Below are 230,077 nucleotides of genomic sequence, written 5' to 3' on the forward strand. Positions count from 1 at the left end.
TCGGCTACGAGCAAACGGCAGTTGTTGGTTCCAAGATCCAAAGCGGCATAAGGCTCACCACCAGAGGCAAGGTGCGCGCGAACATGCGTCGACGGCTGCGGTCTTGTTTGGGATTTCGGCGCTGGGCGAGGCACAGCACTTGCAGCTTTTGACCCACTGCCGTCTTTCTTTGCCCCATCGGCCTTGTTGACGCCAGAAGGCTGGCCTGTCGCCTTGTTGCCATGAACAGGAACCGCACTGGAATGTGCCTCGCTGCGCTGCGCCGCCATATTGGGAGCCCTTACGGCATCATGCCCACGGCCTCCACGCTTTCTGCGCCGAGAGGATTTACGTCCCTGATTGGGTTGACCGGACGATTGGACCTGACCGCTTTCGCCCTGATCCCCATCGGATTGCGAACGACCGGTCTGCTTACCTGAAGCATTCCCTTTATCAGATGAAACTCCAGGCGCAGTTTCCCCTTGCATGGAACGGGTTTCATCCGTTCCATGAGAGTGTTTTGCCACTGGCTGCGTATTCTGGCGCTCCTGCGCCCCCACTGCTCCCGAAGCATTGTCTCTTTTCTTGCGGGAGCGTGAGCGACGCCTTTTTCGCTTTTGCTGCTGACCATTGGAGCCCTCTGCCTGTCTATGAGCAGAGTGCTCCTGTTGCTCAGTATTATGCGATGAACGGGCTTTGCCTGATGTCTCAGGCCCGTCACCAGCTATACCGACAGGTACCGTGTTTTTTTCCCCGGCTGATGCGGATCTGTTGCGTTCAGATCCACTCTTCCCTCTATGCACACGTCTAAGGCCAGCAGATGCACGACCCCCGTTTGGGGGCTCGCCACCATCTTGTGCCAATATCTGTCTCCTGCTGCGCTGCAATCATGAGGACAAGTCACGGCGCGCAGCTTGTGATTCAATTATGTTGTCCCCTCTAGTCTAGCAGTCTGAAGCCAAAGGGCAAGCCACGAATTGCATTTCACAAATCGCTCTTATTGCGCATTCCCTGCGCTTTTTACGGGTGGTGATGATTTTGCCGTTGGCCCTATTTGCTGGAGGCAAGATAGAAGCTCCTGTGGGAAAAAAGCAAAAACAGTCCACTGTCACATCTTTTTCAAAAACCCCTCTTGACGCCCGCCCACGAGGGGGATAGAAACCCCGCACAACGTTTGAAAACAACGTTCTACCGCTTCTTTAAAGCTTTGGCGCAAGCCATTGATTGTACTGGGGATTAGTTTAATGGTAGAACAGCGGACTCTGACTCCGTCGGTCCTGGTTCGAGTCCAGGATCCCCAGCCAAAATTCCTCTGATAATTCAATAGAGTAAGCAACCGGAAAAAGCGGAACTGGAAGAACAGACCGTGCATATCTTCCGCACAAAAGTCGGCACACCTTTTTTGCACCTACCTCCCTCACTTATCCGCTTTCCCGTCTAGCTTTTCTTCTATCCGGCTCAGGCTTTCGAAAATGCGTTTCATGGCCTCGGAATAGCCCTTGATGCGTTCTTCCAGAACCATGACGCGGGCGCGTAGCATGAAGTGAGAGCCCGCAACGGCCACAACGATTCCCCCGATATAGACCAAATCTTTAATCTCGGTCGTCATCACCTGCCCCTTTGCTGCAATTGCTTTTGATAAGGTCATTATTCGCCCGCAGGCTTTTAAGGAATGCCGCCGCGCCCTTGGGTGCATCGGCTTTGAGTTTGCCTTCAGGCGTTAGCCAGGCGCGCAACTGCGCCTTGATTTCTGGCGAGACAGGCACGGCTTGTGCTTCGCACAGGCTGTCTATTGTGATGATCTGCGAAGCACAGCCCACCAGCAACAGGCTAAAGCCCGTCAATAAGAGCGTTAAGATCAGTTTCCGCATTCACCTTGTCCCTTATGGCTTGTGCCTGTTTGCTGATAATGAGTTGCTTTTCAAGATTGGCCTTTTGCTCTTTGAGCTGGCCATTCTCTTTTATGGATTGGCTGGCGGTATAGTCGGCATAGAGTGAGCGCAACAGCTCACCCAGAAAGCCAAGCAACGCGCCTATGATCCATTCCCACATGCCGCCAGCCCTCCCAGATTATGCGCTTGGCTGCGCGTCAATGTCCGCATCGAGCAAGAAACGCTCACCGAGTTTCGCCGTGATCAGATCGGCCAGCTTGTCCGGTGTCAGCTTGAAGTATTTCACCGCGTCAGGGCTCAGCTTGACCACATAGTTTGCGACTTGCGCGATCACCTCATTGTCAATTTCAAGAGTGGTTTTGCCATCCAGCCTTTTAAGAGCGGCATCAAGGGCGCTGCTTATACCGCGCTCAATGGCCCCGTGCAGGCTTTCGCGCTGTTTGGCGTCCACCTGTAGCCCAAACCATTTCTTTGCCGCCCACGCGGCCCCGCCGACGATCACAGAGGCCAACAGGCTGACAACAGTCTGCATGACATCATTTGCAAGGGAGGTGAGAGGGGAAAAGTCGATAGTTGCCGCGCTGGCCGGTGCCGCGCACATGCAAGCCATAGCAAGGCCAATGGCAAGGGCTGAAAAAAATGAAAGTCGGGAAGTCATGTAACCTGCTCCATTTGTGAGTTGTAAAAAACCTTCCCACAAAGAGTCTCACGGCTTCCCGCCCCGTTGATATCTTTTTACGCTTCGTTGGTTGAAAGCGTTCCATCCGAGTTGACAAGCGGCAAACTATCAAAGCCGCCCCCACTATATGGGATATCATCTTCAGGCCAATGATAGGACAAGACGCGGTCTGTCGAGAATGGCCGGATTGTCACCGCGTCCCCTTGGTTGCCGCCGATCACCATCAGATTGCCATGCTGATCACGCCCGACCACAAAACCAACATGCCCCTTTGAGCCTGTCTTGCTTCCCCGCCAGAACACCACCACAGCGCCCACACAAGGCCCACTCAGCCGCAAGCCCCAATTCTGCCAGAGGTAAGAGCGTGCGCCCGCCGATCTGGTCGAGCGGATATCGCATTCTTCCAGCACCCCGCCAACAAAGCCCGCACACCATGGGGTTTCGTCATCGGTGAAAGGCATGCGGATTTTAAGCCACCATTCCAGAATTTTCGGGTTATGCCGGTTGCCCTTATATTCGCGCAAGCCCAGATAAGAGCGCGCCACTTGAAGCCACTTTGGTTCATCCAGCGCCGCAATGGTCTTTTCTCGTCTGGTCCGGCCTGCAGTCACCGTGTCGACGCGCCCGTCAAACAGAGCGGCCTTTGTAAGTGGCCCCACATAAGAGCGCGGTCGATAGCTAATAGAGCGCTTGAAATCGATGATTGCCCGGTTGGTCAGCCGCCCGCGCAATCCGTCGATAGCCCCGCTATAAAAGCCCTTTGCCTTTAGTGCCTTCTGGATGGCCTTGATTTCCTTTTTAGACATAAAATTACCCTCGGTTGAATTTGATCAATCCGAGGGTAAAGGCCGGTTTGGCTTGGTTGATTTCTCAGGCTGGCCAGTCGATGGCATCAACCACACTTTGCACCGCTTCTGCGCTCGCCGCGCTTTTGATATCGCTTTTTGATTTAAGCCGGATCGCTTCAAGGCTTGCCGCTGTTTGTCGCCATTGGTTGGCCATCGTGAGCCAAAGCATGGCCAGCTCATCCGCCGTGCTGGCGGTTATGCCCACCTCAGCAAACATAAGCGGAAAATCGGCAAGGTCTGGCGACTCCGATTCCTGCCAGTCTTTCGCCTCTTGCTCTTTGGCCAGATAGATCATCTCTTGACCAATCAAGTCAGTCATCAGCACGCCCCGCGCCGCGCTTATCTGGTCGGTCACCGTGGCAAGGGCTTTGACCTTTGCCGCTTCAAGCGCCGTGCTGGCCTTGGTTTCAGCCGTGACAAGCTGGCTTAGATCAACCGTTATTGTCATCTGTTGCCCCCGTTGCTTCATAGCTTGGTAGTGTGATTGCGCCCTCTTCGGTCACCTCCAAAGGATCGGGAAAGAGCATCGCTTTTGCTGCGTCTGTTGTCGGGTCGGGAATGTAGCCTAGCGGCAAAATGAGAGAGAGGGAAAGCACCCCGTCCGCGTCGCGCTCGATATCCGAGGTCAGCCATTTACAATCCACCGCATCGATCGGCAAGGTTGCCCCGGCTGGAATGCCCGACAAGTCCAGAGCATCCCCGTTGATGGTCAACACATCATCGGCAAAAGACAATTCAAGCGCATCATCGCGCCTTTGTGGGATGAGATTGATTTGCATGATAGCCCCTATTTCCAACGCCCAATTGCAAAAACGGTAATGTCAGTAGACGCGCGTGCGCCGCTCAGATCCCAGCAATTCACGGCAATGGTCGAGCTGGAGCCCGAGCCGTTGGGCTGCGCGTGATAAGGCGTCAAGCCCCGCGCTGTCATCATCACATTTTCAGCCGCGCCGGAAAAATTGGCCGGATAGGTCCAAATAATGAAAGTGCTGTCACTGGACGTTACCAAAGACGTGCAGATTTGCAGCCCATCAGCAAAGCGCACATAGGTTCCATTTGTGTTGGTTCCGCTTTCAATGACTGCCCCTAAGCCGCCGTTGACAACATCACCAACCCAATTAAGGCCTTTCAAAAGGCCCGTTGCGCTTTCAATGGAAAGGGCTGTTAGCCAGCTTGCCCCGTCCGCGCTGACCTTGATGGACCAGTCATCCTCTCCAGCGCAGCCCATTTCCGCGCGGCCTGACCAATTGGTTTGGAACAACAGACTGTTTGTGTCCGTTTCCGCCGCTTTGTTGACCTTGATTTGGTGGCCGTTTCCGGCATGGTTGAAAAGGCTCGCACTGGAGGAAAGGGCAAACCGGTTGGTTGCGTCCGCCGTGGCGTTGATCCCGATCATGTCAAAGAGACCACCGGCCAGAGCAACACCGACACTTTCCGTTAAAAAATCCGACCAGTCCGCCCCGTCATACATGAGCAGGGTGCTTTCATCTTCCAGCCACGCAAGCCAACCGGTCAAAGGCACAAACTCAATCCACGCCCCGTCTTGATAAGCCGCGATGCTGCCATCCCATCCGGCCCATGCATCACTTGCCCCATCGGCCACGATATAGCGCGCGCCATCGCTTGGTGCATCCGGCGGCGCTGTCAAATCGCGATCCAATACGGATAGCTGCACAAGCGCGTCCAACATCCGCAAGGCTTCATTATGGGTGATATGCTTCTGGTTCTGTTTGCTCGCAATGTAAGGCAATTGCAAAAGCGCTGTAGACGGCATGAAAAGACCCTCGGTTGGTTTCGGTCAACACGAGGGTAAGGGATGGCGCGCGGTGGTTGAGAAGTGAGAGCTCAGAGAGATCTCGATCTGACTACACGCGAGCTTTCGATATGAGTAGAAATTCGAGCCTTCAGAGGGTTGTTTTGCAAAAGGGGCGGATTGCTGTCATTTACTGCAGGAGCAAGATCGATGATTCCAAGGTGTAAAGCGGCCATTCGAGGGATATCGGAGCTCACCTAAGCAATTCATACAACCCGTTCAGCCGGACAGCGGACAATTGCCGCAGTGCAAGTTCTCAATTTCCTCGGATCTGACATTTGACGGCTAGAGTCTCACATGTCAGACCTCGCTAAACTTGCCGTTTGGAAGTGAGAGTGCACTGCTAATTCGAACTGTCACAACGAAAAATGAAGTGTTATTTACAGCATCGCCTCAAGTTTTTCCCGTAGCTCATCCGCCAATGCATCCTGCAAGCCAGACGGAACCACTTTGCCAAAATGGTCGGCATCGAGAAGTTTTTTCTCTTGAGCCACTTGACGTATGGCGGATACTAAATCTTTACCTAGAACTTCATGCTGCTGGCCGTGCACTGTTGCTTCGACTCTTACTTCAGCATCTCCAAACTGTTGAAGCTGGCCTCTTTTAGCCTCTGATATTTTCTGCATGGCGTCGTTCCTTTTTTTGCGGCATTTCTCTAACGCCTTATTGTTAGCAGAGGCCGCTTCTTTTGCCGTTTGCAGGATGTTCTCTGCCTCGGGAGCGTCGACATCGAAATGGGCTTTGATTACTTCTGTATTACACCAATAAGATTCCATATCAGAACATTTTGTAACCCAAAAACAATATCCCTTCGCTGTGTACGGTGCTGCAATTACCTCTATTTCAGGGGGCATCATAAAATCCCTATCCCTATGGATGGCAATTTTTACGCTATCTCCGAATAGAGTGCTGAGCCCATTAATCGTTTCTGGAGTGGGGAGCTTTCCCGTTCCGTGAAATGGCCAAATTGCAACTTTTCTCTCCAAATCTGGCCATTGCAATAGTATTGAACGAAGCATAGCTGTGCCGGTGTCTTCGGTCATTAAGAGAATTTGCTTGTCTAGTAGTCCCCATCCCATTAGATTTCTGGCGGTTTCATTTCCGTTGGGTTGAACAGCCCCGTCTTTCATCCAAATAACATTAGTCTCCGCAGGCAAAGCGCGAACCACGGACGGACTGTGAGTTGCCAAAATGACCTGTGTTCCAAATAGCTGTGCCGCTTTTGACAGCACCGCGATCAATCTTTCTTGGGCTATAGGATGAAGGTGCGAATCTGGTTCGTCGACCAATAGCAAAACGGGTCGAAAATAGACCAAATAAGAGAAAATCTGTATCACTTGGAGAAATCCGATTCCGGCCAATTCTAAAGGTTTAAATCTCCGATGATCTGCTACTTTCATTGAACCTGTTTGAAAGTTGGCACGAATTCTTACATCTTGTTCTTCTTCAAATTCTACATTTAAGTTAAATTCTCCCATAACTTCAGATACAAATATTTGGACGAGATCGAGGCCATTTTTACCGTTAACATGCAATTCTTTAAGAAGGCACAGAACGTTTCTTAGAACTGTGTTTGCATCGCCGGCGGCAGCTAGTTTTTCGACGATCATCTTAGACCGCCTTTCCTCAAGCAAAGGAATTCCTGCCAAACCAGGAATATACGCGCTTATTTCACGCTTTCGATCTCGGATAGTTGTCGTCAGATCATTCCCAGAAGGAATATGAACGCTTATCCCTTCATTTCTTGCGGACTTAATCCAAAGATTCGCTGTGACGGTGTTACCCTCTAGATTTGTTGCTTTAACAATCAAATCGAGTTTCGGGGTGTTCTGAAAGTTTCCATATTCTGAACCGTTTGCCGAATTCCTATACTCTGGAGACGGCATGTATATTGCATCGGTTTCCGAGAGAGTAGAACCATCTGTGCTTTTTTTGTTAGCATCAACTTTTCGGTTGCGACCGGATTGGAACACCCAATGTAGGGCTTGTAAAATTGAACTTTTGCCAGATCCATTTGTTCCGACCAGAACGTTAAAATCCGTTAGTTCTAAAGTTGAATCTTCAATTGCCTTAAAATTCTTGATCGTTATCTTTTTGATCTTCATTCGACACACTCGTTATTGTAGGATCGACTTAATGCTCCCTGCAACCAAGTTCGATCGAAGCGAGAAAACCTAACTGCGGTCTAGTCGGACTAAATTAGCAGGCTCTCGTAAATATGCCCGTACTCAGTTTTTTTTCAACCTATAGATGAGCGTCAGAGTCTCTTTTTGAGCTGCGTTGGCTCACTGCCGACAAACAGACTGAGTACAGAAATTCGATGAAGAGATTAATGCTATGTTTTCCAAACGACATGGGTTCGCCTCCACCCCAGCAATTCGATTTCGTCATGACGCTCCTGAAGGTTTGCGCCATGCAATTATACAAGCGGCTTACGATCTCCTTTCCTACGATCAAATTCGCACCTCGATTTGCCGCACCCTTTATCTTAGCCCAGACAAGGGAAACTGGAGCGAAGTGCCTAACATTCGAGATGAAGTTGAAACCATCATTCAAAATATCGAATGGTATCGAGTTTATGACGTGATTGAAGGATTGGTCTCATTCATTGAGGGAACCTACGGTTACAATGAGGCAGTTCAGTTTGCCGATAGTATCAACAGGATATTTTGTGACACAGGAGCAGGTTGGCAATACATAGCTGGAGAAGGCGTTGTAATGCGCGGGGACGCAGACTTCGAAGAAGCTGTCCAACTTTCGAAAGATGCTTTGCAACAAACAGGATTCAGCGTATCAGCTCGAGAAATACAAGAAGCTCTGTCCGACTTATCAAGGCGTCCAGAACCAGACCTCACGGGTGCGATTCACCACGCCTTGGGAGCTCTCGAAGCAACAGCTCGCTATATTTCAGGGACTAACGATGACCTTGGCAAACTAGCAGCAAAAATTGGCTTGCCAAGACCACTAGATATTGCGCTAGAAAAGATGTGGGGCTTTTCCTCGAACTATGGAAGGCATGTGAGCCCAACCAAAACTCCGAGCGACAAGGATGCTCAGCTCATTGTGCATCTGTCCAGTGCTTATTGCCGTTATCTCGCAGGTCGTAATCTATGACTGGTCGATGAAATATCGGCCATTATAGATCAAGATATAGATTATGACTTTCTAAAGAATGCCATTTAAACGTAACTATTTAAAAGGCCGCTTTAGTAGCATCAACGAACGGTGACTTCCGGGAAGTGCCTCAAGCGCTCTGCAATGGCGTCGAACGTCAGCTTTGGGCCGCAATTTCCGGTCTCCCTTTGTTGCCTCCTTCATTTTTACTAAAAGCGGCCAAGCCCAGACACACAATCACCCCCACCCCACCTTTAGCGCATCCCCGCGCCCGATTGTTTGACTGATTTGATAGATTGCCACCTCATAGCCAGCCGTTGCGCTGCCTAGATCGGTCTGTCTTTGTGTGGCGCTATAGCTGGCTTCTGGCGAGCTTGTCTCGATAGTGCGCACCACATCGCCGCCGCTTATGATATCGACTTCATAGGCCTCCAGCTCTTCCCCAAGAGGCACTTGATAAAGCTCCCACCCGTCGCCATCCAGCCGCGTGCGTCTTATCCAGGTGATGGTATGATCGCCCGCCTCATCACTTGCCCATCGGGCATGGACAGGCGCATAGGGCTTGAGCGCCCGCCCGCTAAAGGCGTGTTGCTCGGTCGTGAAGAGATCAGAGCCAACCGTTTCGCCTTCCGGTCCATAGCGCCAATAATAGTTGATGCCGATATCAGATAGCCCCATGTCTGCTTGCGCAACGCCCTGATCAAGATAGACCAGCGCCGCCCCGGCTGCGACACTTTCCAGCATGGCGCTTTCTGTGCCGAGCTGCCCGCGCAAAAGGTCCGTCAGGCGATAGCGTTTCGAGCCGATCAGCTCCACAGTTTGCGCTTGGATGATTTCCCAAACGCCCGCACTTGTTTCAATGGCAAAGGCGTTGCTGCCCGAAAATAATTCTTCTTCAGAAACAGACAGCAGCGAGCCACTATAAATCTCGATTTCCAGCGCATTGCCCCGATCAAAGACATAAAGCGGCCCTTTGTCCAAGGCGTTTAGGGTTTCGCCAATGATAGCCGAATGGGTAAATTCAATATTCGTTTGCCAACTGCTTTCATTGGTCGAGCGCAACACCAGCCCCGCCCCCGGCCAACGCTTGGCAGAAAGCGCCACATAGCCCGCATTCGGGTCGTTATCTTGCTGGAGCAAAGGCAAGTCCATAAAGCGCGCCATGATGCTAGAAAGCCCCGCACTGGCCTTGCTCGCCCGGATCGAATAGCGCGCACCGGAAACAGACAAGCCGGCATCAATAAAACCGCTTGCCTCACAAGTGCGCCCTTCCCCGTCCTTTACATCGGTCAAGCGCAATTCCCGCGCCCCCTTTTGCGTGGTCACTTCCAAAACGTCGCCCGGTTCCAAGGCCAGCAGGGAAGGCATAAGCGCAAATAGTCCGGTTTCTCGCGCGGCCCAAGCATCCTGCAAAAGATATTCAGCCACGCCTTGCGCCCTATCCTCATCCATGACAATGGCAAGCTGACTTTCAGACACATTCGTTGCGCCTGTAAAATTATTCCAAGCGGTCACTGTGCCGGAATTGTAAGCCTTGTTTGCATTGAGATAGGTAATGCGCACGCCGCGTGCCAGCTCGCTTTCTTGCGCCCGTGTGAGCGTGACCAGCTCGCCACCGCTCTCGCCGTTCGTATCCTGTAAGCGCTCTTGATCAACATCCGCACAAAGGGGAATGGCCTTTCGGGAAACCGCCTTGATGATGCCGCCCGTTTCGATCAGGTCAAAGCCGAAAGCCAGTTCCAGCGGTTGCCAAGCACTGCGCAAGCTCATCGTGCTATCGATCACATAGCCATCGCAGGCCCCATAAGCCGTATCAAAATCATAGGCGGTAAAGCCATATTCCTCGGATATATGGCGCATCAGGTCGGGCATATAGACCATGCCCACCCGAGAAGATAGCCAATGCCCATATTGCCAGTTATCCGCATCCGCCCAGCTTGCCCCATCCAATGGCCAGGAGGGGAATGGACGCGCGTCCCAGCTCCAAACATGCACATTGTCCATATCGATCATCGAGCCGTCATAAAGGCTTGAGGCCGGATTGTTGGCATCATCGGCCCAATAGTCGAGTGTTGCCCTTAAATGGCTATGCTGTTGCACATCATCGCGCGCGCCGCTGGAAAAATAGGGCAAAGCGCTCTCACTGGATTTGGGATCAAAAAACACATTGGGCTGATTGCTGCCCAGATCAAGCGCCGGGCATCCCAACTCGGTAAACCAGATTGGTTTACTTTCTGGCGTCCAGCCTGTTGCCGCACTATCACGCACACCGCCCGGCCTGTTATAATGGCTGTTGGCCCACCAGTTTTTCAAATCCTTCTGGCGGTATATCCAGTTTTCCCCATGCGCCCCGTCGCTGATCGCTGTACGCTCTTGCGCCACGCGCGCCGCATCGTCCGCATAGTAGAAATCATAATATTCCCCGCCCTCGATGTTGGCCTTGAGATAATCAAGGCTATAGGGCGTCACATGCCCCGCGTCCTGATCATAATCAAGATGGTCCCTGCCCCGCCGCCAATCAGACAGAGGGAAATAATTATCAATTCCAATGAAATCAATATCATCATCAGACCACAGCGGGTCCATGTTGAAAATCACATCCCCCGAGCCATCCCCCGGCCTGTGGCTGTGATATTCTGACCAGTCCGCCGCATAGCCGATTTTGACCGTTTCCCCAAGGATCGCCCGCACATCAGCGGATAAGGCTTTAAGGCCCGTTACAAAGGGATAGCTTGTGGCATCATCGCGCACCGTGGTTAGCCCGACCATTTCCGAACCGATGCAGATTGACGCCACCCCGTCCGCCGCTTTGGCCAGATTGGCCAGATGCAGAACAAAGCGCCGATAGCTCCACTCAGCCACGCCGGTATAGGTGATTGTTTCATCTGAAATGGAAAAATCAGCCACAGCCGCTGAGCCTAGAAAAGCCTCAATCTGATCGCCTGCCGTGCTGGTCTGGTCAGGGCTTCCGGTCTGTCCCGCTGCCGGGTGGCAAGTGATCCGGCCACGCCATGGGAAGGTGGCTTGTTCTTCCCCGCCCCAAGGATCGGCAAGGCCGTTGCCTTCCGGGATATCGCCCATAATGAACGGGTAAAGCATGACATCATAGCCGCGCTCTTTCAGTTCGGTAATGGCATGAATGACCGCTTTGTCTGAAGGCGTGCCCCCGTAAACGGGATAATCATTGCCATCATCATCAGTCATTTGCGTGATTAAAAGCGCTGTGTCGCGCGTCAGGCCCGCAACCTGCCAGTTATAGGGCGATGTTGCCTTTGTGCTGATTTCCACTTTTGGCCGGATGCTGCAATCACCACAACGCAAATCATCAAAAAACCAAGCAACCACAAGGCAAACGCTTTTGATATTCGGCATCACGGTTGCAAGCTGATCAAGGGAAACGGACAAATCAGACGCGCCCTGTTTCTGATGCACATTTTCGTATTCTTGCCCGATCACCGCGCCACTTGATGACAGCTCTTGCTTGAGCATCACGTCCGGCTCATAGCCAAATTCTGTTGACCCCGGAATGAGATTAACGCCACAAATGGCGCTCTCAAGCTGGCGTGTCGGCGCTGGCCGGATAATTTCAAAGGTGAATTGCGGAATGCGGCTTCCGTAGTCGGTCAGCTCCAGCCGGTCAAAGACGATATAGCAAAGCCCGCGATAGGCAGGCGCCATCCCGTCGCCTTCCACGCTTTCAATCAGGCTGTCAGGCTCTTGGCTTTCGCTGCCATCGTAAAAGCGAAAGTCAATTTTGGACATGTCAATTTCTGTCCCGTCCGCAAAGATCCGGTTGAGATAGACCCCCGGCCCTTCGCAAATGCCAACCGCAAAATTGGCGTAATATGTGTAACTTGTCGTTGTGGCTGTTGCGCCACCGCCTTTGCCGCCTTGTTTGGTGGTGGTGGCGACCTCTTCCAAAGTGGTTGCCCAGATCACTTGTCCGCCAATGCGCGCCCGCCCGTAAGCTCTGTTGATCGCGGTGCCTTCTGTCGAGCTGGTCACCTCCAGGCTATCAAGACGCGGCCCTTGCGTGTGGGTATCCTTGCCACCGGCCAAAAGCATATTGTCGATAACGGCCCCACCAAGCGCGCCAATCGTGCCGCCGATCATTGCCCCGATTGGCCCCAACAAGGCCCCGCCAAGCACCGTGCCGACCTTTGACAAAACCAGTGTTGACATGTTCAAACCTCCAGATTGGGAAAGCGGAAAGCAGCGGCAATCATCCGCCGCCAGTGAGGGGATAAGCTCACCTCGACAACACCACATTTTTCATAGGCGTGGATAAATCGCGTTTCACCGGTCAGGATGCCGAGATGTTTGGCGCTCTTAGCCCCGCGCCAACGGATCGCAAACACATCCCCCGGCCCCATCTCATCAAGGGCGATTTCCTGCAAATAGGTTCGCCCCGCAGATAGCAAACTTTCTGCATTGGTGGCGTCGCCCCAATCTGGCGAATAGGCCGGAATGTTTGCAGCCTCAAAGCCATAAAGCGCGCGCCAAACACCCCGCACCAATCCAAGGCAATCACAGCCAACGCCCTTGACGCTGGCTTGATGGTGGTAAGGCGTGCCCAGCCAGCCCCGCGCGCATTCTATGATCTGGTCTCGCTTAATATTGGTCATAGCGATGCTCACCGGATAAATCGTCACTGTCAGGGCTTGGATAGGTGGTCACAAAGTCATTGCCCGGCATGTGCGGGCATCCGCGAAAATTCGCCCCGTTGTCAAATTTCTTGACGCAGGTCGCAAAATGCTTGTCACAGCCAGCAACAAGGGTGATCGTGTCACCCACAGCAACGCTCTTGAGGAAAGGTGACCAGACGCCAACAGAGACAATACCGCTTGTCACCACATGGCTTTGCAGCGCGTAGCTGATCCCGTCATTCTCGCCACTGGTAAAGGTCAGAGTGCCCCGGTCAAACCAATTGGCCTCATAGGCATCAGCCCCGGAAATCTGGAGCACTTGCCCGCCTGTCTGTCCGGTTACTACCACATCAACCGAATAGGCCCCGTTTGAAACATCCAGCCCGCACCGCTCATCCCCCAAGGTGGCATCACAAGCGGCCTGATAAACACGCCCTTGCTTTTGCTGTAGTACAGCTGCCAGCCCGCGCACTTCCGTACTGAAATAGGTATCCCCGCGCGTGATCTCGCCAAGATTGCCCGAGCGCATCAAAAGGCGTTGGGCAAGATCCATCCAGTTGACCCGCCAGACCTCAACCCCTGCCCCATCATAGAGCCCCGCCGCAATGTCTTCCTCAGTGATGAAATCAGCAGAAAGCGCGCCTTCAACATCCACATTATCAACCGAGAGCCCAAGGCTTGATTGCAGCTCGGTTGCTGTAAAACCGCTGTCCGCCGAATAGGTCACACCGTCAAAAACCAGATCGCAATCATGATCAGTAAAGCCATAGATTGCCCCATCGCTTCTGGTCAGTTTCCAGCACCAACAAAGCGTTGTGGCCCCGCTATCAAGATGGGCTTGCATGCCATCGGGCAAAGTCTTCATAAAATCAGCTCCAGAACGGGAATGGAAGGAACAGAGATAAGCGCGTTATTTTCCCAAGCGATGGATAGATCATCTGTGTCAAAGCGCACCGGCACATAAAATTCAAAGCCAGCCGTAACAGCCGCGTCCACCGCTGGCGGGTCCGCCAAGGTGACAAGACCGGTTGTGTGATCAACGCTGAAATCAGCCGCATCGAGCGCCACGCCATCAACAGCCACCAAAACGGAATCCTGTTTCGGTTTGCTGATTTTGCGCATGTATGGATTTGCGCTGCCGTAAGTCTTGGTAAGCTGAAAGGCAGTTGTTGCCCCGTCGCCTGTGCCTATCGCCTGATCCGTCGCGCTCGGGTTGCCCAGAATGGCGCAAGAGCGCAAATCAAACGGGTCGCAAAAGAGAAAGCCGGAAAGCCGCCCGCGCACATCCTCGAAGAAAGAAAGCACTTGTTCGGCCTCGTATATATCGCGGATGCCGGTGCCGACATCCCAAGAGCGCCGGGAATTGGCCCATTGCTGATTGCGTTCTTCCTTGCCCGATCCGCTTTGCACCACTTGCGTTTTGCGCTGTGGTCCGCCCGTTGCGCCAAATCCGATTTTGATCGGGAAGACAATTTCCAAAAATGCCGCCATGTCTGAAAGCCCCTATTGATTGCGTCCGCCCTGTGCCACAAGGCGCGCCATATTTGCGGCTATTTGGCCTTTGGACTGTTTGAAGCTTTGAGCGTCAGGCGTGGAAATATACCAATTGTGCGTGTTGCCACCCGCTGAAGACTGCCCACCAGAACCGCCTTGAGCGCCTACAGGATTAAGCATCCCGCCCAGATTTGTACTGAAGAGGGAATCGACATAGCCGCCGTTTGAATAGCCCTTCAGCCGCTTATGCAGCGCCTCAAGGTTGCCCGCCCCGATCTTGTCGGTTGCCCTTTTTGAAAAGACATATTCGCCGCCATGCACCACGCCCGCCACTTCGTCAGCTGCAAGGTTGCCGGTATAGCCGCCCGTGTCGAATAGAAAGCCAGGGCTTAATGATGTTGTAGCGGTACCGCTGCTAACAAGAGACCCCGCAAGAGAGGTGAAAAGCCCGGTCAATGCGCCGCCAGATGTTCCCGTCAAGGCTGACATGAAAGACGCCATAGGCCCGGAGCCAAAGAGCGCCGCTTGCGCCGCCGCGTTGGCGATCTGCAAGGCAAAAGAGCGCATTGCATCTTCAGCCGAGGACGCCCCGCTTACAATGTCCAAGAGCGTATCAACGCCCGCTTGCCCCAGATATTCGAAATTCTGCGCTAGCTCTTCGGTCTCAAGCTGCATAGCCCTTGAAGTGCTGATCGCCTCTTGCATCGCCACACGCTTTGCCTGAAGGCCATTAACAGCCGCCGCGATAGCTTGCCCCTCTTCACTCTGAAGGCTCACACCCGCCTTTGCCAAGGCGTTGTAAAGTTCCTGCTCATCAGACGTGCGCCCGAGCTGTTGCGCCTGTTGCTCAAGGGCTAGAATGACCTCTTGCACCTTATCGGCCTGCTGATCGGCATTGCCGCCAGCCCCAGAACCACCGCCAGAGCCCGGCACTTTGAACCCTGTTGACGGTATCGTTTCAACCGGATCACTTGACGTGCTTATCGCTGGCGTTGTTTGGATGCTTGCTCGCTGTGCATTGCGCCTTTGTCTTCGGCCTGCCGCCCCGCTTGCATAATTCGTTTCATCGTCCGAGCCGAAAATTTCATCAAATGTCCGCCCTGGAACCGAGCCACGCCGTGCGCGTCTGGCTGCAGTCGCGCCTCGCGCTTGGCTCGAAGGATCGGGCATGGCGTTTTCAAGCTCCAGAAAACGCCCGATCAGGTTTGAAAGCTCGCTCGCAACCTCGACCACCGCCGATTTCAGGCCGGTTCCGATGCGGGTGGTGATTGTCTGGAATTGCCGGTCAATCTCTTTGGCCTTGTCAACCAGCTCATCATTCATCACCAAGCCAAGGTCGCGCGCCTCTTTGCGTGCCTTGCGCAAGCCTTCAACGCCATCGCCGAGCATTTGCACAAATTGTTCGCCGCCAGTGCCGCCAAAGATCTCGTCTGAGACGCGGATTTGCGCCGCCCTATCAAGCTGTTGCAGCCGTCCGATAATGTCTTCAAAGAGTTTGTCAGGCTCTTTTAGCCGTTGTTTGAGTTCCTTGGCGTCATATCCAAGCCGCTGAAAGGCTTCTGCGCCCGATCCTGCCCCCGTTGATATGAATTCGTCAGCCCGCAATTGCATTTCTTTAAGGCCATCGGTCAAAGCATCAATGCTGACCTTGTTTTTGCCCGCTGCATAATCCAGCTCTTGAAAGGCTTCAAAGCTCACACCGGCCCGCTTTGCCTCAGAGGCAAGATCAACAATTTGACTTGTGGTTGATTTGATCGTTGCCCCAATGCCAGCCAGCCCACCGCCAACAGCAATGCCAGCCAGACCACCAACAGCAGAAACAGCCCCCTTTGCAGCCTTGCCCAAACCGCCAAGGCGCGAAGTGAATTTAAGAACGCTTTTTTCACTTCGGCCCATGCTGGACGCGGTGTTCTTCTCGATTTTCTTCAAGGCCTTGTTGAATTGGGTGGTATTCGCCTCGATCCGCAAGACCAGTTTTTCAAGATCAGTTTCCGCCATATCGCGCCCTCAATTCTGCGAACCGTTCCTTGGACATGCTTGGTTTTTCCGGCTCGCCGTACCGCTGGTTAAAACCCTCTATTGCGTCGACATAATCGCGCAAGGTTGCTTGGTTGAACTCGCTAGGGCTCCATCCAAGATAGGCAAAAGCAACCTGCTTTATGCGTCTGAAGGGGATGCGGTCGCTTCCCCTTGCGGCTTTCCCGGCTGGCTTTTTGCCTCGGGCATGCCCGCCGCCAGAGCGGCTACGATTGCCGCGTCCGCCTCTTCACTGGTCGCGCCAAATAGCAACCCGTCCGCCGCGCCCTTGCTGTCTGGTCCGGCAAGGCATTTGACGCCCGCATAGGTCAAACGCGGATCATGCACCGCCGCCATGAAATGGAGCTGTTTAAGGCCTGAAATTTGAAGCTCAGCCATAAGAGAGGCCACCCTTGGCAGGGTGGCTTGAAGCGTGAAATCTTTCCCGCCCAGAGTAACGGAAACCTCACCAGTCAATTCATTGATTTGCATGATCGCCCCTTATGCCGCCGCCGCCCAGGTCGGCACGCTTTCCCACCCGAACTCAGCAGAAATCGCCAAGTCTTCATTGGTGTTGCCTGTAAAAGTGATTTTGACATAGGCAGGCCCGGTAAAGCTGCCATAGTTCGGCACAGTCACTTTAAAATTGAGCGTCACCCCGGTGCGCGCGGCATCGAAAATGGCCGTTGTGCGGGTGTTGATTTCGGCAATACCCGAGCCGGTAAAGCTCAGATCAATATTGCCCGCCCGCTTGGTCACCTGTGCCGGTGTCGTCCGGTCCCCCTCGCATTCTGGAATAATGCGGTCGACCATTTCCGGCCCCATGGAAAAATCAGTGCTGGAAATGCCGCAAAAATCGACATAGGTATCCGCTGTCTCAGGGTCTTCAACCTGAATAAACAGCTCTTGACCAAGATGCTTTGTCATGTGCAAGCCTCATAGAGTTTGATTTCAAAACGCATGTCACAAAAATAGACCCTGTTTTCGGGTCCGTTGATATCTTCCCCTCGCCAAATGACCCGCATGCTTGCCCCATCGGACAGCGTGAAAGAGGCCTTATGCAAACTGTCGCGGATTTGCGCCGCAATGGCCATGGCTTCGGCCTTGCCCCTGTCGCGGCTATGCACCTCCAGCATTTGGAAAATCACTTCCCCAAGCAGATTGCCAACGTCGCTTTCATCACCGGCAAAGTTGCCCAGAACACAGAAAGGATAATGTTGCCCCATATGGCCCGGACGCCCCTTTGAGGGACTTTCCGGCATAAAGTCATAAATCCGCCCGTCACAGATCCCCGCAGCCTTGAGCGCGCTAACAAGCTGCTCTTGCGCCGCTGTAAAATCGAGTGCCATGGGTTACCTCCTCCCAACCGTCTTGATTGCCTTGTTTATCGTTCTGGATGTTCTGGATTTGATGCGCCGTTGCACAATCCTGTAGGCTGGCCAGATATGAGGCCTCGCAGCCGTGCCCGGATGCGTTCTGTAAACTTTCCTGTCTCGTCCGCCGCTGCTTGTCCGCGCCCCGTATCTGCCCGGCTTTGTGCCAAACTCGATAAAGCGCCAAATGAAATCAGCAAACAGCCCCCAAGCTGGCGTTTGCTTGTCTTCCTTGATCTGGTCCGCCTCGATTGATCGGGCATAGTCACCGCTTTTCTTGGGCGCATAACGTCGCGCCAGACCGGCCAACTCATCGGCGCTTTTTTCAAGGCTTGGGCTTAAGTCCTTTTCAATCGCTGGAGCTAGGCTTTTGAGTTTTCCGAAAGCCTTTTCCTTGCCGATCCAACGTGTCTTGGCCATTACACCAGATCCCCGCGCGTGACCGTTATTTGCAATTCACGCCCACGCTGGTCCGGGTTGATGATGCCGCCAATCGAATAAATCTCGCCATCAATCAAAACCCGCCAATCTTCATTGATGGCCGTTGTCTGGCTAGAGCTGCGCACCCGCAAAAGGCCGGTCACGGTCGCCTCAAGCCGCCCGCCGCCTTCCTTCTCGCTGGCCCGATCTGGTCGAAAGCCGCCCCACACGGTCAAATCATTGCCCCAGCTCTCAGCCTGCCCGCCGCTTGCGGTGTCAGTATGTAAAGGCTCTTGAAACGTCACCCGCTTGTTAAGCTTGCCTGCTTGCATCATGGCCCCCTTTGATTTCTTCCAGCTCAAACTTGGTATGTTTGCAAAGGAACGCCGCTGCTATTTCACTATCAATGCCGCCTATGGTGCTTTCAAAGAAAACAGCGCCTGCCATATATAGCCGCCACCACCAAGGAAATTTGACTTTCAATTCCATACGAATCTCAGCCATCACAAAACCTTCCTGTGTGGCGCGATCAGCGCATCCACCGCCAAGGGCAGTTGATTGGCAGCAACACCCACCAAAACCGCTTCGCGATTTTCAAACCAATGCCCGACCATCAGCTTGATAGCGTGCCGAATCCCCGCAGGCACCGCCGCCGCGTCCCCATATCCAGCCCGCCAAGTAACCGTAATAGGCCCCGCGTCCGGGTCGGCATCTGGCCAGCTCGCACCAACCTTGAGGCAAGCAAAAGCCCCAAGCACGCGCCGCTCAATCCGCACGCTTGAAAGGTCCATCGTCTGGCTTTCCCCATCCCCGTCAAAATAGGCAATCGAAGCCAGGTCAATGACAGGCCCAAGGCAAAGCGGAAAGTCGCCCACCATTCAAATTCTTGCGCCCATTCCTGTGTCATCAGGCATTTGCCCAAGATGCCGCTGTAACCATCCAGATAACTGACAGCGGCTTGCAAAAGGCCCGTCAAATAATCGTCTTCACTCTCACCATCAACGCGGCAATGCGTCTTGATTTCGTCCAACGTGACCGGCAGTGCATCCGGTGCCGTTATCTGGTATGGCGCGAATTTCATTTTGCGGCCCCGCTTTCAGCCTTGGCGCTTTTGGCAGTCTTTGCCGCCGTTTCCGCTTCGGTGAACAAAGTGGCCTTTGTTTCCGGCACGCTCGCCGCCGCCTTGGTCTCCGGTGCCGCGCTGGCGGTTTCCGCCTTCTCTGGCTCGTCCTTGTCATCCTTGGAATGCTCAGCCACAGCTTGCGCCGGTTCGTCACTCCATTCAGCCAAGACCCCAGCTTTCAAAAGGTGCTGGACTGAGGCCTCTTCCACCGTTCGGCTATCGCCTTTTTCATACATTTTGTCGCCCAAATGTTGGCGCAAAACCGCGTAATCTCGCTTTACCATGATCGTTCCTTTGAGTTCTGGAAGAGGGACAGCGCGCCGCCCCTCTTGGTCATTGCATGCCGTTACTCGGTGACGTTGCCCAAATCGCCATAAATGAAGGCTTCAGGCCGATAGACTGCCAGCGCAAGACGCTCTTCGCCCAGAATGGTGATAAGGTTTTTGGTGAAGTCGTCATTTTCAAAACCGACTTCAACGCGCGCTTGCCAAAGGTCAAAGACCTGTGCAGCCATCTTGAAAGCGCCGGTCAGGAATTTGTCGACCGAAATGGCCTGTGTCTGGACCACCGGCAAATTCCAGAGCGTGGGCGTGATCGAGCCTTGCGGCTGACCAATGATATATTTGCCCTGCCCGTCCTTGGTCAGCTCGATGCGTGCCCAATCAATCGGGTTGAGCACATGACCGGTTGCCGGATATTCAGCCAGAACGGCTTGCAGCATCGCAAGGCGCAAGGTGTCAATATTGGTGCCGGAGTCTGGCGTAAAAGGTTCCGCGTACGCCGAGGCTTGCGGAATGATGCCATGCAGGTTCTGGCCGGTACCGTCACCGCTCAAAAGCTGCAACTCTTCCTTGAAGGCCAGACCGTACAACAGTCGGTTATCGATCAGCGAGCGAAGCTGTGGCACATCATCCAGCGATTGCTTGGATGCTTTGAACCAATGGGCAATCACCTTGGCGCTCGTGCTTTTCAGATCAAGCTGAATGTCCGAGGATGGCTTTGCAGCCCCTTCGGCCACCGGTGCCGCATTGTTGGAAAAGCCGGTTTCCTGCACATATTCAAGGCTGGGCGATGACATATCACCGGGCGAAAGCAGGTCGCGTACCGTCATGCGACGCTGTGGCAATTCCTGAATACCAGGCACACGCTGTGGCGCAATCGCCCCGCCAACAGAACCCGCCGCGTCTGTGGTGGCCGTGGTGATCGTGGCCTTGATCTTCATATCGGCCTTGCCCTTGGTCGGGCCATCCGCAATCCATGATTTGACCTGCTCATCATCGATAAACTGCTCACCGATGCTTTTTGCACGCTCAGCAGGGTTTGAGCCGATCCGCGCCATCTTCTGCTCAAATTCTTCAAACTGGCCTTTCAGCTCGTTCATTTTAAGCAAGGCTTCGTCTGCCGTTTCCTTGGTGGTCTCGGTCAGCTTTTCGCCCTTCGCCGCCTTGCCCAAAGCCTCTTGAGCAACTTCCTTCACTTTGTCGATTGCTGTTTCAAAACCGGCTTTGACTTCCGCTGCCAGTTCTTCAGGTGTCTTTTTATCAGCCATGATGTTTGCTCCTGTGGGTGCTGAATTAATGCAACAAGGCTTGCAAGAAAGCCCGGTCATCGTCCGCTTTGGCAGGATCCCCCTGCCCGATCAGGTGGAGCCGCGCGGCACGTTCCGCCTGTGAGTTTGAAAAGCCCAATCCCTTGAGCCACATTTCAAACTCGCGCTCTGTCAGCTGGTCCCCAGCCTTGAGCCGTTCTGTCAAATCGTGAGATTGTTTGAGAGCCTTGACGCTGCCAATCAACGCATTCGGATTGGCCCCGATGGAAACAACGGAGATTTCGCGCAAGTCGATTTTTTCCAGCGTCCAGACGCCGGTCTCAGTATCAACGGAATATTCCTTGATCCGGTATCCAATCGAGAGCCCGTCAATGTCGCCTTCCTTCAAAAGCTCATGAGCTTCGCGTGCGCACTGCACCCCCATATTGAGCTTGCCGCGAACAAAAAGCCCCTTGTCGTCTTCCTGCATTTCGAGCCAACGCCCTATTGGCTGGTCCCTGTTATGCTGCCAGAACAACTTTGGCATGGAGCCACTTGCGGCATGCTCTGCGATGCTGTCGGCATAAGCACCCGGTGCGATGATATCGCCGTAATCGTCAGGCTCACCGCCGAACGTGCTGGCATAGCCTTCAAATTCGCCCTTGTCGGAAAGCGCCTTCACATCCAGAATTGGAGCTGTAATTTTCGTGTCAATCTGCATTTCCCGCCTCCGTAATCGGCACATTCTGCATTTGTATGCGCACAACGTCGCCCCCAGGAACTGGAGGCAATTTTTCCTTTTTTCGAACTTCATTTAGCTTGAACCAACCGACCCTTAGGCCGGACTCGTAGTACTCGGCGCGCGCCTTGCTATCCCCGCGCAAAAGTTCTTCAAGATCAAATTCAACGTAGAATCCTGCCGCCCTATCCGCAGGAGTTAAGAGCTGCTTGTTAATGCTCTGCTCGATGCGCTTCAAACGCCGCCGCAAAGTGAATTTGATGAAACTGAGGGTTTGTTGCTCAAGGCCAGTGCCAAATGAGGTGTTCTTTTCTGTGTGGCCGACCATATGCGGCGGCACCCCGAAAAACCGGCAAATCTCTTCAACCGAGAATTTGCGACTTTCCAGCATTTGCGCGTCTTCAGGATTGATCGTGAGCGGCTCCCATTTGGTGCCACCTTCCAGAATGAGAGGACGCCCGGAATTGACCGCGCCATAGAATTTTTTGACCAGCCGTTCTTCAACAATCTTGCGCTGCTCTTCATTGAGAAACTTCTCAAAGGTCAGGGCACCGCTCGGGCGCATACCATTTTTGAAGGTCGAGCCTGCCGATTTGTCCACGGCCCGTGCAATCCCGAAGGAATTGCGCGCAAAATGCAGCGTCGAAAAGCCACCAAGCGCATTGCCGCCAAAGCCGCGAATATGCAAAACATCGGCTTCAGATACATCAAAACTATTTCCGTCTTCAGTCCAGCGATAGCGCAAGCTGCCATCAATGTTTTTAGTAACAAGGACCTCAACATATATCGGTTCAAGCGCAACAATCCGGTTGCCTGTCTTTACCTTGCGAGCAAAGGCGTTGCCTTTCAGTTCTAGCGAAGCAGCCATAAGCTCCCAAAAATCAACCGCAGTCTGATTGAAATTCGGACTATCGTGCAGAAGGCTATAAAGAGGGTGCTTGCTTGCATCCACTCGGGTGTCGTCGTCTCGCTTGTAAACTGAGAGCGGCAAGGTGCTGATAGTGCCGGAAAGCAAATTGACACAAGCCCAAACCGCAGAGAGCGCCATGGCGGTTTCGAAGGTGACAAGTTCGCCGCTGTCTGCGCGCGCTGCATCAGACACCCAGCCATTCGGCTCACGTATCGTCAGGCTGCGAACAACGGCCGACTTGATGCGATTGATTAAGTCCACTCTGCACCTCCAATTGATGCAAATTTGATTGCGTTTGTTGGCAACAAACTTGTTGAAGCAAAGCTAACACCGCCCCCGCTTTGGTTGATATCTTCTGCCCAAAGCGTGCCGCCAAAGCCGCAAAAAGCGAGGATTTACAGGGATGCGAAATAGCTATCCATGTCCTCGTCTTCGTTCTGGTCCTCAGCCATGGCCAACCCCAGCGCCATGATCAGGGCCACAGCCCCGTCAATCTTCTTTTCGTTCGATGGTTTGCGTGGAAACACATTGTCGTTGGCGTCTGGCTTGGCGATGACGTTTGATATCATCCAGGTCAAAACCGGGTTGCCATCATGGTGCAACCGGCCATCCTTCAAGAGCGCCTCAACCCATTTCATGGGCTCGGAAAGCGTGACGACACGTTGAGGATATTCGGTGACCTCAATATTCAGTTCATTCTGGATTTCCAAAACCAACTGTGTCGCGCCCCAAGGGTCATAGCCGATCCGCTCGAAGGGGATGCAATCGTGATCATCTTCAATGTCATCCTTGATCACGTTGTAATCGATGATATTGCCATCGGTCACAGTCAGCGCGCCGGTCTCGGACCATTCAAGATAATGCTTTTTCTCGGGGTCTTGGGCTGTCTCTTCAGGCAGATAAAAGCGCGGTGCGATCACATAGTAATGATGCTTGCCATTCACCAGCTTGCGCCACAGGTCGAGCCGCGCGGTGATATCCAACTTGCTGGAAAGGTCGAGCGCCCCAAAGCGCGCCACCTCGTTCCCTTCAGGGATGCAAAGCTCTCTATCAGCCTGCTTGTTCCAATCTTCCATATTGAAATAAGCTGTCTTGGCCGAGATCCAGACATTGAGATGTTTTGTCTTGAATCGCGCCTGATTGCGTGGCGTGCGGATTGCCTTTTGCTGCTCGGAGCGCAAGAACTCATCCCCGACCGACACCCCGAAATTCGGGTTTGCCTTGATCAGGTTCGCCGGATCTGTCCAGTCGTCGCCCTCGTCAATCGTATAGACAAGCCCGAATAGCTCATCATCTTCTATCACGCCCTCAAGAACATTCTTCAGCTCATCAAAGGCCAGGTAACATGGCCCCGCGATGTTATCGCCCGCCGTGGTAATCACCAGCATTAAGGGCTGATCGCGTGCACCCATACCGGTTTTAAGCGTGTCATAAAGCTTGTCGCTTGTGTGTTCGTGATATTCGTCAACGATTCCGCAAGAAGGCGATGCACCGTCGCCCGGATCGCCCACAAGCGGCTCAAACACCCCGCCCATTTTGGTCGTGAGCTTCTGCGCGGCCACCTCAACGCCCAAGGTGCGCCGAAACATGGGTGTGTTTTTCGCCATCAGGCGCGCCGGTTTGAACACCTCGAAGGCCTGTTTTTGTGTGGTCGCGCCGCTATAGACCTCAGCCCCATATTCACCGTCAGCTGACAACATATAGTTGCCGATGCCAGCGGCCAGCGCCGACTTGCCGTTTTTACGCGGCACCATGAGCCGCCCTTCACGAAAACGCCGTAACCCGTCCAGCTTGCGCACCCACCCGAACAGAGACGCCACAAAAAAACGCTGCCAAGGTTCCAACACAAGCCTTTTGCGCTGTGCCGCCCACCTGCCCTTTGTGTGGGGCATGGCCTCGATAAAGATAAGCACCTTTTCAGATTTGGCAGGATCGAAGCGAAAGCCGAACAGATCCCCCGCCGCTTGCTCCAGGTCGCGCCGGTGCCGCTCGCACGCCAACCGCACCCAGCGACAAGCCGGAATCACACCGCTTAGAATGTCGTCCACATATTGGAAGGCCGACGCAGTGCGTGGATATAGCTCAGCATCGATCACAAGCGCGCTCATGCGCCCATCCCTGCAAAGGGATTGTCAGCGTCTGGGAATAGATCGCCTTGCCCTTCTGCAAGCCCGCGTTCATCGGTTGGCGATAGGCCAAGCGCTGCAGTCAGGTTGCGCCATTGCCGCCAAGTCTCGTTTAGCTGCGCCACTTCTGGCCGTGATTTATACTGCGTGCCATTGCGCCCAGAGACCGAATAAGTCTCGCCCTCTTCCTGCAAGGTCGAGCGCAAGGCCCGCATGCGGATCAATGCACGGCAATATTCAGCCACCGTATCCACATAATAGGGCTTAAGCCTGCCTTGTAGTCCTAACTGTGGCGCGATCCTGTCCCAGATTTGCGCTTCATATTCGGTCAGGTCGAACGGTTTGAGCGCCGCCGCGTCCCGTTCTGCACGCTCTTCATGCGTCAACCCGTCTGTTGCCTTCATAGGGACAACATTTTCAAGATCCGGTTTTCTGCCTCTAGCCATATCAACCCCAAGCGGCCCGCCCGGTTCGGGTGCAAAGAACCGGGCAGGCCTTTCCAGTCACAAGAAAGGGCCAGCAGTCACCCGCCAGCCCTCACATGATGGAATTGGATTTAGTTAGGTTGATAAGTCGCGATATCTCTACTATGTAGCGATGGGAGTCAGATTTCGCTTTTTAAATATTTTTAGCATCTCACATTTGGTAAAATTCCATGACAGACAGAGCTGTTAATCACCACATCGTCCCAGAAGTATTGCAAAAGCAATTCTCGATTAACGGCGAACGAGTCCGGGTTTGGCGATCAAAAAGAGACAATGCAGGCCTATATCCTCCACCAGAAAAAAAGAAAATTTCCAAGTCTTTTGTTACACGTGACTACAATACTATTCTCAAAGGAACCAAACCATCGGACCATGTGGAGAAAGAGTTCTACGGGCGTGTCGACGATTTTTTAGGACGATGGCTCCCTGAAGTTGAGAATATATTGCAGAATAGGTCGGTTCCCGCTTTCAACCCCGGAGCTTTGGTATCTGTCAGAGAGATGGTCAAAGTGATGTTAATGCGTACTCCTGACTTTGCAAATTTATCTAGCGATATCGAAATAGGAAAAGATGTCGTCGAGAGCTCAATTCTTGCGCGGACACATCAAGGGCCAGAATCCCAAAGCGCTAGTGACCTTCTGTCAATTTTGGATGATAAAAAACAATTGGCTGCAATTGGACGCGACATTCGAGTTAGAGGTACAGTCTGCGGCAACAAAAAAATATCCGCAGTCTTGTCTGAATTTTTCCCTCATTGGGCTGTTTCGTCTACCAACCATTCTTTCATTCTATCAAGCCGTATGGTTTATAGGGTTGGGAATGGAGGCTCTAATGGACTGCTAAATCCAAACATGGAAATTTGGTTTCCAATTTCACCTAAAATTGCATTAGTCTTGACACGTAATATCAATAGCAACATTCCTCTAATATGCTCTGAACCACCAGAGCATATCAGGCAAGTTAATCTATACGCTGTAAAAAGCAGCTACGAAGTCGCTTCTCACTCTGAAAAGCTATTATCGTCTTTACTTCGTAGTAGGTAGATAGATAGGCATTCGACCGAATAGAAATTTATAACACATTGAAAATACTTTAATATTTGGTTTTTTCTTTTAAATTCCAGACTCTTAAAAATCTTTCATCCAGCCACATCAGCTGAAATGCCGCTTTTCGCTAAAATCTGCATTCGAGCATGAAAAATGCGATCTTCAAAAATAGTATTACCTAACCTCCGACTAAGTTGAAGTGCATCGTCAAAATAGCCAAGTGCACTTTCCGCTAAATTTATATTTCCAGTCAGTTCAAATTCTGTGAGAGCACAAACACCCTGGCGTTCTCTTATATTCGCTCTTCCCCATGAAAATTTCCCAAGATTTTTGTCAAGTTCCGTAATAGCACGAGCGAGCACAACATTTGCATCATCTAACCGGCCTTGTCGTATCAAATAAATCGCATATATATTTGACACTATCGCCAACTCTTCATCAGTATAATTAACTTTATCCCTTATAAATAAAGTTCTTTTCAATTTTTCTTGATCTTCTATTTTTTTAAAACCAATATCGATATCCATTTTATTTTTATTGACGATCACTTGATGATACCGCATCTCATTAACGTCACTTGATTTAAGAATTTTATATGCTTTTAGTTGATACTTATAAATCTTTTCCTTGTCGACACCAAGAAATTCATCGAAAAATCTCCTATACAAATGTAGACGAAGCGCGCTCAATCCACCTTTATCCCATTGTTTCCAAAATGGTTTCTCCAACTCACCAAGCGCATCTTTGAACAATAGATGGTCAGCCTGAATATGTCCAATATATGCATAATTGGAAAGCAACTCAGTGACGATATCCTCCATCACAGAATCTGGTAGCGTGATATATTTTCGTTTCAAGCTTAGCAGAACCGCAAGTATTAATTTTCGTGCAGTTAGAAAACTTCCCTTTTTCCTCTCAAACTCTATCGTATTACTAATATAATTAAAACAACAATTATAATCGCATAAATCTTTCAAAGAAACTCCAGATGCAAAAAATGTATTTTCGATTTGAGATCGACTCATATTATTGAATGACTTTTTACGAAATCTATTTTCTTTGATAGAATTGCGATTTTTTTCATAATGTTGTAAAATTATATATTCTTCTTCCTCGGTCACGCAAAGACGCTGAGTAAGTAATTTAAATTTATTTAAGGTCAATGTGGCCTTTCCGTTGACAATCTTGTTCCAATGACTTGCGTCTACTTCAGTCAGATTTTCGAGAAAATCACACTTTCCCACTCCCCTCTCTTCTGCCCTTGCCTCGATGAGCAGGTCAATTGCGCTCTGCACTGACTGTGCCATGGCCAGCCTTTTAAGATGGGCACCGGATCTAGCATTTAAATTACCCATAAAATTCAATTCCTTAAATAAAAAATTTTTCCAGATTATTTCCATATACGATCAATTTAAAACAGTTGTAATTTTATCTAATACCACTCAAATTTTCAACAGGGTTGTAAATGATGTACAATATCTCAAACTCATCTGCTTGCCATTCTTCTTCTCAGAAAATGCCAATCCAGCAATTGCAGGAGCATCTTCTAGATGCTCTATTTGTATCTGAAGACTTGGGAGACGAATTTATGTCTTATCTGATTAAAGTTGCAATTTTGGAATTAAGCAAAAGACCTTAGGTCTCTACTCCCGCCGCCTTCTTTGGCAATCTAACGGTATCTCGCGCCGCTCCAAATTATTCAGAAAATAATTTTTCATGACAATAAAATAAATAAATTCATACACTTAATGGGTTTTCTCTTTTAAATTCAAGCCCCGTAAAAATGCTTCTACCCCGCCGGTCTCCAGATGTTGGGTCTGGGAAGATTTGACCTCCCCCTCCCTTTCAGAAATAGAAGTCAGGCTCGGGCTTTGGCGATGGGCTTTGCGGTTCGCCGTTTGCTTCCATGCGCTGCTTGTCTCTGTTGTGGTGCGTCTCGCATAGGCTTTGCGTGTTGGCGTAGCTGAAGAACAAATCCCGATTGCCTCGATGCGGTTCGATATGGTCAACCACGGTTGCCGCTGTGGTCTTACCTTCTGCCAAGCACATCATGCAAAGCGGATCGCTCGCCAGCCTTCGCGCTCTGATTTTCTTCCACGCTGCCAGATTGTACCAACCGCGCCACGGATGCCGCTTGCGCCGTTCCTTGTCGTTGGTCCGCTCCCTGTCCTGCTTGGTTCGCTTTGGTGCCCATGGAGCCTTGAATGTGCTTGGTGCTGTTGGCATGGTGATTTCCCCTTTCCCTGTCTTGCTGAGCCTTACGAACTTTCAGCGCAGTCAGGCGGCCAGAGGGTATCAAACCACCAACCGGTCAGGAAACGCCCTGTCTCAGGATCGCGATAGTTGCCGGTCGGAATAGACCTGCCGCGATGTTTGACCCAAGCCTCCCACTGAGGCGAATACTGCACCACGAACACCCGCTGACGCTCTGGCGGCACTGGCGTTCCCGCCTTTGCCTTGGCCCTCGGATTTTGCTTGAGCGCTCTCGGATTGAGCCCCATCTCTCGTGTTGTCTTGCCGAAGCTGGCAGGCGTCAGCCCCCAACGCTTCATCGCCCTTGCCCGTTCATGCGGTTCCATCGCCATCAAGGCGCTCAAATCAGGCCGATCATGGGATTTAGGGTTATTTTGGTTAATTGGTGGTTCAAGGGCGCTCACTGGTGAGACCCACCCCGCGCAATTCTGAGAGGGAGGGCGCTCATTTTGAGTGGGGGGGCACTCATTTTGAGCGGGCCTTGAAATGTCTACATTATTTTCATTCGCCGTTACGTCAGCTTCGCCTTGTTCTGGCTCGCAATCGGCCTCGCTTTCAGGCTCAACAACAGCCACGCCAGCGCCGCCCGCACTGCCGATTTGAAGATAATAGACGTTTGATGTTTGCGATCCGTCTGCCCTCTTGCGCTCCACACGCATGATCAAGCCCAAGGCCTCCAGCCGAGCAACGCAGCGGCGCACAGTCGCAGCGCTGGCCACGGCCTTTTCGCTGATTGTGTCATTGGAAGGCCAACAAACGCCCTCATGATTGGCGCAGTCGGCCAGAGCCATCAAGACCAGCTTTGTTGTGCCACTTACGCTCTGCAAACCCCAAGCCCAATTTGATGCACGCACGCTCATTTCAAGCCCCCTTGCCGCCGCAAATAGACCTCAGTGCCAACCAGCCACAGCGCAAAGGCGCCATAGCCAACAGCTCGACCAACACCGCCCACCCATGAAGGCGTACTCACAAGCCCGTCAGGGCAAAAGAAAGCCAAAGCTGGAACACCGATCAACGCAAAGGCAACAAAGCCGCACAGCAGCCCCACAGCAGCCGCAATCAATAATCTGCGCATTGCAGCTCGGCCTTTCTGAATTTATGCACCTCGGTCAAGAGCGCTACGGCCTTGTCACCAAACAGGCGCGCCGTGCCCAAATGCGCAGAAAAGGCGCATCCAAGGTCAACCAGCGTTGGCGCTTCAAGCACCTCTTGGCAGGCTTCCATAAATGCCGCCTCTGTTACAATCCCGATTTTATTGGCCCGCTGCACAAGGCCCGCGTTATAGCTCTTCATGCCGCGTCCCTCCATTCCGTTTTGACAGTGGGGACTACGCAACCTTCGCTTGAATTAAAACAAGGTAGGCTTAAGCTGTTTGCGATCCAGACGGAGGCCAGCCGATGACCCGCAGCTACATTTTGCGTAAAAAGAAAAACATGCGATCCCGTGCGAGCAATCGACTGAAGGCTCAGAAGGTGGAAATCGTAGAACCAACAGCAACCATACTGCGCAAGGAAGTAAAGCGCTCGACCATTTGGCGCATCTTTGAGATGGCAGGCATCGTAGCGGCCCTTGCAGGGCTTGGGATTGCCATCGCTGATAATCGGGTCTCTCAGGAAGGTCTTCGGCTTGCTAGAGAAGAGAATAGGCAGAACCAGGTTCTGCAAAGCTTGCAAATTATTTCGACGAACTCTCCAGGTTCGGTAGGAAAAAAGGAAGCTCTCGAAACGCTGCATAAGGAGGGTAAGAGTCTGTCCGGAATCGATTTGTCCTGCCATAAGTGGGGCGAACGAAAGTTTATGAGTGATCTGGCTCCTTATTCCGCGTACCAGTGCCTTAAAGGCGCTCAAATCAGTTTTTTGGAATTGCCAAATGCTTCTGTTGATGACGCAGATTTTAGCGGAGCCGATCTTAGTGAGTCCAACTTCGAAGGTGCTCAAATGAAAGATATAAATCTGGTTGGAGCGAATATTTCGTATGCAAATTTCAAAGGCGCCAATCTGGTGTATGCCAAATTGAATGATGTTGGTCGTGGTACTCTCGTTTGGGGGACAAATTTTGTCAACGCTAATTTGGCGAGCGTAGATTTCACAGGAGCTCGTATAATACAAGCGAGCATTTCGCACGCAAATTTGTATCTCGCGAACTTTACCGGCTCCTACTTTGGCTCGATTGATTTCACCGGTTCCAATCTCCAAGGAATTCGCACAACAAACGCGAGTTGGGATGTTGTAATACTGAAGAATGCTGATCTGGCTGGTGTCAACTTTTCGAACTTTTCTGAGCTGAATATTCTCGACCTTAGTGGTGCAGATCTGTCGGGTGCCAACCTGAAAAACGTCAATTTTCGAGATGTCAATATCAGCAACACTATTTTCTGTCATACAGAACCATACACTATTGGTGTAGCTTTGAATGATTTTGGCATTCCGGCTTGCGCCAAAAATCTCACACAAAGACAGTTTGAAAAAGCTTGGGCTTGGAAAGATCAAATGCCGATTACGGACGGTTCGTATGGAGCATTGGGCCTGTCCATTACGAAGCTTTGCGATCCCGCCCTTCGGCCTGAATATGAAAAGTCTCAAAAGTACGGTATTCCCAAAGGCTGCCAGTGAACTTCGCATCACGCCACCTCCCTTTGTTCTCTCAAGGCTCTGTGCGCGTCTGAGGCGGCTTGTTCGGTTTTGGCTTGGTGTTCGCTTAGGAGATAGAGCAGACCGTGCAGCATTTGGCCCTCACGGCCTTTGCAAAGCGTTTCATTGGCGACGAACAGCATCGCGTCAATCAGCGTGCGTTCGGCCTCCAGAGCAAGGTCTATCTGGTCTAGGGAATGAGACAGAGCGCAAGCGCGCCTCTGCCTTGAGGAATGGCAAGTCATCATGAAAGCCTCTAGCATGGCGTTTAGACACCACTCACAGAGAGCTTCTGACGACCCACTGGTGAGCGGGAGGTTCAGAACCTGTGCTAGACAGGCGGGCTTATTCCCCTTGCGGGTATTGTATTCACCGCCCTCCCGCCCATAGGCGAGTGCGCACGCAATACGGCCATTTTCCGGATTTCGGGCACAAAAATACCGCTGACTGTCGGGTGCGGTGTCCGCTAGCAAAAGAGGTTCTGACGCCTCACCCGGAATCATGCGCTGTTTCGGTAGGATTGTCAAATAGAGGTTCTTTGGACGCACACCTGAGACTTGAACAGAGAAGACACGTTTGCTACGCAACCATAAGACGAATAAGTGGCAATTTTTGAATGGACGAAGTAAATGCAGCCTGTAACTCAAGAGGTACTTTTTTGGGGTCTCTCGCTCGCTGATTGGCGCAGCCTCGTACTCATCACGGCTGCCCCAATAGGCATTTTTCTGGCGGTCTGGCGCTCCATCGTTTCTCATTCGCATCTCAGGCTGACTGAAGCAGGGCAACACCTGGATCGCTATCAGAAAGGCTCGGATATGTTGGGGAGCGAGAAAACAACCATCAGACACGCAGGTATACTGACCCTTACGGAACTTGCAAGTATTGACCCAGAAGGTAGAGCCTTCGAAATCTTTTGCCTCCTTTGTGGATTTTTGCGTGAAAGACTCGAGAAACCGGAAAAACTTAGAAAACCAGATGCTGATTTCGCATTGAAATGGGTTCTGTCGTTTAGCGGCAACTTTCCCAATATGATCCATTTCAATTTTGTCGACCGCGTCGTAACTAGCAGTTTCAGAAAGAAGGTGGAAGAAAGAGATGAAAAGCTCAGAGATAGCTCCGACCTGTCTAGTTGTATTATTCAGAACTTCTCCCTTAAAGACGCATACGTATCTGATTTCACTTTTTACAACACGAAGTTCACAGAGTGCAATTTTAGAAATTGTCACTTTTCGAGAGTAAAATTTACCAACACCACCTTCGGTTATATCAACTTCTCTAACTGCAGTTTTCACCTTTGTGACTTCGATGGTGCGATTTTTGACAATGTAGTCATGGAAGGAATTGACTATGATCCTAGCGGTATACAAGCAGTACTTGAGATTGGCATACTCACTGAAGAACAGATGAAAAATATTCAATTTAGATAAAACATCTAAGCAAGAGACATCACCGATAGGTTTTTGTCTTAATTCATTATCTCGACAAATCAACAGATTGACCCGTTCAGCCATCACGCCGCCCTCCTTGCCGTTGCTTCAATCTCTGCCCCCCATTGGTCGGCCATCGCGTCGGCAATACCGGTGAAAAAGCGCGATCGTTCCTTGGCTCTTTCAGGCCCCGGTGGCATACGATGCACGCGCGCCTCTCGCCCCTCTACAATATCGGTCGGTTCGAGATTGGGCAGGCCCTTCAACCAAAGACAGGTGCGTTTGACCTCACCATGGCCAAACTGCCATGGCTGGATTGATTGGCTGAATTCCTGATAGTTCACGATCAGCTTTTTGGCGTGCTTGTGCATCACCGGGTTTTCGACCGCGATATGCGGAATAGGAGCGTTCCACATGGCCGAGAACAGCGCAGCACCCTCCTCCAGCTCCCGCCACATCTCAGCCAGCGTTTTGCCCTTTGGTGGCTTGCTCAGCCAGCGCACACCGCTATTGCAAAGCCTCGTGCAAGGCGGGTGCGCCACGATCAGACAATCCCAGCCATCATGCAGCACGTCGCGAACATCGCCCATAATGTGCCTATTCGGCCTATTCTCAGTCGGCAATAGATCGCAAGACCAGGCATCATGACCCCGGTCAAGAAAGGCATTTCGGACGATCCCGGAAAACTCGCAGGCAACAATAACCTTCGCCATCACGCCACCTCGCGAAAGCTTGGTGATACCCTGCGCCTTGCAGTTGCAAACGAGGACAGATTGTCGTTTGCTGCTAAGGGTTTTATGAAGAAGAGGTTCCAATGGGCAAGCTCAACAAAACTGCGATAATTCAACTCATAGCGATCTTCGCTTTCGGCTGTGCCATTGGAGTTGCATTCCCCAGTTTGTGGGATCTCTTTAATAACCAGCCCCTCAGAGGGTTTGAAGGCTTCTACTACCTCATATCTCCTATTGTCACCGGAGCGGCAGCCATCGGGGCTATCTACTATGCTTTGAAGGTTAGAGATGGAAACTTGCTGATCCAGAAACAGGTCGAACTCGCAAGAGAAGGACAGCTTGCCGAAAGATACGCAAGAGCCGCAGAAATGCTCTCTAGCGATCAAAGGGGAGAATTGAGAGAAGCAGGGATTTTGCAGCTCAAGGCCCTTGCACTCACAGATACAACTGGAGACTATTATTTCCCGGTGCAAAATTTGCTTTGTACGTTTATACGCTCGAGAAGCCGAAGCTACTCTCACCAGTATGACACATCCAGCAGCCTCAAAGCAGCAATTAGAGCAATATCTGAATTGCGCAATGAAGTAGGATCGAAACACGACGATCAGTGGCGCCCCCAGCTTGGAGATGCCAATTTCAGGCGCTTCTACGAAAGCAAGATCCGCATCAACTTCAAAAATGCGGATTTGTTTAAAAGCACTTTTGCTACTTCGAATATAGAGAATGCTAGTTTTGAGAACGCCAATCTGTTTGGCTCTAGCCTTGCAGCTACAACATTTAAGAATACAAACTTTACTGGTGCTGAGCTGAAAGAAGCAAACCTTCAAAACATGGTGATAGACACAGAAACGCTCGATACACTTACTCTTGATCCGAAGAAGTGGGTAGCAATTAATAAAGGCGATAATTTTCGAATTACGCATGCACAACCCCGAGAAGGTTTGGATTGACATATCAACGCTCCCCCTTCTCATCCCGCATCCGCTCCAGCGCCACAAAGCGCGGAAGAGTAACCCTGTTTACCCCACCTCCATTGCCGCATTGCATGCGGGTGTAACAGAGCTGCACACGCCCCTTATCGTCGCGCTCTACCGTCGCGGCCTCGCGCTCGCGTCTGACGCGCTCTTGCACCCGCTTCGGTGCTTCAGCGCGTAAAGTCGGCCCCATCAGAGGAACACCGCCAGAAAACAGCTGCGCGCTGCGATTGCCCCGATCATTGATCATCACTCACGCCCTTCATTGCAGCCTCTTGCGGCAACAGCTCGTTAAGCCGGTCCCGCACCGCGATTGCTTCATGTAAAAAGAGATTGCGCTCGCGCCAGTCGGGCGAGTTCCATGGCCCGTGCATGGTCACAACTGGCGGATTAAAGCCGCGCTGCTCAATCAGGTTAATTTGAATACGTCGCGTTTCGAGCCGGTCAATGGATGGCCGATAAGGACGCCGCCTTGGCTTCAGCATAGCCGCCCCCTGCCCTCAACCGCCCGCTGCGCGATCTGGTCAACAAAGCTTTCAGCTTCGCCTAGCATCGAAAATCCGAACATTCGATAAGCACGATTTCCTAGCCCGCTTTGCACATGGCTAACGGTTGCCGTGAGGTCATCAGCCGCAACAATGCGCGGCTCCACCAGCCGGTCAAAATACTGGATAGCCCGAGACACAGCCCCGGCCTCAACGATCCACCCAGAATGAACGATGCTCTCGCTCGTTGCTTCGCAAAGACCTTTCGCTGGCATGGTTGGCTCTCGTTTCACTCGTTTGCCTTCCCTCACGCAATCAAGGCAATGCGCTTGCGAAGGCTTTCGCCCTCGTCAGCCAAGGCCCAAAGGTCAAGAACAACATTTTCAAGATTGCTGACTTCCGCTTCCAGCGCAGGGCTTGCCAGCCGCAACACGGCCACGCGGTCAACGGCATTGCGCACGCTGGCATGGTGCCGGTCAAAAACCTGCCCCACCATCACAGTCGAGCAGCGGCCAATCTCTACGGCCAGATGCTGCGCAATATGGCGCGCACCACTGATTTCTATGTGATCGCGCTTTTCTACAAAAATCTCTTCAGGCTTCAGGAAATAGCGCTCACTGACTGCCGAAGCCGCGATGATGCAATAGGCAAAATCGCGAAACCGCTTGCCCTCTGGCAACTCGGTATATTTCAGCGCGAAAGAGGCATATTCGCCCAGAGCGTAAGAGCGCCTAAAGCCAAGTTGACGTTGGAAGCGAAAGGCACAAAGCTTGTAAGGGTCCGCACTGCATGCCGTTGGTTCGGGATTGCTCTTGCCCTTTTTACGCTTGAAGACATGCGGCACCTTATCCAGCATGTCAGGGCCAAAGCCGAGCGCATCAAAGGTCAGTTGCAAAGGAGGCAAGGGTTTAACGGCCATCCGCGCCCCCTTTCCGCCCGTTCGGCTTCTTGGCGCTGGCCTGCGCCACCTTTGCCTTGAAACTCTCTTTGAGAGACAGCGCATTGAGGTGTAGCCGGTCCGCCGCTTCAATCAGATCATAATCGAGGATTTCCGAAACCGAGATTTGCGCATCGTCTTCCAGTGCCTTGCTCATACCAGCCAACAGACCGGCAAAATCAGAGCTGACGCCAGCCACAGCACCAGCCCCCGCTGGCACCGGATTGCAATCCGAGCACGGCACGGCCTGAAGGCCTGCCAGCTCCAGCAAAAGCCGAAGCGCCCGCAGGGCTTCCCCATCAGAGAAGGCAATCAAATCGGCTAGCATAAACAGCGAAAGCGATTGTTGCCGCATGTCGTCTTGGCTGGAGCGCCGCCGCAAACAGCGATCAATGCTCTGCTTGCGATATCCGGTAACTTCTGCCAGCGCGTCACTGCCAACCGTTTTGACGTCCAGCTTACTCGCCGCCAGCAGTTCGCCATAGATATCGCGTCCGTTGAAATTGCATAAAAGCTTGTGTTCGCCGCTCATGAGCCATCCGCCGCGCCAGAAACATGGAATTCAACCTCACAGCCTTGCAGACTGAGAGCATCAACAGAGCGCCAGCGGAAAAGGGAAACAGGAACGGAAACACCCTTCTCTAACCCCATGAGGAAGAGAGGAACGAACCAGGACGCAGGAAAAGACCCCAAGACAACATTATTGGAAACAGCAGACGCGCCAACGCCCAGCCGCTTTGCAACGGACCTAGCTCCCAAATCACCCACGATGCATTTTGCTGTGCTCATAACAGCAATAATCTTCAAATTAATTGAAGTTTGTCAACTGCAAGTTTCTTTAATGTTCAACTTTTTTGAATTGTGCGATTGTTTGGGCATGAAAAACACAAATGAATCAGATCCGCAGATCATTGCACAACGCCTAAATTGGCTCCTTGACTACTTGGAGCTAAGCCAGGTTGAATTTGCTCGCACGATCAACGCATCCCCAACCACTCTTAGTAATTGGCTAAGCGGGAGAAGTCGTTTGTCTCTGGACGGAGCCCTTTCCATCCGAAAGACCTACGGGGTTTCATTAGATTTTCTATATCTAGGAAGAGCGGATACATTGCCGCAACAAATCGCCAAGGCATGGGCATCAAGTCCGCGCGTCAACCATTCGAGCAAATCTAGCGAGAAACCAGACGCCTGACAGGCATCAATCATTAGCAGCAACTTGATTTCTCTTTCACTCATAACGCGCCTTCCCACACAGTCATTATGAGAACAAAACAGAAACATTGCAACCTAGGATTTTCAGGTATCCATAGCATTTAGCTACTTAACTCACTTGAATTTATGAAGACAAACACCAAATCAAAATCAAATCTGAATAATTTTCTTCCATTTTGCAGTTTTCTTTCATACCATAAAGTGGACGAGGGAGGCGTCATAAATGAGTCGGTTCAATTATGAGGAAAACTATGAGCCATTTGACAGAAGAAGACGTAAAGGCAATTCTCAACCCATATCACGGAACTCTGCGACAACTAGTGTGCTCCGCATATGAAGAGTTCGTGTTTTACAAAGCCTCCAGAGCCGAAAGAGCTAAGAGCCCAGTGAGGTACCCTCGTACAATTGCTAATTTCGTGTTTGACGAAATTGCAAATCTCGCGAGTTCCGAATTTACTCTAGACAAAGACGTCGCAATTTTCGAGCAACCGCAAACGATCAAGCTCTTAGTGCAAGGGCAAGTGATTATTAGGTTCAAAAAAGGCGATAGCGAAGGTCTCGGGCGAAACGTCATGACTCAAGCAGAAATGGACTTCATAGATCCACAGCAATCGCTTCCAGGACTCCCCAAGGAAGCCGAAAAGGTTGAAATTACATGGAAACCTAATGTATTAGGCACCGAGATATCATCAGTTTCTGTCGTCTCTAGAAGCGGATCACATTCAAATTGGAGCTACGAGATCCCAGAAGAAGAATCTGGCCGCGATTTCAACATCGTTCCGATACCCCCACATAATCCCAGCAACAATCCACCTTTGGTTTCTGTAAAGAATCCAAACAAAACAGCATCAAGTGAATAACCATGGCAACTTTTGGAGATCTACTCAGACTAGCAAGGCAATTTCGCAGTTTGACGCAAAGAGATACAGCAGCCAAACTGAATATTCCACAAACGCTTTTGTCTCGCCTTGAAAACGATCTCGTAGAACCTGATCAGAAGCTCATTCAACGGGCTTCTGATTGCTTTAATTTACCAATCCCCTTTTTTTCCATTCCTGATCGCGTCTACGGCCCACCAGTGAGCGTTCATACAATGTTTAGAGGAAATAAATCTGAGGTCTCAGCTCCCGTTATTGATCAAATAACAGCGGAACTAAACATCCGAATTTTTCACCTAAATCGCCTCTTGCAGCAAGTTGATATTCACGCAAAGACTGAAGTTCCAAACCTTCCGTATGATGAGTGGGAGTCCGCAGAAGAGATCGCTAACAAGGTTAGGTCTTTCTGGAGAGTACCAAGTGGGCCTATAAAAAACCTGACACGATTAATCGAAGAAGCAGGAATCATAATAGGAGAAACCAATTTCAACGGACTATCAATTAGCGGCGTCACTTTTGCAGCACCGGGAAAGCCACCTATATTTTTAATAAACAAAGAACACCCCGCTGACAGAATTAGATTCACCCTTGCACACGAACTCGGACACCTCGTAATGCATCGCTTTCCGTCTCCCACAATGGAAGATGAGGCCAATCAGTTTGCCTCTGCTCTTTTGTTGCCACGCAATGAAATGCAGCAGGTATTTAGCGGCAGAAAAATTACTCTAGAGCTTTTGGCGTCTTTGAAGAAAGAATGGAAGGCATCTATGCAATCGCTTCTTATGTGCGCAAACGATATGGGTTTCCTGACACCGAACCAAAACCGATACTTGTGGCAACAAATTAGTAAGCGAGGTTGGAGGCTAAAAGAGCCTGCGAGTTTAGATATCGCCTTCGAGCCCCCCTCTGTTTTGCCATCAATAATCAAAGCTCACCTTAAAGAACTGAGCTTTAGCTTTGAAGAGGTCCTAAAAATCACTAGCTTCAACAAACCTGATTTTGTCGCTCTATATGGCGATTTTGAAGAAAAGCAGCCAACTAGGCCGACGTTGCGTATTGTTAGCTAGGTAATTATGTAGCCCCGCCCAAGCGAACATTCTTTAAAAAAATCCTTAAAAGGCGCACCTTAACAATGTGAGCTGCGCCTTTTTCACGCGCTTGTTGCAACCCCTTTTACAGTCTAAAATATCCTTGTCGCAAAGCACCAATCAGGATCTAACAAGGTGCTGTATATCTATTCCGAAATTGCAGCAATCACCCTTGCGCTAATCGTCGTTTATTTAATGATGACCGGCGCAAAAGGCCAAACTAACACGGCCATCAAAGAGCGCAAAGGGTTTGAACGCAGCTATGAAGAGGAAAGGAATATGATCAAGCTTACTTCTAGTGAAACGGCAGAAACTCTCAACCAATTAGAGGCAACCCTCATTGAAGCCATTTCACAAGCCGACAAGCTTGACGATGCACTCCTTTCCTACACGCTCTCAATGTCTCTACAACAAGTGCGATACATGATTGAGCAAGCTAATTCGTTCGATCAACAACATCAGTTGCACTCATGAAATTCAATTTATTTGAATTTTTATATTGACTATTCAATTTATTTGAATTTAATATTCTTCTTGCGCAAAGCCATGTATTCATCACCATACAAGGCGATGGCACGCGAGAGACAAGCATTCCTCCCTCATCTCTTGCGCCAACTGGAGAAAGGCAGATGCAAGAGATCTATATTCCAATGCGGCGGCGCTCTTGCAAACCAGCTTTGAAAGCCACCTTTTTCGCCTTGCGGGAAGGCCTTTCATATTTGGGGGTGATGGCCAGCACATCTGCTTTTCTCCTTTCTCTTTTTATTCTTTCAGGAGCAATCCAATGACCAACAATGGCGGGGTCGCAGCCGATCAGCTGCGCGCATTTATCGAACGCATCGAGCGGCTCGAAGAAGAGAAGAAAGCCATTTCCGACGATATCAAGGATATCTACGCTGAAGCCAAGGGCAACGGCTACGACACCAAGGCCATGCGCCAGGTCGTCCGCTTGCGCAAACAAGACGCCAATGAGCGGCAAGAGATGGAAGCCTTACTAGACCTTTACCTACATGCGCTAGGAATGGCAGGTACAAGCGCATAGCGCTCAACGCCGGAGCAAGCGGACATGCCGCGCGCCAGTTCATTGCGCAGCAATGAACGAGAGCCCAAAGACCGAATGAGTTTCAACGCAAAGAGGCAAGCAAAATGAGAAATCTGGGAATTTGGGCAGTGCTTTCTTTCGCAGTCTATGGCCTGTATGTGATGAACGAAAATCAGACAACACCAACGGACCATGGCCGGGTCTCAATGCCGATTTGCTCCAGCGGCAAACGCGTCTCTTGCGTTGTCGATGGCGACACTTTCTGGCTCAAAGGCACCAAATACCGCCTCAAGGATGTTGATACGCCTGAAACGAATGGCCAATGCAGCGGAGAACAGCGCTTGGCCGCCAACGCCACCAGAGCCCTATCAAGCTTCCTCAGCAAAGGCGAAATCAGCTTGCGCACCTATGGTGAAGGCTACTATGGCCGTACGCTCGTCAAGGTATCAGTCGATGGACAGGACGCAGGCAAATACCTCCTGCAACAGCGCCTAGCCCGCCGCTGGCCCGATGGCCCTAAATTCTGGTGCAACGACTAAGCCCAGCCCAATCAATCATCTGTCCTATTTCAACTTGTTCAAACGCCAATGACCAAGCGAATTGTCATGTCTGCATGTCTGACTTGGTCACGCCCACCATCATCAAACGAGAATAGCACCATGCCTGATTATGTACGTGCTTCCACCATCGCAAATAAACATGGTTTCACGAGCCGCTATTGGATAAGGCAAGCTGCTGAAGGGAAAATTCCCGGAGCGTTCCAGCCATCAGGCCCAGGCGGTCATTGGCTATTTGACAAGAAGCTTTTTGAACGCTGGTGGGAAACCCGGAAAAGGAGTGTTAATCAATGGCCAATGTCTACAAACGTGGGTCGAGCTATTGGGGAAGAGTTACCCGGTCCGGTAAAGAATACAGGCGTTCTCTCAAGACAAAAGATAGACGCACTGCTGAAAAGCGCCTGCAGGACTGGATAGGCGAATTAGAGCGGATTGCTTGGGGCGAAAAGCCCCGCAAATCCTTTGCTGATCTTGCCGAACGCTTTATCCTCGAACATCTACCCACCCTTAAACCCAAATCAGCTATTCGCTATGGCGTATCGATCAAAAACCTAAATGCCCTAATGGGTCATATGATGGTCGACGAAATCACCCGGTCAGTGCTATCTGATTTCGAAGTCTCTAGGCGCAATGATGGCGTTACCGCTGCAACAGTACGCCGCGATCTGGCTTGCCTTTCTTCCATGCTAACAAGCGCGATGGATTGGGAATGGATCGATATGAATCCAGTTCCAACCTTCTTACGTGCCCGCAGCCGAAGAGGCTTGAAAGAAAGCCCGCCGCGCACCCGCTATCTGTCAGCCTTTGAAGAAAAGCACTTGCTGGCGCACACCACGCCTGCTGTCCAGCTAGCAATCGAATTGGCAATCGACACCGGCCTAAGGCGTGAGGAATTATTCTCGCTCACATGGAAACAAATAGACCTGTCGGCAGGCGTCATCAAATTAGGCACAAACACCAAATCCGGCAAACCACGCGAAGTTCCGATCCTGCAACGGGCCCGCACAAATCTCGGCACACATCCTCGGCACTTCAAAAGCCCTTATGTCTTGCGCCACGATGACGGGAGACGCCTGCAAAATATGCAGAAAGGCTTCAAAAGCGCATGCCGCCGCGCAAGGATAACAGACCTTAAATGGCACGATTTACGCCGAACTGCAGGGTGTCGCTTGCTTCAGGACTATGAATTGTCCATGGAAGAGGTAAGCAAAATTTTGGGTCACAGTTCCGTTGTTGTTACAGAGCAAAGATACGCATTTCTTGACATGGAAAGGACAAGAAACAAAATTGTTGCTCGCACAAAACTCGGCACAGGCGCAACGGACTAAATCGAATAATAACGTTATTTCAATTATATAGGATATGCGCGGTCTGAACTCTGACTCCGTCGGTCCTGGTTCGAGTCCAGGATCCCCAGCCAAAATTTCTCTTAAAATCTTAAAGCAATTTGATAGTTGTTTGATCCAAGCAATTGGATCATTGCAGCTTGCTATAATCAGCTCACCTTCTTTCTTAAGCGCTTGGTCCAATGATTGCCGCTTAGGAAACAAGGACGGCAGGCAGCGGTCTTTTTCGCGCCACCTGCCAGCTGAAATCAATTGCGGGCAAATGGGGCGATTGCGATTCCTTCCTTGATGAAGGCCTCACGCAAGTCTTTTGCTGTGGCAACAGCGCCTGGCGTATCCCCATGAACACAAATAGATCCAGCTTCTACAGGAAGCTTTGTGCCTGCTGTTGTGGGAATATATCCATCACGCACCATGGCGAGCGCCTGATCGACCGACTGGGCATGATCCTTGATCACGGCCCCCTCTTGGGAACGCGGCGTCAACATGCCATCTGCGGTGTAGGTGCGGTCTGCGTAAACTTCACACACCACCTCAAGGCCTGCTTTTTCGGCAGCCTTCATGATTTCGGAATAAGGAAGCGCCACGACCACCAGCTTGGGATTGACCGCAACCACAGCCCGTACACAAACCTCTGCCAATACAGGATCTTCTGCTGCCATATTGCCAAGTGCCCCGTGCGTCTTCATATGGCTGATAGGCCAGCCGAGCGCGCGTGCCATGCCGTCAATCGCAGCGATCTGATAGATAATTTGCGCCTCAAGATCTTCTGGCTTGTCACCCATGATGCGTCGGCGCCCGAAGCCATAGAGATCCATAAAGGAAGGATGCGCCCCGATGGAAACGCCCTGCGCTTTGGCTGCAAGAATCGTGTCGCGCATCACGACGGGATCGCCCGCATGAAACCCGCACGCCACATTGGCGGTGGAAATGATTTCCAACATCGCGGCATCATCACCGATGGTATAGGCACCGAAAGCCTCGCCCATATCACAATTCAAATCGACTGTTTTGGTCATGTTACCAACCCTTTCTGTATGAGTTTCTTGATATAGGAAAGACGCGCTTGCATCAAATTAACGACCCGCGCTCTCACTGAAGTACAGCAGACAGTTCAATCCACAATAACAAGCACAAGAAACACTTGATTTTGCATTTCAGCTAATGCATACAGATGGTATACCATCTTGACAAGATGTTGCCGCACCAAGGGCGGTTTATCCCACCTTCAGCACCCGGATCATTCATAGCGTGATGCCGGGTGCTTTTTTTGTGCTGCTTCCAGAGAACTTTAGAAGGTACGCGCGTTAGGCCTCCGGCCTTATCACCCCCCCTATTCAGCCACCTCCAACGGGTCGCTCAGGCAAAATGCCGAGAGCAGATTGGTCGCCAGAGCGAAATCGTCCAGTTCCATATGCTCTTCAGGGTTATGGCTGCCGTGGTCGTTACGGATGAAGATCATACCAGTCGGCACGCCAGCTGCGGCAAATACAGCAGCATCGTGGCCAGCACCGCATGGCATGGTGAGCGTTGTCTGTTCAAGATCCTGCGCACAGCTTTCCAGCCCCTTTACAATGGAAGGCTGCATTTTGGCGGGCGTACTGGTCGATATCTTGCCCATATCGAGCCGAACACTCTGCTCGCGCTCAATGACAGCAATGGCCTCGTGCAGTTTCTCCTGCATTAGCTGCAGCGTCTCGGGCTCCTCGCTGCGCACGTCGAGAGAAAAATCGACTTCACCAGCAATCTTGCTGAAAGCAGCCTCATCGGGATTGGTGGAAAACTGGCTAAAGGTGACGACCAGATCATGACCTTCGTCGGCCAGCTGCATCCAGGCTTCATCAAGGCGCACTACCAGCGTGGCAACAGCGCGCACCGCATCGGCCCGACAATCGCGTGGGGTGCCGCCAGAATGACCATATTCCCCAAGGCAGCGAGCTGCTCGGTAACGGAAAGAACCGCGAATACCGGTGACAATCCCGACAGGGATCTTTCTATCCACAAGAACAGGCCCCTGCTCGATATGCGGTTCGATGAACATACCAACTGTTTCAGCCGAAAGGAAAGCGTTTCCGGCTGCAATGGACTTTGCATCACCACCATTTCCGTCAATAGCAGACAGCAAAGATACGCCGTCGGAAGAGCGCTTAAGAGCCGTAAGCTCATCGCCATCCAACCGACCAAACGCCATGCGGCTGCCAATATAGGAAGCACCAAACCAGACACTTTCTTCGGCCCGTATGGCCATGACAGTGATATCACGCTCCGGTTTGATACCGGCCTTTACAAAACCGGATACAACAGCCAACCCCATCAAAACGCCAGCAGCGCCATCAAAGTTGCCGCCACGGGGCACTGAATCAAGATGCGAACCAATCATTAAGCCGGGGCCGCTTTTACGACCCTTGAGGGTCATATAGAGGTTACAACCGGCATCAATTTTTGTTTCAAGGCCCAGTTTGCGCGCTTCGCGCCGCACCATATCATGGGCGATCTGTTCGCCTAGCCCGAAGGACGGACGCGTAAAGCCAAAGGCATTGCTGGTGCGCTGCTCCAATTCGTCGAACAGTTTGCGAGCAAGGTCTAGATCGGCCGGCGGTGAGTTACGCCCTTCCAATTCGAGCGCGACAGCGCCCTCCGAGTGCGATGTCATTGCGGTGTAAGTCTCCGTATAATACTCGCGCGAACATGGTCGAGATGCTCACGCATCGCTTCAGCCGCCTCTTCGCTTTTGCCTTGTTCCAAAAGATCTATGAGGGCCAAATGCTCCTGACAGGTCGATGTCAAGCGCTCGGGAATGCTGCGCAGGTCAAAAATCTGGGTTTGTCGTCTCAGAGAGTGGATGATTTGCGCGAGATGTGCATTTCCGGCCATGTTAGCGATCGCTCCATGCAGACCATCGTCAACGGCGCGAACGGCTTCGCGATCAGGTCGAGTTGCGCCTTTTTCTGCGCCATCAATCAGGTCATGCAAGCGCTTGCGCAGGTCTGAAATCGTCTCCGCAGTCAAATGACCCGCAGCAAGCCGCGCCGCTTCCGGCTCAAGCAGCAGGCGGATCTGGAGCACTTCCATATAATCCTCGATGCGCATCTGCTTGACCTGAAGCCCACGGCTGCCATGACGCTTCAAAAGACCTTCGCTTTCAAGCATCAACAGAGCATCCCGGATGGGGGTGCGCGACATGTCCAGCGTTTCAGCCAACCGACGCTCGGTCAACATTTCCCCCGGCTCGGCTTCTCCTGAGAGAATGAGTTCCAGGATCTTTTCATAAGCCTGTTGGGCCAGCCGCTTACTGGTCTCGATCAGCATGCTTTTCTCGCTCTTCTAGTTCCACAAGTCACGTACAGATGCCGTTTATCGGCAAGGATGAGCCTATACCACTCTCCTTATACTCATCCCATCCTTACAATTCAAACAGCCGAAAATACTGCATGTATTTTATTGAGAGACAATCTGAATTCATGTGGTTGACCTTTGGTATACCATACTTTAAGCTCAATGCAACGCAACGATCAAAAAAGGACGAACCACTCGTGGATAGCCTCGTTCAACCAAGCCTCCCATTCTCCAGAGAGGAGCATAAAGCCCGCCACAATCGCCTGTGTCAGAAGATTGGTGAAGCGGGTTGCGAAGCGATGTTGGTATTTGCTCAAGAGAGCATGTATTGGCTAACCGGCTTTGATACCGGCGGTTTTGTCTTTTTCCAGTGCCTTGTTGTTCCCGCAGATGGCCGCGAACCCATCCTCCTCACCCGTCGTCCGGATCTTGTGCAAGCCAGACAAACCAGCACGATTTCCGACATTCGGATCTGGTGGGATTCAGAGGAAGCCGATCCGGCGCAAGATCTCAAAGTCATCCTGGCCGAGCTTGGTCTGGAAGGCAAAAATATAGCTATCGAACTCAATACCCACGGCCTGACAGGATGGAACCTTTGGCGTGTGCAAAACGCGCTGGAAGGCTGGTGCACGCTGCAAAATGACGACCATCTGATTCGCCGTCTCCGCCTCATCAAGTCCCCCGCAGAAATCGCCTACACGAAGAAGGCCGCCGAGATTCTCGACAACTCGCTTCTTGCTGTTATCGATGCAGCCAAACCCGGCGTTCTCGATAGTGATCTGAAAGCCGCCTATTTGACCTCCATACTCGGACAAGGCGCTGATATGCCTCCCAATGCCCCAATCTTCAATTCGGGCAATCGCGCCGTTTATGGCCGTGGCGTTTCCGATCCACGCCGGATTGAGACGCAGGATCAGGTGCTGGTCGAATATCCGGTCGCCTATCGGCATTACAATGTGAAAACCGAATGGACGATCCTGTTTGGAGACGTCTCGGATGCCCATCGCAAGATGTATGACGTAGGTATGGAAACCCTACACCGGATGACCGAAATTGCCCGCCCGGGCACAACTCTGGGCGAGATTTTCGATCTCTATGCCGATGGTCTGGACAAAGGCGGATATAAGCGCGCCCGCTATGGCGCCACCGGCTATTCGGTCGGCTGCACTTATGCGCCCACCAGCATGGATGTTCCGCCCATGATCTATTCGGGCAATCCGACACAATGCCAGCCGGGCATGACCCTCTTTTACCATGTCATGAATGGTGACAGCGACACCGGACTTGCCATGGGCGTCGGCCACACTCTGCTCATCACAGAGGGGGCCCCTGAAGTACTGACCGCATTGCCGGATGATCTGACTGTAATCACCTGACAGGCGGCCTCTTCCAAAAAGAACAGATAAGAACAATTCACCAAACAAACACGAACTAGCAATCAACCTCATGAGGGTAAAATGAGCAAATTTACGATTTCCCGCCGTGGCGTCATGCTGGGTATGGCCGCAGCCGGTCTTATTCCGATGACCGGTATCGGTCTTGCTTCTGCCGCAGAACCAAAAGCCGGCGGCATTCTCAAGGTCAGCCACTCCACGCGTATTGCAACACTGAACCCGTTGACCCTGTCCGGTCCTGCAGAATATCCATGCCTCGACATGCTTTATTCCGGCCTGACCCGCATCGGAGTTGACAACAAACCAATGGCCGATCTGGCGGAAAGCTGGGAAGGTAGTGAAGGCGCAACAGTCTTTACCTTCAAACTGCGTGAAGGTGTGACCTTCCATGATGGCTCTGCGCTGACCGCTGATGACGTTGTCGCTACTTACGAAGCCATTCTGGACCCGGATCGTCCGGCCTCGGCCCGTTCTGTCCTGACCATGATCGATAGCGTTGAAGCTGCTGATGACCTGACTGTTATTTTCAAGCTCAACTCTCCTTTCGCTGACTTGCCAACGGCTACCGCACATGCCAACGCCCGCATCGTTTCGCGCAAGGCATTGGAAGCAGATCCGGCAACGCTGGAAACCACGGTCAATGGCACCGGCCCCTTCAAGCTGGAAACCTATGACAGTGCGCAGATGGTGCGTCTGGTCAAGAATGAAAACTACTTCATTCCTGGCAAGCCTTATTTGGAAGCAGTCGAGATGCACCTCTTCCCTGACCTTGCAGCAGAAACCGCTAACTTCCTCAATGGTCAGATGGATGTCATGCTGACGGTTCAGCAGGCCGACTATGAACGCATCGCCGGTTCTGCTGGCATTGAAGCAAAACGCATCCCGTCCGGCCGTTTCGTCAACGTAGTTATGCGTCACGATGCCAAACCCTGGAGCGATGTCCGCGTTCGGAAAGCGCTGGCTATGTCTGTTGACCGACAGATGCTTGTGGACGTCATTCTGGAAGGCCTTGGCCGTCCGGCTCATGACAATATCCTGTCGCCTGAATATCAGTATGTCATCGATTCTCCGGAAGTGCCTTACGATCCGGCAGCCGCCAAAGCCCTTCTGGCTGAAGCGGGCTATCCAGACGGCCTCAAGGTCACCATGGTTGCGTCCAACCGTCCGGCCATTCGTGCGCAGGTCGCCGTTGCCATCAAGCAGATGGCTCTGCCAGCAGGCTTTGACATTGAAGTTGAAACCATGCCGCATGACACCTATCTGGCCAATGTCTGGATGAAGGGCGACTTCTATATCGGTTACTGGGGTATGCAGCCAACCGCTGACGCAGCCTTCCGCCTTCTGCTGACTTCCGATGCATCCTATGAAGATTCCGCTTGGAAGAACAAAGAGTTCGATGCTCTGGTTGATGAAGGCCGCGAAACGCTCGATCCTGCCAAGCGCGCAGAGATCTACGCTAAAGCACAGCAGATGATGCTTGACGATCAGGTTTACATCATCCCGTTCTGGGAAGATCTGCTGACCGCATCAAGCGACAAGACCGAAGACTATAATCTGGCTCCGATCAACCGATACTTCTACTTTGAAAATGTTTGGTTGGACCAAGAAGCCTGAGAATAAACTGACATGACAATCGGATATCTATTCCGCCGATTGCTGTCTATTCTCCTTGTACTGGTCATCGTCACTTTCGCGGTTTTCGCGATTACGGCGGTGCTTCCGGGCAACGCCGCCATCATGATTTTGGGCGAATATGCTACGCCTGATGCTGTGGCGGCGTTGGAGAAGCAGCTTCATCTCGACCTTCCCTGGTACATGCAGTATTCGGGTTGGGTGAGCGGCGTCATTCACGGCGACTTTGGCATGTCATTGCGTCTGTCCCTGCCAGTTTCCGACGTTGTTGGCGAAGCATTCGTCAATTCCGCCGTTCTGGCAGGCACAGCGCTTGTGCTGGTCACCATCATTGCCATTCCCCTTGGTGCTATCGCTGCAGTCAGCCGCGGCAAGCTCATGGATCTGCTTCTGGCTGTCTTCAGCTATATGGGCTCGGCCTTGCCCGAATTCGTAACAGCAACCCTGTTGCTGGTGGTTTTTGCCGCGCCCAAAACCGGGATTTTCCCCGCCGGTGGCTTCACAGCTCCGTGGGAGAGCATACCGGGCTTCTTTTCTCACGTCGTGCTGCCAGCCGTGACGTTGGGTCTGGTGCTGATGGCGCATATTTCCCGACAGGTACGCTCGGAAATGTCCGAAGTGCTGTCGTCAGATTTTGTTCGTGCGGCGCGCCTTAAGGGTCTCACCGAAAAGCGGGTGATCTGGCGCCATGCCCTGCCAAATTCTCTGGCTCCGGCTGTTGCCGTTATCTCGCTTGATATCGGCTATCTGCTGGGCGGCATTATCGTTGTTGAAGAAATCTTCGCCTGGCCCGGATTGGGGCGTCTGTTGATCTACGCTCTGGAGAACAGGGACTTGCCCGTCATTCAGGCGGTTACGCTTCTGCTCGCCACTGTCTATGCGCTGTCCAACTTCCTGTCGGACGTGATCATCGCCATACTAGATCCGAGGGTTCGTTATGCCTAAAAGCTTTTTGGCACCCAATGCGCTCGTTGGCATCTTTCTGTTGCTGATCACTGCAGCCATCGCCATTGCCGGTCCGTGGCTCGCGCCCTATGATCCGCAGGCTTTCGATGCCTTGAACCGACTTCAGGGCCCATCCTTTACCCATCTTCTGGGTACGGATCAGTTCGGGCGAGATCTTCTGTCGCGCATTCTGAATGGCGCCCCAACGACGGTGCTGTTCGGTGTATTCGCCACGCTGCTTGGCGTGAGCATCGGGGCTATTATTGGCGTGATCGCCGGTGTGGCTGGCGGCAAGATCGACAATGCCATCATGCGCATTCTCGACGGGCTTCTTGCTGTTCCCGAATTGCTCTTCACCCTGTTGATTGTTACGGTCCTTGGCGGCGGTATGGGGCAAGCGATGCTGGCGGTTGCCGTGGCCTTTGCGCCCGGCATGGCTCGCATTTCGCGCAGCGCAGTGCTTTCGGTCCGCACACGCGACTATGTGCGAGCAGCCGTCGCGCGCGGTGAATCCGGCATATATATCGTGGTACGCGAAGTACTGCCCAACGCGCTTGGCCCCATCATAGTGGAATCCACCATTCGCGTATCTTTTGCCATCATGATTGGCGCAACCCTCGGCTTTCTGGGTCTTGGTGCCCAGCCTCCGAGCACGGAATGGGGCCTGATGGTTGCTGAAGCACGCCAATTCATGTTCCGCAATCCATGGTGTGTGGCTATTCCCGGCATTTTCATTGCCATGTCCGCACTCGGTTTCAACCTGTTTGGCGATGCCTTGCGCGACAGCCTTGACCCCCGCAGGAGCCATTGATGTCAGCCACACATGTCAACACCCATCCACCGGTCAAGGACAAGGCAGTCCCGTTCGATGCCAAAGCGCCACGCCTTGCCATTCGTAACTACTCCCTTTCCTACGCCACCAGCAACGGACCGGTCAAAGCGCTCAACAATATCAATCTGGAGATCGCTCCGGGCGAAACCCATGGTCTTGTGGGTGAAAGCGGCTCGGGCAAATCCTCGATGGCCTGGTCCATCATGCGCTATTTGCCGGACAATGCCATTGAGAAGCATGGCGCAATTCGGTTGGCCGGGCAGGAATTGCTCGAAATGTCGCCGCGCCAGATGATCGATATTCGCGGCCAGCGCATTTCGATGGTCTTTCAGGACCCCTCCACCTCGCTCAATCCGACCATGCGCATCGGCGACCAGATCACCGAAGTGCTCATGGCCCATCGCGGTTTGACCAAGGCACAGGCGCGCGCAGAAGCCGAAGCCGCCCTTGCGCGCACCGGCATCACCCGCCCCAAGGAAATGCTCAGCCGCTATCCGCATGAAGCATCGGGTGGCGAAAAGCAGCGCGTGGTCATTGCGACCGCCTTTGCCTGTGAACCGGAACTGATCATCTTCGATGAACCAACCACGGCGCTCGATATTCTGACGGCGCGGCAAATCCTTGACCTGTTCAACCGCCTGCGCGAGGAAACCCACGTTTCGGCGCTCTATATCTCGCATGATCTGGGGCTCGTTTCTCGCATCGCCGATCAGGTCTCGGTTCTGCATCATGGCGATCTCGTCGAGCATGGACCGGTCGACGAAGTATTCAACAATCCGCAGGACAGCTACACCAGGCGCCTTATCAGTGCGGTTCCGCATCCTGATCGTTGGCTGGGCGTCAAGAAGCCGGAAACCAAAGAGCCATTGCTTTCGCTTGATGCGGTCAGCGTGCGGTATTCCCCCCTCTCCTTCAAGGAGAAGGTGCTCAAGATCAAACCAGATGAAAGCGAGATTTTCTGGGGAGCCAAGGATGTATCCCTCAGCGTTCGCCCCGGCGAGCTTTTGGGCATTGTCGGGGAAAGTGGGTCGGGCAAATCCACTATTGCCAAAGCCCTGACGGGGCTGAATGACTTCACCGGCAAGGTCAAATTCGGCGATATCGAAGTCAATGGGCGCAAGCAGATCTCCCGAGATTATCGCCGCAAAGTACAGATCGTGTTCCAGCATCCGGATGCGTCTCTCAATCCCCGCCAGACAATCGGCACCATCCTTTCACGCCCGCTGCATCTTTACGATGTGGTCCCAAGCGATCAGATCAAGGATCGGATCAGGGAGTTGCTCGAACTGGTGCGCCTGCCAACTGAGTATGCAGACCGCTATCCTCACCAGCTTTCCGGTGGAGAAAAGCAGCGGGTTGCCATCGCTCGTGCCTTTGCCGCCGAACCGGATCTGGTGATATGCGATGAGGTGACCGCAGCGCTGGACGTATCCGTACAGGCGTCGGTGACAGAGCTGCTCGTCAACCTTCAGAAAGACACGGGCACCGCCTGCATCTTCATCACCCATGATCTCAATCTGATCCGCCAGATCGCACATCGTATTGCGGTGATGCAGCATGGCAAACTGGTTGATCTGTTCGACCGTGATGATGCCGATGCGGCGGATCGCCATTCCTACACCAGAGCCCTACTCGACGCTGTTCCCGTTCAAGTGTCGCTTGGCGTAAATGAAACGGAGCATGAAAATGTCTGAAGCACTGGATCTGGCAAAGGCTCTCAACCGGTCGGAATGCCTTGATATCCTGTCTGATGTCGTCAGCCACAAGAGCTATTCAGAAACAGAAGGCGAGCGCAAGTTGGCCGAACATGTGGCTTCCATCATGGAAAAGATGGGGCTGGAAGTTGAGTTGATGCCTGTGGTGGGCAACCGTGTCAACGCCATCGGGCGTTGGCGCGGCACTGGTGGCGGCAAGAGCCTGTTGTTTAACGGGCATCTGGACACCAACCCGGTGACGGAAGGCTGGACCGTAGATCCATGGGGCGGTCTCGTTGATGACGAGTTCATCTATGGCATTGGCGTTTCCAACATGAAAGCCGGTGACATGGCCTCGCTCTGTGCCGTCAAGACATTGATCGATAGTGGCAAACGCCTCAAGGGCGATGTGATCCTCACTTATGTGATCGGGGAATTGCAAGGCGGTATTGGCACCTTGGCGGCAGTCAATTCCGGTCTGCGTGCTGACTATTTCATCAATTCAGAACCTTCCGATCTGCAAGCCATTACCATGCATGCAGCGGCCTTCACCTTTACCATCGAGCTGGAAGGCATCACACGCCATCTTTCCAAGCGAGAAGCCGGTGTCGATGCCATCATGGCCGCGTGTGCGCTCATCCCCGAACTCAACGAGATGACCTTCTCGGATGCCCCTTCAGAAGAGCATCGCTCGGTGAACCGCGTTCATGTCGGTGTTGTGCATGGTGCGCTTGGTAAAGAGCTGCATGAGTGGCGCCCGCCGCAGGTGGCCGATTATGTCCGCATCAAGGGATCTGGCCGCTATGGCCCTGGCCAGACGCGCGAGAATGCCGTCAATGACTTGCGCAAGAAGCTTGATGAGCTGGAAGCCCGTTTCCCCGGTCTCAAGGCTACGGTTACGCCGGAAACCCGCAAGGGTCAGCCAACCATGCCTGCCTTTGAAGTCGCCAAGGATGCCCGCATCGTCACCGCGCTCAATACTGCCTACAAGGCCGTACGCGGAAAAGACCAACCCACCGGAGCCATCGCCCCTCCAGCCTATTTCGGCACCGATGCCGGACATCTATGGGCCGTCGGCGGCATGGAAGGCGTCGTTTGTGGCCCGGGCGGAAAATACAACACCATGCCGGATGAACGCGTAGAGATCGATGAGTATCTCGACATGATCCGCGTCTATCTGATGACCATGGCTGATATTTGCGAGATGGAGTAAGTCAAGTGACCGAGATGTTTGTTCCGAAAGAATATGCCGCCAAAACACCAGGCGGACGGGACGTCCTGCTAAGATTTCCGCCCGCGGAATATGCAGCCCGTCTGGCGGCAACCCGTAAGCGGATGCGCGAGGAAGGGCTTGATGCCCTGTTGGTTTTTGCGCAGGAAAGCCACTATTGGCTCACCGGCTTTGACACCGCTGGCTTCGTGTTCTTTCAGGCCGGAGTGATTACCGCCGACGAAAGCTCCACCGTTATTCTCACCCGCACGCCGGACAAGCGGCAGGCTGAAGTGGCCTCTCTTTATGACGAGGTGCGCATCTGGCTCAATGCTGAAGACGCTAATCCGGCCCTGGACTTGCGGGCCATTCTTGAAGAGAAGGGCTTGAAGGGCAAGAAGGTCGGCATCGAATATGCCAGCTATGGTCTTACCGCTTTTAACGGCCGCACGGTAGACACTGCGCTGGAAGGTTTTTGCGAAACGGCTGATGGCTCATGGATCATTCGTGGGCTGCGCCTCATAAAATCTTCGGCCGAATTGGAGCATGTCCGTATTGCTGGCAAGTTGGCTGATGCGGCCGTAAGCGCCACGATTGAGCGCGTGAAACCGGGTATCCCTGATAGTGCTCTGATTGGAGCCGCTTTTGATGCGATGGTAACCCGTGGTGGCGACACTCCATCTGGCGGCCCTATGGTCAATGCTGGTGCTGCAGCCCTGTTCGGTCGCGATTCCGGTATCGCTCACTATATCGAAGAGCAGGATCAGGTTCTGGTAGAACTGGCTGCGTCCCACTGTCGCTATCATGTCTGCATCGAAAGTACGCTCACGGTTGGCCCTGTCGATCCGCGTCAAGAACGCCAGATGGGCGTCGCTCGCGATGCCATCGAAGAGATCAAGGCGAATGCCCTGCCCGGTCGCGAATTGGGAACACTTGATGACATCCACCGGCGCGTGTTGGATAAAGGCGGCTTTGCCAAGGCCCGCTATGCGGCCTGTGGCTATGCTCTTGGTTGCACCTTCAAACCGACATGGATGGACGTGCCGCCGATGATCTATTCGGGCAACCCGCTGGTGATGCAGCCGGGCATGGTGTTCTTTGTGCATATCATGATCCCTGACACGGATACTGGCCTTGTTGCCGGCATCGGACAGACTTTCGTCATTCGCGAAACGGGGGAACCCGAGGTCTTTTCCGATTTGCCGGTCGAGCTGTTCCGCCGCTGATCCCCTTCCCGCTTTCAAGCGTGGCCCTGCGGCTGAAAAGCAGGGCCCGCCCAACAACAAGGAATGCCCTTACAATGGGGAAACGTCTTCTATATCTGGGCAATGGCCGCTCCTTGCAGTCGGTTGCCAAACTTGACGAGAGGTTCGAAACCTGGGGCCTCAATGTTGATCGCTTCTGGGCCTTTGACGGCCAGTTTCCGCAATCACTGGATGGCTATGACGGGATCTTTCTTTCCGGCAGCCCCCATGGTGCCTATGAGGATATCGACTTCATCCATCGCGAACATGATTTGATCCATAAAGCGGCTGAACTGAAAATCCCGATGCTTGGTGTATGCTTCGGCCACCAGATTCTGGCATCAGCCCTTTGTGGCAAGGATCAGGTTTTCCGCCGCACCAGCTGCGAGATCGGGTACAAGGATTTGCCGGTCACCGAAGCGGCCCGCACTGACAAGATCGCCAAGGATCTGCATGAGACTGTCCATATGTTCGTCTGGCACAATGACGAAGTGCTCGGCGCCCATCCGGACATGACCATTCTGGCTTATTCGGACGATTGCGCCAACCATGTCTGGCGCTACAAGGACGAGGACATCTGGGGCATTCAGGGCCATCCGGAAGTGACCCTTGCGCAGGCGCCGATCTGGTTTGAACAGAACCGCGAGCGCATGGAGCTGGACGGGGCCGACATCGAAGAGCTGAAGGCTTCAGCTCATGAAGCCGATGAAGCCAAGACCATGCTGACCCGCTTTACCGAACTCGTTCTGAACGGCTGACCCTTCGGGCCAACTGGAAATTGTTTGCCCTGTTCTGACTGGGTACTTCATTGCCAAATTTGAGATCTGATGCCGGTGGCACATCCGCCGGGTTCGGCCCTCTCAAGGAGATTTTACATGCCTACACCTGCTTATTGGTTCGAACGCGAGGAATATCTCGCCCGTCTTGCACGCGTCCAAACTGAACTGAAAAGACGCGATCTGGACGGACTCATTGCCTTTCTGCCCGAAACCGTCACCTGGGTCACCGGCTATTTCACCCGCGCCTATGGAACGCTGCAATTTGCCATCATCCCGGCGGACGGCGAGCCAACGCTCTTTTGTCGCGATGTCGAGGAGTATTATCTCGACACCACGTGTGTCTTTGCCGACCGCGTAATGTGGACTGACAGTGACGACCGTATGAAAGTGGCCGCAGACGCGATCAGGAGCCGCATGGGCGACACCGCCAAACTGGGTATCGAGCTTTCTGCATGGCCTCTGTCTGCAGGGCGGTTTGACTATCTCAATTCTGCGTTGCCGGGCATCATCTGGCAGGACGAGAGTGCCTTGGCCCCGACCATGCGCCTCATCAAATCCCCAGCCGAGATCGCCTATCAACGCCTTGCAGCCAAGGCCGCTGAAGCGGGCATGCAGGCCGCCATCGACTCTTCCGAAGTCGGCGTTTCCGAACGCGAAATGGCCGCACAGATTTGCGCAGCCATGATCCGCGCTGGCTCCGACCTACCCGGCCCCGGTGTGATGTCCTCGGGCGAACGTGCCTTCCACCTGCATGGAGGTTATTCTGACCGAGTTCTGGAAGAAGGCGACATCGTGCAGATCGAGGTGACGCCGAACGTGCATCACTATCATGCCCGCTTCATGCGCCCGATCCGTATCGCTCCGGCAAAAGATAATGATCACGCCATCGTAGAGAAACTGATCGCCATTCAGGACGCCGCTCTTGCGGAAGTGCGTCCGGGTGTGGCAGCAACAGTGCCAGACAGCATCTATCGCGATGGCATCCTTTCTGCAGGCCTGCGCGAAACCTACACCAACAAGACCTTCTATTCGGTCGGCCTTCTGTTGCAGCCAAATGGTGGCGAACCTCTTGAGGCAGAACCAAGTTGCACATGGAAATTCGAACCGGGCCAGACCTTCCACACCTATCTTCTGGCAAGCGGCTACGGCATGTCCGAAACCATCGCCATCACGGAAACGGGCTATGAAAGACTGACCAATTTCCCCCGAAAACTCTTTGTCAAATAATGGTCAGAAAGGAAGAAACATGACGCTTCTTAGCAGTGACACCAAAGGTGTTTTCGCCATTTCGGTCACACCATTCGATGATCAGGGCGCCATCGACTTCGATAGTCTGGATCGCGCGACTGATTTTTACCTCGAAAAAGGCTCCACCGGCATCACCGTGCTCGGCATGATGGGAGAAGCTCCCAAAATGGTGCAGTCCGAGGCAGTCACCATCGCCGAGCGCGTGATCAAGCGCGCCAATGGTGCCCCCATAGTGGTCGGCGTATCCGCACCCGGTCTTGCCGCCGTTGCCGAATTGTCGAAAAAAGCTATGGATCTGGGCGCAGCGGGCGTTATGATCGCACCTCCGGGCAACCTTAAGACCAATGAGCAGATCATTGCCTATTATGGCAATGCCTGTGAGGCTGCGGGCGCCGGGGTACCGGTTGTTTTGCAGGACTTTCCGCTCACCACAGGTGTGAACATCTCCACTGATACGCTCAATACCATTCTGGCGCAGAATGAACAGATAGTCATGCTCAAGCATGAAGACTGGCCGGGGCTGGAGAAGGTCACCGCTGTGCGGGAAGCTGAAAAAGGTGGACGCCGACCGATTTCCATTCTCTGCGGCAATGGCGCCCTCTTCTTGCCGGAAGCCATGGCGCGCGGCGCCAATGGTGCCATGACCGGTTTTGCCTATATCGAAATGCTCAGAGATGTGGTTGCCTATGCTGAAAAAGGCGACATAGACCGTGCACAAGACATCTATGATGCCTATCTACCTCTGGTATGCTACGAACAACAGCCGGGCCTTGGCCTCGCTGTACGCAAATATGTGTTGCAGAAACGCGGCGTCATCGCCTCCGAAGCCATGCGCAAACCGGGCAAGGGCTTGACGGCCGCAGCAAAAGCCGAAGTGGATCGAATTATCGCTCGGCAGGAAAAAAGATTGAAGGAGCTTGGCTGATGGATTTCGGTCTTACAGGAAAACGCGCGCTCGTGCTGGGCGCAAGCCGCGGCTTGGGTGCAGCCTCTGCCATTTTGCTGGCAGAAGAAGGCGCGGATGTCATTGCAGCCTCTCGCTCTGGCGCTTTGCCAAAGGGCCTGCCAGACGCGCTTAAGGATAAGGTGAGCACGGTTACGCTCGACATGACGGATGAAGCCTCTGTCGCTGCCATCATTGCACTGCTGGATAAAGACCCTGTCGACATTCTGGTCAACAACTGTGGCGGTCCGGCTGCTGGTCCTGCCAAGGGGCAGAGCACAGCATCATGGCAGGCTGCCTTCAACGCCATGGCGACACCGATGTTCGCCATCACAGACAAGGCGCTGGAAGCCATGAGTGCAAAAGGCTGGGGCCGCGTGGTGACAGTCGGCTCGTCCGGTATCGTCAATCCGATTCCGAACCTTGCCCTTTCAAACGGTGTCCGTGGTGCTATTGCGGGCTGGTCCAAGACCTTGGCTAGCGAAGTGGCTTCCGCAGGTATCACCGTCAACATGGTTCTGCCAGGCCGCATCGCAACTGACCGTCTGGCGGAGCTTGATGCTGGCAAAGCGAAGAAATCCGGACAGGATGTGGAAGCTGTCAAGGAAGCCTCCCGTGCGACAATTCCGGCTGGCCGCTATGGCAAACCAGAAGAGTTCGGCGCCGTGGTTACCTTTCTTTGCTCTGAGCAGGCAAGCTTTGTTACCGGCTCCATGCTTCGCGTTGATGGCGGCATGATCAAGGGCCTCTAGGCCTGTCCCCCAAATTTCTCATGAGATAAAGAGCCCTGATGCAGCCTTGCTTCAGGGCTTTTCTTTGACTGAGCGAGTGGAATAGAAAAGGGGTTGGGAGAGTCTTTCTGACAGCGCCAAGTTTGTTGTTTATTGCAACTGCCAACCAATAAGCAACGTCATTATAAGATACAGCATCAACATTAGATCACCTCTAAAATATTTCTGAATATTAAATATGAATATTAGCATTAATTGCATCACATTGTGGTCTTTAGCGAATAAAAATGGTAATTTTTGTAATAATTCAAAGTGATAAGAATTCGCAGCTGATGCTCATCCCGCTCAATGCCGCATGAAAGTCTGTATACGGGAAACGCCAGATCTAATGATCCGCCGAGCTGCAAGAATGAACCGGGCCATACGAGTGAATGAATGAATAGACTGTCGAAGGGAGACCCGGTTATCGGATCGCTTATCGGGGATGATCGCATTGAATGGCTAGCATCGCCCAACTGGGATCTTGCCGAACGCCCACAACGCCACAGGGTCTGGTTTCGCATCATGCTGGTAGTCACTTTTGTAACCAGCGTCTGTTCAATTTTGCTCATTCTCAAGCACCCATCTCTCAAAGATGGATCATCGGACCGACCGATTGCCATCGCCCTCATGGCGATTGCTTTCTGGATCACAGGGTATGCGTGGCTCCATTTGGCTCGCTGTTATTTCCGATTGAAAGCACCGCCTTTCGCAGCCAGACAGGTTCGCTATATTCTGACCGACAAGAAGCTTATTGTCCTGCCGGGAGGCTCTGACAGGCTCCTTGTTCAAAAGGAAGACTACTGGCTGTCACGTGCGTCCCTCAAGCCCAACGGATTGGTGCATGATCTTGAATTGCTGTTTGAACACAAGAACAGGCGCGATACTGATCGTCCTATGGGCCCCATAATGCTGCGCGCACTAGACAATGCCGAAACAATAAAAGACGTGATCAGCCAACATTTTTCGACAGCTCCAGCCCGGCAAAACTTCATGCAAGGGCAGGATTAAACGCTCTGCTCGTTGGCCAAACGCGTGACCATTGTGACAAGTGCATCACCTGCAATGTCCAGTGGGCCAGAATTGTCCAGATGCGTGGTCTCATCACCAAAAAGCGGATCAGTGGATAGCTCTGCGGTTCGAGCCAGTCGTCTTTCAATTTCTTCAGCACTCTCCCGGCCCCGTTGCGCAAGCCGTCTGGCAAGGATATCCGGTGCAACGGTCAGATTGATTACCCTTAGCTGCGGGAATTGCTCTTTTAAGATCGGGATGGTTTTGCGAGACCCATTGGCGATGGCAACGCCTCCAGCGGCCATGTGGTCAAGTAATGAAACTGGCAGGCCATAATAGAGACCATGCGCGCCCCACGAGATAACGAAGCGCCCCTGCAATTCGGCTTTTTGAAATTCTGCTACACTCATGCTCTCGTGATCTTCGCTTGGATCTCCGTCCTTACGGGTGATGCAACGTCGTACAAAGAGAATACGGGGATCATCCAGAAATTTTTCGCGCGCATAGGCCAGAAGACTGTCCTTGCCGGAGCCACTCGGGCCGACGAGCAGAACGAGAGTGCCAGCGGCATGAACGGTCACCTCTTTGCTATCTTGGAACACCATTGCCACTTCCCCATGCACTATTCATCTTTCTACCCATATCTCGCTCAGGCAACTCTTGATCCCGTGCGCCAGACCTGACGGATGACAGGCGTGTTTCGCGACTTTTTCACGCGCACCATATCGGCCCGCTTGCCAACTTCAAGTGCCCCGCGATCATCGAGCCCCACAGCCTTGGCGGGCGTATCAGAGATAAGACGGACAGCCTCGGGCAGGCTCAGTTTCTTGTCCTGATCGGCCAAACGGAACACGGACTGCACCAGTGAGAATGGGATATAGTCCGAAGACAGAATGTCGAGCACCCCCAGATCGACCAGATCGCTTGCGGCGATATTACCCGAGTGAGAGCCGCCGCGCACGATATTGGGCGCGCCCATCAATACGGCAAGCCCGGCTTGATGGGAAGCCTTGGCGGCCTCAATCGTGGTGGGGAACTCCGCCACATGCACATCATGGCGCACGGACTCTTCTACATGTGCGATGGTTGCATCATCGTGGGAGGCCAGAATAACACCGCGCTCACGACAAATATCGGCGATTTCCGTGCGATGGCGATCAGAATTGCGCTCGGATGCGGCCGAGCGCCGCTCGCACATCTCTCGGAAGTCCTGATCGGACATCTTCAGTTTGCCTTTGTAATAGACAGCATATTGCTCGATATCGACAAACTGGCGTTGACCGGGGGCATGATCCATAACGGAGACCAGCTTGATCAGGTCATATTTGTCAAACTGGTGAAAGGCGGTCAGGCAATCATCGGCAGAGACTTCACAGCGCAGATGGATGAAGTGGTCTGCCCTCAAGGTGTCTTCTTCCACACCACGCTGAAAGGCATCAGCCATGGTCTTCATGTCGTCATAGGAAAGATCGGCATCATGATCGATACCAACGCGCAAGGCATCAAACACCGTGGTGATACCGGATGTTGCGATTTGCGCATCATGAGAGAGCACCGCCGCCATGGCACTCCAGCGCACTTTCGGACGTGGGGCATAATGGCCCTCGACGTGATCCGTGTGCAATTCGACGAAACCGGGCAGCAGGAAATCACCTTCCATATCTTCAGCGGTTCTGTCCAATGCGGCGCTCAGCGCTCCTTCGGCGATATCATCAATCATGCCGTCTTTGACATGCACGGACCCTTTGACGATCTCGTCGCGCATGACGATCGTGGCATTCTTCAAAAGCAATTCGTTCTTCATTTGCAAAATTCCTTTGGCAGCAAACCTGCGGCAGATCTAGCCAATCCGTATTTGTCGTCGAACCGTGAAGAAGCCGCCCTGCTCCGGTTCTTCATACAGTGCCAGCGAGAGCACTTCCCTTGGCTCTTCGATATGGGAGGCAAAATGCGCCACGAGCGCAGAATGGAATGCGGGCGCAAGGGCATCGGGCACAGGATTGGTGAGGGTCATGTGAAAGCGGAAATCATCGAATATGTAGGGGTAGCCCCATGAAAACAGATTGTCGCGCTGACTTTTTGTCAGCTTGTCGGGATTACGGCGTACAATGTCTTTTTCTTCAAGAGGCGCACGAAAGGCGTCAAAATCCTGCACAAGATTGGAAGCAAGTCTCTTGAGCGGCTCGGAAGGCTCACTGGGGCGCAGGGCAAAGAAAGCCCCCAGTTGGCCAACCTCAAATCTGGGTAAGGTGAAGGGCTTCAGTGTCTTGCAGTAGGCCTCCAACTTCGTTTCCAGCTCTTCGATGCTTTTGCCCTCGGCCAGCGCGAACGGAGCCTTGAGCGTGCCGTGGAAGCCGTAGCGTCTGGCCGATGCGGTCAGTGCGTCGAATTGTTCAAGGTCTATGCCATCCACCAGCGAAGGGCGCGCCACGCTCGCACCGGAGAACACGTCCCTGCCCAGCCAGTCGGCGGCGGCGCTGTTGAGAGGATCTTCTGCGAGGGGAACAAAAAATATGGCGTAGCGTGGCACGGGACATCTTCCTTAGGCTGGGTATTGGATCAGAGAAGCGACTCTGAAGGTCGATTGGGGCGATTTTCCGATTGCCCCAATCGCGTGTTGTTTGCTTGCGGGTGATGAAGAGGCCGGACTAGCCCTTCGTCAGCTTGGTGCGCAGCTTGTTGGAGATGGTATCGAACACATAGACCACAATCAGAATGAGAATGACCATGTAGAACACATTCTCCCAATCCTGATTGGTGCGCATGGCTTCCCAGAGTTTGAGGCCGATGCCGCCTGCGCCGACCGCGCCGATGATCGTGGCCGAGCGGGTGTTGGATTCCCAGAAATAGAGCGACTGGGACAGGAACACCGGCAGCACCTGAGGCACAACACCATAACGCTGCACCAGAACCGGGCTGGCTCCAAGCGACTTGATCCCCTCGCGCTGCTTGTCGTCGATATTCTCGAGAGTTTCCGCGTTCAGTTTGCCCAATGTACCGGTGTCGGTAAAGAAGATCGCCGAGATGCCAGCCAGCGGCCCCGGTCCGAAAGCACGGGTGAAGAACAAAGCCCAGATGAGCATATCAACCGAGCGCTGGAAGTCGAAAAAGCGCTTGATGAGCTGATTGAGAAAGCGGTTCGGCGTGACATTTCTAGCCGCAAGAAACGACAGGGGAAAGGCAATGATGGAAGCAAAGAGCGTACCGACAAAGGCCATGACTATAGTCTGCATCAGTTTGAGCCAGACATCCCCATGCTGCCACTCGCCATTATTGAGGATATTGTCGATAGCCAGCATGAAGTTGGATTGCTCTGGGTCGATCCGATCGCCGGACATAATAAGGCTGAACACCTCCCCCGCACTCTTGTTCCAGAAGGGCGAATTGGTATCGAAGATGAAATTCTCCCACCCCAGAAAGCGGTGATGCACCTTGACCTTATAGTCCTGCACTTCGACGCGGCCATCAAAGCCGAAACGGGCGACGACCTTTTCATTTTCATATTTCTGCTGGGCCCAGCTGGGCAATTGGCCGCGCGGATGAACAGCCTTGTCCCGCTCCACTTCGATGACCAACGTCTCATCACCCTTGGTGATGGTCACCAAACCCGGTATCACAGTGACATGGGCCGGGCCGATGGAAACCTCGGCCTTGGTGGTCACTGTCTTGATCTCGGCCTTGGCCTCTTGACTTGCTCCACCGACATCAGATGGGTTCTCTGCTGTGGGGGCATCAGGGGCCATGAAGCTGAAACTTGACGCTGGCTTGGCGGGCTCGGCAGGCTTTTCTGCCGTTGGTGCATCTGGTGCCATAAAGGAGAAAGCCTGCGCAGGAGCGGCAGATTCATACTGTTCCACCTCAGGCATGATCTCCTTAGTTTCTTGGGACTCGACGATCCAGTCAGGATGCGGATCCTTGCCTAGAGCGGAGAAACGTGGAAATTCGATGCTGAGATAGTCGTTCTCGAACTTGATATCAGGTCGGGCTTCATAAGAGATCCAATCGGCGAGATAAGCACCAGCGATATCCCAGTTGCCATTGGAAATCACCTTGCCGATATGCAGAAAGCTGGAGCCGACAAAGGCATAGATGATCACGGCAATAAAAATGATCAGACCACGGAACCGCTTGAAAAAACTTGGTTTGAAGACCGCTGGATAACGCGCGATCATCTCTTGCATATCCGGTTGCATAGGTGAGGCAGCAATCGTGTTCATGGTGAAATCTCCCGTTACGCGCTTGCGCCAAAGGCAAAGGCCTGATTGCCGACAATCTTCTTGCGCAGCCAGGCAGAGAACTGATCGATGGCGATGATCGTAACAAAGAGCAGCAGGACGATTGCCAACGTCTTTGCTTCATGGCCACGCGAGATGGAAAGACGCAGCGCCTCGCCAATGCCGCCGCCGCCAACAGCACCAATGATGGTGGAAGCGCGCACATTGATTTCCAGCCGCAGCAAGGCATAGGACAGGAAGTTTGGCAGCACCTGCGGCACGATGCCGAACCAGACGCGCTCGACCCAGTTGGCGCCCACGGCCTGAAGCCCCTCGTCGGCCTTCATGTCGGCATTCTCGACCACTTCGAAGAACATCTTGCCCAGCGACCCGATCGTATGGATAGCAACCGCGATCATCGCAGGCACGGCCCCGATTGTCAGCACAGCCACAAAGAAACCGGCAATAACGATTTCAGGGAAGGCACGCAGTATTTCAAGGATGCGGCGCACGACAAAGCGCAGCCATTTTTTCGTCGTCAGGTTGCTTGCTGCAAGGAAGCAGAGAATAAAGCCCAGGAAAAAGCCAATAAGCGTTGAGAAAATCGCAATATTGATCGTCTCAAGCATCTTGTAGACATATTCGGGCATGTAGAGCGAACCGATGAGATAGACCCGACCGTCCGGATAATTGAACTTCAAGCTGCCGTCAAAATAGGGCGAGGGCAAATCAAACAGGGCACGCCAGATTTCCCATCCGTCGCGCGGGATCATGTCGCCGAAAAAGTCGAAGAAATAGGGAAGCCGATCGAAAAATTTGCCCGCGTTGGTCTCATTGGCAAACCAGAGAGAGCCGAATAGAGCAACAAGCAGGATGCCAACGGAAAGAAGGGTATAGCGGCGCCTCTTGCGGCTAAGTTCCTGCCAATGCCGTTCTGTTGCCGCGCAAGCAGGAGACATTTCGACGGGTGGTTTCATGTCTTTCATCTTTCTTCCATAGCGCCCTGTCCCATTGTCAGTGAACTGAACATCAGCTAGGGACTTCCCTTCATGTTCAGGTCAGTGACAAGAGAATTGGCCGTGTTTGCCTTGACTGAGAGAAAAGAGAATGACCCGGCGCGACCGGGTCATCCGTGTTTCAATTCAAAGAACCGAAAGCCCGATTATGAGCCGATCTTTGCTTTACGAGCAGCGATGATGGCTTTGTAGAAATCAACATTGACTTCGGTGAAGCCCTTGTAGTTGCCGCCCTGAATGGCAGAGAAGCACTCTGGATCGGCTTCAGGCATGTTCATCATGAAGTTTTTGAATTTGGTTTTCACTTCAGGATCAAGCGTAGAGCGCACAACGACCGGACCGTTCGGGATCAGCGGAGAAATCCAGAGCTGAACCAGATCGTTCATGTCCAGAATGCCCTTGTCGACCATTTTGCGCAGGTTGCCGGAGGAATAGCCGTCTTCGAATTTGCCAACGCCTGAAGCCCAAGTGGTGCCAGCATCAAAAGTGCCTTTGACAACTTCGAGAACGAGGTTCTCGTGGCCGCCGCCAAAGCCGGTGGAACCGAAGAATTCTTCTACCGGAGCGCCAACAGCTTCTGGCAGGGTAACGGAAGGAACAAGGAAACCTGAGGTGGAGTCAGGATCGGCAAAACCGAGTTTCTTGCCTTTCATGTCCTTCACATCGGTCATGCCGGAATCTTTGCGTGCCACCATCACGGAGTGATAACCGGTGGAGCCGTCCATCTGCACCGTGGTGAGGATTGGTTCAACAGCATCAGGGTTGGTCAGGTAGGTTTTGGCATAACCAGAAGCGCCCAGCTCGGCATAATCAAGCGTGCCGCCGAGCAGGCCCTGAATGGTGCCATCATAGTCAGCAGATGGGAACAGGGATACTTTTTCAACGCCCAGAGCTTCTGGCAGTTTGTCGACCATGCACTGGAAGTTACGTAGACGGTCGGCTTCGTTTTCACCGCCAAGGATACCAATGCGGAATTCTTTTTCAGCAGCGACGGAAGGAGCAGCAGCACCAGCAACGAGAGCAGCCACAGAAACAGCGGCCAGAACAATTTTCTTGAACATTTGACGTCTCCAGATATCAACCGGTTTTACCGGCGTCATTCAATGTGAGCTTTTGAGTGGATTATCGATTGGTTGTCTTCAAATCAGAGCCATTTACGCCGGCGAGGCGATCTCTGCGGAGGCCAGCGACATGGCCGGGGCCTTTTCCGTTTCAGAGGATTCCTTGATTGAGGTCGAGGTGATGGCTTCGGAGATCTCGTTTTCCGCTGTGGAGCCGTAAATCATCTTCACCGCATCACTGGTCAAATCCGATGCAGGGCCATCAAACACAACCTTGCCATGGAACATGCCGATGACACGCTCGCAATAGGTCCGTGCCGTATCCAGCGTGTGCAGGTTGGTAACGACCGTGATGCCGTCGCGCTCATTGATATCCTTGAGGCTGTCCATAACGATTTTTGCGTTGAGCGGATCAAGAGAGGCAATCGGTTCATCAGCCAGAATGACCTTGGGACTCTGCATCAGGGCGCGGGCGATGGCCACGCGCTGCTGCTGACCACCCGACAAGGTCCCTGCCCGCTGCAGCGCTGTTTGTTCGATGCCGAGGCGTTCGAGCGCCATGAGGGCTTGTGCCCGTTCTTCGGCAGAAAATATATTGAGGAGATTGAGGATCGTGTTGCGATGATTGAGGCGCCCGAGCAGCACATTGGTCAACACATCAAGACGCGGCACAAGGTTGAACTGCTGAAAGATCATGGCGCAATCGCGTTGCCAGTCACGCAGCTCTCGCCCCTTGATGGCAGAGACCTGCTTGTCGCCGAAACTGATGGAACCGTCAGAGGGATCAATGAGGCGGTTGATCATCCGCAGCAAGGTGGATTTGCCTGCGCCGGATCGCCCGATCACCCCAACCATCTGACCTTGAGGAATAGAGACGGTGACCGCATCCACAGCTGTGTTGGCGCCAAATCGGCGTGTCACATTCGTCAATTCCAGCATTTGGTATCTCCTTCGCGGCTTGAACTGAACAAGCCAAAAATCTTGGTTCGGGTTTCAATCTCTAACCCGCGAAGGATTACGCATCTTATGTGACATGTGCTTGTCTCGACCATTTCAGTTCCATGACAAGCTGTGTTTTGCAAAGAAAATTGTAACCTTATTACAAAGTCAATATTCCCTTCTATATCACTGAAATTTTGTACCTTTATACTTCTCAAGAAAGGCTTCCGCTTCCAGATTCCGAAAATCGTCTAGCGCGGCACGCAGGGCTTTATGAGGCCAATCCCACCAGGCCAACGCCTTGATTCCCTCTGCTATTTCAGGGGAGAAACGCGAGCGAATTGGATTAGCAGGTACGCCACCGACGATCATATAATCGGGCACATCATGGCTAACCACGGCCCCAGCTCCGATGATGGCGCCATCACCAATAGTCACCCCTGGCAGAATGGTGGCGCCATGGCCGATCCAGACATCATGGCCGATGACGACGCGATGATCGCGCCGCCAGTTGATGAAGGTCTCTTCCTGCTCGCAATCATCGAAATAGGCATTTGCTCGATACGTAAAATGATGCAGGGTTGCCCGCCAATATGGATGGTTGGGCGCGTTGATACGGACAGACTGGGCGATGTTAGCGAATTTGCCGATGGTGGCACACCAGATATTGCCGTCCCGCTCAATATAGGAGTAATCCCCCATGGTGCTTTCTATGATCATCGTTCTGTCGCCCACTTCCGTGTAGCGGCCCAGCTCGGAGTCGGTCACGGTTGCTGTGGGATGAATGGTTGGCTTAACGCCCAACTTGTGTGGTCGTTTGGTGACCTCAGTACCTTCGGGCGCATTGTTATTCTGCTCGTTACTCATGTCTCTAGCCTGCTCTTTGCGTTGCATTGCGCTCACCAGCCAGCTTGGCACTTTGCGCAAAATGGGCAACATCGATTATGGCATCCGCGATCTCTTCGCGCACGTCCTCATCATGAAAAATGCCAAGAAGCGCCACACCCTGCTTCTTCTTCTCCCGGATAAGATCTATCACAACGGCCCGATTGGCTGCATCAAGTGAGGCGGTGGGTTCGTCAAGCAGCAGGATGGGATGATTGGTCAGAAAGCCTCGAGCAATATTGACCCTTTGCTGTTCACCACCTGAGAAAGTTGCAGGCGGCAACTGCCAGAGCTTTTCTGGCAGATTAAGCCGCGCCAGCATGGTGCCTGCCTTATCGCGTGCGCTTGTTACCTCTTCGCCCTGCTCGACCAGCGCTTCTGCGGCGACATCAAGCGCGGGAACGCGCGGCATAGCCCGCAGGAACTGACTTACATAGCCAACAGCTTCGCGGCGCACAGCCAGCACAGTGCGCGGATCAGCCGTTGCGATATCCACCATCGTCTCGCGATAGGCCACCATGATCTGTCCGCAGTTGGCGCTGTAATTGCCGTAGATCATCTTCAGGATGGAGCTTTTGCCAACGCCGGACGGGCCGCCCAACACCGCGCATTCCCCTGCGCGCAGAGCGAAATTGACCCCCGCAACGACCGGAATGGACACAGAGCCACGCAAATGCATCGTGAAGTTCTTGGCGACATCCGTCAGAATAACCGGTGTCGTCTTGACTATCGATGACAGTGTATTGGAGGACGAAAGTGTGTTTTCCATCTGACGCTCCTAAACCTGAAGAATGGATGAGATGAGAAGCTGGGTATAGGGCGCTTGCGGATCATCAAGCACGCGATCCGTCAGGCCGGTTTCGATGATGCGGCCCTCTTTCATAACCACCATGCGATGGGAAAGCAGGCGCGCCACCGCCAGATCATGCGTGACAACGATGGCGGCGAGCCCCAATTCGGCAACGAGGCTGCGTAGCAGGTCGAGCAAACGGGCCTGCACCGAGACATCAAGACCGCCGGTTGGCTCATCCATGAAGACAAGGCGCGGACCGGTTACCAGATTGCGCGCGATCTGCAATCGCTGACGCATGCCGCCCGAGAAGGCACGGGGCTGGTCATCGATGCGGTCCTTGGCGATCTCCACCTGCTCAAGCCAGTCGGACGCCGTCTGCCGGATATCACCATAATGCTGCTCGCCAATCGCCATAAGACGCTCGCCAACATTGGCTCCGGCCGAAACCGTCATACGCAGGCCATCGGCCGGGTTTTGATGTACAAAGCCCCAATCTGTGCGCATCAGGAAGCGTTTCTCGGCTTCACTCAGGCGGAAAACTTCGCGCATTGTGTCATCGCGCATACGATAGTTGACCATGCCGGAGGTCGGGGTCATGCGCGTGGAGATGCAATCCAGAAGCGTTGTCTTGCCTGAGCCGGATTCCCCGACAATGGCAAGCACCTCACCGGGCCACAAATCGAAGCTCACATCTTCGCAGCCGATACGACGACCGTAATATTTGCTTACAGAGCGCACCTGGAGCAGCGGCTTTTCACTGAGGTCCATGGGGCGCGGCGCAACAAGAGATGTCTTGGGCAGATGATCACCGGCATGAGTCATATCCATATGTCTGGTCATGCGTCCGCTCCTTCCTGACTGATTTGTGCGGAGAGGCTCTCTTCACTTTCATAAATATCCGGAGACAGGGCTCCGCGATGGCCTTTGGCGCGGCGGTCTTCGCAATAGTCGCTGTCAGAGCAGACAAACATGCGCCCGCCCTGATCATCGAGAATGACTTCATCAAGAAACACGCCCGTTCCACCACATAGAGCGCAAGGCTCTTCGAAGGTCTGCACCTCAAAGGGGTAGTCCTCAAAATCGAGGCTTACCACATCGGTATAGGGCGGAATGGCGTAGATGCGCATTTCGCGGCCCGCCCCATAAAGCTGGAGAGCTTCGCTCTGATTCATTTTCGGATTGTCAAATTTCGGGGTTGGCGACGGGTCCATGATGTAACGCCCCTTCACCTTCACCGGATAGGCATAGTTGGTTGCGATATGGCCCTTCTGGGCGATATCCTCATAGAGCTTCACATGCATGAGGCCATAGTCTTCGACCGCATGCATCTTGCGGGTTTCGGTTTCGCGCGGCTCCAGAAAACGCAAGGGTTCGGGGATCGGCACCTGAAAGACAATCACCTGCCCTTCATGCAATTGCTCTTCGGGGATGCGGTGACGGGTCTGGATGACGGACGCCTCACCGGTGTGGGTGGTCGTCTTGACCTTTGCCATTTTGGCAAAGAAGGCCCTGATAGACACCGCATTGGTGGTATCGTCAGCCCCCTGATCGATGACCTTGAGGGTATCGTCCGGTCCGATGATGGAGGCGGTTACCTGCACGCCGCCGGTACCCCACCCATAGGGCATGGGCATTTCGCGGCTGGCAAAGGGCACTTGATAGCCGGGAATGGCAATGCCCTTGAGGATCGCACGGCGGATCATGCGTTTGGTCTGCTCATCGAGATAGGCGAAGTTATAGTCGGCAATGGCGCCCGATTGCGCCTCGCTTGAGCTGAAAGGTGCGGATGTCATTGTGCCGCCTCCTGCGTATCATCCGCCTCTGCTGTTTGCGGACTTGACTCATAGAATTCCGATTGCATCTGGCGCACAAGCTTCAGCTCGGCCTGAAAATCCACATAGTGCGGCAGTTTGAGATGCTCAACAAAGCCGGTTGCCTGCACATTGTCTGCGTGGGAAATGACAAATTCCTCGTCCTGCGCGGGCGCGAGAATGTCCTCTTCCAGCTCCTTGGCCCGCAAGGCTCGGTCACACAGCGCCATGGACATGGACTTGCGCTCTGATTGGCCGAACACCAGCCCGTAGCCTCGGGTGAATTGCGGCGGCACGGTTTTGGAGCCCTTGAACTGGTTGACCATCTGGCACTCGCTCACCTGAATGCGGCCAACGGACACGGCAAAGCCCAACTCCGGAACCTCCACTTCCACATCAACCTCGCCAATCCGGATTTCTCCGGCGAACGGGTGACTGCGCCCAAAGCCGCGCTGGGTGGAATAGCCAAGCGAGAGAAGGAAGCCTTCATCACCACGGGAGAGCGCCTGCAGGCGCAGATCTCGGCTCATGGGGAATTGCATCGGCTTGCGCGTCAAGTCACCCGGCTCGTCCCAATCGCAGCCGCTCTCCGGTTCCTCACTGTCGGGTTCCATCAAACCTTCCCCCGCAATCAGATCCGATACGCGCGGCATAGGCTCATCAGTCTGATCATCTGAAGGATTGACCGCTTCTGGTGCGGGTACCTCTTCATCCGTCGCCAGCGACGGATCAAGCAAGCGGTGGGTATAATCAAAGGTCGGCCCGAGGATCTGCCCGCCGGGCAAATCCTTGAAGGTTGCCGAGATGCGCCGATGGATCTGCATCGCGCTGGTATCCACCGGCTTGGAATATCCCATGCGCGGAAGCGTTGTGCGATAGGCGCGCAACAGGAAGATCGCTTCGATCATGTCTCCACGAGCCTGCTTGATGGCAAGGGCCGCTAATTCCCTGTCATAAAGAGCGCCTTCGCTCATGACCCGATCCACAGCAAGAGCCATTTGTTCGGAGATCTGCTCCAGCGAGATGGCAGGCAGCGCTCTGTCTCCCCGGCGGCGATCTGCCAGCAGCTCGTGCGCGGCCTTAATGGCGGCTTCCCCGCCCTTTACAGCAACATACATATCAGTGCTCCTGCTTGTCAGAGGCGTTGGGATTTGCAAGGGCAATGCGCGTTGTGCGCGGCAAACAGGCAATTGCGTCGGGAGAGACGAAAATGATGTCGACACCGCGAGGAAAGAGCGCGTGATTGTCTTGCCACTGGGACACAAACAAAGAGGAAAGCACCGAGACCGTCAGGCTATTCTGATCCTTGATGCCGGGACCGGAAAGACACCATTGCGGCTTGTCGCTTAATGCTTCTACCTCGATCATCAATGTGGCGGAGCGATCCGGATAATCCTGTGACCCTTTGGCGAAGCCATCGAGCGCGGGCATCTCCTTGCCACCTTTCAACACAGCGAAAGACGCCTCTGAAGGCTCGGCGGCAAATGGCGCGCCGATATGGAAGGTCAACCAATTTACAAGGGCGCTGTTGTCTGCGAGAGCCTCTTCCAGCCATACCGATGTATCCGCATCGGCCAATGTCGCCAGAACCGCTGCCGTCAATGGATAGATGGACGCTGGAGGCTGCGCGTCGGTTTTTAGCGGATGAATTGTACCGGGGCGAGCCATGGCATACATGATAGAGCGAAAAAGGCGTTGGGTTTGAAAAACGGGGTCGCCTAACCCGCCGATCATCGCATCCAGATTCGCCCCTGTGGCTGGATTGTTAGACATCATTTCAGCCATCAGTCGTCTCCTCTGACCATTGTGAAGAAATTGACGCGGGTGGCCTGCGTTTGTGCCGCCCTGCCCTTATCTTTGTCCGTTGCCAGTTTTTTGAGGGGAGCAAGTATGGACATTTCGATCCGCACTTCCATCTCGGGATCGCTTGCCATCGCGTCGATCACAGCGGCCAGCTTTGCCTTGCCATGATCGCGTCCGAGCATGAGCGCATGGCCGATGGCACCATTTTCTATACGCACTGTGGCGCGCGTCATGGTGGCTTCACCAAAGTTGAAGGGTGCCCCGCCTCCTCCGATGCGGCCGCGCAAGGCTACCAATCCGGTTTCTGGCCCGCGCAGCAGTTCGCAGCCGGGGTCAAGCTCTAGCGTCTTCCAGAGCCGGATCAGTTCCGCCATTTGGGCATGAGCCAGAACAGACATGCGCTCTTGCCGTGCTTTTTGCTGTGGCGAGAGGGCTTCCCGTGCCTTTTCATTGCTTTGGGCCTTTTCAGCATAGGCTGCCTCGGCCTGTGATGATTGGGTGTGTTGCATGATGGTCATTCCAGTTTGGGGTCAAATCCGGTTTGAGCTGGTTGCTGCAAAAAGCCTTCTTTCAGGGAAAAGAGCTGGGCCGCATCTCGTCCATGACGAGAAAGCCTTTGGTCTTTGCGCCATATTCCCATGAATCTTGGCTCACGCTTGCAAATTTGTATATTCATATAGACAAGTAAACTTATGCATGAGATACAGCCAGATAATGACGCCCCTATGACATCCGCATGACTTTTAAATTTTCCAAATGGCAGAGGCACAAAGAGCCGCCAAAGCGGCAGCAGGAAACAAAGATATGGGCAGCTGGGCGCATAAAGATAGCCGTTATGATGCGAATCAGGCCACGATGGCAGTTCCCCTGTCCCATCGCCCAGAGGAGCACGGCGTTATGGCTTCGGACATCATCAGAAGTGGCATAGGACGTCGCACAGGCATTGCCTTGTGGCGACAAATTGCCGACGCAATCCGGGCAGGTATTACTTCGGGGCTGGGAGACAAGCATGGAAAACTGCCGCCAGAAATGGAGCTGGCCGAGCTATTCGGGGTCAACCGCCACACGGTGCGCTCTGCCATCTCGGCCCTTGTCAGCGAAGGCATTCTGCGCGCAGAACAGGGACGTGGCACTTTTATCATTCAGCCAGACCGTCTGACCTATCCCATTTCCAAGCGCACCCGCTTTTCGGCCAGTCTGGCTGAACAAGGCCAGAGGGGCGAATCCCGCATGATGTCGCACGATGTGATGCCTGCGCCGGAAGAGGTTGCGCAGGCCCTGCAGCTGGATGTCGGAGCGCCGGTGCTTCAGGTCCGGTCTGTCGGTGTTGGCGATGATACTCCGGTCAGCCGTGCGACAGCATGGTTCGAGCATGCGCGCTTTCCCGATATGGCGGACAATCTGCTGCGCTTTAATTCTGTCACCAGAGCATTTGCCGCCTGCGGGCTGGATGATTATGTGCGCATATCAACGCGCATCGAGGCCTATCACGCGACGCTGGATGATGTGGAGATCTTGCGCCTGTCACCAGGCTCGATAGTATTGGTGACCTTTGCGATCAATGCCGATCTCGAAGGGCGACCGGTGCAATATTCCAAGACCCGCTTTGCTGCAGATCGTGTGAGTTTGCAGGTCGAGCATGCCCCTCTTTCATGATGCCTTGTGAAACGTCTTTTCTGTCCACAAGGGGAGAAAGTTGAGAAGCCACAGCCTTGCCCAAATACTCCTCGCCTTGTGCGGCCTTCTTGTAATCTCGTGAAATTTGCCTAGTCTGGAAACAGACCTCATGCCCTCACTTCAGGGCAAGGTCGGAAAATGGTGCCGACAGAATGCCGGTACAGGCTATTGATTTCATTTTAGTCTTTGCGCGTGCTCTTACGTTTGGTCAGAGCACAGAAGTTCTTCAGGAGGATAATCCATGCAGCTTATCAGTCCCGACTTTAAAAATGGCGATCCGCTACCCCAAAAGAGCGTTTCACAAGGCCTAGGTGGAGAAGACCTTTCCCCTACCCTTCAGTGGAGCGGCGTTCCGGCAGAGGCCAAAAGCCTTGCCCTGACCTGCTATGATCCGGACGCCCCAACCGGATCGGGTTTCTGGCACATGATCATCACCAACATTCCTGTTTCCGAGTCTGGTGAGATTTCCAGCGCCACCCTGCCGGCCAGTGCCAAAAGCGCACTCAATGACGCAGGAACAGAGAATTTCACGGGCGCTTATCCGCCGCCGGATGATCCTGCCCATCGCTATATCTTTACGCTTCATGCCCTGAGTCTGGATGAAATCGAACCGGACGGCATGACCGGAGCCTATGTGCGTTTCAATATCATGCGCAATCAGCTTGCATCCGCCAGCATCACTGGCCTCTTTAAAAACAACGGCTGACAAGCAAGCCATTGGCGTTTACGCCTCAGCTGTGGTTTGTTAAAGACATCAATTCTGGTCGGGCCGATGCGTCCGACCATTCGCCTCAGGGCACCGAAAGCGGCCGCGGCCAACAGATTGCTGCTCCGTTCTTGTTTTTTGTGAAAGGTTTCGTCCTCATGAAGCGCGTCAATCCGCTCAAACTCAATAAACTGCAATTGAAGACCCTTGTCCTGACCCAAATTCTGGCGCGCTCTCAGCCGGATGAGGCATGGAACACCGATGGCACGATTACCATTCTCCGTCTGCCGCATGCCCATGGTGACCATCTGCATGTGGGCGAGTATGTCGTAAACAGCGCCGATGCAACGGGCTTCAACAACCGGGCCGTTTGGACAGCGCTTGCGCGTAAAGGGCTTGTCAACGACAAGGACGTGCCGCCAATCGTCCTTACCCGTGAAGGGCTCGATTATGACACTGGCCTTGATCACCATTTCCTCGCGAAATCAGACCACTAATGACCGGTCGCCGGGCTTGTACAGATGTAGCTCTGGACAGTTCGGCACCTTCATTGGACACTTATCCTCATAGACCACTCTTTTTGGCCCCGGCTCTTCATTCAACCCTTTTGATTATCGGGGAGGATTCCTTATGCGGATCATTCTGGCAGACGACCATCCTTTATACAGAACCGGCATGAAGCAATTGTTGTCCGGCCTGTTTCCGGAGGCAAGCATTGACGAGGCAGGCGACGCCAGTGATCTCAATGCGCAGATTTCTGCCGCACCCGATCCGGATCTGATCATCTCTGACCTGCTGTTTCCCGGCTTTGACTATATGCGCGACCTGAAACGACTTAGGCAGACCTTTTCCCTTTGCCCGATCATTGCGGTTTCGATGATGAATGACCCCGCCGAGGTGGATCATATCATGGCGCTTGGCGTGAATGGATACGTCTCGAAATCCGTTTCTTCCGATCAAATGCTCCAAGCGGTGGAAAGCGTCATGAAGGGCAATATCGAGGTTCGCCTGAGCGATGAGGGGCTTTCGCCTGACGTCAACGGCCTGATCAAACCTGCACTGGATGAGTTGACACCACGCCAGATCGAGATTCTCAAGCTGCTGCGCCACGGCCTTTCGAATAAGGAAATCGCTCGCGAGCTGGATCTATCGCCCTTCACGGTCCGCAGTCATGTTTCAGCCCTGATGAAAAATCTGGGCGTCTCGAACCGGGCCGCGGCGTCGGCCATTGCGGCGAGCTATGGACTGAATTGATAGCCTGTTCATCATGTCCCTCGATGCATTGGCATCATACCATGATGGATATGTTACGAGATGACTTGCGCGTCGCTATCACTGGAAAACAAGCCGAGCATGGCGGATCGCAGCTGAACCGGCTGAACCGGTTTATGGATGAGAAGCAGTTTTTCCCGGCTGACGCGCTGATGCACCTTGTCAGAAAGATCTCCCGATATAACAAGCGCTTTCAGGTCTTTGCCATAACGCATCCGAGCCTTCTTAATGATGTCAAGACCGGTATATCGGGCTGGGAATGAAAAGTCCGAGATGATGAGGTCAATTGGCCCTTCGATGTCATCCAGAGCTTCCAGGCTTTCAGCAGTTGCCAACTGGCACCCCCACGCTTGCAACAAACTAGCCGTTGCCTGCCGCGTTCCTTCATCATCATCCACCACAAGGATCCTCTTGTAACCGAAGACTGCCCCAATGCGATCTGACGCCCCTTTGGATGGCTTTCTTTTCTGTGACAGGGGTGCGCTTTTAAAGCCCCTAAGCGTGATCTTGGTGCCCGACGGGCTTGTATCAAGATCAAGCGCGATATTCTGGAGGTCGGCAAGCCGCCGGACGATCGCCAATCCCAGCCCGAGCCCCTTCTCGACCTGATCGGACGTGTCCATGTTGGGCATGATCCGTTGACGCCTTTTTTTAATCTGCGTAAATTCTTCGAAAATGACAGCTTGATGCTCTGCCGGAATGCCCGGACCGTCATCGCAGACAGATATGCTCAGATCCTCTCCCGCCTGCTCGACAAGAATGCGCGCAAAGCCTCCGCCGGAATGACGAATGGCGTTGGACAGCAGATTTTGCACCATGCGCCGCACCAATATACCGTCAGCCAGAATTCCGACCTTGGGGCATTCGAGCATCAAGGTGACGTGGGCAATCTCAGCCAATGGCTCGTAGTCATCAAGCACATGGTTGAGCATATCTTCGAGATCAAAAAGCGAAGGACGCACCTGCACCTTGCCACTGTCAAGCAAACTGACATCCAGCACCGAGTTGAAAAGCTTGGACAGTGTCTGCAAAGAGGAGCGGATACGGCCAAGCGTCTCTCGGCTTTTTTCATCCATTGTCTTGAGGGGCAATGTCTCGATATGCAGACCGATGGCATGCAATGGTTGGCGCAAATCATGGCTAGCGGCAGCCAGGAGGCGTGTCTTTTCACGGTTGGCGTGACGTGCTGCCTCGGCCGCTTCCCGATAGCGCTGAGCTAGGTCGAGATTCTCGTTGCTGATTTGAATATATTGCGACACGGATTCCAGCGTGTCATGGCCAAAGCGCAGCATCATGGAGAGGAAAACGAGCACAAGCCCGCCGAGGAGAATGAATTCGTCTCCTAGCAGAATGAGCCGCAAGGACAATAGCCCCAGATAAGGCACAGCATACAGGGCGAAGGATCGCGGAAAAACGCCCAGTGAACGAACGGCCGCAGCCGTCGCTCCGGCTGCAATGGACATCTGGATCGCAAAGTGCGCAACATTATCAGGATTGAGGCTGACAAAGGTCATCACGCCCCAACTGGCCCCCACAACAAGGCTGAGATAATCCATCAGGCCTATCCAGAGATAAGGCGTGCGTTTGCTAGGCCTAATCCGCATATAAGTACGCCGCCAGACCTCCATCAGCAGTGGGTAGAAGATGATTTCCAAAATACCCCAAAGGATCAGAAACCATGTAGGTACAGAAGCATTGCTGCTGGCAATAAAAATGAGGACTGCAGCACTTGCTATATGCCCAAGATAGATGGAATCCGGTGTTTTCAGGAAAACATTGACATGTTCATGCACGCTGTTCTCGGGAAGCGGTTTCCTGAAGGCATCGAGAAGATACATAGTGCTCACACGTCTTGCGCTCGTCGTCGCTACTGCGGCGGCTGGCCGCTTTCTGCGAATGGTCCCAATCATCTCATATTGTCACTAGTTATGCATATATTTCAATAGTTTAAATCAGTTATTAGATAAGTACTAATTCGTATTTCGAAGAAAGTTTGCGTCTTTTTGACTTTATAGATAGGCTGAAGTTGTAAATTGCAACGCTCTTTGATTTTTCCAAGGGCAATCTCGACATCAAACCTTTGCCGTTCCATTCCCTTTCCTTTCACGCAACGAGTCCCCCCAATGACACCGCTTGAAAAGACACCGCTTGAAGATATTTTTGAAATTATTGATCAGACCAACGCGCAAGATCCCCGCATGACGGCTCCGCAAGGAACTGCCGCTGTGCCTACCGAATTACTGCGCGGTTTCAGACTAAGTCTCGTGTGCGAAGAGTTCGCCCCTACGGCTGATGATCTGGTCAAGATTGCAGCTCGGGCCCAAACGCTGGAAAGCTGGCAGTTTGAAGAAGCGGACGGAACGCCTCCACAAGAAAATGTAGCTGTCATAGAAGGCCGCAAACGCGAACACAGCGCCAAGAGAATTTCTCAAATTATGGCCGCCAATGGGTATGATGAAGCAGATTGTGCGATCGTCCGAGACCTTGTGCTTGGCAAGAGCGAAGATGAAACTGGCCGGGCGCAATTGCTGGAAGATCTCAACGGGCTGGTATTCATTCAATTCCATGCCGTTGATCTCCTCAAACTCTATCCCGCTGAGCAATTGGCGCCAATCCTGACCGATTGCTTGTCAGGTATGAGTGACGAGGCGCTTTATCATGCCATCGACCAAATGAATGATCCAGTGTTGATCAAGACGCTACAATCCATTCGTCAGGACATCAGTGTTGAGAAAAAGTCCATTGTTTATCTGGATTGACCGCGCAGCCAGGCAAGCTTTCAAGGCTTGGGTAGGCATTTACGCCCGAATACGAGTACAGGTTGCCGTTTTGTAACCTTTATTCACTTTTTGGCGCAAAGCTTGCGATTCCTAAGACGAATTTCGATTCAGGAATTTTATTTAGACCAAAAGTAGTGTAGCAACGCCTGAAGAAGGTTTCGTCTACACTTGATCAATGCGCCCTGAGAGGTTCCTTTTGGCTCGTACAGATATGAATATGGCTGAGCGGTTTCAGAATAATGTCAGTTGGTCATCGGTGTGGCTGATGGCGATGCGACCCAAAACGCTTATTCTATCCCTCAGCCCCGTTTTGCTGGCTGGCCTTATTGTATTTGGCGCTCAGCTCTCTGCAGACTGGATTGTCTTTCCCATCATCATTCTGTCGTCTGTCAGCATTCAGATTGCAACCAACCTGTGGAATGACGCAGCCGACGCCTCATCGGGCCTTGATCAGGCAAGCGAACGGCTCGGTCCGCCCCGCGTGACTTCTCTAGGGCTGCTCAAACCCTGGCAGGTGCGCTTGGCGGCCTTTCTGTTTCTGTTGCTCGCAGCGCTTTGTGGCCTCTATCTGGTCTATGTGGGCGGCTGGCCCATTCTGCTTATCGGCATTGTGGGCATCATTTGCGCCTTTGGCTATTCCTCCGGCCCCTACCCGATCTCCGGTTCTCCATTCGGGGAAGTCTTTGTCATCTGCTTTTTTGGCATCATGTCGGTTATGGGCAGCGCCTATCTGCTCACAGGAACATGGACTGTCGAGAGCTTCTGGGCCGGTTTCTATATCGGATTGCCTGCTGCTGCGGTTCTTGTGGTCAACAATTTTCGAGATCGCATCGGCGATGCGGAAGGCGGGCGCCACACGCTGGTTATTCAGATCGGACCGCAGGCCGCAAGGCGCCTCTATGCCATCCTGATGCTATTTTCCTGTGTTGGGCTGGTGCACGTCAATAGTATGATCCACCCGGGCACACTGAGCCTTGTCAGTCTGATTATCGCCGGGTTGCTGATGATCTATGCTCTGGCGATGCCCATTCGCCGGTTCTTTCTGGCAGAAACGGCCCCGTTGCAGAATCAGTGTCTGCTGGGAACATCCATGTTCCAGTTGCAGTGGCTGTTCGCCTTTCTTCTCATCATGCTGCTAAGCTAAGCGGACGCCATTGGAGCTGCAGCAACAATGGTGTCGCTGCAGCCCTTTATCCGTTCAAGGCAAATTTACATCTGTGGTGCGGACTTTGCGCCGACGCCAGCAACAGGCACTTCAATTGTAACCTTGCCAGCCTTCTCGAATGTCAACTCCAGCGGGAATGTCTCGCCCTTCTTCAGCGGGGCCTTCAGCTTCATGAACATCACATGATAGCTGCCCGGCTTAAGCGCCACTTCTCCATGAGCTGGCACGTCGATTGCCTCCACCTGACGCATGCGCATCACATCGCCATCCTTGATATGCGTGTGCAGTTCGGTCATTTTTCCAACATCTGCGCTGGCTGCAATGAGGCGATCAGCATCCCCTTCGTTGGTGATCTGCATGAAACCACCGCCCGCATTTGCCATTCCGGCAGACGCACGTGCAAAGGGAGCGGAAACCGTAATATCTCCCACTTTCCATTCAGCAGCCTCTGCAGCCAAACATGACAGGCCCATTGCCATTGCGCCAATAATCAGTTTTTTCACGATGTCTCCCACTTTTACCTAGGTGTAACTCTCTTACGCATCCTTAGTGGCTGATTTTTCCATTAAGTCAGTTCCTACGGAAATGCGAATTTTATCTCTCTCACCTACTTTATTAATGCGCTCTTGTTCATTAAACTATGCAACTAAGTGAGACACCTTAGGTCATTGTGAGTATTTCCAAGGTCGCACGGGCAAACCAGTCGCCTCTATCAACCAGCATATCCCGATAGCGCAGCGCCCAACGATCCATCTCTTCTGGCCAATAAAAAGAAAAGGTCATCCTGTGAATACACCCCTTATTCCCATCGGTCTGGCTCTCATCATGATGACAGTCGGTCTTTCGGTTCGCCTGTCTGACTTCAAGGCGTTGCCACGCCAATGGAATGCTGTCGGTGCAGGTCTGCTTGCTCAGCTAGTTTTTCTGCCGTTGATCGCCCTGTGCGTTGCTCTGGTTACGCGCCTTGATACCGTTTATGCCATCGGCCTCATCATTCTGGCGTCGGCACCGGGTGGAATTTCTTCCAACTTGCTCACGGTTTTGGCTCGCGGCAAAACAGCGTTGTCCATTTCGCTGACGATCCTTACCAATCTGGTTGCTTTCATCACCATCCCGACGGTGCTTTCCATTGCCTTCATCGTCTTTAGCGGCTCGGGCGTGGATGGCCCGAGCAGCAGCGAGCTTTATGCCCTGCCATTCGGCGAAACCGCTCTGAAAGTTCTGGCTATTTCTGCTTTGCCCCTGGCAATCGGCATGGCGATTTGCCGCTTTCTGCCAAACTTTGCCAGCCGCATTGAAAAACCTGCCAAATTTGTCGCATCGGCAATCTTTGCAGCCATTGTTGTCAACTCCTTCTATAGCGAGTGGAACAGCATCATGGCCCACTGGAGCACGGTTGGGCCTGCGGTCATTCTGCTCAATCTGGCAGCGATTGGCTCCGCTCTGCTGTTCAGCCGCCTGTTCAAACTGAGCGCCAAGCAGGCCCTGACGATTGCCATCGAATGTGGTTTGCAGAATGTGGCCTTGGCTCTGGTGATCGCGCAATTCATGGGCAATGGACGCTTCATGGTCCCCTCGTCCATTTATGCGCTGGTCATGAATGTATCCGTGCTCATCCTCATTGCTGTCGGCAACAAGCTTTCCGATAGCAAGAGCGAAGCACACAGCGAGCAATGAGGGGACACTCGTAAGAGCCCCTATGATAGAAACAATTCCGGCGGGTGAGTTAGCGCAGGCGTTAACCTCCCGCCGTTTTTGCATCCGCAATCCGCAAGCTTAGCGAGATTAAAACCCTTTCAGAAGGTCGGCGGTGAACAGGCGCTTATACAGACACAGGGTTCTGCTCCCGTGTTGCGGAAACGATGAGGCAGAGCGCTTTCGAAATACCACGCATCACCGGGTCGCAAGATCTGGCGTTCGTCACCCACCGTTACCTCAAGGCTTCCTGAAAGTACGATACCGCATTCCTCGCCCTTGTGGCTAAGAGCGACACGGCCAGTGTCCGCCCCAGGCATGAGGCGTTCATGGAGCATCTGAATGCTCTTCTCTGGCCTGTCTGCGCCGACAAGTCGAAAAGACAACTTACCGCGCCCGATCTCCTTCAAATCACTCGACTTATAGAAATATCGCCCTTCTGCGCTGAGCTCGAACGAGAAAAAACGGGCTAGATCCATATCCACGCCATCCAGTATCCGCTTGAGCGCGCCGACGGAAGGGTTGGACTGCCCGCTTTCGATTTGTGATATGGTGGCATTGGCAACGCCTGTTTTCTTGGCCAGCGCTCTTTGGGAGAGGCCGTAAGCCAATCGGACCTGACGCAAGCGCTCGCCGATATCGGCACCGACATCCTCTTCGGTTTCGCCCATTTGCGGCAAATCGGTATGAGGCAAATGGGGCTCAACCATTTTATTCCTCTTCTGGCGCTAAGCACACCCGTTCAGCTGTTCAATATTCCAAACACTTTACTATCGGCGTACGTATTTTCAATAGGTTATGGATACAAAAATAAAGACTTGTTCATTTTGCACTGGCACAGCACACTTGCCCGATAACAAAATCACTTTCCCAATGAGGTCCAGATGAACAACCAAAGCAAAATGCCAAATGATTTATCCAGTTTCTGGATGCCTTTCACGCACAATCGCGGCTTCAAGGAAGATCCGCGTATGGTGGTTTCTGCCGACGGCATGTTCTACAAGAGTGCTGACGGACGCGATATTCTGGACGGCACCGCCGGGCTATGGTGTGTGAATGCGGGCCATAATGCGCCGCGGATTGTCAAAGCAGTGCAGCAGCAAGTCGCCGAGATGGACTATGCGCCGAACTTCCAGTTTGGTCATCCCAAAGCCTTTGAATTCGCCTCTCGCGTGGCCGACCTTTTCCCCGAGGGCATGGATCATGTGTTCTTTACCAACTCTGGCTCGGAATCCGTTGATACAGCCCTCAAGATCGCCCTGCACTATCATCGTGCCCGAGGCGACGCAGCACGCACGCGTCTGATTGGTCGCGAGCGCGGCTACCACGGCACCGGCTTTGGCGGTATCTCTGTTGGGGGCATCTCAAAGAACCGCATGCATTTCGGCTCCCTGCTGACGGGCGTTGACCATCTGCCGCATACCCATGACATTGCCAAGAATGCCTTCTCTCGCGGCTGCCCGGAACATGGCGGCATCGAGAAAGCCAATGCGCTGCTTGACATCATCGCCTTGCATGATCCCTCAACCATTGCAGCCGTCATCGTCGAGCCTATGGCGGGCTCCACGGGCGTATTGATGCCGCCCAAGGGCTATCTGCAGCGTCTACGCGAGATCTGCACCAAATATGGTATCCTGTTGATCTTTGATGAGGTCATCACCGGCTATGGCCGTCTGGGCAAGGCGAGCGCTTCGGAATATTTCGGAGTCACCCCGGATATCATCACCACCGCAAAGGGCCTGACCAACGCCGTCATCCCTGCTGGGGCCGTAATCGTCTCTAACGAGATCTATCAGTCCGCCATGGACCATGCCGATGCGGCCATCGAGCTGTTCCACGGCTATACCTATTCGGGTCATCCGATGGCTGCTGCTGCAGGCCTTGCGACACTTGATACCTATGCCGAAGAAGGCTTGTTCGAGAATGCCGCCGCTCTCTCTTCCTACTGGGAAGATGCGGTGCATAGCCTTAAGGGCGGACGCAATGTCATCGACTTGCGCAACCTCGGGCTTGTGGCCGGTATTGAGCTTGCACCACGCGCAGGCGCACCGGGTTCTCGTGGCATGGAAGCCATGATCAAAGCCTGGGAGAAAGGTGCCATGATCCGTGTCACCGGCGACATCATCGCGCTCTCACCACCGCTCATCGTCGAGAAGAGCCATATTGATCAGCTCTTCAGTGTTGTGGCAGAGGTCATCGCGGAAATCGAATAAGCCACAGCAGAAGACCGATAGGAAGCCCAAGGCCAGCAAACTTTTCTGCTGGCCTTTTTATTATCCAACGCTGATACAGCAAAGGCCTCCATGCGATTGCATGAAAGCCTTTGCATTGCTTTTTTCAATCGAAGACTGAAGTCTATTCCTTGCCAATCCAACGGAAGGAAATTTCTTCTTCATTGAAGAGATGGCGTTTTTCGTCGTCTGCGGTCAGGGTTACCATTTCGCCCCGCTTGAAGTCATGGGTGCCCGGAATCTTGGCAATCAGGGCTTCTTCCCCTTCATGCGGTGGTTCCAGATAGAGCAAGGTCACTTCACCGAGTTTTTCAACGATGCGCACTTCGCATTTGTAAAGTGGCTCATCGCCATCTTCACACAGACGCAGATCTTCAGGACGAACGCCGAATTTGGCTGGCTTGCCTTTCTGATCTGGTGTGCTGGGCACGTTCACCGTAAAGCTATGTCCGCCCTCTTCGAAGGCAACGCGGGTTTTCTCGCCGGTTTCCATGACCTTACAGTCATAGACATTCATGGCCGGAGAGCCGATGAAGCGCGCCACGAAAACATTTTTCGGGTTTTCATAGAGCTCCATGGGCGCCCCACACTGCTCAATGATACCGCGCGTGGAAAGCACGACAATGCGATCCGCCAACGTCATGGCTTCCACCTGGTCGTGGGTCACATAAATCATCGTGGTGTCCGGCATGCTCTCGTTGAGCTGAGCGATCTCGATGCGGGTTGCGACACGCAGGGCAGCATCGAGGTTGGACAGAGGTTCATCGAACAGGAAGACCTTGGGATCACGCACAATGGCGCGACCAATAGCAACACGCTGGCGCTGGCCACCAGAAAGCGCCTTGGGCAGACGCTCCAGAAACGGGGTCAACTGCAGAATGTCTGCTGCCTTGGAGACCCGCTCATGGATCTCTTCCTTGGAAGCTTTGGCGATCTTCATGCCGAAGGCCATATTGTCATAAACCGTCATATGCGGATAGAGCGCATATGTCTGGAACACCATGGCAATGCCGCGTTTGGACGGAGGCACTTCGTTCATGCGCTGTCCGTCAATCTGCAAATCGCCGCCGGTGATGCTCTCCAGCCCCGCTATCATGCGTAGAAGGGTGGATTTACCACAGCCAGAAGGCCCAACGAAGACGATGAACTCGCCTTGCTCGATTTCCAGATTGATATTCTTGAGGACCTTGGTGACGCCATAGGCCTTTTCGATATCTGTAAGCTTCAGGCTTGCCATCCTGCCCTCCCGAGAAACAAGTTACTAGCTCTTACATGCAAACTTTTCATCATCACTTCATTACCCCGAAATAAGCACCATAAGCGGGCAGATGCAGGGAGTTATCCATCATGAAGCTTTCAAAGCCGGCGACTTCAAGTGCCTCGACATTTTCGAAATCAAACGGCACTTCGCGCTCTTCAGCAACAAGGTTGAAGACACAAAGGAGACGTTCTTCTTCACTTTCGCGAATAAAGATCAGCACATCCCCCTCTTCGTCATTCGTCACGAAATGAATGGCCCCTTTTGACAAGGCAGGATGGAGTTTCCTGAAGGCCAGCATGTCGCGATAATGATTGAGTAGCGATGTTTCGTTCTGTTCTTCAATATCGACGGTCGTGGCAGCATGATCTTCTGGGATCGGCAACCATGGTTTGGATTCAGAGAAACCAGCGTTGGTATGCTCATACTCCCAGACCATCGGCGTGCGACATCCATCGCGGCCCTTGAAGTCCGGCCAGAATTCGATGCCGTAAGGGTCCTGCAGTTCCTCATATGGCACATCAGCTTCCTGCAGCCCGAGTTCTTCGCCCTGATAGAGGCAAACAGACCCACGCAACGAGAGCAGAAGCGCAATGCGTTGACGGTTGACGGTATCTTGCAAGTCGGGCTTCACCGGCCAACGGGTGCAATAGCGCACGACATCATGGTTGGAGAAAGCCCAGCAGGCCCAAGCATCTGGCGCTTCGGATTGCAGCGACGTGAAGGCCTTGTAGACATTCTGCGGTGTTGGTGCATCAGGTCCGAGAAAGTCGAAGGCGTAGCACATATGCATCTTGTCGCCACCGGACGTATAATCAGCCAGAATTTCCAGACCCCGCTCGTCATCCCCCACTTCACCCACAGCCGCAGCTGCCGGATATTCGTCCAGCAAGGCCCGGAACCGCTTCAAGAATTCCAGATTCTCCGGTTGGCTCTTGTCATAGAGGTGAGACTGATAAGTATAGGGGTTGACGCTTGGCGCCGTATTATAGTTCTGCAATTCCGGAGGCAGAGCCGGGTTGTCCCTCAGCGTCTGACTATGGAAATAGAAGTTGATCGTATCCAGGCGGAAACCGTCAACACCGCGATCCAGCCAGAAGCGGGTAACATCAAGCAAAGCATCCTGAACGTCCGGATTGTGGAAGTTCAAATCTGGCTGCGACTTGAGGAAGTTATGCAGATAATATTGTTTGCGGCGACTATCCCATTGCCATGAAGACCCACCGAAGATGGAGAGCCAGTTGTTGGGCACGGTTCCATCCGGCTTGGCATCCGCCCAGACATACCAGTCTGACTTGTGGTTGGTTTGGTCGCGCCGACTTTCCACAAACCACGGATGCTGGTCGGAAGTATGGGACAGCACAAGGTCGATCATGACCTTGAGCCCCAGATAATGAGCCGCAGAAATCAGTTTGTCGAAATCGGCCAGATTCCCGAACATTGGGTCAACATCGCAATAGTCCGAGACATCGTAGCCGAAGTCGAGCATTGGCGATGTGAAGAATGGAGAGATCCAGATTGCGTCCACGCCCAGAGAGGCGATGTAAGGCAAGCGGCTGGTAATCCCGTTCAGATCACCCACACCGTCTCCATTGGTATCCTGATAGGACCGGGGATAGATCTGATAGATCACACCACCACGCCACCAGTCCTTGTCAATTTCTTTTCCAATCATAGAATTTCCAGTTCAATTGCTTGTATGTCACTGTTTGGGAAAGTCGGCTTTATGGTTCCGACTTAACCGCCCTTGACCGAACCGGCCAGCAGACCACGCACCAGATAGCGCTGCAACGTGAAGAAGACGCCCAGTGGAACGATGATCGTTATGAAAGCGGATGCCGTGAGAATTTCCCAGTTGCCGCCGCGAGAGCCCAGCATTTCGCGCAGGCGTCCAGTCAGCACCAACTGATCCTCCGTGTTGCCAAGGAACACCATGGCCACGAGCAAATCGTTCCAGACCCACAAGAACTGGAAGATCGCAAAGGAGGCGAGCGCCGGGAAGGACAGAGGCAGAATGATCTTGACGAAGATGTCAAAATGGCTGGCTCCGTCGACACGGGCTGACTCGATGATTTCTCTTGGTAATTCCGAGATATAGTTACGCAACAGATAGACTGCCAACGGCAAGCCGAAGCCTGTATGCGCAAGCCATATGCCCAGATATGTCTTTGCGGGTACGCCGAAGAATGATCCTACACCGTTATAGAGCCGCAACAATGGTATGAGCGACATCTGGAGAGGGACGACAAGTAAGCCGACAACCACCGCGATCAACACCGCTCGACCGGGAAAATGCATCCATGCCAAAGCATAAGAAGCAAAAGCGGCGATCAGGATCGGGATGACCGTAGAAGGAATGGTCACCGTCAAGGAGTTGACAAAGGATTGGCCAATCCCCTCGGCTGTCAGAACCTCTCGATAGTTATCGAGTGTAAAAATGGGAGGAGTCTCGATGGTGTAGAAAATGCGCTTACCACGTTTTCCGGTCCATTCCTCCGGCTGAGTGATGGTATAGCTGCCATCACTTTCAACGGTCATCTTGCGATCCCGTCGCATGTCAGCCGTTTCACCGACCTTGAACGCAGCAGGCTCCTGAGCACGCCAGCCAAAGGCCTTGATCGTGCCCGAGTTTTCATCCTGCTCAAGGACATTGCCTTGCAGAACATAAAGGCCATCCTTGAACACCTGATCTTCAGGGTCAACGGACCGTCCTATCACATTCTGTTCGGAAGAAAATAGCGCTGTCCACCAGCCAGAAACCGCCAATTGGTCCTTGTCCCTGATAGAGGAAACGAAAAGGCCGATTGTCGGTAAGGTCCATAGAAGAACCAGCATGAGGACGGACAGATGAACTACCCACATCAAGGGCGATTTTGTTTTGGATCCTGAGATCATTTCTAGTGCCCTTTGGAATCTCTAGTAGCTGAACGAATGTTCCAGATCATGATCGGAACGACGAGCAACATGATGATGACTGCGATTGTGGCACCGCGACCGAAATCGCCGCCACCGCGGAACATCCAGTCATACATATAGTTGGCGAGCACCTGCGTATCCCATTGCCCGTTTGTCATCGCGAACACGATATCGAAGACCTTGAGCACGGTGATTGTGATGGTCGTCCAGACAACGGCGATTGTTTTCCAGATCTGAGGGACCATGATCAGGAAAAAGATCTGCACGCCATTGGCGCCATCAATCGTTGCTGCTTCGATCGTTTCTTCTGGGATGCCGCGCAGGGCCGCAGACAGGATGACCATGGCAAAGCCGGTCTGAATCCAGACTAGAATGATCATCAGGAAGAAGTTGTTCCAGAAGGGAATTGTGATCCACGCCTGAGGATCGCCCCCCAAGGCCTCAACAATGGCGTTGAGAATACCAATCTGGGCGGAGCCTTCACCGCGATATTCGTAGACGAATTTCCAGATGATAGACGCGCCGATGAAGGAAATGGCCATTGGCATGAAGATCAGTGACTTGGCGATATTGCCCCACCAGATCCGGTCGGTCAGCGCCGCGATCACAAGGCCGAAGAAAGTCGACATGGCCGGCACAAAAATAAGCCAGAGCATGTTGTTGAACATGGACTGACGGAACCCGTCGTCAAACCACAGCCACACATAATTGTCCAAACCGACAAACTGGGTGCTGTCGCTATTGTAAAAGGACAGTCGCACAGAATCGAGGGCGGGATAGACAAGATAAAGGCCCAATGTCAGCAGTGCCGGACCAAGAAACAGCCATGGACGGACAGCATGAGCGATCTGAAGATTCTTGATGCCCTTTTCGGCAGACGCTGCATTTGCTGGAAAGACACGATCCAGGAGCCAGTTCGAGCCATAAAAATACGCCACGCACGCAAGGACCCCGACGATAACGGTCCCCAGTGCCGATGCTAATTGCTCCATTTAGTCACGCTCCACCTTAATATTGCCCGGAAATTGATAGAAGGTACGTACGGATCGTTGCGCCCGTCTGCGTGGAGGCTACCATTCCCCGGTTCTTTGGTTTGAGTTTCACGACCCTTGCCGATATTTGCTTGGAAACGTCAACAAGACGGCTAGAACAGCCACTCTTCGGGACAACGTCTTGAAACCGCAAAAGGTTCCGAAACGCGATTGCCACATGAAGCGAGGCCCCAGACATTCTCCTTAAGGCCTGACTTAGCCTGATCGAAGCATTTTAGAATTCGATTTAAGTCACGATCGACCTTTCACAGCACTCGGCAAATGAAACAGGAACGATCGCCTATAGTTTACCGGCCCCCGAAAAACGGGAACCGGCGTGTTGATGGAAGATGTCTCTGCACACTTATTTCAGAGCATCCCAGGATTTCTGGATTTCGCCGGCAACCTCTTTGGCGTCTTTACCACCGGTGTAATCGACCATACCGGTCCAGAAGGAACCAGCGCCGATTTTACCTGGCATCAGATCAGATGCATCAAAGCGGAAGGTCGTTGCGTTGAGCAAAATCTCACCCTGTTTGTGCATGGAGTCGTTGGCATAGGCATCGAGATTAACACCTTTAAATGCGGTCAACAGACCGGACTGAGCCATCCAGATTTCGTGCGCGATTGGCGTTTTCAGGAAATCGATGAACGCTTCAGCTGCTTTGGAGTCCTTGGTGATGGCGAACATCGTGCCAGCACCGAGCACCGGTGTCCCCAGATCCTTGTCAGAATAGGCCGGGAAGTAGAAGAAGTCGGCATCGACACCCAACTGCGTCCCTTCAGGGAAGAAGGAAGGAATGAAGGAAGCCTGTTTATGCATGTAGCATTTCGGCGGGGAAGCAAAGAGACCTTTCGGGCTATCGCGGAAGTCGGTCGTAGCAACGGCCCCTGCTCCACCATCAACGAAATCATCATTGCGAGCGAACCAGCCAAATTCTTCAATGGCATTGACGACAGCAGGATCATCAAACGGAATGTCGTTGGAGACCCATTTGTCGTAGGTGGTCGGGCTAGCGGTGCGCAGCATCAGGTCTTCCACCCAGTCGGTTGCAGGCCAACCGGTCGCAGCGCCAGAACCAAGACCGATGCACCACGGAGTGCCACCATCTTCCACGATTTGTTCTGTCAGCGCCTTGAGGTCTTCCATGGTCTCCGGCACTTCGTAGCCAGCATCATCGAAGTTTTCAGGGATATACCAGACCAGTGATTTCACGTCGGCCTTGTATGGGAAAGCAAAGAATTTGGATTCGCCGTCTTTATCTTGGTAGCTACCCAGATCAACCCAGGATTCACCAGCTGCGTAATTCTCAGCAAGCCAGTCGCGCGTTTCATCACCAAGCGGAGTCAGATAGCCTTTGCTTGCGAGATCAGCGGCCAGACCGGGCTGCGGAAAAACTGCAACGTTTGGTGCAGAGCCAGCGCCCGTGTCAATCACGATCTGCTGCTCGAAAGAGTCTGAGCCAGCATACTGCACTTTAACGCCAGTTGCTTCTTCAAAATAAGCAACGACGCTCATGAAAAGGTCTTTGTCGACACCGAGCCACGGACCGGAAATGGTCATGGATTCGCCGCTCAGGTCTACATTCTTTTTGAATTCCTCATAAGAAGCCCAGTTGAACTTCGCGTCTTCCCCTGGCTTGAATTTCAGCTCTGCGGCCTGAAGGCTCCCAACAGAGAGAGCGGCAAGGGCTGCACCGAGCATAAGTTTTTTCAACATTTGCGAACCTCCCAAGAATGCCGACTTCGCACACGACACCCTATCGTTATTAAACAAAAGTTGCGCTTTATCCAAAGCGCTTTGAATGAGCTGAGCATGCTTTGGTTGCATACAAGAGTCAAGGATGAATTTAATGCAAACCGGTAAAATCCGGCGGTTTTTCTACACTTTCAAGCGTGCTCTTTGGGCATGTGATTGTAAAAAATGCCGCAATGTTTGACAACAGGATTGCGGTTTCAACCGGTTTGTGCCTAAGATGCTGTCAAATTTTCAAAGGGCTTTGGCTTGCGGAGGACCAGCCTCGGCCTATCGTAGCACAGGCTGGGCAAGCGCATAAAGTTGAATAAGCTCATACTATCGACTGTAGGTAGCTTGAGTTCGAGGTGACGACTGTGAATCTTAAGGAACTTTCCAACAAACTAAACCTGTCTCAAACCACGGTCAGTCGGGCCCTTAACGGGTATCCCGAGGTTGGAGAGAAAACGCGTGCGCGCGTCATCGAAGCGGCTCGTAAATATAATTATCATCCCTCCTACTCGGCCAAGCGCCTTGCCATGGGCAAGTCCCATGCAGTCGCACATGTCGTACCCCAAAGCCCGCAGCATTCCATGATCAACCCGCATTTCTCCGACTTTATCGCCGGCGCGGGATCAACCTACGCCAAGTTTGGCTTTGAAATGCTGATTTCTGTTGTGCCTTATGATGAGCAGGAAAAATGCTATCGCGAGCTGGCACGCTCCAAGCGCGTGGATGGCGTTATCGTCCACGGCCCATATAAAGAAGACCCGCGCATCGGGCTATTGCAAAGTCTCCAATTACCCTTCGTGGTGCATGGCCGCACCGAAGAAAGCAATATCGACTATTCCTGGCTCGATGTGAACAACCGTAGCAGCTTCAAACGCGCGACCAACTTCCTGCTCGATCTCGGCCATGAGCGGATTGCTCTGCTCAATGGTATTGAAGAGATGGATTTTGCCTATCGCAGACGGCTTGGCTATGAAGCCGCTCTCACCCAGCGTGGCATTGAGGTGGACTCTGGCCTCATTTTCTCTTCCGACATGATCGAGCCTTATGGATACGACGTCACCAAGTCTCTGCTCCAAAGGGAAAATGCTCCTACAGGTCTCGTCACCTCTTCAGTTCTGACTGCGCTCGGCGTTGTGCGTGCGGCTCAGGAATGCGGCCTGCAGATTGGCAAGGATCTCTCCGTCGTCACTTTTGACGATGAGCTGTCCTTCCTGCAATATCCCGGTGTGCCTCTATTCACGTCGGTACGGTCTTCCATCATGAATGCCGGACGACGATTGGCCGAGATTCTTCTCGACCAGATTGACAATCCGGACAAGCCACCGGTGCAGGAACTCTGGGAAACGGATCTGGTGGTAGGTCAATCCACCGGCCCGCGCCGCGTCTGACAGAAGTGCACCCAACAACCACACCGCTTTTACCTGATGAGCCCGCTCCCCGGCTCAAGCAACCTTATGGGATTTCTTCATGCCAGCATTACCAAGACAGCCGCATTTTACTGTCAAACGGTCTGACTTTCCCGAAGACTTCACCTTCGGCACCTCCACCTCGGCCTATCAGATTGAAGGCAGCGCCTTTGGTGGCTGCGGCCCCTGCCATTGGGACAGCTTCGCCGCAGCTCCGGGCAATGTTGTCCGCTATGAAAATGGCTCAAAGGCGTGCGACCATTATCACCGCTGGGACGGTGATCTGGACCTGATGCAGCAACTGGGCGTTTCAGCCTACCGCTTCTCCACCTCTTGGGCCCGCATTCTCCCGGAAGGCCGTGGGCAGGTGAATGAGGAAGGGCTCGATTTTTATGACAAGCTGGTGGACGGCATGCTTGAACGCGGTCTACAGCCAAACTTGACGCTGTATCACTGGGAGCTACCTAATGCGCTTTCCGACATTGGCGGCTGGCGTAACAGGGATGTAACCGACCTGTTTGCCGACTATGCCGAAATCGTGGTCAAACGCCTCGGCGACCGGCTCTCCAGCGTGGTTACCTTCAATGAGCCCTGGTGCGTCACTTGGTATAGCCACTATCATGGTGCCCATGCTCCCGGACTACGCGACATACGTGCAGTCAGCCGGGCAGCCCATCTTGTACCCGTTGCCCATGGCAAGGCCCTCGCCGCTTTACGTGCTCTGGGGCAGAAGGATCTGGGCATCGTTCTCAACTTTGAGCATGTCAGCCCGTTTGACGAAAGCCACGCCTCCAAAACGGCGGCCAAACTGACCGAAGGCATATATAATCGCTGGTTCCTTGGAGGCCTGTTCAAGGGTGCCTATCCCGACGATGTGCTGGCCTATCTCGAACCGCACCTGCCAGAAGGCTGGCAGCAGGATATGGAATCCATCAAGGCACCGCTCGATTGGCTCGGCATCAACTATTATACGCGTAATCTCGTCTCTGCCGGAGAGACTGAAGACGGCGCCGGCCTGCCAGAGATGATTGGCAACAAGGGCCCTCTTCCGCGCACAGAGATGGACTGGGAAGTCTATCCGGAAGGTCTCGGCTATCTTCTCAATTGGATCAAGGACACCTATACGGGCGATCTGCCTCTGGCCATTACGGAAAATGGCATGGCCAACAATGATAAGCTGGTGAATGGATCTGTTGACGACCAGGAGCGCATCGCCTTTCTGGATGCCCATTTCAAGCAGGCACTTAGTGCAATTGAAAATGGTGTGCCGCTCAAGGCTTACTTCGTATGGTCCTTGATGGACAATTTTGAATGGGCATTGGGATATGACAAGCGCTTCGGACTCGTTCATGTCGATTTCGACAGCTACAAGCGTACCCCGAAAGCCTCCTATCATGCGCTGCAAGCGATGCTTGACAAGTCCTGAGCCGCCAAGTCAGGCGGATAACCAATTTAAACTGACAATAAAAAAAGAGGCAGCCACTAGAGGCTGCCTCAAACCTTGCGCAGAGCGCAATGCAATTGCGCATTGGGGGATGCGCGACTGCGAGAATGGTCGTCGTTGCGGGGGACAACGACGACCAAATGCAGATCAAAAGACCCGCAGTGGCCCGAAGGCCCACGTACAGAGAATGTTGCTTTTATAGCCGCGACACTTCGTGTGGGGGACTGGTCGCTATCATTCTCTGTCCGCTCGATTTGCCACATTCCAGGGTACTATTGCCGCATCAAAAAAACGCAACCCCTAGAAGGGCAAACTCAACGTCTCTTTCAGTGTCTCCAATGAAATCAGCGTCTCGGTTCTTTTCACGCCCGGCAACCGTTTCAACTGGGTCGCCATGAATGCATTCAGCTCCTGATTTGTGCGTTCGCGCACCTTGAGCAGATAGGAATGCGTTCCTGTCACGTGATGAACCTCGAGCACCTTATCGATTGCGGTCACTTCAGAAACAAACTCTTCTTCACTACATCCGTAGTCCAAATCCACATATATGAAAGCAGTGACGCCAAAGCCAACCGTCGATGGTTCAACAATGGCCTCTATCGACCTGACTGCGCCGGAATCGATAAGCTTGCGAACCCGATCATTGGTCGCGGAGACCGACAACCCGATCACTTTCGCAAGATCAGCGCTTGCCCTTCGGCCATCCTTCTGAAGGAGCGCCAACAGCCTTCTATCGGTTTCGTCCATCATGGGGATGCTCACATAGTGAATTTAAAACTATCGGTATAGAATTTACCTATTTGGATCAATAGATACAGAGTGACCTTTAAGACTTTTGGATATGTACACTTTTAGACAAATCACTACCAAACAAGGAATATACGCAAAAGTAACAATGAAATTTCGCAGAAGACTCTGATTCTACGCGAAAAAAACGCAAAATACGGTCCGATGAGTAAAATATTTCAATCGCTGCAGACCTACATATCTGTGGATATTGGAAAACGTTTACACCACAAGGTAGATCTCAAAATTAATTTTGTACATCCCTGTATATTTCAATGAATCTTACGGCAAAAAACCATCGACGAACGAATTTATCCTGATTTTACTGTGCGCTATCCTACCAGACGGGGAAACATGCAGGAAAACGCCAATCTCAGAGCAAAAATTTATTTGTATAAAAACGAACTTTTATTCGCGCTTTTTATACGAATTTCTTCATATTTCAAATTAATGCATTTTACCTTGACGTGTAGCCAATCGATGAATCAGGAAGAAACCGAATTGACGCAGAGATCAATGGACTCAGCGATATCCAAAACCATGGCATCAGCACCTTTTTCGCCCACAATCATGAGCCCGACAGGGGCTGCATCGACATCGCCAACGGGAATGGTTGCCGCTGGCCGGCCAAGAACATTCACCAGCGCGGTATTCCGCAATACTTTGACATTGGCCTCGGCGTAAAGGGCATCGGACTCCTCAAGCGGGGCGAGTTCGGGTGGCACCATTGCCACCGTTGGCATGAGAATGACATCATAATTGCGCGTCGCCAGATGTGCCTTCTCAATCATCTCCTTTTGTAGAGTCAGCATTTCGATATAGTCTGACGCAGAAATGTTCGCACCGTTTTCTATACGGATCCTTACGCGAGGATCCATTTGGTCACCTTTAGCGGCGATGAGATCACGATGGAGATGATAGGCTTCCGGTCCAGCCAGGCTACCCAATCGGGCAATCTCGTTAAAATTCTCGAGGGCATCTATTTTTATCCGCTCCAGCCGTGCGCCGCCTTTTGAAAGCGCTTCAAGCGCCCGCACAAAGGCACCAGCAACTTCCATGTCCAGCCCGTCCAGAGCGATGGTCTCCAGAATACCGAACCGCAACCCAACCATCGAGCGCAAGTTTGGCTCCGGGACAGGGGCCCCGGCCATGACATGGTCAATGATGCGGCAGCAATTCATGGATCGAGCGAGCGGTCCTACCGTGTCGAGCGAAGAAGACAGGGGAAAGACTCCTGTCATCGGCTGCCTGCCGGTGGTTGGCTTGAAGCCATACAGACGGTTGAAAGCGGATGGTATGCGCACAGAGCCACCGGTATCACTGCCGATAGCCGCGACCGCCATATTGTTCGCAACAGATAGCGCAGCGCCCGACGAGGAGCCCCCGGGCACGCGCCCCACTTCTTTGTCCCATACATTGAGCGGAGTGCCAAAATGCGGATTGAGACCCAGACCTGAATAGGCAAACTCGGTCATATTGGTATGACCCAGAAAGATGGCACCAGCAGCTCTCAAACGTTCAATGACAATCGCATCACGCCGGGCAGGTTCTGCCATTTCCGCAAGCACTGCCGACCCGGCGGTTGTTGGTGCACCTTGTACATCGAAGAGATCCTTGACAGAAATCGGAATGCCCGCCAGAGGCCCTTGTGGCACGCCCATCTTGCGCATGGCATCGCACGCTGCGGCCTGCGTGATAGCGGTATTCTTAAAGGTGCGAACGAAGATCGCGTGCCCCTCTCCTGCATCATTCTCGATTTCGGCGAGAGCTTCGCTGACCAATTCCACAGAAGAGTTTTTCCCGCTCATCAGAGCGTTTCGGGTCGCTGCGATTGTTCCGGTTACAGCCATAATCTCGCTCCGATTTGCGCAAAGGTTTTGGGGCATTGGAGCCCTATGTGATGCTGCCATCAAAATACTTAGTAGAGAAACAGTATAACAAGATTTTCGAAAACTGCAGCAGTCACAAATTTCTGTCTCATCTCTTGTCTGGGGTGCTGGCAAGAGTGCTGACGTAGAGTTTTGGGATAGGAGATATATCAAAGGGGTGAGAGACCTCCCACCCCTTGCCAGACCATTCAAGATCTATTTCTTTTTGGCTTTAACGCTTGCGATGACATTTTCAATGATTGTCATCCCGGCCTTTCCGCCCAGAGTCATGATGGATTCTGGATGGAACTGCACTGCGCTGATCGGCTCGGACGTATGTTCAATTGCCATGATCACACCATCCTCTGTATCGGCCGTAATTTCGAAGTCTTTCGGCAGTGTTACAGGATCGGCAAAGAGTGAATGATAACGTCCAACCACCACTTGTTTTGGCAACCCCTTGAAGAGGCGCCCCTTCCGCAGGCGAATGCGAGAGGGTTTGCCATGCATAGGCACGCCCAACTGTCTCAGAGAGCCACCAAAGGCTTCTGCGAGCGCCTGCAGCCCCAAACAAACGCCAAAGATGGCAATGCCACGCTCGCGCGCCTTGGCAATGGTTGCCTTGGTGTTGAAATGCTCAGGCGAGCCCGGCCCCGGAGACATGACCATGAGATCAGGGTTGACCCTGTCGAAGATTTCATCAGCAACGGGCGTCCGCACGGTGAGCACTTCTGCGCCGGTCTGGCGGAAATAGTTCGCAAGGGTATGAACAAAGCTGTCCTGATGGTCGACCAGAAGGATCTTGAGCCCCTCGCCCGGCTTTTTGACCTCTGCACTTTCCGCCAGAATTTCCGGATTGGCCGCTTCGCGCACTGCTGCACGCAGGGCGGAGGCTTTCAATTCAGTTTCGGCTTCTTCTGCTTCCGGGTCGGAATCAAACAGCAGTGTTGCCCCTGCCCGCACTTCAGCAATGCCATTCTTGATGCGAATGGTCCGCAGAGTCAGACCGGTGTTCATATTGCCATCAAAGCCGATAGCGCCAATCGCGCCGCCATACCAGGCACGCGGAGATTTCTCGTGTTTCTCGATGAATTCCATAGCCCACAGCTTGGGAGCACCGGTAACGGTTACGGCCCATGCATGGGACAAAAAGGCGTCCATTGCGTCGAGCCCTTCCCTCAGGCGTCCTTCGATATGGTCCACCGTGTGAATCAGACGCGAATATAGCTCAATCTGGCGACGGCCTTTGACGCGGACAGAACCGGGAATGCAAACGCGGCTCTTGTCGTTGCGGTCTACGTCGGAGCACATGGTCAGCTCGCTCTCGTCCTTCTTGGAGTTGAGTAGCTTGAGGATCTGCGCGCTATCTTCAATCGGATCGGCACCACGCTTGATGGTGCCGGAAATCGGGCAAGTTTCGACAAGGTCGCCATTGCTGACCTTGACAAACATTTCCGGGCTGGCGCCGATCAGATATTCCTGCTGGCCCAGGTTGATGAAGAAGCCATAAGGAGACGGGTTGACCTGTTGCAGACGCTTGGAGATGGCTGATGGCTTGCTTTTTACCGTCTCGTAGAAAGTCTGGCCGGGCACACACTCAAACAGATCACCGCGTTTGAAATAGTCGACAGCCTGACGCACGATGCCGGCATATTCACCCTTTTTGTGGTCACCCGCTGGGGGCGTCACATCCGATGGCTTGAAGGGCTCGACATTGGGCACGCGCTCCATGCCCTCGGTTGTGTTGCCTTCATAGGCGAAGTCATAGCGATAGCGGGTGGTTTCCTGCGCATAGAGGTCGTTGACGATGATTTCGTCTGGCAGATAGAGCACCATGTCGCGTTGATCATCAGGGCGCTCAAGCTGAAGCTCGATTGCATCAAACTGGAAGGCAAGGTCATAGCCGAAGGCTCCATAAAGCCCCAATGTGCTGTCCTGCCCGGATTTGAACAGGCCGACGATCTCACGCACAACAGAAAAGACGCTCGGCACGCGGCTTCGTTCTTCTTCAGTGAAAGACCCTTCGGGTTCCTTCACTTCGAGACGAATGCTCGTGTCATCGGCTTCATAGCTCTTGAGAATGAAGAGGTCCTTGAGTTGCTTGTGAATGGCAGGAATAAGCACCACACCACGATCATTCAGCGCCTCGATGGCCATGGTCCGGCCACGCGCAGTAACAACAAGCGGTGGATTGACAAAACCAAGCTCCCAACGGGTGTAGCGTCCGGGATATTCATAGTTTGATGAAAGCACCGCGCCGCGCTGACTGTCCAGTTGTTCAAGGCAGGCGCTCATGGCCGTTGCAAAATCATCCTGGCCAGCCTGGCGGACAATCTCTATGCCGCCTTCGGTTATATAATCTTCGTCGGGTATGAAATCGATATCGGCATTGCCAGGGTATAAAGTCTCTTTGCTCATCTTGTTCCTCACTGTCAGGGCTCTTGCGTGTCGCCAAAACCTCGACCTGTTGGTTGCTCATTCCGCCTTCTTTCGGGCGGGTCCTGTGCAAAGCTAATCGGATACACAAAAGCCGCCGGAAAACCGACGGCTTGTTCCCAATTTTGATACACATAGTTCAGGGGTCAGCCGCCGTTATCGCGTCTGCCACCACCAACCAGAATTTTGTGCAGCAAATATCAACATAGTTCCGGTTTAGCTCATTTCTCCAGCCACGACAAGAGGGGAATGGAGCAACACCCTGTATGCCCAAAGAAAAGCGTACCCTCAGCCACAAAACAAAACAGGGCCCCATAAGGGCCCTGCTGATTGTCTTGATTTGGAGGCATGCACTCAAGCGCTTGCAACATTCTTCAGGAAGCTATCAACTTCGTTGCGAAGCTGGTCGGTGCGTTGAGCGACGTCGGAGGAACTCTTCTCAACTTCATCGACCGATTGCGTAGTCTGTGTAATGGAAACTGACAGGTCAGACATATTACCAGCCACCTGCTGGGTTCCGCTTGCAGCCTGAGCCACGTTGCGGCTGATCTCATAGGTAGCGCTGCCCTGCTCGTCGACAGCCAAGGAGATGGTCGATGTATATTCGTTGACCTTCTCCATGGTGTCGGCGATGCCCTGAATGGCAGACACAGCCTGATCGGTTGCGGCCTGAATGCCCTGGATCTGGGAAGAGATTTCCTCGGTTGCCTTGGACGTCTGGTTCGCCAGTTCCTTGACCTCGGCAGCAACAACGGCAAAGCCCTTGCCATGTTCACCGGCTCGTGCGGCCTCGATGGTAGCGTTCAGAGCCAACAGATTGGTCTGTTCGGCAATCGCCTGAATGAGGGAGACAACATCTCCGATCTTCTGGGCTGAATGGGAAAGACCGGAAACCGTCTCGGTGGTCTCACGAGTGGCGGCTGTTGCCTGATGAACCACTTGAGAGGTTTCATCCACCTGACGTTTAATTTCCTCGATCGAAGCAGATAGCTCTTCAGCAGCAGAGGCAACGGTCTGAACATTGCCGGAAGCTATTTCGGATGCAGACGCCGAGCTGTTGGCCTTGTCAGCGGTCTGATCTGCCACATCAGACAAGATCTTTGCAGCCCGCTGCATGTTTTCCATGTTGCCAGAGACGGTATTCAGCAGATCTGAGGAAGAGCTTCTGAAGCCATCGATCATCGTTTCAATCGCTTTTTGACGATTTTCACGAGCGATCTGTTCCTGATGAGACTGTTCCTGCAACTGTCGTCTTTCAAGAGCGTTGCTGCGCAACACTTCGACAGACCGGGTCAATTCGCCGATTTCATCCTTACGCTCTGCGCTTGGCAATTCAACATCCAGATTCTGATTGGCGATTTCCATCACACCCTGATTAAGCTGCTGAAGCGGTGCCAGAGAGCGGCGGATAAACCAGACAACGAGACCGGCCATCAACAACAGGCTGACAATACCAAGAACAAGCAAACTGTTCGTCAGATTGTTGGCAGGTTCCATGAGCTCATCATAAGACTGGTGGGTATAAACAGCCCAATGCTTGCCGAACACATCAACCGGCACAGAGATGGCCAGGGTCTTTTTGCCATTCACATCCACATCACCGGTTGCCACTGCACCCGCGAGGGTTTTGGCGACCAACGCGCTCTGAGTGCCGGAAAGCTGACCAGTAGAGTGTTGAGCAAAGTCAACTTGCTCCATATCGGAGGAAACGAGTTCCACCCCACCCGATTCACCCAAGCCACTTCTGTCGCTCAGAATGGTTGAGAACCGGCTGGTGTCAATTTCCAGAGCCACAGCACCAAGGGTAAGCCCCCATTTCGATGCCGGCCCGACCAGATAGCCAGAGATCTCACCATTATTCAGAATGAAGCCAGTGAAATTGAAACCTCTGATGACTTTCTTAGGATCTTCCATCGCAGACTTCAGGATCGGATTAATAGCCTCGGCGAGCTTGGGCTGGAAAGCACCTTTTGCCTTGATGTTTTTGCCATACTCATCCGTCTTCAGGTAAGAATAATACATGTCTCCGAACTTATCGAAGATCATCATGTCCTTGAAGATGTCGCCCTCAAGCAACTGCCCGACACTTTCCTGATACTTGGAATGCGCGGTGAGGTAACGATTGAAGTTTTCCTCACTTGGAATGTATTTGTACCGTTCCTTGGCGGAGTTGGGATTGTCTTCGATGAAGATCTTGCGCATTTCGGCAGACGCAGTGTCGCCTAGCGTTTTCCAACCACTCTGCATTTCGGTCGCAGCATTTTGTGTGGTGGTATGCGTCAACAGGGAAGCCATCTTCTCCTGTATCTGCTGGAAATAGACTTCCACTGTGCTGGTTTTCCCTCGCGCAGCGTTCAGAAGTGCATTTTCCGTAAGTTTCTTGGAGGTTTCCCCTCCCATCCAAGAAGCGACAAAGACGAACAAGGCAACGAGGATCGTTACCGAAACAACCATGATTGCGGGAATTTTGGTTGCGAGACGCTTGGGCAGTATCTGCATGTTATCCCTTAAACCTCCGAAATATCTGTCTGAGAGTTTTGGGCATCAAACTTATTTATTGGTAAACTCTAGGAAATTTAGACAATCTTTGCGGGAAAACTTTTGTACACACTCTAAAATAAAACAAAATTTCATTAGGCTGGTAAATTTCGCAGTTTTTGCTCATTCATAACCCATTCCCTTGGGCAAACGATAAACCCCAAAGAAACAAAAAAGAAAAACGGGGCTCGTTTTGGCCCCGTTTTGTGCATTCTTAGTTTTACCCAACCGTAAGTTTATTCGGTCTCAAGCGAGATTTTTATGCTTCAGCAACACTTTTCAGGAAGCGGTCCACTTCGCTTCTGAGTTGATCAGTCTGATCAGCCACTGACTGGGCACTCACCTCGACTTGTCCGACAGACTGAGTCGTCTCCGAAATGGAGAGAGACAAGTCAGACATATTGCCAGCGACCTGCTGGGTACCACTCGCAGCCTGTGCAACATTCTCACTGATTTCGTAGGTCGCGCTGCCCTGCTCTTCCACGGCCTGGGAGATACTCGCCGTATACTGGTTCACCTGTTCCATCGTTTCGGCGATGCCCTGAATAGCCTGCACCGCCTCCTGCGTGGATGCCTGAATATCCTGTATCTGGCTACCGATCTCCTCGGTTGCCTTGGACGTCTGGTTTGCGAGTTCCTTAACCTCGGCTGCGACCACTGCGAATCCACGTCCGTGCTCACCGGCACGTGCCGCTTCGATGGTTGCATTGAGGGCCAGGAGATTTGTCTGTTCGGCAATCGCCTGAATCAGAGAGACCACATCGCCGATCTTCTGGGCAGCATGAGACAGGCCGGAAACTGTTTCCGTGGTATGGCGGGTGGCATCTGTTGCCTTATTGACGACACCGGAGGTCTCGGTTACCTGACGCTTAATCTCTTCAATGGAAGCAGAAAGCTCTTCGGCGGCAGAGGCGACCGTCTGCACATTGCCCGACGCCACCTCGGAAGCCGACGCAGAGCTATTTGCCTTGACCGCCGTCTGGTCGGCGATTTCAGCGAGTACCTCGGCGGTTTGATGCATGCTGTCCATATTGGCGGACACTTCATTGAGCATTTGCGAAGACGACGCTCTGAAGGCATTGATCAGATCTTCAATGGCCCGCTGGCGCTTGGCACGGGCATCTTGTTCCACCTCGCTTTGCTGTTGCAACTGACGCCGCTCAAGTGCGCTATCACGCAGAATCTCAACAGAATGGGTCAGTTCGCTGATCTCATCACCATGATTGACGTTGGGCAGATCCACTTCATAATTGCCTTTGGCGATTTCCATAACGCCCCCATTGAGCTTCTGAAGAGGAGCCATGGACGAACGGACAAAGAGCAACCCAGCGCCGCCCATAAGAAGCAGCAGCACCAAACCGGCCATAAGCATCGTATTGGCTTGCTCGCGCGATGGCGCCAACAGCTCTTCATAGCTCTGTTTGGCGATCACAACCCACTTGGTGCCAAGCACAGTCATCGGCACCGCAATCGCACGATCCTCTTCGCCATCCAACACCACATCCCCAGAAGAGACCGAACCGTTGAGCGCCTGTGAAGCGACGCTGGAAAGCGACTGTGGCAACTCCGAAACCGTATTCTGGCTAAGACTGATTGCCTGAAGATCAGAGGAAACGAGCGCGATTGAGCCCGTACGTCCAAGTCCGGATGGATCGGACATAATATTGGCCAGCGTACCCGTATTGACCTCAAATGCGACCGCCCCGAGGATCTTGCCCCATTTGAGCACCGGAGCAACCATATAGGCGGTCACACGTCCGTCAGCTTCGATAAACCCGGTAAAGCTATCACCGCCATAGGTGGCTTTCGGATCGTCATTGGCAAGTTTGATGATCGGAGCAATCTGCTTTTCCAGAATAGCGGGCATGACACCGGCTTCGCTCACGTTCCGGCCAAACTCTTTGCCCTTACGGTAACTGTAATAAACATTCCCCTCCTTGTTCACGAGGATCATGTCACGAAACAGATCTCCGGCAAGCAGCGCGCTGACCCGCTCCTGATGCTTGCCATGAATTTTATTGTAGTAGATCGAGCCATCTACCCCGGCGGCAAGCTTATAGCGCTCGTCAGCACTGTTGGGATTGTTGTCGATGAAGATCTGACGCAATGTCTTGGAAGCGTTTTCCTTAAGAACACTCCAGCCGCCGTTCAGTTCAGTTGCAGCATCAGCAGTCGTTGTGTGCGAAGCCATGTCTTTTAGCTTGTTTTCCAGCTGAGACATATAGACTGTGACAGTACTAGCGCGCCCCTTTGCAGCATTCATAAGAGCCGTTTCGGTCAATCTTACAGATGTGGATTCCCCCTTCCACATCGCAAGCACAACTAAAACAGCAACCGTCATCGTTATTGAAGAAAATAAGATTATAGGTATTTTTAACGATAGTCGTTTTGGAAGAAGTTTCATAATGATCCCCACTGTTTATCTGTTTTGATCATAATTTGACTTTTCCACGTTTCTGAATCGTAAATTTAACCTCGCAAAGCCCGTCAGACCCATCAATAATACTGAATGAAGTTTGGGCAATTGTTCATTTTTGTATCAAATACGTTCAAAATACCAGATTCACAAAAAACGGGGCGTACTAAGTACACCCCGTTTTTGGAAACAAACTTATATATTCAGATATCTACATCGACTCAACCAAGAAAAGGCGCTCTTTACTTGCGTCTTTACATCATGCGATTGGCAATCGCGACGGCTTGCGTTCGACGATAGCAGTTGAGTTTTTTGAGGATCAAAGAAATATGATGTTTGACGGTCGCCTCTGTCAGCCCCAATTCATAGGCGATCTGCTTGTTAAGCAGGCCATCACGCAGATAACGCAGAATGGTCATCTGTTTGGGCGTCAGATTGGCTAGCTTGGAATAGAGACCGGAACGTTCGAGCACTTCTTCGCTTTCCGCCACGATATATTCATCCGAAATCCCGGACTTGATACGCTTGGAAATGGAACGAAGCTCTGAAACCGAGGCCGTCTTGTAGATGACCCAGTCAGCGCCGTTGCCCAGAGCATAATGGGCCAGACCATCATCTGTGTGGTCGCAAATCAGAACGAGGCGCGCGTGCTTGTAAGCTTTGCGAACATCATTCAAAGCGGCAGAGCCGCGGCTGCTTGTGGCGTCCAGATTGAGCACCAGCAAGGTGTCTTCTCTATCCGGAGCTGCACTGAGAAGCTGTTCAAGCCCCGCACAATCCAGCACCGGAGTATATTCACGTTTGATACCCAGCATGTTCAGCAGGCATTCTGTAAAGATAGGATGCGGTTCGGCTAAGACGACAGTGCGGTATGTGACAGAGCCCTGTTCGGCTGAATGTCCCAATCCGCGACGCACCTCGCCTCCAATATCGTCGAGCAGCAGCATAATCTCTCCCCCTTGTGTCGGTCCTTGAGAATTGAATCGCTTTGCCGACACTGGCCCTATTGCCAATGAATACAGAGGAAATCTACCTTGGGGCTTGGTCGAGATGGTTTGGCCTCCCTGCCGAAACACATCTTGCCCCGCAAATGAGTAATATTGCCCAATTTTGACAACTTCACTCCGAAAAAGACGCCTTAGTCACCGGAATTCTTTTTCGCCACCCTTTTACTCCAGACCAAAAGGGATTGATTTTATTGAGATTTTCCTCCGACTCCTAGCCGAAAGGCCAGTGACTGGATGGCATTTGAATGGAGATACGCAAGTTTGTCAATGAAAGGCTTGATTCTATTGAGTAAATTTGCGAATGTTTTTGCAAACATTTTTTTGCAAATTGCAAATCTTGCAAACACAGAGAGAGCGTCATGGCTGAAAAACTATTCGTTGGTCCAAAAGTGCGAACCTTGCGCGAAAGCCATGGCCTGACACAGGCAACATTTGCCGAACGCATCGGCATTTCAACATCTTATCTGAACCAGATCGAGAATAACCAGAGGCCTTTAACCGCTCCTGTACTGCTCTCGCTCAGCCACAATTTCAATCTTTCCCTCAACGACTTCGCCTCAGCGGACACAAATCGCGTACTCGCAGACCTCAAGGAGGCCCTGGCAGAGCCTTTGTTCCGCGACACCAATCCTGGTCTGCAGGAATTGAAGATGGCGACATCAAACTCTCCCTGGCTCACACAGGCCTTTTTGACGCTGCATCAAGCCCATAGACGCGCCAACGAACGCCTTATGGTAATGGATGATGCGCTCACTGCACAGTCATACGAAGGGGCTGATCGGGCGATTTTGCCCTATGAAGAAGTAAGAGACTATTTTCACTATCACGACAACTATATCGATGAACTCGATCTGGCAGCAGAAGACCTAGCACGCAGGCATGGCCTGCTTGAGGGCAACCGGTTAAGTCAGTTTCAGGCCTATCTGGAAGATCGCCATGCTGTGCGCGTGCGCCTGACTGAAAACCCCGCAAATGACCAGACTCTGCGCCGTTTTGACGAAGAAAACCGTATTCTCAATCTCAATGGATCACTGGATTCCGCGTCCCTCTCCTTCCTGCTGGCGCATCAGATCGCAATCATGGAATATAGGGATCTGATCGACGCTCGCGTCAGCAAGGCCAACCTGCGCAGCGATGCTGCAGAAGCGATCGCTCGCCTCGGGCTGGCCAACTATTTTGCGGGCGCACTCTGCCTACCCTATCAGAGGTTCCTTGAGGTTGCGCGCGAAACGCGGCATGACATAGACCGCATGCGCCACCATTTTGGCGCTTCGCAAGAACAGATATGCCATAGGCTTTCTTCCATGCAGCGGCCCGGAGCACGGGGGGTTCCCTTCTATTTTCTGCGCGTGGACAGGGCGGGCAATGTTACCAAACGCCACTCGGCAACACGTTTCCAGTTTGCCCGTTTTGGCGGCGCTTGTCCGCTTTGGAATGTGCATGAAGCGTTCGAGGCTCCAGGGCGTTTTCTGGTGCAAGTGGCTGAAATGCCTGACGGAATCCGCTATCTATGTGTTGCAACCAGCATCACCAAGCTTGGCTCTGGCTATCATGCCCCCGTGCGCAGATATGCGATTGGGCTTGGTTGTGAGCTCTCTTATGCAGATGAAGTCATCTATTCCGATGGGCTCAATCTCAAGAGTGATGCCGGCATCACTGAAATCGGTGTTTCCTGCCGCATTTGCGAGCGCCAAAAGTGCCATCAGCGCGCCGCGCCGCCAGTTGATCGACGCTTGATCGTCAATCCGCACTTCCGCCAATTTGTGCCGTTTGAACTGGCCAACAGCCATAGCGATGAATAAAGGCAATTACGCAGGTTTCATGGAGAGTTGCGCATTTTCCCTGAATGTATCGTTACAAATTTGTCAATGATTGCACAACATTATGCACTTGCATCATGGCTGCATTGCACGAAAGTTTAATCCACAGTAATCTTGTAAAGTTTGCAAAAGTGCCCTTCCCAAAGCTGCATGCCACCCTATCTACACCCTAAGGATACATTTGTTGTATCGCATCGGTTGCAGGCAAAACTGCACCATGTATCTAACTTGCTTTTGCAACAGGGTCGCAGATAGGCTGAATGGCACTAGCAATTTTCTTCTCGATTAAGAAGTTTTGATATGTCCCAAGATAATAGCGTCGTACGACTTGAAGACTACATCCCTACGCCCTACTCGATTGATCACGTTTCCCTGACGGTTCGGCTGGACCCGCTTGAAACGTTTGTGACATCGACCTTGTCGATTGCCCCAAGAGAAGGAGGCTCCGAGGAAGCGGCGCTCACACTGGATGGTGATGATCTCGTTTTTGTTTCGGCGCGCCTGAATGGTGACGTGCTTGAGGATAGTGCCTACAGCGCCTCTGACGAGCAGTTCATTCTGAAAAATCCGCCGCAAGAGGCTTTCACTCTAGAACTGGTGACAAAGCTCGCTCCGCAAAAAAATACCCAGCTTATGGGGCTGTATCGCTCCAATGGCGCCTATTGCACCCAATGCGAAGCCGAAGGCTTCCGCCGCATCACCTATTTCTATGATCGTCCAGACGTGCTGAGCGTATATGACGTACGGATAGAAGCCCCTGTCGAGGTAAAATATCTGTTGGCGAACGGTAACCTTGTCGATAGCGGCACCATGTCTACCCCAGAAGGTTACCCAGAAGATCAGCTCTGGCATTATGCCTGTTGGCAGGACCCCTTCCCCAAGCCCTCCTACCTGTTTGCGCTTGTAGCAGGCGATCTGGCGCGTGTGGAAGATCGTTTTGTCACCCGATCCGGCCGCGACATCACGCTGCATATATATGTAGAGCATGGCAAGGAAGATCGGGTTGATCACGCCATGGACTCGCTCAAGCGCTCCATGAAGTGGGACGAAGATGTGTTTGATCGCGAATATGATCTCGACATTTTCATGATCGTTGCCGTATCCGACTTCAACATGGGGGCCATGGAGAATAAGGGGCTCAATGTCTTCAATGACAAATACGTGCTGGCAAAACCCGAAACCGCCACAGACACCGACTATGCGCTGATCGAAGGCGTAATCGCGCATGAATATTTCCATAACTGGACGGGCAACCGGATCACATGTCGCGACTGGTTCCAGCTGTGCCTAAAGGAAGGTCTAACTGTTTTCCGCGATCAGGAATTCTCGTCCGACATGCGCTCTCGTCCTGTGAAACGCATTTCGGATGTGCAGCAACTGCGCGCACGTCAGTTCCCCGAGGATAGCGGTCCCCTCGCCCATCAGGTGCGGCCTGAGGTCTATTCCGAGATCAACAACTTCTATACCTCGACTGTCTATGAAAAAGGCGCAGAGGTTTGCCGGATGCTGGAAACTTTGCTCGGCAAGGAAGGCTTCAAGGCTGGGCTCGATCTCTATTTTGATCGTTTCGATGGCCAAGCCGTCACGATTGAAGATTTCATCGCCTCCTTCGAAGAAGCCTGCTCGGTCGATCTCTCACAGTTTGCCCTCTGGTATCGTCAGGCGGGCACGCCGGATCTCGTTGCCACTTATTCCTATGATGCTGCGCGCGAGCAGTTATCTCTTTCCATTGAGCAGTCCTGTCCGCCAACTCCCGGCCAGCCGACCAAGAAGGTCATGCATATTCCGGTCCGTTTCGGGCTCGTTGGGCGTGATGGCAGTCCCGTTGGCTTTACATCGGTGATCGATGCGAACTCAGGTCAGGAAATCGGAAAATCCGATTGTACCGTTTTGGAGATCCGTGAACGCCAGCATAAATTTATTCTGACCGGCGTTAGCAAGGATGCAATCCCGTCGCTCTTGCGGGGCTTTTCCGCTCCGGTGCATCTGCGGACAAACCTAACCCATGATGACTATCTTTGCCTGATGGGACACGACACGGACCCGTTCAATCGCTGGGAAGCAGCGCAGTTCATTCTGATGGACCATCTGGTGCAACAGACACGCGCCTTGCAGGCTGGAGCAAATACGTCATCTCATGCGCTGGATGACAGCATTCTGGAGGCGCTTAAGGCCTGTCTCATGGATGACAGTCTCGAACATGCTTTCCGTGCGCAACTGCTCCAGCTTCCCATCGAATCCGACGTTGGTCGCGAAATCGGCCATGATGTGGATCCTGACGCCATTCATCGAGCACGGGAAAGTCTGCGTCATGCCCTTTCGACTGCCTTGGGGGATAGTCTCATTGATCTTTACAAGGCGCTGGACGACAAGGACACCAGCTTCCGGTCCGACGCTTCTTCTGCGGGACGACGCGCCTTGCGAAACGGACTGCTTGATCTGGCTCTGGCTCGCAAGGAAGAGGCTATATCCGATCTGGCAGTGGCGCATTATCACAACGCGACCAATATGACGGATCGGTTTGCTGCACTCGCCAGCCTGACACGCAATGAAATGCCAGCCGCCAATGCACTGCTGGATGCTTTCCACGCTGAATTCACAAATGATGCACTGGTTATCGACAAGTGGTTATCTTTGCAGGCCTCCGCACCACAAGAGGAAACATTGCAACGGGTCAAGGATCTGCTTTCCCATCCATCCTTCTCGATGAACAACCCGAACCGGGTACGCTCGCTCATCGGGGCCTTTGCCATGAACAATCAGGTACAGTTCAATCGCAAGGATGGAGAAGGGTTTAAGCTGGTTGCTGATATCATCATCGAACTGGACAAATCCAACCCACAAACGGCCGCTCGACTGGCCAACAACTTCCGTTCATGGAAGGCGCTGGAGCCTGACCGACAGGGACAGGCCAAGAAAGAGCTTCTGAGAATCGCAAATACCGAGAGCCTATCGAAAGATGTTGCTGATATCGCAAATCGGTGCTTGCAATGATCAAAACGCCCTGAGTCTTTAACAGAATCAGGCATTTCCCAAAGTGCAATTAGGTTTGTTAACCTCTTGTTAACCAAAAAATTCGCACGGGACTCTAGACAAACACTCCGAGGTCGATTCAAATGAGTTCGACTTCGGAGATGCGGCAAACCTCCGAGAAATTGATAAAAACAGATTCAAGGAGGTCGGGTATGACGCAGGCGGGCATAGCCAGCGCGCCCAAGGAGGCAAGATTCAGATTATTCGGAGCAACACCGAATGGTCACGAGCCTCATGTATCCGGCCCGGCCCGCCTTTTGGCTGATCCTTCCTATTTCCAGCGTGTCCGCGAAGAGCCTTGGCTGCGTCGTATTATCCCGGCTGTCATTCTCGTTTTCATCACTATTGTTGGCGTCATGCGCACCGATGATCTGCTTGGTGAACGTGAAGAGATCCAAGCCACTTCCAGTCAGCAATTGCAGCTGATAGCAGCTTTGGTAACCGAGCGCGTAGCGCGACAGCTTGACATGTTCGCCCAAAACCTCAGCGCGGCTTCTGCTTCATCGGCAACCGGACCTCAGTCAAGCAGCGCCCCTTCTGTTGCTTCAACAGCGTCTGAAACGGAAAAACCAACCGAAGCAGAAGTCGAGTATGCCGGCGAAGGGTTTAGCTCAACGGCGAACACAGCGAGCCGCCCGAGCAAGGAGATGCTCCAGAGCTGGCTTGAAGAAGCCATGCCCACCACGGAGATTTCCGCCAACTATCAGATTTATCAAACGGATGCGACTGGCATGATCGTCGCGTCCATTCCGACGCTCACAAATGATATGCGCAAGACGCAAATCGATCTTCTGGGGCGTGCTCAGGTCTTTTCAACCATTGGTGCGAGCGCCGGTGTGTTTGATGTCACCACAAGTGACAAGAAGGATGCTTTGGCGACGGTTCATCATCTGGGCGGTGGTCGTGGTGCGATCACCGTTTTGGTGCCGACCGATGAGCTGTTCAATGGATGGCGCGCCGATGTTACGCGTAATGCCATCATCTTTGTCATGATGAGTGCGATCATCCTTCTGGTTGTCTACGCCTTTTTCAGTCAAGGAGCCCGCGCCAGAGAAGCGGACAGCATCTTCGAAGCCACTGTGCAGCGGATGGATGCGGCCTTGCGCCACTCCCGCTCCGGCCTCTGGGACTGGGATCTTGGCAATGGCCACATCTATTGGTCTCCTTCCATGTTTGATCTGCTTGGCATGGAGCGGTCCGACGAGCTTCTCAGCTTTGCAACCATCAACGAGCGCATGCATCCTGAGGATGGCAATCTGCATCAGCATGTGCAGGATTTGCTTTCCTCGGAACAATCTATGATGGATCGCCGGTTCAGAATGCGCCATGAAGATGGCCGTTGGATCTGGATTCAGATCCGCGCAGAGCTTACCGTCTCTCCCAAAGATCGGCTGCATCTGATGGGCGTTGTCATGGATGTTTCCCAGCAAATCGAGCAAGCCGAGAATGACAAGCTGGCCGACATTCGCCTCAGAGATGCCGTGGACACCATTTCAGAAGCCTTTGTTCTTTGGGACAAGGACAGCAAGCTCGTGCTCTGCAACAAACCTTACCGGACACTTCACAATCTGCCAGAGAATGAAGAAATTATCGGGCGCAGCTATAATGAGATCATGGATAGCGGGCAGCCGCATGTTATCGACATTGAAGATGACAATGACATTGATGAAAGCCAAATCCTGCTTGATCGGGTAAGTACGTCACCGAAGGCCGCGCGCAGCTACAAGGTTCAACTTGCCGATGGCCGCTGGCTGCAGATCAGCGAGAGACGCACTCGTGATGGCGGCTTTGTGTCGGTGGGAACGGATATTTCCAATCTCAAACTGCAAGAGCAGCGCCTGCTGGAAAGCGAGCAGCAGCTCATTGCATCGGTATCCGACCTTAGAAAATCTCGACAGACTCTGGAAATGCAGGCTCAGCAATTGGTGGTCCTTACCGAACAATATGCCAAGGAAAAAGAGAATGCCGAGATTGCCAATCGCGCCAAATCTCAGTTCCTTGCCAATATTTCCCACGAATTGCGCACCCCGCTCAACGCCATCATCGGCTTTTCCGAGGTCATGAAGCAGGAGATCTTTGGCGAGCACTCAACGCACAAATACAAGGACTATTCCAAGGACATACATTCAAGCGGCTCCTACCTTCTAGGCCTAATTGACGACATTCTGAACATGTCCCGTCTAGAAGATGGAGAAGTGGATCTCAAGCCCTCGGATCTTGATCTTGCTTCCCTCGTCAGGGAAACTTACGAGAGCAGCATTGACGAGAAGGCTAAGAACCGTCAGCTGACGTTGAAGGATGAACTGCCTGACACGCTTCAGGCCTATGCAGACCTCAATCTGATTGAACAGGTTCTGCTCAACCTGCTCGACAATGCGGTTAAATTCTCCAAGGAAGGTGGCCAGATAGCGCTAAGGGGGGAAACCAAGGATGGCTACAGTTATCTGACCATTTCAGACACAGGCGTTGGCATACCGCAGGACGCGATTGATCGCATGGGCAGCCCGTTTGAACAGGTGCAAAACCAGTTTACCAAGAGCCACAAGGGCTCCGGTCTGGGCTTGTCCATCTCGCGCACAATTATCTGCCTTTCCGGCGGGACGATGAAGATCCGCTCCCGAATTGGTCAGGGTACACGCATAACCATTTGTCTGCCGAGCAAAGTGCGTGGCGTTACGCCTGATATGGCAACGCTGAGCCAGACCAAACACCCTCAGCAATTGAGCGCAACCACCCATTAGAGCGCAACAGCAATCGGATGTGACGCGACCAACCATCGAGGCCGCATCAAACAGGTTGCTGTCTTGTCTAGTCCCTGCCTTCTTCCACTGGGCCAACCAGTCGAACAAAGCAGGCTCTTGTATCGATCTGGAATTCCGAAAGCGTCTCTTCGAGGCTTCTCATATCGATCTCTTGCGAGGCTCGCACAACCACATCTTTCAGCGCTGCGGCAGCCTTGTTGGGATCGAAACTCTCGGACAGGCACACGCGCAGAATTTGAGTCACATCGTGGTAAAGCCGAATGGCTGGCAACAGGATATCGGCGTCCGCATTGTTAACCAGACCTCTATCCACGCAAAGGCGCAGGCTTTGGGCTGTGCTGGTGTGCAAGATCTCAGGATGCTTATGGGCATGCATAAGCTGAAGACCTTGGGCAATGAATTCCACATCCACCAAACCGCCGGGAATCTGCTTGATATTCCAGATGTCGGACGTGCGCTTCTCCCGCTCGATCCGCGCACGCATCTGCGCAATATCACGCTTTATATCTTGCTCGTCCCTTTGGCGAGATAGGATTGAAACAATTTCCTGCCGCACCTTTTTACAAAAACCATCATCGCCGGCAATGATCCGAGCCCGCGTAAGTGCCATATGCTCCCATGTCCAGGCATCGGAGGTGTGATAGCTCCTGAAGGATTTGAAAGAGGTTGCGAGAGGACCGGAGTTACCGGAAGGCCTCAGGCGGAAATCCACCTCGTACAGATCCCCTTCTGCGGTTGGCGCCGAGAGCGCCGTGATAAGGCGTTGGGTGAGCCGTGCATAATATTGACTTGCTGCGAGGGGCTTTTTGCCATCGGAATATTTGGCATCCTCATCAAAATCATAGATTAACATGAGATCGAGGTCTGACGATGCGGTCATCTCGCGCCCGCCCAGCTTGCCCATGGCGATCACAGCAACCTGCCCGCCCGGCATCTTGCCATGGCGTTCTTCAAGTTCCTTTTGGGAATGTTCTAGCATATGCCGAATGATGACACCGGCCAGCATGGCATACGCGGCCCCGGCCTGAGAGGCCGAAATGATCCCCATAAGAATGCGCACACCGATTAGGAACAATTGCTCCTGTCCGAAAATCCGGGCTGAATCTAGCGCATCTTCAAAACAAGTCGCTTCAGACAACACCTTTTGCAGCTGAGCATCCAGATAGTCCCGCTCCAGAATGTCGCCCAGAAAAGCCGGATCAAGGAGTGCATCGATCACCCGCGGACGACGCCCCATGGTGCGGGCGAGACGCGGCGCGGCGCCGAGAATAATGATCAGGGTTTCAAACAGCTGCGGATTGTTGCGTAGCAGGGAGAAGACCTGCACTCCTGATGGCAATGCCTTCAGAAAGGCATGAAACGACAGGAAGGATGTATCCGGGTTGTCCGTCTTGCCAAGAGCGGCCAATAGGTCGGGCGTAAACTCTGTCAAGCGTTCCCGCGCCTTGGCTGAGCGCATGGCCGGATAGCGCCCGAAATGCCAACTGCGAACAGTATTGATGACCTCCTTGGGATTCTGAAAGCCCATTTCGGTCAGCGTTTCAATTGTGCTGGGGTCGTAGTCCTCGCCGGTGAAGACAAGGTTACCTCCCCCTTCAGCGCCCAAAGCTTGCTCTTCCTTGAAGAGATTGGAATAATGCCCCTGCACGCATTCCAACGTGTCGCGCAGATCATGTTTGAAGGCATCGACAGAAGCATAGCCCATCATACGGCCGATTTGTGCAACGCCATCATCGCTTTGGGGCATCATGTGGGTCTGCTCGTCGCGTTGCATCTGAATGCGATGCTCAACTTTGCGCAGGAATTCGTAGCATTGGCTCAACTCATCCCGCGCGCGCTCTGAGATCCACGTCAGACCGACAAGCTCGGACAGCATAGGAATGGTCTCCCGACCTCGCAAATCCGGATTACGCCCCCCAGCGATGAGCTGCTGGGTTTGGACGAAAAACTCGATCTCGCGAATGCCGCCCCGTCCCAGCTTCACATTATGACCATTGATCGCGACTGAGCCATGGCCCTTGTGGGCGTGGATCTGGCGCTTGATGGAATGCACGTCGGCGAGCGCTGCATAATCGAAATATTTGCGCCAGATAAAGGGGGTAATTTCATGCAGGAATGCATCTCCGGCAGCAATGTCACCTGCACATGGGCGCGCCTTGATCAAGGCAGCTCGTTCCCAGTTCTGGCCCATGCTCTCATAATATTGCAGCGCCGCCAGGATCGCCACAGCAGGAGGCGTTGAGCCCGGATCGGGACGCAGGCGCAGATCGGTTCGGAACACATAGCCATCCGCCGTTCTCTCCTGCATGATCTTGACTAGTTGTCGGGTGAAGCGCACATAGGTGCGGTTCATTTCGTAAGGATCATCGCAACAGCCACTTGTGGAGTCATAAAGGATGATCAGATCGATATCGGATGAATAGTTGAGCTCGCCAGCGCCATGTTTGCCCATGGCAAGCGCAACGAAGCCGCATTCCAGCTCAGGGTCATCTGGATGGGGCAATGTGACCTTGCCGCGACGGTGATAATCGCGCAGCACAAAGCGTAACGCGCCGCGTAGCGTTGCGTCTGCGATTTTCGTCAAGGCATTGGTGACCTGCTTTACGCTCCACAATCCTGCCAGATCGGCCAACGCAATGGTCAGAGCGGCATCCTGCTTGATAAGACGCAGATGACGCATCACAGATGCTTCACTTTCCTGTATTTCATCAATGGCGCTTGCAGCCAAGGCATCAATGCGCTCACCGGCGGACTGACCGAGAATGTCAGAAAGCCTTTTGGGCTTTTGCACCATCAGATCGCGCAAAAATGAAGATGTGCTGCAAATACCAGCCAGCAGGCCTTTCAGCGGCTCCTGCTCAAGGGCAGCATAGAGAGTTGAGACTTCGCCTTCAGCTTCAGGATCACTTTTTTGCAGCTTCTGGCAACTTTCCAGCAACATGGACAGTTGCTCATCCAAGTCCCCCTCTTGCGGAAGAGCTTTTGCCTCCAGCCAAAAAGCGTTAACGCCTTTCCTGTTTTGTGCGGCACTCATTGTCTCTCCCCTTCTCTCAGCGGCAAGGCTGATCTATTCGCGTGCGTGTCGGTCAATCGCTTTCTTGTGCCACTTTATCCGCAACGGCTCTCTCGTCCGGCGGAAAATGGATGGAGAAAACGAGACCTGGTTCATTGTCACCAAGCTCTATATGTGCCTCATGCAGGCTTGCAACGGCATTAACAAGACTGAGCCCTAACCCCGAGCCCGGTTGGCTACGACTTTTATCGAGCCTTACGAAACGCTGCAAGACACGCGCCCGATCCTCCTTGGCAATCCCCTGCCCATTGTCCGCAATTGTCAAAATAATCGGGCGTGGGTCGTTCGCATCGCCATTTTCGGGCTTTTCTCCCTTGCGTTTAACCGAGATATGGATCCGAGCGACATCGGGAAGTGTCCCGCTGCCATCTTTAGCGCTCTTTTCGCGTTGTTCGGCAACATGGCGTACGGCATATTTCAAGGCATTGTCGATAAGATTGGCCACAGCTTGGCTAACCAGCTCACGATTGCCACGGATGAGACACTCTGCCTCGGCTTCCCATGTCAAAACCGCACCCTCATCCTCGGCGACAGGTTCATAGAGTTCTGACATATCGGAGGCGATTGCCCCGATATCCAACGCACATTTTTCTATCTGGGTAGATTTGGCTTCCACACGGGCAATACGCAGAAGAGCATCGAAGGTGCGGATCAGGGTATCGGATTCCTCAAGCGTCTGTTCCAGTGCTTCGCGATAGCTCTCGCTATCGCCACTCTCTGAAGCCAGCGTCACCTCTACCCTGTTGCGCAGCCGCGTTAGCGGGGTCTTCAAGTCATGGGCGATATTATCGGAGACTTCCTTGAGCCCCTTCATCAGCATTTCGATGCGCGAAAGCATAGTGTTGAGATTTTCCGAAAGGCGATCGAACTCATCGCCAGCCTGCGTCACCGGCAGGCGTTCATCCAGCTGTCCACGCATGATATTACCGGAGGCTTCTGCAATGGCATCAATGCGCTTGAGCACCTTGCGCGAAACGAACATCCAAGACAGCAGCGCCAAGACGATCATCAGAATGGCAGAAACGATGAAGGCCTGCTCCACCACCTTGCGGAAGATCTCACGCTCACCGACATCGCGCCCGACAAGCAGCCTATACCCGCCGAACATCTCGTAAACACTGACAACGGCGTTATATTCCTTGCGCTCAGGTTCGCCCAAACGCTGATAGGGCACGGATTGTTCCAGCGCTCCACGCTCATCCAGAACCCACTTTGGCAATGCTGCAACATTGCCCGCCACATAATGCCCACGACTATCGGTCACCAGATAGAGGCTGGCACCTGGGCGTCTGGATCGTTCTTCGATGACCTTGACCAATCCGGGCATGCCACCGGAGCGATATTGCTCAACCAGCCCCCGCACCTCGGCCTCAATGGTCGAGTTGAGCTGGCGCGTCATCAAAAGTTGGGTATTGAGGGAAATATAGACGATCAGGAAAATCGCGAAGATAGAGAAAATGATCAAATAGATCGCGCTCAGCTTGAAAGCTGTTGTGCGCATTGTCTTGTTGATCGATCCAAGCGACATTCACGCTCCTGAAGGATGGGGCTCATCCGGCCTAGCGGGAAAACCAAGCCCAGCCGAAGAGATAGATAAAAGGAAAATCAATCAGGCTCGCGCAGGCTGTATCCAGAACCGCGCACGGTCTGCAACAGTGCTGGGTCAAACCCCTTGTCGATCTTTGCGCGCAAACGGGAAATGTGCACGTCAATGACATTTGTCTGCGGGTCGAAATGATAATCCCAGACATTTTCAAGCAACATAGTGCGGGTGACCACCTGACCGGCATTCTTCATAAGATACTCAAGCAGCCGAAATTCGCGCGGCTGCAAAAGGATGCTTTCCCCTGCCCGTTTGACGGTATGAGACAGGCGATCAAGTTCCAGATCAGCGACGCGGTAGGTCGTTTCCACCTCACCGGGGTTGCGTCTTCGGGCCATGACTTCAATCCGCGCCAACAACTCGGTAAAGGCATAGGGCTTGGTGAGATAGTCATCCCCGCCAGCCCTCAGGCCCGTTACGCGGTCGTCCACTTCGCCAAGAGCCGAGAGGATCAAGACAGGGGTTTCATCCCCCTCCGCGCGTCTTTGTTCAATGATGGAGAGCCCGTCGCGCTTGGGCAGCATGCGATCTATGATCATCACGTCATAGCCGCTTTTGGCAGCCATATCATAGCCCTGATCGCCATCGGCGGCATGCTCACAATGATGCCCAGCCTCTTTGAGGCCCTTGGCAAGATAGGCGGCTGCCTCAATATCGTCTTCAATGATCAGGATACGCATAATCTGCCTCGTTGCTTCTGGCTAGTCCACCTTGCTCGCAGCTTCGTAACAGAGCTCCAAACCTGTGCTATTGACTGGTCTAGAGGATTATAGCGGTCTTTGCCATTCAGCAAAGGTCGTTTGAGAGGAAAAGTCTGCCAAATCACAGGCTTGCAAAGCGGAAGGTAAGAAGGGAGCTAGTATGCCCCCCTCCTTGTCGTTCATATTTGTTTGTCTTGGCCCTATTTCTTAAGAGGCAGCCCGACAAAACGGATGCCAGCATCGGTCTTGATACGCATCAGGATGGTTTTGCGGCCATTGTCTTTAGCAGCCTCGACCCCATTCTTCACGTCATCAATGCTTTTGACCTGCTTACCGCCCACGGACTGGATGACATCACCGCGGGAAAGCCCCTTGTCAGCAGCAGGCCCATCGGGATCAACGCTCGTAATCACCAGCCCTTCATCGCCTGGCTGCAAGTTCATGCCAAACTCATCAAGCTCTGCCGGTGCGGCAGGCTGCTGAGGCGATGCCCCGCCAGCGCTGGACGCAGTTTCTTCAGGATAGGTTCCAAGATGAACCGTCAGCTTGATTTCCTTGTCTTCGCGCCAGATAGTCAGTTCGACATCGGATTCCGGATCGGCACGACCAATATGGCGGGCCAGTTCGCGGGTGTTTTTGACCTCGTCACCATCGACAGCAAGGATCACATCGCCAACCTTGACACCAGCCTTGAACGCAGGTGCAGTCTCATCGGTGCTGGTGACCATGGCGCCGGAAGCATCTGCTAGGCCGAGGCTATCGGCAATATCTTCGGTCACATTCTGGATATGAACACCGAGCCAGCCGCGTTTGACTTTACCACCATGCTGCAGATCATTGATCACGTCTTTCGCAACGCCAGCAGGAATAGCAAAGGCGATACCAACGTTGCCGCCAGACGGAGAGTAGATGGCGGTGTTGATGCCGATCACCTCACCATTGAGGTTAAAGGTCGGGCCACCGGAGTTCCCCTTGTTCACCGCAGCGTCGATTTGAATGAAGCTCTCATAGTTCTTGGCACTGATATCACGACCATCTGCTGAGATGATACCGGCTGTGACCGTTCCACCAAGACCGAACGGGTTGCCGACAGCCAGAACCCATGAACCGACAGCTGGCAGATTGTCGGCGAACTTCACATATTTGAACTTGCGATCCGGATCCTTGACCTTCAGCAGAGCAAGGTCGGACTTCTCATCGGAGCCAACGAGATCAGCATCAAGTTTGGTGCCATCATCCATGACGAGAACAAATTCTACGCCCTTGTCGACGACATGGTGGTTGGTCACAACATAACCGTCTTCGGAGATGAAGAAGCCGGATCCCTGTGCCTGAGCATAGTGTGGAACAGCACGTTTCTTATCCTCATTCCCCTGCTCATCTTCATCGCCAAAACGACGGAAGAAACGGTTGAACGGGTGATCCTTTGGCAGATCCTTGAATTCCGGAAAACCAGGAATCGAGAAATTCTGAATGTTCTGCGGTTCAATTTCGGTCTTCACCTGCACAGACACCACAGCAGGTTTAACCGCTTTCACCACATTGGAAAAATCGACAGGCTGCGCAGGTGCTGTCACCTGAACCGGTTCTGCATTGGCTGCAGGCTGGCCGGTTATCAGGGTTGGAACAGTGGCTCCAGCGACAACGCCCAGACACAGGGCGGATGCCAACAAGGTGGACTTTACTGACACATTTTTGAACTTGGATTTGGTCATCAAGGGTCTCCGCTCATTTCTGCTCTGGCGCCCATCATGGCAGGGGTCAGAGTATCCTAGTGAATTGTTTCATTCTTTTCAAAGTCACAAAGCGCTGGCTGTTCTGAACAAGAGCCGCGCTCATTGCGCTTGATTGCGATACCTCGATTTATATGGGGCAAAATTGGCCAGATGCGAGCCATTTGAATTAAAGATGCGTAATGTTGAAGAAGTGTATTTTCACAAACAAAATCATACACTTATAATATTTCATGCAAATGACTATCAAAAATCCGTTACCCCGCCGACGAAGTGCAGACACATTTGGGCACTCTTTTGCCACATTTCTTATGCGAATACGCAGATCAATGCCCTAGGAAAATCGTCTCTGCGCCTCCAGCGCCAGACCGATTCCAACTGATCCAAAGGCATCCCCTTCAATGATTTGGGCGTTCGGGACCATAGCTGTAAGGCTTTGCCTTATATAGGGAACTTTGGTAGAGCCGCCCGTTAGAAAGACAGCAGAAATCTGCTCTCCATCAAGTGAGGCCAGTTTGAGCGCCTCTGAAATTGTGCGTTTGATACGCTCAGTTCCATCGTCCAGACTATCAATCAGATCTGCTCGGGAAATGGACGCTACGAGATCACGCTCAATAAAGGTCAGAGGCAATTCTGTCTCTTCTTGATCCGAGAGGGTCACTTTGCTGCTTTCGACAGAAAGAGCCAGCCTGTGACCTTCACGCAATTCAAGCAGTTGGAGCAACCGATCAAGCAAATGAGGCTCCTTTGCCTCCTTGCGCAAATAGCGCAACTCGCTATGCGTCTTGTGATCGTAGAGGAAGTTGATTTTCTGCCATGTCGCCAAGTCATGATAATAGCCGACCGGCATGAGACGGCCTTCCTTGAGCATAGGGCTCTGATAGCCCAGCAATGGCATAACGCGGGAGAGTGAAAGCCAGCGGTCGAAATCCGTTCCACCAATATGGACACCGGTATTGGCCAAAATCTGATTTCTGGAGTTGTCTGACTGTTTATCGAGATCGCCCGGCAAGACCTTCAAAATCGTAAAGTCGGAGGTACCACCACCAATATCGATGATAAGCGCGATTTCCTCTCGCTCGGCAACCTGCTGAAAGTCTCGCGCGGCGGCTACCGGTTCATATTCGAACTCGACGTCGGTAAAACCGATATCCTGCGCAATGGCGCGCATGGTCTGCTCGGCTTCCTTGTCTGCATCAGGGTTGTTATCAACGAAAAAAACCGGGCGCCCCATGACAACGTGCGTGAGATTATCATCAAGAAGCACTTCTGCCTTGGCTTTCATATGGCTAAGAAAAAGTCCAAGGACAGCGGTAAAGGGTTTGCGCTCCCTCCCCACCATGGTGAATTCCTGCATGGTGGGTGTACCAAGGATTGATTTAAGCGCCCGCATCATGCGCCCTTCTCCGCCTTCCAGATAGGTCTGGATGGCATCGCGCCCGAAATGGACGCCATGCTCTTCAAAGTCAAAGAAAAGAGCAGAAGGAATAGTGACATTGTCGCCTTCTACAGGAACAAGTTCAACCTTTTCTTGTCGAAAGAGACCCAATGTCGAGTTTGATGTTCCAAAATCCAGCCCACAGAAAATCGGTTTCGCCATCGTCTCATCCTTCTTCGCGTCATCACTCAAACAAACAGGCACCCGAGATTATTCGTCCGGGCGCCTGAGCAGGCGGGAGTAGCATGAAGTGGATGGATTTAAAAGGAGATTTTACGGCTATCGACCGGTTCAATGCTGGAAAGGAGGATTGGCGATGAGAACTGCATGAACGAATGGTGGGCTGGCGACCATCGCGTCTGAATATTGAGACGCATCAAGCTTTCTCATCGTCAGAAAGGATCGCGTTCAGCCGTTCCTGTTCTGCCTCACTCAGATGGTTTTTGCCTTCAACCTCTGCTTTTTGCGCGATCATCCGGTTGCGTCGGTAAAAGAGGAAGATTGCCATCACACCCAAGATGAGCACCAAAGGGCCGAACGCCCAAAGCAACAAGTTCTTGGAAGAGAATGTCGGTTTGAGCAGAACGAACTCGCCGTAACGATCAACCAGAAAGCTTTTGACCTGCTGGTCCGTATCTCCCTTTGAAAGGCGCTCGCGCACGAGAATGCGCAAATCACGAGCCAAGGGAGCATCGGAATCATCGATTGACTGATTTTGGCACACCAGACATCGCAGCCCTTCTGAAATATCGCGAGCGCGCGCTTCCAGTTTGGGGTCTTCCAACATTTCGTCCGGTTTAACAGCGAACGCCGGCCCTGTCGCCAACTGAAACGAAAGAGCCAACAGAAGCGCAGCAAACAACCGATAAACCACTCGGGGCTGGAGAGAAAATGTCATCATTCCGAATCCTCTATTCTTCATATAACACCCAAGCTCAAGCTGTGCCTGCGGCCTGCTTTGCACGCCCTTTCCGGGCAGGCGCTCCAATACGCAAACGCCTATCGGAGATAGAGAAGCACCCACCGATGAACATGACAACACATCCAAGCCAGATGAAGGTAACCCACGGCTTGTAGTAGATCCGCACACCTATGCCGTTATTCTCCTGAGCATCACCCAAAGAGAGATAAAGCTGGGTTACACCGCCGATTGTGTGGATCGCCGTTTCTGTGGTTGGCATATTGCGCGAGGTGTAAACCCTCTTGGCCGGATGCAACTCCGCAACTTGCTGACCATCCTTGGTGACTTGGAAGGAACCGATCAGATCGACATAGTTGAATTCAGCATGCTCCCTGAAGCCATCAAGTTGGAAGATATAACCGGAGATAGAGGTTTGGTCACCCGGCTTCATGACCAAAATGTCTTCGGTTTGATAAGCGCTTGCCACAATAAGCCCAAGTAGGGTCATGCCGAGGCCAAAGTGCCCCAATGCTGCGCCGAAGACGGTGCGAGGCAACCCGATCAGGCGAGAGAAGGACTTGCCGAGAGGAAGCTTGAAAAGGCCGACTCGGAGCTGCATCTCTGCCAACGCACCAACCATAACCCAAACAGCCAGACCGATGCCCAGCGGCGCGAGTGCGCTACCACCATTGATGAGAGCATAACAAAGGACCGTAACAAAGATCGCCGCCCCCAATGCAATGAAAAGCCTTTGCATCGCGGCGAATAGATCCCCTCTTTTCCAGGCCAGAAGAGGGCCAACGGGCACCGCAATCAATAAAGGCACCATCATTGGGCCGAATGTGGCGTTGAAGAAAGGAGCTCCAACCGAAATCTTCGCCCCAGTCGTTGCCTCCAGCGCCAACGGATAGAGTGTCCCGACAAGAACAGCCGCCGTCGCTGCAGAAAGAAACAGGTTGTTAAGCACCAGCGACCCTTCTCTGGAAATGGGAGAGAAGACGCCCCCCTGCTTGAGCATAGGAGCGCGCCATGCAAACAGGGACAACCCACCACCGATGAAAGCAACGAGCAAAATCAGGATAAAGACGCCACGGGACGGATCGGTCGCGAATGCATGCACAGAAGTCAGGACGCCCGACCGCACCAAGAATGTACCTAATAGCGACAGCGAGAAAGTCAAAATGGAGAGAAGAATGGTCCAGACCTTCAATGCCCCACGCTTTTCCATCACGATAGCCGAATGAAGCAGCGCAGTACCGCTCAGCCATGGCATGAACGAAGCATTCTCCACTGGATCCCAGAACCAGTATCCGCCCCAGCCCAGCTCATAATAGGCCCAGTAAGACCCCATGGCGATACCGAGCGTAAGCAGGCCCCAAGCAACAAGCACCCAGGGGCGCACCCAACGAGCCCAAGCAGCATCGATCCTGCCTTCCAAAAGAGCTGCAATGGAAAAGGAAAAGGCAATCGAGAAGCCAACATACCCCAAATAGAGCAGCGGCGGATGAATAGCCAGACCAATATCTTGCAGGATCGGGTTAAGGTCCCGCCCTTCGATTGGCGCATTGGCGATGCGATGGAACGGGTTTGAGGTAAGCAGAACGAAAAGCAAAAATGCCGCCGTAATCCAGCCCTGCACGGCTAGCGTATTTGCCTTGAGCTTCGGCGGCAGGTTTAGCCCGAAAGCACCAACCAGAGCACTGAAGATTACCAGAATGAATACCCAGAGCAGCATGGAGCCTTCGTGGTTGCCCCAAACCGAAGTAAATTTATAGAGCAAGGGCATTGTCGAATGGCTGTTTTCCCAGACATTCTGAACCGAGAAATCTGACGTAACATAGGCATGGGTCAAGGCAGCAAATGCCAAGCCGACAAACAGGAACTGCATTATAGCAATGGGACTGGCAATGGCCATCAGGCGGCTATCATTGGTCTGCGCGCCCCAGATTGGAACAACCGACTGTATCAGCGCCAGGGCGAGAGCAAGCACAAGCATGAAATGACCCAGCTCGATGATCATGAGGATTTTCCCTTCTGTCGGCGCATCCCCGCGCCATGCAATTCTATTTGCCTTACCGAGCTTGAGCCAACCATTGCGATCTTGTCAGCAGGCTCGGTTTCCTTTTTCGTTGCAAGGTTCAGTTTGTCTCGACCTTGCCGTAGCTGTCTTGCCAATGCCCCTGCTCTTTCAGAGCATCGGCCACTTCTCGCGGCATGTAATTTTCATCATGCTTGGCCAAAACCGTATCGGCGGCAAATGATCCATCAGAATTCATCATCCCTTCTGTGACGACCCCCTGCCCCTCGCGGAACAGATCGGGCAGAATGCCTGCATAAGCCACTTTTATTTCGGCACCGCCATCTGTCACAACGAAAGATACATGCGCCTTATCTGTCCGCTCAACGGACTCTTCCTTGACCAATCCGCCAAGTCGGATGCGCTGTCCGGGGGCGACGCCTTTTTCCGCAATTTCTGACGGACTCATGAAAAAGGTAATCTGATTTTGCAAAGCGAACAAAATCAAACCGACAGCAGCAAAGAGCACAGCTCCGGCGGCCCCGATCAACATCATCCTTTTTTGCTTTCTCGACATAAACAGATCCTCTTAATCATTCTTATCCGGCAGCTACCGATTGGTAGCGCATCAATGTTTTGCTATTGGAACTTTAAACTGACCTACTGATCGATTGAGACGCCCAAAGACCGCGCAGCAGCTTTGACCTTCTCAAGCCCATCAACATCGGACTGAAGTGCATCGAGCGCGCGGGTCACGGTTTTGGCCGCCATATCAGGACGATTCAGCACAAGCTCGGCTCTTATAAGGCGCACCCACTCATCTGCTGTCCCCCCCTCGGAATTCAGACGGTCAGCAAGATTGGAAACCATGCCCTCAATCATCTGCTGCCGGTCTTCCGCGGTCAACTCGGCTGCATTATCGACATCTTCTTTTGATGGGCCTGCCAATGGCGGTGGAGCTTGCTCCCCTTCGGTTGTCGAACCGGAAGCATCGCGCTTTTTCAGGGCGGCTATCTGCTCTTTGGCAAAAGGTATCCATGGAGCACCTTCAGCTGAATCAGCGACAAGAGCCTGCCACTTTTCAATGGCATCCTGCGTCTCTCCAGACTGCCCTAGAGCGATGGCCAAAAAGAAGCGCGGTTTTGGTGCCGTTGCATCCAAGAGATTCGCGCGCTGGAATAACTCGCGCGCTTCATCATTGACGACACCGGCATTCTTGATGACAAGCACTTCGCCTAGATCAGACAAAGCTTCAACGCTTTCTCCTTCAAGGCGAAGTATATTCCGATAGGCCTTAATGGCGTCGTCCGTTCGACGCATGCGGGCATAGACCGGAGCCATCCTTTTCCAGCCTTCCAAATCATCCGGATTAGCCGCCAACTTCTTTTCTGCCGAAGCGACAAGTTCCGTCAAGCTCTGATTTTCAGGAGGTTTGGATAAGCGGGCTTGCAACGGTTGGGCGGGAAGATCCGGAGAGCCCAGCGTAAAATAAAGTCCCAATGATAATAGTGGAATGACAAGTGCAATCGCGACGACAGCAAAGCGAAGATTTGACTTGCCTCCTTCGAATTGAGAGACACTTGCGGGAGCGTCAGAAGTCTTGCGATCTGTTTCGCTCTCTTTTTCCAGCGCATCCTGCGCACCAATCAGGCGGCGAGCGACTTCAGCACGAGCGGCTTCTGCTTCTGCTTCATCAATCAAACCGCGTTCGACGTCACCTTCAATTTCTTGCAATTGAGATTTATAGATCGTCATATCATAGGCGTTCGCGCTATCCAGCTTGCGCTCTTTGCGCATGAGGGGAAAGGTCGCGATCGCGATGGTCACGAGCGTCAATACAACAGCGATAGTCCAAAACATACAGGTCCAACTCTCACACTAGTCCAAGTCAGAGCATTTCTGATTTCGCCGAGAAGTCAAATTAACACATGTTCATCTAACGATAGGATAAGACAGGACAAGGCCACACAAAACCCTACGCCGAGAAAGACGGTATGTTCGCGATGGCCGATCTGTATGGAAAGAAGCGGCAAGGAAGGGATCAGACAAGCACTGTCAGGCCTCTGCGGCCTGAAGCTCTTTCACAGAAGCTGCAGCTTTTAGCTGCCGCCCCAAAGAGTCGGCGAATTCAGCATCGAATAGGTTTTTGGCAATGTCCAGCGCGGCTACGTGCAGTTTTTCGATCACTTCGACATCCTGCCCGACCGCACGCCTCGTTCTATCGACGAGAGATTTTGTCAGGATTTCAAAACTCTGCTCGAGTTCCTTGCGCGCTTCTGCGATTGGGCCATTCATAGCCAGCCCGTCTTTTGCAAGTTCTGCCTGATGAAAAATCTGGGAAGCACGGACAGCATCAACGATCAAATCGCTATCAACAGATTCAGGTTCTCCGCTCTTTGGTGCGCGCAAAGCTTTGCGAACAAGACCAGGGGCCGATTCAACCTCACTCTTCAGGATGCGCGACATCTTCTTCCTCATTTCAGTAAGCACACCACCCCACTGGCTTTGATTGGGAACCTCGAGTTCGACTTCCACTGCTTTGGCCAAAACACTCCAAGATCGTAGATGATCCAACGCGTTGTGCAAGCCAGAAAACTCCTTCAGATGCTTATCAACTTCAGCAACGTGAGCATCCATCTCTGCCAACATGTGCTGGACCGCCGGAGCATACACCGTCGCGGCAACCTGAATAGCATCATCGGAGCCGGATAGTTTGGTCGCCAATTGAATACGTAGTCTCGGGGAAAGCAGCTTCTTGGATACTGCAGAGAAAAGCCAAGATGTACGCAACGGTGCCTGCTGAACATACCGAGTAATCAGTTTGTAGGCCTCGTCCCCTTCCGGGCTGGACCAACTCGCAACTTCCTTGGGCATTCGGCTCAAAATGGGCTTCAGTGGCATGAGACGTTCGGCACTGACCAGCACATCGAGCAAATCCTTGTAAACGATTTCGCCACCCAGATGATTGGTCAGCTTCTGCTCTCCGCCAAGTTCTCGCGAGACAACCTTCAGTCGAGCCTTTATGGCGGCGACCAGATCAGCACAGACCTCTGCAGAATGTTTGGAAATTTCGTGTTTTTCCAGGTCGGCACAGTCCAGTGCAAGTTTCTGCAGGTGCTCAGGCGTCGCAATGTCGCGCTTGATCCAGCTCCAGATAACATCGAAAGATGTGGGGCTGATTCTGGCTTCGACTTTGGAAAGAAGATCAATTTCAGAAGTAAAAAAGCGCGCTTCGCGGAAAAAATCCTTCTTGGCAAATTCTTCAAGAGGGACAATTTTTTCCTGAACTTTGAGAAGATCACGCAAGGCAGCAACAATCAACTCTGCGGCGGTGTCACTATTGCCCTCACGCTGCGCTTTTTCCAAATTTCGCAGCAGCATCCTTTGGGCACTTTCAGACAACGTCGAAAGATAAAGCTTCAACTTTTCCTTAAGCTTTTCCATGTTGTCCATGCGGACACTCCGACCTTAATTTTGGTTCCTTGTAGAATTTCAATTTAAAGCTATCAAACTGTTAACATTCCCTACCCAACCCAGCGTTTTTTGGAAATATTCAGATACAAAAAGGGGAAGCCCAACATTTGAGCCTCCCCTTCCGGCAATTTGCTGCATCTTCCCGAATTAAAGCGGGTTTGCAAAAGAACTTTAGTTCACTGGACGCCACGTACCATCACTCTGGCGGCAAGCGCGGCCGCGAGCGGTCTGCGGCTGTCCATCAATATAAATTGTGTGCGTGTAATCACGACAATTCAGGTCATTCACAGTGTAAGACTGGGTTGGAACGATCTGCCCATGGTGGCCGGTATCCGGGTTTGTCCAGGAAACCGGTGCTCCAGAGCGACCATATTCGAGAGCGCGGTACTGGGCTTCGGCAGCCATCTTGCGATCATTCTCGTCCATCATGCGGCCAATAGATGACCCAGCAAGAGCACCGAGAGCCGACCCTGCAGCAATCGCCACAAGACGCCCTTCGCCGCTTCCTACCTGAGACCCCAAGACGCCGCCAGCAACAGCGCCAGTCAAACCGCCAAAGGTTTCTTTCGGCCCGCCCTGACATCCGGCCAACATTGCGCCCATAACAGCAACAATCGCGATAGATTTAAATTTCATTTTCAAGCCCCTATTCATTGCAGCGATCAAAGGATCGCTTGCGTGATAATTGCGATTTGCTCGTCGGCGTCGTAATTGCGAGCCGAGTTCGAAGCCTACACGGTATTCATGAACACTGTCCAAAGGTCCGGCCAAACAGATCCCAAAATAACCGTATTTGCATACACAACGCACAACTTCGCTTTAAGTTTCGAAAATGTCGAAAATTTGGCGAAAAATTTTGTTCTGCTTTCTTTGGTTATGCGTTTTTGCTTATGCGCAACTGCGGAAAGAAATTACTCTTCTTTTATCGCAGGCAACACCAACTCAGCCCGAAGACCTCCAAGAGATGCCCGTTCTAAAGAGAATGTCCCCTGATAAAGGTTCGCTATTTCTGTTACGATGGACAGTCCCAAACCAGAACCTGGTTTGCTTTCATCAAGACGCTTGCCCCGCTTAAGGGCCTCATCAATCTTGCCTTCGCTAATTCCAGGCCCGTCATCTTCAACGATGATAGAGAGCCATTTTCGAACATTGGCGTTCTTTTTTTGGGGACGTTTCACAGCTGCTTCTTCCAGACCTTCGGTCAACGACACGACAACCCTGCTCGAAGCCCATTTGCAGGCATTGTCAACAAGATTGCCAATCATTTCTTCCAGATCCTGCTCTTCACCACGAAAACAAATATCGGAATCTGCAGAACATTCGTAATCAACCATTTTTTCCGGGTGAATTTTGCTCATGACGCCCGTCAGCTTCTTCAAGACAGGATCTGCTTTGGTAACCGTACCAATGGTATTGTGACGTGCAGCAAATCGGGCGCGATCCAAATAGAGCTGTATCTGATCGCGCATCACATCAACCTGCTGAACCAGCATGTCAGCATTTTGCAGATCAGATGATCTGACTTCATTGGTGATGACGGACAAGGGAGTTTTTAGAGCGTGAGCAAGATTCCCAAGTTGGGTGCGCGCTCTTTCAAGGGTTTCTTTATTGGAAGAAATCAGGATATTGGCTTCTTCAACAAGCCCGTCCACCTCTACGGGATAACTCCCTACGATGGCTTCGCTTTTGCCTACGGCAACATCGCGAACCCGTCGCTGCAGTTTAGTCAGTGGCCTTAGCGCAGTTCTTACCAGAAGAAGAGAAGCGGTGAGCAGAACCACGCCAAACAAAACCATGAGCAGCCAGGCTCTATTCTCGAAGGAACGGATTTGCTCATCTAACTCAGCCGCGTTTCCCGTTACACGGAAATAGTAGCTCTGGTCTGGGCCAAAGGAAATCTCACGTTCAAGAATGCGAATTCGTTTTCCGTCCGGCCCCTTCCCCAGAAGATAGCGTCCAATTCCACCTGTATATTGCTTCTCACTTTGAGATTCTACGGTGAGATTCTCCCCGCCCAGCGAGAGAGAAGCAAAGACAAGTTCGTCCTTGTTGGAGCGGCTGACCGTCCAGTACCAACCCGAGAGAGGCAGCTCAAATCGCGGTTGCCCTAGACTGCCTGGTCTTGACAATTCTTCGGAACTAAACAGCTGTGTTGCCAATTCACCGACAAGCATTTTGAGCACCATATCCAGCTGCCCATCGAAAGCGTCTTCAGCAGAGGTGCGAAACAGGGACGTAAGAATGACGCCAGCGCTCAGAGCCGCAAGCAGAGCCCAAATCGATATATTGATGACCAGATATCGCGTTATCGACTTCATTCTTTGGCCGTGTCAGGCGCAATCATATTATAGCCCAACCCTCTGACCGTCTGGATAACGTCCACACCCAGCTTTTTGCGCAGACGTCCGATAAAAACCTCAATCGTATTGGAATCGCGGTCAAAGTCCTGATCATAGAGATGCTCGACCAGTTCAGTACGCGATATGATCTTACCCTGATGATGCATAAGGTAGGACAGCAACCGAAATTCATGGGAAGTCAGTTTCAGAGTTAGTCCTTCAACCGTTACACGACCAGATCGGGCATCCAGACGAATTGGGCCGCAGGTAATTTCATTCGATGCCAGGCCGGCGGAGCGCCTCACCAAGGCACGAACTCTAGCGACGACTTCTTCCATATGGAATGGCTTTGCAACATAGTCGTCCGCCCCCGCATCGATGCCTTGCACTTTATCGCTCCAGCGATCGCGAGCAGTCAGAATAAGAACTGGCATCGTACGGCCATCGCGCCGCCAAGCTTCGAGAACACTGATTCCGTCCATTTTAGGCAGCCCGATATCGAGGACAACAGCATCGTACGGTTCGGTATCACCGAGAAAGTGACCTTCTTCTCCATCAAATGCGCAGTCAACGACATAGCCGTTTTCTTCCATTTCGTCCTTGAGCTGACGGTTCAACTCGGCTTCGTCTTCAACAATCAAAATGCGCATTGGCTTCCCCTACACTTTGCTTTCATTTGCATAGGCAAATGCATCGCAGATGATCGTAGTCTGCATCGCTCTCGATGTTAAGGGCTCGTTACTGATTTACAGAGAGGACTTTGCCAGATTTTGCATCCAGAACGAGGCGGGTCACATTGCCCTGCCTAGACAAAATGACCAGCTCATAATTGAGACGTCCACCAGCAGAACATAGATTGGCCTTGATGACATCCCCACTTACGACGGCGTTGGCTGCCTGCGTGATTGCCACCAGACTTTTCGCACGACCTTGAGAGATTGCCACGCGGATCTCTTCAGCCCCGAGACATTGAGCCGCGATGGCATGGCTGTTTGGAACCAAGAAGGAAATGGCGATAATAGCCAGCGCCCAAAGCGCATATTTGTTGATCAGTTTTTGCATGCCAGCAATCTACAAGATTTTTCCTGAACCGAAGCTGAACAAATCAAAACGCCTGTTAGATCACTTTGAAAAGACAACGCGTCTACTATCGGCTGCAATATGTGACTAACTTTTGGTTATGGCGTTTCACTTCAGAGATTGTCTGATCCGTATCCTTTGCAGACCACGTTATTGGCTCGAACAGCAGACAAGCTGCCATTTTACCACTCTGCTCTTGCGCCATGGCAGATGGCAACTCTTCGAGAAACTCATTGTCGCTTGAAACCATCTGATTTACGCAACTCATCAGAGGCAAGATCAATAAAAGAAGGATCAGCAGTTTGCTCTGGAACATACCGTGCTTCTTGCGCAGCCCCTCCACCCCATTTTGCAACCATCGCATCATGCAAATCCTTACTTGCAGTTCTTGGCTTCTTCACCAAGTCATTGTTCTTCTCAACTGAGCCAGAGGAATGATCAGCGCTGAATTTTGACAATTGGGCGAGAAGGGAAGCCAGCGAGGGTGCCAGCTTCACCAAAATGACAATCAAATTGAAAATCAGGCTCATTGTAGTGCTCAAATGATTGTTCGCGTTGTGTACCAAGTGCGCCAGATAATCGTTATCGCGGCGGATAGGCTGGAGATTGTTACGGCGAGGCGCTGCTGGATATCAGGGTCGAGATCAATACCGAACATCGTCAACCCCATCGCCAAAACGGCAACAAGCTGTGTCCAGTTGATTTTGGATTCCCAAGCTGCCTTTGGGGTTTGATCAGAAAGACTCATGATAGGCTCCTTTGGTTTGTTTTGGATGGGTTTTTGAGGGTAGAAATGGGAACGAGCTTCTGGAGCAAACAGCCATTGCTGCTCACTGAGACGTCATCTCAAGAGAGAATACGCAGGTCTCTAAGCGAAATACGCCGGGACACTGCATCTCCAGCCCCGACACGTCGACTGACTTGAGCGATCTCAATCAAGATCTCTGTCAACTCGCTAACACCGTCAGCGGCTTGGGCGCTGGTGGAATAGACCCATTGGGTGTCCTCCACTTCTTCTTCACGCAAAGTTTGTGCTGTTTGAGGATGTCTTATGACCACAGTGTAGCGTTCTTGAGTTTCACTGAGTGGAATAGAGCTGTCAGCCCAGCTATCGGCTTCCAATCGATCTCGACGAACCCATTCAAACTGGAGACCATCATAGGTCTGGGAGCGTATGATCTTTAGATGTACCGGAGAAAGGGGCCGTAATCCGCGTCCAGTTATAGCGATTGATAGATCGAGGTTTTTGACATCATCTAGTGTTGCTCCGCTCGCCACGATCCGGAAAGGCAATTCCTTATCAAGCTGACCGCTATCAACCTTGAGCGGTGCGACAGCTTCGTCCAGAAGCACAAATCGGGCACCAATGCCCGCCCCACTCAGAGCGGCCTGTTCTGTGCCTTGTTGCCCCCTGAGCAGTCTACTCAATTTCCATATATTACCACCGACAAGCTCGGCCTTGACGAACTGAATAATTTCCCATTCATCATTTTGGGCCCTGATTGCAGCAGCATTGGCGCCAGACAATAGACCGAAGTCACTTACTGAAGACAGGTCACCTTTGTTCAATTTAACGAGCACTGAGCTGGCCATATCCCAACTGAAGCATTCGCGCCCGGCGAGCTCAGTTTGTAAAGTGCCAAGAATTGCGGGAACGTCCAGGCTTTGGCGATGGGCAAACCCTATATCGGCGCTGCCTTCATACATCCCCATGCTACCCGGCCAAGGAGAACAATAAGTCGCGACGTAAGGCGCATGAGGATAATCTGCCTTACCCGGAAGCGCAGGCAAATCCATGGCAACACAAACAGCCTTTGCAACAGTTAGCTTGGATGACGCCCTCACTCGATGATCTTTAGCCAATGGAGCAGAATTCCGGGGGGCTGCGAGACTAGCGGAGACCTCGCGGACACCACCATCTTCGATTTCGTTGATGCGATAACTTCTCTGATCATCCTCGCCCTCAAGCGTCACTAAATCCCCGGCTTCCAACGCGGCCATGGACAAAGGCAACTTGAATTGCACTGTGTGGCGGGCATAGTTATTTCGCCGGAGCCAATTTTTCGCAACATCAACCATGATTGGATCCGTTGACACGACCGCTAGAGATTTGGAGCTTTCTTTGCGGGTTCTGGCAGATGGTTGATCATATCGGGCCACCGACGTCCGATAGTCATAAAAGAGCTCACCGAAAGAAAGAGTGACGCTGGACGCTTCTTCTTCCCAAGGGTCAATCTGCTTCTGGAGGATTGGCTCCTCCAATTCATCGACAAGCCCCGTTAAATCGACTTTTTCGCTTGCTCGACGCTCCTGCAATTCAAACCGCACACGATCGCCGCTGGTAACAAATGAAATGCCGACTGCATCACACAAGCTTTCAAGGGCAGATCGTGCAGACATGCGCCGATCGACGACATAGCCATCCACAGCCAACGGGACCGAGGAAAATTCAGGATCCGACAGCCCGAAGTCACTCATCACGGTTCGGACGATATCTTCCACCGGGGCGCCTCCCAGCCGTCCATTGAGCCAATGTCCTGTATGCCATGCGGTTCCATCAGACCATGCATCCGTACTGAGCGGAAACGATGGAAACGGGCGTGCATCCCAAGCCCAGAGATAGACCTGATCAGAGGCGACCATTCTTTCTCCGTAGACAGGAGAAACCGGATTTGATTGCTCAGATTGCACTTGCCAATAATCAAGACTGGCTGTCAGCATGGCACGTTGAGCCGCATCGCTTCGTGCGCCAGAGGAATAGTATGGCAAAGCTGACTCGGAAGATTTTGCATCTGGGAATACGTTGGGTTGATTGGGCCCCAGATGTACGGCGGGGCATCCAACTTCTGTGAACCAAATGGGCTTCGAGCAAGGCTCCCAATCGGTCGCCGTATCACTCTCAATCCCCCGATTGCGGTTGAAATGGACGTTTGACCACCAATTCACGAGATCCTTATATCGAAAGACCCAATGTTTGCCTGCAGTTTCATCTGTTATAGGCGTTCTTATTTGCTGATCACGGTCGGCCTGACTTGCATAATACCAATCATATCCTTCCCCTCCGGCGATATTCGCCTGAAGATAGGAATACTCGAGCCCCGTATCTGCTAGCACAGCATCCAGATGATCCTCACCGGCACGCCAGTCGGACATGGGCATATAATTGTCGATGCCAATTGCATTGATATTGTCATCGGACCATAGAGGGTCGAGATTAAAGCGAACAGTTCCTTCCTCATCTTGCGGATGATGGCCAAAATACTCGCTCCAATCGGCTCCGTATGTAATCCGCGTTTCACTACCGAGACAGGTGCGCACATCCGCAGCCAGAGTTTTAAGGCAGGCGACAAAGGGATAAGCCCCAGCATCGTCGCGAACGCAAGTCAAACCGCGCAACTCGGATCCAATGAGCATGCCCTCAACACCACCGGCCTGCTTGGCCAATTGCGCATAGTGCATAATGAAGCGGGAATAACTCCAGTCTCGGGAAGAGAAAAAGGAAGCAACTTGTTCGGAGGCAAGGGATGTCTGATCGGCAGAATTCTTTTGCTGAGGCCCCGGATTGCATGTGATGCGCCCACGCCATGGGAACGGCGCCTGTTCTACAGCACCATATGGATCTGGCAGGCCGTTGTCCGGCGCAATATCCATCATGATGAAAGGATAGAGAGTGACATTGAGCCCACGTTCTTTGATGACCTCTATCGCCCTAATGACCGAAGCGTCAGAAGGCGTTCCGCCATACGCCGCCCTTCCTTCTATAACAGACACGCTTTGGGCTTCAGCCCGTGTAAGACCAGCAACAGACCATTGATCACCCGATGTTGCCTTGTCGCTATTGTCGATCCTTGGCTGGATTGCGCAAGCTCCAGCACGCAAGTCTGTTCCAAACCACGCCACAACAAGCGCGATGTTGGACAGATTTGGACAGATCGCGATCAGATGATCGAGTGAAACTTCAAAATCGGTTCCGGGTTCGTAGGAATGTCGGTTCTCCGAGTTCCACTCCCCTTCAGCATCCTTGCGCAGGATTTCGGTCGTGTCATAACCGAACTCGGTAGAGCCCGGTATCATAACAATAGATTGGATCTTCTTTTCCAGGGTTCCTATAGGCCGAATAACTTCGAAGGACAATTGCGGTATGCGGTTGCCAAAGTCATCTAACGGCAGCTTTTCAAACACCACATAGGCAAGCCCGCGATAGGCTGGGGCATTCTCTGCCCCCTGCTTGGCCTCAATCAAGCTGTCGGGAAGCTGATCGTCTGTACCGCGATAAACCCTGTAGGTAATATCCTTGAGATCCAGAATTGATCCATTCGCCCAGACACGCCCGACATAGGCAATTTCGCCTTCGCAAAGCCCTACCGCAAAATTGGCGCAGTAGCTGTAAGTCGTTTCAGTGGTTGAAGACCCGCCGCTTCCTTTGGAAGCCCCCGTCTTGTATTTACGGGAAGTGACTTCTTCAACAAGATTGGTTGCCCAGATGATCTGGCCGGTCAAACGCGCACGACCATAGAGGCGAGGAATAGCGGCGCCCTCTGTAGAGGTCTGCACAGACAAGTCAGATAGACTGGGCCCTTCCACCGATCTGGACGATGCAAACAGCGATTGATCCAGCTGATAGCCACCAACCGCCCCCAAAGCCCCGCCGATTGCGGCGCCTAATGGCCCGAACAGCGCTCCGCCAACAACGCTGCCCACAGTTTTCAGAACGAGTGTGGTCATTTCTTTTCAATTCCGGTTTGAGAAGAGTTGAGAAGCGGAGGAAACGCGAAGACATAAGATAAATGTCTCAGCCACCACGAAGAAAGAGAAACAAGCTGACCCCCTGCGCCATCCTGCGCGTGAAGAAAGCGGGTTTCATCAATCAGAATACCTGCATGCTTGGCCGGAAAGCCTCTTTTGTAGCGAAAGAGCAATATATTGGACGGCGCACGAGCATCCCGATCCACCGGTAACAGATATCTTTGCGCCGCATTTGCGAGTGTTTCTTCGCTGTTCGACTCCGCCCAGTGCGGACTATAGGTGGGTGGTTGTTCCGGTTCTGGCCAGAAAGCTGCATAGACACCTCGGATCAGTCCCAGACAATCACAGCCCGCATGCTTGCAGCTCGCCTGATGCCTGTAGGGCGTTCCTATCCAGCTCAGCGCTTCAGAGATGATCATGGATGCACTAGCGTCTGAAATGATGTCTGAGACTGTTTCGTCCACCATCGTTTAATCCTCAATAAGGGGAGATCCATCACTTTGTTGCGAAAGAGAGGGATAGGTAAGAATAAAATCGTTGCCCGGCATGTGCGGAAAACCTCGGAAATTGAGCTGATTTGCAAACAGTTTCCGGCACGTCGAAAAGCTCTTGTCACACCCGACGGATACTTTTACGCCGTCTCCAGGAGCGATCTGCTCATGCAATGGCAGCCACAGTTCGAGTTCTTCGCTCTCGCTCAATTGCTGGTGGGAAATAATGTCAAAAGCCATGCCGCTGGCTGCCCCAGATGTCATCTCAAGGCGTCCCATGGAAAGGCGCCCGGCTTCAGGGCGGGTTTCCAACGTGACCACTAACCAGTTCTGCGATTTAATCCCACTGACAACGCCCTTGAAAGTGAGACCCAGCGCATCAAGTTTGAGCCCGCATCTGGCATCTCCAACATTGGCATCACAACGATATTGGAAAACGCGGCCCTTCTCCTGTTCCATATCGATAGAAAGAGAGCGGATTTCAGCCTGAAAACTTTGACGGTCTCGCTTGATCTCCCCCAGATATCCGGTCCGCAGCAAAAGGCATTGATCGGTAGACTGCCAATTCACACACCAGGTTTCGATGGTGGCAGCATCATAGCGTCCACTCATGAGGTCTGCTTCGGTGATGCGGTCGGAAGTTAAAACGCCCGAGATGTCCTGATCATCACTGGCAAAACCATCGCTCTGCCGAATTTCCGAGCCGGTAAACCCGGTATCCGGTTCACAAGAAACGCCATTCAGTTCTATGGTTCGATCATGGTCTGTAAAACCAAGACAGAATCCGTCCACACGCCTCAAGATCCAGCAAGTGGCCAATGTTGTGGTGCCACTCTGTAGATGAGCCTTCATTTCATCTGAAAGCACTTTCATAGCTTCACCTCCACCAAAGGAATGGATGGAAGATCGCCAGCTTCAAATGCACTGAATGAGAATTCTAGCTTGTCGATATCAAAGCGTACTGGCACATCAAACGTGAACCCCGCCGTAACCTGCTCACCGGCATCAGGTGCTCGATCGAATAAAATCACGCCATTTGTTTCATCTACTGAGTAATCGGTCGTCTCTTGTCCTGCGATGGCAACCCTCACGCTACCTTCAACCGGCTTGACGATATTGCGCACATAGGGCGCATAATCAGCGCCGTATGTTTTCTGTAGCTGGAAGTGCGTTGTTTCCCCATCGCCAGTGCCAATCCGCTGATCGTTAGGTTGAGGCGCTCTTCCGGCATCGCAAGACGCATGATCAAAGGGATCACGGAAACGAAATCCATAGAGCCGCCCCCGACGCTCCTCATAGAATCGCAAGACAGTCTGCAAATCTGCTATCGAGCGCAGGCCGACGCCCGCATCATAGCTGCGTCTGGAATCCGCCCAACGGGCATTGCGTTCTTCAAATCCCGAGGCCAGGGTTGCAATATCGGTTCGCCGCTCAGGCCCACCAGAGGCTCCAAACCCTACATCAAGGGGAAAGCGTATCTCATGAAATCCGTTCATTGATTTATCCTGAATATGCAAAGCAAAAAGGGCTGTTTCCATCTCAGGAACAGCCCCTCCCGTAGTCTTGACATGTGTGTACTGCCTCTTTCATGGCCTTTTGCTTCGGCCCCAGTGAGAAGTGTTCATCACCTCACAGGCCGCGGCGACCACGCCCAACAGCGCGCGCCAGCTTAGTCGCGATCTGGGTTTGCGATTTCGAAAATGACTGTATGTCGGGCGTACTGACATTCATGACGATGTTGACCGCCGGTCCACTTGCGCCCGGCACTGCCACACCTAATTTTCCATCAGCACCTCGCTGAAGCGGCAGAATGGCCTCTGCTCCGGCTTCTCCCATTAATCCGGTGCCCGATCCTGTCGGGAACAGCGTCGGAGCAGACACCACGCCTCCCTTGGCAAAGGGCGTCAGACTGCCGAACAGAGATGCTCCGCTTGCCCCGCTTGAAGAGGTGAGTGAAGAGAATAGCCCTGAGGCAAGGCCAGATGCCGATCCCGAAACAAGTTGCTTAAGCGGCTCCACACCGGCGGACAGAGCGCTTTTGCTTAAATCAAGTGCAAGTTTGCTGAAAAGCGTTTCGAGATTTTTGCCACCGACGATCGCATCTTCGAAAGCATCAGCAATCTTGTCGCCAAGCTTTTCGGCCTGTTTGGTTGCAACCGATAGGTCTTTTGTGAAGGCCTTCATATCTGCCTCGACTTTCACGACAGCCGTTTCTACAACTTCTTCAGCCATAGCAGCCCCCTTCTCTCTTTAAGGAACGGAAACAAAAACAAGATCAGCAGCAGAACCGTCTCCGAGCCGGTTGGTCTCTTTCGCTTTTCAATCTGGAAAGGCTGCGCTGAGTGTCTGAAAATCTTCACGGGACATGGACGGACTGCGACTGGGAGGGCCTCTCAGCGCCCACAGCAGCTCCTTGGGCGTTGCTGCCCATATCGCAGAAGGTGTCCAGCCAAGTTGCTGGCTTGCCATGGCAAACAGCGTTGCCCATGGAAAACAAGCTAAAGAAGAGGCCGATCCAGCTAAACCAGACCGGCCTTCCCGGGGTTTGTGCCTTTGGCACGCCCTCCTTCATTTGAGGGCATTCCTTTGACCTTGTGGGGAGGTTGCAGAACGCTATCTTCGAGCTCAGGACTGAACGTCTCCTTTAGCAGCTCAACAAGCGCACGTGTGAGGGCGGGAGCGCCTCCCTTACAGCGCATAGACCCCGCTTCAAGATCAGAGATATTGGCACCTCCTGCACGCAAAGCTGCCCCGAGGATTTTTATCAAATCTCCACTTCGCACTCTGCCGCCCGAAAAGCGTTCGGCAAGCGCGCTGATATCATCCAGCCCCATGCTGTCCTCCAGCTCGGCCAACGCTCCAAGAGTAAGGCAAAGTTTGAATGGTTGATCATCAAGAATGAGCGAAATCTCGCCCCGTCGTCTGTTGGCCATATGGCATCCCTCCCCGGTCACAAGGCCGAGAAGGCGAGAGCACCGGCAGATTCCAGCGCCATCTCGAACGACAGTTCATTGTTATGCTGGCCGGAATATTCCAGTGCGGTGATCTGGAATGCTCCTTCAAGGGTTCCAAAATCCGGGATAATCACCTGCCAGGAAGCAATGGTGCCATCGAAGAACAAAGACCGGATACGCTCATCGCTCTCACTGTCTTTGAAAAGACCGCTGCCCGATAGGCTTGCGCGACGTGATCCGGCCCCTGCAAGCAGCTCCCGCCAACGTCCTGCGGATTCGGTGTGGCTGATGTCTACGCTCTCAGCGTTGAACGAGAGCGAGCGGGCACGCAAGCCAGCCACTGTGATATACGCGTCTTCGGTGGTGTTGTGCACCTTGAGCAAAAGGTCCTTGCCTTTTTGTGCTGTCATGGAGATTTCTCCTGATGTTCAAAATGAAAAAATGGAAGCTTTTATCAAGCCGGATCAATTGGATATGCGTTCCGTCACGGCCCTCAACTGCATAATGCCCTGAAGCAGATGGTTTTTACGATCAGGGCGCAGCTCGATGCGCTCGATGAGAAGATTGATCAGGGCATGGTCGGTCATGTCAGGTTCGAACGCGTCCAACAGGGCTCTGAGGCGCGCGAGAATATCCTGTTGTCGCGAGCGGTCATCGGCTGCTGTCCAAATGGTTATGATAATGCGGTGCTCTTCCCCTGTTTCGGTGCCCGTGCTCCAATCGCGCGAATAGCTCGTGGTCAGCGTAAGATAGGGAAACTGTGCATTTCGTTTGGGCTCGTCATAGAGCCGTACCCCACCAAGCAATGTAATCAGGGCACTGTCACTTTTAAAAGACGACAAAATAGCTTGTTCCAGCGCTCCGGAGGACAAACTGGTCATACGCTTCTCCTTTGCTGTGTCAGCCCCTCAAGGAGACTGGAAACAAAACCGGAGGGCGCGTTCTCCCGATCACCATAGTGAGCCTGAAGCAGTTGATTGCCGGATAGGCTAATTGAGCCGCCATCTTCCGAAAGATCGGTTTCAACGGAAATATCCGTGCCCTCTTCCGATGCCTGACTGGTGATTGTTTCGGCATAGGATTCCAGACGGTCAGACAAGAGGCGTTGAGCAATTGCATTGAGTTTGATACTCATGACTGCGCTCCCAATCTGGTGCGTGCCTCAATCAATAGCCAGCGTTTCGTGCCATCTGGATCATGCATGCTCAGACAGTCATAAAGCGCATTCTCGTAAGTAAGCGCAGTTAACGGCTCGAGACCTTCACGGTGACGGATAGCAAAGCGAAGCGATAGACTGTTACTTGCCTGTTCTGCGTTGGTTCGCTCGTTGCTAACCACCGCAAGAAGACCTGCCCAGACCTCAGCCACCAGTTCGAGCGTTTCCTCGCCTTCCCAAGGGGCTGCTTCATCATAGATCGGCTGGTACAGCGCAATCTGATGGCGTAATCCGGCAGGATCGAATTGAAAGGGAGCGAGAGCTGTTTGCGCCACGGCACCCTCCTGTTTTGAGATTGAAAGATCGATCATTTCCCTTGAAATGACCTAAAGATGAAAGCTTCTGTAGGGTGCAATCAGAGGCGCCAATGCTTTAGCCAAAACAGGCAGTTGCTCTGGATCAGCAATCAGGCGACGCTCATACCATTCGGCGACGATCATCTTGATCGCCAACCGCAAAGGCTCTGGCACATCTTCCGCCATGGGGCCGAAGCCGGTTTCAACATCAATCTGAAGGCGTTGCTTGCTGCTCAGCAGAAAGCCATCGAGATTGGCGAGCGTTGCCGGATTGTCGGCTTGGAAAATGGAAAGCCCGGAGACGTCCAGTTCGGTCACACTTCCATCGACATTGACGACAGCAAGTGCCAGGAGATCAGATACCGGCTGCAGCGGTAAACGAAAACTCTCCCCCAGCGGCCCTTCCATCAAAACGCGCCAGGTTTGAGTGATAAGGTGATGACCGATCATATGTTCCAGATGCACACGAGCCGCGCTCAAAAAGGCACGGATCAGATCATCTTCGGTATCCTGATCGATCTTCAAATAAGCCTTGATTTCTGCAAGGCTAACCGGTTCCACTGCCGGCGCGGTCAAAAGAGTGAGCGACATTTCTTCACCATTACAAATGAAACAATCAATTCGTCGCGCAATGCGACTGTTCTAGATAAGAAAATGCCTTTGCCGGGAGGGAGAAACCGACAAAGGCACCAGTTGGGATGGAGCAAGCTCCCCCCACAGGGTCACGCGTAACAATCAGGCAGAGAACTGCATCAGCTTGATGGCGTCATAGTCCTGAACACCGCCACCGACACGCTTGGTGACATAGAACAGAACATATGGCTTGGAGGAATATGGATCGCGCAGAATGCTGAGGCCGAGTCGATCGACGATGAGATAGCCGCGCTTGAAGTCTCCGAAGGCCATAGCACAAGCGTCTGTTGCAATGTCTGGCATATCTTCCGCTTCAGTGATGGCATAGTTCAGCAAAGAAGCTTTGGCACCAATGGCTGCTGGCGGCTGCCAGAGATAGTTACCATCATTGTCTTTGAGCTTGCGAACCGCGGCCTGCGTGGTCCGGTTCATCACGAACTGCGCATTCTGCCGATACCCTGCCTTGAGACTGTAGATAAGATCAATGAGCGGATCGTTGGGATTGGTCGACCCAAATCCACCTGCAGTTCCTGTAGCGATGGCCCCCAGGGAGCCCCAGGCCCAGCTGTCTTCAGCGACCACGGTTTCAGCCATGAAGCCTTTTGGCTTGTTAACGCCGTCACCATTGACGAAGGCTGCTCCTTCCTGTTCGGCAAAGGCGGCTTCCACTTCCGCCGCAATCCATTCGTCAACATTGATCGCCGCATCTTCAAGCAAGCTAGGCGTTGCAGCCGGCATGGCATAAAGCTCCATTGCCGTATAGGACAACTCGGCCAAAGATGAAGCATTGGTCTGAGGCCGCGCTGCCGTTTCACCAACCCAACCGACTTCCGGACCCGATTTGGCGAAAGGCTTTTTCAAGGTCGCACCCGAGATTTCACGCACATCTGCGATGCCACGGATCGGAGAAATAGCCGCGAGGCGTCGCCCGACTTCCGCTTCGACCTGTTCCGGAACCAGATAGCCGCCATCAGGATCAGAACTGATGGACATGGCTTTAGCTTCCAGATCACGCAAATCCTGCTCGACACCGGAGCGAATGTAGCGATTAAAAGCCGTCTTGTGTTCCATAGCGCGAGGAGACAGCAGGGAAGCATTGCGCGCCGAAGACACCCCATCGCCGAGAGAAGGGCGGCGGGCCTTGAGGATGAGATTGTCGAGGGCTGACTGCTGATCATCCAGAGCCTTGGAGATGCGATCGACCTTGTGCTCAGTCAACACATCGGAAGACCGTTTCTCGATTTCATCAAGGCGGTCGTCATTGGCGCGCTTGAAAGCTTCAAAGGAGACCAGGAAATCGTCGAAGGCCGTTCCGAGTTCTCCGTTGACCAAGGACTTTGTTTCAGGAGACGGGATATTCAGTTCTTTCATGAGAAGACTCTTTTCGTTTGAAATGAGTAAAGGTTTGCGAGAGTCGAAAGGCTTAAACGTTTGCTGCCCTGAGCATGGCTCGGGTCATCTTGCGCAAGGCCGCAAGCTCGCATGAAGGCTCAAGAAAGGCAGCGTCCTGCTTGCCACTGAGGCCAGTGAGGCCATGGGCCATGAGGGCCCGGGCCTGGGAACGGCTCAGCCCAGCGTCCTGCATGAGCTTGCGTTCCAATTCTCTTTTGCTAAGGGGATTGTGATTAGTCTGCAAAACGGCTCCTCCCTCCAGCTCTGATTTGACTGACGAGATGCGCGCATCCGGCTGCATCGGGAAGGTGACGATGGAGATTTCCCAAAGATCCAACTCCAGCAAATGGCGGATACCGCTCTTGGGATCTTTGCTTCCGCGCACGGTGCGAAAACCAATGGAGAGGCCATCCAGAATACCGGCCTTCATCATCGAGAGGATTTCGCGCGCTTTGGCGACTTCGGTTGCCAGCTTGCCACGGACGAATAGCCCCTTGCCGTCTTCCCGGATGGTCAGCCACTGACCGATTGGCTGCGCCGGATCATGCTGATAAAGCAGCTTGATCCCGTCGAGCCCGCGGTCAGCAATGCTCTTGGCAAAGGCGCCCTGTCGGATCACATCATGGCCAAGATCTTCTTTGCCAAACAGGCAGGCATAGCCTTCAAACAGCCCATCATCCTTAACAACATCCAGAGCAGACGGCAGCGCCTTCTTCTCAGTGTCAAGATTTGAGCAATGCTTTGAAGCGTGATAGACATCGATATATTTCATAAGCTTATATCTATTGTTTCACATTGATGTTGAGATGAGGCGGATGCGAGCAACCGGTTCATGGCCCAGATGCGTTTCCAAAGAACGGGAAAAACGGGCAAAAACCTTCTTGTGATCAGGCCTTTCCACAGCGCCCCAAAATGAACTGAATTTCAGTTTACTATTCGAGCAAACTGGTGAGGCGCGCAATCTCCTCGACAAAATCCTGAAAGCGTTTGTTGGATGCAGCCTGTTCTCGCAGGCTCCAGACGAGCAAGCCACTTGCCGCACTGGCCCAAAGAAAAAGCGCAACATGGGCCAGATCTCCCTTTGTCGCGAAAATCTGCAAAGCTTCTGCCACATCATTTCCCTCCCTCGCCTGTGCTGCGTGTCGTGCTCATTGGTGCGTCCGTCGGGCTGTAGCCGACTGCGGTGCGTTTTTCATTTTCTGTGAGGAAGGACGCATTGCCGACGCGGTTCCAGAGCGCCTCCCGCTCGCTTGCCAATGCGGAGACGAGATCTAGATCAATCTTCAAATCGAACGTCTCGTCATAAGCGGGCGAAAGCCAGCGAGCGATATTTTGCAAACAGCGGCTCGCCAGCGGCAGAACCGTTTGACGCCAGAAGGCCCGGTTCGCTTCGGCATAGTTTGAATAGGTGTTGTCCCCGGGGATGCCGAGCAACATGGGCGGGACACCAAAAGCCAGAGCGATCTCTCGAGCTGCGCTATTCTTGGCGTCGATGAAGTCCATATCACGCGGCGACATGCTCATGCTCTTCCAATCCAGCCCTCCTTCAAGCAGCAAAGGGCGTCCAGCATTCATTGCACCCTGATAGCCTTCCTCCAGTTCCTTCTTGAGACGCTCAAATTGCTCGTCACTAAGGTTTCCTGCTTCAGAAGCTGCATAGACCAGCGCGCCAGATGGACGGGCGGAGTTGTCTAGCAACGCCTTGTTCCAACTAGCGGCCGCATTGTGCACATCGAGGCTTGTCTGTGCCGCTTCCAGCGGGCTGAGTCCATAGTGATCATCATGTGGGTGGAACAGGGTGATATGCAGGATCGGCGGAACGAGTGCGCCGTCATCATTCTGATGAAACCGCACTGCCCTGTTGCCAATGGTATAGTCGTAAGCATCTGGCCAGCCGTTTGGACCGGGCACGACCTTCATCCTGTCTGGCCGCAAACAATGCAATTCTTTCAAACTGCTAGCGCCGAAAACGGCCTCAATATAGGCATTGCCGGAAACAAGCAGATGGCCATAAAGGCTTTCAAGCCATGTCGCACCATCCTGCCGTTCATTCGGGTGATGCAGAAGATTAAGCACTGGATGCTCGGTCAGTCTTTCTCCCCCCACTAGGCAATAGACGGTGGCAGAAGCAGCAGCTTCTGAGATCATGCGGATAGACCGATAGACGATCGGGTTACGCGCATAGCCCTGCAGGGCCAATGCGCCATAATCTCGTGGTGTCCAGCGCGGGCGCCCTGTCTGGTGCACAGAAACAAGAGCGCCGGTCCGAGAATTTTTGCCTTCCAGCGCGCCAGTATCTGCTGCGAGATCAGTGGCGTTTGACTTGGCTTTGTGAATTTGAGGCGAGCGCGAACGCGCCGGCCCTTTCAAGGTCCAGCGAAGCATATGCTTCTTCCTTTCTTGCAGTGTCAGATTGCCCGGACTTTCGGTTGAGACCGATCAGCCAGGCAGAGATGCGTCACAGCCCAAACCATGGCGTCAAGCCTATCGGGGCTTTTTCCAGACGTCAGACCATCGAGCCCGAAGTCACACATTTCATCTTCCAGTTCGGCCATGTTGCCGACATGGCGCACCCGGCCCTGCTCATAAAGAGCACTGACAGGCTCTGCGCGCAGATATTTGCCACGGGTCGCCCGCACGGATCGCACCGGCACGCTTGCATCAATATTGCCGAGAATAGTGGTCACCATCTCCCCGCCCTGATTGACTTCAGCCACAACGCAATCTGCTTCGAAGCGATGATAGAGCGCGATGGCCTTGTTGGCCCAAGCTGTGGGGCTTGCACTGTTAAGAGTACTGTCTCTTAGAATGAAACACAGCCCATCTCCATCAAGCCCTGCGACAACAAGGCCACAGGCATCGGCGCTTTTGCCAGAGGTCGCAGGCGGGTCAATGGCGACCACAATCCGGCTGAGGGTCGCGGGAGGATCATCAACCCTCAGCCGGTCGAGCTGATCGCGCTTCCAAAGCGCATCGGCCCTGTCTTCAATCAATTCCCCGTCCAGTTCCTGCCGCCCAAGGCGCGACCCTTCATATCGGCGCACGATCGTATCCAGAAAGCCCGGTGCCAGATTGGCCAGGTTGGCTCGGGTTGGTGCGTGGCTGATTGCAGATGTCGGATCGGCCATCAACCTCTTGAGCAAAGGTGTGGGCTTTGGCGTCGTGGTTACAATCTGGCGTGGTTTTTGACCAAGGCGCAGGCCAAACTGAAGCATATCCCACGTCGCTTCTGCGTGACGCCACTTGGCCAACTCATCGCCCCATGCTGCCCCGAACTGTGGGCCTCGCAAGCTTTCCGGGTCTTCAGCGGAAAAGATCTGAGCAACCGCACCATTGGGCCATTCCAGCCGACGTCGGGACGGTTGCCAGTTTGGCCGGTCCTGTTTGTCGTGAACAGCCAACAGGCCGGATACCCCTTCCACCATCACATCACGGGCATCCTGCAGGGTTTCTCCAATCAGCGCGATGCGTCCATAGGGCTGGGACGCAAAGGGCGGCCGCCCTTGTACCAGAGCTTTGACCCATTCTGCGCCCGTGCGCGTTTTACCAGCGCCGCGCCCGCCAAGAACCAGCCAGGAGATCCAGTCACCATCGGGCGGCAACTGGTCTGGGCGCGCCCAAAGCTCCCAGTCATACACGAGGCGCCGCAATTCATTGGGTGTCAGACTCGCCAGAAAGTTTGCCTGAAGACCCTTGCTTGAGTCCATCAAGGCGGCGCGCAAGCTCTTCGCGGAGGAGGTCAAGGGTGCCTGTATCATCGTCTCTGTCATCCCCATTTCCATCCTCTTTCCTTGCTGCATCCAGATCATCCCCTTGCGGGTTGAGCTCCATGATCTTGTCCAGCGTGCGAGCTATTGTGCCGAGCATGCGCGCTTCCTTTTCGTCAAACGCCGCGCTGCCATTTTGCAACTGCTGTTCAAGATGCCGGATTTGCTGGTCCGTTGCGTGATAAAGCCTTCGGACCATGGCCAGATGATCAATTGATGGAGCAGATAGGCCTGACGGCCCTGGAGATGCAGACTGAACAGATGATCCATCTATTGTGGAAGCCTCTTGCGAGGTTTCATCTTTCGTCGCCTCCTCCGATTGCTCCCAGAGCTTTCGCTTCTTTCTCAATGTAGCAACGCTGATGCCATGGGCGGTGGCGATTGCGGAAAAAGAAGCGCGCCCCGCATTCTCGCACTCGGCACGAATGGCCTTCCAGTCCGGTCTCTTTGACTGTTTCTTTGACATGCCTGTTCCTGATTGTGTCAGTTGTAAATAGCCCGCAGTCACACCGATGAACCATCTGAATGCCGCGATCACTCGCAAGGCATTCAAGGGACAAACTGGCCCCATTGGGCATTTGCAAGAGCATAAAAAAAGCCGCTGCGGCGAACCGAGCGGCGAATAGCTAGATGGACTAACAAGCCCAATTATAAACACACGACAGTCGGAGGGAGCAAAAGTTGCTCACACCTTTCCGACTGTAGCTAATATGTACCTCAGGACCGTTCGCAGGTCAAGAGATTTTCTTTTTAAAGTTGTAATTTTCTTGTTAAAGTTGCGTTTGTGTTGATTTTTCATCAGCTTACAGCTGGGAAAAACTTACTTGTGGTCCCGGTTCAACAATACAGGCTCGTCATCAGGGTCTTCGCCGGGCCAACTGGCCAGATGGTCTTCATAATCTTCCACTTCCATGCCCTCTTCCGAGACAACACGCCCGCGCACGGAAATTCCCGCCTGATGGATTGTATCGGGATCGCCCGACACCAGAGGATGCCACCAGTAGAGATCATAGCCCTCATCGAGCAAGCGATAGGCACAGGTTGGTGGCAACCATGAAATCGAGGACACCTTTTCGGCATCAAGCGGAACGCAATCCGGGATCGTTGCCAGTCGATTGTGATAGTCCTTGCAGCGGCAACTATCGGAATCCAGCAGACTGCAGGCGACGTTGGTCCAGATGATTTCGCCCGTGTCCCAATCTTCCAGCTTGTTGAGGCAACAGCGCGCGCAGCCATCGCAGAGCGATTCCCATTCCGCTTGGCTCATCTCATCGAGCCTTTTCACCTGCCAGAAGGGCTTTTCATATTCAGCAGTCGGATCGACTGTGGCGATCAGGTCCGGTTTCTTGTCGGTCATTCTTTTGGCCCTTGTTGGCATTGGGCAGTACCAAAGGGCACTACGGCTGGTCTCGCGCGGGCTTGAGGCATTCTGGTGAATGGCTTATAACTTCATCTTGCCCGTTTCCATAAGATCTGTCGACCATTAGCAATTGGTTCGTCAAGTCCTGTATGATGTCAGAGGTGATTATTCTTGCCAGTGCGTAACGATCGGGGCCCAATAAACTAAAATTTATGTCTGGCCCAGGACTTGCTTCTTGAAGAGCGTTAGCTAACAAAGTATTGCTAGGTCCATCGATTTCAGAGACAAAGTGTCAGAGCCGTGAAAGATCCGTTTCAAAATAGCACAAAGGTCAAGTGGAAATACCGTTTCCTCGCCCTGGATGCCGCTGTCGATACAGGACTTTATCGGCTCCGGGAAACCCTGCTGCGTTGGCTGGAGAATGTGAATTCCGTGATGCGCCGCCTGCGTGTGACGGGATGGCGTTTCTGGCTGATCCAGATGCTCTCGGGCGGCTTGACCATGGGCGTGTTCGGCGCGTTATTTGCTCTTTCATGGGCGCTCAACGATATGGACCGTACGATCGGAGGCCTGCCCGAACAGGAAGATTATGCAGTCACCTTCCTCGATCGCTTTGGCAACGAGATCGGAAAGCGCGGTATTCTTCAGGACGATTCCTTTGAGCTACAGGATCTACCGGACAATTTCATCAAGGCGGTTCTGGCGACGGAAGACCGACGTTTCTTCGAGCATTTCGGCATCGACTTTCTGGGGTTGGCGCGCGCTATTGTCGAAAACGCCCGAGCAGGCGGTGTCGTTCAGGGGGGCTCCACGCTCACCCAGCAGCTCGCCAAGAACCTATTCCTGACAAACGAACGCACGCTCACCCGCAAGATCGACGAAGCTTTTCTTTCGCTCTGGCTGGAAGCACGGCTCACCAAACGCCAGATTCTCAAACTTTATCTTGACCGCGCCTATATGGGCGGCGGCACCTACGGCATTGCGGCAGCGTCTGAATATTATTTCGGCAAATCGGCCAAGGATCTCACGCTGGCAGAATCGGCCATGCTGGCCGGTCTTTTTAAGGCACCAACGAAATATGCGCCGCATGTCAATCTGCCCCGCGCCCGCGCCCGCGCCAAAGAAGTGCTGATTAACATGGTTCAGGCGGGCTTCCTGACCGAAGGCCAGATTGTGGGTGCCCTGCGCAATCCGGCAACGCCCGTTGATCAGGCAGAGAAAGACACGCCAAACCATTTCCTTGATTGGGCTTTTGAGGAAGTCAAACGCATCGTTGGCGGCAAGCATCGTGTGTTGACCGTGAAGACGTCTATCGACATGACCGTACAGCGGCAGTCGGAACAGGCCATCGACAGCATTCTGCGCGAGAATGGCAAACGCTATGATGTCAGCGAAGCCGCCGCCGTGCTCATGGAGCCTGATGGTGCTGTAGTCGCGATCATTGGTGGCAAGGATTATGGCAAGAGCCAGTTCAACCGCGCAACCGATGCCCTGCGCCAACCAGGCTCTTCATTCAAGCCCTTTGTCTACACAACAGCCCTGATGAATGGCTACACCCCCAAGTCGGTCATTCAGGATGCGCCGATTACCATTGGCAACTGGTCACCGAAAAACTATGGCCGCTCCTATTCCGGTCCGGTCACACTGCTCAATGCGTTAAGACGCTCGATCAACACCGTGCCCGTGCGTCTGGCTCAGGCCATCGGTCGCGACAAGATCGTCGAAGTCGCTCACAGGATGGGAATCCATTCCGAACTCAAGATCACGCGCTCTCTGCCGCTTGGGGCTGCGGAAGTTTCGGTGATGGATATGGCAACCGGCTATGCCGTTTTTGCATCAGGTGGCAAGAAAGCCATCGCTCACGGAGTTTTGCAGATTCTCGATTCCAAGGGGCGTGTCATCTATGATTACAATCGCACCCACAAGCCCGAACAGATCATCCCGCCAGAAACCATCGCTGGCATGAACGAGATGTTGGTTTCCGTTGTTAACGCCGGCACAGGGCGCCGGGCACAACTGGAAGGCATTACGGCAGCAGGCAAAACCGGCACGACATCATCCTACAAGGATGCATGGTTCTGCGGTTTTACCGGCAACTATGCAGCGGCAGTTTGGTTCGGCAATGATGACAACCATGATACTCGGCGCCTCACCGGCGGCAATCTGCCAGCCATGGCCTGGCAAAAGATCATGACCGCAGCTCACCAGCAGGTCGAGTTGAAGCCCATGCCCTATGTTGAAGACCCGATCCTCTTCCAGAAAAACCACCAGAATATTCAGGTCGCAGCAGCTGGTCGCATCAAAGACTTGAAGACCCAACGGTCCAATCAGCGTCTGTCTCCCAGTGTGGTCAATCAGCTGGATCAGCTATCAAAGCTATTCAACCACGATGACGATGCCTCTGGTTCTCAGCCGCAGGCCCCAGAGCTGCTCCCCCTGCCCGCGGCCTCTCCAAACAAGTCTGGTTCAGTACCCGGCCTAACCCAGCTCAAGCAGCCACCATCTGGAGGCTTGAGTGAACTCAAGACTGCATGGCAACGGGACCAAACGTCGATCATAAGCCGCTGATCAGAAAAGATGCGGATTTGTCGGACTGGCCTTTCTCAAATTGGCGATCTGCAATTGACCTTTGCGTAAATCCCTGTACGGATACATTAAGGGCTTGAGGAAAACGAGAGTCGAGCGTCAACTTTGAGCAAACCAGAACGAGAGCGATAGAGCGTGCGCCTAATCGGAGATATCATTCTTTTTGCTGTTGTCGCCATCGGCCTCGGCATTGGCAGCGCCTATTTTGCCGTCAATCATGCAGATCGTTTCGGGCTGTTCCAAATCGGCCCCTGGCACGCTTGGCCAGATGCTGCAGGGCCGGACGTCAATCCCTACTCCCGCGCAGATCAGGCGCGGCGCGGCTCATTGAAGCTGGCCTCGGGAGAAGGCATCGCCTTTGTTGCCACCACGGATGACAAAGGCACGCCGCTTGATGGCGCCTGTCACTATCGCGTCGAGGGGAGCGAGCTACCTTCGCGCATCTGGACCTTGACGCTTACTACGAGATCTGGCGAGCTGATTGACAATCCATCCAACCGTTATAGCCTGCACAGTCAGGATGTGGCTCGTGTGAGTGGCAGCAGATTTGATATCGTGACCGGCCCAGAGATCATGGGGGGAAACTGGCTGCAAAGTCCGGCCAATGTGCCTTTCAAGCTTGTACTGCGGCTCTATGAAACGCCCCATACCAGCGGGGGCGGATATTCGGAAATTGAGCTTCCATCTATAGCAGCGACGGGGTGCCCATGATCCGCGAAACCCTTGTCTTTTTGGCAGCTCTCATCGTTGCAGCGATCATTCACATCGCGACCATTTTTGCCCTACCCTATTTTGCGGAAAATGATCTATGGCATAAGGTTCAGGCGCTGGGGCCGGTACATGAGATGTATGTACTTTCAGACCCGCAAGACGCAATCAACTTGTCGGTCGATCTGGACCCGACTTTCGCTTATGGGCTTTGCCGTACCAATGTATCTGACGCGCCGATTTTATTGAAAGGCAGCCTGCCGAGCAATTTCTGGAGTCTGGATTATGTCGACCGGAATGGTCGTAGCCAATTCAGTCTGACCAACCAGATTTCGGGATCAAACCTCAATGTTGTTCTCGCGACACGCGGACAGCAGCGGCTGTTGGCGGAGCGCCCAGACATGACTGATGAAACGGCCATTGTCATTTCGGCAGCAGGGGAAAAGGGCATCCTGGTTGTTAGAGCCATGGTTGCGTCCGAACGGGACCGGGGCACTATCGCCAGCGCGCTGGGAACGCTCTCGTGCGGCCCTCTCTGGAGCGAAGCGTCCTTTGAATAGACCATTGGCGCACCGATACTATTTTACCGGAGGCGATAGCTGTTCTCTTCCCTTTAAAGTCTGCGTTATTTGATCAAGGTTCGGTCCACTTTGTCCCACTGACGACGTGTATAGCGCGAGGGCAAAGGCGTGTTGGCGGCCCCTTGGCTATCCGAAGCGGCGATGGTGCCATTCTGTTCTTCAAAATCGGCCAAGAGGAACCGCAGCGCCTGATTGGCCTCATGCACGCGTGGGGATGGTGTTTCTATTTCAAGCTTCTTGATCGCATAGGCATAGGCGGTCATGCGATATTTCAAGGATCGCCAGACCCATGCAATGTAGCGCTTGTTTTCATCAACACGGGCATAGGCGTTTTTCAGCTCTCGCGGATCCATATCAACCTTGCGTTCCAGCGCAGCCATGCGTTCGTTGTCCATGGCCACCACCCGTTCCGCGGCGGGAACAAAACTGGCCAAAGCGTCACGGTCTTGCTGGATATCCTGAATAATGCGTTCATAGCGCACATGGTGGGAGGCATATTTCTCGGAATGCAGAACCCAGTAATAACGTTTTGGATCAAAGCCCATATCGATGAGCGGCGTCAGCCGAGCCGTCTGCGTCTCGGTGAGCAGGTGTAACCCGACATTCTGGAGCGAGGAATAGAATTTCCACAAATCCGATGAAATCCAGTCTTCAGCATGCGGTGGCCTGATGAGGTTCCAGGCCAGATTACGCATGGTCTTCTCTTCATCGGTAAAATTGAAATCAGAGACCAGTTCGCCGGTCAGTTTTGCCTTCAGTCTGCCGGTATTGTGCATGAAGCCTTCAGCGAAACTGTTGCTCTCGGGCCGACCAAGATCCCCTACTCGCGAACTGCAAGCGGAAAGCCCCAGGACAAGCGCACAAAGGACCGTTAGACCGGCTCCACGGCGTCCGCTAGGTATGGATGGTAAGTCTGTGAAATAATTTCTCTTTTCCAAAGGCCCTGCAGTCCTGAAGCAGCAAGCGAGAGTTGATCGCGCATCACCATACCATTACAATTTCGAGATATCACTCGAATCGATTTCGTCCATTGTTCAGCATAAGAATGCAGATGCCAAGGGGCCGATTTGGAAACAAAGCACCCGCTGCTTCTGTCCCGATCTCCGACATGCATTCAGGCGATGAAAAGTCAGGCCAGAATGCCTATGGTTAACAGGATATTAAAGAATAGCCACGAAGATGAAGGCTGACAGTTGGGATATGGATTCAAACACGAGGACGACTGGATGGGAACGCCTGTTTTCTCTTCTCTAGCCGCGATTTACGCAAAGGGTTTCTGACGTGAAATCACTTGTTGCACGGTCGCGCCTAGCTGAGGAAACAGAGACCTACCTGATAGCGGGTCAGTTCGATCGTCTGGCGCAGGCACAATTCACACATATTTTTCGACGCCATTTCGGCGCAACCCCCATTGCAGATAGGGTCGCGATCTCTCAGAAGCTTTGCTCTATGCGCCGGGTTCCACGGGATGTGGTGCTACTGCTTTGCTGCGATGTTGATGCGGTTGCCGCTCCGGTTCTGGCGCAATCACCGCTGCTTGATGCTGCGGAGCTGACGGTTCAGGTCTTGCAGGGGAATTGCGCCAAGCGGGAAGCCATAGCGCTGCGGGCCGACCTTTCGGCACTCCTGATCTCTCAACTGCTTCTTTTTGAAGAGCCCTCCGTTGCCCGTCATTTGGCGGAGAACAGAGCGGCCCGTCCATCTATTTCCGCCCCGATGCAAGCCAAAATCGAGCGCATTGGAGCCATAAAATTTGAACAATTGGAGCCCAAGGCAATGCCTAAGGAAACAGATAAGCTGGATGCGCTGGTTTCTTCCATGGAACAGAATTGGTGCGCGCATTACAAACCAGACGCTCTTGGAGAAGACATATCATCCATTGTTCCAAATGCAGAGCCCCCTACTGCCTCTGAAAACGAACTGCCCGAGATGTCCCAAGCCTCTGCATCCCACCCCGCCCCGGCCCAACCCGTCTCTGCGATGAACGATGAAGCCCTGCTGCTGGATGCAGAAGACATGAAGCTTCTTGATCAGCTTTCCGAAAGCGATTGGGATGCGCTGGATGATGATGCAATCGAGGCTTTGGCAAGACAGCTGGCTGAAACTGATCAGTCCCAGCTCGACGATGCATTGCCCTTATCTGAAAGCAGCGACATCGTCTATGGAGTCGCAGATGCGCTTGAGCAGGAAGCCCCAGATGTGTCAGCGACAGAAGAAGCGCCAGCAGCCCTTGCCTCTTCGAAGGGCGCCTCTGAGCCTGAAGAGCTGATGGACGATGTGGAAATGCTCGAAACGGCTGCCATAGCTCAGCCAAGCGCGTTCGAAGAAGAAACCGGGCCAGCTTCCTTCACAATCGGCGCTTTCGATAGCGAGAATGCCGATTTCCCATTGTTGAAGTCCCCTCTCTTAGGCGATGAACGCGAGGCGACCATTTCCTTTGGTCCTGCGGATGAACCTGAAGAAGATCACACACCGGCTCTCTCGACGTCCTATGTGGCTCCTGATAATGATGTCGATTTTGATGCCTGCGATAAAACCTCCTTTGTCATTTCAGCAGAAGAGCCGCCGCTGGCCGAGCTGCTTCCCCCTATGCTGGAGGACGCGCCACAAGAGGAACCAGAGCCATCTGCGCCATTGACCGCGAAGGTACCGCTCGCCTCCTTCAACACATCGCCTTTGGACAACTTACGCTCTGCCCTTAAGCGCCCTCTTGATCAGCAAGAGGCTGAACTCCTGGCACAAGCAAGCCAGAAGCTGGCCAATCGCACCGCTGGAGAGCCTCTTTCGAAGGAGCCTCTTGCATCTAGGTCTTCTGAACGCAAACCTCAAATCACACTGACCATTCGCAAGTCATCCAACAGTGAAACTGTTTCTACACCAAATTCAGGCGAGGCTGAAAAGGCAACCAAAGCGCCAACACCCGCTCCGGTTTCAGAACAGGCAGCTTCCTCTGCGCCAAGCACCCCAGCCCAGGATGACCTGTCCATTCCACGCGCCCATTTAACCTCGGCGACTGAAGATGACTGGGAGCGCGCATTGGCGCGCCTCACCGGCGATCTTCCTGCCTCGGACGAAGACGGAGTTGCGCCACGAATTTTCTCCGTCCCTGCTGCTGCGGAAAGCACAAACCAACAGACAGAGACAAAAACCAATCCATTGGCACAAATGAGCACAACGGGACTTGAAAAGGTCGTGGAAGCGATTGAAAGCGAACTGTCGCTTGATAGCATCGCAACAACCGGCCCGAGTGAAATGTCCTCGCAGGACGAAGAGCCAGTAGGCTCTGCTAAAGAGGATGCTGTTGAAGGACACGCCTCTTTGGAGGATGCATCCATCATATCCGAGGCTACCGATCAGCCACTCATTGCCGAGCCTCTGCCCATTCCCCGTGGCGCTCCTTCGTCCGTAGATGAAGAAGTCTCCTCCGAGGGTGATGAACCTCTGGTCCATGAGCATGCGCCCCTTGGCTTCATGCCTGACATGATCAGCTTTGCTGGTCTGGAACTTGTCGAAGCCGAGCCAGACCTGCCGTCTGTCTCTGATTTGCTTCTCGAGACATCATCAAGAGCCATGCCTCATGTGGAATTGGTTGAACCCATCGAGATCGACATTCTGGAAAATGGCGAAATCACTGCCCTAGAAGATCTTGAAGCAACCCCGATGCAGGTGATTTCCGAACAGTTGGAGGCCCAGCGTGAAGCGTTGAATGCCCTGCGTCAGAAGATGAAGGACTATGAGGACGGAACGCGCCAAAGCGTTAGCGCACCATCATTTTCCGCAGGATTCCAAGCCGATCATGATGCGCCCGCTCCGATCGAGAAGATGGATACTGAGAGCGAAGCTGACGACATTTCGTCCCTGCCTGAGTTGTCTCAGCACACGCTGGTTGATGTCGATGCCTATGAGGCCATGAAGGGCTCCGAGAAGAACCAGAACGCGAATGAGACAGCGGCTTCTTCATCCTCGCCATCGGACGAGAGTAACGAGACAGACCCTGTAGATCTCGCATCCATGGTTCTGAACGCAACCGCACGGGATGGCATGGCAAACAGCTTCTATGGCTATGACGCTGAAACAAGGCTCACTATCCTGCAATCCATTCTGGCAGAAACCATTGTCGATGCGGGCCAACAAACCAAAGATGATCAGGCACGCGTCATGCTTGATGACTTCACGGTGCAGGAACTGGTTGCCGCCCGCTTTAGCAATGATCGCATTCGCGCGGCAGACTTGATGCATGATATTTCAGGCCATCGCCGTCTTGATATGACGCAGCTCCTTCAGGACAAGGGCGGCGAAGCGCTGGTGGTTTATCTCTATTCCATCGGGCTGGATGAGAGCAGCACCCTTTCTATCCTGTTGCATGGCCCCGATGCTATTGCTCATGACTATGAGAAAATCACCCAGTTGATGACACTGTATCATCAGCTCTATCCTGCTGCAGCGAACAAGATTGTCGCCCAATTGTTTGGCCAGCCGCGTACCGTCGCCTCCACGCAGCACGCGCCACTCCATGACGAAGGCGCGGGCAAAAGCGCCGCCCGTCTAAGGAAAACCGGATTGCAAGGCTCTTCAGATCCTTCACGAAAAGCAGCCAGCGAAGGCTCCGCTCTGCCTGAGTTCGGCCGCAGATTAAAGAGACCGGAACAAGGCTGAAACTGGCAGCCCAGAGAAATCCAAAAACAAAACCCTTGCCGCTTTTCTCAAGTGGCAAGGGTTTTTGTTTATCAGCGGGGCTCTGAATCGATCAGTCATCGGCAAGCATCAGATCATGGCCCGCATCGGCACATTCTGTTTCGACGACCCAGAAATCACTGTCAAACTTGGCCTCTTTCTCCAGCCTGTCCATGATATCGAATGTGGATACAGCTTCCAGACAGCGGCGAAAGAGGCGGTCTCCCTGCCTTGAGTTGTCCTCGCTATAGGAGAGCTGGCTTGCCGGCTCATAAAGGTCGTGCGTACCGTCCAGCCGATCCACACGCACAAAGATGGCGCCAGCCTCTTTGGCTCCACGACGGACAAGAACTGATGGCTTGCCCGCAGAATTACGGCGGCGCAAGTAGGCAGAGACCCACAGGTCAGAAGTTAGGCGCATTGATTGTCTTACTTGAGAGAGGTTGGAGTTAGCCCAGATCGAGATAACCCATGATCATCATTTCCTGCAGCAGGCGATCATTCACCTGACCGGTAACAGGGTGACCTCGGCTCCGCTGGAAATGTTCGATTGCAGAACTCGTCTGGCTGCCCATAACGCCGTCAACGGTCAGGTTTTCAAAGCCGATATTCTTCAACGCCTGCTGAACCTTGGCCAGAACCGGATCTCCCGAGGCGCTTACAGATGCGGTTGCCATCGGAATGCTCTCAGGCGGAACCGGACCGATGGACACCAGCTTGCGCGGCACTGGCTTCGGGGTGATCTGCATGCGAGCAGTTGACCGTGGACTAGCAGGTTTTGACGTTGAGCCTGCCGGTTTGATACGCGGCAATGCATCGAGCTTTTGTGACACCTGCTTTGGCTCTGGCTGAGGTTCCGGTTTGGTGATCAGCACTTGCTCAGGCATTTGGGTTTGATTGGTCGGAGCGACCTTCACACTCTGAACCTGAGCTACACTGCCGGTTGCCAGCTCTTTGCGCCGGGTCAGAATATCATAGAGTTGCTGCGAAACCTTGCCGGTAACATTGAGACCAACCGAATCCTGATAGGCAGCAATGGCCTCTTCCGTCTGGCGTCCTTCTACCCCATCGAGAGGACCGGCATAATAGCCGGCAATCATGAGCGCATTCTGTATGGTCAGGGTCATTGCCTGCTTGTTAACCTGCTCCAGAGCATTGACACCGGATTTTGCGTTGGCACGATTTTTCAGATGCTCGTTGCGCACATCCTTCATGATCACAACACCGGCGGAATTGGGCTGTCTTAAAAGGGCATTGCCAATAATGGCGGCGCTAGTGAGCGCCATGACCACAATGACAACCAGGGAGAGCGGGCTAACCCTGCGCTCTTCTTCCCAGTTTTCATAATCGTCATATGTCTCTGACATTGCGTTTTGCCTCTTGCTCAATTGTTCTCTACCGGATTTGGTTTTCTTCTAGCGATTTTCCATTCAGGGAAATCACTGTCAGGCGACCTTGTGTGCCCTGTTTGCCTGAGTCTCGGTGTCTTCCTTTATCAAGAGCGATTCGATAGGAACGATCAGATCAACAGACGGATCGTCACTCTCAAGCGCAGTCTTTGTCATATCTAGCGGCAGGGTTACGGTTACGGTCGTTCCTATGCCCAGCTCGCTATCAATGGACATGTGGCCATTCTGCAAGGTGCTTAAGCCCTGCACGATGGAAAGCCCGATGCCAGCGCCCTCGAAGCGACGCTGCAAACTATTTTCGGCTTGAACGAATGGCTTTCCTAGTTTGGGAATGTCCTGCTTGTCAATGCCAATGCCGCTGTCGGACACAATCAAATCGATCATGTGATCCAGTTTGCGGCCACGATGGTCGCGGGCATGACGCACCGAGACCATGACCTTGTCACCACGGTCGCTGAATTTCAGCGCATTGGTGATCAGATTGAGAAGGATCTGACGGCAGGCACGCGGATCGAGGCAGACTTCGTGGATATCTTCATCATTCTTGCTGTAGAGCGCGATACCCCGATTTTCTGCATCGCCTTGCATCATCTTGCAACAGCTTTCGCTCAGGTCAACAATATCGAATTGCTGTGACTCAACTTCAAAATTGCCCGACTCGATACGCGACATATCCAGCAGAGCATTCACCAGCTGCAGAAGATGATTGCCACCCTTGTGAATCAGTTCGGCATATTCGATGCTCTTGGCTTCATTGTCATGTACCAGATCAGGATGGCAAAGGATTTCAGAAAAGCCAATGATGGTGTTGAGCGGGGTTCTCAGTTCATGGGTCACATTGGCCAGAAAGCGTGTTTTGCTCTCGTTGGCCAATTCCGCTTCGCTGCGCGCCTCTTCCAATGCCTGCTGCTGCTTCTTGCGTTTGCTGATATCGCGAGATGCGGCAATGGCACCAATGACAACGCCGCTATCGTCGCGCTCTGGTGCGCATTTCATTTCACACCAGCGCAGCTGTTCCCTGCCCTTGACTTCATCAGAAGCGTCAGCAGAGCCTTCCGGCTGAGCCACGATGCGCACTTCCACCGTCACCGGTGTCTTGTCATCATCACTCTTGTTCATGCAATCAGACAAAGCCTGAAGAAAAGCAGGGCGATCCGGAATATGCACTCTCTGAAAAAGCCCGTTGCCCATGAGATGCTCTGGTTTGACATTGATGAGCGACTGAGCGGTGGGAGAGGCAAAGGTCACGTCTCCACTGCGATCATGGCGCGTGATCATATCGGAAACCGTATCGGCAATAGAGCGATAGCGCATTTCTTCCGCCTGAAGCAGGCAAAGACGCCCACGATGCAGAAACTCGATCCGAATAGCCAACATACCGGCATAAAGGATGGCGACCATAACCGACAACGCTCCGACCAGCGAAAGACCACCGTTGGTCAAAGGAGCAGGTTTAAGGAATCCGGTCATATCAATGCAGCCAATAAGACCAAGGGCCAGCAAACAAATAACCAGAGCCCGCTTGATGATTCTCTTATTGCCGGAAAGCGCAACCTCCAGAGGAATGACACCAAGCCAAATCAGATGGGGAGACTGCAATCCGCCGGTCATGCTGGCAATCCAGATAATAAAGGCCGCAGTCATGGAAGCCGTCAGCAAGAAGGCATTGCCCAGCTTACCCGTTTTAGACAGATACAGTACGGAGATGAGCGGAGTGAGCATCCACAATGGCAACAAAGACAAGTTGGAGGCGGCAGCCCCCATGGCGTCGCTTGCTGTCAGGATAACAATTGGCAGAGTGGCTAGAGCCAACAGGCCAACGGCCAAATGCACCCCAATGAACAGGGCGTGGCGCGCTCTGTCCTGATCGCAAAGTTTGCTGGGTTCATAAAGAAGACCGTCTATAACAGACCGAAGGGGCGACTTGTCCCAAATGGCGTCGAGCACGATTTAACCTCACCTGGTTTATGGCACTCTCTTTTGGAGTCCATAAAAATTACGCAATACAAACACAGGTCGTCGACCTTCTGGTCGGCAGGCAGCGTTGTCATCAGAGTGCCACGCATACTTTTAAGGAACGCTAAAAAACCAACGCTCTCCTCACGACTAATTATGATGAACAATTGGTTTTTGCCGATTAGGGCAAAGAAAACGTTCTTATGGTTAACAATTCACTAGAAAAATAGAACTAGAAACCGGAAAACCTTATAAATTTCAGTCTTATAGTTGCATCCACAGCTGTTCATAGCTGTTTATCCGCTCGGCTCTCCTGCCCTTTGCAGGCCATTTGGAGCTCCGGCGGTTAAGGTTAAAGCGGCAGGTTTCTGCGGACATGCGCCTTGGTAAACAGACTCTTTTTTGAAAGATCAAATTTGAATCTATTTTGACTCTTTCTTTCAAACTGCTTTTGACATGATCACGCTATCGTAGGGTCAACATCAATTGCACCGACTTTCATCATATTACAAAACAGGAAAGTTGGTGATGGTGTGGTTCGTGGACGGATGTCGCCTCACAGGTGTGAGGCATATGTGGGAATTGAAAGGGCACGGGAATGTCATTTCTTATCAGAGCTGCTTTCTGGCTATCGCTGGTCATTCTGATTCTGCCAGCAGATCGTGAAAACACATCTGACAATGCGAATCTCTCAACGTCTGAGGCGTTGGTAGCTGCGCAAGCCACTCTGAAGGATTTTACCTCCTTTTGCTCGCGGCAGCCTGAGGTTTGCGCGGCTGGGGAAGTGGCAATCGAGAATTTCTCTGCCAAAGCCCGTTACGGAGCCAAGCAGGTTTACATGTACCTAGATGGTGACAAAGATCAGACGGCAGATACCACCACTTCTGCACCAGAAAACACGTTGGCTATGAACGAAGCCACGCTCAAACAACAGGAACTTGATCGCCAGGCTTTGGCGGAAATGGTTCGCAACGCCGACTGACAAAGTCGGTTAATTGAATAAGGAACAGTGAAAACCAAACGAATTTCGGCTTTGTCCCACCTATTAGGCGAGCCGAACTCCAGGTCGGACACTTGATGCAATCTCTATTGTTATTCACTGACAACGGCCTCATCATCCGTGATTGCATCAAGCATCTGACCGTACTCGTCCCACTGGGCCAGTGGCCGCGCCGAAATGAACCTGCCCTTCATTTCGGCGCTTTCTTTTTGCCCATCCTCCTCTCCCTATCCCCTCAATTTATAGTGTCTTTATAGCCAGTCTTGCTCATAGATGGCTTGCCCCTTGCTCCACGCCACCGGCTTGATTAGTGTAGTCGCCAAAGAAGTGGATTCAGACAAGAACCGAGACTGCCATGCCTTTATCGATTGACGAGATCATTGAGAATTTTTCTTTTATTGACGACTGGGAAGAGCGTTATCGCTATGTCATTGAGCTTGGCCGCGAGCTGGAAGATCTACCTCAGGAAGCCATGACATCCGAAAACAAGGTCGAGGGGTGCGTTTCGCAGGTTTGGCTGACCACAGAGGTAAATGGCGATGCGTCCAACCCGACGCTGACCTTCCAGGGCGACAGCGACGCGCATATCGTAAAAGGTCTGGTTGCCATCGCACTGGCCACCTTTTCTGGCAAGACAGCCAAAGATATTCTGGGTACGGATGCTGATGCCATATTCGATCAGATCGGCCTGCGGGACCATTTGACGCCACAACGTTCAAACGGTCTTTCCGCAATGATCGGCCGTATCAAATCTGATGCCCAAAAGGCATTGGGCTAAAATCAGCACCGGTGCTCAACGCCGGAACCATCAAACAGAAGAATAGAAGTGCCCTCTCCGCTCAACTCTCATCTGATGAGAGCAGAGACGGCCGATAGTCTTTAGTGCCCCAATGGCGCATGGCGCTTCGGGCTGGGCCAGTGACCTCATCGAAGAGTCCGTAATGCCGCGCCAATCTGGCAAGCGCCAGCGACAAGACAAGCTTTGCCGACCGCGCAGGCCAATTGCGCGTACGCTCCATTTCTTCCAGCCCTTTCTGGAAACAGCAGAAATCGATCAAAGGGTCGGCAAACTCTTCCCCAACATATTTCAACGCAGCTCTAAATCGGTCCTGTGCGTCCAGCGCCACATCTCCAAAACCGGGTCCCGCGTTGGCTCTGCGTGCATTCTTGGAAACGGCCCCTTCGGATTGTCCCAATCGTTGCCAATTGATACCAAGGGTTTTAACCAGTTGCCCCCGATCGAAATCACTGCATAGCCTTTCGCCCGCTTCAAGCTGACTGCCAGTAAGATAGCAACTGCCATCCGCTTTCCTACGATTGGCCAGATGATGCAGAGGGTTCTCTGTCTTGACAACGTTAGCGTCACCGCGCGCCCTATTGTACGGCACCTTCTCCCCACGAACCTGTGTGCCAATTGCCCCTTTTTCGGTGAGCCGAATTTCTTCGCGCTTGAGCTTTTCACGCCGCAACGCCGTTCTGCCCTTGTCCGTTAATGCCAGTTCCGTCTCTTTCATCTCCACCCAGCCGCGTTTGAGCAAATTCTGGATTTGTGGTTTGGGCCACCGGTCCACCTGTCGGTTGTTACTGCGGGCGATTTGCCCAATAAGCTTGAGGCAATCTCCTGCAAGACCATTTTCAAGCGCGGTATTTTTCTGACACTCATGGCTAGTCTTGTTCATTTTTCCCTCATTCTGGTCAGCGGGGTAACGAGCATCATGGTCTCGAGAGCGCTCTCCAGACTGTTGATCAGCAGTTCCGTTTCTTCCTCCTCGCGGCGGTCCTCAACCACTCGGCAGGCATAAGCGACCGTCGTCCGATCCCGCTCATAGTAGCTGGCGATATCCTTGAGAGGGTAGCTCAGACAGACATGGCAAAGATACATGGCCACCTGGCGCGCAAAGGCCACGCTCTTTCTGCAACGAGTGCCAGCATGCAGGGCGCTACGCGGTAGCCGGTAGGTTCGTGAAACCAGTTCGTCTACCAGCGCAAGAGCGTGCACACCATTCTGCGCCTCTCCACTTACCATCGGATTTCCTAGCCAGGGGGATGCGTTGGCCGCCAGACTTTCGATATTTAATGCAGTTTCCATTGTTTACTCCATGAACCTTGCTCGCATTTGTTGCGTTGAGTTGTATTGATACATATATACTACCCCTGCTTGAATCAGGAATAAATTCCTCACATAAAAAATGGAATATTTTTAAAGCCAGTCGCCGCGATCCCCGCAAATCCCTCATATTTGTTACCTTTCGTCGCTTTACTCTTTGTTCACCATCCCACTTTGGAAACTCTCCTTATACCCATAATCCCCCTTCTTTCTGCTTGAGAGACAATCTAGGCATGGTTCAAAACAGTCTTCAGCCCAAAGGGGCGCTTAGCACTCGGTCTTTCGCGAATGGCAAAACCGTGCTGCCGTCATCATTTCCTCACGTTCCGAAAAAGGGTAGCCTTGCCAGTTGTAACGACACACTTGCAGGCAGGAGAGTTATTCATGGCTCAACATTCATCAGAGACATGGTTCGAATTGGAGAGAGAAAGTATGTACGCGACCGAGATCTGCCAGGCTTGCTTCACATGTTCCCAGGAGAGCTCCGAAGTCTGGAGAAGAATAATGAAGGTGCAATTCTGAGAAAGCTTAGTCAGGCACTCAGGGCGGAGCGGCGGCGTGGACGTGCCGCCCATTACAGATATTCCCTAATGCGGCATATTGCGCTTATGCAGGCGATCGCTGCGGAAAAGGCCCTGATGTAAGGGCCCCTAATCTACAATCAGAGTAGATGGACAAGCCCAACCTTAAAGAAGAAAACCGTGTAGCAAAAAGCAAGACAAAACAGAAAAGGCAGCTTGAAAGCTGCCTTATTCTTTGCGTCTACGCAGACGGCGCTGCGCAATATTTAATGGAAACTTTGACGTATCTTACTTCTTGCGGCGCTGCTGACCCAAGCCCATTTTCTTGGCAAGGCTGGAGCGTGCTTCTGCGTAGCTTGGAGCAACCATTGGGTAATCTGCGGGAAGACCCCATTTCTCACGATATTCTTCGGGAGACAGGTTGTAATGGGTGCGAAGGTGACGCTTGAGCGACTTGAACTTCTTCCCATCTTCAAGACAGATGATGTAATCTGGCGTGATTGATTTCTTGACCGAGACTGCTGGTTTCGGTGCTTCGACAACTTCTTCGGAAACGGGAGTTTTGGTATCTTCCAAAGCTTTATAGATGTCGCCAATGAGGCCCGAGAGATCATTTACCGGCACAGCATTATTGCTAACATATGCGGAAACGATATCAGCGGTAAGCTCAATCAGTATGTTGTTATCTGTGTTTTCTGACATAATCCGGACATTCTTTCCAATTGACGCTCAAGATGATTGCTGTTCACCTGAACAATCTGGCACTCAACTGTTGGATACTAGAGTCACCAGTTTCAAAAACCATTGGCGTCATTGGTAATGTATCTATGTTTTTACTTCAAGAAATAATGCATTTTTCTTTGTATGCTTGTGGGAAACAATTATATGATGCGGAAATTTCATAGTAAAGCAAGATTATATGTGCGCGCAGAAACAAACATAAGAAAAGGGAGTTTCGGCTCGAAACTCCCTAGTTAACAATCATTCAACGGCCAGATATAGAGAAATCACTTATGGTCTGAATTCTTCTCCATACTATCTGCATATTCGTCAATTACTGTCCCCTTCCAGGGTTTTGTTCCGGTAGAGTACGCAGCTTTTGCAACCAAATGTGCTGTAACCGGGGTCGTCAATAGAAAAAAGATAATACCAGCCAACGCACGAGAGAATACGTCGAATTCTCCTGAATGCAAGGCTAGAGCCAACAGCGCGATGCCAGACCCCAGCGTACCGGCCTTGGACGCAGAATGCATCCGGGTATAGACATCAGGGAAGCGGAGCATACCGATAGACGCTGTGAGCACGAACACCGCCCCCAGCAAAAGCAAAAGCCCGACGAACACCTCGGATATCATAGTAAGGGTCAAACCAATCATTCCAGTCCCTCCAGAGCTCTCTTGGCGTCAGCTTCCGCTTTGGCGGCCTCTTTCTCATCGAAATATTCCGAGCTATCCCCGTGATGCAGCACAAACCGGGCAAAGGCCAAGGTGGACAGGAAACCGACCAGCCCCAGCGCAATGGCAATATCAGTATACAGATAGAAGTCGGTTTTCACCCCGATCACGGCGATAAAGCCGATGCCGACCGCAACCAGCATATCGAGACCAATAATCCGGTCTCCCAATGTCGGGCCCTTGATGATGCGATAGGCCGTGAACAGGAAGGACAGCGACAGGATCATCAGTGTCAGCAGTATGGCGACATCAAGAAATGACGGCATATTCATAAGTGGATCCATCAGCGAAAGGCCTCCATGATCTTGCGTTCAAAGCCAGTTTCGATTTCCTCGCGCATGTCTTCCAGATCATCAATCGTGATTGCATGAATATAGAGATATTTCTTGTCGTCGGACACATCAACAGACAAGGTGCCCGGCGTCAGCGTGATCAGGTTTGCCAGAATGGTTATTTCCAGATCTCGATCGGTTTTCAGCTCATAAGCAAAGAAGCCCGGCTTGAGCTTGATGTTGGGACAAACAGCGAGAATGGCCACCTTGGCGGCAGATTTGATTAGCTCAACGATAAACAGGAAGAGCAGCGATACGATCCGTCGCACACGCTGGAAGTAGCGCAGCGTGCCAGCTTTTTCTCGGATGATGAACAGGACAATCGTGCCTAACACGAAACCGAAAAGCAGGTTGGGCACCGTAAAGGTTCCTCCGACGGCCGCCCAGATGATGGCCAACAGAACATTGACCAGAAACAGATATTTCATCAGTGCGCTCCTTCCGAATTCTGAACAGCCCCATTCTCTGACGCTTCATTGAGACGATGCCCTTCGACGGCCTGAGCTTCTGCGCGCTCTTTCTCCTGCGCCCGCACTGGGCCGAAAACGGCATCGAAATACTGATCAGGCTTAAGAAGCGTCGCCGCGCCATATTGCGAAACCGAGAAGACGGGTGATGGATAGACGCCAATATAGACGATCATCGCGACCAGTGCCATAACCGGCACAAAAACGCGCCTTCTGACAATCTCGGACAAGGTATAAAGCGGAGCGGCGTCCCGTCCGTCCTGCGTGCCGATCGGACCACCGCGCCAGAAGGCATGCGCCCAAACGCGGCCCATAGCAATGGTGGTTATGAAGCCAGAGATAAGGACGGAGAAGGCAAGCCAGCCATACCCTTCCTTGAGGCTCGATTCCACGAGCACCATTTTTGGCCAGAAACCGGAAAATGGCGGCAAACCGGATGCAGCAAAGACCAGCGCCAGAAATAGAATGGAAAGCCAACTGGAAGCTCTGTAACCTCCGCCGAGATCCGCAAGATTAACCTTGCCTCCGTTCTTGCGCATCAGAATGCCGAAGGCCAGATACAGAGCCGTCATCACAAGAATGGAGTTCACGGCATAGAGAATAGCGCCGGTGATGGCATCCTGCGTGCCCACAGCGACCCCAACCATCGACGAGCCGATACCGCCAACAACCAGAAAGCCGAAGGTCCGGCGCACATCATTCTGCGCCAAGGCACCAATAGCGCCAACAATCATGGTCAAGGCTGCGATCCATGCGATAAGATCGCTCAGCATGTCCCTGCCCTCGGGCATTACCAGAACCAGCGTGCGGATCAAGGCATAGACGCCAACCTTTGTCAGCAGCCCTGCAAAAATTGCAGAAACAACGATCTTTGGCGTGTGGTAGGAAGCGGGCAGCCAGAAATTGACCGGAAAGGCCGCCGCCTTCATGGAGAAGGCCAGCAGATATAGCGTCGCAATCGTACCCATCGGCGCGGCACCTTCAGGCATTTCCCTCAGACGCATGGCAATGTCGGCCATATTCAGCGATCCGACCGCACCGTAAAGATATCCTGTGGTGACCAGAAACAGCGTCGTTGCCATCAGGTTGAGCACGGCATATTTCATCGCGCCATCCAGTTGAATGCGCTCGCCATCCACGATCAGGAGACCGAAGGATGAAATCAGCATCACTTCAAACCAGACATAGAGGTTGAAGATATCACCGGTGAGGAAGGATCCTGTAATACCGGTCATCATCCAGAGCAACGCAGGATAGAAGCCAAACCTTGTTGAGGTGACCGATATGTCCGCCAGTGAATAGACACAAACCGCCAGAGCGACGATCGCGGCGATAAGCGCCATCAATCCGCCCAAGGCATCGACCACCAGTGTAATGCCAAATGGCGGCAACCAACGCCCCATTGTCATGGTAATTGGCCCTTCAACCATGACCCGCGACAAGAGCAACGCATCCACCAAAACCAAGACAGCCAGATAGAAGCATGCCAGATAGCCATGCCATTTTGCCTGATAGCGCAGCATCACGAGTGACGCTCCACCAATGATAGTAATCAGCGATGGAGCCACAATCAGCCAGTCCGCCAGCGAGGTCGGCGCCATCAGCATTCCTGCGGCATAATCCACCGCGTGATCAGCATTTCCAGCCATAGCTGTCTCTCTCCTTAGTAACTGACAGGAGGCAGATCTTCATCTGCCGGTTCCGCGACACGCATCTGTGTTATGTCGTCGGTTCCCAACTCCTGATAGGCCCGATAGGCAAGCACGAGGAGAAAGGCCAGAAATGAGAATGAAATAACAATAGCCGTCAGGATAAGAGCCTGAGGCAACGGGTTGGCTGTCGGCATTGCGGGCACCGAAGCCCCTTCAGGGATGATTGGCGGCACCTCACGCATCAAGCGTCCACTCGTAAAGATAAGCAGGTTGACTGCGTTACTAAGCGCAGCAACCCCCAGCATGATGCGAATGGTATAGCGCGACATCATCAGATAGATGCTCACCGCGAAGAAGATACCAACGAGAATAGAAAGAACGCCTTCCATGGTCGCTTTATTCCTCTTCCAGTTTCAATGCGATGGATGTCAAGCTGCCCATGACCACCAGATAGACGCCGATATCAAAGAACATCGGGGTGGAGATAGCCACCTCTACCCCCATGATGGTGGGGAAGGTCCATTGACTGGTCATGAATGGCTGCGCTTCGAACATGGAAAGCAAGCCAGATCCGGACGAAAGCACCAAACCAAAGGCGGCCACAGAAATCGGGTGGAAATACAGTGCCCTGCGCACATATTCCACGCCGGCGGCGATACCATACATCATAAAGGCCGATGCAGCGATCAAACCGCCGATGAAGCCACCACCGGGATCATTATGTCCGCGCAGGGTCACGAAGATGGAGAACAGGATCATCAGGGCCGCCAGAAACGGGGCTGTTGTCCGAAAAATCAGAGTTTGCATTACTCTGCTCCTTTCTGACCAGAGGTCGCTTCATCAAAGCCGGAAGACTTATTCTTGAAAAACTTGCTTTTAAGCCCGGACCGCCCCGTGCCCAACGTAAGGGTATGCACACACAGAGCCGTGATCGTAACAACAGCGATTTCTCCCAACGTATCGAAGCCGCGGAAGTCAACGATGATAACATTCACGATGTTGCGGCCATGGGCGATGACACGGCTATAGTCAGTAAAGAAATCGCTCAGGTGACGATCAAACGCTCCCTGCGTAACAGACATGAGCAGCAGACAGAAGCCGAGTCCCACGAGAATCGACAAACTCGCATCAACCATCACTTGTTGTGGCGGCCGCTTGTCATGCTCCTTCAGCGAGAGACGGTTCATGATGAGGGCGATGATGACAACGGCCAGTGTCTCGACCATGAACTGCGTGAAGCTCAAATCAGGAGCGCCAAACAGCAGGAAGATCAACGCTACGGCAAAGCCCTGAATGCCCAGCGACACAATCGCCGTCAAGCGCGTCTTGGCGACGATCAATGCATATAGCCCCACGACCGCGAGACCAAGAGTGGACCATTCATAGATATAGAGATCAGGGAATTGGGGCCAGTCGGGCAATTCGTCAAAGACGATCATAGGCACGATCAAAGCCAGCGCAATGGTGGCGAAAGTCGCAGCCAGATAGACCTCCATATTCCCGCTCTGCAACAGGCGCATCGTGCGTGCGGAGAAGCGAACAAGACCGGCGATAAAAATATCAAAGAAGCTGTCAGGCCCCTCCCCCAACGTGCGGATAAGCACACCGCGCGTTGATCTGATGGCTTCATATCGGAAATAGAAGCCCACCCCAAGAGCGATGGTGATGAGCGACAACATGAAGGCGAAATTGACATGAACAGCGCCGATGCCGATTTGCAGATGCCCATGATGCCCATGCACAGCATTGGCCATGGGGCGCAGAAGCTCCGCCCCCACGAAATCGCCAAACAGCATGGCCAGAAGGCCAAGGCTGGCAAGGGTTACCGGCCCGGCAACCAGAAGAACCGGTCCTTCATGGGCGTGCTTGGGGGTATGAACTTCCTCCCCGAGAAATGGCTTGAGTGCGACGACGAAAGCGGCACCAAACATCATCGCGTTGCCCAATACGGCGGCGAGCGTCAGCAACAAGGCAGGCAGGTTTGTACCAAGCAGGCCCAGATACATTTCTTCCTTGGCGATAAAGCCGATGAAGGGCCAGATCCCGCCCATCGACAAAGCACAGGCTACAGCCGCATAGAAGGAAACAGGCATGGCATTGCGCAAACCACCAAGGCGCGTCACATCACGGGTTCCGGCTTCATGGTCGATGGTTCCGACAATCATGAAGAAGCCGCCCTTAAAGAGCGCATGCGCAAACAGATAGACCACTGCGCCGGTGATGGCGGTTTCATTGGAGGTCCCGACCAGCATCACCAATAGCCCAAGTGAGGCAATCGTTGTGTAGGCCAGTGTCAGCTTCAGGTCGGTCTGGCGCAGGCTCATCCATGTCCCCATGATCAGGGTGATCGCGCCGAAAATCGGAAGAATGGTCATCCAGAGCGTCGTGTCCCCCATGACGGGATGCACACGCATCAACAGATAAACACCCGCTTTGACCATGGTGGCAGAATGCAGATAAGCAGATACAGGGGTTGGCGCTTCCATGGCATTGCGAAGCCAGTAGTGAAACGGAAATTGTGCGGATTTGGTGAAGGCTCCGCCCAAGATCAAAAGCAGCATGGCACCATAGTGGCCATTGTCGCGCAGGACATCGCCTCTGGTGAGCAGTTCGCTCATCTCCATCGTGCCGCCAGCCTGATACATCATCAGCAATCCGGCCAACAGGGCCAAACCACCACCGCCGGTTACAATAAGGGCCTGCAAGGCCGCACGACGGGAGCGCTCTTCCTTGTGATTGAAACCGATGAGCAGAAATGACGTAATCGAGGTCAGCTCCCAATAGATGAACAGCGTCATCAGATTGTCGGCCAGCACAACGCCGATCATAGAGCCCATAAACAGGAACATGAAGCTGAAGAAACGCCCTTGGTCGGCGTGGCCCTTCATATATCCACCTGAATAGAGAATGATCAGGGTGCCAATACCGGATATCAGCAGCGCAAAAACCAGGCTGAGACCATCGACAAAGAGGGAATACTGGATGCCATATTGCGGCAACCATTCCAGCGGTGTGATATGCACTCCGTGACCGGAGGTCGCAACTGTTCCAATGAACTGGCACAAATAGACGAAAATGCCGGCAGGCACCAAGGCAAGCAGCCAGGCAACATTATGTCCCATCAGCCGCTTGAGATATGGAGCAACCACTGCTGCAGCAAAGGGAGTGGCCAATGCCAGATTGAGACCGCCACCGAATTCCAACGCCATGCGCTTTCCTCATCAAACTATCCAAATGGCCAACCATCCCTAAAAGAGCAGTTGACCTGACTTTAAGTCTTGGGATTACAGGGTCTATTTAAAAAAATAACCCATAAACTCAAATTTTCCTGTGGAAAGTTGCGCACCCAAGCCTTCAAACGTTTCTTTATTGCGCCCCACTTCGAATCGCAGAAATTCTTACCAACCTATTATAGCGGTTTAGCAAGCAGTTTCCACCGCCCCTCATACCACAATGCGAAACAACTGAACCGCATTGCAGCTAAACATCTTCCCAAACCAGCCGCGGAACCTACACGTCATAGCGTCATAGAAGAGATGGTGTTTCACACACAATGAAAAACCACAAAGGCCTTAGCCTTTAGACTAGGCTTCCGGATACCTATATGATTCAACGTATCAGGACCATACAGTGAAAACCCGGACTAACAAGAAATTCGTGAAAGTTTAGCCGGTCATTTTTGCAAGATTTAAGTGTCTTTGTTGGGAGCCATGCTATGACAAAAGAATTAAAGAAAGAAGAAGAGTGGAAGCAATTACTAACCGATGAACAATATCATGTGATGCGACAACATGGCACGGAACGTCCGGGGTCCTCACCGCTCAATTTCGAGAATAGAACGGGCGAATATTATTGTGTTGCTTGCGGAAAACGCCTTTTTACATCGGATTCGAAGTTTGATGCAGGGTGCGGTTGGCCCAGCTTTTATGAAACAGCCGACGCAGAAGCCGTTTCAGAGCATTCCGATCACAGTCTTTTTATGGAAAGAACCGAAATTCGCTGTGCAAATTGCGGTTCGCATCTGGGTCATGTCTTTGATGATGGCCCCATGCCGACCGGTTTGCGCTATTGCATGAATGGTGTCGCGCTGCGTTTTGAGCCGGAGGACTGACACGCAGATGAGCTTCCAACTCATTGGCAGCTTGCTTTTTGCGCCCTGCCCCTTAAGGTCGCCCTGTCTCGAACCAAGTGGAGGCTTCCATGAGCAAACCGGCATCGTGCCCCAATGCATCCCCCTGTATCCTTAGCTATTTCATGCTTGCGATTTCTCTTGGGGGCTTCGTTTACGCAGGGTTGGGTTGGATGGGGCTACAACAAGCCCAAATTCCAGATAGCTGGCAAGCGACGCCCGGCCAGATTCTGGAAAGCCATGTGGAGTCTCTTATTCAGACCAAGGCCAACGGCAAGCCAATCGAGATGTTCCAGCCTCACGTTCGTTATCGCTATGAGGTGGACGGCTCTTTCTTGATTGGAGACCAGTTGAGCATTCATCATCCGGCACGCACCTTACGCGGTGTGGCGGAAACCGAAATTGAGGATCTGCCGCAAGGCACCAATGTCACGGTTCACTACAATCCGGCGGCACCCGATGAGGCTGTACTAAGGAAAGCTGACACAATCGGCCCCATGCAGGCCCTGTCTGCGGGGCTGGTCATTGCCCTGACAAGCCTTGCAATCGGGGTCATCTCCTTCCGCCGCAATAAACAAAAGGCTTCCTGATCCCGCAGCGCATTCGTCATAGCGGTTAGCCCGGTAGAAATAGAAAAGCCCAGCGCACAGGATCAATGATCACGGCACCGAGCTTTGTCTTTCTCACAAGAACTTTGCTGCGCAAAGAATAAAGTGCACCCTATGACTTGGTGTAGGTCGCCTTATCCATATCGATTGCTTCAGCGCTCACAGCGACATCCGCCTTGACCAGTCCAGACACCGCATCGAACAGGCTCTTGGTCAGTGTCTTCTTTTGCTCTTCGGTGCGACCGCCAAACATCTTGGCTTCCACATGCACAAATAGCTGATCAGAACCGCCGGTGACAAAATGCTCAATCGGCAATGCCCGCGCCTTGATCGCAGCAGGCGTGAACAGACCGGATTTTTCGGCAGTTTCCCAAACGGTTTGAACGATCTTTTTGATATCAGCTTGGTCTTCGAGTGGTTTGGCGTAGGAAATAACCATATGCGGCATAAGAAGGCTCCTTGTTCTTCTCTGGCAAAAGGCGGGAGAAATGGGTTGCCAGAATTTGTTGCCATATTGCTAGCATCTGCGCGAGAATTTGCAACATAAGACAGATCAAACCGGCCCGAATGCGTCTAAATAGGCCTTGTCTTAACAGGACCAAGTGAGTGAACCGTGCCAAAGAGCAGGCTCAGGCTCTCCTTACCTTGATTATCGCCCTTGCACATTCAGCATGAAGATCATAGGTGTAGTCTGGAATTATTGCCGTTTAACAAGGTCGTATAATGTCATCACAGAACAGGTCTTCTTTCACCAAAGCCGCTTTCCCCTCTCTCGCACCAAGAGCGGAAAAACGCGATCACCGTGTGACCAATCACGGGATCGAGCTTAGCGACGATTATGCATGGTTGCGCGCCGATAATTGGCAGGAGGTCATGCAAAAGGGGCGTGAGGTTCTTGACGATGATATCGAAGCTTATCTCGAAGCTGAGAATGACTATACGGTCAAGGAAATGGCCGACACCGAAGAACTGCAGACCAAGCTGTTTGAAGAAATGAAGGGTCGCATCAAAGAAGATGACAGCTCGGTGCCCGCTCCTGATGGCCCCTATGCCTATGGCACGCGCTATGTACTGGGTGGTCAATATCCGCTCTATGTTCGTATCCCGCGTGAAGGGGGAGACGAGACCATTCTGCTGGATGGTAACAAGGAAGCGGAAGGCGAGGATTTTTTCCGCCTTGCGTCACTCTCCCACAGCCCTGATCACAGCAAGCTGGCCTGGGCCGTAGACACCAAGGGGTCTGAATATTTCACAATCCGCATTCGCGATCTCCGCACAGGCGAAGAAACCGCAGATCTGATCGAGCGTACCACTGGCGGTGTTGTCTGGAGCGAAGACAGCACGCATCTCTACTACACTTGGCAGGATGACAACCACCGGCCAAGCCGGGTTTTCCGTCACAAACTAGGCACAGAGCAATCCGCCGATGAACTGCTGTATGAAGAATCCGATGCCGGCTTTTTTGTCGGGTTGGGCAAAAGCCAGTCCGGCAATTATATCTTCATCGATTGCCACGATCACCAGACCAGTGAATGCTATTTGCTAAGTGCCAAAGACAATGCGAGCAAGCCCCGCCTCATCGCAGAACGCGAAACGGGCATTGAATATAGCGTCGATGAAGGTCAGGGCATTCTCTATATCCTGACCAATGCCGACGATGCAGAAGACTTCAAGCTTGTGACTGCAGCCCCGACAATGTCTGGCCGCATCCACTGGAAGGATCTCGTGCCTCATCAAGCCGGGCGGCTCATACTCAGCCATAGCATCTTCAAGGAATTTCTGGTTTGGATGGAGCGGGAGAACGGCCTGCCACGCATCCAGATCCGCAGCCTGCGCAATGGAGCGCAGCATGCCATTGCCTTTGAAGAAGAAGCCTATGCCCTCGGCTTCCACGGCTCCTTAGAGTTTGATACGGACACGGTCCGCTTCTCCTATTCGTCCATGACAACCCCAAGCCGGATTTATGATTACAACATGTCCAGCCGGTCACGCACCTTGCGCAAGGAGCAGGAAGTGCCGTCAGGGCATGAACCGGAGGACTATGTCACCCGCCGTTTGATGGCGCCTGCCCATGATGGCGAACTGGTCCCCGTTACCCTGCTCTATCGCAAGGACACGGCGCTTGATGGCTCCGCCCCCTGCCTGCTTTATGGCTATGGCTCTTACGGCATCTCGATTCCAGCCAGCTTCTCAACCACGGCTCTATCGCTGGTGGATCGCGGGTTTGTCTATGCTATCGCCCATATCCGCGGCGGCAAGGAAAAGGGCTTCGCCTGGTACACCAATGGCAAACGCGGAACCAAGACCAACACCTTCAAGGATTTCATTTCTGCTGGCGAATTCCTGGTCGCGGAAGGATACACCTCTGAAGGCAAGATTGTTGCCGAAGGCGGCTCTGCTGGCGGTATGCTGATGGGCGCGGTTACCAATATGGCGCCTCACCTCTTCTCCGGCATTCTGGCAATCGTGCCGTTTGTTGATGTGCTCAACACCATGCTTGATGACACCTTGCCGCTGACACCGCCCGAATGGCCGGAATGGGGCAACCCGATTGCCTCTGAGGAAGACTATAAATATATCGCGGCCTACAGCCCATATGACAATGTCACCGAGCAGGCCTACCCGGCGATCCTCGCCGTCGGCGGTCTAACAGACCCGCGCGTCACCTATTGGGAACCGGCAAAGTGGGTTGCGAAGTTGAGAGAGAAACGCACAGATGACAATCTGCTGCTGCTCAAAATCAATATGGGCAGCGGGCATGCCGGAGCATCGGGACGGTTTGATCGCCTCAAGGAAACAGCTCTGGAATATGCTTTTGCCATCAAGGTGAGCGGCAAGCTCTAATCCGCCGCTGATACCACTTAAATTAAGCAAAAGACCGCCGACAGATCTCTGTCAGGCGGTCTTTTCGTCTTTCGAAATAGCGGCGCTGGGCGCCTACTTTTTCCTGGTCATCGCAACGAGACGCTTGGCGAAATCCTTGACCGGTCCACCTTGCATGTAGGCTTTAAGCGCCAGACTGCCGAAGATCGTCATTGGTCTTGCCATAAGGCGTAATCTGGTCGGAGTAGCTCCGAAGCTGCCCTTATATTCTTCATCGCCAATCGTGAAGTCGATCCGGGTGTCGCCAAGCGCGACGCGATGATCGAGAATATAATCAATCAGATGCAAACCGGGAGACATCTTGTAATAGTCTCCCCCCTGCATGCCGGAAAGAATGAAATGATAGCAGTGGTCATGGATGAAGCCCAGTTCGATGCCAATGATGTCATTACCGACGTAGAGCGCCGAAAGCTCGGATAATCCGGTTTCTGCGCCCTCAAGTGCAACGTCGCTGTAAAATTCAAAATAGCTATCTTCCAGAAACAAATCATCAGGATAGCGATCACGCCGTTGATCCTGCAACGCCTTCATGATCGCCTTGATATCATCTACCTCTTTGCAAATCTTGAGAGAAACCTCGCCAATTGCCGCAAGCTTCCTGTGTTTGCGGCGCAGTCCGGTCCTAAGCTTGTTGGAAAGAGTTTCTGTTCGCCATTTCTCGTAAGGTGCCCAGATTGGCATGTCATGGCCAGATGAGGTCATGTCACCCACAATCACCTCGCCCAGCAGATGAGCGAGCATCTTGCTGTCGCCTTGCATCTTTCGAAAGAGGATCAAATGGCATGGCTTCAGCAAAGACACAATAACCTTGCTGATCTTTACATCGCTCAAGAGCTCTTCTTCGAAGGCAGGATCATAGACAACAGCGTTATAGTCAGCGGTCCCGCAATCAGCAGGCTCAACACATGCCAACCCGAGATAGGAAGTGTGCAACAGCGGCAAGAGCAGACAAAGCTGGCCTGTGTCTTTTCTCCTTGCAGATATGATCAGTGGCCTGGCCCCTGAGTGGGGAACCAAGCGTCCGTAAAGCAACGCCAGCCATTGCGGGTTCTGAAAGACTGTGGCGTTGCTTGCCCCAAAAAGAGAGCAATAGTCTTCTCCTTCGAAATCAAACTCTGTATGAGTTTCGATTTCGTAGTTTTCGCTGAAAGGCACGTCCGGTCTCCTTCAGAATATTATAATATACAAAATTTGCGATATTTTAAATACCACAAATCTTATCGCGTTCAATGGGCCTTGTTTTTATGGATTTGTTGCCAAGTATATGTCCGAGAGAAGCTATAACATCCCTGAATTCAAACATATTCAAAACAAATATATGTGATACTATTTTTATCTAGAGCAAGACCTATGGATAGTATTATATAGCTGTAACGTTCACATATATTTAAAACCAAAGGGCGAGCTCGCAAAACTATTTCTAGCGACTTATTCACTCCATGCAAAACAACTGAATGCTGCAAAATTTCGCTAAAAACAGTCAAAAGCGGGCCTTTTCCATTCTTAGCCTCACGCAATCGTGATCAACGAACGCGCTTATATTCGATCATGCGGGCACGGCTAAGAGCCAACTCAATGCGGTCCGTTTCAAGACAATTGAGACAAACGCGTTTGGTCCAGAGGCTATCAGTGATCGTGAACAGATAGCGTCCGCCCCCAATAGACGTGAGCGGAACGGTTTGGCGAATGGGGCCCACCCCCATTGTGAGGCTCCCGTTGGAAATCTCCAGAAACGCCCCTTCATCGCTGCGCCACAAACCATTGAGCTGATCACAAACAGTCTCAGCAGTTGCTCGAACCAAATGCCGGGGCACATAGCCAACCGTTCCGACAAGGGCCTCACCATCCCACTTAAGCTCCAACTGGGATGTGGCAGAACGGGTAGACACTTTGTTGTCGCCCTCTTCATATAGACCGCTGGCATCATCGAGCCATGTTGCGTTTCCATCTGCCACTTCGAGCCAGAAAGGACCTGTCTCTGCCACGTATAATCCTTCCGGAAGGCGTCTTGGTGCTGGCTTGGGCATGGGCAGATCGAGCAAGGCCGCCATGACACGCGAAGCAGTGTCGCGAGAATCCGCATCATCCCTGTTCGAGAGGAAGACAATGCCGGTTCCTGTTGGCCGATCCATCATGATATAGGCCTTGTAGCCGGGATGGCTGCCACCATGCCCGATCAAAACACTATCTCCCAGAAGGGTATCTGTAATGCCGAGCCCGTAGCCGGTGACTGTGCCGTTTTCGAGTTTTCGAGGAGCGGACAATTGATCAAGGATACCTGCCCATTTGCCTTTCCCAGCCATCAAAGTGCGCAGCCATTTGCTCATGCCGGAGGCCGATGTGGTCACACTGCCTGAAGCTGAAATCTGAAGACCGGCTGCCGACTGCAACCACGTGTTACCATCGAACCAATAGCCCGGGCATAGATCCTTGACGGGTTCTGCCCACACATGGGGGGCATCAAAGGCGGTGCCCAGCTCTGAATTGATTGTATCTTTGAGGAAATCCCGCAGCAGAACACCCTTGCGCTTGAGGATCATTTCAACCAGCCGGTAGCCCGTATTGGAATAGGACACCTCGGTACCGGCATCAAAGTTAAGCCGCCTCTGGCGCACCATGAAGGCATGGTTGGCTTCTTCGCTTGTCTCTGTGTAAACCGACAGGCCCAGCAGTGAAAGGCATTCACGCATATCTGGCAGACCGCCGCTCATATCCAGAGCCTGACCAACAGTCACGCTGGCGAGCGGCTCGCCAAGCTCAGGCAAATGCGCCCCGAGACGATCATCAACGGACAACAAATCAGGATGCTGAAGAACCAGAGTGCAGAAAAGATGCTTGGTAATCGAAGCAAAGCGGCCCACGGACTGATCTGAAAAGGCTTTGCCCGTGGAGAGATTTTCAAGGCCTGAGGCAACAGAGAGCCTGTCCCCTTCAGCGTCGAAAGCCACAATGACACCACCGGGCGCATCGGCGCCCCAGACTGAGCAGATTTCTTTGGCGACTCGTTCGGCTTGTTGCCAGTTTGGAGCAATGGTCATGGCATTTTCTTCTTTATTTATTGAAAAGCTGGTGTTGAATTCACGAGAGAGAAAGGTCGCGGATAAGCGATATATTTGGAATGTGTCAGGTCTGACGGCCTTCAGGCTCTGGCCTTCCTTCTTTTCGCCAATCGCAGAGCAGAAATCAAGCGATCAAGGGTTTTCCCAACCATTCTGTTGCGGCGCTTTGTTCAGCATTGCCACCTTGTTGCAGTAGCGCGGGAATTCTGTCATAGACTCAAAGGGTGGTAAGGATTGCCAAATGCAAGGGTTTGCCCGGTAGTCCTTTCAAGTAGACAACCACCGGAGACACAGGAATGCAGACGATGGATAGTCACGTCAATCCCGAGCAGCCGCGCAAATCACTGCTGTTTTTTGCGCCAGAGCGGAAGGATGCGGCTATTCTGGAAGCCTATGATATCTATCTGCATCACCTGACCCATTCCAAGCGCTTCGACATTACCATCATGGCCCCAAATGGCTCGCCATTTGCCGAAGATGCGCGCTCCATGGGCTACAATATGTATCCCGTCTCGGACTTCTCCCGAAAGCTGCTTCAACGCACGCCGCAGCTCTGGCCGATTCTGACAGCAACGCGGCGCTTTCGCTTCGATTTTGCGATCAGTCACGAAGCCTTTGCCTGCCGTGGATTGGGGCAGATCGCACGGAAGGTTATCGGCGTATGCCATGATGATATGCTTGATGGGTTCAAACATGCCAACCGTCTGGTGACTCTTACATCGAGCGTTTCGGAAGAGGCTGAGCATTTGTTCGAGGGCGAAGTCCCTGTAGATGTCATGCCCTACCCTTACGAGACCCAATTCTCAGAAATCAAGCCTCTGCCTTCGGCTGAAGACACCCCCTTGACGATTGGTACGAGTGGCCCCTTCGAAGAAGGCGACGGACTGGGTACCTTCCTTCATGCAGCCCAGCTGCTACACCAGAGTTGTCCGGATGTTAAATTTGTCATCGCCGGGCAAGGCCCACTGGAGCATGAGTTGAAGGAACTGGCAGATCATATCGCTCCCTTTGTAGAATTTATGGGCCCGATGGACGCAGCAGAAATGGCAGAGGCCTTCGATCTTTATTGCCTGGCAGCAGCCAATGCCCCTTATTCCTTTTCCCTTTGTCAAATGATGGATGCGGGCATCGCTTGCGTTTCCACTTGCGCCAGCGGCCCGATGGATATTCTGAAAGGCGGCATGGTTGCGCCACTGGTTCCCATCGGAGATGCGTTTCTTCTCGCCGTCAAGCTTCAGGAGCTATTGGAAGATCGGCCCCAGATCGACAGAATCAAGCAAGCCTGTTTTGAGCGCATTCGCGAAGAAGATTTTTCTCCAAGAATTTTTGAAGAAAAACTGATTTCCCTGTTCGGCATGGAACAAAAGGCTTCCTCGCGCATTGATTGAGAAGATGGTAGGTTGCTTAACCTATCTGACCAGGAATTTTTGGTCTTCCGCAACCTGAAAGTTTGTGAATTTGGTGCTGTTTCAAGAAAATGCGTTTGGCTCCCCTTGTGGTCATAAGCAATAACCATTATTTTTGATACATATCAAAATTCCACCGACTTTCCCGCCGGTAGCCCTTTCAATTAAATGGAGATATTTCAATGGCTTTTGAACTTCCCGAACTTCCATATGCCTATGACGCTCTTGGCGATTTCATGTCTGCAGAGACCCTCGAATTCCACCACGACAAGCACCACATGGCTTACGTCACCAACGGCAACAACCTTCTCAAGGACTCCGGTCTGGAAGGCAAAAGCCTTGAAGATGTGATAAAGGAAAGCTTCGGCAAAAATGCCGGTCTCTTCAATAACGCAGCTCAGCATTACAACCACGTTCATTTCTGGAAATGGATGAAGCCTGTTGCCAAGGAAGGCGGCATTCCGGGCGCTCTGGCAGCCAAGATCGAAGAAGATCTCGGCGGCATGGACAAGTTCCGCGCTGACTTCATCAATGCTGGTGTTACCCAGTTCGGTTCCGGCTGGGCATGGCTGGCTCTGGTAGACGGCAAGCTTGCTGTGACCAAGACCCCGAATGGCGAAAACCCGTTGGTTCACGGCGGAACACCGCTGCTTGGCTGCGATGTTTGGGAACATTCCTATTATATCGACTATCGCAACGCGCGCCCGAAATATCTTGAGGCTTGGTTCGACAATCTGGTCAACTGGGAATATGTAGCCGAGCTTCTCGAAGCCGCTTCCTGATATCGCTCAGAGACGTAAGGGGCGCGTGGGTTGCCTATCGCTCACCACTAGCCCGTAAAGATAAAAAGAAACCCCATCTCATCGAGGTGGGGTTTTCTTTTTGACGATCAATTGTCTTCGGACAATCATGAGGGCAGTGCGCTCACGCAGAGAAGATTACAACCCTCTGCGGCATGGACTGATGGAGGCAAAAATCGGATATTCCGTTCGCTTCCAGTAGAGCCAGTTCTGGCAATCCTTTTTGGTGCGGAAGCACCCGATATCATCGAACTCAACCCTGCGCGGACCGACCGAGAAGAACAGATCGTCATCTTCCACTTCCTTGGCCCCGACATGGCGTCCCCACCACACGCGGGATGCGCCGATTTTCTTGGCAAGCATCAGGCATTTGGACGGTTTCGGATTGGGGCGAATATTGTGGGCGTTGCCGGTGGTAACCTGCTTGGATGGCCTGGATGAAGCGGCCTGCACAAGCATTCCCAGCCCTTGGGGGGCACTATCCGAAGACGCGCCGGATGGGAATGCACTGGCTGCGTCAATAATGGGCAGCACAAACGCAATCGACAGGCTTGCAACAATCAGAAACGATAGGGGTCGTTTGCTTTTCATCATTTTGCTCCTGACGGTGATCTCCTGCCCAGATCTTGAAAGGCAATTTTTAACCCTTCCTGATCCGGCTAAGCATCTTTAACACGCCAATCTCAACCTTACTTGTGCTCCGGGCAGAGCCATCAAATGGAGGCTATCGAATTTGAGGCGGGCATATATTGCTGATGCCTATTTCTCTTTAGCTCACTCAGTAAGCCAGTAAAATGTCAAAAGCAGGGCAAATCACAACACTTAACCACTATCGGAAATCTGGAAACAAAAAAGGGGAAGGTCAATCCCTTCCCCTTAAATTTTCAGGACCTGCAGGTTACCCCGCACCCCTTATTTCTTGAACGCGAATTCCCAGTATAGCTCACGCGCCTTCTTGGCGATCGGGCCATGGTCATATTGACGATCATCAAATGCCAGGATCGGAACAACCTTGGAGTAGTTGCCGGTCGAGAACATTTCATCCGCTTCGCGGCAGTCATCAAGGGTCAAAGAGCATTCGACGACGGTTTCGCCGGCGTCGCGCAGCAACTGGATTGTGCGCTGACGGGTAATACCATTCAGGAAACTGCCGTTGGGAACGGAGGTCTTGACGATACCATCCTTGACGATGAAGAAGTTGGCGGTTGCCAGTTCGGCCACGTTGCCAAGCATGTCGCAGACAATGGCATTGTCAAAACCCTTGTCCATGGCCTCTTTCAGGCAACGGGCATTGTTGATGTAAAGACCGGATGCCTTGGCGTTGGTTGGCATCGTCTCAAGGGTCGGACGACGGAATTTGGTGGTGGTTACACGGGTGCCATTGTTCGGATCAGGCATCTCTGCATCAAACAGCGTCAGGCAGAACTCAATGTCATCTGGATCCACATTGATCACGGACGCCAAGCTGCCAAGGCCCCAATAGGTCGGGCGAATATAAACAGCGCGACCGCCAAATTTCTGACAACCTTCAGCAGCCAGTTCCATGATTTCGCCGGTCTTCATGGTCGGCTTCATGAGAAGGGTTTCGCAAGAGCGATTGATACGCTCACAGTGGCGATCAAGATCGGGCATCACGCCTTCGAAATAGCGGGCACCGTCAAATACGGTCGAGCCCTGCCAGAATGCGTGTGCGCGTGGGCCCATCATCGCCGGGTTGCCTTCGAGCCATTCGCCTTTATACCAAGTCCAAGTTTGTGAAAATTCTGCCATTGAAATATTCCTTGCTTTTATTTCCTCTCGCTCGCTCCCCTATCCATAGCGGAAACCCGACAATCTTGAAAAAAAGTCTCGTGAGGCAAACTGTCTCATTTTGATTGGGGCTGATTGAACCGGGTTCAAGGGGTGGGAGCTGGATGACTGCAAGCTAGATGGAAACCATAAAGCAGCCTCAGGTCAAGCCATTCCTTGAGCGGAGTGCAAATAGATGAGGTTCATTCTTATAGGCCCAAAATCTGCAAAAAGCGATACATATTGTTCATCAAATCAATAAAAATCTTCCCGATAACTCTGGAACATATCCTGTGATCACACGTTGCATTCTTATAACGCCTGTGCAAATTATAGGGCCTCACTTCAGTTGCGAATGGTGCAATTTTACCCGGACGACTTTCGTGGCCTATCCAAAAGACATTTCAAGGAGAAAAAAGCATGGCTGGCTCAGACGCATGCTCAATTTATGTATTTGATGCTTATGGAACCCTTTTCGATGTGCATGCTGCCGTGCGTCGATATTCAGACCGACTCGGCCCCAACGCAGCGCATCTTTCCGAAATCTGGCGGTCAAAGCAGCTTGAATATAGCTGGGTGCGCGCCCTCACCGGCCGCTATGTCGATTTTTGGACACTGACAGAACGCGCCCTCGATTTTGCCTATGAGCGCATTCCAGATGCTGATCGATCCATGCGTCAGGCCTTGCTGGACACCTATCATGAGGCCGATGCCTTTGAAGATGTTCGCCCGGTTCTTGAAGAATTAAAGGCCCGCGACGCGCAATTGGCTATCTTGTCAAACGGCACCCGCAAGATGCTGGACGCTGCTGTCGCAAAAAACGGCTTAGGCGACCTTTTCGACCATATCCTGAGCGCCGATGATGTGAAGACCTATAAGACCCAGTCATCGGTTTATGATCTGGCCATGACAGCGTTCCGCTGTTTCCCAGAAGCCATTTCTTTCCAGTCTTCCAACCGTTGGGATGTGGCTGGCGCGACGGCTTACGGTTTCCGCACGGTCTGGATTAACCGCACAGCCGATCTGGATGAATATCGCGATCTCTCCCCGGTTGCCCAGTTCAAGGATCTGAAAGGCCTTTTGACCTTGTAGAAGAAAGCAAGTTTGAAGTATTCAAAGAGCCCCTCTTGTCTCAGGTCATACAGACCATGACAAAAGGGGCTTTTTGTTATTTTACAATGCCTTTCCAAGCACCCAAAAAGTCTCCCCGCCTCTTTCAAAGGCTTCTATCTCGGAATAGCCTCGCGCTTCAAACCAGCTTCGCTCGTCTGCATGCACGAAGATTTGATCGTGGCCCAGATCCAGAGCTAGAGCTTCAACCTGATCGCTCAGAACAGATTTCAAAGCTTCCTGATCCTTGACTGCCGGACTGATTTTCACGCCAGTCTGCCAAGGTCCCAGCTCTTCAAAGGCCTCCAACTCGGCTGCAAGCAAAACCGCAAGACCTGCAATCTTTCCCTTCTGATCGCCTTCATCAAAGAGCGCCACGATCCCATCTTCCTGTTCACCATCCAGAGCGAGTCGACGGAAGGCTGCTATGCGCATCTCCAATCCCTCGCCGCTGTCATCACCAGAGAGCGTTGCATGAAAGCTGGCGCATTGCTCGACGATGGCGGGACAATCGGACAATCTTATAAATTCAACCATAAATGCCTCTTTCTGGTCAGGACCAAAAGTCTGCGTCACATCGAAATGCTACCATGCCAAAAGACAGACACGCTATCCTAGAGAGCATCATCTTTTGGAATCCATTTGCCAACCTTCGGGGCGGCATAGTTTTCCAGACGGTCGAATAGCCGTGCAATGTCCGTTTCGACAATTAGCATGTCTCGATGCTCATGCTTGACGAAAGCATCTTCTGCGGTACGATCCAGAAACCGGATGAGATCATCATAATAGCCAGCAACATTGAAAAGCGCAGAAGGCTTTTCGTGCCAACCCAGCGTGGCCCAGGTCCACATCTCGAACAGCTCATCCATCGTGCCAATGCCGCCGGGAATCGATATGAAGCCATCGGAAAGCTCTTCCATCAGCTTTTTGCGCTCATGCATGCTTTCCACCAAATGCAGTTCGGTTAGCCCCTTATGATCTATTTCCTTGGCTTTGAGCGCATCAGGCAGGATACCGATCACCTTGCCCCCTTCGGCCAAGGCAGCATCGGCACAGGCACCCATCAGTCCAGCAGAAGACCCGCCATAGACAAGACCATAGCCGCGCCGCGCAATCTCTTTCGACAGATTTATGGCAGCTTCTTCGAATTCTTTTCTGCGCCCCCAACTGGAGCCGCAGAAAACACATAGATTTTTCATCTGATTGTCTCACCTTTCAAGACGCCCGTCCCTGCGACCGCTTCAAAGGACGCCTCACGCACCGGATAGCGTTGGCTATTGCCGGATATATTCAGATGAGAGTATCGACGATTCGTTACTCAATGACGACAGCTGTTCCAGAGGCAGCCACCATCAGCATAGAGCCTTTGTCGCCAACGGTTTCATAATCGACATCCACGCCGATGATCGCATTGGCGCCCAGACGATGGGCGTGCTGGGTCATTTCATCAAGCGCGATTTCACGAGCGCGCTGGAGCTCGGATTCATAGGCGCCCGAACGCCCGCCGACAATATCCCTGATGCCTGCAAAGAAATCCTTGAACACGTTGGCGCCCAGAATGGCTTCCCCATTGACGATGCCCTTGTAATCGCGAATGACGCGGCCCTGTACGCTGGAGGTGGTGGTAATAAGCATGAAATATGAGTCTCCCATTGGATAGATCTTCAACAAGTGGGGAGCGCATCACAAGAGTCAAGAAAGAGGCCGCTATTTCCTGCCAAGACAGCCTGTCGCAGCTCAGGTAATGCATGTCATCAGATCGAAAAAGAGGCCACCCAAAGGGCGGCCTCTCTTTATGTCAAATTGCTTGAAGCAAAGCGCATTGCGCTTATTCAGCAGCGTCCTTGGTGTAGCCAAGGCGTTTGTTGAGCTGACCGATGAGATCGATAGCAGCTTCAGCAATAACCGTTCCCGGAGGATAAATGGCAGAGGCGCCCGCAGCATAAAGCGCATCATAATCCTGCGGCGGAATAACACCACCAGCAACGATCATGACGTCCGGACGACCTTCAGCAGCCAGAGCATCACGCAGAGCCGGTACGAGGGTCAAGTGACCAGCAGCCAACGAAGAGGCAGCAACCACATGCACGTCGTTCTCGACAGCCTGACGGCCAGCTTCTTCAGGGGTCTGGAAGAGAGGTCCGATATCAACGTCGAAGCCAAGGTCAGCAAAGCCGGACGCAATAACCTTCTGGCCGCGATCGTGACCATCCTGGCCCATTTTTGCGATGAGGATACGAGGACGACGACCGTCGTTTGCTTCGAACTCATCAACCAGTTTGGAGACTTTCTGTACGACGTCGGACATGGCACCAACCTCTTTACGATAGACACCGGAGATGGATTTGATTTCGGCGCGATGGCGACCGTAAACTTTTTCCAGTGCGTAGCTGATTTCACCAACAGTGGCTTTAACGCGCGCTGCCTTAACGGAGAGATCAAGCAGGTTGCCAGTGCCCTGCTCGGCTGCTGCGGTCAGGTCAGCAAGAGCCTGATCCACTTCACCCTGATCACGTTCAGCTCTCAGGCGAGCCAGTTTGTCGAGCTGCTGCTGACGAACAGAGGTGTTGTCAACCTGCAGCACTTCGATGTCTTCTTCGAAGTCTGGCTTGTATTTGTTCACGCCAACAACAGTCTGGGAACCGCCATCGATGCGAGCCTGAGTTTTTGCAGCAGCTTCTTCGATGCGCAGTTTAGGAATACCGGCTTCGATGGCTTTTGCCATGCCGCCAAGGCTTTCAACTTCCTTGATGTGAGCAAGGGCCTTTTCAGCCAGCTCAGCGGTGAGTTTCTCAACATAGTGAGAACCGCCCCAAGGGTCGATGACTTTGGTGGTCATGCTTTCCTGCTGCAGGAACAGCTGGGTGTTACGAGCGATACGTGCAGAGAAGTCAGTCGGCAGAGCCAGCGCTTCGTCAAGAGCGTTGGTATGCAGAGACTGGGTATGCCCTTGCGTTGCGCCCATTGCTTCAATCGCGGTACGCCCGATGTTGTTGTAAACATCCTGAGCGGTGAGCGACCAACCAGATGTCTGGGAGTGCGTACGCAGGGAGTAGGACTTCGGATTCTTCGGATTGAACTTCTCTTTGACGAGTTTAGCCCAAACCAGACGAGCGGCACGCATTTTGGCAACTTCCATGAAGAAGTTCATGCCGATGGACCAGAAGAAGGACAGGCGCGGTGCGAAAGCATCCACATCCAGACCGGTTTCCACGCCAGCACCGATATATTCCAGACCGTCAGCGATCGTGTAGGCCAGCTCAAGGTCAGCCGTAGCACCAGCTTCCTGCATGTGGTAGCCGGAGATCGAGATGGAGTTGAATTTCGGCATATTCTGGGACGTATAAGCAAAGATGTCCGAGATGATGCGCATGGAAGGATGCGGTGGGTAGATGTAGGTGTTACGAACCATGAACTCTTTTAGAATGTCGTTCTGAATGGTCCCGGCCAGTTTGTCCTGAGAAACACCCTGCTCTTCTGCGGCGATGATATACAGCGCCATAACAGGAAGAACAGCACCGTTCATGGTCATGGACACAGACATCTTGTCGAGCGGAATACCGTCGAACAGGGTGCGCATGTCATAGATGCTGTCAATCGCAACACCGGCCATGCCAACGTCACCAACAACGCGCGGATGGTCTGAGTCGTAACCACGGTGCGTTGCAAGGTCAAACGCGATGGACAGGCCTTTCTGACCAGCTGCAAGGTTGCGGCGGTAGAAGGCGTTGGAGTCTTCAGCGGTGGAGAAACCGGCATACTGACGGATCGTCCATGGGCGCTGTGCATACATGGTCGGATATGGGCCACGCACGAACGGTGCCAGACCCGGCCAGGTGTTGAGGAAATCGTATTTGGAGATTTCGCTCTCGGCATAGGCGTCTTTTACGTCGATACCTTCCGGCGTGTGCCAGAGGGAATCACCAGCGGTCACAGAAGGGCTGGCCGCCTTGAATGCTATGTCGGCAAAGTTAGGGATCTTGCTCATAATTCCAGCTCCTTATGCTTCTGCCTTGGCGACCGGGGCAATGCCCAGAACGTCATGAATTTTATTGAGTTCAGCAAGCACATCGCAGCTTTCGAAAGCGAAAGAATCAACACCGGCAGCAGAGAGTGCTTCCATGAGATCTTTCGGACGACCTGCGATATAAACCATTTTCGCGCCCGCTTCTTTCAGAGCCTTGGCGAATGCGGCACCATTTTCTTCATAAAGGCCATCAGGACCAACGATGGCTGCGATGGCAGCACCGGAAGCCTTGAAGTCGGCAACAGCTTCTGCCGGATCGGTGTAGCCTTTGTCAGACAAAGCCTTGATGCCACCAGCTTCGAAGAAGTTTTTGGTCCATGTTGCGCGTGCGGTGAAGTCGGCAATGCGGCCCATGTTGGCAAAGAAGACCGGAGGATTGCCGGCAACCTTGGCAGCATCACGCAGAGCTTCATAAGGCTCGGAAAGGCGAACCACCTTCAAAGGCGTGCAGGTTTCACCAGCAGCCGGAAGAGCCAGAGCAATCGGAGCAACGTCGACCACTTCAACATCTTTTTCTTCGATGTTCGGGAAGGCCGATGCGCCGGTCAATGCAGCGCGACGGGTTGCGATTAGCTTGTTGCGTGCATCGTTGGATCTGGCGATTGCATCAACAAAGAGGCCTTTTTTCAACGCTTCAACTGCACCACCAGCTTTTTCAGCTTCCTGGAACAGAGCCCAGGCAATTGCGCCGGTTTCATCAGTCATGCTTTCAACATAACCAGACCCTGCGGCAGGGTCAGTTACGCGATAAAGATTTGATTCTTCGATCAGCATGGTCTGCAGGTTGCGCGAAATGCGACGGTCATGCCAGGTCGGCAGACCCAGTGCCATCGTATGCGGAACGATGCAAACGCTGTCAGCCCCACCAACACCGGCAGCAAAGCAGGCGGTGGTTTCACGCAGAATGTTCACATATGGATCAAGGCGCGTCATCATTGCCCAGGAGGTCTCTGCATGAATGGAGAGAGGCAAGAAATCAACACCAGCGGCTTCTACAATCAGAGCCCACAAGTGACGCATCGCACGCATCTTGGCCAGAGAAGCAAACTGGTTTGCTTCAACGGAAAGCACCACATCAATCATGCCAAGAGCTTCAGAAGCCTCGAAACCGGCTTCTTCCAGAACACGCCAGTAAGCGACGATGGTTGCAGCAACTGCACCCAGTTCCTGTGCGTCGCTAGCGCCGGCATCATGGTAAGGCCGTGCATCAGCGGTAATGAATGGTCCCTTGAAGCCTTTGGCTTTCAGATCCTTGATCGTGCTGACTAGAGTTGCGGCCCAATCGGACGGCAGAGCACCGGTGCTTGCAAAACAACCGATTGGATCCAGGCCGAAGGAAACCTTCACAGAAGCAGCATCTGCGCCCTTGTCTGCAACAACATCCGCGAAAGCCTTGGCAGCAGCATCACCAGCAGCCCCGGTTTCCAGACGGAATGCAATCAGATCCATGACGACTTCGTTCAAAGCCTTTGCAAGAACATCCTTGTCTGCTGCCAGACCGTAGCCACGGGCGGTGGCGCTACCAGCAAACGGAATGCTGATCATGTTTACGCCGTTCAGAAGGTCATTCAAAACCAGTTCATTTGCCTTGGCTGCATCAGGATGATCCATCCGCTGACAAACGGCCCAAGGGGTATCCTTGGCGCGCATCGCCAAAGGCGCTTTTCCTGCGGCTCTTTCGAAAATCGGGGTGATTTCCGTGCCGTCTACTGTTTTCGTTGTGAGGCGAGAAATCGGCTGGCCCTTGAGTGCCTTTTCGACCATCGCGACCCAGTCTTCACGGGAATAGCCTGGAAATGTTTCGGCTATCCTCAACGCTTCGCTCATCATATTCACTCCCAATTATAGAGGAAAGATTCCGAAGGAGCTGATCGCCCCTGCGCACATTCCTCAAATCGTCTTTTTTCGTGCATCTGTCCTTATCGTGAACTGATACACTGCACTTATTTTTGCATCAGATCGCAAGGATATACACTTTGCATCACCGATCTTTGTCCTATCTCATTATCCTAAGCCAATAATTAAGCTGGTTTTCTGACATGTGTCTTTCTACAGGATAAAAAATTTTGCAAAAAACCGATGGAGCTTCGGCCTTGCATTAGCTCAGTTTGAAAGCACATGAATAGTTCGGATTTTTATCTAGTCCTGAAGATTGGCAAAGAAAGTGCAGCTAAGTCACTCCAGCCCTTAGACTAAAGCCTAAACACCCTACTTCGCAAGCTCTCCGAATGGCGCTGTTGATCGAAAATTTTCGGCCCCTGAAAAACGCCCCACCGTTTGTGTCCAAACGTTTCCTGCCGCATCGTCCAGCTGGACATCGTTTTTTCGCATAGCTGTCCCAGCAGAGAATCATATGTTTTAGAGCCTGTCAAAAATTACGAACGATTCCATGTGGCTCCGTATCTTAAAAAATCAAACTGGGGAAAATTTACCTAGCTTTTGAACCATACTGGCGAAAAATTACATTGATAATCTTGTCTCCCCGTTTTTTCGCTTGCCCAGATTTGTACAATAGTCCAACATCTAGAGCGGGTCTAAGTGGGAAGGCGATAGTGTGTCAGGAAAGAGATAATCCAACCTGATTGACTGTTGCTTTATTTTTTGTCGGTCAGGCATTTGTGTCTGATTTTATTTCAACATCGAAACAGCAGTTTATATCCATGACTGATACCCGTTGGGCTCCCTCCGATAAGTCCATTTCTGTCACTCAACCAGCCAGAAATCCCGACGCCTTTTTCGAGAGTGTCGTATCCCGATTCAGATCGTTCGGTGCAGAGCATATTCTTATCACAGGCCTCCCCCTTCCCGGCCGAGACCTTGGCAAACTGGTACTCTATCAGCACTGGGGTGATAGTATTCTGTCCAGCGCCCATCTTGCACAGGTGCGCGGTAGTGACGACCTTTTGCGGCGCATTGCCGTCTTGTCCAAGCCGACAAGCTGGAATCTTGATGAAAAGGAAAATAGCTGGATCAAGGAATCCTCGCTCATTGGCCTTTTGCAGCGCAGCGGCACCAGCCCGCGCACCTATCGCACCTTGATCGGCATTCACGTTCATCATTTCAATGTCATGCAAGTGGCCATTTGCGTAGCCGGGCCTGAATTGAATGTGTCCGAACGTGAGCTAACAGCCCTGACAACAACCATCCAGCACGAGTTGGCAGAGATGCATTCTGTGCATCCGATCCTTTCCAGCCGCCCGGGCGAGCTTTCGACGCGCGAAAAGCTGGTTCTGAGCATGACGGCCGAAGGGAAAACCGCGGGCGACATTGCAGACGAGCTGCATATCTCGCAACGTACCGTGCATGCCCATCTGCAAAATGCCTCCGAGAAAATGCAGGCTGCCAACAAGACGCAAACGGTTGTTGAAGCCATGCGTTATGGACAGATCCAGCTTCGCTGATCTCGTAGAGGACGGGCATTGTAGATACGGGCCGCAGTACCAGTTGGGTGCGGCAGAGACGTGGTGTAAGAAACCGCAACTGAAGCGCTCTGAAAAACTGAAAAAGCCAGCGACATGGTTCGCTGGCTTTTCAATATGCTTGTGTCATCAGTTCAGTAGGTCATCATGGGAGGCAATTGTTTTGCCTCTGCAACCCAATTTTCAACATTTCCCAGAGCCGGCACCTGACGGACGAGCTTCTTCTCGACATTTGCCTCTTTCATGGCAGCGGTCAGGTTGGCAGCATTGCGATTGCGCAATTCCTTGACCGTGTCCACACCGGCAGCTTCCAGCAGTTCGGAATATTCCTCCCCCACGCCCTTGATACGCATTAGATCAGCCATATTCGCCCATTTTAGGATACGGGCATGGTCTATGCCGGTCTCCTCTTCCAGAGCCTTGCGCCCAGCGGCATCCTTGGCTTTTTCCAAATAAGCCTTGGTGTTGGTGATGCCAACAGCCTTCAGCTTCTCGGTATAGACGGGTCCGATTCCCTCGATTTTTGCAATAGAATAAGATGTCATAACTTGCCTCCACACAATAAATGGTGACCGAGCTATTCACCCATGGTCTGCCCGGCACCATCCTCCTGATTGTTGGCAGCGAGCATAGGGTATGATCACCACCAACACAGTGTAGTATAAAGAGGCGGTCTGCAAGTATTGGATGTGTCCAATTACAGGATCTGGCGAAGTGCAGGAACAGAATTGACGACATCATCCACCAGACTATCGTCTGCATTTTCCTTGGCGACGGTAATCAGCTCCGAAGCGACGGTCTGTATCTCACCCATGCTTAGGCCTTCGCTGGTCAACTGGTTCAGCGCAGCCATGGCACCGCCCATGCCACCCATGCCGCCCATCGCGCCCATCAAGCCGCCAAGCAGCCCGCCACCGCTTTCCTCGGTTTCAGCAGCGCTTTCCATAAGCGGCTGCGCTCCCAGAGCCTCAACCAGCATATTCATTTTGTCTTCGGGGGCTTCCTTGGAGAGGAAGTTGAGAATGATCTTGACGGCGGTCATGGCGAGGTCTTCGGATATGCCTGCTGCGGATGCGATCCGGGCAATGACTTGTTCCATAATGATCTCCTGAATGTGATTGGTTCAGACAAAGGCGTTTGAGTCTTTACATAGCTTACAATGGGCGATGAAAGAAACAGCAGATTGAGCCACCCTTGGGCCAATCACTGAGAATGAACTGCACGGGCGCCGGAAATATGGCTTCTATTGTCTGATAGCTGGTCCGGTTGCCTTCAATCATATTGCGCAGACAGATCAACCAACGTAAAAGATTCGGTGTATTACACTCCTGACATTGCATGCGCATTTGCAGCTTTGAACCGGGACATTACTGTCAGGATCTGGAACTTCTTAGCGTTTGTATTTCATTCTACTGGGCGGGTCGGTCTTCTAGCATGACTGGCAAGCCAAAGACTCAGAGCAGGAATCGCCATGACCATGTTGCATGATGAGGCCGTTTATCTCGGCACCTCTTTTCTTTCCGCAGAAGACGGCACACAGACCAGTCAGGGTGAGTATCTGCCCCTTTCTTTGGCCAACCGGCATGGGCTGATCACGGGTGCAACAGGCACGGGAAAGACCGTGTCGCTGCAAATTCTCGCAGAAGGCTTTTCCAATGCCGGTGTTCCTGTCTTTTGTGCTGACGTCAAGGGCGACCTGTCTGGGCTGGCAGCCAAGGGGGAAGCGAAAGATTTTCTTGCCAAGCGTGCAGAGACAATCGGCCTTGGTAAAGACTATGACTTCGCATCTGTTCCGACAATCTTCTGGGATCTGTTTGGTGAGCAAGGACACCCTGTACGCACAACCATCACCGACATGGGGCCTTTGCTGCTTGCACGCCTGCTCGGGTTGAATGATACGCAAGAGGGCATTCTCAACATTGCCTTCAAACTGGCCGATGACGAAGGCTTGTTGCTACTGGATCTGAAAGATCTGCGTGCGCTTCTGGTCAATATGGAAGAGCGGCGCAAAGAGCTTTCCGCCGTATATGGCAATATCTCCACAGCCTCAATCGGCGCTATTCAGCGCGACTTGCTGGTTCTGGAGCAACAGGGTGCGGAGCATTTCTTCGGCGAGACTGCGCTTGATATCCTTGATCTGATGCGCACCACGCGAGATGGTCGCGGCGTTGTGTCCATTCTTGCCGCAGACAAGCTAATGCAGTCCCCTCGCCTTTATGCGACCTTCCTATTGTGGCTTCTCTCGGAACTGTTCGAGGAACTGCCAGAAATTGGAGACAGGGACAGGCCGCGCCTTGTCTTCTTCTTTGATGAAGCCCACCTCCTGTTTGAAGATGCCCCGAAAGTGCTCGTGGACAAGGTGGAACAGGTGGTCAAGCTTATCCGCTCCAAGGGGGTCGGCGTTTATTTCGTTACGCAAAACCCGCTTGATGTGCCCGATGACGTATTGTCCCAGCTTGGCAACCGTATACAGCATGCACTAAGGGCCTACACCCCTCGCGACCAAAAGGCCGTTCGGGTAGCAGCCGACACCTTCCGCCCCAATCCGGCACTTGATACCCGGCAAGTCATCACCGAGTTGGGCGTCGGCGAAGCACTAGTTTCCACCTTGATGAAAAAGGGTGTGCCCTCAATGGTTCAGCGCACCCTGATCCGACCACCAAGTTCACGTATCGGCCCCCTTTCAGAGGGCGAGCGCAAAGAGATCATAACCAATAGCCCCATTCTGGGCGTCTATGACCGGGTTGTAGACCGGGAAAGCGCCTATGAAGTGCTACAAACGAGAGCGCAGAATAAAATACAGCGCGAAGAGGAACAGCGGCAACAAGAAGAAACAACCAAGGCCAAGAAAAGCCGTACAGGCTTCACTCTGCCCGACTTCAACAGGGGTGATCGGCCACAAAGCGCCCCCTCTAGATCCACCAGCAGACGCAGCTCTGGCCGCCAGACTGTTGCTGAGGCAGCAGTCAAATCTGTCGTCCGTTCGGTTGCCTCTTCTTTAGGCAGAGCTATCGTAAGAGGCATTTTAGGCAGCCTTAAAAGCGGACGTTGAGTGGCTATTCTATTGGCGCAAGTTCCTGTTAACTGACACTTATACAAAAACTTGAAATTTTACCGATTACAAGGAATTGTTAGCAATCATAGGCCATTACCAATAGGAGTGGCCTATTTTTGCATTCTTGTACAAAACAGGGGTCAAAAATAACAATAGGCTCAGACAACTGGGGGTCTGATGCCTAAACAACAACAATAATTTGGTGAGGCAAAAGTGTCGCGTCGCTTGATACCAGTGAAAAGCCTGTCAGTCATGATTCTCGCCCCTAGGCGACATGATCGTCAATTGTGGGCCGATCTGCTCAAAAATTGTGGCATAGAGCACCCGCTCTCCATGTCAGACATTGAGCAGGCGACGTCTATTGTTGCCGCAGGGCAGGCAGATATCGTCTTTGTTGATGAGAGCTATGGCCCTCAGCATCTGGCCAAGATGCTCATTCCCGCAAGACAGGTTGAATTTGCCGGAGGACGCGGTGTGTGTCTCATTCTGTGCTCCAAGAAAGCGACAGCTCAGGATGTACTCAATGCACGCAAGCTGGGTATCGCATCCCTCGTAATTCTCCCGACGTCGATTGACACTGTTCGAAAACATCTTGAACTGGCCGCCCGCTATATTCCGCAAACAGATGAAGAACTCGGCTGGACAAAGCCCAGGGAAAAAACGCCCGTCCCCACTCTCCAGAGCGAAGCCCAACCACCGAAAGATGCGGCTAGTGCCGAGGCTCTGAGTAAGCAGTTTGCAACGAAAAGCGGTGTGTCCAAAAGCACGGCCTTAAGCGATCTTGATGAAGCGCCTACTCATATCAAAGGTCCTTCGGCAAAGTCAGTGACAGCGGCTGACTTGACCGCGACACAAGCCGCCATGAAGGACCATAGTTCCCGGGATGCCTCTAATTCTGTTTCCATTAGAGAAAATGGCTCTACAGCAGATCTCGTCTCTGGGTTTGCAGAAAATATAGCGAATAGCGAGAAGCAGTCCCACGATGAAGGCAGCCCGGAGCCCCGTGCGGACCACCCTGATTCATTTCGTTCGGACGGTTTTGATGTCGACATTCCAGCCCTCACAGCACCGGGACGGTCAGGACAGTCGGCAGAAGAAGAAGTGGTATTCCTCTAGTCCGATGATGGCGTTTGCACTCCTTCGGATCGTTCCGGGAACATGTGTGAAAGTTACGAGCGCAAGGCTGGCGTCTCCATCAGGAAGCTGATAGCGTCTTGCCTATCAGCATCGCGTGCGAGCGCGTGTTTATTCCGTTCCGATAAGGTAATTTCATGACAAATCTTGATTCCGTTTTGGCGCAGGTCGACGCCAATTTCGATGATTCTCTCAAACGCCTGGTCACTCTGGTCGGTTTTAAATCCATTTCTACTGATCCTGACTATAAGGAAGAATGCCAGAAGGCTGCCGAATGGATTGCCAACGAATTGAATGGCATCGGAATCGACACGCGCGTTCACGAAACTCCCGGACACCCGATGGTCGTTGGCCATGACAGCGACACTGCCGACAAACCCGGCCCTCATGTTCTGTTCTATGCCCATTATGATGTCCAGCCCGTTGATCCGCTGGAATTGTGGGATGATGATCCCTTTAATGCCAAGGTCTTTGAAAAAGACGGGGTCAAGATGATCTTCGGCCGAGGGTCTTCTGACGACAAGGGCCAGATGCTGACCTTCGTGGAAGCCTGTCGCGCTTATAAGGAAGTTCATGGCTCTTTGCCAATTGCGGTTTCTATTCTGTTTGAAGGGGAAGAAGAAAGCGGCTCGCCAAGTCTGTTGCCTTTCCTCAATGCGCATAAAGACGAACTCTCCAAGGATCTGGCGCTGGTCTGCGACACCACCATGTTTGACCCTGAAACGCCTGCGATTACAACGATGTTGCGCGGTCTGATGGGCGAAGAAATCATCATCACAGCAGCCAATCGTGATCTGCATTCGGGCGCCTATGGTGGCCCGGCGGCAAACCCGATCAAGATTCTGTCCCGCATTCTTGCCGATCTGCATGATGACAATGGCAGAGTTCAGATTCCCGGCTTCTATGATGGCGTGGAAGAACTCGCCCCGGATGTCAAAGCCCAGTGGGATGCGCTGCCTTTCGACGACGCAGAATTCCTCAAGGATGTTGGCCTTTCTATTCCGGCCGGGGAAACGGGCTACAGTGTTTACGAGCAACTCAACGCACGTCCGACCTGCGAATTCAACGGCATCACCGGTGGCTACACCGGCTCGGGCTTCAAGACCGTAATTGCGTCTCAGGCCTCAGCCAAGATCTCCTGTCGCCTCGTAGGCAAGCAGGATCCGGACAAAATTCGCGAAAATCTGCGCGCTTTCGTCGAGGAGCGACTGCCTGCGGATTGCTCGGTTGACTATATCGAACATGGCTCGGCCCCTGGCCACAGCCTTTCTGCCGACTTCCCGCCGCTGCAAAAAGGAGCTGCCGCACTCAAGGACGAATGGGGCAAGGACACCATCATGATGGGTATGGGCGGTTCCATTCCGATTGTTAGCGAATTCAAGGATATTCTGGGTATGGATTCCATGCTCATCGGCTACGCTCTGGAAACCGACAATATCCATTCACCAAACGAGAAATACAATCTGGAAAGCTACCACAAGGGCATCCGCTCTTGGGTTCGCGTTCTGGCTGCTCTGGCTGAATAAGCCAAGAGCAAGCTTCCAAAAGATGTGAGGCTGGGTCCTGAAGGGTTCAGCCTCTTTTTGATCTTTTCTTTCCCTCTCTCAGGCATTTGCCAAACTAACGCCCAGATCCAGACTTAGTTGTTGTCAAATCACATGAAAGAAGACATAAGCCCCTTGTGAAGATTCGCATTGCACTGCGGCTTTTGGCCGAAAAAGGTATATGTATTCAGAGCTTGAATAATTTGGTCACACATATACACTTTTACCGGATTTTCTAGGATCTCCACCCCTGGATCAGATTGGAAGGATACAGGCTTGTTCGGGTGTTCCGACTGTCCTTCTCTTCCGAATCTGTTATGCATTCAGCGGCTGGTGTTTCGACCATGCGACAGGTTGCATTTGCGCCTGCACCTCTGTTTCAAATCGGTATCATTGATGCACACACTATTGCTTAAATCAGTTTTGCGTTCCCTTCCCGGTTTTGCCCTCTTGCTCACCTTGGCTGGTTGCAGCGTCCCGATGGGACCCATGACGGATTCAGCTGGCGCTCCACCGCCGCGGGCCGTTCTGACTGTCACCGATGCAGGCATTAGTGGCCTGACGCCGGAAACCGGATACGGCCCCAAGTCTATTGGCGCGGCCCTGCCCGGCTTTGATATAGAGACAATCCAGACCGCTGGTGAAAACGACACCCAGTGGACCTATGCGGCCTTTCGCGATGGCATGCAAATGGTTCAGATTTTCAAAGGCACCGGTGGCAAGATCGGCGTTGTCCATGGCGTTGGCGATGCGGTTGCCGGCCCCAATGGCGAGCGTCTCGGCATGACCTTCGCACAGGCGCATCTGCCGCGCAGAGCCTGTCGAGTGGGCAAAAATCTCTGGCGCGGCATGGCCATTTGCAAGGCTGCCAACACAGAGAAGGTTTCACTCGTCTTTGCCATTTCAGAATATAAGGGCCCGTTTGATCGCCTGCCGTCGTCATCTGATTTGCAAGGGGCAACACTGCAGCGCATTCTCTGGACGCCCTAGTCTTTTAAATCATTGACTTAGTGCCCGTTTTTGCGTGATGGTCTGACGGCTATTGCGCAGTGTGCAATTCGGGGCATCGGCCTCAAAAAAGACCGGAAACTTATCTAAACCGAATCTTCCGCAAAAAGTCTTTTGCGAAAAGAGTGATTGAGATGACAGCGCAGACTGGCGAACATAGCTTTAGGCTTACAGACAGAGGTGGCAAAGCGCGCGCAGCGGTTGCGGGGCTGCTCGGTCTTGTGGCCGCTGGTCTTGCCAGCTCTTCAGCCCTTGCCCAGCCGTTACTTGAAAAGAGCAGCGCGAATGGCTCGGTGCCTGTTCTCTATAAAAGGATCGATGTGCACGGAGCGAGCCAGCCCCTAGTCGCAGGAAACAAATCGCCTTGGCTCCTTCAGTCTGATATTCGCACAGCTCCCTTTGTCATGAAGGCCGGTAGACCTTCTGCCCCCTTCTCACTCTTGGCCGCAGGCGCTACGACCGGTACCGGGAATGACGAGGCAAAGCCGACACCGGCAGCCCCTTCGGGGCAGTCAACCATGCCTCCCTCCATGACCAGTCCGCTTCTGCCCAATGTGCCCTCCTCGCTCAATCAGGACGAGTTGGATATCCCGGCCCAAACCGGCGAGCCGAAGATTGGTGCCCCCATTTTGGATGTTACGCCCGCGACTGGCGATGGTATGCTTGCTGAAACCTCTGACGCGCGCCAAGAGACCGAAAATCAGGAAGCTGCGCCTTTGTCTGCTGCGGATAAGAATGCTTCCGATCTGGAAGAAGCGGCGAGTGCTGGGCCTGCACTGCGCAAGAGTTTTTCGGCTCTTTTCACTCAGCAGCGGCCATTTCTGCTTTATTCGCAAGACGCGTCCATAACCTATCTCATGCCCAATGCGCTGGTGGATCACACTAGGCTGAGCCGTTATCTGCGCAATATTCTCGAAGAGCGCGCTCTTGAGCAATGGCAAACACAGAGACAGCAGCAATCCGCTGCAGGAGATCCGGCGCGCGAACAGGAAGACGACTCGCTCAATAGCAAAGTGCCGCTTGAGGAACGCCCTGCGCTGGTGATTACGGGACGGGTGGAGGACCGATTTTACTCGGCGGATTTCAGCTCTCTCTATCTTGAAGAGGTCAAGAGCCTCGATGGGCAAAAGCAGATCGGCCAGATCCTGAGCTTCAACTATGATAATGTGAACAATGCCCCATTCGGGCTGCAGGATTTGTTTCAGGCCAAGGATGACAAGGAGCTGGCTAGCACAATCGAGTTGATCGATGCCTATATCCAGACCGATATCGTGCGGCAGAAATCCATCCGTCTCGGCACACTGGTGCGACCCGATCAGGATTCATGGCTCAAGGACCTCAAGCCCAGCCTGTCGCTGTTACAGAATTTCACGCTTGTTCCCTCGCGCGAAACAAGCAAAATCGCGGGCCTTTCCTTCCATTTCAATCCCGGCATTTTGGGAGCGGAAGCGGACGGTCAGTACGATGTCTATGTTCCGGCCTCTATCTTCAGCGCGACACTGTCTGAGCGCTTTGCGCCTCATTTCGGAGGGGAAGCCCTCAGGGTGAGCCGACACAATGCCAAGGGCTTTTCTGCTGCCAGCGTTAATGTAGAAGGGCTTCGGTCAGGGGCAGAGTTGGGCGGCGACATGCTGATCGAGGGCGAGGTTCCGGGCAACTGGTGCGATGGCTTCCACCTGACGCTGACAAGCAAGAGCAACCAACAGATCGTGACCGAAGGCGTCGTCAAGCTGCTGCCCGATCTACCAAGCTATGGTCTGGCCAGCAACATGATGCGCTTCCGCGCTGAACTTTCGGTTGCGGGCGACGGGGAAAAATCCGGCACGCTGCTGTTTGAGCCCTATGCGGTTACGGTTCAGGATGATCACGTCGTCTTGCGCGAAGATAGCGCTTGCAATCCAGCCAAACCGATCGCCATGCCAGACCCAAGCCGCGATCAAATCGCGATCGATGTAAACTATTAGGCCTTCAAACCACGGCTCAAGGCCTACCCAACCGAACGATCCCTTCCCGAACGAATGACGCCAAGCGGAAATCAACAGCCCATTTTGACAAGCAGACAAGGCGCTTTTGATGCGCTAGGCATTGTTCCGGCCTTGCCGCCACGCGACTCACATGGCAAAAAGGCCCTGAAAATCTGATCGTACGAACCATTGACACTGAGACAAGAGAGCGCCCACCCCAACGGGCGAAGGAAAGACGTTATGGTACCTGCTCATTTGAATGCTGATCTTCTGGCCAAACAAATCCTGGAGGGGAACAGAGCATCCCTTGCCAGAGCCATAACGCTCGTAGAAAGCCGCAAGCCTGAGCACAGGGCCATTGCACGCGATCTGCTGACCCAGTTGCTTCCCTATTCCGGCAAGGCTCATCGCGTTGGTATCACGGGCGTTCCGGGCGTTGGCAAATCCACGACGATTGACCAATTGGGCAAAAACTTGACCGAAGCAGGCAAGAAGGTCGCAGTGCTCGCTGTTGACCCCTCATCCACCCGCACGGGGGGCTCCATTCTGGGCGACAAGACACGCATGGAACAGCTCTGCAACGACCCGAATGCCTTTATCCGCCCTTCTCCTTCTGCCGGTACACTGGGTGGCGTGGCTGCCCGTACGCGCGAGACCATGTTCCTTTGCGAGGCTGCCGGGTATGATGTCATTCTGGTGGAAACAGTTGGTATCGGCCAGTCGGAGACCACAGTTGCCGACATGGTCGACTTCTTCCTCGTGCTGATGTTGCCCGGTGCGGGCGATGAACTGCAGGGCATCAAGAAAGGTGTTCTTGAAATCGCCGATATGATCGCTGTGAACAAGGCCGATGGCGACGGTTGGGCGCGCGCCCGTAAGGCTGCGGCACAATATCGCGCAGCCTTGCACATCATGACACCGGTAAGCCAGAATTGGACGCCACCAGTTATGACCGTCTCGGGCCTTGCCAACGAGAGTCTCGATAAGATGTGGAACAAGGTTGTCGAGCATCAGGAAAAGCTCACCGAAAGCGGCGAACTGCAAGATAAACGCAGTGGGCAGCAGGTTCGCTGGATGTGGTCCATGCTGGAAGACCGGATGAAATCCCTGTTGCGTGAGAATGAAAGCGTCACCAAACTGCTCGAACAGGTGGAAAAATGCGTAGAAAGCGGCACCCTGCCAGCCTCGGTGGCGGTTGAGGATGTGATGAGCCAACTGTTGACGAGCCTCAAGAAGGATTGATCGCCCTAGCTTTATGCGCTTGGCCCCAATCCAGCTTTTTACCTCTAAAAATCTCAAAAAACCGCGTGCCCCAGGTGCGCGGTTTTTTCTTTGAGCCTCATACAATTTGCAGCTTTGCGTTGGTGGTTCCTCCGATCGCACAAGCTACGCGCAACATACATGTGCAGAATGCCAAGAGACAGAAAGTGCGGGTTTGCCCTTTATATTTCTGATTGTAACATTTGTTTTAACGACTTTTCTGTAAGGTATAAGAAATTGAACTTGAAATTGGGACGAGGTTCAATGCGGAGAGGCAAGGGATCCATTGTCGTTGCAGAAGCAAACGCCAATGAGCGCCAAGGCTTAGTTCACAAAATTTCCGAACAGGATCAAGATGTTGCCGTTTTGGAAGCATCATCCGCCGATCTATTGCGCAGCATTCTGGCGGAACAGCCCGTTGATATGCTACTCATTAGCGAGCAATTTTCTGACAATTCCGGTCTGGATATACTTGAGCTACTGGGCCCCCTTGTTCAAGGTGTGATAACCATCTTGATGGCGGACTATTTCAGTCGAGAAACACTCGCTCAGGCAACTAGAACCAACCTTTATGACTGCATCCAGACGCCGCTTAAAAAGGCGGATGTAGAGCGCTTGCTGAAACGGCGCGATGCGCAGAAGACGCGATTGTCTGCTCTCGTTGTCGACTCGCAACCCGCAGCTCGCCATATCATCTTCAAGCTTCTATCCGACAGCCGGTTCGATCTGATGACCTCTGAAGCAGAGAGTGGTCCGCTGGCCGCTTCGCTTTGCAAAGCCATTCCTTACCAGATCATGCTTGTCGACCCTGCAACCAAGGATTGGCTCGGTGCAGGAATGGTCAAACATATCACGGACCGTCAGCCCCTTTGTCGTATTGTGCTGATGAGCGCCAAGGACAAGGAAAGCCTGAAAGACCAGTATCGCGACGTCAATATATCAGGTTTTCTGAAGAAGCCCTTTTACGCACAAGATCTGGATCGGGCGTTGCATAAGCTCATGAAGATTCCAGTTAGCAATCTTCTGAAAGATGATTTCTATGAAACCCAACGCCCACTGTCGGGCCCGGCCCTATCTGGCAAGTCGCGCAAGCGTGCGGCCGATGGCAGTCGGGAAATCGTCTGGCTTTAGGTGTCGGCACAAGTCATTCAGACCGGTCCATAACTTTGATGGGTTAAGCCTTGAGCTTTTGCATCAGATGAGACAGCGCGCCGTCGACCAGCTTCACTGTGCCCACATGAATACCGTTCCAGTTGACCAGCTTATGCTCGCGCCAATCGTCCATGGCGACGGCCTCTCCTTCACTCATGGGTACAAAGGCATCAATCGCAGCCGCCATCATGATTTCAGCAGCCCGGGTTGCGCCATCCCAGCATTTGATCGCCACCCCTAGACCCTGGTCTGGGAAACTGGCACAAAAGACGCCTTCGGCTCCGGTTTTGACAAAGGCTCGCTCTCCAAATATCTCCATGACGGACGTGCAGAAACGATCGTGCCCTGCAACCATGTACGGCGCCTTGGCAACCGCCTGCCTCAATCTTTGGGCTGCTTTCGCCCGTTCTGGCGCAAAATCTGTGCCGGTCCCAAAGCGAGCGAAGGCATGAGCAAGATTCTTGAGAGGAATGGCATAAGTGGGGATTGAGCAGCCGTCGATACCGCACAAGTCCATCCCTGCCTCTCCTTCAAGAGAGAAGCCGGTGGTTTGCTCAAGCACGGCCCGGACCTCCCGTTGAACCGGATGGTCCACTTTCACATAGCCATGATGATCAAATCCGGCCTCCTGCGCAAAGCAGAGGAAGCCTGCATGCTTGCCGGAGCAGTTGTTGTTTGCCGCAGTGGGGGATGCGCCGCGCATGTGCAATACGGCCTGATCAGCCTCATAACGCGGGCTATGTGCTCCGCATTCAAGTGCGCCTTCAGCCAGACCGCATGCCTTGAGCATGGCTTTGACCGTATCAACATGCACCTCTTCGCCATTGTGGGAAGCGCACGCGATGGAAAGCGCTTCGGACGGTAGATGAAAATGATCGGCAGCGCCGGATTCTATCAAGGGCAAAGCTTGCAATCCCTTGATTGCAGAGCGCGGGAAGACCGGACTTTCGATATCGCCAATGGAAGAAACCAGGTCGCCGGACGCGTCAACCACCGCAATGGCTCCCATATGCCAGCTTTCCACCCGCACACCGCGTGTTACCTCTACCAAAACAGACATTGCACCCTCGGTTCTTGATTTTTATCGTTGTGGACACTCATAAAGAAAACGACTTCGATTTGCAAAAGAGCCTAGCCCCAGTCCTTATGAAGCACAAGGGGTTAGTCATTCCAGAAGAGCCGCAGAATATCTTGAGAAATGCTGCACATTTGTCTAGGGTTCGCCAACTTTTCCTATGAGGCAACGAGACTTTGAATCATGGCATATGCGCGCGACTTTGACATTCAGATTGGCGAACGGCCGACTGGCCCGACCAACAGTATGGCCGACATAGAAGGCCTTTCCTTCGGTCACGTCACCTTGTCGGATGGTTCGACGCAAACGGGCGTCACCGTTGTGCACCCCGCGCCAGATTCGGTTTTCCAGACTAAATGCATTGCGGCTTGCCATGTGATCAATGGCTTTGGCAAAAGCATCGGGCTGATGCAGTTGGAGGAGCTGGGTCAGTTGGAAACGCCTATTGTTCTGACCAACACCTTGTCGGTTGGCACGGCCTCGACTGCACTGGTCAAGCATATGCTCGCCGGACACCCCGCCATTGGAGAGACGACGGGCACCGTCAACCCAATCGTCATGGAATGCAACGACGGGGCATTTCTGAACGATATTCGCGGGCTGCATGTTTCAGAAGAGCATGTTTTGCAGGCTCTTGCGCGCCATGATCCGCAGCTAGCGCAAGGCGCTGTTGGCGCGGGAACCGGCATGAGCAGCTATGGGCTCAAGGGCGGCATTGGCTCTGCTTCACGCGTAATCGGGATTGGCGCTCGCAGCTTCACTTTGGCCGCTACGACCTTATGCAACATGGGCCGCCTGCCCGATCTGATGGTCAATGGTCGGCCAATTGGCGCGGAGATACAGGCCTGTCAGGAAAGCGGAAATAATGCGGAACTTGGGTCTATCATCATTCTACTGGCAACAGATGCACCGCTGACATCGCGTCAACTCAAGCGCATCTGCAAGCGCGCAACAGCGGGTCTTGCGCGCACAGGCACCCAGTTTGGCTCAGGCAGTGGAGACGTGGTACTCGGTTTCTCGACAGCAGGTCGCCTGCCGCACGATGCTCCGGACACGCCCGTGCTCGCCATGGAAATGCTGCATGAAGATCAATTGGATCATCTCTTCAGCACGACGATTGAAGCCGTAGAAGAAGCGATTCTCAATGCGCTTTTCGCTTCGAAGACAACAAAGGGCAAACATGATCGCGTGCGCGAGAGCCTTGCGGACTGGTGGCTCAAGCTGAAGAAATAGCGCAGAAGCTGCGGCTAGCGGCTGCCGAGCAATGCGCGGGTAACCAAGGCAACCATCAAGGCCGGAATCGCCTTCAGCAGGGCTCCTGCGGGGTCCATCCATAAAGCGGGCACCAAAACACTGGCAGATAGCAGGTAGATCACGGTCATGACGACCATGGCCAGACAGACCTGATAGGCCATCCTTCGGATAAGGATGGCAATCCCCAGCGCAATATCAATGAAGGCAGCACTGGCAAGCAGAAACTGCACCTGAAGCACCGTTGCGCCAGAGCCTGTCAGATTCTTGGCTGCCAGTTGCATGTCGAACAGGGTCAGGACGCCGGTCAGTATCCAGAATAGAGACAAGGTGGCGACCAGTACCGGCAGCAACAAAGCCAGCTTCGAAAACCAGCGCTCCTGAGTCGTGCTCGGCATCATGGCCAGAGTTTCTTCATATGAGCGGCAATAGCGCCCGGAGATGGAATGCCACAAGGTCGGATCGCCATTGACATGTCCTTCGAGCACCTGCAGCGCAGTGGTACGCATGGGCGACCGCCAGCCCAAACGCCCGAGACCATTGGCAACGCTGGTAATCAGATCGGCTGTCCAGCCCGAGAAGCGAAAGCTTTTGACAGCAGGCGAAAAACCGAGCCAGTTGCGCATGCTTGCCACCAGTTCCTCGAAAGAGTGGCTCTCCGCTTCTACCAGATCGATATCGGCTTGTGCAGGAATCCGGCCTTCAACAGCCATAAGCGCAGCTTCGGTCAATTCATCAATATGAATGGTTTGAATACGACGATCCGCCATCATAAGCGGCTGTATATAAGGGAATCCGGCCAAAAGCCGTAAAAGAGCCGTGCCACTATAAGCAGATGGCGCCAGAACCAGCCCGGGACGCAGCACAACCCATTCGATGGAGGAATCCATGACGATATCGTCACCGATTGCCTTGGTGCGCATAAAGGCTGTGGGGGCGTTGGGTTCGGCGCCAGTCGACGAAATCTGCACAAAGCGCAAAATGCCGCGCTCCTCGCATGCATCAAGACAGGCCTTGACGGAAAGATGATGCACCGCTTCCAGGTCGGCCATCAAGCCATCCTGCAAAGCACTCGCAGCATTGACCACAGCGTCGACGTCATCCAGCAGATGCACCCATTCGCTGGATTCAAGCATGCGGCGCATGTCACCGGTATGCCACTCGACTTGCGGCAACAGCCGAGCTGCTTCTCTGGGTGTTCGAGACAGGCTCACGACCTCATGCTCAGCACGCAGTAAGGCTCGGCATATTTCCGATCCGATCAGGCCATAACCACCAAGAACCAGAATACGCATGATTGTCCCTGTCCACTCCTAAACGCAGCAAATAATAATAAAGAGCCACAATACCAGTTTAAAAACCTGATTGTGGCTGTCGACTAAATGAGTTCGATCCTAAGTCAGCGCGCGTTAAAATTCGTGCAGACTTTAGTCGCCCCTTCGCAAGAGGTCATCTTCGCAATTAGCATTACATATTTGTACCGAAACGTATCAAAAGCATCGCTCGGGGTAAATATGGTATACTAGCATATTTACGCGAGCCCATAAAAACCGCCGCCCCCACCTGTGCCGACCAAAAAAGTCGATGATCATGAGACATGACAAGCAGGTTTGTGAATGATCTCAATTGTCTGGGGATATCATCTACCCCAGACGCTTCGTGGGCTTCAACGGTAAATTTCGGTAAAATACACGGTCCCCTGCCCCGCTTCCAGCGGCCCGGGCAAACGATTCACATGGCAAGGAGGCCGCGCGGACCCTTTGGCCGCTATCACTGGCACCATGAGAGATATCAAGAATAAGGAGTGATCACGCGCAGTCGGGTCGGTGCATCTGACCAAGACCGCCAATCTGCTCAGCCATACCCAAAAGCGGCTTGAGACAATCGGGTTGAGCGACCATGTCTGCGAGTGTCTGCGAATCCAGAACCTTCAAGAAAGCCTCCAGAGCATTCTGCAGCAAGGTGCGGAATTTACATTCGGAGATCAGCGGGCAGGTATTGCTCTCCTCCGAGAAGCACTCGACAATGAGCATATTCTCTTCGGTTTGCCGGATGATCTCACCAACATTGATGTCCTTAGGGTCTTTGGCCAGACGAATGCCGCCATTCCGGCCCCGAATGGCATGAATGGCGCCGATATGAACCAATCGCTGGGCGATTTTATTCAGATGATGACCGGAGATGTCATAGGCTTCGGCGATCTCAGCCAAACGTACGGTCTGCTCAGGCTTGAGAGCGCAGTACATAAGCAGGCGCATTGCATAGTTGGAATGCTGAGTAAGACGCATGAAACCTCCAAACCTTGGCTAAATAAACCAGAGCCGCCGTTGCGATCTAGAATCGCAAATACCGACGCCCCCAACGGACTCTATACCTTAGTATAGCATCTTGGGTCGCATAGCCAACAATGACAGATTCATATTCAATCGAACATAAAAAATGCACTGCTGCCCATATCGATTAGAGACCGGGGTGATCGATACAGGCAGCAGTGCCATCGACTCTCCTCGTCGGAAAGCGATGAATGCTGAAACGTCCTCTTAAACCTTCATACTTTCGAATAAATATAAGTTTGTTGTTTCCCTACAATCAAATGTTGGTTATGTTGTAACACTTGTGATAAGAAGTATCAAGTTTACTTGTTTAAATTTATGCGGATAAATGGAGAGACAGAATGTCGCAGACAAACAACCCTCAGGAGGCGGCCTCCTCCTCTGCCGCAGCGGCCCTTAGCGGCGCATCGGGTCCCTCAGTAGCAACAGCGGAATCTCGGCTGGAGCATTTTCCAAATGCCTTCTTTGCTATGGTGATGGGGCTGGCCGGCTTTACCCTCGCGACAGAGAGACTTGAGAAAAGCTTTGGCATGGAACACAGCAACAGTCTGTATTTATTGACTTTTACAGGCATCGTCTTTGCCATACTACTCGGGATCTATCTGCTCAAGGCAATCAAGTATCCTGCAGCCATTTCGTGGGAATGGCATCATCCGGTGCGACTATGCTTCTTCCCTGCAGCTTCTATCGGGCTGATTCTGATGGGCACCGCGTTCGGCCCTTTTTCTCATGCTTTATCTTTCGGTTTCTGGGCCGTGGGCAGCGCGCTACATTTAATTGGAACGCTGGCCGTTCTCTCCACCTGGATCGGCCACAGGAACTTTGAATTGATGCATCTCAATCCTGCCTGGTTCATACCTGTGGTGGGCAATATCCTCGTTCCGATTGCTGGCAGTCGGCTGGGATATACCGAGATTTCCTGGTTCTTCTTTGCGATCGGCATCCTCTTCTGGGTCGTGCTTTTGACGCTGGTTTTCAACCGTCTGGTTTTCCACAATCCATTGCCAGAGCGCCTGTTGCCGACGCTGATGATCCTCATTGCCCCTCCTGCAGTGGGATTCGTTTCCTTTGTCACCATGACAGGCGGGATCGATCCCTTCTCGCGGATTCTCTATTACACCGGCGTGTTTTTCTTCCTGATCATCCTGCTTCAAGTGCCAAAGCTGTCGCGCATCTCCTTTGCCATGTCGTGGTGGGCTTACAGCTTCCCGCTGGCGGCGTTGACTATTTCCACTCTGCTCTATGCGGAGAAGATCCAGTCGGGCATCCACGAGACGATCGGATATGGGCTCTTCGCTCTTCTGGTCCTGGTGATCATCGGCCTGCTGATCAGGACGATGAAGGCCGTTCTTGGCGGCGAGATCTGTCAGCCAGAGTAAACCAGGCGAGCTTAGCCGGCTTCTTCATTCCGCCTCCCAAGGCGCAGAGCGCGCGCACTCGTAAAACCGAATCGCGCGCTCGTTTCCAAGTCTCCTCTGTCAGAAAACCATACGGTGGCGCTCCTATTCAAAATGGATAGGCATGAGCAGAATCCGGTCATTTTCGCTGATTGCGAAGCCGCTCCCCCAGAGATCATTGACTCAAGACAAAATGAAAAACAAATCGGTGTTTTTCCTCATTTTTCTTGTCCAAAAATTTACAAATATTCGTCAATAGTTCACCCTTGGTCCGAATTCCCGCTACCCTTTGTTGGTGTTACACTTTAGGATGAAAAGAGCCATTATATTTGCGGTTCTCAATCAGGGAATACCCTCAAGACAATGCATGACAACCTGTCTCAGGCAAAGAAGATGTCGACCATCCCCGGAGTGGTAAAAGATCCGGCCCGCTATTCTTTCTTCGTAAGCACGGCTTTGCGTTGCCCGTCGACCTGTCTGGCCGCGCGCACTCGCGAGACAGAAAGAGATGCGCGGCTGACAACCTCCGAACTGACCTCTTCGCCCTCCCGGTTGCATCATATCGAGAGTTGCTTTTCTGAAATGCGCCCACAATCCTCCCGCTCGGAACGTTGGGCAGACCCGAAACATTAAAAACAGATCCTCACAGGAGAAAACAAGAATGGGTATGTATGGAACACTGGAAGATCGAGTCCGCTGTCCATTCCTTATGAACAAAGTCATGAAGGTGGAAGACACCATCGACATGTTCAAGGATGGCATGAACTTGGGTTGGTCCGGTTTTACGCCTGCAGGGTATCCAAAGGCTGTGCCTATCGCACTGGCCGAGCATGTCGAGAAAAATAATCTTCAAGGCAAACTGAAATTCAACCTGTTCATCGGTGCTTCCGTTGGTGCTGAGACAGAAGGGCGCTGGGCCGACAACGACATGATCGACCGTCGCTGGCCTTACCAGACCGGCAAGAACATCGCCAAGGCCATCAACGAAGGCCGCATCCGCATGGGCGACAAACACTTGTCGCTTTTTGCTCAGGATCTGGCCTACGGCTTCTACACCAAGGATTCCAAATCCGGCAAACTCGACCTCGCCATCATCGAAGTGTCTGCGGTTACCGAAGACGGATGTCTTGTTCCTTCCGCATCGGTTGGCGTGATCCCGGAAATCATCCAGACCTGCGACAACATCATTCTCGAAGTCAATACCGCGATGCCTTCCTATGAAGGTATGCATGACATCATGGTTCTGCATGCTCCTCCGCATCGTGAAATCATCGGTATCACCAAGGCAAACAGCCGCATCGGCATGCCGTGCATCCCATGTGACCCGAGCAAGATCGTTGCCATCGTTGAATCCGAGCATACCGACAAGGGCCGTGCTCTGGCCGATCCGGACGAAGGCTCCGTAGCAATTGCCAACTACCTGCTCGACTTCTTCAAGAACGAAGTGAAGCATCATCGTCTGCCAGAAAATCTGCTGCCACTGCAGTCTGGTGTCGGCTCCATCGCCAACGCCGTTGTTGGCGGGCTGGCTGATGGTCCTTTCTATAACCTCAGCGTTTACACAGAGGTGCTACAGGACGGCATGCTTGATCTGTTCGACTCAGGACGTCTTGACTATGCCTCCTCCTGCTCACTGTCGCTGTCTCAGGATCATGGCATGCCGCGTTTCATCGAGCGCCGTGAATTCTATCAAGACAAGATCATCCTGCGTCCGTTGTCCATCTCCAACAACCCCGAAGTGGCTCGCCGCCTCGGTGTAATTGCGATGAACACGCCGATCGAAATCGACATGTATGGCCATGCCAACTCGACCTTGATCAGCGGTACCCGCATTGTGAACGGCATCGGCGGGTCGGGTGACTTCTTGCGCTCCGGCTTCCTGAAGATCATGCATACGCCCTCGGTTCGTCCGTCCAAAACCGACCCGACCGGTATCTGCTGCGTTGTTCCGCACGCCCAGCATATCGACCACACCGAGCATGACCTCGACGTTGTGGTAACCGAGCAGGGTCTTGCTGACTTGCGTGGTCTGGCTCCTCGTGATCGTGCGCATTGCATCATCAACAACTGCGTCCATCCGGATTACAAGGACATCATGAACGAGTATTTCGACATGGCCGAGAAAGACTGTATCCGCCGCGGCGTGGGCCACGAGCCTCAGTTGTGGGATCGTGTCTTCAAGATGCAGCTGAACCTCGCCCAGAACGGCACGATGAAAATCAAGAACTGGGACATGAAGGTCGATCTTTGCGAATAGATCGCCTCAAGGTTTGGTGTGATGTGGTCAGCTACGCATCTCGCCCGCCCTTTATGACATTCCCGGTTCGATCAGGAGCGGTGGTTTCGACCATCGCTCTTTTTTTTATGACAAGCCTTCTAGAAGCTGAAGTTCAACCGCGAAGGTGTCACTTTAAATCCCTGATAGAGTGAATCTCTTCAGACGCTTAGGCATAGTTTCTAACAAAGGGATTCGCCCTCCTTCACAAAAAGATTCAAGCAGCTTCAGATAGTGATTCAAGTACTTGAGACTCTGATTCAAAACTCGCCGATAGTGCGCAGCTTCAACCCTCTTCCCGTCGGTTTAAAAGCGACGCAGCATCTTTAGAATTTTATCCATGCCTTTAAACGAAGCGAAAGTAGGATGTGATAGTCTTCTTATATAGCCCGACTGGCTCCCGGATGGCGCCTTGGAGATCGGGCCGCGAGAAGCAGGCATAAGACAATGAGATTCACGGTTTCCACGAAAGCACTGTTGGGATTGCTCTTCACCGTCACCTTTTTCTGGGAGACGCTGTCGCTGCTGGGGAGCCATGGTGAATTCAGCAGCCTGCATTTCGAAGCCAATAGTGAACGCTTCCTACTAATCGTGCCCGCAATGACCATTCTCTGGCTTCTGCGGCACCTGCTTCCCTGCCGTGCGCACAAAGATGAAACTCCTTGGCAAGGCGATTGACGCACTTCCATGCACTTTTAGACATTATCACTCATTCTCGGCTCCGCAACGGCTCACCTTCACCACGACCGTTTATGAGTCGTTTCCAGCCTTTCTAAAAATCCCTATCAATTTTTACGAGCCTTGATTGATTTTGGTAAGGCTGGTGACAAAAGCACTGAATTATCATCATATTTTTCATTGCCTTTATTTCGGTCAAATATTTGTGTTTACTACGAAATATAGTTTCCCAAGGCTTTACAGAATAGAACAACACCCTGAAAAGGGCTTCATAATCAGGCCTTCGGGCCATTTCCCTTTACGCGACACGGCTCACAAAAACGAATCGTATAAAACCGTCGGATCAAGGTTAATTTTTCGTTTATAATTGATTTGAAATCCCCCATAATTTCTCACGCCTTCTTTAAAAGCCCTCGCTAGGCTTGTTAGGCGTTGTTCACTTAGGGGGTTACCTTGTTTCGGCATTCACAACTGACAAGCTTTGCAAGAAGAAGTCTGTTGGCAGGCGTAGCGTCAGCCGGCTTGGTCGCCGTGCTCGTACCGAACGACGCCTTTGCTGCCGCCGGAACAATGCGTATGACAGAACGCACGAGCCCTCCTGCCGGACATGTCTATTACTGCGCAAACAATCCCGCTGCGTGCAATCGCTATGGGCAAGGCACAGTAGCGTTGTCTCAGGAAAGCTGGAACCAGCTGCTTGAAGTGAATGCCTCGATCAACAAGAGCATCAAGGCCCGTGCAGACGGACAGATTGATGAGTGGTCGGCCTATGTAACAGAAGGCGACTGCGAGGATTACGCGCTGACCAAGCAACAGGAATTGCTTAGAAAAGGCTGGCCATCTGATGCACTATTGCTCACAACCGCCTTTTTGAATGACGGCACCTATCATGCTGTGCTGGTGGTCAGAACAGACCGCGGTGAGTTTGTGCTGGATAATCTGAATCCCACAATCCTGCCATGGCAGGATGTGCCCTATCGCTGGAACAAGCGGCAGGCCGTGGGCAATCCCACGATCTGGCAACGGGTGGCTGGAGCCCCCGAGCCGAGAACGCAGCGCCCAGTGGCCGGTTTCCGACTTCGCGGAAGCCAATAGAGCACGTTATTTGACAGATTTACGCAGCCTCGCTGCGACCTCTCACTCCCGGAGGTAAAAGACGCCACAGGTCCCTCAAGGCGTCTGGAGCATGGTTCCCAGTCAATCACAGCGGAGGAAAAGACACACGCACCATGTTCAGGGAGACCAATCGAACTTGAGCCCGGACGGCCCACTCACACTGCTGTCCCAACTGGCCTCGAAACAGGGTTTCGAGGCCTTTTTCTGTATGACCCACAAAAGCCCCTAGCCATTGTGCTTGGACGGCTATAGGTCTGATGGATCAAAAGAAGAGGAAACGGGCACATGCAAGAGAAAAAGAAGACGGTCGCGATCATTGGTGCGGGGGCTTCTGGCCTGATGGCAGCAGACAGGCTCTCGACGCTGCGCCCTGATTTGTCCATCCATCTGTTTGATGCGATGCCGAGTCCCGCGCGCAAGATCCTGATGGCGGGCAAGAGTGGTCTCAACATCTCTCATCGGTCAGGCCTTGCCAATCCCGACGCCTTTGCCAAGCATTATGGCAAGGCGACTGACTGGATGCAGCCCATGCTTGAGGAATTTGGAACCAAGGCCATTCTCGACTGGATGGAGATGTTGGGGCAGCCTCATTTCATCGGCTCGACGGGTCGGATTTTTCCCAAAGTCATGAAAGCCTCTCCCCTTCTCCGCGCCTTGATGAAACGCCTTGAAGAACGCGGCACAACCTTGGCAACGAAGCACCGCTGGATTGGCTGGAACGAGGCCGGTGCATTGCTGTTCCACACCGAGCAGGGGGAACAGTGCTTTGAAGCGGATGCCTGCCTTCTGGCTCTTGGAGGCCCCAGCTGGCCACGCCTTGGAACAGATGGCGCCTTCTTGACGCCCCTCATCGCTCAGGGCATCGCATGTGCGCCCTATCGCCCTTCCAATTGCGGCTTTGATGTCGAGCTTCCCGAAAGCTTCGGCAAGGAATGGGCTGGCACACCGGTGAAGTCAGTGCGCCTTTCTTTTGGAGGGAAATCTGTCAGCGGAGATTTTGTACTCTCTCACCAAGATCCCAAGAATGCATCTGGAACCGGCGCATCGGATATTGATCATTGCGGGGGCCATTGCGCAATCGAAGGTGGGCCTATATATGCGCTCTCTGCCCCTATACGCGATGCTCTGGAGAAAGGCGGCAGCGTCACCTTGAACATCGACCTGCGCCCCAATCTGACGCTTGCGCAAGTCAAAGAGCGCCTTTGTCGTCCGCGCGGCAAACAATCATTCTCGAACCATCTGCGGCGCAGCCTCAAGCTTCAGGGCGTGCAGGCCGCACTGCTTAAGGCTCTGACGGACAAATCCGTAATGAATGATGTTGATCAGCTCTCAAACGCCATCAAAAATCTGTCCCTCAGGGTAACGGCCCCTCGCCCCATCGCTGAGGCAATAAGCACTGCTGGCGGCGTGTTGCTTGATGAGTTAGATGAAACGCTGATGGTAAAAAGGGCGCCGGGATTGTTTATCGCCGGGGAGATGCTGGATTGGGAAGCTCCAACGGGAGGCTATCTGCTCACAGGCTGTTTCTCACAAGGCTTCCGTGCAGCCAAAGGCATTGCGCATTATCTGGATGCAAAAGCCTAATGTCAGCCCAAACCAGGCCAGAAGCCTGATTGGCTTGCCAGCCCGACCAGAACGCAAAGCGCAATGAGAGACGGGCTTAACCAACGTTTCCATAGCCGTTTTCTTTGCTTGGCAGTCATAATGGCCTCGTGAAAATGTTTGAGCGTATCCAGACAGGCGCTGCCGGCTCTCATTGGACTATAAGAATTCAATCAAAAATGGCTAATCCGGCCGATCGCCTTTAGAAGCTTTGAAGCAGGTTACTGGCAAACATGGACAACATGACAATGCCGGAAAGCGTATAAACGACGATCTTGAGCCATCCCCGATATCCGCGCATGCGGTCTTTCAAATAGACATGCTCCACGGCGGCATTCTCTGGTGTCGCTTTATCGGTCATAGCCAATTCCTCTTAAAAAGATCATCCCGGAGCGCGCCGGGATGTCCAATCTTGTAAAAGGGTCTGATTTTTGACGTCTACCCCCATCAAAGTAGCCAGACCAGCACCATTGCAGCTACGATCATCAGGCCGACGAGCAAGCTCATGACCGGCTCGAAAGACGGTTTATCGAGATTTCCCATAATGCGGACCTTTTCTCCATGCATCAAAGTTGCTCCGATGAAATGGGGTTAAAGCCGTCAACATTCAAGGGGCAATGATTTTTAGCTCAGGCTCTTTTTGGCAAACGAGACATAAAGATCGCGCAAGCGCGTGGTGTGGGGGCCGGGTTTTCCGTCACCAATCTTTACGCCGTCAAAGGAGACGACAGGCGTGACAAACATGGTTGCTGAGGTAACGAATGCCTCTGCAGCATTCTTGACCTCATCAGGGGAGAAGCTGCGTTCTTCAACCGTCAGCCCGGCTTCCTTGGCCAAGGCGAGCACCGCCTTGCGCGTGATGCCGTGCAAGATCTTGTTGGACAGGGCGCGGGTCACCAGCTTGCCATCCTTGGTGATGATATGGGCGTTATTGGAGGTACCTTCAGTAATCATGCCATCTTCGACAAGCCATGCATCATTGGCGCCTTCAGCAATAGCCGTGCGCTTGGCCAGTGAAGCAGGCAAAAGAGCCACGGTCTTGATGTCGCGGCGCTGCCAGCGGATATCCGGCTGTGAAATCACATCGAGACCCTTCTCGGCCACTTTGTCCATCTTGGCGCCACGCGACTGAGTAAACATGATAAGCGATGGCTTCAGGCCCTCGGACCAGAGGAAATTGCGATCTTCTGCACCGCGGGTCACCTGCAGATAGATACTGCCCGCCGCAATGGCGTTGCGCTCGATCAGCGTGTGCTGGATTGTTTCGATCTCTTCCATCGAGCAAGGAGCCGGAATATCGAGCTCTGCGAGCGATCGCTGCAGGCGCGCAAGATGTCCTGCATTGTCGACCAGCTTGCCATCAAGGATGGTCGAAACCTCATAAACACCGTCAGCAAACAGAAAGCCACGATCAAAAATCGAGATCTTGGCCTCTTCTTCTGGCAGATATTCTCCATTGACATAGACGATGCGAGACATGAAGAGCCCTTTCTTTTTCTTCTAATCTTTTCAATGATGGAAACCGATGAAACCCTTTGGAGCGTTGATCGACGCGAGGCCCCCGCTGCAGGAGACGAACACTTTATTATCGGCACTCAAGGAGAGTTTGCCTAACATTAGGACTGTCGGCGTATCATTACAATTGCCCCGAACTGCTCACCAACAGGCAAAGACAGTTATACACGGCAAAGCCGTTAGGACAATTTCACATATGGGAATCACCTTAGGCCTATGCGAGAAGCCCACTACCCGCCTCCGATCTGCTTGACAGACCTACGGATTGGGCAACATCTATCAAAAACACACTAAATGGACTCGCCTGACAAGCCATGATTGATCCAGCATCCTTGAAAAAGCCGGTAAGCAAATTGTCTTCCAAGCAGTTGGCAATCGGGTCTGTTTTGGTTGCCTTGGTGGTATTGGCGCTGAAATATGCAGCCTATGCCATGACCAACTCGGTCGGGCTCTATTCTGATGCGCTGGAAACCCTGATCAATTTGGCGGCCGCCTTTGCGGTTCTGATTGCCCTCTGGCTTGGTGAAAAGCCAGCTGACCATAATCACCAGTTCGGCCACCACAAGGCAGAATATCTCTCGGCGGTGGCTGAAGGGGTGCTGGTGGTTCTGGCTGCGATCGCCATTTTCATGGAAGCCTATGAGGTCTTCACTCATCCCCGGGATTTGTCGGTACCGACTATCGGACTGGTGCTCAACGGCCTTGGTGGTGTCCTCAATGCCGGCTGGGCCTTTACACTGGTGCGCATCGGCAAAAGGCTGCGCTCCCCTGCCCTTGTGGCGGACGGCAGGCATCTCTTTACGGATGTTGTTACTTCTATCGGCGTCATCGCCGGTGTCACGCTGGCCAAGCTCACCGGGCTCGTGTGGCTTGATCCGTTGCTCGCCATGTTTGTCGGCGTTTCCATTCTCTGGACGGGATGGGAGTTGATCAAAGGGTCATTAAGTGGTCTGATGGATGAAGCGATTGATCCTGAGGAGCTGTTGCAGCTGCGCACATCCATCATGGCCAATGCGGACGGAGCAATCGAAGCGCATGATATCCGCACGCGCCATGCTGGCCGAGTGATATTTGTGGAGTTTCATCTGGTGGTCCCCAGCCAGATGAGCGTCTATGACGCCCACGCCATTTGTGACAGAATCGAAAATGCCCTGCAAAAAGAAATGCCTCACGCCGTGGTGACGATTCACATCGAGCCTGAATATATGGCAAACAAGTCTGTGTTCGATGACAATCTGACGCTGGATTAAGGCCTACGGGCACGGCATTCCGATATCAAAAAGAAGCTCATGAAAACCGGTTGAGGCGCAAGGAATCATCCTGCGCTTCATGGGTGACGACCATCTATAACTATTGAGGAAATAAGAATAAATGGTCGGAGCGAGAGGATTCGAACCTCCGACCCTCTGGTCCCAAACCAGATGCGCTACCAGGCTGCGCTACGCTCCGTACCTCTGGTGGAGGCGCTTATAGCCTCCCCATCGCGGTATGGCAAGAGCATAAAAGACAAATTTCTAAACTCTTTGAAAGATTTCCACGTCGGATATCAGATCGGCTGCTTTTTCTGTCCTTAGAGCCCCTTTTCCGCCAAGACGAAGAGCGGACACCAAGCCGATTTATGAAAGATGGCCCTCACTTGTGAAAAATTTGGTTTAAAGCATTGCACGACCCATCGGCCTTCTGTATAGAAAGCCTACTCTAAGCCGGAGCAATTATTCGGGCTTGCTGGGGTGTGGCCAAGTGGTAAGGCATCGGTTTTTGGTATCGTGTATCGTAGGTTCGAATCCTACCACCCCAGCCAATTCTCTTCCTCAAAGCGATGTCTTTTCCCGCTTCTGATATTGAGGCTGATGAGGTCGTTTCTTCTCCATTTTTAAAATCCATGGATGCCATGCACTGGCTTGGTGTTTATGCGGCACCATTTCTTCCACACACAGATATGTCTGCCTGTCTTTCTGCCAGCAATCTGTGGCAGATCGTCCCAATGGATTTCGCACTCTACCCGCACCAGATGCGTATTTCACCATAGTTTCAGACCGATAGACCAAACCGAGCTTATGTGAGGCACTAATCGGTAAAGTGTGAGAAAATTGAACACACAACCAAGTGTTAAATCTTGGAGTGTAGATTTAGCCAGAGTTGAATATTAGTGTTGCGGTTTTCTCATGCAGAACATATTACCTCGCCAGGTTATTTTTCTGGCCTTTTCACTTTTGCTCGTGGTGTGCGGCTATCTGTTTTTACAGCAAGCACCCTATGGCCGAGCGATTTTTGACTTTATTTTTGTTCAGGATGGCGCTTACAGGATATCTCTGGGACAGGTGCCCCATATCGATTTCTTTTCACCAATCGGTTCACTGACGCTTTATTTGGCCAAGTGGGGAGAAGCGCTGTTTCCCCACAGCAACGCCTTTGTCTCCTTGCACATCATGACATGGCTGGTGCTTCTGCCTGTCTTCATGGCGCTCGTACCCCGTTTCAGATCCCATACAGAGTTCGGATGCGCCTTGCTGTTGTTGGCGCTGATCACACTGGTTCCCATGACACTGGACCAGACCCATCTTTCTGAAATCAGCTATTTTGCCACCTATAACCGCTTCGCAACCGCCCTGCTCCTTTTGGCCGGGCTCTGGTATATGCTACCCAAATCGCGGTTTGATGCCATTCTGCTGGCCTATCTGCTCGGCCTGCTGTTCTTCTTGAAAATTACCGCTTTTCTGGTGGTCTGCGGCATACTGCTCGCATCCGTTATTCTGGGGCGCAGCCGATGGACGGCCATCCTTGGCGGAATATGCCTGTTTTGGTCTCTGCTGCTTGGGCTGGAATTACAGAGCGGCTTCATCTCGTCCTATATCAGCGATATTCACTCCATGCTTTCAGTCAATCAGGGCGGAGCCGTTTACAAGCTATTCTATACCGCTTTCACCTATTGGCTGGCGGGTAGCTTCGTTGCCTTTATTGGTTTGGCCGCGCTCGCACGTCTCTTTATCTTTCAGAAGGGACGCGCATTTCGCTGGTCTGCCATCATTACCGATGAGGCTTATGCCATTGATACTGTGCTGCTCATGGCAGCTGCCTTCATGGCAGAGAGCCAGAATACGGGAGGGTTGGGGCTGATCGCCGGGATTGCGTGCCTGTTTGGAGCAGCAGCCTGGGAGCGCCATAAGGTGACCTCGGCGCTTCTGCTGGCAGCGACACTGTTTCCCGTTGCCGACATGGTTGTTCATCGCGGCATGAAGGTGCTTGTGAGAGAAAAACAACCTGCCATCGAGCAAAAACTGGATGTCTTGATTCCCGGAACGCGCGTTCCCTTACCGACCGATGAGGGGAGCCAGTTTTTCGGACAATTGATTGAACAGCAAAGAGATCGCATCCGCGCCCTTCAGACCGATCGCTTTTTCCTTACATATGACCCGACATCCAATGCTCCGGCAGTCAATCTGGCTCAGCTTTACGCCATTCTGGATGCCGCCCGGATATTCAGGGAAAAGGGGCTTGGGGACACGGTACAAAGCACGACCACGATCGCCTTTTCCGATCCGTTCGGTCGCTTGCTCGGCCTGACGCCAGCCAAACATACCACACTGGTTATGGATATAGGACGAACCCTTCCAGAGCCCTCTATTGAGGAGGCCCGCGCCTATCTGGCAAGCGCCGACGGGATTTTTGCCGATCTTTGCAATGTTACCGATATGAATATCACGCCTTATTATCTGGCTGCTCTGGAACAGGATTTCAAAAAGACGCATCTGAATAGCTGCTGGGATTTCTATGCTCGGAGAGGGGAATAGCCGATGAAGGACAAGATGCCGAGTGAGCAGACCAAATTGGCGCTTCCTCTCGTTCTGGATCTGGACGGCACCGTTGTGCGCAGCGACATGCTTCTGGAAGCCATGCTGGTCTTTCTCAAGAAGCGTCCATGGGATATTTTTCTGATCATCTGGTGGATGCTCAAGGGGCGTGCGCTCTTGAAGCATAAACTGGCAAACGAAACGGATATCGACATCCAGTCCCTGCCGCTCAATCAGGCCCTGCTTTCCTATGTGGCCGAGCAGGGCGAAAGAGGGCGTCCCATCTATGTGGCAACAGCGGCCAATGTGAGTGTTGCCAAACAAGTTGCCGCCCGCCTGCCCAACATACGCGAAGTCATCGCCAGTGATGACCAGACCAATCTCAAAGGTCCTCAAAAGGCGCGTGTCCTGCAAGAGCGCTTCCCTCAAGGCTTTGCCTATGCCGGCGATGCAATGGCCGATCTTTCCGTATGGAAGGGCGCAAAGGCCGCTGTTGTTGTGGAAGCGCCAAGGCAAGTGGTATCAGCCGCCCAGAAGCACACGACAATCGAAAAGATCTTGCCGCGCCATTCCCTATGGAAGCCCTTCATCAAGGCGATCAGGCCCCATCAATGGGCCAAAAACGGGCTGGTTTTCGTTCCGCTGTTTCTTGCGGGCAAACTTGGAGACGCGCAGGCGATCATGGCAGCATTTGTTGCTTTCTGGGGCATCAATCTTGTTGCGTCGGCCACGTATCTCGTCAATGACCTGCTCGATTTGTCAGACGACCGGCGACACTGGTCCAAAAATAAGCGGCCGCTCGCCAGTGGTGATCTGCCCATAAGGATCGGTATCCTGTCTGTACCTGTAATTTTACTTCTCGGTCTCGCCTTGTCACTGCTGGCGGGCAAGAGCGCCCTGCTCATTGTTATCACCTACATCGCGGCCACGCTGGCCTATTCCTTTGGCTTAAAGCGCTATCCCATCATTGATGGCTTCACGTTGGCGAGCCTTTTTACCCTGCGACTGGGGCTGGGGATTGCTGCTGCGGGAACCATTGCCTCACCGTGGCTTCTGGTCTTTTCCATGTTTCTGTTTGGCTCGCTCAGCTTCGCCAAGCGCCATACGGAAGTATCCGGCGTTCTCTTGCGCGGAGGAGACGAAGTGCGCGGACGGGGCTACCAGACCCTTGACCTGCCGCTTATTCTTGCGAATGGAGTTGCCACAGGCATCTGCGCCGTACTTATTCTGGTGCTCTATATTATTGACGATGCCTTCACACAGACCTTTTATGGCGACATCACATGGCTATGGGGGTTTCCGATCTTCCTGTTTCTGTTCATTTCGCGCATCTGGCTAATGTGTCAGAGGGGGCTGATGAAGGATGACCCCGTTGCCTTTGCCATAAGAGACCGGATGAGTCTGGCCCTTGGAGGCGGAATGGTCACCTGCTTCGCGGCAGCATGGATAGGAATCACATGATGGTCGTTGCAAAATTGATGCTGGATATGCGGGTACGGTTTCTTGTGGCCGGAGGCAGTGCTGCCCTTCTCAACTGGGGCATACGCTTTTTATTCAGCCTGTATCTTCCCTATCTATTAGCGGTCTGTCTGGCGCTCGTGGTGGGCATGATCTACGGGTTTATCATCTATCGTTACTGGGCATTCGTTTCGCCGCGCAGCCGCTCTGTGTTTCTTGAAATTCGCGATTTCATTCTGGTCAATATCGCAGGCGGACTGGTTACGATCATTGTCGCCTATGCGCTTAACTGGGTGTTGGGCGGACTACCGCTTCCCACAATTGTGATCGAGGGCTTTGCCCACGCCACAGGCATTGCAGCTGGTGCGGTCGTCAATTATCTGGGGCACAAGAATATCACATTCGATGTCTAGGAGGCGCAGGCACACGGACACTTTTCTTGCTTCCCAGTGTCCGTGTTTCCATGCTTAAGCCCAACCACCACCATGCTTCATGCAATAGGGGGTATTGGCCTTGTCGCGTATCTAGTGGCTGTGGCGCGGAACTGTCGTGTTGCCAACGTCAAGATAGCTATCGGCGCCCTCGATGATCATCCCTTCTGCAAACGGGCGAACAGACTTGCGGAACATCTCCTGCCATGGCGTCTGGCTTTGCGGATTGCTCGGACCACCGCTTGCCAACAAGGCATCCCGTCTCTTTGCAATTTCTTCCTCAGACAGCAGGAGTGTCACACGTCTGGCATCAAGATCAACGCGCAGATGGTCCCCGTCCCTGATGATGGCGAGATTTCCCCCTGCCGCCGCCTCGGGAGACGCATTGAGGATAGAGGCAGCACCGGATGTGCCCGACTGTCGCCCATCGCCGATGCAGGGCATGTCATGGACACCCTGCTTGATCAGGTAGGATGGCGGGCGCATATTGACCACTTCCGCCCCGCCAGGAAAACCAATGGGCCCTGCTCCGCGCATCACCAGCAGGCTTTCGGGTGTAATAGCCAGTGATGGATCATCGATCCTTTTGTGAAAGTCTTCCGGACCATCAAACACGAAGACCGGGCCTTCAAAGGCATTCGGGTCTTCGGGATTGCTCAAATAACGAGAGCGGAACTCCTCGCTGATACCGGATGTCTTCATGATGGCATCGTCAAAGAGATTGCCGCCCAGTGACACAAACCCTGCCTTGGCAGTCAGGGGATCGCTCAGCGGGTGAATGACATCGCGGTCTTCGATCTGGCAATCGCGGTAGAGTGCAATAAATGGCTTGCCAGAGGCTGTCATCACATCCGGATGGGGAATAAGCCCGGCACGCAGCAATTCCCCGATGATAGCAGGCAGCCCCCCTGCCCGATAGAAATCCTCACTGAGATATGGCCCCGCTGGCTGAATATTGGCCAATAGAGGAACCTCATAACCAATGGCGTCCCAATCCTTATTCGTCAATTCCACACCGAGATGGCGCGCTACGGCATTCATGTGGATCGGCGCATTGGTCGAGCCCCCCAGTGCCGAGCAAACGACAATCGCGTTTTCGAAAGCCTCTCGGGTCATGATGTCCGATGGCTTCAGATCTTCATGCACCATACCGACGATGCGTTCCCCCACCTTGTAGGAAATCCGCGCGCGCTCACTATAGGGAGCGGGAATGGAAGCTGAGCCGGGCAGCTGCATTCCGAGCACCTCAGCTAGGGAGTTCATAGTAGAGGCAGTGCCCATGGTGTTGCAATAACCAACCGAGGGCGATGAAGAGGCTGCCATTTTGAGAAATTCCTTGGCGTCGATTTCCCCTGCTGCAAATTGCTGACGCGCTTGCCAGATGATCGAGCCCGAGCCAGAGCGCTTGCCCTTGTACCAGCCATTGAGCATGGGGCCCACAGAGAGAGCCAGCGCGGGAATATTGACCGTTGCGGCTGCCATCAACAGAGCGGGCGTCGTCTTGTCGCAACCAATATTGAGCACCACGCCATCAATCGGGTAACCATGCAAGGCTTCGACCAGCCCAAGATAGGCAAGGTTTCTATCCAGCATGGCTGTGGGCCGTTTGCCGGTTTCTTGTATGGGGTGTACCGGGATCTCCATAGCAATCCCACCAGCGGAGCGAATGCCCTCTCGCACGCGCTTGGTCAGCTCCAGATGGTGTCGATTGCAGGGCGACAGGTCTGATCCGGTCTGGGCAATACCTATGATCGGCTTGCCTGATTGCAGTTCGTCTAGCGTCAAACCATAATTTGGATAATGTTCCAGATAGATAGCCGTCATTTCGGGATTTGACAGATCATTGAACCAGAGTTCGGAGCGGAGCGGGCGTCGCTTTTTGGGATCGGACATGGAGGGTTCCTGACGGTTTTTCTAGCTTCCCTCATGCAATGACCTGCAAATCATCGTTAAATGGCTGAAGGGGGAAAGCTTTTATTGGAAGGCTATAGATTTTTCCCATAGGCATAAGGGCTGACAGGAAGAATTTCAATGAAAATGCTCTCAGAGTTGGCTCTGTCGTGCCCGCTCCATCGCCTCGCCGAAACTGCCCTCACTTTTTACCCTTGATGCCGACAGCGTCGCCCGCATGAGGCAACGAATATGACAAAAAGGGCCTATCCTCCGTAAACTGACAATATTGTTTTACTCAATACAAAACAATACCCTAGATAAAACAACACAAATTCCACAACCAACACTCATTTCAACCCTGAATTTACATGAATCATATTGTACATCCATGAAATTAAATCCTTTGTTAACCATGATAATCAACTTTTAACTTAAGGAGACGTCGGTATTTCTGGATAGCGACAAGATATTACATCCCAAACAGGATATAGCGATCATGAGTGAGTATCAGCAACGAAACTCGCAAAACTTAGATAGTAAGACTGATTCAACTGGTGCGAGAGATATTTTATCTCGATTCAAGATCGGGCAACGGATCTATGGTGGTTTTCTTGTCCAGATTGCCTTGATAGTCACCCTGTCGATTATGGGGATCCTGGCATTCAGAGATCAGATTGTTCAGTTCGATGCCTATGGAGACATGGCCAAGGACACCAAACTTATAGATAGCCTGAGCGCAGAGGTCGTAAAGACTCAGCTAGCACAACGGAACTATTTCCGAACATCTGCAGATGACGAAAAGGCCGCTTTTCTTAAGCAATATAAAGATGTCAGCGCACTGATGGAACAGGCGCAATCTACCATTGAGCATCCGGAGAGAGCCCGCCATCTTGACCAGATCGCGAAGGCGCTCAAAGACTATAAATCCGGATTTGACGAGGTTGCCAATCTCATCGACCGCCGCAATATACTGGTCTACAAGGAACTTGGCGCGAAAGGGCTCGCAATGCGGGAAAACCTGACCACCATTCGTTCAGGCGCCTTCTCTGCGGGTGACTATGAGTCGGCGAGTTTTGCCGGAATTGCGCAGGAGCATCTGCTGCTTGCACGTCTTTATGTGATGAAATTCCTTGATGACAACAGCGATGAAGCCGCACAGCGCACGACAAGCGAGCTGCAGGCTCTCAACAAGGCTTTGTCTGACTTGCACACTTCTCTCCTAAATCCTCAAAGGCAGGCTCTTCAAGAGAAAACCGCCACTCTTGCAAAGGATTATCAGGCAGCGACCAAGGAGCTGACCAATGTGATCCTTGAGCGCAATACCATTCTGGATGGCAAACTGAATACAAGCACTGACACCATATTCAGCGCAGCTGAGGCGACATCAGTTTCCGCAGATCGAGATGAAACAACGATGCGTGAACAGGTTTACGCCAGCCTCTCCAGTGCTGAGAGCGGCCTGATCACGATTGCTGTCATAGCTTTGGTGATAGCCCTGGCTGGCGCCTTCATCATCGCACGTGGCATTACCTCACCTGTCAATGCACTGACACGGTCCATGCAGCGTCTCGCAGACGGCAATGTGGATACCGGCATCCCCGGCCAGAGCAGAAAAGACGAGTTGGGCGACATGGCCCATACAGTCGAGATATTCAAGCAGAATATCGTAAAGGCCAGAACACTGGAAGCCGAGCAGCAGGAGAACAAGCGAAAGGCCGAAGAAGAGAAACGCCAGATCATGATGCAGATGGCGGATGAGTTCGAGCGTCAAGTCGGCTCCATCGTTCAGGCAGTTTCTTCCAACTCGGTTGAACTCAATGCCAGCGCCAAATCCATGACCAGCGTGAGTGAACTGACCTTGCAGCAGGCCACGCAGGCAGCCTCGGCATCTCAGCAGACGACAGCCAGCGTCCAGACGATCGCAACAGCCACCGAAGAAATGACCAGCACCATCGCCGAAATTGCTCATCAGGTGGCCACGGCCTCCCGCTCAGCAAACGACGCGGTCAACAAGGTCAGCTCGACCAACGAACAGATGGCTGTGCTTTCGGAAACCGCGAGCAACATCGGCAAAGTGGTTGAAATGATCTCCACGATTGCGGAACAGACCAATCTGCTTGCCCTCAATGCAACCATCGAGTCGGCTCGGGCCGGTGAAGCTGGCAAAGGGTTCGCGGTTGTGGCCGGAGAGGTGAAAGCCTTGGCAGGGCAAACCGCCAAGGCGACCGATGAAATCGCCAAGCAGATTGCAGAGGTTCAATCGGCCACCGAACAGTCGTCCGCTTCCATGGAAGAAGTCAGCCACGTCATCCAGCATCTCAACGAGATTTCGACGGCTATTGCTGCGGCGATGGAAGAGCAGAATGTCGCTATCAGCGAGGTTTCCAGCAACATCCATCAGGCAGCGAAGGGCACGGAGCTGGTCAACGAGAATATCGACTCCGTCAACAAAGCCTCGCAGGAAGCTGGAAGCGCTTCCAGTCAAGTGCTCGCTTCGTCTGGCGAGTTGGCCGAGCAGTCCGAGATGCTCAAGGCCGAGGTGGACAAATTCATTGATCAGGTCCGGGCGGCCTGATCCCCCTCCCCTATGCACATGCAAACGAAAACAGGGCATCCCAGCGGTGCCCTGTTTTGATAATTATGACTGTCTGCAATGCGCATCCCCTAGAGGATAAAATCTCCAAAGGAGAGATGGGTCACGTCACGCAATTCCACTTCGAAATCCGCAACAGCATCTCCATCCGTATCAGCATAGAGCGTGGCGTCGCCATTGTTTGTTTCATACCAGATTGAATTTGCTTCAGCCTGCATGCCAGCGAAATTAAATGACCGATTGCCATCCAGATTTTCATTGGCATCTATCTGAGCCAGATCGATCACATCCTCGCCGCTATCGAAGAGGAAGATGACGTCGTGATCTGGTCCGGAGGGACTGTCTTCGTCAGTTATGAAAACAAAGGTATCCTTGCCTCTGTCATTTCCGGCAAACATCACGTCGCTTCCCAAACCACCGACGATGCGATCAGCACCGACACCAGCGTAGAGTTTGTCATCGCCGAAATTACCACGCAAGGTATCGTGACCATTATCGCCATGTATAATGTCGTCGCCATCGCCCCCTAACAGGGTGTCATCGCCATTGCCTCCACGGGCGAAATCATTGCCATTTCCCCCCACCAAAGTGTCGTCACCATTGCCACCAAACAGCTTATCCCAGCCAACGTCTCCGTTGAGATAATCATTTCCATTGTGCCCATAAAGACGATCATTTCCATAGCCACCCAAAAGGGAGTCATTACCAGCGAAGCCCAGCAGCGTGTCATGCCCATAAAGGCCATTCAGCATATTCTGCGCCATTGTGCCTTTGATGACATTGTTCTGCATATTGCCCACGCCCATGAACGCGAGGCCTGTGAGGGTTAGATTTTCAACATGTTGGCTGTTGTCTCTCAATATGTAGCTCGCAGAGCTGATGATGAGATCCGTGCCCTGACCAACATATTCAAAGACCTTGTCCTGAGTGTCATTGACGACATAGGTGTCGTTCCCCAAATTACCATGCATCTTGTCTTCGCCAAGGCCGCCATCAAGATAGTCGTTTCCCTGGCGGCCAAAGAGCTCATCTGACCCCGTTCCACCTAGCAAATAGTCAGCGCCCCTCTCACCAACGAGCGTGTCATTGCCACTGTCCCCTTGAATATAGTCGTCGCCAGCACCGCCATGTATCTGATCATTGCCATTCTTGCCGATCATGTAATTGCTCTTGTCATCCCCCCAAAGGGAATCCGCCCTGAATGTGCCCTCATGCTGCAACGTCTTGAGAATTTGGGACATCGGCACGCGCACAATGCTCTCCACCGTATCCTTGTCTTTGGGGACCAGATTCGCCGAGTTGGTCACAAGATAGGCATAGTTTCCGTCAGCAGAATAGCTGATGCCCGTTATGCCTTTGTTGGGATGAACGGGGCCTGTAAAGTCAAGCGTTTCAAACTCTCCCGAGCCAAGGCGGGTATAGACGACGTCGGGACGCATATTGACATCATCGGCAAGGAGATTGTTTGAAGAGGTCGTGAACTCGACGATATGCGTTCCCGGAATGAAACGCGCAAACAGATCATCGCCATTGGATTCCACTCCATCTGATCGCTCAGACACGCGGATCGTATCGCCGGTAAGCATGTCATAGGCGAAAACATCAATGTCGTTGTTCCTGTCGTTGGCGACCAGATTGCTGGCAGCGCTCTCAAACAGCAGATACCGCCCATCTGAGGAAAAACCGCCCACAGATACGGAAGCGCCATTCGCAGCGCCGCCATTCAGGGCCTTGCTGACCAGCGTCACATCACCGGTATTGAGGTCTTTGATATAGACATCGGATGAGAAATTGGTGTCGGTCGGGCTTAGATTGTTGGCATTGCTCCAAAAGGCGACTTTGGTGCCATCGGGCGAGAAAATGGGATTGTAGGACGATCCGTTGGCCTCGGTCCCGTCTGCGGCGACAGAAATACGCGCGACATCGCCAGTTGCGAGTTCTTCAACGAAAATATCCGTGACACGATTGGTGTCGTTGGCAACAGTAGTGCTGTTGGCACTGGCATAGGCAATATGACTGCCGTCATTGGAATATCCAAACTGGCTCAAATGCCATTTCACATCCTGAGAGAAGGGATAGTCCACGGTGCTGATGTCTTTTGCAATCACTCGCGTTGTGCCGAGATTGACATCGCGGATATAGAGATTGAAGCCCTCACCGAAGCCATTCGTGGTGAAGGCAACCTCCGTTGGGTTGTCAGGGTTCTGAAGCGCGCTGCCGCGCCAGGCGCTGTAGTCTGCTATTGCCCCGTTTGAACTGACATCAACATTGAAAGTGCGGCCGGTTGCGGTATCGCGCAAAAAGATATTCTGCCCGACTCCATCCTGAGGCGTCAGATTTGTCGAGTCACTTGCAAAGACCACATAGCGACCATTGCCTGCTGCGGAATATGCAAAGGCGGGGCCGTTGGCATTTACCCCGGACGTCGACATGGAAATAAGCTTTGGCAAGGCAGGCATAGCAGCTCCCGAAATTGCTCATCAGAAATCAAAAAGCAACTATAGGTATGGAAGAGAAATCTTATAAAATCATTATGATATATACCTATCAGGTGATATCGGAAGACCTATGGTCACGCATCCTCATCAAGCCATTGAAATCAAACTCGTTTTCACCCCCCCATGCAGCAAGTATTTTTGGACAGCAAACAGAGTGGCGCATGACGCCTGCCTTCTGCCACCATGTGTGTGTAAGAATGATGTTTAGGCATCTGATATACAGCTTCTGTCGAACTTCAGATGCCCGGATACCTGTATACCCAAATGCAACGCCCTCGCCTACGCTTTGCAACAGGAACGAAGGCGCAATTATATCTCCCAATTGCTTCTTGGCTATCCGGCGACCAGCGCCTCAACTTCCGCTCGCGAAGGCACGGCTTCGCCTGCACCGCGCCGCGTAGTGGCCAAGGCCCCTGCCGCTGCAGCAAATTTGAGTGCATCCAGAAGGCTCTTGCCCTCAGCCAGAGCAGCGGCGAGCCCTCCGTTGAAGCTATCACCAGCAGCGACCGTATCAATGGCCTTAACATAATAAGGGTCTATGTGGCCCGACCCCTCCTCTCTTGAAGCATAGGCCAGCCCTTTGGCACCTAGCTTGACCACAGCAAGCTTAGGTCCCATCGCGAGCAACCTTTTAGCCAGAGTTTCTGCTTCCAGAAAGTTACCTGGCATGGTTCCGGTTATCGCGGCAGTTTCGGTCTCGTTCGGGGTGATGATATCCGCTTGTGCAATTAAAGCGTCCATATGACCTTCCGAGATGGGGGCAGGATCTAGGATGACGGTTGCCCCTGCGGCTTTGGCCTTACGCATTGCCGCGATGGTCGCATCAAGAGGCGTTTCCAGCTGGAAGAGCGCCACCTTGGCCCCCTTGAACACATCCGCATCAGGCCCTTCATCTGGCCAGGCCATATTGGCTCCACCAACCACCGTTATCGAATTCTGCGAACTTTCATCGACATGGATCAGCGCGATACCACTCTCCGCTCCATTGATGGTGACGAGATGGCTCGTGTCCACCGTCATGGCCTCTAAATCAGCGCGCAGTTTGTCGGCAAAACTGTCCTCCCCAACAGCGGCGACAAATTTCACCGGACAGGTGGCCAATCGGGTGGCGGCCACCGCCTGATTGGCGCCTTTGCCGCCAAGTCCGGTCTGGAAGCTGCCCGCATGACTCGTCTCGCCAGCCACCGGCAAATGCTGAACAGAAACAGTCATATCAAGATTGACAGACCCGAATATAGTGATCGACATGTGGCTCTCCTTCGGCCTGCTCTGCGCGCTTTTGCGCATGCCCTCATGGCAGCTCGCTCTTCCGAGCTGCTCCGGCAAATACGGACTTTTGTGGAATGGGTAAAAATCCGGCAGGCAATCAACATGCAAGGGAATGCCGATTGCCTGCCTTCAGTCCAAGAGCTGACTGCCCCAGTCAGCTCCAGGGAGGATTTACAGAATGATCACTCGCTACCAACGCCCAGCGCGGTCATCACTTTTTTTGTTTGGGCTTCATGCCCCTTGATGAAGGCTGCAAAGCCAGCGGAATCCATATATTGTGTGCCGAAACCGCGATCTTTCATACCAGTCTGGAAACGCTCGGACTCATAGGCGACCTTCAATTGCGCCTCGATTTCCTTGACCAATGCCGGGTCCATGCCTGCAGGACCGGCAACACCACGCCATGTGCCACCGGTCACATCCTTGCCGGTGATTTCCTTGGCGGTCGGTACATCAGGATAGCGCTCTAGCCGATCGCTGGACAGAACAGCAACAGTCTTGACCATGCCAGCATCTGTCAGGGCATCGGTTTCAGGAATGGAGCAGAGCACCACATCCATGCCGCCAGAGGCAAGTTCCTGCAAACCGGCAGCCGAGCCGGAAGCAGGGATCAGGTTGATTTTGGCGACATCAATGCCTTCGGCCATCATCAGGGAAATAAACGGAATATCCCAGCTGGCGCTGCATGTACCGCCGCAAGAGATCCGCAAGGAAGCAGGATCTTTCTTCAGCGCGGCAACAATATCATCAAGCGATTTCAAGTCGGAACTGACACCGACATGGATCGCAGACGGGTCGACATTGACCAGAGACAAAGGCGTGAAGCTGTCAGCGGTAAAATCGGCCTGCCCGAGAATTTTGAACTGTGCAAAGGGCGATAGCTGCCCCATTGTGTAGCCATCAGGCTTGGCGGTGCTGTAGGTCGTGTAGCCGACAATGCCGCCACCCTGTGCCTGATTGATCACATTGACCGGCTGCGAAGTCTGGCTTTCCAGTTCACGGGACAACAGTCGAAATGTAAAGTCGCTGCCACCGCCGGCACCGGCGACAACAATCATGCTGACCGGTTGGTCTGGCCATGCAAGGGCTGGCCCTGCCAAAAGCGTAGCCATGGCACTGGTGCAAAGAATTGTGCGGATAATTCTGCGGGACCTGTTCATGATATTCTCCTCCACTCAACAGGAATATTCTTTAAGAAAGTACCCTGTCGGCACCGCTCAGGAAGCGGTGTCGGCAAGTGAGCCGTCGTTCTTCGCGTCGCGAGACGCGAAGAGTTTGAGACCGATGATCAGGGCCCACACCAGAATGGTGACGGCACCGATCGTTCCTCCAATCGGTCGGTTGAAGAAAGTTAAGAGATCGCCTTGGGATTTAAGCATTGTGGTCATGAAGGTCTGCTCGAGCAGCGGACCAAGAATGAGCCCCAGAATGGCCGGAGCCAGAGGCACTTCATTCTCTTCCATCACATAGCCAAGCAAACCGAACAGCGCGACGAGGCCAACGGCAAAAAGCGTATTCTCGACCGAAAATGCCCCCAGAATGCAGAAGAGCAGAATGACCGGAGAAATGATGCTCGTTGGCAAGCGCAAGATCAGACCAAAGCCGCGGATGCAGGCAATGCCAAGCGGTAGCATCAGAAGATTTGCCAGAAAGAAGATCGCAAAGATCGCATAGATGACCTGAGGCTGGTTAAGAAACAGCGTCGGCCCCGGGTTAACCCCTTTGATGAACATGACGCTGATGACAATTGCGGTAATCGCATCACCGGGAATGCCGAATACGGTTGCCGGAATGTAGGCGCCGCCCAAGCTGGCATTGTTGGCCGCACTGGCTGACATGATGCGCTCCACCGCCCCTTCTTCGGTATCGCTATTGCCACGCTTGGACGATTTTTTCGCCAGAGCGTAGGAAATCCAAGCGGCGATGTCGGATCCGGCTCCGGGCAAGGAACCGACGACCGTGCCGAGCAGGCTGCCCCGAAGCAATCCGATCTTATGCGGCCACATCAGCTTGACCACTGTTTTGACAATTGAGGCAGGTTTTGCCTTCTCCGACATCTGTCGATCCTGTCCGTAACTGTTGCGCAGTAATTCCGAAACAGCGAACAGGCCGATCAGCACGGGAATGAGCCCGAGCCCGCCAACCAAATTGGTCGAGCCGAAGGTAAATCGAGGCATGCCGGAAATCGGATCAAGCCCCATGGTCGCAAGGAACAGGCCGAACAGCAAAGAGGCAAGCCCCTTGAGCAAGGACGGACCGGCCACGAAGGTGGCACAGCTCAACCCCAAAACCCCGAGCCAGAAATATTCAACGCTGGAGAAGGACAGCGCAATGCGGGCCAGCCAAGGGGCGCAGAGCGTCAGGATGGTTGCGCTGGCTACACCACCGAAGGCGGATGCAAACAGCCCGGCCCCTAGTGCCGTCGCCGATTTGCCCTGCCGGGTCAGCTTGAAGGCATCATCTGTATAGGCCGCCGAGGCAGGCGTGCCCGGCATGCGCAGCAGTGCGCCCGGAATATCACCGGCGAAAATCGCCATGGCAGATGCCGTG

Annotated in this window: 215 protein-coding genes, 3 tRNA genes and 1 pseudogene (2 of these 219 running past the window's edge); 74 read left to right on the plus strand and 145 right to left on the minus strand. The window is 52.8% G+C overall.

Annotated elements, in window-relative coordinates:
• A protein-coding gene (locus tag ACKPCT_RS08430) for a Ppx/GppA phosphatase family protein (protein WP_090068434.1) crosses the window boundary here: on the minus strand, window positions 1–467 show its start. Its footprint begins 1,075 nt before the window's first position; 467 of the gene's 1,542 nt are visible here — the first part of the coding sequence; the start codon lies at window positions 465–467; its stop codon lies off the left edge, out of view.
• Window positions 468–1,209: 742 nt separating this feature from the next.
• On the opposite strand from ACKPCT_RS08430, the gene ACKPCT_RS08435 reads away from it, so the two are divergent.
• A tRNA-Gln gene (locus ACKPCT_RS08435) sits at window positions 1,210–1,283 on the plus strand.
• A 113-nt stretch (window positions 1,284–1,396) separates the two neighbouring features.
• Here ACKPCT_RS08435 and ACKPCT_RS08440 read toward each other — a convergent pair.
• The 9 genes from ACKPCT_RS08440 to ACKPCT_RS08480 all read right to left on the minus strand — a co-directional run bounded on the left by ACKPCT_RS08440 (window position 1,397) and on the right by ACKPCT_RS08480 (window position 7,316).
• Window positions 1,397–1,588: a hypothetical protein gene (locus tag ACKPCT_RS08440; RefSeq protein WP_090068432.1), complete on the minus strand. Its 192-nt coding sequence runs from the start codon at window positions 1,586–1,588 to the stop codon at window positions 1,397–1,399.
• Window positions 1,572–1,850: a hypothetical protein gene (locus ACKPCT_RS08445; RefSeq protein ID WP_319568949.1), complete on the minus strand. Its 279-nt coding sequence runs from the start codon at window positions 1,848–1,850 to the stop codon at window positions 1,572–1,574. Before ACKPCT_RS08445 ends, ACKPCT_RS08440 begins: the two co-directional genes overlap by 17 nt.
• Entirely contained in the window at window positions 1,810–2,031 is a 222-nt protein-coding gene (locus tag ACKPCT_RS08450; RefSeq protein WP_319568950.1) for a hypothetical protein, read from the minus strand. The genes ACKPCT_RS08445 and ACKPCT_RS08450 overlap by 41 nt, the downstream gene beginning before the upstream one ends.
• Window positions 2,032–2,049: 18 nt before the next feature.
• On the minus strand, window positions 2,050–2,529 hold the full coding sequence (locus ACKPCT_RS08455) for a hypothetical protein (protein WP_319568951.1): 480 nt from the start codon (window positions 2,527–2,529) through the stop codon (window positions 2,050–2,052).
• 77 nt (window positions 2,530–2,606) lie between these two features.
• Window positions 2,607–3,356, minus strand: a complete 750-nt coding sequence (locus tag ACKPCT_RS08460; protein ID WP_319568952.1) for an NlpC/P60 family protein — start codon at window positions 3,354–3,356, stop codon at window positions 2,607–2,609.
• Window positions 3,357–3,420: 64 nt separating this feature from the next.
• A complete protein-coding gene (locus ACKPCT_RS08465; protein WP_319568953.1) occupies window positions 3,421–3,846 on the minus strand; it encodes a hypothetical protein in 426 nt (141 codons plus the stop codon).
• Complete coding sequence (locus tag ACKPCT_RS08470) at window positions 3,830–4,177, minus strand: hypothetical protein (RefSeq protein WP_319568954.1); 348 nt, start codon at window positions 4,175–4,177, stop codon at window positions 3,830–3,832. The genes ACKPCT_RS08465 and ACKPCT_RS08470 overlap by 17 nt, the downstream gene beginning before the upstream one ends.
• An 8-nt stretch (window positions 4,178–4,185) precedes the next feature.
• Window positions 4,186–5,172: a DUF2793 domain-containing protein gene (locus ACKPCT_RS08475; RefSeq protein WP_319568955.1), complete on the minus strand. Its 987-nt coding sequence runs from the start codon at window positions 5,170–5,172 to the stop codon at window positions 4,186–4,188.
• A 419-nt stretch (window positions 5,173–5,591) separates the two neighbouring features.
• Entirely contained in the window at window positions 5,592–7,316 is a 1,725-nt protein-coding gene (locus tag ACKPCT_RS08480; RefSeq protein ID WP_319568956.1) for an ATP-dependent nuclease, read from the minus strand.
• A gap of 232 nt (window positions 7,317–7,548) precedes the next feature.
• Between ACKPCT_RS08480 and ACKPCT_RS08485 the strand changes: the two genes are divergently transcribed.
• Window positions 7,549–8,325: an AbiJ-NTD4 domain-containing protein gene (locus tag ACKPCT_RS08485; RefSeq protein ID WP_319568957.1), complete on the plus strand. Its 777-nt coding sequence runs from the start codon at window positions 7,549–7,551 to the stop codon at window positions 8,323–8,325.
• Window positions 8,326–8,562: 237 nt separating this feature from the next.
• Here the strand turns inward: ACKPCT_RS08485 and ACKPCT_RS08490 are convergent, their stop codons facing one another.
• The 19 genes and pseudogenes from ACKPCT_RS08490 to ACKPCT_RS08580 form a co-directional block, all read right to left on the minus strand.
• On the minus strand, window positions 8,563–12,507 hold the full coding sequence (locus ACKPCT_RS08490) for a baseplate multidomain protein megatron (protein ID WP_319568958.1): 3,945 nt from the start codon (window positions 12,505–12,507) through the stop codon (window positions 8,563–8,565).
• Window positions 12,508–12,509: 2 nt separating this feature from the next.
• On the minus strand, window positions 12,510–12,950 hold the full coding sequence (locus ACKPCT_RS08495; protein ID WP_319568959.1) for an NlpC/P60 family protein: 441 nt from the start codon (window positions 12,948–12,950) through the stop codon (window positions 12,510–12,512).
• Window positions 12,937–13,836 carry a DUF2163 domain-containing protein gene (locus tag ACKPCT_RS08500; protein ID WP_090068404.1) on the minus strand — a complete coding sequence of 300 codons (900 nt, stop codon included), beginning with the start codon at window positions 13,834–13,836 and terminating at the stop codon, window positions 12,937–12,939. Before ACKPCT_RS08500 ends, ACKPCT_RS08495 begins: the two co-directional genes overlap by 14 nt.
• A complete protein-coding gene (locus ACKPCT_RS08505) occupies window positions 13,833–14,462 on the minus strand; it encodes a DUF2460 domain-containing protein (protein ID WP_319568960.1) in 630 nt (209 codons plus the stop codon). Before ACKPCT_RS08505 ends, ACKPCT_RS08500 begins: the two co-directional genes overlap by 4 nt.
• A gap of 12 nt (window positions 14,463–14,474) precedes the next feature.
• On the minus strand, window positions 14,475–16,463 hold the full coding sequence (locus ACKPCT_RS08510) for a hypothetical protein (protein WP_319568961.1): 1,989 nt from the start codon (window positions 16,461–16,463) through the stop codon (window positions 14,475–14,477).
• 159 nt (window positions 16,464–16,622) lie between these two features.
• The gene (locus tag ACKPCT_RS08515) at window positions 16,623–16,973 is read right to left on the minus strand and encodes a hypothetical protein (RefSeq protein ID WP_319568962.1); all 351 of its coding nucleotides are present in this window, start codon (window positions 16,971–16,973) and stop codon (window positions 16,623–16,625) included.
• 9 nt (window positions 16,974–16,982) lie between these two features.
• A complete protein-coding gene (locus ACKPCT_RS08520; RefSeq protein WP_319568963.1) occupies window positions 16,983–17,408 on the minus strand; it encodes a phage tail tube protein in 426 nt (141 codons plus the stop codon).
• Window positions 17,405–17,830 (minus strand): DUF3168 domain-containing protein, encoded by a 426-nt coding sequence (locus tag ACKPCT_RS08525; RefSeq protein ID WP_319568964.1) that lies wholly within the window; start codon window positions 17,828–17,830, stop codon window positions 17,405–17,407. Before ACKPCT_RS08525 ends, ACKPCT_RS08520 begins: the two co-directional genes overlap by 4 nt.
• Before the next feature lie 3 nt (window positions 17,831–17,833).
• Window positions 17,834–18,274 (minus strand): HK97 gp10 family phage protein, encoded by a 441-nt coding sequence (locus tag ACKPCT_RS08530; protein ID WP_319568965.1) that lies wholly within the window; start codon window positions 18,272–18,274, stop codon window positions 17,834–17,836.
• A complete protein-coding gene (locus ACKPCT_RS08535) occupies window positions 18,274–18,609 on the minus strand; it encodes a phage head closure protein (protein WP_319568966.1) in 336 nt (111 codons plus the stop codon). The genes ACKPCT_RS08530 and ACKPCT_RS08535 overlap by 1 nt, the downstream gene beginning before the upstream one ends.
• A complete protein-coding gene (locus tag ACKPCT_RS08540; RefSeq protein WP_319568967.1) occupies window positions 18,587–18,781 on the minus strand; it encodes a hypothetical protein in 195 nt (64 codons plus the stop codon). Before ACKPCT_RS08540 ends, ACKPCT_RS08535 begins: the two co-directional genes overlap by 23 nt.
• Window positions 18,778–19,152: a head-tail connector protein gene (locus ACKPCT_RS08545; RefSeq protein ID WP_319568968.1), complete on the minus strand. Its 375-nt coding sequence runs from the start codon at window positions 19,150–19,152 to the stop codon at window positions 18,778–18,780. Before ACKPCT_RS08545 ends, ACKPCT_RS08540 begins: the two co-directional genes overlap by 4 nt.
• Window positions 19,153–19,247: 95 nt before the next feature.
• A pseudogene (locus ACKPCT_RS08550) lies at window positions 19,248–19,355 on the minus strand (phage head-tail connector protein); the annotation flags it as partial.
• A complete protein-coding gene (locus tag ACKPCT_RS08555; RefSeq protein WP_319568969.1) occupies window positions 19,352–19,681 on the minus strand; it encodes a hypothetical protein in 330 nt (109 codons plus the stop codon). The pseudogene ACKPCT_RS08550 and the gene ACKPCT_RS08555, both read right to left, overlap by 4 nt.
• Window positions 19,682–19,743: 62 nt before the next feature.
• Entirely contained in the window at window positions 19,744–20,946 is a 1,203-nt protein-coding gene (locus ACKPCT_RS08560) for a phage major capsid protein (RefSeq protein WP_319568970.1), read from the minus strand.
• 25 nt (window positions 20,947–20,971) lie between these two features.
• Complete coding sequence (locus tag ACKPCT_RS08565; RefSeq protein WP_319568971.1) at window positions 20,972–21,646, minus strand: HK97 family phage prohead protease; 675 nt, start codon at window positions 21,644–21,646, stop codon at window positions 20,972–20,974.
• On the minus strand, window positions 21,636–22,835 hold the full coding sequence (locus tag ACKPCT_RS08570; protein ID WP_319568972.1) for a phage portal protein: 1,200 nt from the start codon (window positions 22,833–22,835) through the stop codon (window positions 21,636–21,638). The genes ACKPCT_RS08565 and ACKPCT_RS08570 overlap by 11 nt, the downstream gene beginning before the upstream one ends.
• A 134-nt stretch (window positions 22,836–22,969) precedes the next feature.
• A complete protein-coding gene (locus ACKPCT_RS08575) occupies window positions 22,970–24,682 on the minus strand; it encodes a terminase large subunit (RefSeq protein WP_319568973.1) in 1,713 nt (570 codons plus the stop codon).
• Window positions 24,679–25,146, minus strand: coding sequence for a P27 family phage terminase small subunit (locus ACKPCT_RS08580; RefSeq protein ID WP_319516728.1), 468 nt, complete (start codon window positions 25,144–25,146; stop codon window positions 24,679–24,681). The genes ACKPCT_RS08575 and ACKPCT_RS08580 overlap by 4 nt, the downstream gene beginning before the upstream one ends.
• A 209-nt stretch (window positions 25,147–25,355) precedes the next feature.
• Between ACKPCT_RS08580 and ACKPCT_RS08585 the strand changes: the two genes are divergently transcribed.
• Window positions 25,356–26,228 carry a DUF4238 domain-containing protein gene (locus ACKPCT_RS08585; protein ID WP_319568974.1) on the plus strand — a complete coding sequence of 291 codons (873 nt, stop codon included), beginning with the start codon at window positions 25,356–25,358 and terminating at the stop codon, window positions 26,226–26,228.
• 95 nt (window positions 26,229–26,323) lie between these two features.
• On the opposite strand, the gene ACKPCT_RS08590 is transcribed toward ACKPCT_RS08585, so the two are convergent.
• The 5 genes from ACKPCT_RS08590 to ACKPCT_RS08610 form a co-directional block, all read right to left on the minus strand.
• Window positions 26,324–27,586, minus strand: a complete 1,263-nt coding sequence (locus ACKPCT_RS08590; protein ID WP_319568975.1) for a hypothetical protein — start codon at window positions 27,584–27,586, stop codon at window positions 26,324–26,326.
• Between the two features lie 490 nt (window positions 27,587–28,076).
• Window positions 28,077–28,457 carry an HNH endonuclease gene (locus ACKPCT_RS08595; RefSeq protein WP_319568976.1) on the minus strand — a complete coding sequence of 127 codons (381 nt, stop codon included), beginning with the start codon at window positions 28,455–28,457 and terminating at the stop codon, window positions 28,077–28,079.
• Between the two features lie 32 nt (window positions 28,458–28,489).
• Window positions 28,490–29,344, minus strand: a complete 855-nt coding sequence (locus ACKPCT_RS08600; protein WP_319568977.1) for a helix-turn-helix domain-containing protein — start codon at window positions 29,342–29,344, stop codon at window positions 28,490–28,492.
• Window positions 29,341–29,559 (minus strand): hypothetical protein, encoded by a 219-nt coding sequence (locus ACKPCT_RS08605; RefSeq protein ID WP_319568978.1) that lies wholly within the window; start codon window positions 29,557–29,559, stop codon window positions 29,341–29,343. Before ACKPCT_RS08605 ends, ACKPCT_RS08600 begins: the two co-directional genes overlap by 4 nt.
• A complete protein-coding gene (locus ACKPCT_RS08610) occupies window positions 29,544–29,777 on the minus strand; it encodes a hypothetical protein (RefSeq protein WP_319568979.1) in 234 nt (77 codons plus the stop codon). The genes ACKPCT_RS08605 and ACKPCT_RS08610 overlap by 16 nt, the downstream gene beginning before the upstream one ends.
• 104 nt (window positions 29,778–29,881) lie before the next feature.
• On the opposite strand from ACKPCT_RS08610, the gene ACKPCT_RS08615 reads away from it, so the two are divergent.
• Window positions 29,882–31,096, plus strand: coding sequence for a pentapeptide repeat-containing protein (locus tag ACKPCT_RS08615; protein ID WP_319568980.1), 1,215 nt, complete (start codon window positions 29,882–29,884; stop codon window positions 31,094–31,096).
• A gap of 1,046 nt (window positions 31,097–32,142) precedes the next feature.
• Window positions 32,143–32,541, plus strand: coding sequence for a pentapeptide repeat-containing protein (locus ACKPCT_RS08620; protein ID WP_407652481.1), 399 nt, complete (start codon window positions 32,143–32,145; stop codon window positions 32,539–32,541).
• A gap of 83 nt (window positions 32,542–32,624) precedes the next feature.
• Here the strand turns inward: ACKPCT_RS08620 and ACKPCT_RS08625 are convergent, their stop codons facing one another.
• Window positions 32,625–33,254, minus strand: a complete 630-nt coding sequence (locus tag ACKPCT_RS08625; RefSeq protein WP_319568982.1) for a hypothetical protein — start codon at window positions 33,252–33,254, stop codon at window positions 32,625–32,627.
• 101 nt (window positions 33,255–33,355) lie between these two features.
• On the opposite strand from ACKPCT_RS08625, the gene ACKPCT_RS08630 reads away from it, so the two are divergent.
• The gene (locus tag ACKPCT_RS08630; RefSeq protein WP_319568983.1) at window positions 33,356–34,222 is read left to right on the plus strand and encodes a pentapeptide repeat-containing protein; all 867 of its coding nucleotides are present in this window, start codon (window positions 33,356–33,358) and stop codon (window positions 34,220–34,222) included.
• 4 nt (window positions 34,223–34,226) lie between these two features.
• On the opposite strand, the gene ACKPCT_RS08635 is transcribed toward ACKPCT_RS08630, so the two are convergent.
• Genes ACKPCT_RS08635 through ACKPCT_RS08660 form a run of 6 tightly spaced genes read right to left on the minus strand, consistent with a single transcriptional unit; the run spans window position 34,227 to window position 36,457 of the window.
• Window positions 34,227–34,496, minus strand: a complete 270-nt coding sequence (locus ACKPCT_RS08635; protein WP_319568984.1) for a hypothetical protein — start codon at window positions 34,494–34,496, stop codon at window positions 34,227–34,229.
• Window positions 34,486–34,731: a hypothetical protein gene (locus ACKPCT_RS08640; RefSeq protein ID WP_319516718.1), complete on the minus strand. Its 246-nt coding sequence runs from the start codon at window positions 34,729–34,731 to the stop codon at window positions 34,486–34,488. The genes ACKPCT_RS08635 and ACKPCT_RS08640 overlap by 11 nt, the downstream gene beginning before the upstream one ends.
• Entirely contained in the window at window positions 34,725–35,006 is a 282-nt protein-coding gene (locus ACKPCT_RS08645; protein WP_319568985.1) for a hypothetical protein, read from the minus strand. The genes ACKPCT_RS08640 and ACKPCT_RS08645 overlap by 7 nt, the downstream gene beginning before the upstream one ends.
• A gap of 32 nt (window positions 35,007–35,038) precedes the next feature.
• The gene (locus ACKPCT_RS08650) at window positions 35,039–35,650 is read right to left on the minus strand and encodes a helix-turn-helix domain-containing protein (protein ID WP_319568986.1); all 612 of its coding nucleotides are present in this window, start codon (window positions 35,648–35,650) and stop codon (window positions 35,039–35,041) included.
• The gene (locus ACKPCT_RS08655) at window positions 35,640–36,200 is read right to left on the minus strand and encodes a hypothetical protein (protein ID WP_319568987.1); all 561 of its coding nucleotides are present in this window, start codon (window positions 36,198–36,200) and stop codon (window positions 35,640–35,642) included. Before ACKPCT_RS08655 ends, ACKPCT_RS08650 begins: the two co-directional genes overlap by 11 nt.
• Window positions 36,197–36,457, minus strand: a complete 261-nt coding sequence (locus ACKPCT_RS08660; protein ID WP_319568988.1) for a hypothetical protein — start codon at window positions 36,455–36,457, stop codon at window positions 36,197–36,199. The genes ACKPCT_RS08655 and ACKPCT_RS08660 overlap by 4 nt, the downstream gene beginning before the upstream one ends.
• An 88-nt stretch (window positions 36,458–36,545) precedes the next feature.
• On the opposite strand from ACKPCT_RS08660, the gene ACKPCT_RS08665 reads away from it, so the two are divergent.
• The 8 genes from ACKPCT_RS08665 to ACKPCT_RS08700 all read left to right on the plus strand — a co-directional run bounded on the left by ACKPCT_RS08665 (window position 36,546) and on the right by ACKPCT_RS08700 (window position 41,773).
• Window positions 36,546–36,860, plus strand: a complete 315-nt coding sequence (locus tag ACKPCT_RS08665; protein ID WP_407652482.1) for a helix-turn-helix domain-containing protein — start codon at window positions 36,546–36,548, stop codon at window positions 36,858–36,860.
• Between the two features lie 271 nt (window positions 36,861–37,131).
• The gene (locus ACKPCT_RS08670; protein ID WP_319568989.1) at window positions 37,132–37,740 is read left to right on the plus strand and encodes a hypothetical protein; all 609 of its coding nucleotides are present in this window, start codon (window positions 37,132–37,134) and stop codon (window positions 37,738–37,740) included.
• 2 nt (window positions 37,741–37,742) lie between these two features.
• Window positions 37,743–38,825: a helix-turn-helix domain-containing protein gene (locus ACKPCT_RS08675; RefSeq protein ID WP_319568990.1), complete on the plus strand. Its 1,083-nt coding sequence runs from the start codon at window positions 37,743–37,745 to the stop codon at window positions 38,823–38,825.
• Between the two features lie 156 nt (window positions 38,826–38,981).
• Entirely contained in the window at window positions 38,982–39,320 is a 339-nt protein-coding gene (locus tag ACKPCT_RS08680; protein WP_319568991.1) for a hypothetical protein, read from the plus strand.
• A gap of 155 nt (window positions 39,321–39,475) precedes the next feature.
• A complete protein-coding gene (locus ACKPCT_RS08685; protein ID WP_210186622.1) occupies window positions 39,476–39,634 on the plus strand; it encodes a hypothetical protein in 159 nt (52 codons plus the stop codon).
• Window positions 39,631–39,888 (plus strand): DUF2312 domain-containing protein, encoded by a 258-nt coding sequence (locus ACKPCT_RS08690; RefSeq protein WP_090068337.1) that lies wholly within the window; start codon window positions 39,631–39,633, stop codon window positions 39,886–39,888. The genes ACKPCT_RS08685 and ACKPCT_RS08690 overlap by 4 nt, the downstream gene beginning before the upstream one ends.
• A 104-nt stretch (window positions 39,889–39,992) precedes the next feature.
• Complete coding sequence (locus ACKPCT_RS08695) at window positions 39,993–40,427, plus strand: thermonuclease family protein (protein WP_319568992.1); 435 nt, start codon at window positions 39,993–39,995, stop codon at window positions 40,425–40,427.
• Between the two features lie 308 nt (window positions 40,428–40,735).
• Window positions 40,736–41,773 carry a tyrosine-type recombinase/integrase gene (locus ACKPCT_RS08700; protein ID WP_319568993.1) on the plus strand — a complete coding sequence of 346 codons (1,038 nt, stop codon included), beginning with the start codon at window positions 40,736–40,738 and terminating at the stop codon, window positions 41,771–41,773.
• A gap of 266 nt (window positions 41,774–42,039) precedes the next feature.
• Here the strand turns inward: ACKPCT_RS08700 and ACKPCT_RS08705 are convergent, their stop codons facing one another.
• The 3 genes from ACKPCT_RS08705 to ACKPCT_RS08715 all read right to left on the minus strand — a co-directional run bounded on the left by ACKPCT_RS08705 (window position 42,040) and on the right by ACKPCT_RS08715 (window position 45,100).
• Window positions 42,040–42,810, minus strand: coding sequence for a LamB/YcsF family protein (locus ACKPCT_RS08705; protein ID WP_319568994.1), 771 nt, complete (start codon window positions 42,808–42,810; stop codon window positions 42,040–42,042).
• Window positions 42,811–43,124: 314 nt separating this feature from the next.
• Window positions 43,125–44,444, minus strand: a complete 1,320-nt coding sequence (locus tag ACKPCT_RS08710; RefSeq protein WP_090068331.1) for a hydantoinase/carbamoylase family amidase — start codon at window positions 44,442–44,444, stop codon at window positions 43,125–43,127.
• The gene (locus ACKPCT_RS08715; protein WP_090068329.1) at window positions 44,441–45,100 is read right to left on the minus strand and encodes a GntR family transcriptional regulator; all 660 of its coding nucleotides are present in this window, start codon (window positions 45,098–45,100) and stop codon (window positions 44,441–44,443) included. Before ACKPCT_RS08715 ends, ACKPCT_RS08710 begins: the two co-directional genes overlap by 4 nt.
• Window positions 45,101–45,324: 224 nt before the next feature.
• Here ACKPCT_RS08715 and ACKPCT_RS08720 point away from each other — a divergent pair, with 224 nt between their 5' ends.
• From ACKPCT_RS08720 to ACKPCT_RS08775, 12 genes are all read left to right on the plus strand, one after another.
• Entirely contained in the window at window positions 45,325–46,503 is a 1,179-nt protein-coding gene (locus tag ACKPCT_RS08720; protein ID WP_175527875.1) for a M24 family metallopeptidase, read from the plus strand.
• A gap of 81 nt (window positions 46,504–46,584) precedes the next feature.
• Window positions 46,585–48,135: an ABC transporter substrate-binding protein gene (locus ACKPCT_RS08725; protein ID WP_090068325.1), complete on the plus strand. Its 1,551-nt coding sequence runs from the start codon at window positions 46,585–46,587 to the stop codon at window positions 48,133–48,135.
• A 12-nt stretch (window positions 48,136–48,147) separates the two neighbouring features.
• Window positions 48,148–49,098, plus strand: coding sequence for an ABC transporter permease (locus ACKPCT_RS08730; RefSeq protein WP_090068323.1), 951 nt, complete (start codon window positions 48,148–48,150; stop codon window positions 49,096–49,098).
• Window positions 49,091–49,909 (plus strand): ABC transporter permease, encoded by an 819-nt coding sequence (locus ACKPCT_RS08735; RefSeq protein ID WP_319568995.1) that lies wholly within the window; start codon window positions 49,091–49,093, stop codon window positions 49,907–49,909. Before ACKPCT_RS08730 ends, ACKPCT_RS08735 begins: the two co-directional genes overlap by 8 nt.
• Window positions 49,909–51,624 (plus strand): dipeptide ABC transporter ATP-binding protein, encoded by a 1,716-nt coding sequence (locus tag ACKPCT_RS08740; protein ID WP_090068319.1) that lies wholly within the window; start codon window positions 49,909–49,911, stop codon window positions 51,622–51,624. Before ACKPCT_RS08735 ends, ACKPCT_RS08740 begins: the two co-directional genes overlap by 1 nt.
• A complete protein-coding gene (locus ACKPCT_RS08745; protein WP_407652462.1) occupies window positions 51,611–52,837 on the plus strand; it encodes a M20 family metallopeptidase in 1,227 nt (408 codons plus the stop codon). The genes ACKPCT_RS08740 and ACKPCT_RS08745 overlap by 14 nt, the downstream gene beginning before the upstream one ends.
• A gap of 14 nt (window positions 52,838–52,851) precedes the next feature.
• On the plus strand, window positions 52,852–54,060 hold the full coding sequence (locus tag ACKPCT_RS08750; protein ID WP_319569402.1) for a M24 family metallopeptidase: 1,209 nt from the start codon (window positions 52,852–52,854) through the stop codon (window positions 54,058–54,060).
• A gap of 74 nt (window positions 54,061–54,134) precedes the next feature.
• Window positions 54,135–54,836 (plus strand): type 1 glutamine amidotransferase, encoded by a 702-nt coding sequence (locus tag ACKPCT_RS08755; protein WP_090068315.1) that lies wholly within the window; start codon window positions 54,135–54,137, stop codon window positions 54,834–54,836.
• Between the two features lie 117 nt (window positions 54,837–54,953).
• Window positions 54,954–56,084, plus strand: coding sequence for a M24 family metallopeptidase (locus ACKPCT_RS08760; RefSeq protein WP_090068313.1), 1,131 nt, complete (start codon window positions 54,954–54,956; stop codon window positions 56,082–56,084).
• A 19-nt stretch (window positions 56,085–56,103) separates the two neighbouring features.
• Window positions 56,104–57,030: a dihydrodipicolinate synthase family protein gene (locus ACKPCT_RS08765; protein ID WP_319568997.1), complete on the plus strand. Its 927-nt coding sequence runs from the start codon at window positions 56,104–56,106 to the stop codon at window positions 57,028–57,030.
• Window positions 57,030–57,800, plus strand: a complete 771-nt coding sequence (locus ACKPCT_RS08770; protein WP_319568998.1) for an SDR family oxidoreductase — start codon at window positions 57,030–57,032, stop codon at window positions 57,798–57,800. Before ACKPCT_RS08765 ends, ACKPCT_RS08770 begins: the two co-directional genes overlap by 1 nt.
• A 414-nt stretch (window positions 57,801–58,214) precedes the next feature.
• Window positions 58,215–58,829 (plus strand): hypothetical protein, encoded by a 615-nt coding sequence (locus tag ACKPCT_RS08775; protein ID WP_319568999.1) that lies wholly within the window; start codon window positions 58,215–58,217, stop codon window positions 58,827–58,829.
• Here the strand turns inward: ACKPCT_RS08775 and phnN are convergent.
• The 14 genes from phnN to phnG all read right to left on the minus strand — a co-directional run bounded on the left by phnN (window position 58,826) and on the right by phnG (window position 71,749).
• Complete coding sequence (gene phnN / locus ACKPCT_RS08780; protein ID WP_319569000.1) at window positions 58,826–59,434, minus strand: phosphonate metabolism protein/1,5-bisphosphokinase (PRPP-forming) PhnN; 609 nt, start codon at window positions 59,432–59,434, stop codon at window positions 58,826–58,828. The two genes, ACKPCT_RS08775 and phnN, sit on opposite strands and share 4 nt — an antisense overlap.
• Window positions 59,435–59,478: 44 nt before the next feature.
• The gene (locus ACKPCT_RS08785) at window positions 59,479–60,633 is read right to left on the minus strand and encodes an alpha-D-ribose 1-methylphosphonate 5-triphosphate diphosphatase (RefSeq protein ID WP_319569001.1); all 1,155 of its coding nucleotides are present in this window, start codon (window positions 60,631–60,633) and stop codon (window positions 59,479–59,481) included.
• A gap of 36 nt (window positions 60,634–60,669) precedes the next feature.
• Window positions 60,670–61,359, minus strand: a complete 690-nt coding sequence (locus tag ACKPCT_RS08790; protein WP_090068302.1) for a DUF1045 domain-containing protein — start codon at window positions 61,357–61,359, stop codon at window positions 60,670–60,672.
• Between the two features lie 118 nt (window positions 61,360–61,477).
• Window positions 61,478–63,046: a phosphonate ABC transporter, permease protein PhnE gene (gene phnE / locus ACKPCT_RS08795; protein ID WP_319569002.1), complete on the minus strand. Its 1,569-nt coding sequence runs from the start codon at window positions 63,044–63,046 to the stop codon at window positions 61,478–61,480.
• A 14-nt stretch (window positions 63,047–63,060) separates the two neighbouring features.
• A complete protein-coding gene (phnE, locus tag ACKPCT_RS08800) occupies window positions 63,061–64,020 on the minus strand; it encodes a phosphonate ABC transporter, permease protein PhnE (protein WP_175527901.1) in 960 nt (319 codons plus the stop codon).
• 185 nt (window positions 64,021–64,205) lie between these two features.
• The gene (gene phnD / locus ACKPCT_RS08805; RefSeq protein ID WP_090068298.1) at window positions 64,206–65,120 is read right to left on the minus strand and encodes a phosphonate ABC transporter substrate-binding protein; all 915 of its coding nucleotides are present in this window, start codon (window positions 65,118–65,120) and stop codon (window positions 64,206–64,208) included.
• Window positions 65,121–65,213: 93 nt separating this feature from the next.
• On the minus strand, window positions 65,214–66,059 hold the full coding sequence (gene phnC / locus ACKPCT_RS08810) for a phosphonate ABC transporter ATP-binding protein (protein WP_090068295.1): 846 nt from the start codon (window positions 66,057–66,059) through the stop codon (window positions 65,214–65,216).
• A 186-nt stretch (window positions 66,060–66,245) separates the two neighbouring features.
• A complete protein-coding gene (locus tag ACKPCT_RS08815) occupies window positions 66,246–66,926 on the minus strand; it encodes a DapH/DapD/GlmU-related protein (protein WP_319569403.1) in 681 nt (226 codons plus the stop codon).
• Window positions 66,927–66,930: 4 nt separating this feature from the next.
• Window positions 66,931–67,713 carry a phosphonate C-P lyase system protein PhnL gene (gene phnL, locus ACKPCT_RS08820; protein WP_319569003.1) on the minus strand — a complete coding sequence of 261 codons (783 nt, stop codon included), beginning with the start codon at window positions 67,711–67,713 and terminating at the stop codon, window positions 66,931–66,933.
• Window positions 67,714–67,722: 9 nt separating this feature from the next.
• On the minus strand, window positions 67,723–68,505 hold the full coding sequence (gene phnK / locus ACKPCT_RS08825; RefSeq protein WP_090068940.1) for a phosphonate C-P lyase system protein PhnK: 783 nt from the start codon (window positions 68,503–68,505) through the stop codon (window positions 67,723–67,725).
• Window positions 68,506–68,573: 68 nt separating this feature from the next.
• The gene (locus ACKPCT_RS08830; protein ID WP_090068289.1) at window positions 68,574–69,530 is read right to left on the minus strand and encodes an alpha-D-ribose 1-methylphosphonate 5-phosphate C-P-lyase PhnJ; all 957 of its coding nucleotides are present in this window, start codon (window positions 69,528–69,530) and stop codon (window positions 68,574–68,576) included.
• Window positions 69,527–70,666, minus strand: coding sequence for a carbon-phosphorus lyase complex subunit PhnI (locus ACKPCT_RS08835; RefSeq protein ID WP_319569004.1), 1,140 nt, complete (start codon window positions 70,664–70,666; stop codon window positions 69,527–69,529). Before ACKPCT_RS08835 ends, ACKPCT_RS08830 begins: the two co-directional genes overlap by 4 nt.
• A gap of 1 nt (window position 70,667) precedes the next feature.
• Window positions 70,668–71,333, minus strand: a complete 666-nt coding sequence (phnH, locus tag ACKPCT_RS08840; protein WP_319569005.1) for a phosphonate C-P lyase system protein PhnH — start codon at window positions 71,331–71,333, stop codon at window positions 70,668–70,670.
• Window positions 71,333–71,749: a phosphonate C-P lyase system protein PhnG gene (gene phnG, locus ACKPCT_RS08845; RefSeq protein WP_407652483.1), complete on the minus strand. Its 417-nt coding sequence runs from the start codon at window positions 71,747–71,749 to the stop codon at window positions 71,333–71,335. Before phnG ends, phnH begins: the two co-directional genes overlap by 1 nt.
• 499 nt (window positions 71,750–72,248) lie before the next feature.
• Here phnG and phnF point away from each other — a divergent pair, with 499 nt between their 5' ends.
• From phnF to ACKPCT_RS08865, 4 genes are all read left to right on the plus strand, one after another.
• Complete coding sequence (phnF, locus tag ACKPCT_RS08850) at window positions 72,249–73,007, plus strand: phosphonate metabolism transcriptional regulator PhnF (protein ID WP_090068933.1); 759 nt, start codon at window positions 72,249–72,251, stop codon at window positions 73,005–73,007.
• Between the two features lie 262 nt (window positions 73,008–73,269).
• Complete coding sequence (locus ACKPCT_RS08855) at window positions 73,270–73,734, plus strand: YbhB/YbcL family Raf kinase inhibitor-like protein (RefSeq protein ID WP_090068285.1); 465 nt, start codon at window positions 73,270–73,272, stop codon at window positions 73,732–73,734.
• Window positions 73,735–73,892: 158 nt separating this feature from the next.
• Window positions 73,893–74,231 carry a hypothetical protein gene (locus ACKPCT_RS08860; RefSeq protein WP_090068932.1) on the plus strand — a complete coding sequence of 113 codons (339 nt, stop codon included), beginning with the start codon at window positions 73,893–73,895 and terminating at the stop codon, window positions 74,229–74,231.
• 133 nt (window positions 74,232–74,364) lie between these two features.
• Window positions 74,365–74,988 carry a LuxR C-terminal-related transcriptional regulator gene (locus ACKPCT_RS08865; RefSeq protein WP_090068282.1) on the plus strand — a complete coding sequence of 208 codons (624 nt, stop codon included), beginning with the start codon at window positions 74,365–74,367 and terminating at the stop codon, window positions 74,986–74,988.
• 53 nt (window positions 74,989–75,041) lie between these two features.
• Here ACKPCT_RS08865 and ACKPCT_RS08870 read toward each other — a convergent pair whose 3' ends face one another.
• Entirely contained in the window at window positions 75,042–76,844 is a 1,803-nt protein-coding gene (locus tag ACKPCT_RS08870) for an ATP-binding response regulator (protein ID WP_319569404.1), read from the minus strand.
• Between the two features lie 285 nt (window positions 76,845–77,129).
• On the opposite strand from ACKPCT_RS08870, the gene ACKPCT_RS08875 reads away from it, so the two are divergent.
• Window positions 77,130–77,765 carry a DUF4202 family protein gene (locus ACKPCT_RS08875; RefSeq protein ID WP_090068278.1) on the plus strand — a complete coding sequence of 212 codons (636 nt, stop codon included), beginning with the start codon at window positions 77,130–77,132 and terminating at the stop codon, window positions 77,763–77,765.
• A 217-nt stretch (window positions 77,766–77,982) separates the two neighbouring features.
• Window positions 77,983–78,930: a 1,4-dihydroxy-2-naphthoate octaprenyltransferase gene (gene menA, locus ACKPCT_RS08880; RefSeq protein WP_319569007.1), complete on the plus strand. Its 948-nt coding sequence runs from the start codon at window positions 77,983–77,985 to the stop codon at window positions 78,928–78,930.
• 65 nt (window positions 78,931–78,995) lie between these two features.
• On the opposite strand, the gene ACKPCT_RS08885 is transcribed toward menA, so the two are convergent.
• Window positions 78,996–79,454: a copper chaperone PCu(A)C gene (locus ACKPCT_RS08885; protein WP_210186621.1), complete on the minus strand. Its 459-nt coding sequence runs from the start codon at window positions 79,452–79,454 to the stop codon at window positions 78,996–78,998.
• Window positions 79,455–79,611: 157 nt separating this feature from the next.
• On the minus strand, window positions 79,612–79,734 hold the full coding sequence (locus tag ACKPCT_RS08890; RefSeq protein ID WP_280141741.1) for a hypothetical protein: 123 nt from the start codon (window positions 79,732–79,734) through the stop codon (window positions 79,612–79,614).
• A 3-nt stretch (window positions 79,735–79,737) separates the two neighbouring features.
• Between ACKPCT_RS08890 and ACKPCT_RS08895 the strand changes: the two genes are divergently transcribed.
• Window positions 79,738–80,628: a bile acid:sodium symporter family protein gene (locus ACKPCT_RS08895; RefSeq protein WP_090068272.1), complete on the plus strand. Its 891-nt coding sequence runs from the start codon at window positions 79,738–79,740 to the stop codon at window positions 80,626–80,628.
• 119 nt (window positions 80,629–80,747) lie between these two features.
• On the opposite strand, the gene ACKPCT_RS08900 is transcribed toward ACKPCT_RS08895, so the two are convergent.
• On the minus strand, window positions 80,748–81,317 hold the full coding sequence (locus tag ACKPCT_RS08900) for a cupin domain-containing protein (RefSeq protein WP_090068931.1): 570 nt from the start codon (window positions 81,315–81,317) through the stop codon (window positions 80,748–80,750).
• A 213-nt stretch (window positions 81,318–81,530) separates the two neighbouring features.
• Here ACKPCT_RS08900 and ACKPCT_RS08905 point away from each other — a divergent pair, with 213 nt between their 5' ends.
• Window positions 81,531–82,859, plus strand: a complete 1,329-nt coding sequence (locus tag ACKPCT_RS08905; protein ID WP_319569008.1) for an aspartate aminotransferase family protein — start codon at window positions 81,531–81,533, stop codon at window positions 82,857–82,859.
• A gap of 142 nt (window positions 82,860–83,001) precedes the next feature.
• Here ACKPCT_RS08905 and ACKPCT_RS08910 read toward each other — a convergent pair whose 3' ends face one another.
• The 5 genes from ACKPCT_RS08910 to ACKPCT_RS08930 form a co-directional block, all read right to left on the minus strand.
• Entirely contained in the window at window positions 83,002–84,114 is a 1,113-nt protein-coding gene (locus ACKPCT_RS08910; RefSeq protein ID WP_090068269.1) for an ABC transporter ATP-binding protein, read from the minus strand.
• A gap of 52 nt (window positions 84,115–84,166) precedes the next feature.
• Window positions 84,167–85,810, minus strand: coding sequence for a beta-galactosidase BglA (gene bglA, locus ACKPCT_RS08915; RefSeq protein WP_090068267.1), 1,644 nt, complete (start codon window positions 85,808–85,810; stop codon window positions 84,167–84,169).
• Window positions 85,811–85,872: 62 nt separating this feature from the next.
• The gene (locus tag ACKPCT_RS08920) at window positions 85,873–87,030 is read right to left on the minus strand and encodes a carbohydrate ABC transporter permease (RefSeq protein ID WP_319569009.1); all 1,158 of its coding nucleotides are present in this window, start codon (window positions 87,028–87,030) and stop codon (window positions 85,873–85,875) included.
• A 2-nt stretch (window positions 87,031–87,032) separates the two neighbouring features.
• The gene (locus ACKPCT_RS08925; RefSeq protein ID WP_090068263.1) at window positions 87,033–88,043 is read right to left on the minus strand and encodes a carbohydrate ABC transporter permease; all 1,011 of its coding nucleotides are present in this window, start codon (window positions 88,041–88,043) and stop codon (window positions 87,033–87,035) included.
• 403 nt (window positions 88,044–88,446) lie between these two features.
• Window positions 88,447–89,802, minus strand: a complete 1,356-nt coding sequence (locus ACKPCT_RS08930; protein ID WP_090068261.1) for an ABC transporter substrate-binding protein — start codon at window positions 89,800–89,802, stop codon at window positions 88,447–88,449.
• A 392-nt stretch (window positions 89,803–90,194) separates the two neighbouring features.
• Between ACKPCT_RS08930 and ACKPCT_RS08935 the strand changes: the two genes are divergently transcribed.
• Window positions 90,195–91,217, plus strand: a complete 1,023-nt coding sequence (locus tag ACKPCT_RS08935) for a LacI family DNA-binding transcriptional regulator (protein WP_090068259.1) — start codon at window positions 90,195–90,197, stop codon at window positions 91,215–91,217.
• Window positions 91,218–91,296: 79 nt separating this feature from the next.
• The gene (locus ACKPCT_RS08940; RefSeq protein WP_319569010.1) at window positions 91,297–92,661 is read left to right on the plus strand and encodes a GH1 family beta-glucosidase; all 1,365 of its coding nucleotides are present in this window, start codon (window positions 91,297–91,299) and stop codon (window positions 92,659–92,661) included.
• Between the two features lie 318 nt (window positions 92,662–92,979).
• Here the strand turns inward: ACKPCT_RS08940 and ACKPCT_RS08945 are convergent, their stop codons facing one another.
• From ACKPCT_RS08945 to ACKPCT_RS08970, 6 genes are all read right to left on the minus strand, one after another.
• A complete protein-coding gene (locus ACKPCT_RS08945) occupies window positions 92,980–93,429 on the minus strand; it encodes an Lrp/AsnC family transcriptional regulator (RefSeq protein ID WP_090068256.1) in 450 nt (149 codons plus the stop codon).
• A 521-nt stretch (window positions 93,430–93,950) separates the two neighbouring features.
• Entirely contained in the window at window positions 93,951–95,315 is a 1,365-nt protein-coding gene (locus ACKPCT_RS08950) for an amidase (protein ID WP_319569011.1), read from the minus strand.
• 234 nt (window positions 95,316–95,549) lie between these two features.
• Window positions 95,550–97,751 carry an anthranilate synthase gene (locus ACKPCT_RS08955; protein ID WP_319569012.1) on the minus strand — a complete coding sequence of 734 codons (2,202 nt, stop codon included), beginning with the start codon at window positions 97,749–97,751 and terminating at the stop codon, window positions 95,550–95,552.
• Window positions 97,752–98,123: 372 nt separating this feature from the next.
• Entirely contained in the window at window positions 98,124–100,268 is a 2,145-nt protein-coding gene (locus ACKPCT_RS08960; protein WP_319569013.1) for a methyl-accepting chemotaxis protein, read from the minus strand.
• Between the two features lie 298 nt (window positions 100,269–100,566).
• Window positions 100,567–102,498: a methyl-accepting chemotaxis protein gene (locus ACKPCT_RS08965; protein ID WP_319569014.1), complete on the minus strand. Its 1,932-nt coding sequence runs from the start codon at window positions 102,496–102,498 to the stop codon at window positions 100,567–100,569.
• A 479-nt stretch (window positions 102,499–102,977) separates the two neighbouring features.
• Window positions 102,978–103,670: a response regulator transcription factor gene (locus ACKPCT_RS08970; protein WP_090068246.1), complete on the minus strand. Its 693-nt coding sequence runs from the start codon at window positions 103,668–103,670 to the stop codon at window positions 102,978–102,980.
• 419 nt (window positions 103,671–104,089) lie between these two features.
• Here ACKPCT_RS08970 and ACKPCT_RS08975 point away from each other — a divergent pair, with 419 nt between their 5' ends.
• From ACKPCT_RS08975 to ACKPCT_RS08985, 3 genes are all read left to right on the plus strand, one after another.
• Window positions 104,090–105,532, plus strand: a complete 1,443-nt coding sequence (locus ACKPCT_RS08975; RefSeq protein WP_090068244.1) for a helix-turn-helix domain-containing protein — start codon at window positions 104,090–104,092, stop codon at window positions 105,530–105,532.
• 318 nt (window positions 105,533–105,850) lie between these two features.
• Window positions 105,851–108,544: an aminopeptidase N gene (pepN, locus tag ACKPCT_RS08980; protein WP_090068242.1), complete on the plus strand. Its 2,694-nt coding sequence runs from the start codon at window positions 105,851–105,853 to the stop codon at window positions 108,542–108,544.
• Window positions 108,545–108,735: 191 nt separating this feature from the next.
• A complete protein-coding gene (locus ACKPCT_RS08985; RefSeq protein ID WP_175527870.1) occupies window positions 108,736–111,324 on the plus strand; it encodes a PAS domain-containing sensor histidine kinase in 2,589 nt (862 codons plus the stop codon).
• Window positions 111,325–111,391: 67 nt separating this feature from the next.
• Here ACKPCT_RS08985 and ACKPCT_RS08990 read toward each other — a convergent pair whose 3' ends face one another.
• The 35 genes from ACKPCT_RS08990 to ACKPCT_RS09160 form a co-directional block, all read right to left on the minus strand.
• Complete coding sequence (locus tag ACKPCT_RS08990) at window positions 111,392–114,304, minus strand: bifunctional [glutamine synthetase] adenylyltransferase/[glutamine synthetase]-adenylyl-L-tyrosine phosphorylase (protein ID WP_319569015.1); 2,913 nt, start codon at window positions 114,302–114,304, stop codon at window positions 111,392–111,394.
• A 127-nt stretch (window positions 114,305–114,431) separates the two neighbouring features.
• Window positions 114,432–115,946 carry a sensor histidine kinase gene (locus ACKPCT_RS08995; protein WP_090068236.1) on the minus strand — a complete coding sequence of 505 codons (1,515 nt, stop codon included), beginning with the start codon at window positions 115,944–115,946 and terminating at the stop codon, window positions 114,432–114,434.
• Window positions 115,947–116,023: 77 nt separating this feature from the next.
• On the minus strand, window positions 116,024–116,701 hold the full coding sequence (locus tag ACKPCT_RS09000; protein WP_090068234.1) for a response regulator transcription factor: 678 nt from the start codon (window positions 116,699–116,701) through the stop codon (window positions 116,024–116,026).
• Window positions 116,702–116,922: 221 nt separating this feature from the next.
• Window positions 116,923–118,437, minus strand: coding sequence for a Do family serine endopeptidase (locus tag ACKPCT_RS09005; protein WP_090068231.1), 1,515 nt, complete (start codon window positions 118,435–118,437; stop codon window positions 116,923–116,925).
• Between the two features lie 352 nt (window positions 118,438–118,789).
• The gene (locus ACKPCT_RS09010; RefSeq protein WP_090068228.1) at window positions 118,790–120,055 is read right to left on the minus strand and encodes an Hsp70 family protein; all 1,266 of its coding nucleotides are present in this window, start codon (window positions 120,053–120,055) and stop codon (window positions 118,790–118,792) included.
• Between the two features lie 214 nt (window positions 120,056–120,269).
• A complete protein-coding gene (locus tag ACKPCT_RS09015) occupies window positions 120,270–120,791 on the minus strand; it encodes a cytochrome c-type biogenesis protein (protein WP_319569405.1) in 522 nt (173 codons plus the stop codon).
• A 37-nt stretch (window positions 120,792–120,828) separates the two neighbouring features.
• A complete protein-coding gene (locus ACKPCT_RS09020; protein WP_319569016.1) occupies window positions 120,829–122,814 on the minus strand; it encodes a heme lyase CcmF/NrfE family subunit in 1,986 nt (661 codons plus the stop codon).
• 118 nt (window positions 122,815–122,932) lie between these two features.
• A complete protein-coding gene (gene ccmE / locus ACKPCT_RS09025) occupies window positions 122,933–123,388 on the minus strand; it encodes a cytochrome c maturation protein CcmE (RefSeq protein ID WP_319569017.1) in 456 nt (151 codons plus the stop codon).
• Window positions 123,389–123,471: 83 nt separating this feature from the next.
• On the minus strand, window positions 123,472–124,671 hold the full coding sequence (gene ccmI / locus ACKPCT_RS09030) for a c-type cytochrome biogenesis protein CcmI (protein WP_319569018.1): 1,200 nt from the start codon (window positions 124,669–124,671) through the stop codon (window positions 123,472–123,474).
• 195 nt (window positions 124,672–124,866) lie between these two features.
• On the minus strand, window positions 124,867–126,264 hold the full coding sequence (locus ACKPCT_RS09035) for a hypothetical protein (RefSeq protein ID WP_319569019.1): 1,398 nt from the start codon (window positions 126,262–126,264) through the stop codon (window positions 124,867–124,869).
• Window positions 126,265–126,456: 192 nt separating this feature from the next.
• Window positions 126,457–126,921, minus strand: a complete 465-nt coding sequence (locus tag ACKPCT_RS09040) for an RT0821/Lpp0805 family surface protein (protein ID WP_244544555.1) — start codon at window positions 126,919–126,921, stop codon at window positions 126,457–126,459.
• Window positions 126,922–127,196: 275 nt separating this feature from the next.
• Window positions 127,197–128,471 (minus strand): ATP-binding protein, encoded by a 1,275-nt coding sequence (locus ACKPCT_RS09045; RefSeq protein WP_319569020.1) that lies wholly within the window; start codon window positions 128,469–128,471, stop codon window positions 127,197–127,199.
• Window positions 128,472–128,599: 128 nt separating this feature from the next.
• On the minus strand, window positions 128,600–129,274 hold the full coding sequence (locus tag ACKPCT_RS09050; RefSeq protein ID WP_090068215.1) for a response regulator transcription factor: 675 nt from the start codon (window positions 129,272–129,274) through the stop codon (window positions 128,600–128,602).
• A gap of 88 nt (window positions 129,275–129,362) precedes the next feature.
• A complete protein-coding gene (locus ACKPCT_RS09055; protein WP_319569021.1) occupies window positions 129,363–129,686 on the minus strand; it encodes a PepSY domain-containing protein in 324 nt (107 codons plus the stop codon).
• Between the two features lie 248 nt (window positions 129,687–129,934).
• Window positions 129,935–130,234 (minus strand): hypothetical protein, encoded by a 300-nt coding sequence (locus tag ACKPCT_RS09060; RefSeq protein WP_090068211.1) that lies wholly within the window; start codon window positions 130,232–130,234, stop codon window positions 129,935–129,937.
• 8 nt (window positions 130,235–130,242) lie between these two features.
• Window positions 130,243–130,452, minus strand: coding sequence for a hypothetical protein (locus ACKPCT_RS09065; RefSeq protein WP_090068209.1), 210 nt, complete (start codon window positions 130,450–130,452; stop codon window positions 130,243–130,245).
• 98 nt (window positions 130,453–130,550) lie between these two features.
• Window positions 130,551–134,429, minus strand: coding sequence for a baseplate multidomain protein megatron (locus ACKPCT_RS09070; protein WP_319569022.1), 3,879 nt, complete (start codon window positions 134,427–134,429; stop codon window positions 130,551–130,553).
• On the minus strand, window positions 134,426–134,917 hold the full coding sequence (locus ACKPCT_RS09075; RefSeq protein ID WP_319569023.1) for an NlpC/P60 family protein: 492 nt from the start codon (window positions 134,915–134,917) through the stop codon (window positions 134,426–134,428). The genes ACKPCT_RS09070 and ACKPCT_RS09075 overlap by 4 nt, the downstream gene beginning before the upstream one ends.
• Window positions 134,918–134,920: 3 nt before the next feature.
• Complete coding sequence (locus ACKPCT_RS09080; protein ID WP_090068205.1) at window positions 134,921–135,814, minus strand: DUF2163 domain-containing protein; 894 nt, start codon at window positions 135,812–135,814, stop codon at window positions 134,921–134,923.
• Complete coding sequence (locus ACKPCT_RS09085; RefSeq protein WP_244544554.1) at window positions 135,811–136,479, minus strand: DUF2460 domain-containing protein; 669 nt, start codon at window positions 136,477–136,479, stop codon at window positions 135,811–135,813. Before ACKPCT_RS09085 ends, ACKPCT_RS09080 begins: the two co-directional genes overlap by 4 nt.
• A gap of 91 nt (window positions 136,480–136,570) precedes the next feature.
• Window positions 136,571–137,173 carry a phage tail tape measure protein gene (locus tag ACKPCT_RS09090; RefSeq protein ID WP_090068203.1) on the minus strand — a complete coding sequence of 201 codons (603 nt, stop codon included), beginning with the start codon at window positions 137,171–137,173 and terminating at the stop codon, window positions 136,571–136,573.
• 87 nt (window positions 137,174–137,260) lie between these two features.
• Window positions 137,261–137,410 (minus strand): phage tail assembly chaperone, encoded by a 150-nt coding sequence (locus tag ACKPCT_RS09095; protein ID WP_090068201.1) that lies wholly within the window; start codon window positions 137,408–137,410, stop codon window positions 137,261–137,263.
• Between the two features lie 50 nt (window positions 137,411–137,460).
• Window positions 137,461–137,874, minus strand: coding sequence for a gene transfer agent family protein (locus ACKPCT_RS09100; protein WP_090068200.1), 414 nt, complete (start codon window positions 137,872–137,874; stop codon window positions 137,461–137,463).
• Window positions 137,875–137,891: 17 nt separating this feature from the next.
• The gene (locus ACKPCT_RS09105; RefSeq protein WP_090068198.1) at window positions 137,892–138,305 is read right to left on the minus strand and encodes a phage major tail protein, TP901-1 family; all 414 of its coding nucleotides are present in this window, start codon (window positions 138,303–138,305) and stop codon (window positions 137,892–137,894) included.
• Window positions 138,306–138,359: 54 nt separating this feature from the next.
• Window positions 138,360–138,776 (minus strand): DUF3168 domain-containing protein, encoded by a 417-nt coding sequence (locus tag ACKPCT_RS09110; RefSeq protein WP_090068196.1) that lies wholly within the window; start codon window positions 138,774–138,776, stop codon window positions 138,360–138,362.
• A complete protein-coding gene (locus ACKPCT_RS09115) occupies window positions 138,773–139,030 on the minus strand; it encodes a hypothetical protein (protein ID WP_319569024.1) in 258 nt (85 codons plus the stop codon). Before ACKPCT_RS09115 ends, ACKPCT_RS09110 begins: the two co-directional genes overlap by 4 nt.
• Window positions 139,027–139,386 (minus strand): head-tail adaptor protein, encoded by a 360-nt coding sequence (locus tag ACKPCT_RS09120; protein WP_319569025.1) that lies wholly within the window; start codon window positions 139,384–139,386, stop codon window positions 139,027–139,029. Before ACKPCT_RS09120 ends, ACKPCT_RS09115 begins: the two co-directional genes overlap by 4 nt.
• A 51-nt stretch (window positions 139,387–139,437) precedes the next feature.
• Complete coding sequence (locus ACKPCT_RS09125) at window positions 139,438–139,998, minus strand: head-tail connector protein (RefSeq protein WP_319569026.1); 561 nt, start codon at window positions 139,996–139,998, stop codon at window positions 139,438–139,440.
• Window positions 139,999–140,142: 144 nt separating this feature from the next.
• The gene (locus ACKPCT_RS09130) at window positions 140,143–141,411 is read right to left on the minus strand and encodes a phage major capsid protein (RefSeq protein ID WP_319569027.1); all 1,269 of its coding nucleotides are present in this window, start codon (window positions 141,409–141,411) and stop codon (window positions 140,143–140,145) included.
• Between the two features lie 52 nt (window positions 141,412–141,463).
• Complete coding sequence (locus ACKPCT_RS09135) at window positions 141,464–142,204, minus strand: HK97 family phage prohead protease (protein WP_090068186.1); 741 nt, start codon at window positions 142,202–142,204, stop codon at window positions 141,464–141,466.
• Between the two features lie 160 nt (window positions 142,205–142,364).
• Window positions 142,365–142,544, minus strand: coding sequence for a hypothetical protein (locus ACKPCT_RS09140; RefSeq protein WP_090068184.1), 180 nt, complete (start codon window positions 142,542–142,544; stop codon window positions 142,365–142,367).
• Window position 142,545: 1 nt separating this feature from the next.
• Window positions 142,546–143,817, minus strand: a complete 1,272-nt coding sequence (locus ACKPCT_RS09145; RefSeq protein WP_090068182.1) for a phage portal protein — start codon at window positions 143,815–143,817, stop codon at window positions 142,546–142,548.
• 23 nt (window positions 143,818–143,840) lie between these two features.
• Window positions 143,841–145,139, minus strand: a complete 1,299-nt coding sequence (locus tag ACKPCT_RS09150; protein ID WP_319569028.1) for a DNA-packaging protein — start codon at window positions 145,137–145,139, stop codon at window positions 143,841–143,843.
• Window positions 145,084–145,665, minus strand: coding sequence for a hypothetical protein (locus ACKPCT_RS09155; protein ID WP_319569029.1), 582 nt, complete (start codon window positions 145,663–145,665; stop codon window positions 145,084–145,086). The genes ACKPCT_RS09150 and ACKPCT_RS09155 overlap by 56 nt, the downstream gene beginning before the upstream one ends.
• A gap of 354 nt (window positions 145,666–146,019) precedes the next feature.
• Window positions 146,020–146,556, minus strand: coding sequence for a YcgN family cysteine cluster protein (locus ACKPCT_RS09160; protein ID WP_090068177.1), 537 nt, complete (start codon window positions 146,554–146,556; stop codon window positions 146,020–146,022).
• A gap of 303 nt (window positions 146,557–146,859) precedes the next feature.
• Here ACKPCT_RS09160 and ACKPCT_RS09165 point away from each other — a divergent pair, with 303 nt between their 5' ends.
• The 3 genes from ACKPCT_RS09165 (at window position 146,860) to ACKPCT_RS09175 (ending at window position 150,413) form a co-directional block, all read left to right on the plus strand.
• The gene (locus ACKPCT_RS09165; protein ID WP_210186618.1) at window positions 146,860–149,127 is read left to right on the plus strand and encodes a transglycosylase domain-containing protein; all 2,268 of its coding nucleotides are present in this window, start codon (window positions 146,860–146,862) and stop codon (window positions 149,125–149,127) included.
• Between the two features lie 153 nt (window positions 149,128–149,280).
• Window positions 149,281–149,856, plus strand: a complete 576-nt coding sequence (locus ACKPCT_RS09170; protein ID WP_090068175.1) for a DUF1214 domain-containing protein — start codon at window positions 149,281–149,283, stop codon at window positions 149,854–149,856.
• The gene (locus ACKPCT_RS09175; protein WP_319569030.1) at window positions 149,853–150,413 is read left to right on the plus strand and encodes a DUF1254 domain-containing protein; all 561 of its coding nucleotides are present in this window, start codon (window positions 149,853–149,855) and stop codon (window positions 150,411–150,413) included. Before ACKPCT_RS09170 ends, ACKPCT_RS09175 begins: the two co-directional genes overlap by 4 nt.
• Before the next feature lie 65 nt (window positions 150,414–150,478).
• On the opposite strand, the gene ACKPCT_RS09180 is transcribed toward ACKPCT_RS09175, so the two are convergent.
• On the minus strand, window positions 150,479–151,210 hold the full coding sequence (locus ACKPCT_RS09180; RefSeq protein WP_090068171.1) for a hypothetical protein: 732 nt from the start codon (window positions 151,208–151,210) through the stop codon (window positions 150,479–150,481).
• A gap of 505 nt (window positions 151,211–151,715) precedes the next feature.
• Here ACKPCT_RS09180 and ACKPCT_RS09185 point away from each other — a divergent pair.
• Entirely contained in the window at window positions 151,716–155,090 is a 3,375-nt protein-coding gene (locus ACKPCT_RS09185) for a DUF2336 domain-containing protein (RefSeq protein WP_319569031.1), read from the plus strand.
• Between the two features lie 91 nt (window positions 155,091–155,181).
• On the opposite strand, the gene ACKPCT_RS09190 is transcribed toward ACKPCT_RS09185, so the two are convergent.
• From ACKPCT_RS09190 to ACKPCT_RS09200, 3 genes are all read right to left on the minus strand, one after another.
• A complete protein-coding gene (locus ACKPCT_RS09190) occupies window positions 155,182–155,529 on the minus strand; it encodes a DUF1491 family protein (protein ID WP_090068168.1) in 348 nt (115 codons plus the stop codon).
• A 28-nt stretch (window positions 155,530–155,557) separates the two neighbouring features.
• A complete protein-coding gene (locus ACKPCT_RS09195) occupies window positions 155,558–156,475 on the minus strand; it encodes a peptidoglycan-binding domain-containing protein (RefSeq protein ID WP_319569032.1) in 918 nt (305 codons plus the stop codon).
• A gap of 78 nt (window positions 156,476–156,553) precedes the next feature.
• Window positions 156,554–158,464, minus strand: coding sequence for a PAS domain-containing sensor histidine kinase (locus tag ACKPCT_RS09200; RefSeq protein ID WP_319569033.1), 1,911 nt, complete (start codon window positions 158,462–158,464; stop codon window positions 156,554–156,556).
• 607 nt (window positions 158,465–159,071) lie between these two features.
• On the opposite strand from ACKPCT_RS09200, the gene ACKPCT_RS09205 reads away from it, so the two are divergent.
• Together ACKPCT_RS09205 and ACKPCT_RS09210 are read left to right on the plus strand one after the other, a co-directional pair.
• Window positions 159,072–159,455, plus strand: coding sequence for a DUF5330 domain-containing protein (locus ACKPCT_RS09205; RefSeq protein ID WP_090068162.1), 384 nt, complete (start codon window positions 159,072–159,074; stop codon window positions 159,453–159,455).
• A 373-nt stretch (window positions 159,456–159,828) separates the two neighbouring features.
• Window positions 159,829–160,251, plus strand: coding sequence for a SufE family protein (locus ACKPCT_RS09210; protein ID WP_090068160.1), 423 nt, complete (start codon window positions 159,829–159,831; stop codon window positions 160,249–160,251).
• Window positions 160,252–160,312: 61 nt separating this feature from the next.
• On the opposite strand, the gene ACKPCT_RS09215 is transcribed toward ACKPCT_RS09210, so the two are convergent.
• Together ACKPCT_RS09215 and ACKPCT_RS09220 are read right to left on the minus strand one after the other, a co-directional pair.
• On the minus strand, window positions 160,313–161,152 hold the full coding sequence (locus ACKPCT_RS09215) for a DUF6456 domain-containing protein (RefSeq protein WP_319569034.1): 840 nt from the start codon (window positions 161,150–161,152) through the stop codon (window positions 160,313–160,315).
• On the minus strand, window positions 161,149–161,562 hold the full coding sequence (locus tag ACKPCT_RS09220; protein ID WP_090068156.1) for a helix-turn-helix domain-containing protein: 414 nt from the start codon (window positions 161,560–161,562) through the stop codon (window positions 161,149–161,151). The genes ACKPCT_RS09215 and ACKPCT_RS09220 overlap by 4 nt, the downstream gene beginning before the upstream one ends.
• A 485-nt stretch (window positions 161,563–162,047) precedes the next feature.
• Here ACKPCT_RS09220 and ACKPCT_RS09225 point away from each other — a divergent pair, with 485 nt between their 5' ends.
• A complete protein-coding gene (locus tag ACKPCT_RS09225; RefSeq protein WP_407652484.1) occupies window positions 162,048–162,224 on the plus strand; it encodes a hypothetical protein in 177 nt (58 codons plus the stop codon).
• Between the two features lie 165 nt (window positions 162,225–162,389).
• Here ACKPCT_RS09225 and ACKPCT_RS09230 read toward each other — a convergent pair whose 3' ends face one another.
• The 8 genes from ACKPCT_RS09230 to ACKPCT_RS09265 form a co-directional block, all read right to left on the minus strand.
• The gene (locus ACKPCT_RS09230) at window positions 162,390–162,803 is read right to left on the minus strand and encodes a MucR family transcriptional regulator (protein WP_090068152.1); all 414 of its coding nucleotides are present in this window, start codon (window positions 162,801–162,803) and stop codon (window positions 162,390–162,392) included.
• A gap of 305 nt (window positions 162,804–163,108) precedes the next feature.
• A complete protein-coding gene (gene mnhG / locus ACKPCT_RS09235; protein WP_090068150.1) occupies window positions 163,109–163,477 on the minus strand; it encodes a monovalent cation/H(+) antiporter subunit G in 369 nt (122 codons plus the stop codon).
• On the minus strand, window positions 163,474–163,839 hold the full coding sequence (locus ACKPCT_RS09240) for a cation:proton antiporter (RefSeq protein WP_244544552.1): 366 nt from the start codon (window positions 163,837–163,839) through the stop codon (window positions 163,474–163,476). The genes mnhG and ACKPCT_RS09240 overlap by 4 nt, the downstream gene beginning before the upstream one ends.
• The gene (locus ACKPCT_RS09245) at window positions 163,839–164,315 is read right to left on the minus strand and encodes a Na+/H+ antiporter subunit E (protein ID WP_090068148.1); all 477 of its coding nucleotides are present in this window, start codon (window positions 164,313–164,315) and stop codon (window positions 163,839–163,841) included. The genes ACKPCT_RS09240 and ACKPCT_RS09245 overlap by 1 nt, the downstream gene beginning before the upstream one ends.
• Window positions 164,315–166,003 carry a Na+/H+ antiporter subunit D gene (locus ACKPCT_RS09250; protein ID WP_319569035.1) on the minus strand — a complete coding sequence of 563 codons (1,689 nt, stop codon included), beginning with the start codon at window positions 166,001–166,003 and terminating at the stop codon, window positions 164,315–164,317. The genes ACKPCT_RS09245 and ACKPCT_RS09250 overlap by 1 nt, the downstream gene beginning before the upstream one ends.
• 14 nt (window positions 166,004–166,017) lie before the next feature.
• The gene (locus ACKPCT_RS09255) at window positions 166,018–166,395 is read right to left on the minus strand and encodes a Na+/H+ antiporter subunit C (protein WP_090068144.1); all 378 of its coding nucleotides are present in this window, start codon (window positions 166,393–166,395) and stop codon (window positions 166,018–166,020) included.
• 7 nt (window positions 166,396–166,402) lie between these two features.
• The gene (locus ACKPCT_RS09260) at window positions 166,403–166,813 is read right to left on the minus strand and encodes a Na+/H+ antiporter subunit B (RefSeq protein WP_090068142.1); all 411 of its coding nucleotides are present in this window, start codon (window positions 166,811–166,813) and stop codon (window positions 166,403–166,405) included.
• On the minus strand, window positions 166,813–169,215 hold the full coding sequence (locus ACKPCT_RS09265; protein ID WP_319569036.1) for a putative monovalent cation/H+ antiporter subunit A: 2,403 nt from the start codon (window positions 169,213–169,215) through the stop codon (window positions 166,813–166,815). Before ACKPCT_RS09265 ends, ACKPCT_RS09260 begins: the two co-directional genes overlap by 1 nt.
• Before the next feature lie 506 nt (window positions 169,216–169,721).
• Here ACKPCT_RS09265 and msrB point away from each other — a divergent pair.
• Window positions 169,722–170,117 carry a peptide-methionine (R)-S-oxide reductase MsrB gene (msrB, locus tag ACKPCT_RS09270; protein WP_319569407.1) on the plus strand — a complete coding sequence of 132 codons (396 nt, stop codon included), beginning with the start codon at window positions 169,722–169,724 and terminating at the stop codon, window positions 170,115–170,117.
• A gap of 89 nt (window positions 170,118–170,206) precedes the next feature.
• Window positions 170,207–170,725: a DUF3592 domain-containing protein gene (locus ACKPCT_RS09275; protein ID WP_319569037.1), complete on the plus strand. Its 519-nt coding sequence runs from the start codon at window positions 170,207–170,209 to the stop codon at window positions 170,723–170,725.
• Window positions 170,726–170,855: 130 nt separating this feature from the next.
• Here ACKPCT_RS09275 and ACKPCT_RS09280 read toward each other — a convergent pair whose 3' ends face one another.
• Entirely contained in the window at window positions 170,856–171,191 is a 336-nt protein-coding gene (locus tag ACKPCT_RS09280; protein WP_090068133.1) for a 5-carboxymethyl-2-hydroxymuconate Delta-isomerase, read from the minus strand.
• A 275-nt stretch (window positions 171,192–171,466) separates the two neighbouring features.
• On the opposite strand from ACKPCT_RS09280, the gene ACKPCT_RS09285 reads away from it, so the two are divergent.
• Window positions 171,467–173,587, plus strand: a complete 2,121-nt coding sequence (locus tag ACKPCT_RS09285; protein ID WP_090068130.1) for a S9 family peptidase — start codon at window positions 171,467–171,469, stop codon at window positions 173,585–173,587.
• A 93-nt stretch (window positions 173,588–173,680) separates the two neighbouring features.
• Here ACKPCT_RS09285 and ACKPCT_RS09290 read toward each other — a convergent pair whose 3' ends face one another.
• Together ACKPCT_RS09290 and ACKPCT_RS09295 are read right to left on the minus strand one after the other, a co-directional pair.
• Window positions 173,681–174,781: a GNAT family N-acetyltransferase gene (locus tag ACKPCT_RS09290; protein WP_319569038.1), complete on the minus strand. Its 1,101-nt coding sequence runs from the start codon at window positions 174,779–174,781 to the stop codon at window positions 173,681–173,683.
• Between the two features lie 368 nt (window positions 174,782–175,149).
• Window positions 175,150–176,664, minus strand: coding sequence for a serine hydrolase domain-containing protein (locus tag ACKPCT_RS09295; protein ID WP_319569039.1), 1,515 nt, complete (start codon window positions 176,662–176,664; stop codon window positions 175,150–175,152).
• Between ACKPCT_RS09295 and ACKPCT_RS09300 the strand changes: the two genes are divergently transcribed.
• From ACKPCT_RS09300 to ACKPCT_RS09310, 3 genes are all read left to right on the plus strand, one after another.
• The gene (locus ACKPCT_RS09300) at window positions 176,663–176,881 is read left to right on the plus strand and encodes a hypothetical protein (RefSeq protein WP_090068124.1); all 219 of its coding nucleotides are present in this window, start codon (window positions 176,663–176,665) and stop codon (window positions 176,879–176,881) included. The genes ACKPCT_RS09295 and ACKPCT_RS09300 overlap by 2 nt on opposite strands.
• Window positions 176,882–176,981: 100 nt before the next feature.
• Entirely contained in the window at window positions 176,982–178,073 is a 1,092-nt protein-coding gene (locus ACKPCT_RS09305; RefSeq protein WP_319569040.1) for a glycosyltransferase, read from the plus strand.
• Window positions 178,074–178,273: 200 nt separating this feature from the next.
• Entirely contained in the window at window positions 178,274–178,873 is a 600-nt protein-coding gene (locus ACKPCT_RS09310; RefSeq protein ID WP_090068120.1) for a superoxide dismutase, read from the plus strand.
• A gap of 156 nt (window positions 178,874–179,029) precedes the next feature.
• Here the strand turns inward: ACKPCT_RS09310 and ACKPCT_RS09315 are convergent, their stop codons facing one another.
• Window positions 179,030–179,485: a hypothetical protein gene (locus tag ACKPCT_RS09315; protein ID WP_319569041.1), complete on the minus strand. Its 456-nt coding sequence runs from the start codon at window positions 179,483–179,485 to the stop codon at window positions 179,030–179,032.
• A 318-nt stretch (window positions 179,486–179,803) separates the two neighbouring features.
• Window positions 179,804–180,661, minus strand: a complete 858-nt coding sequence (locus tag ACKPCT_RS09320; RefSeq protein WP_090068117.1) for a branched-chain amino acid aminotransferase — start codon at window positions 180,659–180,661, stop codon at window positions 179,804–179,806.
• A gap of 438 nt (window positions 180,662–181,099) precedes the next feature.
• Here ACKPCT_RS09320 and ACKPCT_RS09325 point away from each other — a divergent pair, with 438 nt between their 5' ends.
• Window positions 181,100–181,771, plus strand: a complete 672-nt coding sequence (locus tag ACKPCT_RS09325; protein WP_090068115.1) for a haloacid dehalogenase type II — start codon at window positions 181,100–181,102, stop codon at window positions 181,769–181,771.
• 81 nt (window positions 181,772–181,852) lie between these two features.
• Here ACKPCT_RS09325 and ACKPCT_RS09330 read toward each other — a convergent pair whose 3' ends face one another.
• From ACKPCT_RS09330 to ACKPCT_RS09350, 5 genes are all read right to left on the minus strand, one after another.
• Window positions 181,853–182,326 (minus strand): hypothetical protein, encoded by a 474-nt coding sequence (locus tag ACKPCT_RS09330; RefSeq protein ID WP_090068113.1) that lies wholly within the window; start codon window positions 182,324–182,326, stop codon window positions 181,853–181,855.
• A 77-nt stretch (window positions 182,327–182,403) separates the two neighbouring features.
• On the minus strand, window positions 182,404–182,988 hold the full coding sequence (locus tag ACKPCT_RS09335) for an LOG family protein (RefSeq protein WP_090068111.1): 585 nt from the start codon (window positions 182,986–182,988) through the stop codon (window positions 182,404–182,406).
• A 115-nt stretch (window positions 182,989–183,103) separates the two neighbouring features.
• Window positions 183,104–183,424: a heavy metal-binding domain-containing protein gene (locus ACKPCT_RS09340; protein WP_090068917.1), complete on the minus strand. Its 321-nt coding sequence runs from the start codon at window positions 183,422–183,424 to the stop codon at window positions 183,104–183,106.
• 193 nt (window positions 183,425–183,617) lie between these two features.
• Window positions 183,618–185,777: a methylmalonyl-CoA mutase gene (gene scpA / locus ACKPCT_RS09345; protein WP_090068109.1), complete on the minus strand. Its 2,160-nt coding sequence runs from the start codon at window positions 185,775–185,777 to the stop codon at window positions 183,618–183,620.
• Window positions 185,778–185,789: 12 nt separating this feature from the next.
• Window positions 185,790–187,646 carry a methylmalonyl-CoA mutase family protein gene (locus tag ACKPCT_RS09350; protein WP_319569042.1) on the minus strand — a complete coding sequence of 619 codons (1,857 nt, stop codon included), beginning with the start codon at window positions 187,644–187,646 and terminating at the stop codon, window positions 185,790–185,792.
• Between the two features lie 830 nt (window positions 187,647–188,476).
• Between ACKPCT_RS09350 and ACKPCT_RS09355 the strand changes: the two genes are divergently transcribed.
• Entirely contained in the window at window positions 188,477–189,217 is a 741-nt protein-coding gene (locus tag ACKPCT_RS09355) for a helix-turn-helix transcriptional regulator (protein ID WP_319569043.1), read from the plus strand.
• 152 nt (window positions 189,218–189,369) lie between these two features.
• Here ACKPCT_RS09355 and ACKPCT_RS09360 read toward each other — a convergent pair whose 3' ends face one another.
• Window positions 189,370–189,780 carry a DUF4332 domain-containing protein gene (locus tag ACKPCT_RS09360; RefSeq protein ID WP_090068103.1) on the minus strand — a complete coding sequence of 137 codons (411 nt, stop codon included), beginning with the start codon at window positions 189,778–189,780 and terminating at the stop codon, window positions 189,370–189,372.
• 152 nt (window positions 189,781–189,932) lie between these two features.
• The gene (locus tag ACKPCT_RS09365; RefSeq protein ID WP_319516456.1) at window positions 189,933–190,334 is read right to left on the minus strand and encodes a DUF2267 domain-containing protein; all 402 of its coding nucleotides are present in this window, start codon (window positions 190,332–190,334) and stop codon (window positions 189,933–189,935) included.
• Between the two features lie 378 nt (window positions 190,335–190,712).
• Between ACKPCT_RS09365 and ACKPCT_RS09370 the strand changes: the two genes are divergently transcribed.
• From ACKPCT_RS09370 to ACKPCT_RS09400, 7 genes are all read left to right on the plus strand, one after another.
• The gene (locus ACKPCT_RS09370; protein WP_090068916.1) at window positions 190,713–192,287 is read left to right on the plus strand and encodes a helicase HerA-like domain-containing protein; all 1,575 of its coding nucleotides are present in this window, start codon (window positions 190,713–190,715) and stop codon (window positions 192,285–192,287) included.
• A gap of 336 nt (window positions 192,288–192,623) precedes the next feature.
• Window positions 192,624–193,406: a hypothetical protein gene (locus tag ACKPCT_RS09375; RefSeq protein WP_139229177.1), complete on the plus strand. Its 783-nt coding sequence runs from the start codon at window positions 192,624–192,626 to the stop codon at window positions 193,404–193,406.
• Between the two features lie 155 nt (window positions 193,407–193,561).
• A complete protein-coding gene (locus tag ACKPCT_RS09380) occupies window positions 193,562–194,950 on the plus strand; it encodes a M20/M25/M40 family metallo-hydrolase (RefSeq protein WP_319569044.1) in 1,389 nt (462 codons plus the stop codon).
• Between the two features lie 507 nt (window positions 194,951–195,457).
• A complete protein-coding gene (locus ACKPCT_RS09385) occupies window positions 195,458–195,958 on the plus strand; it encodes a DUF1131 family protein (protein WP_175527865.1) in 501 nt (166 codons plus the stop codon).
• A gap of 152 nt (window positions 195,959–196,110) precedes the next feature.
• Window positions 196,111–197,940: a hypothetical protein gene (locus ACKPCT_RS09390; protein ID WP_319569045.1), complete on the plus strand. Its 1,830-nt coding sequence runs from the start codon at window positions 196,111–196,113 to the stop codon at window positions 197,938–197,940.
• A gap of 240 nt (window positions 197,941–198,180) precedes the next feature.
• Entirely contained in the window at window positions 198,181–199,182 is a 1,002-nt protein-coding gene (meaB, locus tag ACKPCT_RS09395) for a methylmalonyl Co-A mutase-associated GTPase MeaB (protein WP_090068089.1), read from the plus strand.
• A 282-nt stretch (window positions 199,183–199,464) separates the two neighbouring features.
• Window positions 199,465–200,331, plus strand: coding sequence for a response regulator (locus ACKPCT_RS09400; protein ID WP_319569046.1), 867 nt, complete (start codon window positions 199,465–199,467; stop codon window positions 200,329–200,331).
• A 43-nt stretch (window positions 200,332–200,374) separates the two neighbouring features.
• On the opposite strand, the gene ACKPCT_RS09405 is transcribed toward ACKPCT_RS09400, so the two are convergent.
• A complete protein-coding gene (locus ACKPCT_RS09405) occupies window positions 200,375–201,412 on the minus strand; it encodes an asparaginase (RefSeq protein ID WP_090068085.1) in 1,038 nt (345 codons plus the stop codon).
• A gap of 198 nt (window positions 201,413–201,610) precedes the next feature.
• Between ACKPCT_RS09405 and ACKPCT_RS09410 the strand changes: the two genes are divergently transcribed.
• Window positions 201,611–202,660, plus strand: a complete 1,050-nt coding sequence (locus ACKPCT_RS09410) for a DmpA family aminopeptidase (protein ID WP_090068083.1) — start codon at window positions 201,611–201,613, stop codon at window positions 202,658–202,660.
• Window positions 202,661–202,674: 14 nt separating this feature from the next.
• Here the strand turns inward: ACKPCT_RS09410 and ACKPCT_RS09415 are convergent, their stop codons facing one another.
• Together ACKPCT_RS09415 and ACKPCT_RS09420 are read right to left on the minus strand one after the other, a co-directional pair.
• A complete protein-coding gene (locus ACKPCT_RS09415) occupies window positions 202,675–203,973 on the minus strand; it encodes an SDR family oxidoreductase (protein WP_090068081.1) in 1,299 nt (432 codons plus the stop codon).
• 513 nt (window positions 203,974–204,486) lie between these two features.
• On the minus strand, window positions 204,487–204,966 hold the full coding sequence (locus ACKPCT_RS09420) for an RrF2 family transcriptional regulator (protein ID WP_090068079.1): 480 nt from the start codon (window positions 204,964–204,966) through the stop codon (window positions 204,487–204,489).
• 386 nt (window positions 204,967–205,352) lie between these two features.
• Between ACKPCT_RS09420 and ACKPCT_RS09425 the strand changes: the two genes are divergently transcribed.
• The 6 genes from ACKPCT_RS09425 (at window position 205,353) to ACKPCT_RS09450 (ending at window position 212,061) form a co-directional block, all read left to right on the plus strand.
• Window positions 205,353–206,390 (plus strand): SLAC1 anion channel family protein, encoded by a 1,038-nt coding sequence (locus tag ACKPCT_RS09425; RefSeq protein ID WP_090068077.1) that lies wholly within the window; start codon window positions 205,353–205,355, stop codon window positions 206,388–206,390.
• A gap of 411 nt (window positions 206,391–206,801) precedes the next feature.
• Window positions 206,802–207,041: a hypothetical protein gene (locus ACKPCT_RS09430; protein ID WP_319569047.1), complete on the plus strand. Its 240-nt coding sequence runs from the start codon at window positions 206,802–206,804 to the stop codon at window positions 207,039–207,041.
• Between the two features lie 28 nt (window positions 207,042–207,069).
• Entirely contained in the window at window positions 207,070–208,665 is a 1,596-nt protein-coding gene (locus ACKPCT_RS09435) for an acetyl-CoA hydrolase/transferase C-terminal domain-containing protein (RefSeq protein ID WP_090068073.1), read from the plus strand.
• A 465-nt stretch (window positions 208,666–209,130) separates the two neighbouring features.
• Window positions 209,131–209,361, plus strand: coding sequence for a hypothetical protein (locus ACKPCT_RS09440; protein WP_090068071.1), 231 nt, complete (start codon window positions 209,131–209,133; stop codon window positions 209,359–209,361).
• A 498-nt stretch (window positions 209,362–209,859) separates the two neighbouring features.
• On the plus strand, window positions 209,860–210,456 hold the full coding sequence (locus ACKPCT_RS09445; protein ID WP_319569048.1) for a transglutaminase-like cysteine peptidase: 597 nt from the start codon (window positions 209,860–209,862) through the stop codon (window positions 210,454–210,456).
• Between the two features lie 306 nt (window positions 210,457–210,762).
• Window positions 210,763–212,061 carry a TIGR03862 family flavoprotein gene (locus ACKPCT_RS09450; protein ID WP_319569049.1) on the plus strand — a complete coding sequence of 433 codons (1,299 nt, stop codon included), beginning with the start codon at window positions 210,763–210,765 and terminating at the stop codon, window positions 212,059–212,061.
• A gap of 220 nt (window positions 212,062–212,281) precedes the next feature.
• On the opposite strand, the gene ACKPCT_RS09455 is transcribed toward ACKPCT_RS09450, so the two are convergent.
• Both ACKPCT_RS09455 and ACKPCT_RS09460 read right to left on the minus strand, forming a co-directional pair.
• Window positions 212,282–212,440 (minus strand): hypothetical protein, encoded by a 159-nt coding sequence (locus tag ACKPCT_RS09455; RefSeq protein ID WP_175527864.1) that lies wholly within the window; start codon window positions 212,438–212,440, stop codon window positions 212,282–212,284.
• Between the two features lie 263 nt (window positions 212,441–212,703).
• Entirely contained in the window at window positions 212,704–213,558 is an 855-nt protein-coding gene (locus tag ACKPCT_RS09460) for a D-amino-acid transaminase (RefSeq protein WP_319569050.1), read from the minus strand.
• Between the two features lie 350 nt (window positions 213,559–213,908).
• Here ACKPCT_RS09460 and ACKPCT_RS09465 point away from each other — a divergent pair, with 350 nt between their 5' ends.
• A complete protein-coding gene (locus ACKPCT_RS09465) occupies window positions 213,909–214,844 on the plus strand; it encodes a cation diffusion facilitator family transporter (protein ID WP_319569051.1) in 936 nt (311 codons plus the stop codon).
• 122 nt (window positions 214,845–214,966) lie between these two features.
• Here the strand turns inward: ACKPCT_RS09465 and ACKPCT_RS09470 are convergent.
• Window positions 214,967–215,043, minus strand: a tRNA-Pro gene (locus ACKPCT_RS09470).
• Between the two features lie 277 nt (window positions 215,044–215,320).
• Between ACKPCT_RS09470 and ACKPCT_RS09475 the strand changes: the two genes are divergently transcribed.
• The 4 genes from ACKPCT_RS09475 to ACKPCT_RS09490 all read left to right on the plus strand — a co-directional run bounded on the left by ACKPCT_RS09475 (window position 215,321) and on the right by ACKPCT_RS09490 (window position 219,256).
• A tRNA-Gln gene (locus ACKPCT_RS09475) sits at window positions 215,321–215,395 on the plus strand.
• Between the two features lie 364 nt (window positions 215,396–215,759).
• The gene (locus ACKPCT_RS09480; protein ID WP_319569052.1) at window positions 215,760–217,385 is read left to right on the plus strand and encodes a hypothetical protein; all 1,626 of its coding nucleotides are present in this window, start codon (window positions 215,760–215,762) and stop codon (window positions 217,383–217,385) included.
• Between the two features lie 3 nt (window positions 217,386–217,388).
• Complete coding sequence (locus ACKPCT_RS09485) at window positions 217,389–218,846, plus strand: UbiA family prenyltransferase (protein ID WP_090068056.1); 1,458 nt, start codon at window positions 217,389–217,391, stop codon at window positions 218,844–218,846.
• Window positions 218,843–219,256, plus strand: coding sequence for a GtrA family protein (locus tag ACKPCT_RS09490; protein ID WP_319569053.1), 414 nt, complete (start codon window positions 218,843–218,845; stop codon window positions 219,254–219,256). Before ACKPCT_RS09485 ends, ACKPCT_RS09490 begins: the two co-directional genes overlap by 4 nt.
• A 111-nt stretch (window positions 219,257–219,367) precedes the next feature.
• Here the strand turns inward: ACKPCT_RS09490 and ACKPCT_RS09495 are convergent, their stop codons facing one another.
• Window positions 219,368–221,167 (minus strand): IlvD/Edd family dehydratase, encoded by a 1,800-nt coding sequence (locus ACKPCT_RS09495; RefSeq protein ID WP_319569054.1) that lies wholly within the window; start codon window positions 221,165–221,167, stop codon window positions 219,368–219,370.
• Between the two features lie 625 nt (window positions 221,168–221,792).
• On the opposite strand from ACKPCT_RS09495, the gene ACKPCT_RS09500 reads away from it, so the two are divergent.
• Window positions 221,793–223,742 (plus strand): methyl-accepting chemotaxis protein, encoded by a 1,950-nt coding sequence (locus tag ACKPCT_RS09500; RefSeq protein WP_319569055.1) that lies wholly within the window; start codon window positions 221,793–221,795, stop codon window positions 223,740–223,742.
• Window positions 223,743–223,831: 89 nt separating this feature from the next.
• On the opposite strand, the gene ACKPCT_RS09505 is transcribed toward ACKPCT_RS09500, so the two are convergent.
• From ACKPCT_RS09505 to ACKPCT_RS09520, 4 genes are all read right to left on the minus strand, one after another.
• Window positions 223,832–226,219, minus strand: a complete 2,388-nt coding sequence (locus ACKPCT_RS09505; RefSeq protein WP_319569056.1) for a hypothetical protein — start codon at window positions 226,217–226,219, stop codon at window positions 223,832–223,834.
• 372 nt (window positions 226,220–226,591) lie between these two features.
• Window positions 226,592–227,506 (minus strand): ribokinase, encoded by a 915-nt coding sequence (locus ACKPCT_RS09510; protein ID WP_319569057.1) that lies wholly within the window; start codon window positions 227,504–227,506, stop codon window positions 226,592–226,594.
• Window positions 227,507–227,709: 203 nt separating this feature from the next.
• Window positions 227,710–228,687 carry a Bug family tripartite tricarboxylate transporter substrate binding protein gene (locus ACKPCT_RS09515; RefSeq protein ID WP_319569058.1) on the minus strand — a complete coding sequence of 326 codons (978 nt, stop codon included), beginning with the start codon at window positions 228,685–228,687 and terminating at the stop codon, window positions 227,710–227,712.
• A 57-nt stretch (window positions 228,688–228,744) separates the two neighbouring features.
• Window positions 228,745–230,077 carry the 3' portion of a tripartite tricarboxylate transporter permease gene (locus ACKPCT_RS09520; protein ID WP_319569059.1) on the minus strand. 185 nt of this gene lie beyond the right edge of the window, so 1,333 of the gene's 1,518 nt are visible here — the last part of the coding sequence; its start codon lies beyond the right edge, outside the window; it ends in the stop codon at window positions 228,745–228,747.

This window comes from Cohaesibacter marisflavi, from assembly GCF_963665895.2.
GTDB lineage: Bacteria > Pseudomonadota > Alphaproteobacteria > Rhizobiales > Cohaesibacteraceae > Cohaesibacter > Cohaesibacter marisflavi.

Excerpts from the sequence above, each read along its gene's own strand:
- ACKPCT_RS08440 (WP_090068432.1), bottom strand. The coding sequence starts at position 1,588 with ATGACGACCGAGATTAAAGATTTGGTCTATATCGGGGGAATCGTTGTG.
- ACKPCT_RS08445 (WP_319568949.1), bottom strand. The coding sequence starts at position 1,850 with ATGCGGAAACTGATCTTAACGCTCTTATTGACGGGCTTTAGCCTGTTG.
- ACKPCT_RS08450 (WP_319568950.1), bottom strand. The coding sequence starts at position 2,031 with ATGTGGGAATGGATCATAGGCGCGTTGCTTGGCTTTCTGGGTGAGCTG.
- ACKPCT_RS08455 (WP_319568951.1), bottom strand. The coding sequence starts at position 2,529 with ATGACTTCCCGACTTTCATTTTTTTCAGCCCTTGCCATTGGCCTTGCT.
- ACKPCT_RS08460 (WP_319568952.1), bottom strand. The coding sequence starts at position 3,356 with ATGTCTAAAAAGGAAATCAAGGCCATCCAGAAGGCACTAAAGGCAAAG.
- ACKPCT_RS08465 (WP_319568953.1), bottom strand. The coding sequence starts at position 3,846 with ATGACAATAACGGTTGATCTAAGCCAGCTTGTCACGGCTGAAACCAAG.
- ACKPCT_RS08470 (WP_319568954.1), bottom strand. The coding sequence starts at position 4,177 with ATGCAAATCAATCTCATCCCACAAAGGCGCGATGATGCGCTTGAATTG.
- ACKPCT_RS08475 (WP_319568955.1), bottom strand. The coding sequence starts at position 5,172 with ATGCCGTCTACAGCGCTTTTGCAATTGCCTTACATTGCGAGCAAACAG.
- ACKPCT_RS08480 (WP_319568956.1), bottom strand. The coding sequence starts at position 7,316 with ATGAAGATCAAAAAGATAACGATCAAGAATTTTAAGGCAATTGAAGAT.
- ACKPCT_RS08485 (WP_319568957.1), top strand. The coding sequence starts at position 7,549 with ATGTTTTCCAAACGACATGGGTTCGCCTCCACCCCAGCAATTCGATTT.
- ACKPCT_RS08490 (WP_319568958.1), bottom strand. The coding sequence starts at position 12,507 with ATGTCAACACTGGTTTTGTCAAAGGTCGGCACGGTGCTTGGCGGGGCC.
- ACKPCT_RS08495 (WP_319568959.1), bottom strand. The coding sequence starts at position 12,950 with ATGACCAATATTAAGCGAGACCAGATCATAGAATGCGCGCGGGGCTGG.
- ACKPCT_RS08500 (WP_090068404.1), bottom strand. The coding sequence starts at position 13,836 with ATGAAGACTTTGCCCGATGGCATGCAAGCCCATCTTGATAGCGGGGCC.
- ACKPCT_RS08505 (WP_319568960.1), bottom strand. The coding sequence starts at position 14,462 with ATGGCGGCATTTTTGGAAATTGTCTTCCCGATCAAAATCGGATTTGGC.
- ACKPCT_RS08510 (WP_319568961.1), bottom strand. The coding sequence starts at position 16,463 with ATGGCGGAAACTGATCTTGAAAAACTGGTCTTGCGGATCGAGGCGAAT.
- ACKPCT_RS08515 (WP_319568962.1), bottom strand. The coding sequence starts at position 16,973 with ATGCAAATCAATGAATTGACTGGTGAGGTTTCCGTTACTCTGGGCGGG.
- ACKPCT_RS08520 (WP_319568963.1), bottom strand. The coding sequence starts at position 17,408 with ATGACAAAGCATCTTGGTCAAGAGCTGTTTATTCAGGTTGAAGACCCT.
- ACKPCT_RS08525 (WP_319568964.1), bottom strand. The coding sequence starts at position 17,830 with ATGGCACTCGATTTTACAGCGGCGCAAGAGCAGCTTGTTAGCGCGCTC.
- ACKPCT_RS08530 (WP_319568965.1), bottom strand. The coding sequence starts at position 18,274 with ATGGCCAAGACACGTTGGATCGGCAAGGAAAAGGCTTTCGGAAAACTC.
- ACKPCT_RS08535 (WP_319568966.1), bottom strand. The coding sequence starts at position 18,609 with ATGATGCAAGCAGGCAAGCTTAACAAGCGGGTGACGTTTCAAGAGCCT.
- ACKPCT_RS08545 (WP_319568968.1), bottom strand. The coding sequence starts at position 19,152 with ATGGTGGGCGACTTTCCGCTTTGCCTTGGGCCTGTCATTGACCTGGCT.
- ACKPCT_RS08555 (WP_319568969.1), bottom strand. The coding sequence starts at position 19,681 with ATGGTAAAGCGAGATTACGCGGTTTTGCGCCAACATTTGGGCGACAAA.
- ACKPCT_RS08560 (WP_319568970.1), bottom strand. The coding sequence starts at position 20,946 with ATGGCTGATAAAAAGACACCTGAAGAACTGGCAGCGGAAGTCAAAGCC.
- ACKPCT_RS08565 (WP_319568971.1), bottom strand. The coding sequence starts at position 21,646 with ATGCAGATTGACACGAAAATTACAGCTCCAATTCTGGATGTGAAGGCG.
- ACKPCT_RS08575 (WP_319568973.1), bottom strand. The coding sequence starts at position 24,682 with ATGAGCGCGCTTGTGATCGATGCTGAGCTATATCCACGCACTGCGTCG.
- ACKPCT_RS08580 (WP_319516728.1), bottom strand. The coding sequence starts at position 25,146 with ATGGCTAGAGGCAGAAAACCGGATCTTGAAAATGTTGTCCCTATGAAG.
- ACKPCT_RS08585 (WP_319568974.1), top strand. The coding sequence starts at position 25,356 with ATGACAGACAGAGCTGTTAATCACCACATCGTCCCAGAAGTATTGCAA.
- ACKPCT_RS08590 (WP_319568975.1), bottom strand. The coding sequence starts at position 27,586 with ATGGGTAATTTAAATGCTAGATCCGGTGCCCATCTTAAAAGGCTGGCC.
- ACKPCT_RS08595 (WP_319568976.1), bottom strand. The coding sequence starts at position 28,457 with ATGCCAACAGCACCAAGCACATTCAAGGCTCCATGGGCACCAAAGCGA.
- ACKPCT_RS08600 (WP_319568977.1), bottom strand. The coding sequence starts at position 29,344 with ATGAGCGTGCGTGCATCAAATTGGGCTTGGGGTTTGCAGAGCGTAAGT.
- ACKPCT_RS08605 (WP_319568978.1), bottom strand. The coding sequence starts at position 29,559 with ATGCGCAGATTATTGATTGCGGCTGCTGTGGGGCTGCTGTGCGGCTTT.
- ACKPCT_RS08610 (WP_319568979.1), bottom strand. The coding sequence starts at position 29,777 with ATGAAGAGCTATAACGCGGGCCTTGTGCAGCGGGCCAATAAAATCGGG.
- ACKPCT_RS08615 (WP_319568980.1), top strand. The coding sequence starts at position 29,882 with ATGACCCGCAGCTACATTTTGCGTAAAAAGAAAAACATGCGATCCCGT.
- ACKPCT_RS08620 (WP_407652481.1), top strand. The coding sequence starts at position 32,143 with ATGATCCATTTCAATTTTGTCGACCGCGTCGTAACTAGCAGTTTCAGA.
- ACKPCT_RS08625 (WP_319568982.1), bottom strand. The coding sequence starts at position 33,254 with ATGGCGAAGGTTATTGTTGCCTGCGAGTTTTCCGGGATCGTCCGAAAT.
- ACKPCT_RS08630 (WP_319568983.1), top strand. The coding sequence starts at position 33,356 with ATGGGCAAGCTCAACAAAACTGCGATAATTCAACTCATAGCGATCTTC.
- ACKPCT_RS08635 (WP_319568984.1), bottom strand. The coding sequence starts at position 34,496 with ATGATCAATGATCGGGGCAATCGCAGCGCGCAGCTGTTTTCTGGCGGT.
- ACKPCT_RS08640 (WP_319516718.1), bottom strand. The coding sequence starts at position 34,731 with ATGCTGAAGCCAAGGCGGCGTCCTTATCGGCCATCCATTGACCGGCTC.
- ACKPCT_RS08645 (WP_319568985.1), bottom strand. The coding sequence starts at position 35,006 with ATGCCAGCGAAAGGTCTTTGCGAAGCAACGAGCGAGAGCATCGTTCAT.
- ACKPCT_RS08650 (WP_319568986.1), bottom strand. The coding sequence starts at position 35,650 with ATGGCCGTTAAACCCTTGCCTCCTTTGCAACTGACCTTTGATGCGCTC.
- ACKPCT_RS08655 (WP_319568987.1), bottom strand. The coding sequence starts at position 36,200 with ATGAGCGGCGAACACAAGCTTTTATGCAATTTCAACGGACGCGATATC.
- ACKPCT_RS08660 (WP_319568988.1), bottom strand. The coding sequence starts at position 36,457 with ATGAGCACAGCAAAATGCATCGTGGGTGATTTGGGAGCTAGGTCCGTT.
- ACKPCT_RS08665 (WP_407652482.1), top strand. The coding sequence starts at position 36,546 with ATGAAAAACACAAATGAATCAGATCCGCAGATCATTGCACAACGCCTA.
- ACKPCT_RS08670 (WP_319568989.1), top strand. The coding sequence starts at position 37,132 with ATGAGCCATTTGACAGAAGAAGACGTAAAGGCAATTCTCAACCCATAT.
- ACKPCT_RS08675 (WP_319568990.1), top strand. The coding sequence starts at position 37,743 with ATGGCAACTTTTGGAGATCTACTCAGACTAGCAAGGCAATTTCGCAGT.
- ACKPCT_RS08685 (WP_210186622.1), top strand. The coding sequence starts at position 39,476 with ATGCAAGAGATCTATATTCCAATGCGGCGGCGCTCTTGCAAACCAGCT.
- ACKPCT_RS08690 (WP_090068337.1), top strand. The coding sequence starts at position 39,631 with ATGACCAACAATGGCGGGGTCGCAGCCGATCAGCTGCGCGCATTTATC.
- ACKPCT_RS08695 (WP_319568992.1), top strand. The coding sequence starts at position 39,993 with ATGAGAAATCTGGGAATTTGGGCAGTGCTTTCTTTCGCAGTCTATGGC.
- ACKPCT_RS08700 (WP_319568993.1), top strand. The coding sequence starts at position 40,736 with ATGGCCAATGTCTACAAACGTGGGTCGAGCTATTGGGGAAGAGTTACC.
- ACKPCT_RS08705 (WP_319568994.1), bottom strand. The coding sequence starts at position 42,810 with ATGACCAAAACAGTCGATTTGAATTGTGATATGGGCGAGGCTTTCGGT.
- ACKPCT_RS08710 (WP_090068331.1), bottom strand. The coding sequence starts at position 44,444 with ATGACATCGCACTCGGAGGGCGCTGTCGCGCTCGAATTGGAAGGGCGT.
- ACKPCT_RS08715 (WP_090068329.1), bottom strand. The coding sequence starts at position 45,100 with ATGCTGATCGAGACCAGTAAGCGGCTGGCCCAACAGGCTTATGAAAAG.
- ACKPCT_RS08725 (WP_090068325.1), top strand. The coding sequence starts at position 46,585 with ATGAGCAAATTTACGATTTCCCGCCGTGGCGTCATGCTGGGTATGGCC.
- ACKPCT_RS08730 (WP_090068323.1), top strand. The coding sequence starts at position 48,148 with ATGACAATCGGATATCTATTCCGCCGATTGCTGTCTATTCTCCTTGTA.
- ACKPCT_RS08735 (WP_319568995.1), top strand. The coding sequence starts at position 49,091 with ATGCCTAAAAGCTTTTTGGCACCCAATGCGCTCGTTGGCATCTTTCTG.
- ACKPCT_RS08740 (WP_090068319.1), top strand. The coding sequence starts at position 49,909 with ATGTCAGCCACACATGTCAACACCCATCCACCGGTCAAGGACAAGGCA.
- ACKPCT_RS08745 (WP_407652462.1), top strand. The coding sequence starts at position 51,611 with ATGAAAATGTCTGAAGCACTGGATCTGGCAAAGGCTCTCAACCGGTCG.
- ACKPCT_RS08750 (WP_319569402.1), top strand. The coding sequence starts at position 52,852 with ATGTTTGTTCCGAAAGAATATGCCGCCAAAACACCAGGCGGACGGGAC.
- ACKPCT_RS08755 (WP_090068315.1), top strand. The coding sequence starts at position 54,135 with ATGGGGAAACGTCTTCTATATCTGGGCAATGGCCGCTCCTTGCAGTCG.
- ACKPCT_RS08760 (WP_090068313.1), top strand. The coding sequence starts at position 54,954 with ATGCCTACACCTGCTTATTGGTTCGAACGCGAGGAATATCTCGCCCGT.
- ACKPCT_RS08765 (WP_319568997.1), top strand. The coding sequence starts at position 56,104 with ATGACGCTTCTTAGCAGTGACACCAAAGGTGTTTTCGCCATTTCGGTC.
- ACKPCT_RS08770 (WP_319568998.1), top strand. The coding sequence starts at position 57,030 with ATGGATTTCGGTCTTACAGGAAAACGCGCGCTCGTGCTGGGCGCAAGC.
- ACKPCT_RS08775 (WP_319568999.1), top strand. The coding sequence starts at position 58,215 with ATGAATAGACTGTCGAAGGGAGACCCGGTTATCGGATCGCTTATCGGG.
- phnN (WP_319569000.1), bottom strand. The coding sequence starts at position 59,434 with ATGGTGTTCCAAGATAGCAAAGAGGTGACCGTTCATGCCGCTGGCACT.
- ACKPCT_RS08785 (WP_319569001.1), bottom strand. The coding sequence starts at position 60,633 with ATGAAGAACGAATTGCTTTTGAAGAATGCCACGATCGTCATGCGCGAC.
- phnE (WP_319569002.1), bottom strand. The coding sequence starts at position 63,046 with ATGAACACGATTGCTGCCTCACCTATGCAACCGGATATGCAAGAGATG.
- phnE (WP_175527901.1), bottom strand. The coding sequence starts at position 64,020 with ATGAAACCACCCGTCGAAATGTCTCCTGCTTGCGCGGCAACAGAACGG.
- phnD (WP_090068298.1), bottom strand. The coding sequence starts at position 65,120 with ATGTTCAAGAAAATTGTTCTGGCCGCTGTTTCTGTGGCTGCTCTCGTT.
- phnC (WP_090068295.1), bottom strand. The coding sequence starts at position 66,059 with ATGCTGGAATTGACGAATGTGACACGCCGATTTGGCGCCAACACAGCT.
- ACKPCT_RS08815 (WP_319569403.1), bottom strand. The coding sequence starts at position 66,926 with ATGAGTAACGAGCAGAATAACAATGCGCCCGAAGGTACTGAGGTCACC.
- phnL (WP_319569003.1), bottom strand. The coding sequence starts at position 67,713 with ATGGAAAACACACTTTCGTCCTCCAATACACTGTCATCGATAGTCAAG.
- phnK (WP_090068940.1), bottom strand. The coding sequence starts at position 68,505 with ATGGACCTCAGTGAAAAGCCGCTGCTCCAGGTGCGCTCTGTAAGCAAA.
- ACKPCT_RS08830 (WP_090068289.1), bottom strand. The coding sequence starts at position 69,530 with ATGACATCCGCACCTTTCAGCTCAAGCGAGGCGCAATCGGGCGCCATT.
- ACKPCT_RS08835 (WP_319569004.1), bottom strand. The coding sequence starts at position 70,666 with ATGTATGTTGCTGTAAAGGGCGGGGAAGCCGCCATTAAGGCCGCGCAC.
- phnH (WP_319569005.1), bottom strand. The coding sequence starts at position 71,333 with ATGGCTGAAATGATGTCTAACAATCCAGCCACAGGGGCGAATCTGGAT.
- phnG (WP_407652483.1), bottom strand. The coding sequence starts at position 71,749 with ATGTCTGTTCTGGCTCATGCCCAAATGGCGGAACTGATCCGGCTCTGG.
- phnF (WP_090068933.1), top strand. The coding sequence starts at position 72,249 with ATGGCTTCGGACATCATCAGAAGTGGCATAGGACGTCGCACAGGCATT.
- ACKPCT_RS08855 (WP_090068285.1), top strand. The coding sequence starts at position 73,270 with ATGCAGCTTATCAGTCCCGACTTTAAAAATGGCGATCCGCTACCCCAA.
- ACKPCT_RS08860 (WP_090068932.1), top strand. The coding sequence starts at position 73,893 with ATGAAGCGCGTCAATCCGCTCAAACTCAATAAACTGCAATTGAAGACC.
- ACKPCT_RS08865 (WP_090068282.1), top strand. The coding sequence starts at position 74,365 with ATGCGGATCATTCTGGCAGACGACCATCCTTTATACAGAACCGGCATG.
- ACKPCT_RS08870 (WP_319569404.1), bottom strand. The coding sequence starts at position 76,844 with ATGTATCTTCTCGATGCCTTCAGGAAACCGCTTCCCGAGAACAGCGTG.
- ACKPCT_RS08875 (WP_090068278.1), top strand. The coding sequence starts at position 77,130 with ATGACACCGCTTGAAAAGACACCGCTTGAAGATATTTTTGAAATTATT.
- ACKPCT_RS08890 (WP_280141741.1), bottom strand. The coding sequence starts at position 79,734 with ATGACCTTTTCTTTTTATTGGCCAGAAGAGATGGATCGTTGGGCGCTG.
- ACKPCT_RS08900 (WP_090068931.1), bottom strand. The coding sequence starts at position 81,317 with ATGGGCGAAACCGAAGAGGATGTCGGTGCCGATATCGGCGAGCGCTTG.
- ACKPCT_RS08905 (WP_319569008.1), top strand. The coding sequence starts at position 81,531 with ATGAACAACCAAAGCAAAATGCCAAATGATTTATCCAGTTTCTGGATG.
- ACKPCT_RS08910 (WP_090068269.1), bottom strand. The coding sequence starts at position 84,114 with ATGGCAAGCCTGAAGCTTACAGATATCGAAAAGGCCTATGGCGTCACC.
- bglA (WP_090068267.1), bottom strand. The coding sequence starts at position 85,810 with ATGATTGGAAAAGAAATTGACAAGGACTGGTGGCGTGGTGGTGTGATC.
- ACKPCT_RS08920 (WP_319569009.1), bottom strand. The coding sequence starts at position 87,030 with ATGATCTCAGGATCCAAAACAAAATCGCCCTTGATGTGGGTAGTTCAT.
- ACKPCT_RS08925 (WP_090068263.1), bottom strand. The coding sequence starts at position 88,043 with ATGGAGCAATTAGCATCGGCACTGGGGACCGTTATCGTCGGGGTCCTT.
- ACKPCT_RS08930 (WP_090068261.1), bottom strand. The coding sequence starts at position 89,802 with ATGTTGAAAAAACTTATGCTCGGTGCAGCCCTTGCCGCTCTCTCTGTT.
- ACKPCT_RS08940 (WP_319569010.1), top strand. The coding sequence starts at position 91,297 with ATGCCAGCATTACCAAGACAGCCGCATTTTACTGTCAAACGGTCTGAC.
- ACKPCT_RS08945 (WP_090068256.1), bottom strand. The coding sequence starts at position 93,429 with ATGATGGACGAAACCGATAGAAGGCTGTTGGCGCTCCTTCAGAAGGAT.
- ACKPCT_RS08950 (WP_319569011.1), bottom strand. The coding sequence starts at position 95,315 with ATGGCTGTAACCGGAACAATCGCAGCGACCCGAAACGCTCTGATGAGC.
- ACKPCT_RS08955 (WP_319569012.1), bottom strand. The coding sequence starts at position 97,751 with ATGAGCAAAGAGACTTTATACCCTGGCAATGCCGATATCGATTTCATA.
- ACKPCT_RS08960 (WP_319569013.1), bottom strand. The coding sequence starts at position 100,268 with ATGCAGATACTGCCCAAGCGTCTCGCAACCAAAATTCCCGCAATCATG.
- ACKPCT_RS08965 (WP_319569014.1), bottom strand. The coding sequence starts at position 102,498 with ATGGCTTCGCACACAACGACTGCTGATGCTGCAACTGAACTGAACGGC.
- ACKPCT_RS08970 (WP_090068246.1), bottom strand. The coding sequence starts at position 103,670 with ATGCTGCTGCTCGACGATATTGGAGGCGAGGTGCGTCGCGGATTGGGA.
- ACKPCT_RS08975 (WP_090068244.1), top strand. The coding sequence starts at position 104,090 with ATGGCTGAAAAACTATTCGTTGGTCCAAAAGTGCGAACCTTGCGCGAA.
- pepN (WP_090068242.1), top strand. The coding sequence starts at position 105,851 with ATGTCCCAAGATAATAGCGTCGTACGACTTGAAGACTACATCCCTACG.
- ACKPCT_RS08985 (WP_175527870.1), top strand. The coding sequence starts at position 108,736 with ATGACGCAGGCGGGCATAGCCAGCGCGCCCAAGGAGGCAAGATTCAGA.
- ACKPCT_RS08995 (WP_090068236.1), bottom strand. The coding sequence starts at position 115,946 with ATGTCGCTTGGATCGATCAACAAGACAATGCGCACAACAGCTTTCAAG.
- ACKPCT_RS09000 (WP_090068234.1), bottom strand. The coding sequence starts at position 116,701 with ATGCGTATCCTGATCATTGAAGACGATATTGAGGCAGCCGCCTATCTT.
- ACKPCT_RS09005 (WP_090068231.1), bottom strand. The coding sequence starts at position 118,437 with ATGACCAAATCCAAGTTCAAAAATGTGTCAGTAAAGTCCACCTTGTTG.
- ACKPCT_RS09010 (WP_090068228.1), bottom strand. The coding sequence starts at position 120,055 with ATGGCGAAACCGATTTTCTGTGGGCTGGATTTTGGAACATCAAACTCG.
- ACKPCT_RS09015 (WP_319569405.1), bottom strand. The coding sequence starts at position 120,791 with ATGACATTTTCTCTCCAGCCCCGAGTGGTTTATCGGTTGTTTGCTGCG.
- ACKPCT_RS09020 (WP_319569016.1), bottom strand. The coding sequence starts at position 122,814 with ATGATCATCGAGCTGGGTCATTTCATGCTTGTGCTTGCTCTCGCCCTG.
- ccmE (WP_319569017.1), bottom strand. The coding sequence starts at position 123,388 with ATGTCGAGAAAGCAAAAAAGGATGATGTTGATCGGGGCCGCCGGAGCT.
- ccmI (WP_319569018.1), bottom strand. The coding sequence starts at position 124,671 with ATGTTTTGGACTATCGCTGTTGTATTGACGCTCGTGACCATCGCGATC.
- ACKPCT_RS09035 (WP_319569019.1), bottom strand. The coding sequence starts at position 126,264 with ATGGACAACATGGAAAAGCTTAAGGAAAAGTTGAAGCTTTATCTTTCG.
- ACKPCT_RS09040 (WP_244544555.1), bottom strand. The coding sequence starts at position 126,921 with ATGAAATTTAAATCTATCGCGATTGTTGCTGTTATGGGCGCAATGTTG.
- ACKPCT_RS09045 (WP_319569020.1), bottom strand. The coding sequence starts at position 128,471 with ATGGTGCTCAAAATGCTTGTCGGTGAATTGGCAACACAGCTGTTTAGT.
- ACKPCT_RS09050 (WP_090068215.1), bottom strand. The coding sequence starts at position 129,274 with ATGCGCATTTTGATTGTTGAAGACGAAGCCGAGTTGAACCGTCAGCTC.
- ACKPCT_RS09055 (WP_319569021.1), bottom strand. The coding sequence starts at position 129,686 with ATGCAAAAACTGATCAACAAATATGCGCTTTGGGCGCTGGCTATTATC.
- ACKPCT_RS09060 (WP_090068211.1), bottom strand. The coding sequence starts at position 130,234 with ATGAGCCTGATTTTCAATTTGATTGTCATTTTGGTGAAGCTGGCACCC.
- ACKPCT_RS09065 (WP_090068209.1), bottom strand. The coding sequence starts at position 130,452 with ATGAGTCTTTCTGATCAAACCCCAAAGGCAGCTTGGGAATCCAAAATC.
- ACKPCT_RS09070 (WP_319569022.1), bottom strand. The coding sequence starts at position 134,429 with ATGACCACACTCGTTCTGAAAACTGTGGGCAGCGTTGTTGGCGGAGCG.
- ACKPCT_RS09075 (WP_319569023.1), bottom strand. The coding sequence starts at position 134,917 with ATGGTGGACGAAACAGTCTCAGACATCATTTCAGACGCTAGTGCATCC.
- ACKPCT_RS09080 (WP_090068205.1), bottom strand. The coding sequence starts at position 135,814 with ATGAAAGTGCTTTCAGATGAAATGAAGGCTCATCTACAGAGTGGCACC.
- ACKPCT_RS09085 (WP_244544554.1), bottom strand. The coding sequence starts at position 136,479 with ATGGAAACAGCCCTTTTTGCTTTGCATATTCAGGATAAATCAATGAAC.
- ACKPCT_RS09090 (WP_090068203.1), bottom strand. The coding sequence starts at position 137,173 with ATGGCTGAAGAAGTTGTAGAAACGGCTGTCGTGAAAGTCGAGGCAGAT.
- ACKPCT_RS09095 (WP_090068201.1), bottom strand. The coding sequence starts at position 137,410 with ATGGCAAGCCAGCAACTTGGCTGGACACCTTCTGCGATATGGGCAGCA.
- ACKPCT_RS09100 (WP_090068200.1), bottom strand. The coding sequence starts at position 137,874 with ATGGCCAACAGACGACGGGGCGAGATTTCGCTCATTCTTGATGATCAA.
- ACKPCT_RS09105 (WP_090068198.1), bottom strand. The coding sequence starts at position 138,305 with ATGACAGCACAAAAAGGCAAGGACCTTTTGCTCAAGGTGCACAACACC.
- ACKPCT_RS09110 (WP_090068196.1), bottom strand. The coding sequence starts at position 138,776 with ATGACCAGTTTGTCCTCCGGAGCGCTGGAACAAGCTATTTTGTCGTCT.
- ACKPCT_RS09115 (WP_319569024.1), bottom strand. The coding sequence starts at position 139,030 with ATGAGTATCAAACTCAATGCAATTGCTCAACGCCTCTTGTCTGACCGT.
- ACKPCT_RS09125 (WP_319569026.1), bottom strand. The coding sequence starts at position 139,998 with ATGTCGCTCACTCTTTTGACCGCGCCGGCAGTGGAACCGGTTAGCCTT.
- ACKPCT_RS09130 (WP_319569027.1), bottom strand. The coding sequence starts at position 141,411 with ATGAAAGAACTGAATATCCCGTCTCCTGAAACAAAGTCCTTGGTCAAC.
- ACKPCT_RS09135 (WP_090068186.1), bottom strand. The coding sequence starts at position 142,204 with ATGAAATATATCGATGTCTATCACGCTTCAAAGCATTGCTCAAATCTT.
- ACKPCT_RS09145 (WP_090068182.1), bottom strand. The coding sequence starts at position 143,817 with ATGCTTCGCTGGACCTTGAAAGGGCCGGCGCGTTCGCGCTCGCCTCAA.
- ACKPCT_RS09150 (WP_319569028.1), bottom strand. The coding sequence starts at position 145,139 with ATGGACTCAAGCAAGGGTCTTCAGGCAAACTTTCTGGCGAGTCTGACA.
- ACKPCT_RS09155 (WP_319569029.1), bottom strand. The coding sequence starts at position 145,665 with ATGTCAAAGAAACAGTCAAAGAGACCGGACTGGAAGGCCATTCGTGCC.
- ACKPCT_RS09160 (WP_090068177.1), bottom strand. The coding sequence starts at position 146,556 with ATGACCGACAAGAAACCGGACCTGATCGCCACAGTCGATCCGACTGCT.
- ACKPCT_RS09175 (WP_319569030.1), top strand. The coding sequence starts at position 149,853 with ATGATCCGCGAAACCCTTGTCTTTTTGGCAGCTCTCATCGTTGCAGCG.
- ACKPCT_RS09180 (WP_090068171.1), bottom strand. The coding sequence starts at position 151,210 with ATGCACAATACCGGCAGACTGAAGGCAAAACTGACCGGCGAACTGGTC.
- ACKPCT_RS09190 (WP_090068168.1), bottom strand. The coding sequence starts at position 155,529 with ATGCGCCTAACTTCTGACCTGTGGGTCTCTGCCTACTTGCGCCGCCGT.
- ACKPCT_RS09195 (WP_319569032.1), bottom strand. The coding sequence starts at position 156,475 with ATGTCAGAGACATATGACGATTATGAAAACTGGGAAGAAGAGCGCAGG.
- ACKPCT_RS09205 (WP_090068162.1), top strand. The coding sequence starts at position 159,072 with ATGTCATTTCTTATCAGAGCTGCTTTCTGGCTATCGCTGGTCATTCTG.
- ACKPCT_RS09210 (WP_090068160.1), top strand. The coding sequence starts at position 159,829 with ATGCCTTTATCGATTGACGAGATCATTGAGAATTTTTCTTTTATTGAC.
- ACKPCT_RS09215 (WP_319569034.1), bottom strand. The coding sequence starts at position 161,152 with ATGAACAAGACTAGCCATGAGTGTCAGAAAAATACCGCGCTTGAAAAT.
- ACKPCT_RS09220 (WP_090068156.1), bottom strand. The coding sequence starts at position 161,562 with ATGGAAACTGCATTAAATATCGAAAGTCTGGCGGCCAACGCATCCCCC.
- ACKPCT_RS09225 (WP_407652484.1), top strand. The coding sequence starts at position 162,048 with ATGTTCCCAGGAGAGCTCCGAAGTCTGGAGAAGAATAATGAAGGTGCA.
- ACKPCT_RS09230 (WP_090068152.1), bottom strand. The coding sequence starts at position 162,803 with ATGTCAGAAAACACAGATAACAACATACTGATTGAGCTTACCGCTGAT.
- mnhG (WP_090068150.1), bottom strand. The coding sequence starts at position 163,477 with ATGATTGGTTTGACCCTTACTATGATATCCGAGGTGTTCGTCGGGCTT.
- ACKPCT_RS09240 (WP_244544552.1), bottom strand. The coding sequence starts at position 163,839 with ATGGATCCACTTATGAATATGCCGTCATTTCTTGATGTCGCCATACTG.
- ACKPCT_RS09245 (WP_090068148.1), bottom strand. The coding sequence starts at position 164,315 with ATGAAATATCTGTTTCTGGTCAATGTTCTGTTGGCCATCATCTGGGCG.
- ACKPCT_RS09250 (WP_319569035.1), bottom strand. The coding sequence starts at position 166,003 with ATGGCTGGAAATGCTGATCACGCGGTGGATTATGCCGCAGGAATGCTG.
- ACKPCT_RS09255 (WP_090068144.1), bottom strand. The coding sequence starts at position 166,395 with ATGGAAGGCGTTCTTTCTATTCTCGTTGGTATCTTCTTCGCGGTGAGC.
- ACKPCT_RS09260 (WP_090068142.1), bottom strand. The coding sequence starts at position 166,813 with ATGCAAACTCTGATTTTTCGGACAACAGCCCCGTTTCTGGCGGCCCTG.
- ACKPCT_RS09265 (WP_319569036.1), bottom strand. The coding sequence starts at position 169,215 with ATGGCGTTGGAATTCGGTGGCGGTCTCAATCTGGCATTGGCCACTCCC.
- msrB (WP_319569407.1), top strand. The coding sequence starts at position 169,722 with ATGACAAAAGAATTAAAGAAAGAAGAAGAGTGGAAGCAATTACTAACC.
- ACKPCT_RS09275 (WP_319569037.1), top strand. The coding sequence starts at position 170,207 with ATGAGCAAACCGGCATCGTGCCCCAATGCATCCCCCTGTATCCTTAGC.
- ACKPCT_RS09280 (WP_090068133.1), bottom strand. The coding sequence starts at position 171,191 with ATGCCGCATATGGTTATTTCCTACGCCAAACCACTCGAAGACCAAGCT.
- ACKPCT_RS09285 (WP_090068130.1), top strand. The coding sequence starts at position 171,467 with ATGTCATCACAGAACAGGTCTTCTTTCACCAAAGCCGCTTTCCCCTCT.
- ACKPCT_RS09300 (WP_090068124.1), top strand. The coding sequence starts at position 176,663 with ATGGCATTTTCTTCTTTATTTATTGAAAAGCTGGTGTTGAATTCACGA.
- ACKPCT_RS09295 (WP_319569039.1), bottom strand. The coding sequence starts at position 176,664 with ATGACCATTGCTCCAAACTGGCAACAAGCCGAACGAGTCGCCAAAGAA.
- ACKPCT_RS09305 (WP_319569040.1), top strand. The coding sequence starts at position 176,982 with ATGCAGACGATGGATAGTCACGTCAATCCCGAGCAGCCGCGCAAATCA.
- ACKPCT_RS09310 (WP_090068120.1), top strand. The coding sequence starts at position 178,274 with ATGGCTTTTGAACTTCCCGAACTTCCATATGCCTATGACGCTCTTGGC.
- ACKPCT_RS09315 (WP_319569041.1), bottom strand. The coding sequence starts at position 179,485 with ATGATGAAAAGCAAACGACCCCTATCGTTTCTGATTGTTGCAAGCCTG.
- ACKPCT_RS09320 (WP_090068117.1), bottom strand. The coding sequence starts at position 180,661 with ATGGCAGAATTTTCACAAACTTGGACTTGGTATAAAGGCGAATGGCTC.
- ACKPCT_RS09325 (WP_090068115.1), top strand. The coding sequence starts at position 181,100 with ATGGCTGGCTCAGACGCATGCTCAATTTATGTATTTGATGCTTATGGA.
- ACKPCT_RS09330 (WP_090068113.1), bottom strand. The coding sequence starts at position 182,326 with ATGGTTGAATTTATAAGATTGTCCGATTGTCCCGCCATCGTCGAGCAA.
- ACKPCT_RS09335 (WP_090068111.1), bottom strand. The coding sequence starts at position 182,988 with ATGAAAAATCTATGTGTTTTCTGCGGCTCCAGTTGGGGGCGCAGAAAA.
- ACKPCT_RS09340 (WP_090068917.1), bottom strand. The coding sequence starts at position 183,424 with ATGCTTATTACCACCACCTCCAGCGTACAGGGCCGCGTCATTCGCGAT.
- scpA (WP_090068109.1), bottom strand. The coding sequence starts at position 185,777 with ATGAGCAAGATCCCTAACTTTGCCGACATAGCATTCAAGGCGGCCAGC.
- ACKPCT_RS09350 (WP_319569042.1), bottom strand. The coding sequence starts at position 187,646 with ATGATGAGCGAAGCGTTGAGGATAGCCGAAACATTTCCAGGCTATTCC.
- ACKPCT_RS09355 (WP_319569043.1), top strand. The coding sequence starts at position 188,477 with ATGACTGATACCCGTTGGGCTCCCTCCGATAAGTCCATTTCTGTCACT.
- ACKPCT_RS09360 (WP_090068103.1), bottom strand. The coding sequence starts at position 189,780 with ATGACATCTTATTCTATTGCAAAAATCGAGGGAATCGGACCCGTCTAT.
- ACKPCT_RS09365 (WP_319516456.1), bottom strand. The coding sequence starts at position 190,334 with ATGGAACAAGTCATTGCCCGGATCGCATCCGCAGCAGGCATATCCGAA.
- ACKPCT_RS09370 (WP_090068916.1), top strand. The coding sequence starts at position 190,713 with ATGTTGCATGATGAGGCCGTTTATCTCGGCACCTCTTTTCTTTCCGCA.
- ACKPCT_RS09375 (WP_139229177.1), top strand. The coding sequence starts at position 192,624 with ATGTCAGACATTGAGCAGGCGACGTCTATTGTTGCCGCAGGGCAGGCA.
- ACKPCT_RS09380 (WP_319569044.1), top strand. The coding sequence starts at position 193,562 with ATGACAAATCTTGATTCCGTTTTGGCGCAGGTCGACGCCAATTTCGAT.
- ACKPCT_RS09385 (WP_175527865.1), top strand. The coding sequence starts at position 195,458 with ATGACGGATTCAGCTGGCGCTCCACCGCCGCGGGCCGTTCTGACTGTC.
- ACKPCT_RS09390 (WP_319569045.1), top strand. The coding sequence starts at position 196,111 with ATGACAGCGCAGACTGGCGAACATAGCTTTAGGCTTACAGACAGAGGT.
- meaB (WP_090068089.1), top strand. The coding sequence starts at position 198,181 with ATGGTACCTGCTCATTTGAATGCTGATCTTCTGGCCAAACAAATCCTG.
- ACKPCT_RS09400 (WP_319569046.1), top strand. The coding sequence starts at position 199,465 with ATGCGGAGAGGCAAGGGATCCATTGTCGTTGCAGAAGCAAACGCCAAT.
- ACKPCT_RS09405 (WP_090068085.1), bottom strand. The coding sequence starts at position 201,412 with ATGTCTGTTTTGGTAGAGGTAACACGCGGTGTGCGGGTGGAAAGCTGG.
- ACKPCT_RS09410 (WP_090068083.1), top strand. The coding sequence starts at position 201,611 with ATGGCATATGCGCGCGACTTTGACATTCAGATTGGCGAACGGCCGACT.
- ACKPCT_RS09415 (WP_090068081.1), bottom strand. The coding sequence starts at position 203,973 with ATGCGTATTCTGGTTCTTGGTGGTTATGGCCTGATCGGATCGGAAATA.
- ACKPCT_RS09420 (WP_090068079.1), bottom strand. The coding sequence starts at position 204,966 with ATGCGTCTTACTCAGCATTCCAACTATGCAATGCGCCTGCTTATGTAC.
- ACKPCT_RS09425 (WP_090068077.1), top strand. The coding sequence starts at position 205,353 with ATGTCGCAGACAAACAACCCTCAGGAGGCGGCCTCCTCCTCTGCCGCA.
- ACKPCT_RS09430 (WP_319569047.1), top strand. The coding sequence starts at position 206,802 with ATGTCGACCATCCCCGGAGTGGTAAAAGATCCGGCCCGCTATTCTTTC.
- ACKPCT_RS09435 (WP_090068073.1), top strand. The coding sequence starts at position 207,070 with ATGGGTATGTATGGAACACTGGAAGATCGAGTCCGCTGTCCATTCCTT.
- ACKPCT_RS09440 (WP_090068071.1), top strand. The coding sequence starts at position 209,131 with ATGAGATTCACGGTTTCCACGAAAGCACTGTTGGGATTGCTCTTCACC.
- ACKPCT_RS09450 (WP_319569049.1), top strand. The coding sequence starts at position 210,763 with ATGCAAGAGAAAAAGAAGACGGTCGCGATCATTGGTGCGGGGGCTTCT.
- ACKPCT_RS09455 (WP_175527864.1), bottom strand. The coding sequence starts at position 212,440 with ATGACCGATAAAGCGACACCAGAGAATGCCGCCGTGGAGCATGTCTAT.
- ACKPCT_RS09460 (WP_319569050.1), bottom strand. The coding sequence starts at position 213,558 with ATGTCTCGCATCGTCTATGTCAATGGAGAATATCTGCCAGAAGAAGAG.
- ACKPCT_RS09465 (WP_319569051.1), top strand. The coding sequence starts at position 213,909 with ATGATTGATCCAGCATCCTTGAAAAAGCCGGTAAGCAAATTGTCTTCC.
- ACKPCT_RS09480 (WP_319569052.1), top strand. The coding sequence starts at position 215,760 with ATGCAGAACATATTACCTCGCCAGGTTATTTTTCTGGCCTTTTCACTT.
- ACKPCT_RS09485 (WP_090068056.1), top strand. The coding sequence starts at position 217,389 with ATGAAGGACAAGATGCCGAGTGAGCAGACCAAATTGGCGCTTCCTCTC.
- ACKPCT_RS09490 (WP_319569053.1), top strand. The coding sequence starts at position 218,843 with ATGATGGTCGTTGCAAAATTGATGCTGGATATGCGGGTACGGTTTCTT.
- ACKPCT_RS09495 (WP_319569054.1), bottom strand. The coding sequence starts at position 221,167 with ATGTCCGATCCCAAAAAGCGACGCCCGCTCCGCTCCGAACTCTGGTTC.
- ACKPCT_RS09505 (WP_319569056.1), bottom strand. The coding sequence starts at position 226,219 with ATGCCTGCCTTGCCAAAGCTTATTTCCATGTCGACGTCCGGGGTAAAT.
- ACKPCT_RS09510 (WP_319569057.1), bottom strand. The coding sequence starts at position 227,506 with ATGTCGATCACTATATTCGGGTCTGTCAATCTTGATATGACTGTTTCT.
- ACKPCT_RS09515 (WP_319569058.1), bottom strand. The coding sequence starts at position 228,687 with ATGAACAGGTCCCGCAGAATTATCCGCACAATTCTTTGCACCAGTGCC.